General features: G+C 62.2%; 205 protein-coding genes, 1 tRNA gene and 1 pseudogene (1 of these 207 cut by a window edge). 108 read left to right on the top strand and 99 right to left on the bottom strand.

The window, feature by feature from the left end; all coding sequences use genetic code 11:
* Positions 1-527: the 5' portion of a dCTP deaminase gene (gene dcd, locus APH35_RS01020; RefSeq protein WP_003258001.1), read on the bottom strand. 40 nt of this gene lie to the left of the window's left edge; the window shows 527 of its 567 coding nt (coding positions 1-527); its start codon is at positions 525-527; its stop codon lies beyond the left edge, outside the window.
* Between the two features lie 327 nt (positions 528-854).
* Between dcd and APH35_RS01015 the strand changes: the two genes are divergently transcribed.
* Entirely contained in the window at positions 855-1,064 is a 210-nt protein-coding gene (locus APH35_RS01015; RefSeq protein ID WP_012273869.1) for a cold-shock protein, read from the top strand.
* Positions 1,065-1,194: 130 nt separating this feature from the next.
* Here the strand turns inward: APH35_RS01015 and apbC are convergent, their stop codons facing one another.
* Positions 1,195-2,289: an iron-sulfur cluster carrier protein ApbC gene (gene apbC, locus APH35_RS01010; RefSeq protein ID WP_012273870.1), complete on the bottom strand. Its 1,095-nt coding sequence runs from the start codon at positions 2,287-2,289 to the stop codon at positions 1,195-1,197.
* Positions 2,290-2,447: 158 nt separating this feature from the next.
* Between apbC and metG the strand changes: the two genes are divergently transcribed.
* The 7 genes from metG (at position 2,448) to APH35_RS28945 (ending at position 8,135) form a co-directional block, all read left to right on the top strand.
* A complete protein-coding gene (gene metG / locus APH35_RS01005; protein WP_060514052.1) occupies positions 2,448-4,487 on the top strand; it encodes a methionine--tRNA ligase in 2,040 nt (679 codons plus the stop codon).
* Positions 4,488-4,575: 88 nt separating this feature from the next.
* Positions 4,576-5,124 carry an Rnf-Nqr domain containing protein gene (locus APH35_RS01000; protein WP_012273872.1) on the top strand — a complete coding sequence of 183 codons (549 nt, stop codon included), beginning with the start codon at positions 4,576-4,578 and terminating at the stop codon, positions 5,122-5,124.
* Entirely contained in the window at positions 5,121-6,095 is a 975-nt protein-coding gene (locus tag APH35_RS00995) for an RnfABCDGE type electron transport complex subunit D (RefSeq protein ID WP_012273873.1), read from the top strand. Before APH35_RS01000 ends, APH35_RS00995 begins: the two co-directional genes overlap by 4 nt.
* The gene (locus APH35_RS00990) at positions 6,092-6,694 is read left to right on the top strand and encodes an RnfABCDGE type electron transport complex subunit G (protein WP_060493328.1); all 603 of its coding nucleotides are present in this window, start codon (positions 6,092-6,094) and stop codon (positions 6,692-6,694) included. The genes APH35_RS00995 and APH35_RS00990 overlap by 4 nt, the downstream gene beginning before the upstream one ends.
* Positions 6,687-7,211: a hypothetical protein gene (locus APH35_RS00985; RefSeq protein WP_012273875.1), complete on the top strand. Its 525-nt coding sequence runs from the start codon at positions 6,687-6,689 to the stop codon at positions 7,209-7,211. The genes APH35_RS00990 and APH35_RS00985 overlap by 8 nt, the downstream gene beginning before the upstream one ends.
* A gap of 4 nt (positions 7,212-7,215) precedes the next feature.
* Positions 7,216-7,854 carry an endonuclease III gene (nth, locus tag APH35_RS00980; protein WP_012273876.1) on the top strand — a complete coding sequence of 213 codons (639 nt, stop codon included), beginning with the start codon at positions 7,216-7,218 and terminating at the stop codon, positions 7,852-7,854.
* Positions 7,855-7,958: 104 nt separating this feature from the next.
* Entirely contained in the window at positions 7,959-8,135 is a 177-nt protein-coding gene (locus APH35_RS28945; protein WP_012273877.1) for a PA3496 family putative envelope integrity protein, read from the top strand.
* A gap of 51 nt (positions 8,136-8,186) precedes the next feature.
* Here APH35_RS28945 and APH35_RS00975 read toward each other — a convergent pair whose 3' ends face one another.
* Positions 8,187-8,810 carry a response regulator transcription factor gene (locus APH35_RS00975; protein WP_012273878.1) on the bottom strand — a complete coding sequence of 208 codons (624 nt, stop codon included), beginning with the start codon at positions 8,808-8,810 and terminating at the stop codon, positions 8,187-8,189.
* A 366-nt stretch (positions 8,811-9,176) separates the two neighbouring features.
* Here APH35_RS00975 and APH35_RS00970 point away from each other — a divergent pair, with 366 nt between their 5' ends.
* Positions 9,177-9,668: a hypothetical protein gene (locus APH35_RS00970; RefSeq protein ID WP_060514051.1), complete on the top strand. Its 492-nt coding sequence runs from the start codon at positions 9,177-9,179 to the stop codon at positions 9,666-9,668.
* A 62-nt stretch (positions 9,669-9,730) separates the two neighbouring features.
* Here the strand turns inward: APH35_RS00970 and APH35_RS00965 are convergent, their stop codons facing one another.
* Positions 9,731-10,948 (bottom strand): argininosuccinate synthase, encoded by a 1,218-nt coding sequence (locus APH35_RS00965; protein ID WP_060493331.1) that lies wholly within the window; start codon positions 10,946-10,948, stop codon positions 9,731-9,733.
* A 156-nt stretch (positions 10,949-11,104) separates the two neighbouring features.
* Positions 11,105-12,031, bottom strand: a complete 927-nt coding sequence (locus APH35_RS00960) for a flagellar protein MotY (protein ID WP_060493332.1) — start codon at positions 12,029-12,031, stop codon at positions 11,105-11,107.
* A gap of 130 nt (positions 12,032-12,161) precedes the next feature.
* On the opposite strand from APH35_RS00960, the gene pyrC reads away from it, so the two are divergent.
* Both pyrC and rnt read left to right on the top strand, forming a co-directional pair.
* Entirely contained in the window at positions 12,162-13,208 is a 1,047-nt protein-coding gene (gene pyrC, locus APH35_RS00955; protein WP_012273882.1) for a dihydroorotase, read from the top strand.
* 59 nt (positions 13,209-13,267) lie between these two features.
* Entirely contained in the window at positions 13,268-13,879 is a 612-nt protein-coding gene (gene rnt / locus APH35_RS00950; protein ID WP_225917480.1) for a ribonuclease T, read from the top strand.
* A gap of 169 nt (positions 13,880-14,048) precedes the next feature.
* On the opposite strand, the gene APH35_RS00945 is transcribed toward rnt, so the two are convergent.
* Complete coding sequence (locus APH35_RS00945; protein WP_012273884.1) at positions 14,049-14,651, bottom strand: peroxiredoxin; 603 nt, start codon at positions 14,649-14,651, stop codon at positions 14,049-14,051.
* Positions 14,652-14,874: 223 nt separating this feature from the next.
* Between APH35_RS00945 and APH35_RS00940 the strand changes: the two genes are divergently transcribed.
* Both APH35_RS00940 and bfr read left to right on the top strand, forming a co-directional pair.
* Positions 14,875-15,093 (top strand): bacterioferritin-associated ferredoxin, encoded by a 219-nt coding sequence (locus APH35_RS00940; RefSeq protein WP_012273885.1) that lies wholly within the window; start codon positions 14,875-14,877, stop codon positions 15,091-15,093.
* A 201-nt stretch (positions 15,094-15,294) separates the two neighbouring features.
* Positions 15,295-15,768, top strand: coding sequence for a bacterioferritin (bfr, locus tag APH35_RS00935; RefSeq protein ID WP_012273886.1), 474 nt, complete (start codon positions 15,295-15,297; stop codon positions 15,766-15,768).
* Between the two features lie 57 nt (positions 15,769-15,825).
* On the opposite strand, the gene grxD is transcribed toward bfr, so the two are convergent.
* Positions 15,826-16,161, bottom strand: coding sequence for a Grx4 family monothiol glutaredoxin (gene grxD, locus APH35_RS00930; RefSeq protein WP_012273887.1), 336 nt, complete (start codon positions 16,159-16,161; stop codon positions 15,826-15,828).
* Positions 16,162-16,252: 91 nt separating this feature from the next.
* Entirely contained in the window at positions 16,253-18,361 is a 2,109-nt protein-coding gene (locus APH35_RS00925; protein WP_060514050.1) for a molybdopterin-dependent oxidoreductase, read from the bottom strand.
* Between the two features lie 376 nt (positions 18,362-18,737).
* On the opposite strand from APH35_RS00925, the gene argF reads away from it, so the two are divergent.
* Together argF and APH35_RS00915 are read left to right on the top strand one after the other, a co-directional pair.
* A complete protein-coding gene (gene argF / locus APH35_RS00920) occupies positions 18,738-19,658 on the top strand; it encodes an ornithine carbamoyltransferase (RefSeq protein WP_012273889.1) in 921 nt (306 codons plus the stop codon).
* Positions 19,655-20,764 carry an ABC transporter ATP-binding protein gene (locus APH35_RS00915; protein ID WP_060493334.1) on the top strand — a complete coding sequence of 370 codons (1,110 nt, stop codon included), beginning with the start codon at positions 19,655-19,657 and terminating at the stop codon, positions 20,762-20,764. Before argF ends, APH35_RS00915 begins: the two co-directional genes overlap by 4 nt.
* Before the next feature lie 36 nt (positions 20,765-20,800).
* Here the strand turns inward: APH35_RS00915 and ybaK are convergent, their stop codons facing one another.
* Positions 20,801-21,271, bottom strand: a complete 471-nt coding sequence (gene ybaK, locus APH35_RS00910) for a Cys-tRNA(Pro) deacylase (protein WP_012273891.1) — start codon at positions 21,269-21,271, stop codon at positions 20,801-20,803.
* Between the two features lie 302 nt (positions 21,272-21,573).
* Here ybaK and APH35_RS00905 point away from each other — a divergent pair, with 302 nt between their 5' ends.
* From APH35_RS00905 to glpD, 4 genes are all read left to right on the top strand, one after another.
* Complete coding sequence (locus APH35_RS00905) at positions 21,574-22,425, top strand: MIP/aquaporin family protein (protein ID WP_012273892.1); 852 nt, start codon at positions 21,574-21,576, stop codon at positions 22,423-22,425.
* Between the two features lie 50 nt (positions 22,426-22,475).
* Positions 22,476-23,975, top strand: coding sequence for a glycerol kinase GlpK (gene glpK, locus APH35_RS00900; RefSeq protein WP_012273893.1), 1,500 nt, complete (start codon positions 22,476-22,478; stop codon positions 23,973-23,975).
* A gap of 101 nt (positions 23,976-24,076) precedes the next feature.
* Entirely contained in the window at positions 24,077-24,832 is a 756-nt protein-coding gene (gene glpR / locus APH35_RS00895; protein ID WP_012273894.1) for a DNA-binding transcriptional repressor GlpR, read from the top strand.
* A 173-nt stretch (positions 24,833-25,005) separates the two neighbouring features.
* Complete coding sequence (glpD, locus tag APH35_RS00890; RefSeq protein ID WP_012273895.1) at positions 25,006-26,532, top strand: glycerol-3-phosphate dehydrogenase; 1,527 nt, start codon at positions 25,006-25,008, stop codon at positions 26,530-26,532.
* 57 nt (positions 26,533-26,589) lie between these two features.
* Here glpD and APH35_RS00885 read toward each other — a convergent pair whose 3' ends face one another.
* Complete coding sequence (locus APH35_RS00885) at positions 26,590-30,969, bottom strand: NEL-type E3 ubiquitin ligase domain-containing protein (RefSeq protein WP_060514049.1); 4,380 nt, start codon at positions 30,967-30,969, stop codon at positions 26,590-26,592.
* Between the two features lie 338 nt (positions 30,970-31,307).
* On the opposite strand from APH35_RS00885, the gene APH35_RS00880 reads away from it, so the two are divergent.
* From APH35_RS00880 to APH35_RS00850, 7 genes are all read left to right on the top strand, one after another.
* Positions 31,308-32,225: a glutamate/aspartate ABC transporter substrate-binding protein gene (locus APH35_RS00880; protein WP_012273897.1), complete on the top strand. Its 918-nt coding sequence runs from the start codon at positions 31,308-31,310 to the stop codon at positions 32,223-32,225.
* Between the two features lie 145 nt (positions 32,226-32,370).
* On the top strand, positions 32,371-33,117 hold the full coding sequence (locus tag APH35_RS00875; protein WP_012051388.1) for an amino acid ABC transporter permease: 747 nt from the start codon (positions 32,371-32,373) through the stop codon (positions 33,115-33,117).
* Positions 33,118-33,789 carry an amino acid ABC transporter permease gene (locus tag APH35_RS00870; protein WP_012273898.1) on the top strand — a complete coding sequence of 224 codons (672 nt, stop codon included), beginning with the start codon at positions 33,118-33,120 and terminating at the stop codon, positions 33,787-33,789.
* Positions 33,786-34,520, top strand: coding sequence for an amino acid ABC transporter ATP-binding protein (locus tag APH35_RS00865; protein WP_012273899.1), 735 nt, complete (start codon positions 33,786-33,788; stop codon positions 34,518-34,520). The genes APH35_RS00870 and APH35_RS00865 overlap by 4 nt, the downstream gene beginning before the upstream one ends.
* A 69-nt stretch (positions 34,521-34,589) precedes the next feature.
* Positions 34,590-36,494 carry a sensor histidine kinase gene (locus tag APH35_RS00860; protein WP_012273900.1) on the top strand — a complete coding sequence of 635 codons (1,905 nt, stop codon included), beginning with the start codon at positions 34,590-34,592 and terminating at the stop codon, positions 36,492-36,494.
* Positions 36,491-37,819, top strand: a complete 1,329-nt coding sequence (locus tag APH35_RS00855) for a sigma-54-dependent transcriptional regulator (RefSeq protein WP_012273901.1) — start codon at positions 36,491-36,493, stop codon at positions 37,817-37,819. The genes APH35_RS00860 and APH35_RS00855 overlap by 4 nt, the downstream gene beginning before the upstream one ends.
* A gap of 25 nt (positions 37,820-37,844) precedes the next feature.
* Complete coding sequence (locus APH35_RS00850) at positions 37,845-38,180, top strand: GlpM family protein (protein ID WP_012273902.1); 336 nt, start codon at positions 37,845-37,847, stop codon at positions 38,178-38,180.
* A gap of 20 nt (positions 38,181-38,200) precedes the next feature.
* On the opposite strand, the gene APH35_RS00845 is transcribed toward APH35_RS00850, so the two are convergent.
* Positions 38,201-39,196: an alpha/beta fold hydrolase gene (locus tag APH35_RS00845; RefSeq protein WP_060514048.1), complete on the bottom strand. Its 996-nt coding sequence runs from the start codon at positions 39,194-39,196 to the stop codon at positions 38,201-38,203.
* 196 nt (positions 39,197-39,392) lie between these two features.
* Between APH35_RS00845 and metR the strand changes: the two genes are divergently transcribed.
* Positions 39,393-40,310, top strand: a complete 918-nt coding sequence (metR, locus tag APH35_RS00840; protein WP_012273904.1) for a transcriptional regulator MetR — start codon at positions 39,393-39,395, stop codon at positions 40,308-40,310.
* Here the strand turns inward: metR and APH35_RS00835 are convergent.
* Positions 40,294-40,707, bottom strand: a complete 414-nt coding sequence (locus APH35_RS00835; protein WP_012273905.1) for an NUDIX hydrolase — start codon at positions 40,705-40,707, stop codon at positions 40,294-40,296. The two genes, metR and APH35_RS00835, sit on opposite strands and share 17 nt — an antisense overlap.
* A 163-nt stretch (positions 40,708-40,870) precedes the next feature.
* On the opposite strand from APH35_RS00835, the gene APH35_RS00830 reads away from it, so the two are divergent.
* Both APH35_RS00830 and APH35_RS00825 read left to right on the top strand, forming a co-directional pair.
* Complete coding sequence (locus APH35_RS00830) at positions 40,871-45,160, top strand: DEAD/DEAH box helicase (protein WP_060514047.1); 4,290 nt, start codon at positions 40,871-40,873, stop codon at positions 45,158-45,160.
* Positions 45,161-45,291: 131 nt separating this feature from the next.
* Entirely contained in the window at positions 45,292-46,911 is a 1,620-nt protein-coding gene (locus APH35_RS00825) for an FMN-binding glutamate synthase family protein (RefSeq protein WP_060493338.1), read from the top strand.
* Positions 46,912-46,951: 40 nt separating this feature from the next.
* Here the strand turns inward: APH35_RS00825 and APH35_RS00820 are convergent, their stop codons facing one another.
* Positions 46,952-48,370, bottom strand: a complete 1,419-nt coding sequence (locus APH35_RS00820; RefSeq protein WP_012273908.1) for an amino acid permease — start codon at positions 48,368-48,370, stop codon at positions 46,952-46,954.
* Between the two features lie 420 nt (positions 48,371-48,790).
* On the opposite strand from APH35_RS00820, the gene APH35_RS00815 reads away from it, so the two are divergent.
* From APH35_RS00815 to APH35_RS00805, 3 genes are all read left to right on the top strand, one after another.
* Complete coding sequence (locus APH35_RS00815) at positions 48,791-51,940, top strand: transglycosylase domain-containing protein (protein ID WP_012273909.1); 3,150 nt, start codon at positions 48,791-48,793, stop codon at positions 51,938-51,940.
* Positions 51,941-52,029: 89 nt separating this feature from the next.
* Positions 52,030-52,575, top strand: a complete 546-nt coding sequence (locus tag APH35_RS00810; RefSeq protein ID WP_012273910.1) for a PadR family transcriptional regulator — start codon at positions 52,030-52,032, stop codon at positions 52,573-52,575.
* Positions 52,568-53,329: a siderophore-interacting protein gene (locus tag APH35_RS00805; protein WP_060514046.1), complete on the top strand. Its 762-nt coding sequence runs from the start codon at positions 52,568-52,570 to the stop codon at positions 53,327-53,329. The genes APH35_RS00810 and APH35_RS00805 overlap by 8 nt, the downstream gene beginning before the upstream one ends.
* Positions 53,330-53,386: 57 nt before the next feature.
* Here the strand turns inward: APH35_RS00805 and APH35_RS00800 are convergent, their stop codons facing one another.
* Positions 53,387-54,022, bottom strand: a complete 636-nt coding sequence (locus APH35_RS00800; RefSeq protein WP_060493340.1) for a Pr6Pr family membrane protein — start codon at positions 54,020-54,022, stop codon at positions 53,387-53,389.
* A gap of 1 nt (position 54,023) precedes the next feature.
* Positions 54,024-54,245, bottom strand: coding sequence for a VF530 family DNA-binding protein (locus APH35_RS00795; protein ID WP_003252112.1), 222 nt, complete (start codon positions 54,243-54,245; stop codon positions 54,024-54,026).
* Positions 54,246-54,409: 164 nt separating this feature from the next.
* Here APH35_RS00795 and APH35_RS00790 point away from each other — a divergent pair, with 164 nt between their 5' ends.
* The 5 genes from APH35_RS00790 to APH35_RS00770 all read left to right on the top strand — a co-directional run bounded on the left by APH35_RS00790 (position 54,410) and on the right by APH35_RS00770 (position 63,581).
* Complete coding sequence (locus APH35_RS00790; RefSeq protein WP_060514045.1) at positions 54,410-56,458, top strand: TonB-dependent receptor; 2,049 nt, start codon at positions 54,410-54,412, stop codon at positions 56,456-56,458.
* A 218-nt stretch (positions 56,459-56,676) separates the two neighbouring features.
* A complete protein-coding gene (locus tag APH35_RS00785; RefSeq protein ID WP_012273914.1) occupies positions 56,677-58,011 on the top strand; it encodes a carbohydrate porin in 1,335 nt (444 codons plus the stop codon).
* Positions 58,012-58,040: 29 nt separating this feature from the next.
* Positions 58,041-60,452: a glucose/quinate/shikimate family membrane-bound PQQ-dependent dehydrogenase gene (locus APH35_RS00780; RefSeq protein WP_060514044.1), complete on the top strand. Its 2,412-nt coding sequence runs from the start codon at positions 58,041-58,043 to the stop codon at positions 60,450-60,452.
* A gap of 210 nt (positions 60,453-60,662) precedes the next feature.
* Positions 60,663-63,080 (top strand): endopeptidase La, encoded by a 2,418-nt coding sequence (gene lon, locus APH35_RS00775; RefSeq protein WP_060514043.1) that lies wholly within the window; start codon positions 60,663-60,665, stop codon positions 63,078-63,080.
* Positions 63,081-63,188: 108 nt separating this feature from the next.
* Positions 63,189-63,581 carry a protease inhibitor I42 family protein gene (locus APH35_RS00770; protein ID WP_012273917.1) on the top strand — a complete coding sequence of 131 codons (393 nt, stop codon included), beginning with the start codon at positions 63,189-63,191 and terminating at the stop codon, positions 63,579-63,581.
* Between the two features lie 6 nt (positions 63,582-63,587).
* On the opposite strand, the gene APH35_RS00765 is transcribed toward APH35_RS00770, so the two are convergent.
* Positions 63,588-64,523, bottom strand: coding sequence for an alpha-xenorhabdolysin family binary toxin subunit B (locus tag APH35_RS00765; RefSeq protein ID WP_012273918.1), 936 nt, complete (start codon positions 64,521-64,523; stop codon positions 63,588-63,590).
* A 1-nt stretch (position 64,524) separates the two neighbouring features.
* Positions 64,525-65,715 (bottom strand): alpha-xenorhabdolysin family binary toxin subunit A, encoded by a 1,191-nt coding sequence (locus APH35_RS00760; RefSeq protein WP_060494203.1) that lies wholly within the window; start codon positions 65,713-65,715, stop codon positions 64,525-64,527.
* Positions 65,716-65,917: 202 nt separating this feature from the next.
* On the opposite strand from APH35_RS00760, the gene cmoA reads away from it, so the two are divergent.
* Together cmoA and cmoB are read left to right on the top strand one after the other, a co-directional pair.
* Entirely contained in the window at positions 65,918-66,661 is a 744-nt protein-coding gene (cmoA, locus tag APH35_RS00755; RefSeq protein ID WP_041166579.1) for a carboxy-S-adenosyl-L-methionine synthase CmoA, read from the top strand.
* Positions 66,658-67,614, top strand: a complete 957-nt coding sequence (gene cmoB, locus APH35_RS00750) for a tRNA 5-methoxyuridine(34)/uridine 5-oxyacetic acid(34) synthase CmoB (protein ID WP_060514042.1) — start codon at positions 66,658-66,660, stop codon at positions 67,612-67,614. Before cmoA ends, cmoB begins: the two co-directional genes overlap by 4 nt.
* 69 nt (positions 67,615-67,683) lie before the next feature.
* Here cmoB and APH35_RS00745 read toward each other — a convergent pair whose 3' ends face one another.
* On the bottom strand, positions 67,684-67,887 hold the full coding sequence (locus APH35_RS00745) for a hypothetical protein (RefSeq protein WP_060514041.1): 204 nt from the start codon (positions 67,885-67,887) through the stop codon (positions 67,684-67,686).
* A 239-nt stretch (positions 67,888-68,126) separates the two neighbouring features.
* Here APH35_RS00745 and APH35_RS00740 point away from each other — a divergent pair, with 239 nt between their 5' ends.
* Both APH35_RS00740 and APH35_RS00735 read left to right on the top strand, forming a co-directional pair.
* Complete coding sequence (locus APH35_RS00740; protein ID WP_060514040.1) at positions 68,127-68,801, top strand: heavy metal response regulator transcription factor; 675 nt, start codon at positions 68,127-68,129, stop codon at positions 68,799-68,801.
* Positions 68,798-70,180: a heavy metal sensor histidine kinase gene (locus tag APH35_RS00735; protein ID WP_060514039.1), complete on the top strand. Its 1,383-nt coding sequence runs from the start codon at positions 68,798-68,800 to the stop codon at positions 70,178-70,180. The genes APH35_RS00740 and APH35_RS00735 overlap by 4 nt, the downstream gene beginning before the upstream one ends.
* A gap of 46 nt (positions 70,181-70,226) precedes the next feature.
* Here APH35_RS00735 and pdxJ read toward each other — a convergent pair whose 3' ends face one another.
* From pdxJ to rpoE, 10 genes are all read right to left on the bottom strand, one after another.
* Positions 70,227-70,949 (bottom strand): pyridoxine 5'-phosphate synthase, encoded by a 723-nt coding sequence (gene pdxJ / locus APH35_RS00730; RefSeq protein ID WP_218580762.1) that lies wholly within the window; start codon positions 70,947-70,949, stop codon positions 70,227-70,229.
* Positions 70,950-71,010: 61 nt separating this feature from the next.
* The gene (recO, locus tag APH35_RS00725) at positions 71,011-71,694 is read right to left on the bottom strand and encodes a DNA repair protein RecO (RefSeq protein WP_060514038.1); all 684 of its coding nucleotides are present in this window, start codon (positions 71,692-71,694) and stop codon (positions 71,011-71,013) included.
* 124 nt (positions 71,695-71,818) lie between these two features.
* Complete coding sequence (era, locus tag APH35_RS00720) at positions 71,819-72,721, bottom strand: GTPase Era (RefSeq protein ID WP_012273926.1); 903 nt, start codon at positions 72,719-72,721, stop codon at positions 71,819-71,821.
* Entirely contained in the window at positions 72,714-73,403 is a 690-nt protein-coding gene (rnc, locus tag APH35_RS00715) for a ribonuclease III (protein ID WP_060514037.1), read from the bottom strand. Before rnc ends, era begins: the two co-directional genes overlap by 8 nt.
* A gap of 163 nt (positions 73,404-73,566) precedes the next feature.
* Entirely contained in the window at positions 73,567-74,421 is an 855-nt protein-coding gene (gene lepB, locus APH35_RS00710) for a signal peptidase I (RefSeq protein WP_012273928.1), read from the bottom strand.
* Positions 74,422-74,426: 5 nt separating this feature from the next.
* Positions 74,427-76,226 (bottom strand): translation elongation factor 4, encoded by a 1,800-nt coding sequence (gene lepA, locus APH35_RS00705; RefSeq protein ID WP_041166580.1) that lies wholly within the window; start codon positions 76,224-76,226, stop codon positions 74,427-74,429.
* Positions 76,227-76,407: 181 nt separating this feature from the next.
* Positions 76,408-77,808 carry a DegQ family serine endoprotease gene (locus APH35_RS00700; RefSeq protein ID WP_370739325.1) on the bottom strand — a complete coding sequence of 467 codons (1,401 nt, stop codon included), beginning with the start codon at positions 77,806-77,808 and terminating at the stop codon, positions 76,408-76,410.
* A gap of 209 nt (positions 77,809-78,017) precedes the next feature.
* Complete coding sequence (locus tag APH35_RS00695; protein WP_012273931.1) at positions 78,018-78,983, bottom strand: MucB/RseB C-terminal domain-containing protein; 966 nt, start codon at positions 78,981-78,983, stop codon at positions 78,018-78,020.
* A 12-nt stretch (positions 78,984-78,995) separates the two neighbouring features.
* On the bottom strand, positions 78,996-79,586 hold the full coding sequence (locus APH35_RS00690) for a sigma-E factor negative regulatory protein (protein WP_003252050.1): 591 nt from the start codon (positions 79,584-79,586) through the stop codon (positions 78,996-78,998).
* Positions 79,587-79,617: 31 nt separating this feature from the next.
* Positions 79,618-80,199: an RNA polymerase sigma factor RpoE gene (gene rpoE / locus APH35_RS00685; protein WP_003252049.1), complete on the bottom strand. Its 582-nt coding sequence runs from the start codon at positions 80,197-80,199 to the stop codon at positions 79,618-79,620.
* Between the two features lie 435 nt (positions 80,200-80,634).
* Here rpoE and nadB point away from each other — a divergent pair, with 435 nt between their 5' ends.
* A complete protein-coding gene (nadB, locus tag APH35_RS00680) occupies positions 80,635-82,239 on the top strand; it encodes an L-aspartate oxidase (protein WP_060514036.1) in 1,605 nt (534 codons plus the stop codon).
* An 82-nt stretch (positions 82,240-82,321) separates the two neighbouring features.
* On the opposite strand, the gene APH35_RS00675 is transcribed toward nadB, so the two are convergent.
* Both APH35_RS00675 and APH35_RS00670 read right to left on the bottom strand, forming a co-directional pair.
* Positions 82,322-82,786: a protein YgfX gene (locus tag APH35_RS00675; protein ID WP_060514035.1), complete on the bottom strand. Its 465-nt coding sequence runs from the start codon at positions 82,784-82,786 to the stop codon at positions 82,322-82,324.
* On the bottom strand, positions 82,770-83,024 hold the full coding sequence (locus APH35_RS00670) for an FAD assembly factor SdhE (RefSeq protein WP_003252043.1): 255 nt from the start codon (positions 83,022-83,024) through the stop codon (positions 82,770-82,772). The genes APH35_RS00675 and APH35_RS00670 overlap by 17 nt, the downstream gene beginning before the upstream one ends.
* 133 nt (positions 83,025-83,157) lie before the next feature.
* Here APH35_RS00670 and ygfZ point away from each other — a divergent pair, with 133 nt between their 5' ends.
* Positions 83,158-84,099, top strand: a complete 942-nt coding sequence (ygfZ, locus tag APH35_RS00665) for a CAF17-like 4Fe-4S cluster assembly/insertion protein YgfZ (protein ID WP_060494209.1) — start codon at positions 83,158-83,160, stop codon at positions 84,097-84,099.
* Positions 84,100-84,154: 55 nt separating this feature from the next.
* Positions 84,155-84,961 (top strand): HDOD domain-containing protein, encoded by an 807-nt coding sequence (locus APH35_RS00660; RefSeq protein WP_041166581.1) that lies wholly within the window; start codon positions 84,155-84,157, stop codon positions 84,959-84,961.
* Positions 84,962-84,986: 25 nt separating this feature from the next.
* On the opposite strand, the gene APH35_RS00655 is transcribed toward APH35_RS00660, so the two are convergent.
* On the bottom strand, positions 84,987-86,366 hold the full coding sequence (locus APH35_RS00655; protein WP_060514034.1) for a sensor histidine kinase: 1,380 nt from the start codon (positions 86,364-86,366) through the stop codon (positions 84,987-84,989).
* Entirely contained in the window at positions 86,359-87,030 is a 672-nt protein-coding gene (locus APH35_RS00650) for a response regulator (protein ID WP_012273941.1), read from the bottom strand. The genes APH35_RS00655 and APH35_RS00650 overlap by 8 nt, the downstream gene beginning before the upstream one ends.
* 199 nt (positions 87,031-87,229) lie before the next feature.
* Here APH35_RS00650 and APH35_RS00645 point away from each other — a divergent pair, with 199 nt between their 5' ends.
* From APH35_RS00645 to APH35_RS00625, 5 genes are all read left to right on the top strand, one after another.
* The gene (locus tag APH35_RS00645; RefSeq protein ID WP_012273942.1) at positions 87,230-88,519 is read left to right on the top strand and encodes an OprD family porin; all 1,290 of its coding nucleotides are present in this window, start codon (positions 87,230-87,232) and stop codon (positions 88,517-88,519) included.
* Between the two features lie 46 nt (positions 88,520-88,565).
* On the top strand, positions 88,566-89,546 hold the full coding sequence (locus APH35_RS00640) for a Bug family tripartite tricarboxylate transporter substrate binding protein (protein ID WP_012273943.1): 981 nt from the start codon (positions 88,566-88,568) through the stop codon (positions 89,544-89,546).
* A gap of 184 nt (positions 89,547-89,730) precedes the next feature.
* On the top strand, positions 89,731-90,189 hold the full coding sequence (locus APH35_RS00635; RefSeq protein ID WP_012273944.1) for a tripartite tricarboxylate transporter TctB family protein: 459 nt from the start codon (positions 89,731-89,733) through the stop codon (positions 90,187-90,189).
* A 3-nt stretch (positions 90,190-90,192) separates the two neighbouring features.
* The gene (locus APH35_RS00630; RefSeq protein ID WP_012273945.1) at positions 90,193-91,707 is read left to right on the top strand and encodes a tripartite tricarboxylate transporter permease; all 1,515 of its coding nucleotides are present in this window, start codon (positions 90,193-90,195) and stop codon (positions 91,705-91,707) included.
* Positions 91,700-92,731, top strand: a complete 1,032-nt coding sequence (locus tag APH35_RS00625; protein ID WP_012273946.1) for an AbrB family transcriptional regulator — start codon at positions 91,700-91,702, stop codon at positions 92,729-92,731. Before APH35_RS00630 ends, APH35_RS00625 begins: the two co-directional genes overlap by 8 nt.
* 58 nt (positions 92,732-92,789) lie before the next feature.
* Here APH35_RS00625 and ung read toward each other — a convergent pair whose 3' ends face one another.
* Positions 92,790-93,482, bottom strand: a complete 693-nt coding sequence (gene ung / locus APH35_RS00620; RefSeq protein ID WP_012273947.1) for a uracil-DNA glycosylase — start codon at positions 93,480-93,482, stop codon at positions 92,790-92,792.
* A 126-nt stretch (positions 93,483-93,608) separates the two neighbouring features.
* Between ung and APH35_RS00615 the strand changes: the two genes are divergently transcribed.
* Positions 93,609-94,715, top strand: a complete 1,107-nt coding sequence (locus tag APH35_RS00615; protein ID WP_012273948.1) for an enoyl-CoA hydratase/isomerase family protein — start codon at positions 93,609-93,611, stop codon at positions 94,713-94,715.
* A 45-nt stretch (positions 94,716-94,760) separates the two neighbouring features.
* Here the strand turns inward: APH35_RS00615 and APH35_RS00610 are convergent, their stop codons facing one another.
* A complete protein-coding gene (locus APH35_RS00610; RefSeq protein ID WP_012273949.1) occupies positions 94,761-95,210 on the bottom strand; it encodes a hypothetical protein in 450 nt (149 codons plus the stop codon).
* A gap of 212 nt (positions 95,211-95,422) precedes the next feature.
* Here APH35_RS00610 and APH35_RS00605 point away from each other — a divergent pair, with 212 nt between their 5' ends.
* The 7 genes from APH35_RS00605 (at position 95,423) to APH35_RS00575 (ending at position 102,344) form a co-directional block, all read left to right on the top strand.
* Positions 95,423-96,904, top strand: a complete 1,482-nt coding sequence (locus APH35_RS00605; protein WP_060514033.1) for a sensor domain-containing diguanylate cyclase — start codon at positions 95,423-95,425, stop codon at positions 96,902-96,904.
* Positions 96,897-97,109: a cysteine-rich CWC family protein gene (locus APH35_RS00600; RefSeq protein ID WP_060514032.1), complete on the top strand. Its 213-nt coding sequence runs from the start codon at positions 96,897-96,899 to the stop codon at positions 97,107-97,109. The genes APH35_RS00605 and APH35_RS00600 overlap by 8 nt, the downstream gene beginning before the upstream one ends.
* Positions 97,110-97,117: 8 nt before the next feature.
* On the top strand, positions 97,118-97,810 hold the full coding sequence (locus tag APH35_RS00595; RefSeq protein ID WP_060514031.1) for a pseudouridine synthase: 693 nt from the start codon (positions 97,118-97,120) through the stop codon (positions 97,808-97,810).
* Positions 97,811-98,258: 448 nt separating this feature from the next.
* On the top strand, positions 98,259-99,146 hold the full coding sequence (gene phaG / locus APH35_RS00590; RefSeq protein WP_012273953.1) for a (R)-3-hydroxydecanoyl-ACP:CoA transacylase: 888 nt from the start codon (positions 98,259-98,261) through the stop codon (positions 99,144-99,146).
* A gap of 111 nt (positions 99,147-99,257) precedes the next feature.
* Positions 99,258-99,331: transfer RNA gene (locus tag APH35_RS00585), tRNA-Gly, on the top strand.
* Positions 99,332-99,543: 212 nt separating this feature from the next.
* On the top strand, positions 99,544-101,250 hold the full coding sequence (locus APH35_RS00580) for a SulP family inorganic anion transporter (protein ID WP_060494229.1): 1,707 nt from the start codon (positions 99,544-99,546) through the stop codon (positions 101,248-101,250).
* An 83-nt stretch (positions 101,251-101,333) separates the two neighbouring features.
* Positions 101,334-102,344: a DUF4917 family protein gene (locus APH35_RS00575; protein ID WP_060514030.1), complete on the top strand. Its 1,011-nt coding sequence runs from the start codon at positions 101,334-101,336 to the stop codon at positions 102,342-102,344.
* Positions 102,345-102,377: 33 nt separating this feature from the next.
* Here APH35_RS00575 and APH35_RS00570 read toward each other — a convergent pair whose 3' ends face one another.
* Both APH35_RS00570 and APH35_RS00565 read right to left on the bottom strand, forming a co-directional pair.
* Positions 102,378-103,592, bottom strand: a complete 1,215-nt coding sequence (locus tag APH35_RS00570; protein WP_060494231.1) for a class I SAM-dependent methyltransferase — start codon at positions 103,590-103,592, stop codon at positions 102,378-102,380.
* A gap of 62 nt (positions 103,593-103,654) precedes the next feature.
* The gene (locus tag APH35_RS00565) at positions 103,655-104,272 is read right to left on the bottom strand and encodes a TPM domain-containing protein (RefSeq protein WP_012273957.1); all 618 of its coding nucleotides are present in this window, start codon (positions 104,270-104,272) and stop codon (positions 103,655-103,657) included.
* A 186-nt stretch (positions 104,273-104,458) separates the two neighbouring features.
* On the opposite strand from APH35_RS00565, the gene bglX reads away from it, so the two are divergent.
* The 4 genes from bglX (at position 104,459) to APH35_RS00545 (ending at position 111,483) form a co-directional block, all read left to right on the top strand.
* Positions 104,459-106,750 carry a beta-glucosidase BglX gene (bglX, locus tag APH35_RS00560; RefSeq protein ID WP_060514029.1) on the top strand — a complete coding sequence of 764 codons (2,292 nt, stop codon included), beginning with the start codon at positions 104,459-104,461 and terminating at the stop codon, positions 106,748-106,750.
* Positions 106,751-106,835: 85 nt separating this feature from the next.
* Complete coding sequence (locus APH35_RS00555) at positions 106,836-108,593, top strand: sensor histidine kinase (RefSeq protein WP_012273959.1); 1,758 nt, start codon at positions 106,836-106,838, stop codon at positions 108,591-108,593.
* A complete protein-coding gene (locus APH35_RS00550) occupies positions 108,587-109,921 on the top strand; it encodes a sigma-54-dependent transcriptional regulator (protein ID WP_012273960.1) in 1,335 nt (444 codons plus the stop codon). The genes APH35_RS00555 and APH35_RS00550 overlap by 7 nt, the downstream gene beginning before the upstream one ends.
* A gap of 242 nt (positions 109,922-110,163) precedes the next feature.
* A complete protein-coding gene (locus tag APH35_RS00545; RefSeq protein WP_012273961.1) occupies positions 110,164-111,483 on the top strand; it encodes an MFS transporter in 1,320 nt (439 codons plus the stop codon).
* Between the two features lie 200 nt (positions 111,484-111,683).
* Here APH35_RS00545 and APH35_RS00540 read toward each other — a convergent pair whose 3' ends face one another.
* Positions 111,684-112,436, bottom strand: coding sequence for a COG4705 family protein (locus tag APH35_RS00540; RefSeq protein WP_012273962.1), 753 nt, complete (start codon positions 112,434-112,436; stop codon positions 111,684-111,686).
* A 341-nt stretch (positions 112,437-112,777) separates the two neighbouring features.
* Here APH35_RS00540 and APH35_RS00535 point away from each other — a divergent pair, with 341 nt between their 5' ends.
* Together APH35_RS00535 and APH35_RS00530 are read left to right on the top strand one after the other, a co-directional pair.
* Positions 112,778-113,104, top strand: coding sequence for a hypothetical protein (locus tag APH35_RS00535; RefSeq protein ID WP_060494234.1), 327 nt, complete (start codon positions 112,778-112,780; stop codon positions 113,102-113,104).
* Between the two features lie 118 nt (positions 113,105-113,222).
* Positions 113,223-113,828, top strand: coding sequence for a flavin reductase family protein (locus tag APH35_RS00530; protein WP_012273964.1), 606 nt, complete (start codon positions 113,223-113,225; stop codon positions 113,826-113,828).
* Here the strand turns inward: APH35_RS00530 and APH35_RS00525 are convergent, their stop codons facing one another.
* Together APH35_RS00525 and APH35_RS00520 are read right to left on the bottom strand one after the other, a co-directional pair.
* Positions 113,829-114,095: a hypothetical protein gene (locus tag APH35_RS00525; RefSeq protein WP_012273965.1), complete on the bottom strand. Its 267-nt coding sequence runs from the start codon at positions 114,093-114,095 to the stop codon at positions 113,829-113,831. It abuts the gene before it with no gap.
* A 16-nt stretch (positions 114,096-114,111) separates the two neighbouring features.
* On the bottom strand, positions 114,112-114,405 hold the full coding sequence (locus tag APH35_RS00520; RefSeq protein ID WP_012273966.1) for a putative quinol monooxygenase: 294 nt from the start codon (positions 114,403-114,405) through the stop codon (positions 114,112-114,114).
* Positions 114,406-114,607: 202 nt separating this feature from the next.
* Between APH35_RS00520 and APH35_RS00515 the strand changes: the two genes are divergently transcribed.
* Complete coding sequence (locus APH35_RS00515) at positions 114,608-115,528, top strand: AraC family transcriptional regulator (protein ID WP_060514028.1); 921 nt, start codon at positions 114,608-114,610, stop codon at positions 115,526-115,528.
* Positions 115,529-115,600: 72 nt separating this feature from the next.
* On the opposite strand, the gene APH35_RS00510 is transcribed toward APH35_RS00515, so the two are convergent.
* A complete protein-coding gene (locus APH35_RS00510; RefSeq protein WP_060514027.1) occupies positions 115,601-117,238 on the bottom strand; it encodes a 5-guanidino-2-oxopentanoate decarboxylase in 1,638 nt (545 codons plus the stop codon).
* Between the two features lie 114 nt (positions 117,239-117,352).
* Here APH35_RS00510 and APH35_RS00505 point away from each other — a divergent pair, with 114 nt between their 5' ends.
* Complete coding sequence (locus tag APH35_RS00505) at positions 117,353-118,228, top strand: LysR substrate-binding domain-containing protein (protein WP_060514026.1); 876 nt, start codon at positions 117,353-117,355, stop codon at positions 118,226-118,228.
* 98 nt (positions 118,229-118,326) lie between these two features.
* Here APH35_RS00505 and APH35_RS00500 read toward each other — a convergent pair whose 3' ends face one another.
* Together APH35_RS00500 and APH35_RS00495 are read right to left on the bottom strand one after the other, a co-directional pair.
* On the bottom strand, positions 118,327-118,941 hold the full coding sequence (locus APH35_RS00500; RefSeq protein WP_012273970.1) for an NAD(P)-dependent oxidoreductase: 615 nt from the start codon (positions 118,939-118,941) through the stop codon (positions 118,327-118,329).
* 27 nt (positions 118,942-118,968) lie between these two features.
* On the bottom strand, positions 118,969-119,844 hold the full coding sequence (locus tag APH35_RS00495; RefSeq protein WP_060514025.1) for an MBL fold metallo-hydrolase: 876 nt from the start codon (positions 119,842-119,844) through the stop codon (positions 118,969-118,971).
* A 102-nt stretch (positions 119,845-119,946) separates the two neighbouring features.
* Between APH35_RS00495 and APH35_RS00490 the strand changes: the two genes are divergently transcribed.
* Both APH35_RS00490 and APH35_RS28940 read left to right on the top strand, forming a co-directional pair.
* Positions 119,947-120,855 (top strand): LysR family transcriptional regulator, encoded by a 909-nt coding sequence (locus APH35_RS00490; RefSeq protein ID WP_060494237.1) that lies wholly within the window; start codon positions 119,947-119,949, stop codon positions 120,853-120,855.
* Positions 120,856-120,927: 72 nt separating this feature from the next.
* Positions 120,928-121,068 carry a hypothetical protein gene (locus APH35_RS28940; protein ID WP_012273973.1) on the top strand — a complete coding sequence of 47 codons (141 nt, stop codon included), beginning with the start codon at positions 120,928-120,930 and terminating at the stop codon, positions 121,066-121,068.
* 19 nt (positions 121,069-121,087) lie between these two features.
* On the opposite strand, the gene APH35_RS00480 is transcribed toward APH35_RS28940, so the two are convergent.
* Positions 121,088-121,957 carry an isocitrate lyase/PEP mutase family protein gene (locus APH35_RS00480; RefSeq protein ID WP_012273974.1) on the bottom strand — a complete coding sequence of 290 codons (870 nt, stop codon included), beginning with the start codon at positions 121,955-121,957 and terminating at the stop codon, positions 121,088-121,090.
* 382 nt (positions 121,958-122,339) lie between these two features.
* On the opposite strand from APH35_RS00480, the gene APH35_RS00475 reads away from it, so the two are divergent.
* Positions 122,340-123,791, top strand: coding sequence for an MDR family MFS transporter (locus tag APH35_RS00475; RefSeq protein WP_060514024.1), 1,452 nt, complete (start codon positions 122,340-122,342; stop codon positions 123,789-123,791).
* Between the two features lie 85 nt (positions 123,792-123,876).
* On the opposite strand, the gene ttgR is transcribed toward APH35_RS00475, so the two are convergent.
* The gene (gene ttgR / locus APH35_RS00470) at positions 123,877-124,509 is read right to left on the bottom strand and encodes an efflux transport transcriptional regulator TtgR (RefSeq protein WP_060514023.1); all 633 of its coding nucleotides are present in this window, start codon (positions 124,507-124,509) and stop codon (positions 123,877-123,879) included.
* 257 nt (positions 124,510-124,766) lie between these two features.
* Here ttgR and ttgA point away from each other — a divergent pair, with 257 nt between their 5' ends.
* The 6 genes from ttgA to APH35_RS00440 all read left to right on the top strand — a co-directional run bounded on the left by ttgA (position 124,767) and on the right by APH35_RS00440 (position 133,734).
* Complete coding sequence (gene ttgA, locus APH35_RS00465; RefSeq protein ID WP_012273977.1) at positions 124,767-125,921, top strand: toluene efflux RND transporter periplasmic adaptor subunit TtgA; 1,155 nt, start codon at positions 124,767-124,769, stop codon at positions 125,919-125,921.
* A gap of 3 nt (positions 125,922-125,924) precedes the next feature.
* The gene (gene ttgB / locus APH35_RS00460) at positions 125,925-129,077 is read left to right on the top strand and encodes a multidrug efflux RND transporter permease subunit TtgB (protein WP_012273978.1); all 3,153 of its coding nucleotides are present in this window, start codon (positions 125,925-125,927) and stop codon (positions 129,075-129,077) included.
* Positions 129,074-130,528: an AdeC/AdeK/OprM family multidrug efflux complex outer membrane factor gene (locus APH35_RS00455; protein WP_012273979.1), complete on the top strand. Its 1,455-nt coding sequence runs from the start codon at positions 129,074-129,076 to the stop codon at positions 130,526-130,528. Before ttgB ends, APH35_RS00455 begins: the two co-directional genes overlap by 4 nt.
* 252 nt (positions 130,529-130,780) lie before the next feature.
* Positions 130,781-132,037: an OprD family porin gene (locus tag APH35_RS00450; RefSeq protein WP_012273980.1), complete on the top strand. Its 1,257-nt coding sequence runs from the start codon at positions 130,781-130,783 to the stop codon at positions 132,035-132,037.
* Between the two features lie 148 nt (positions 132,038-132,185).
* Complete coding sequence (locus APH35_RS00445) at positions 132,186-133,109, top strand: LysR family transcriptional regulator (protein ID WP_060514022.1); 924 nt, start codon at positions 132,186-132,188, stop codon at positions 133,107-133,109.
* A 112-nt stretch (positions 133,110-133,221) separates the two neighbouring features.
* Positions 133,222-133,734, top strand: a complete 513-nt coding sequence (locus tag APH35_RS00440; protein ID WP_012273982.1) for an Mpo1 family 2-hydroxy fatty acid dioxygenase — start codon at positions 133,222-133,224, stop codon at positions 133,732-133,734.
* A 17-nt stretch (positions 133,735-133,751) separates the two neighbouring features.
* On the opposite strand, the gene pcaC is transcribed toward APH35_RS00440, so the two are convergent.
* From pcaC to pcaR, 7 genes are all read right to left on the bottom strand, one after another.
* Positions 133,752-134,144 carry a 4-carboxymuconolactone decarboxylase gene (pcaC, locus tag APH35_RS00435; RefSeq protein WP_012273983.1) on the bottom strand — a complete coding sequence of 131 codons (393 nt, stop codon included), beginning with the start codon at positions 134,142-134,144 and terminating at the stop codon, positions 133,752-133,754.
* A gap of 10 nt (positions 134,145-134,154) precedes the next feature.
* A complete protein-coding gene (gene pcaD, locus APH35_RS00430; RefSeq protein WP_060514021.1) occupies positions 134,155-134,946 on the bottom strand; it encodes a 3-oxoadipate enol-lactonase in 792 nt (263 codons plus the stop codon).
* An 11-nt stretch (positions 134,947-134,957) separates the two neighbouring features.
* A complete protein-coding gene (locus APH35_RS00425; RefSeq protein ID WP_060494381.1) occupies positions 134,958-136,310 on the bottom strand; it encodes a 3-carboxy-cis,cis-muconate cycloisomerase in 1,353 nt (450 codons plus the stop codon).
* A gap of 9 nt (positions 136,311-136,319) precedes the next feature.
* Complete coding sequence (locus APH35_RS00420; protein WP_012273986.1) at positions 136,320-137,609, bottom strand: MFS family transporter; 1,290 nt, start codon at positions 137,607-137,609, stop codon at positions 136,320-136,322.
* Between the two features lie 189 nt (positions 137,610-137,798).
* The gene (gene pcaF / locus APH35_RS00415) at positions 137,799-139,004 is read right to left on the bottom strand and encodes a 3-oxoadipyl-CoA thiolase (RefSeq protein ID WP_171577222.1); all 1,206 of its coding nucleotides are present in this window, start codon (positions 139,002-139,004) and stop codon (positions 137,799-137,801) included.
* A gap of 269 nt (positions 139,005-139,273) precedes the next feature.
* On the bottom strand, positions 139,274-140,620 hold the full coding sequence (locus tag APH35_RS00410) for an MFS transporter (RefSeq protein ID WP_012273988.1): 1,347 nt from the start codon (positions 140,618-140,620) through the stop codon (positions 139,274-139,276).
* Between the two features lie 321 nt (positions 140,621-140,941).
* The gene (gene pcaR / locus APH35_RS00405) at positions 140,942-141,817 is read right to left on the bottom strand and encodes a pca regulon transcriptional regulator PcaR (protein ID WP_012273989.1); all 876 of its coding nucleotides are present in this window, start codon (positions 141,815-141,817) and stop codon (positions 140,942-140,944) included.
* Positions 141,818-142,292: 475 nt separating this feature from the next.
* Here pcaR and APH35_RS00400 point away from each other — a divergent pair, with 475 nt between their 5' ends.
* Both APH35_RS00400 and APH35_RS00395 read left to right on the top strand, forming a co-directional pair.
* Positions 142,293-142,493: a hypothetical protein gene (locus tag APH35_RS00400; RefSeq protein WP_012273990.1), complete on the top strand. Its 201-nt coding sequence runs from the start codon at positions 142,293-142,295 to the stop codon at positions 142,491-142,493.
* 314 nt (positions 142,494-142,807) lie between these two features.
* Positions 142,808-144,280 (top strand): inorganic phosphate transporter, encoded by a 1,473-nt coding sequence (locus APH35_RS00395; RefSeq protein ID WP_041166780.1) that lies wholly within the window; start codon positions 142,808-142,810, stop codon positions 144,278-144,280.
* A 95-nt stretch (positions 144,281-144,375) separates the two neighbouring features.
* Here APH35_RS00395 and APH35_RS00390 read toward each other — a convergent pair whose 3' ends face one another.
* Positions 144,376-145,851, bottom strand: a complete 1,476-nt coding sequence (locus APH35_RS00390) for a helicase HerA-like domain-containing protein (RefSeq protein ID WP_060494382.1) — start codon at positions 145,849-145,851, stop codon at positions 144,376-144,378.
* A gap of 168 nt (positions 145,852-146,019) precedes the next feature.
* On the opposite strand from APH35_RS00390, the pseudogene APH35_RS29620 reads away from it, so the two are divergent.
* The 5 genes and pseudogenes from APH35_RS29620 to APH35_RS00370 all read left to right on the top strand — a co-directional run.
* Positions 146,020-147,036: pseudogene (locus APH35_RS29620) on the top strand (cache domain-containing protein); the annotation flags it as partial.
* Positions 147,037-147,129: 93 nt separating this feature from the next.
* A complete protein-coding gene (locus tag APH35_RS29615; protein WP_370739324.1) occupies positions 147,130-147,894 on the top strand; it encodes a methyl-accepting chemotaxis protein in 765 nt (254 codons plus the stop codon).
* A 221-nt stretch (positions 147,895-148,115) separates the two neighbouring features.
* Positions 148,116-149,237 carry a glycosyltransferase family 4 protein gene (locus APH35_RS00380; protein WP_012273994.1) on the top strand — a complete coding sequence of 374 codons (1,122 nt, stop codon included), beginning with the start codon at positions 148,116-148,118 and terminating at the stop codon, positions 149,235-149,237.
* A complete protein-coding gene (locus APH35_RS00375; RefSeq protein WP_060494705.1) occupies positions 149,230-149,994 on the top strand; it encodes a DUF2334 domain-containing protein in 765 nt (254 codons plus the stop codon). Before APH35_RS00380 ends, APH35_RS00375 begins: the two co-directional genes overlap by 8 nt.
* A complete protein-coding gene (locus tag APH35_RS00370; protein ID WP_060514019.1) occupies positions 149,991-150,983 on the top strand; it encodes a lysylphosphatidylglycerol synthase transmembrane domain-containing protein in 993 nt (330 codons plus the stop codon). Before APH35_RS00375 ends, APH35_RS00370 begins: the two co-directional genes overlap by 4 nt.
* Before the next feature lie 205 nt (positions 150,984-151,188).
* Here APH35_RS00370 and purU read toward each other — a convergent pair whose 3' ends face one another.
* Positions 151,189-152,040, bottom strand: coding sequence for a formyltetrahydrofolate deformylase (gene purU, locus APH35_RS00365; RefSeq protein WP_012273997.1), 852 nt, complete (start codon positions 152,038-152,040; stop codon positions 151,189-151,191).
* 271 nt (positions 152,041-152,311) lie between these two features.
* On the opposite strand from purU, the gene mvaT reads away from it, so the two are divergent.
* The gene (mvaT, locus tag APH35_RS00360; RefSeq protein WP_012273998.1) at positions 152,312-152,689 is read left to right on the top strand and encodes a histone-like nucleoid-structuring protein MvaT; all 378 of its coding nucleotides are present in this window, start codon (positions 152,312-152,314) and stop codon (positions 152,687-152,689) included.
* 72 nt (positions 152,690-152,761) lie between these two features.
* Here mvaT and sbcB read toward each other — a convergent pair whose 3' ends face one another.
* The 3 genes from sbcB to APH35_RS00345 form a co-directional block, all read right to left on the bottom strand.
* Positions 152,762-154,195 carry an exodeoxyribonuclease I gene (gene sbcB, locus APH35_RS00355; RefSeq protein WP_060494707.1) on the bottom strand — a complete coding sequence of 478 codons (1,434 nt, stop codon included), beginning with the start codon at positions 154,193-154,195 and terminating at the stop codon, positions 152,762-152,764.
* A gap of 57 nt (positions 154,196-154,252) precedes the next feature.
* Positions 154,253-154,612 (bottom strand): PilZ domain-containing protein, encoded by a 360-nt coding sequence (locus APH35_RS00350; RefSeq protein WP_012274000.1) that lies wholly within the window; start codon positions 154,610-154,612, stop codon positions 154,253-154,255.
* Between the two features lie 123 nt (positions 154,613-154,735).
* On the bottom strand, positions 154,736-155,122 hold the full coding sequence (locus tag APH35_RS00345) for a hypothetical protein (protein ID WP_012274001.1): 387 nt from the start codon (positions 155,120-155,122) through the stop codon (positions 154,736-154,738).
* Between the two features lie 179 nt (positions 155,123-155,301).
* Here APH35_RS00345 and pyk point away from each other — a divergent pair, with 179 nt between their 5' ends.
* A complete protein-coding gene (pyk, locus tag APH35_RS00340; protein WP_012274002.1) occupies positions 155,302-156,756 on the top strand; it encodes a pyruvate kinase in 1,455 nt (484 codons plus the stop codon).
* Between the two features lie 41 nt (positions 156,757-156,797).
* On the opposite strand, the gene APH35_RS00335 is transcribed toward pyk, so the two are convergent.
* Positions 156,798-157,718 (bottom strand): iron-sulfur-binding ferredoxin reductase, encoded by a 921-nt coding sequence (locus tag APH35_RS00335; RefSeq protein WP_060514018.1) that lies wholly within the window; start codon positions 157,716-157,718, stop codon positions 156,798-156,800.
* Positions 157,719-157,967: 249 nt separating this feature from the next.
* Here APH35_RS00335 and APH35_RS00330 point away from each other — a divergent pair, with 249 nt between their 5' ends.
* Positions 157,968-159,491, top strand: coding sequence for a fumarate hydratase (locus APH35_RS00330; protein WP_012274004.1), 1,524 nt, complete (start codon positions 157,968-157,970; stop codon positions 159,489-159,491).
* Between the two features lie 103 nt (positions 159,492-159,594).
* Here the strand turns inward: APH35_RS00330 and APH35_RS00325 are convergent, their stop codons facing one another.
* Positions 159,595-160,467: a carbon-nitrogen hydrolase family protein gene (locus APH35_RS00325; protein WP_012274005.1), complete on the bottom strand. Its 873-nt coding sequence runs from the start codon at positions 160,465-160,467 to the stop codon at positions 159,595-159,597.
* Positions 160,464-161,054 carry a GNAT family N-acetyltransferase gene (locus APH35_RS00320; protein ID WP_012274006.1) on the bottom strand — a complete coding sequence of 197 codons (591 nt, stop codon included), beginning with the start codon at positions 161,052-161,054 and terminating at the stop codon, positions 160,464-160,466. Before APH35_RS00320 ends, APH35_RS00325 begins: the two co-directional genes overlap by 4 nt.
* Before the next feature lie 115 nt (positions 161,055-161,169).
* Here APH35_RS00320 and APH35_RS00315 point away from each other — a divergent pair, with 115 nt between their 5' ends.
* Positions 161,170-161,568, top strand: a complete 399-nt coding sequence (locus tag APH35_RS00315) for a nuclear transport factor 2 family protein (protein ID WP_012274007.1) — start codon at positions 161,170-161,172, stop codon at positions 161,566-161,568.
* A 69-nt stretch (positions 161,569-161,637) separates the two neighbouring features.
* On the opposite strand, the gene APH35_RS00310 is transcribed toward APH35_RS00315, so the two are convergent.
* The 6 genes from APH35_RS00310 to APH35_RS00285 form a co-directional block, all read right to left on the bottom strand.
* Positions 161,638-162,219: a DJ-1/PfpI family protein gene (locus APH35_RS00310; RefSeq protein ID WP_171577218.1), complete on the bottom strand. Its 582-nt coding sequence runs from the start codon at positions 162,217-162,219 to the stop codon at positions 161,638-161,640.
* 48 nt (positions 162,220-162,267) lie between these two features.
* Positions 162,268-163,425 carry a phospholipase D-like domain-containing protein gene (locus APH35_RS00305; protein WP_060514017.1) on the bottom strand — a complete coding sequence of 386 codons (1,158 nt, stop codon included), beginning with the start codon at positions 163,423-163,425 and terminating at the stop codon, positions 162,268-162,270.
* 1 nt (position 163,426) lies between these two features.
* Positions 163,427-164,008: a YceI family protein gene (locus APH35_RS00300; RefSeq protein ID WP_012274010.1), complete on the bottom strand. Its 582-nt coding sequence runs from the start codon at positions 164,006-164,008 to the stop codon at positions 163,427-163,429.
* A 44-nt stretch (positions 164,009-164,052) separates the two neighbouring features.
* Positions 164,053-164,349, bottom strand: a complete 297-nt coding sequence (locus APH35_RS00295) for a hypothetical protein (protein WP_012274011.1) — start codon at positions 164,347-164,349, stop codon at positions 164,053-164,055.
* A complete protein-coding gene (locus APH35_RS00290; protein ID WP_060514063.1) occupies positions 164,346-165,428 on the bottom strand; it encodes a serine hydrolase domain-containing protein in 1,083 nt (360 codons plus the stop codon). Before APH35_RS00290 ends, APH35_RS00295 begins: the two co-directional genes overlap by 4 nt.
* Positions 165,429-165,504: 76 nt before the next feature.
* Complete coding sequence (locus APH35_RS00285) at positions 165,505-166,392, bottom strand: hypothetical protein (RefSeq protein ID WP_012274013.1); 888 nt, start codon at positions 166,390-166,392, stop codon at positions 165,505-165,507.
* A gap of 159 nt (positions 166,393-166,551) precedes the next feature.
* Here APH35_RS00285 and olsB point away from each other — a divergent pair, with 159 nt between their 5' ends.
* Positions 166,552-167,307 carry an L-ornithine N(alpha)-acyltransferase gene (olsB, locus tag APH35_RS00280; RefSeq protein ID WP_060514016.1) on the top strand — a complete coding sequence of 252 codons (756 nt, stop codon included), beginning with the start codon at positions 166,552-166,554 and terminating at the stop codon, positions 167,305-167,307.
* Positions 167,307-168,095, top strand: a complete 789-nt coding sequence (locus APH35_RS00275; protein ID WP_012274015.1) for a lysophospholipid acyltransferase family protein — start codon at positions 167,307-167,309, stop codon at positions 168,093-168,095. The genes olsB and APH35_RS00275 overlap by 1 nt, the downstream gene beginning before the upstream one ends.
* Before the next feature lie 61 nt (positions 168,096-168,156).
* On the opposite strand, the gene APH35_RS00270 is transcribed toward APH35_RS00275, so the two are convergent.
* On the bottom strand, positions 168,157-168,741 hold the full coding sequence (locus tag APH35_RS00270) for an acyl carrier protein phosphodiesterase (RefSeq protein WP_012274016.1): 585 nt from the start codon (positions 168,739-168,741) through the stop codon (positions 168,157-168,159).
* Positions 168,742-168,890: 149 nt separating this feature from the next.
* On the opposite strand from APH35_RS00270, the gene APH35_RS00265 reads away from it, so the two are divergent.
* Positions 168,891-169,193, top strand: a complete 303-nt coding sequence (locus APH35_RS00265; protein ID WP_012274017.1) for an ArsR/SmtB family transcription factor — start codon at positions 168,891-168,893, stop codon at positions 169,191-169,193.
* 17 nt (positions 169,194-169,210) lie between these two features.
* A complete protein-coding gene (locus tag APH35_RS00260; protein ID WP_060514015.1) occupies positions 169,211-170,260 on the top strand; it encodes an alkene reductase in 1,050 nt (349 codons plus the stop codon).
* Positions 170,261-170,327: 67 nt separating this feature from the next.
* Here APH35_RS00260 and APH35_RS00255 read toward each other — a convergent pair whose 3' ends face one another.
* From APH35_RS00255 to APH35_RS00245, 3 genes are all read right to left on the bottom strand, one after another.
* Positions 170,328-171,197, bottom strand: a complete 870-nt coding sequence (locus APH35_RS00255) for a hypothetical protein (RefSeq protein WP_012274019.1) — start codon at positions 171,195-171,197, stop codon at positions 170,328-170,330.
* Positions 171,198-171,284: 87 nt separating this feature from the next.
* Complete coding sequence (locus tag APH35_RS00250) at positions 171,285-172,280, bottom strand: NAD-dependent epimerase/dehydratase family protein (RefSeq protein ID WP_060514014.1); 996 nt, start codon at positions 172,278-172,280, stop codon at positions 171,285-171,287.
* Between the two features lie 49 nt (positions 172,281-172,329).
* Positions 172,330-173,220 carry a LysR family transcriptional regulator ArgP gene (locus APH35_RS00245; protein ID WP_060514013.1) on the bottom strand — a complete coding sequence of 297 codons (891 nt, stop codon included), beginning with the start codon at positions 173,218-173,220 and terminating at the stop codon, positions 172,330-172,332.
* A gap of 100 nt (positions 173,221-173,320) precedes the next feature.
* Between APH35_RS00245 and APH35_RS00240 the strand changes: the two genes are divergently transcribed.
* The 12 genes from APH35_RS00240 to APH35_RS00190 all read left to right on the top strand — a co-directional run bounded on the left by APH35_RS00240 (position 173,321) and on the right by APH35_RS00190 (position 190,534).
* Complete coding sequence (locus APH35_RS00240) at positions 173,321-173,920, top strand: LysE/ArgO family amino acid transporter (RefSeq protein ID WP_012274022.1); 600 nt, start codon at positions 173,321-173,323, stop codon at positions 173,918-173,920.
* A 238-nt stretch (positions 173,921-174,158) separates the two neighbouring features.
* Positions 174,159-174,755, top strand: a complete 597-nt coding sequence (locus APH35_RS00235; RefSeq protein ID WP_012274023.1) for a superoxide dismutase — start codon at positions 174,159-174,161, stop codon at positions 174,753-174,755.
* 271 nt (positions 174,756-175,026) lie between these two features.
* Positions 175,027-177,078, top strand: coding sequence for a putative bifunctional diguanylate cyclase/phosphodiesterase (locus tag APH35_RS00230; RefSeq protein WP_060494282.1), 2,052 nt, complete (start codon positions 175,027-175,029; stop codon positions 177,076-177,078).
* Positions 177,079-177,236: 158 nt separating this feature from the next.
* On the top strand, positions 177,237-178,574 hold the full coding sequence (locus APH35_RS00225; RefSeq protein WP_012274025.1) for an imelysin family protein: 1,338 nt from the start codon (positions 177,237-177,239) through the stop codon (positions 178,572-178,574).
* A 208-nt stretch (positions 178,575-178,782) separates the two neighbouring features.
* On the top strand, positions 178,783-180,210 hold the full coding sequence (locus APH35_RS00220) for a di-heme oxidoreductase family protein (protein ID WP_060514012.1): 1,428 nt from the start codon (positions 178,783-178,785) through the stop codon (positions 180,208-180,210).
* Positions 180,211-180,230: 20 nt separating this feature from the next.
* Positions 180,231-181,295 carry an imelysin family protein gene (locus APH35_RS00215; RefSeq protein WP_012274027.1) on the top strand — a complete coding sequence of 355 codons (1,065 nt, stop codon included), beginning with the start codon at positions 180,231-180,233 and terminating at the stop codon, positions 181,293-181,295.
* A 2-nt stretch (positions 181,296-181,297) separates the two neighbouring features.
* Complete coding sequence (locus tag APH35_RS00210; protein ID WP_060514011.1) at positions 181,298-182,395, top strand: DUF1513 domain-containing protein; 1,098 nt, start codon at positions 181,298-181,300, stop codon at positions 182,393-182,395.
* A gap of 231 nt (positions 182,396-182,626) precedes the next feature.
* Positions 182,627-183,775 carry an efflux RND transporter periplasmic adaptor subunit gene (locus APH35_RS00205; protein ID WP_060493222.1) on the top strand — a complete coding sequence of 383 codons (1,149 nt, stop codon included), beginning with the start codon at positions 182,627-182,629 and terminating at the stop codon, positions 183,773-183,775.
* Positions 183,776-183,787: 12 nt separating this feature from the next.
* Positions 183,788-186,832 carry a multidrug efflux RND transporter permease subunit gene (locus tag APH35_RS00200; protein ID WP_060493223.1) on the top strand — a complete coding sequence of 1,015 codons (3,045 nt, stop codon included), beginning with the start codon at positions 183,788-183,790 and terminating at the stop codon, positions 186,830-186,832.
* A 519-nt stretch (positions 186,833-187,351) separates the two neighbouring features.
* Complete coding sequence (locus APH35_RS27990; protein WP_060493224.1) at positions 187,352-188,401, top strand: SagB family peptide dehydrogenase; 1,050 nt, start codon at positions 187,352-187,354, stop codon at positions 188,399-188,401.
* A gap of 22 nt (positions 188,402-188,423) precedes the next feature.
* The gene (locus APH35_RS00195) at positions 188,424-189,350 is read left to right on the top strand and encodes a diiron oxygenase (protein ID WP_060493225.1); all 927 of its coding nucleotides are present in this window, start codon (positions 188,424-188,426) and stop codon (positions 189,348-189,350) included.
* A complete protein-coding gene (locus APH35_RS00190) occupies positions 189,347-190,534 on the top strand; it encodes a Bcr/CflA family efflux MFS transporter (protein WP_060514010.1) in 1,188 nt (395 codons plus the stop codon). The genes APH35_RS00195 and APH35_RS00190 overlap by 4 nt, the downstream gene beginning before the upstream one ends.
* A gap of 80 nt (positions 190,535-190,614) precedes the next feature.
* Here the strand turns inward: APH35_RS00190 and APH35_RS00185 are convergent, their stop codons facing one another.
* The 5 genes from APH35_RS00185 to colR form a co-directional block, all read right to left on the bottom strand.
* The gene (locus APH35_RS00185; protein ID WP_012274030.1) at positions 190,615-190,848 is read right to left on the bottom strand and encodes a hypothetical protein; all 234 of its coding nucleotides are present in this window, start codon (positions 190,846-190,848) and stop codon (positions 190,615-190,617) included.
* Positions 190,848-191,546: a lipopolysaccharide kinase InaA family protein gene (locus APH35_RS00180; protein WP_012274031.1), complete on the bottom strand. Its 699-nt coding sequence runs from the start codon at positions 191,544-191,546 to the stop codon at positions 190,848-190,850. Before APH35_RS00180 ends, APH35_RS00185 begins: the two co-directional genes overlap by 1 nt.
* A gap of 6 nt (positions 191,547-191,552) precedes the next feature.
* On the bottom strand, positions 191,553-192,233 hold the full coding sequence (locus APH35_RS00175) for a class I SAM-dependent methyltransferase (RefSeq protein WP_012274032.1): 681 nt from the start codon (positions 192,231-192,233) through the stop codon (positions 191,553-191,555).
* Positions 192,234-192,340: 107 nt separating this feature from the next.
* Entirely contained in the window at positions 192,341-193,651 is a 1,311-nt protein-coding gene (locus APH35_RS00170; RefSeq protein ID WP_012274033.1) for a sensor histidine kinase, read from the bottom strand.
* Positions 193,641-194,324 (bottom strand): two-component system response regulator ColR, encoded by a 684-nt coding sequence (gene colR, locus APH35_RS00165; protein WP_003255215.1) that lies wholly within the window; start codon positions 194,322-194,324, stop codon positions 193,641-193,643. Before colR ends, APH35_RS00170 begins: the two co-directional genes overlap by 11 nt.
* Before the next feature lie 183 nt (positions 194,325-194,507).
* Between colR and APH35_RS00160 the strand changes: the two genes are divergently transcribed.
* On the top strand, positions 194,508-195,236 hold the full coding sequence (locus APH35_RS00160; RefSeq protein WP_012274034.1) for a phosphatase PAP2 family protein: 729 nt from the start codon (positions 194,508-194,510) through the stop codon (positions 195,234-195,236).
* A gap of 152 nt (positions 195,237-195,388) precedes the next feature.
* Here the strand turns inward: APH35_RS00160 and groL are convergent, their stop codons facing one another.
* From groL to APH35_RS00135, 5 genes are all read right to left on the bottom strand, one after another.
* Positions 195,389-197,032, bottom strand: a complete 1,644-nt coding sequence (groL, locus tag APH35_RS00155; protein ID WP_012274035.1) for a chaperonin GroEL — start codon at positions 197,030-197,032, stop codon at positions 195,389-195,391.
* 48 nt (positions 197,033-197,080) lie between these two features.
* Positions 197,081-197,374 carry a co-chaperone GroES gene (locus APH35_RS00150; protein ID WP_012274036.1) on the bottom strand — a complete coding sequence of 98 codons (294 nt, stop codon included), beginning with the start codon at positions 197,372-197,374 and terminating at the stop codon, positions 197,081-197,083.
* A gap of 242 nt (positions 197,375-197,616) precedes the next feature.
* A complete protein-coding gene (locus APH35_RS00145; protein WP_012274037.1) occupies positions 197,617-198,078 on the bottom strand; it encodes an FxsA family protein in 462 nt (153 codons plus the stop codon).
* Between the two features lie 65 nt (positions 198,079-198,143).
* Positions 198,144-198,875, bottom strand: coding sequence for a HugZ family pyridoxamine 5'-phosphate oxidase (locus APH35_RS00140; RefSeq protein WP_060493229.1), 732 nt, complete (start codon positions 198,873-198,875; stop codon positions 198,144-198,146).
* 152 nt (positions 198,876-199,027) lie between these two features.
* Entirely contained in the window at positions 199,028-200,038 is a 1,011-nt protein-coding gene (locus APH35_RS00135; RefSeq protein WP_012274039.1) for a DUF481 domain-containing protein, read from the bottom strand.
* Between the two features lie 152 nt (positions 200,039-200,190).
* On the opposite strand from APH35_RS00135, the gene APH35_RS00130 reads away from it, so the two are divergent.
* Positions 200,191-200,544 (top strand): MGMT family protein, encoded by a 354-nt coding sequence (locus tag APH35_RS00130; RefSeq protein ID WP_012274040.1) that lies wholly within the window; start codon positions 200,191-200,193, stop codon positions 200,542-200,544.
* 43 nt (positions 200,545-200,587) lie between these two features.
* Positions 200,588-202,135: an AmpG family muropeptide MFS transporter gene (locus tag APH35_RS00125; RefSeq protein ID WP_012274041.1), complete on the top strand. Its 1,548-nt coding sequence runs from the start codon at positions 200,588-200,590 to the stop codon at positions 202,133-202,135.
* 67 nt (positions 202,136-202,202) lie between these two features.
* Here APH35_RS00125 and APH35_RS00120 read toward each other — a convergent pair whose 3' ends face one another.
* The 3 genes from APH35_RS00120 to APH35_RS00110 form a co-directional block, all read right to left on the bottom strand.
* The gene (locus tag APH35_RS00120; protein ID WP_060493230.1) at positions 202,203-203,447 is read right to left on the bottom strand and encodes an MFS transporter; all 1,245 of its coding nucleotides are present in this window, start codon (positions 203,445-203,447) and stop codon (positions 202,203-202,205) included.
* A 113-nt stretch (positions 203,448-203,560) separates the two neighbouring features.
* A complete protein-coding gene (locus APH35_RS00115; protein ID WP_012274043.1) occupies positions 203,561-204,403 on the bottom strand; it encodes a mechanosensitive ion channel family protein in 843 nt (280 codons plus the stop codon).
* Between the two features lie 114 nt (positions 204,404-204,517).
* Positions 204,518-205,003, bottom strand: a complete 486-nt coding sequence (locus APH35_RS00110; RefSeq protein WP_012274044.1) for a YajQ family cyclic di-GMP-binding protein — start codon at positions 205,001-205,003, stop codon at positions 204,518-204,520.
* Between the two features lie 100 nt (positions 205,004-205,103).
* On the opposite strand from APH35_RS00110, the gene APH35_RS00105 reads away from it, so the two are divergent.
* The 3 genes from APH35_RS00105 to APH35_RS00095 are packed head-to-tail and all read left to right on the top strand — an operon-like array spanning position 205,104 to position 208,651.
* The gene (locus APH35_RS00105) at positions 205,104-206,021 is read left to right on the top strand and encodes a putative 2-dehydropantoate 2-reductase (protein ID WP_012274045.1); all 918 of its coding nucleotides are present in this window, start codon (positions 205,104-205,106) and stop codon (positions 206,019-206,021) included.
* A 37-nt stretch (positions 206,022-206,058) separates the two neighbouring features.
* Complete coding sequence (locus tag APH35_RS00100; protein WP_012274046.1) at positions 206,059-208,083, top strand: sensor histidine kinase; 2,025 nt, start codon at positions 206,059-206,061, stop codon at positions 208,081-208,083.
* A 1-nt stretch (position 208,084) separates the two neighbouring features.
* Positions 208,085-208,651, top strand: coding sequence for a cob(I)yrinic acid a,c-diamide adenosyltransferase (locus APH35_RS00095; protein WP_012274047.1), 567 nt, complete (start codon positions 208,085-208,087; stop codon positions 208,649-208,651).
* Positions 208,652-208,781: 130 nt separating this feature from the next.
* Here APH35_RS00095 and APH35_RS00090 read toward each other — a convergent pair whose 3' ends face one another.
* The 4 genes from APH35_RS00090 to secA all read right to left on the bottom strand — a co-directional run bounded on the left by APH35_RS00090 (position 208,782) and on the right by secA (position 214,633).
* Positions 208,782-209,726, bottom strand: a complete 945-nt coding sequence (locus tag APH35_RS00090; RefSeq protein WP_060514009.1) for a Nudix family hydrolase — start codon at positions 209,724-209,726, stop codon at positions 208,782-208,784.
* Positions 209,723-210,355, bottom strand: a complete 633-nt coding sequence (locus APH35_RS00085) for a glutathione S-transferase family protein (RefSeq protein WP_012274049.1) — start codon at positions 210,353-210,355, stop codon at positions 209,723-209,725. Before APH35_RS00085 ends, APH35_RS00090 begins: the two co-directional genes overlap by 4 nt.
* A 130-nt stretch (positions 210,356-210,485) precedes the next feature.
* On the bottom strand, positions 210,486-211,703 hold the full coding sequence (gene argJ, locus APH35_RS00080) for a bifunctional glutamate N-acetyltransferase/amino-acid acetyltransferase ArgJ (protein WP_012274050.1): 1,218 nt from the start codon (positions 211,701-211,703) through the stop codon (positions 210,486-210,488).
* Positions 211,704-211,897: 194 nt separating this feature from the next.
* Positions 211,898-214,633 carry a preprotein translocase subunit SecA gene (secA, locus tag APH35_RS00075; RefSeq protein ID WP_012274051.1) on the bottom strand — a complete coding sequence of 912 codons (2,736 nt, stop codon included), beginning with the start codon at positions 214,631-214,633 and terminating at the stop codon, positions 211,898-211,900.
* 301 nt (positions 214,634-214,934) lie between these two features.
* On the opposite strand from secA, the gene APH35_RS00070 reads away from it, so the two are divergent.
* Complete coding sequence (locus tag APH35_RS00070; RefSeq protein ID WP_012274052.1) at positions 214,935-215,390, top strand: DUF721 domain-containing protein; 456 nt, start codon at positions 214,935-214,937, stop codon at positions 215,388-215,390.
* A gap of 53 nt (positions 215,391-215,443) precedes the next feature.
* On the opposite strand, the gene lpxC is transcribed toward APH35_RS00070, so the two are convergent.
* From lpxC to APH35_RS00005, 13 genes are all read right to left on the bottom strand, one after another.
* Entirely contained in the window at positions 215,444-216,355 is a 912-nt protein-coding gene (gene lpxC, locus APH35_RS00065; protein ID WP_012274053.1) for a UDP-3-O-acyl-N-acetylglucosamine deacetylase, read from the bottom strand.
* Between the two features lie 112 nt (positions 216,356-216,467).
* Positions 216,468-217,664: a cell division protein FtsZ gene (gene ftsZ, locus APH35_RS00060; RefSeq protein ID WP_012274054.1), complete on the bottom strand. Its 1,197-nt coding sequence runs from the start codon at positions 217,662-217,664 to the stop codon at positions 216,468-216,470.
* A 55-nt stretch (positions 217,665-217,719) separates the two neighbouring features.
* Entirely contained in the window at positions 217,720-218,982 is a 1,263-nt protein-coding gene (gene ftsA / locus APH35_RS00055) for a cell division protein FtsA (protein ID WP_012274055.1), read from the bottom strand.
* 14 nt (positions 218,983-218,996) lie between these two features.
* Positions 218,997-219,866 carry a cell division protein FtsQ/DivIB gene (locus APH35_RS00050; RefSeq protein WP_012274056.1) on the bottom strand — a complete coding sequence of 290 codons (870 nt, stop codon included), beginning with the start codon at positions 219,864-219,866 and terminating at the stop codon, positions 218,997-218,999.
* Positions 219,867-219,871: 5 nt separating this feature from the next.
* Entirely contained in the window at positions 219,872-220,828 is a 957-nt protein-coding gene (locus APH35_RS00045; RefSeq protein WP_060493232.1) for a D-alanine--D-alanine ligase, read from the bottom strand.
* Positions 220,825-222,273, bottom strand: a complete 1,449-nt coding sequence (gene murC, locus APH35_RS00040; RefSeq protein ID WP_016713564.1) for a UDP-N-acetylmuramate--L-alanine ligase — start codon at positions 222,271-222,273, stop codon at positions 220,825-220,827. Before murC ends, APH35_RS00045 begins: the two co-directional genes overlap by 4 nt.
* On the bottom strand, positions 222,266-223,345 hold the full coding sequence (gene murG, locus APH35_RS00035; protein WP_012274059.1) for an undecaprenyldiphospho-muramoylpentapeptide beta-N-acetylglucosaminyltransferase: 1,080 nt from the start codon (positions 223,343-223,345) through the stop codon (positions 222,266-222,268). The genes murC and murG overlap by 8 nt, the downstream gene beginning before the upstream one ends.
* Positions 223,335-224,549, bottom strand: a complete 1,215-nt coding sequence (ftsW, locus tag APH35_RS00030) for a putative lipid II flippase FtsW (protein ID WP_012274060.1) — start codon at positions 224,547-224,549, stop codon at positions 223,335-223,337. Before ftsW ends, murG begins: the two co-directional genes overlap by 11 nt.
* A complete protein-coding gene (murD, locus tag APH35_RS00025) occupies positions 224,546-225,892 on the bottom strand; it encodes a UDP-N-acetylmuramoyl-L-alanine--D-glutamate ligase (RefSeq protein ID WP_060514062.1) in 1,347 nt (448 codons plus the stop codon). The genes ftsW and murD overlap by 4 nt, the downstream gene beginning before the upstream one ends.
* Before the next feature lie 6 nt (positions 225,893-225,898).
* Entirely contained in the window at positions 225,899-226,981 is a 1,083-nt protein-coding gene (mraY, locus tag APH35_RS00020; RefSeq protein WP_003251852.1) for a phospho-N-acetylmuramoyl-pentapeptide-transferase, read from the bottom strand.
* Complete coding sequence (locus tag APH35_RS00015; protein WP_060514008.1) at positions 226,981-228,348, bottom strand: UDP-N-acetylmuramoyl-tripeptide--D-alanyl-D-alanine ligase; 1,368 nt, start codon at positions 228,346-228,348, stop codon at positions 226,981-226,983. The genes mraY and APH35_RS00015 overlap by 1 nt, the downstream gene beginning before the upstream one ends.
* Positions 228,341-229,831 carry a UDP-N-acetylmuramoyl-L-alanyl-D-glutamate--2,6-diaminopimelate ligase gene (locus APH35_RS00010; RefSeq protein WP_370739316.1) on the bottom strand — a complete coding sequence of 497 codons (1,491 nt, stop codon included), beginning with the start codon at positions 229,829-229,831 and terminating at the stop codon, positions 228,341-228,343. Before APH35_RS00010 ends, APH35_RS00015 begins: the two co-directional genes overlap by 8 nt.
* Positions 229,828-230,686: peptidoglycan D,D-transpeptidase FtsI family protein (locus APH35_RS00005; protein ID WP_177335342.1), on the bottom strand; the 859-nt coding region annotated here is incomplete at its 5' end. The genes APH35_RS00010 and APH35_RS00005, both read right to left, overlap by 4 nt.

Here is a 230,686-nt window from a genome sequence, read left to right as displayed (position 1 = left end):
TTGCCGCCACGGTCCTTGTACGACACCTCGCATTCTTCGTCGGACTGCAGGAACAGCATCTGCGCTACGCCTTCGTTGGCGTAGATCTTCGCCGGCAACGTGGTGGTGTTGGAGAACTCCAGCGTCACGTGGCCTTCCCACTCAGGCTCGAGCGGGGTGACGTTGACGATGATGCCGCAACGGGCGTACGTGCTCTTGCCCAGGCAGATGGTCAGCACGTCACGCGGAATGCGGAAATACTCGACAGTGCGCGCCAGGGCGAACGAGTTCGGCGGAATGATGCACACGTCGCTCTTGATGTCGACGAAGCTGCCGGCGTCGAAGTTTTTCGGGTCGACGGTGGCCGAGTTGATGTTGGTGAACACCTTGAATTCGTCGGCGCAGCGTACGTCGTAACCGTAGCTGGAGACCCCGAACGAAATCACTCGACTGTCCTGTTCGCCGCGCACCTGGCGCTCGACGAACGGTTCGATCATGCCGTGTTCCTGCGCCATGCGGCGAATCCACTTGTCCGATTTGATGCTCATGGCGGGGTGTCCTGAAGAGTTGCGTGTTGAAAATCGTGATGCGCATCTTACCGGTCCCGGCGCCCAGGTTAAAGTTCCATGCCTCATCCCGCGCCGGGCGGGGGCTACAGCCGCCGTCGATCCGAATTTGCGTAAAGCGCCCTCTGACCATTGGCAGGTTGCGGAAAGTGGGGTAAGGTGGCGCCACTGTGCTGCACGTGACACCGAGAATCTCTAGTTTGATGCACGATCCTGATCGGCCCATCGCTGAATTTTCTGCTCTCTTTGCGCTCAGTCCCGGGCAGGGTTTTTCCTGACCGTTATCAAATTGTCCAAGGAGACAGAAAAATGTCCAACCGTCAAAACGGTACCGTTAAGTGGTTCAACGATGAGAAAGGCTACGGCTTCATCACCCCTCAGTCGGGCGACGACCTGTTCGTGCACTTCAAAGCCATCCAAGCTGACGGCTTCAAAACCCTGAAAGAAGGCCAGGCTGTTACTTTCGTCGCTACCCGCGGCCAGAAAGGCATGCAGGCTGAAGAAGTTCAGATCGCCTAAGTCGATCTCGCTTCCTAGCTTTCAAAAAAACCCGCCTCTGGCGGGTTTTTTTATGCCTGACATAAAGGCTATGCCTGCACGTGCGGGAGCGGCCTTGTGTCGCTAAACGGCCGCTCCAACAGGAAGTGCGTCAGTCTTCGCTGATGGTAATGCTCGGCATCGCCGGTGCCGCTGCTTCCTGCAGCACGATCCGCGCGCCCACCTGGCGAGCCAGCTCCTGATAGACCATGGCAATCTGGCTTTCCGGCTCGGCGATCGCCGTCGGTTTGCCGCTGTCGGCCTGCTCGCGGATCAGCATCGACAACGGCAGCGATGCCAACAGGTCGACGCCATACTGGCTGGCCAGCTTCTCGCCACCGCCTTCACCGAACAGGTGCTCGGCATGGCCGCAGTTCGAACAGATATGCACAGCCATATTCTCGACCACACCCAGCACCGGGATGTTGACCTTGCGGAACATCTCCACGCCCTTCTTGGCATCCAGCAACGCCAGGTCCTGCGGGGTGGTAACGATCACGGAACCGGCCACCGGTACCTTTTGCGCCAGGGTCAGCTGGATATCACCGGTGCCCGGCGGCATGTCGATCACCAGGTAATCCAGGTCATCCCAGGCGGTCTGGGTCACCAGTTGCAGCAGCGCGCCGGAGACCATTGGGCCACGCCATACCATCGGTGTATTGTCGTCGGTGAGGAAGGCCATGGACATGACTTCCACGCCATGAGCCTTGATCGGCACGAACCACTTCTGCTCGCGAATCTGCGGGCGGGTGCCCTCGGCGATACCGAACATCACACCCTGGCTGGGGCCGTAGATATCGGCATCGAGAATACCTACCCGCGCACCTTCGCGGGCCAGGGCCAAGGCCAGGTTGGCCGCCGTGGTCGACTTGCCCACACCGCCCTTGCCCGACGCCACAGCGATGATGTTCTTGACGTTGGCCATGGCCGGCACCTGGGCCTGGGCCTTGTGCGCAGCCACTACGCAGTCGATCGACACCTGGGCGCCGCTGACGCCCTCAAGGTTGCCGATGGCGGTTTGCAGCACCTGGGCCCAACCGTTCTTGAACAGCCCGGCGGCATAGCCCAATTGCAACTGCACGCTGACCTGCCCGCCCTGGATATCGATGGCACGCACGCAGCCGGCGCTGACCGGGTCCTGGTTCAGGTAGGGGTCGGTGTACTGGCGAAGCACGCCTTCGACGGCGGCACGGGTGACGGCACTCATGGAGACTCCCATTGGCAAACTGAATGTAAAACAGGCGCCTATCCTAACCCGTCAATCGTCAGCAGATGCGCTTGCGGGGTGAAATATCTTCGCCAGCCCTTTATAGTGGCCGATCACCCTCATTTTTACCCCGTAGCCAGATAAGTAGCCGAGCCACCATGTCCGAGCCACGTCAGATTCTCGTCACCAGCGCCCTGCCCTATGCCAATGGATCGATCCATCTAGGCCATATGCTCGAGTACATCCAGACAGACATGTGGGTCCGCTTCCAGAAAATGCGCGGCAACCAGTGTATCTACGTCTGCGCCGATGACGCCCACGGCTCCGCCATCATGCTGCGTGCCGAGAAAGAAGGCATCACACCGGAGCAGCTGATCGCCAATGTCCAGGCCGAGCACAGCAGCGACTTCGCCGACTTCCTGGTGGACTTCGACAACTTCCACTCGACCCACAGCGAAGAAAACCGCGAGCTGTCGAGCCTGATCTACACGCGCCTGCGTGAAGCCGGGCACATCGCCACCCGTTCGGTGACCCAGTACTTCGACCCGGAAAAGGGTATGTTCCTCGCCGACCGCTTCATCAAGGGCACCTGCCCCAAGTGCGCGGCCGAAGACCAGTATGGCGACAACTGCGAAAAATGCGGCGCCACCTACGCACCCACCGAACTGAAAAACCCCAAGTCGGCGATCTCCGGCGCCACACCGGTACTGCGTGACTCCCAGCACTTCTTCTTCAAGCTGCCCGACTTCCAGGCCATGCTGCAGCAGTGGACCCGCAGCGGCACCCTGCAGGACGCGGTAGCCAACAAGCTGGCCGAATGGCTGGACTCCGGCCTGCAGGAGTGGGATATCTCCCGCGATGCGCCGTACTTCGGCTTCGAAATACCGGGCGAGCCGGGCAAGTACTTCTACGTTTGGCTGGATGCGCCAATCGGCTACATGGCCAGCTTCAAGAACCTCTGTGCACGCCGCCCGGAGCTGGACTTCGACGCCTTCTGGAACGAAGGCTCCAAGGCCGAGCTGTACCACTTCATCGGCAAGGACATCGTCAACTTCCACGCCCTGTTCTGGCCTGCCATGCTCGAAGGCGCGGGCTTTCGCAAGCCGACCGCGGTCAACGTGCACGGCTACCTGACCGTCAACGGCGCCAAGATGTCCAAGTCGCGCGGCACCTTCATCAAGGCCCGTACCTACCTTGACCACCTGCAGCCGGAATACCTGCGTTACTACTACGCAGCCAAGCTGGGCCGTGGCGTCGACGACCTGGACTTGAACCTGGAAGACTTCGTGCAGAAGGTCAACTCCGACCTGGTCGGCAAGGTGGTCAACATTGCCAGCCGCTGCGCAGGTTTCATCCACAAGGGCAACGAAGGTGTGATGGTAAGCGGTGATGCCGCGCCTGAGCTGACCGAAGCCTTCGTGACGGCCGCACCCTCCATCGCCGAAGCCTATGAAGCCCGTGATTTTGGCCGCGCCATGCGCGAAATCATGGCGCTGGCCGACCGCGCCAACGCCTGGATCGCCGACAAGGCCCCGTGGTCGCTGGCCAAACAGGAAGGCAAGCAGGATGAAGTACAGGCCATCTGCGCCCAAGGCATCAACCTGTTCCGTCAGCTGGTGATCTTCCTCAAGCCGGTGCTGCCAGTGCTGGCCGCTGACGCCGAGGCTTTCCTCAACGTTGCCCCACTGACCTGGAGCGATCACCTGTCGCGCCTGGAAAACCACAAACTGAACCCGTTCAAGGCCCTGATGAGCCGTATCGAGCCGGCCAAGGTCGAAGCCATGGTCGCAGCCAGCAAGGAAGACCTGCTGGCTACGCAAGCCAAGGCACCAGCGGGCAATGGCGAGCTGACCAAGGACCCGTTGTCAGCGGAGATCGAGTTCGATACCTTCGCGGCAGTCGACCTGCGCGTGGCGCTGATCGTCAAGGCCGAAGCCGTGGCAGGTGCCGACAAGTTGCTGCAACTGACCCTGGACATCGGTGACGAGCGCCGCAACGTGTTCTCCGGCATCAAGTCGGCCTACCCAGACCCGTCCAAGCTGGAAGGCCGCCTGACCATGATGGTGGCCAACCTCAAGCCACGGAAGATGCGCTTTGGCGTGTCCGAGGGCATGGTCATGGCTGCCGGCCCTGGCGGTGAAGAAATCTACCTGCTGAGCCCGGACAGCGGCGCCAAGCCAGGCCAGCGCATCAAGTAACCCCTCTGCCCCGGCCCTCGTGCCGGGGCAGTTCTTTCTGTACCTCGATTGCCGGCCGTCCCTCCCGATTCCCGGCTATCTTCATCTCATGAATGACTACATCCTGGTCCTGATAAGCGCCGCGCTGGTCAATCACCTGTGCCTCCTGCAACAGCCTTTCTCCAGGCCGCATCTGCATGTACACGGGCTGGCTGGTGCGCTGTGCATCGCCTTGGGCGTGATCGGCGCACAGCTGCTGCTGCGCGGGGTACTTGCCCCGCTGCACATCCATGATCTTGCTCTGTTCCTGTTGTTGCCCTGGCTGGCACTGCTTGCCTGGGGCCTGCCCTGGCTAATGGCCAAGTGGCGCCCGGCCTGGCCCGTAGTGGGGTTACCAGCGCTGCTGTCGAGCAATGCCCTGGCGCTGGGGCTGGGCCTGCAGCAGGCAAGCGACGACAGCCCCTGGTCAGCCACGCTGCTGCAAGCCTTGCTGGCAGGAGGAGGCTTTTGGCTGGCGCTGATGGTGTTCAGTGATCTGCGCCAACGCAGTGCCCATGCCGACATCCCTGGCGTACTGCGCGGCCTGCCCATCGAATTGATCGGCGCCGGGGTAATGGCCATGGCGTTTTCCGGTTTCAACGGAATGTTCGGCCAATGATCAACAGTCCCGACCCGCGGCTACGTACCAGCATGGGCCTGGTCTTGCTGGCCTGCTTGCCCGGCCTTCTGACGCTGTTATGGCTGCATGGCTGGGGCATGCTGCTGAACCTGTTGCTGTGTGCCAGTGCGGCACTCCTGTGCGAAGCGGCGCTGCTGGCGTTGCGCGGCCAATCACCCAGCACGGCGCTAAACGATGGCAGTGCACTGGTGACCGCCGTGCTACTGGCGGCCGCCCTGCCCACGCTCGCCCCGTGGTGGTTGCCGGTGATCGCGGCAAGTGCTGCCATCGGCATCGGCAAGCAGGCCTTTGGTGGGGTTGGGCGAAATCTGTTCAACCCGGCCATGGTCGGATATGCCTTTGTGCTCCTGAGTTTTCCGTTGCAGATGAACCATTGGCCAGGGCCGGCCCCGGGCTTGCTCGACAGCCTGCAGCAAGTGTTCGCCGGGGGCGATCAGGTCGATGCCTGGGCCCGGCCAACCCTGCTCGACGGCTTGCGCCACAACCGCAGCCTGACCATCGACGAGCTGTTTGCCAGCCATCCGGGCTTCGGCAGCATTGGCGGTGCAGGAAGCGAATGGGTCAACCTGGCATTCCTGCTCGGTGGCCTGTTCTTGTTGCAGCGCAAGGTAATCAGCTGGCATGCGCCGGCGGGCTTGCTGGCAGGGCTGTTCGTATTCAGTTTATTGGGCTGGAACGGTTCGGGATCGGACTCCAATGGTTCGCCCTTGCTGCACCTGTTCTCCGGTTCGACCATGCTGGCAGCCTTCTTCATTGCCACCGAGCCAGTTTCCGGCCCCAGGAACGAATGGGCCAGGCTGTGCTTCGGCCTGGGAACAGGGCTGCTCATCTACCTGATTCGTACCTGGGGCAGCTACCCGGATGGCACTGCATTCGCCATCTTGCTGATGAACCTTGTGGCGCCGACGCTCGAGCGCCTGGCCACGCAGCGCCAGCAGGCTACCCGATGAAGCGCCTGGCACATGATGTGGGCCTGCTGTTGCTGACTGGCGTATTGGCAGTGTCTGCCACTTTCGCGTGGCGGCATTGGACCGGCCCAGCCATCACCAGCGCCGAGAAGCAACTGCAAAGCCGCCAACGCCTGGCAGTGCTGCCCGAGGGCAGTTTTGACAACCAGCCACTGGACAACCCGCTACCGAGGCCCGCCGCACAGCGGCCCAACAGCCACATCCTGGCGGCTTACCGTGCCACGCTGGCGGGCAAGCCAAGCGCTATTATCCTGGTCACGCAAACCCAAGGCTATGCCGGGCCGATTGTGCTGAGTGTTGCCATCGCCACAGACGGCCGGCTGATCGGCAGCCAGGTGGTCGAACAACAGGAAAGCCCTGGGCTGGGGGCACGCGTAGGCGACCCGCAACTGCACTGGCTGGGGCAGTTCGAAAACCGCCAATTGAACGACCACTGGGCGCTGAAGCGGGACCACGGCGACTTTGACCAATTGGCCGGCGCGACCGTGACCTCGCGGGCAGTGATCGCCGCATTGCAGGAGGCGCTGAGCTATTTTGACGAGCAGCGCAGCGTACTGCTGGAGAACGCCACGCATGAATAGATTCTGCCTGCTGGCCGTAAGCCTGGTGCCCATGCTGGGCGCCACCCGCACCCTGACCGAGGGCGCCACCATCGGATTGTGTGCGGTAGTGATGGGGGGCATGCACCAACTGTTGCTGGCACCGTTGCGTCCGCGTCTGGCCAGCTGGGCCTACGCGCTGGCCAGCCTTCTGTTGCTGGCCGCCTTGGCCTGCTGCCTGCAAATGGCACTGCTTGCCTGGTCGCTGCCTTTGGCACTGGCGCTCGGCTTCTATCCCGCCTTGTTGTGCCTGCAGTGTTTGGCCTGCGACCTCCTGCTGCCGGACCAACAGCGCTGGCGCGTACTCGCCGTGCACCTCGGCGCGGTGTTTGCCAGCTGCCTGCTGCTTGGCGCCAGCCGCCAATGGCTGGCCAATTTTGCCGACCTGCACCTGGCCAGCCTGGCCCCCGGCGCCCTGCTACTGCTCGGACTGCTGCTGGCCTTGTACAATCGCTTGCGTCCGGGCTCAGCCCACCCACGTCGTCAAGGAAAGCTCTGATTTCATGAATGCCGCCAAACGCCTGGAGATTTTTCGCAGGCTGCACGAAGACAACCCCGACCCGAAGACCGAACTGGCCTACACCACCCCGTTCGAACTGCTGGTCGCCGTGACGCTGTCCGCGCAATCCACCGACGTCGGCGTCAACAAGGCCACAGCGCGCCTGTTCCCCGTCGCCAACACCCCCGAGGCCATCTATGCCCTGGGCGTTGAAGGGCTTAGCGAGTACATCAAGACCATCGGGCTTTACAACAGCAAGGCCAAGAATGTCATAGAAGCCTGCCGGCTTCTGATCGAGCGCCACGGCAGCGAGGTACCGCAAACCCGTGAAGCGCTGGAGGCGCTGCCTGGCGTGGGCCGCAAGACCGCCAACGTGGTCCTCAACACCGCATTCCGTCAACCGACCATGGCAGTGGATACCCATATCTATCGGGTGAGTAACCGCACGGGAATTGCGCCAGGCAAAACGGTGCTGGAAGTGGAAAAGAAACTGGTCAAGTTCGTACCAAAAGATTACCTGCTAGACGCCCACCACTGGCTGATTCTGCACGGACGTTATGTGTGCCAGGCGCGCAAGCCAAGGTGCGGCAGTTGCAGGATCGAAGATTTGTGCGAGTACAAGCACAAAACCTCCGACGATTGAGCCGATAGCTAGAAACCACGCTTGACGATTGAAAAAATCTTTTTTACCAGCGTCTGCTTTCTGGTTATAAGGACGGCCAATGGCCCCTTGGCTTGGAGCGACTCATGAGTACCGACAAAGACGACCTGTCGATCGAAGATGATTTTGTTGCCGCAGACGATGACGCGGAGCCCCAGGTAGAAACCGCAAAGACCAACCTGAGCAAACGCCGCACCATCGACAACATGCTGGAAGAACGGCGCCTGCAAAAGCAGCTGGCCGATTTCGACTACGACCTGTAGGACATGCAGCCCTGGCAAAGCCTCCTGGCGGGAGGCTTCCAGGCCTGGCGATCAGCTAAGACCTTGCCGTTGCGCCAGCTCGATCAGGTCTACCAGCGAGCGCGCATTGAGCTTGAGCAATAGCCGCGACTTGTAGGTACTGACCGTCTTGTTGCTGAGGTACATGCTGTCGGCAATTTCCTTGTTCGAACGCCCCCGCGCCAGTTGCTGCAGCACCGTCATTTCACGCGCCGAAAGGCGATTGACCATATCCGCCTCGCTAGCTGCGCCCCTGCCACGTGACGCATGCAACGCCTGGTTGGGGAAATAGCTGTAACCCGACAACACGGCCTTGATGGCGCTAAGCAGCTCGGTAAGCTCCTGCTGCTTGCACACGTAACCTGCCGCCCCCGCCTGCATGCAACGCATCGAAAAATTGCCGGGGGCCTGCGACGTCAGCACGAGTACCTTACTGCCCGGGCTGAAGGTGGCCATGCGGGCGATCACCTCCAGGCCATCCAGTTTCGGTATACCGATATCCAGCACCACGATATCCGGCAGGTGTTGCCGAGTCAGCTGCAGCGCAGCCACCCCATTGTCGGTCTCCGCCACAACGTCATACCCATGCCGCTCCATCAGCATGCGTACGGCCAGGCGTATGACCGGGTGATCATCCACGATAAGCACTTTATTCATGCGATATCCATTCATTGTTATTGCTTTGGCACGCCAAGATAACCGACAGGGCGCTTGCTGGCGCGGTGATTTCCCGGCGAAACTCATGGACAGACAAAACTTACAACGCTTACAGAAATTTCCTACACATCACGACTATGACTGTAACAAGCAAATACCTTGTCACCTGGATTGAAGGTATCACCCACCTGCAAAACCGCACCAGTTGAAAACTGAGCTTAAGCCGAAGAAACGCCAGCGCAAACATGTTGAAAAAGCAAAGCAACGATGCGTAATGGCGATTATTCCGCCCTCGGAAAACACTCCTGTCTTTAGTTGAGTACCCGTGTGAGGTAAAGATGGGCGAAACCGCAGGAGACGGCCCACATGCCCCAAGCTCAACCTGTCGCCCCGCTGACGATCATTGCCATCTTCGCGGGGATTATCGAAGCCTCCGCACTTGCCACATTGCCTTTTCTTAGCGAATCCAGCCAGAAGCTCTACACCTGGTTCCTGGTAGGCTTTCCATTCTTTCTGACGGCACTGTTTTTTCTGACGCTCAACTTCAATTACAAGTCGTTCTACAGCCCTTCACCCAACAGATCCACACACGACAATACGCCAGCGCCGAACAGTGTGGCCACACCCGCCATGGCCGATGATAACCATGAAGTGGTTCAGGGCGAACCGGTCACATTCATGTTCTCCGGCCCGGACGCCTATCGTTTGATGGAGCAACAACTCTTGCATGCACTTGCCCAACCGCCCGTGCCAACGCGAACCTGGCGCTTTTACAACCTGGAAAAACGCCAGTGTGCGCAACTGTCGATCAGTGCACTTGAGGACGATGTTGCGAACCACTCCAGCTCAATGCCTTGAATATTCTTCGCGCATAAAAAAACCCCAGCCTGAGCCGGGGTTTTTATTGCACCAGCCAGCAATCAGAGCAGCGAACGGCCCTTGTTGGCAGCAATGCGCATACGCAGCGCGTTGAGCTTGATGAAGCCGGCAGCGTCCGCCTGGTTGTAGGCGCCGCCATCTTCTTCGAAGGTTGCGATGTTGGCATCGAACAGCGAATCGTCCGACTTGCGGCCAACCACGGTAACATTGCCCTTGTACAGTTTCAGGCGCACAACGCCGTTCACGTTGACCTGCGAAGCGTCGATCATCTGCTGCAGCATCAGACGCTCCGGGCTCCACCAGTAGCCGGTGTAGATCAGGCTGGCGTATTTCGGCATCAGCTCATCTTTCAGGTGAGCAACTTCGCGGTCCAGCGTGATCGACTCGATGGCACGGTGGGCCTTGAGCATGATGGTGCCGCCAGGGGTTTCGTAGCAGCCACGCGACTTCATGCCGACGTAACGGTTTTCGACGATGTCCAGGCGGCCGATGCCGTTGGCACCACCAATACGGTTCAGGTCGGCCAGCACGGTGGCCGGGGATTTCTCGACGCCGTCGATGGCAACGATGTCACCGTTGCGGTAGGTCAGCTCGATGTAGGTAGCCTGGTCTGGGGCGTTTTCGGGCGAGACGCTCCAGCGCCACATCTCTTCTTCGTGCTCGGTCCAGGTATCTTCCAGGACACCGCCTTCGTAGGAGATGTGCAACAGGTTGGCGTCCATCGAGTACGGCGACTTCTTCTTGCCGTGACGCTCGATCGGGATGCCGTGCTTTTCGGCGTAGTCCATCAGTTTCTCGCGGGACAGCAGGTCCCACTCGCGCCATGGAGCGATGACCTTGACGCCTGGCTTCAGCGCATAGGCACCCAGCTCGAAACGTACCTGGTCGTTGCCTTTGCCGGTGGCGCCATGGGAAATGGCGTCAGCACCGGTTGCATTGGCGATTTCGATCAAGCGCTTGGCGATCAGCGGACGGGCGATGGAAGTACCCAGCAGGTACTCGCCTTCGTAGACGGTGTTGGCGCGGAACATCGGGAATACGAAATCACGCACGAACTCTTCGCGCAGATCGTCGATGTAGATCTCTTTAACGCCCATTGCCTGGGCCTTGGCACGGGCCGGCTCGACCTCTTCGCCCTGACCCAGGTCAGCGGTGAAGGTCACCACTTCGCAGTTATAGGTATCCTGCAGCCACTTGAGAATCACCGAAGTATCAAGGCCGCCGGAATACGCCAGTACGACCTTTTTTACGTCCGCCATGCCATCACTCCACGGGGTTGTACGGAAAGGCATCGATTCTAACGGCCTTGCGCACAAATTTACAGTGGGGCGACAGCTTCTGACGACAAAGCGACAGGAACTTTCGCAAGGGCGACGGCGCCTGTAGCAGCGATCAATTCCCGACAGGCGCGCAGATTACTTGGCAGCTGGCGCTAATGCAGTTGGTTCAGGGGCTTTTTCGGCAGGTTTCTCCACCGGTTTCACAACTACCGTAACCCGATCCAGCTCGATATTCACCCGTCGATTACGCGCCCGGTTGGCAGCACTGTTGTTCTTCACCAATGGGTATTGCTCACCATGGAAGCGCACGATGATCTGTTCTTCCGCCACGCCATGGGCTTTGAAGTAATCGGCCACCGCGAGCGCGCGCCGGCGTGACAGGTCACGGTTTGTCAGCCGGTTGCCACTGTTGTCAGAGTGGCCGTCAAGCTCGATGTGGTTCACCGTCGGGTCGGCTTTCATGTAATCCAGGATCACATCCAGCCGTGCACGCGCCGACGCATCCAGCTCGGTGCCGCCCCCCGGGAAGCCTACTTGGGTCTGGCGAACCTGGTCGAAGTTCATCGGCAGCAACTTGCCGGCACAGGCTTGGTAGTCGCTGTAGGCCTTGGCGAAGCTGACCGGCAGCACGCGCACCTCCATTGGCCTGCCGGCCTCACCGGCGTAATTGCGCACCACTGTGCTGCGCCCGTCGAGAAGACCGTTTATCAGGCGGCTGGCCTGGCCCTGGGACGAACTGAACAGCACACCGGTACGGGCCATGCGCACGCTGCCCAGGTTGATATCACCACGTCCAGGCTGCCATGGCGCCGCCGCCGCCAGCAGGCTGGCGGTACCTGCCCCCAGTACGTTGCTGTCCGAACGCAGCTGGAACACTGGCTGCTCACCTGCCCGGCGCACGAACTCTCCGCTGCCGAAACCTTCGATCGGCTGGATCAGGCGGCATTCGAACTGATCACCCTCGACCTTCCAGGCGATGTTCTCCATGCGCGTCTGGAAAGTCAGTGCGCCGGCCGGCAGGCTGGCGAACAGGGTCAACAGGGCTAGGTAACGCTGGCGCACGGGCGGCTCCACAAATTCTGACGGCTTACCTGCAGGCTATCGGACGCCGCCCGGAAAACTTGATAGCCGTGCTCGCCCCAGGGTTTTCCGGTACGATTGGGGCTTGAGTTCGACCCGCCTGGAATCCCCAATGTCCGATCGCCTGACCCTCCTGCGCCCCGACGACTGGCACATCCATCTGCGCGATGGTGCCGTCCTGCCCCACACCGTTGGCGATGTGGCGCGTACCTTCGCCCGTGCCATCATCATGCCCAACCTGGTTCCGCCGGTGCGCAATGCCGCCGAGGCTGGCGCCTACCGTGAGCGCATCCTGGCCGCCCGCCCGGCTGGCAGCCGCTTCGAGCCACTGATGGTGCTGTACCTCACCGACCGCACCAGCCCCGAGGACGTGCGTGCGGCCAAGGCCAGCGGCATCGTGTACGCGGCCAAACTGTACCCGGCCGGCGCCACCACCAATTCCGATTCAGGCGTGACCAGCATCGACAACATCTTCCCCGCCATCGAGGCGCTGGCGGAAGTCGGCATGCCACTGCTGGTGCACGGCGAAGTGACCCGCAGCGAGATCGACGTGTTCGACCGCGAAAAGCGCTTCATCGATGAGCATATGCGCCGTGTGGTCGAGCGTTTCCCAACGCTGAAAGTGGTTTTCGAACACATTACCACCAGCGATGCCGCGCAGTTCGTCACCGAGGCCCCGGCCAACGTTGGTGCGACCATCACCGCCCAGCACCTGCTTTACAACCGCAACCACATGCTGGTCGGCGGCATTCGCCCGCACTTCTACTGCCTGCCGATTCTCAAGCGCAACACCCACCAGGTGGCGTTGCTGGACGCGGCTACCAGCGGTAACCCGAAGTTCTTCCTCGGCACCGACTCGGCACCTCACGCCCGTCATGCCAAGGAAGCCGCCTGCGGGTGTGCCGGTTGCTACACCGCCTATGCGGCCATCGAGATGTACGCCGAAGCGTTCGAGCAACGTAACGCACTGGACAAGCTGGAAGGCTTCGCCAGCCTGCACGGTCCGGCCTTCTACGGCCTGCCGGCAAACACCGACACCATTACGCTGGTCCGCGAAGAATGGACAGCCCCAGACAGCCTGCCTTTTGGCGAGCAAACCGTAGTCCCGCTGCGCGCCGGTGAAAAACTGCGCTGGCGCCTGCTGGAGGAAAACGCGTGAGCGAAGACCTCTACGAAGACGACCTGGACGCCCAAGGCAGCAGTGGCTCGCGTCACCCGATGGCCGAGCGCTTCCGTGGCTACTTGCCAGTAGTGGTGGACGTTGAAACGGGTGGTTTCAACAGCGCTACCGACGCTCTGCTGGAAATTGCCGCCGTCACCATCGGCATGGACGAGAAGGGTTTCCTGTTCCCCGAGCACACCTATTTCCATCGGGTGGAACCGTTCGAGGGCGCCAATATCGAGGCGGCCGCGCTGGAATTCACCGGCATCAAGCTGGACCACCCACTGCGCATGGCGGTCAGCGAAGAAAGCGCGCTGACCGACATCTTCCGTGGCGTGCGCAAGGCGCTCAAGGCCAATGGCTGCAAACGGGCGATTCTGGTTGGCCACAACAGCAGTTTCGACCTCGGCTTCCTCAATGCGGCAGTGGCGCGCAATGACCTGAAGCGTAACCCATTCCACCCGTTCTCCAGCTTTGACACCGCCACACTGGCAGGCTTGGCGTATGGCCAGACGGTACTGGCGCGGGCTTGCCAGAGCGCCGACATCGACTTCGACGGGCGTGAAGCGCACTCGGCGCGTTACGACACCGAGAAGACGGCCGAGCTGTTCTGCGGCATCGTCAACCGCTGGAAGGAAATGGGCGGCTGGCGTGATTTCAACGATTGATCTGAAATCCAGGGGCCGCTTTGCGGCCCTTTCGCGACACAAGGCCGCTCCTACAGGGGAATGCACACTCCTGTAGGAGCGGCAAAGGGCCAGGACAGGCACTGGAAGCCTTGAAGTCCAGGCATAAAAAAACCGGCCACGAAGGCCGGTTTTTTTATGCGAGTGGCAATTACAGCTTGCCAGCGTTCTCGCTCAGGTAGGCAGCAACGCCTTCTGGCGAAGCGTTCATGCCTTTGTCGCCTTTTTTCCAGTTGGCAGGGCAAACTTCGCCGTGCTCTTCGTGGAATTGCAGAGCGTCGACCAGACGCAGCAGCTCGTCCATGTTACGGCCCAGTGGCAGGTCGTTGATGATCTGCGAGCGGACAACACCGTTGGTGTCGATCAGGAAGGCGCCACGGAAGGCCACACCGCCTTCGGACTCAACGTCGTAGGCTTTGCAGATTTCGTGGGTCATGTCGGCAGCCAGGGTGTATTTGACCTGACCGATGCCGCCGTTGTTGACCGGGGTGTTACGCCAGGCGTTGTGAGTGAAGTGCGAGTCGATCGAAACGCCGATCACTTCCACATTGCGCGCCTGGAAGTCTGGGATACGGTTGTCCAGAGCGATCAGCTCGGACGGGCAGACGAAGGTGAAGTCCAGCGGGTAGAAGAACACCAGGCCGTACTTGCCCTTGATGGCCGAGGCCAGGTTGAAGCTGTCGACGATCTCGCCATTGCCCAGCACGGCCGGAACGGTGAAATCGGGGGCTTTCTTACCAACGAGTACGCTCATTGTAATCTCCTGATGAGGGTGAAAAACCGTTTGCCGGGCCAGACGGGCCTGCCCGACATCCAACAAAGGCCGACCATCATACACGGCTTCTGATGACAGGCCGACTCCATCGACAAAGCAACCGCCGGTCGCTCAAGCACGGCCCTTCCAGAAAGTCCTTTGACAAGCATTCTCATTAACATTAAGCTCCACCCATCGACTCAACCCGCGATGGTCAGCCCTTATGTATGTGTGTCTTTGTGTCGGCGTTACCGACGGACAGATCCGCGATGCGATCTATGAAGGATGCTGCAGTTACAAGGAAGTGCGAGCCGCGACCAATGTCGCCAGCCAGTGTGGCAAATGCGCCTGCCTGGCCAAACAGGTGGTCCGCGAGACCCTGACCGAGCTTCAGGTCAGCCAGGCATCCCTGCCCTACCCTGTAGAATTTACCGCAGCCTGAACGCCCAGAATTTGAAGAACCGGACCCTGTGTCCGGTTTTTTTATGCCCAAAATTCAATAAGTTAGCGTTCCAACGCGGTTCACAAACATTCTTATTCCTATTAATTTTCACTTATTATTCAACAACTTAGGTTTGACACTCCTAAGTATCGGGCTCAAACTTCAGTGTATTGGCACACTTCTACAGGGCAGGAACCCGAAATGAAAGGCGACGTAAGCGTCATCCAGCATCTCAACAAGATCCTCGGAAACGAGCTGGTCGCGATCAACCAGTACTTCCTGCACGCACGCATGTACGAAGATTGGGGCCTGAACAAACTCGGCAAGCACGAGTACAAGGAATCCATCGACGAGATGAAGCACGCTGACAAACTGATCAAGCGTATTCTGTTCCTCGAAGGCATCCCGAACGTTCAGGACCTGGGCAAGCTGATGATTGGCGAGCACACCAAGGAAATGCTCGAGTGCGACCTGAAGCTGGAGAAGAAAGGCCTGGCCGACCTGAAAGCAGCCATCGCTCATTGCGAAACCGCCGGTGACTTCGGCTCGCGTGACATGCTCGAAGACATCCTCGAGTCCGAGGAAGAACACATCGACTGGCTGGAAACCCAGCTGGGGTTGATCGACAAGATCAGTATCGAAAACTACCTGCAGTCGCAGATGGGCGAAGAGTAATTATTCGCCGCATAAAAAAACCCGCGATCAGCGGGTTTTTTTATGCTTGCCGGAAGATCAGGCTTCAGCAGCCTTGGCCTTGGCAGCCGCTTCCTTGATCAGGGTTTGCAGCTCACCCTTTTCGAACATTTCCAGCATGATGTCGCTACCGCCAACCAGCTCGCCGGCTACCCACAGCTGCGGGAACGTCGGCCAGTTAGCGTATTTTGGCAGGTTGGCGCGGATTTCCGGGTTCTGCAGGATGTCGACGTAGGCGAACTTTTCGCCACAACCCATCACAGCCTGCGATGCCTTGGCCGAGAACCCGCACTGCGGGGCATTCGGCGAGCCTTTCATGTAAAGCAGAATGGTGTTGTTGGCAATCTGCTCTTTGATCGTATCGATGATATCCATCTAGCACCTCAGCTGAACTTTCCGACGCGGTCGTCGGCACGGTGACGCATTGTATCGGAAAGCCGAGCAGCGTGCTCGGCCTTGCCGTTGCTTACGCGGCCTCTACTTGCACGGGCACGCCATTGAGGGCAGCGTTGCCGGAAACCTGATCGCGAAAGCGCTCATCGGTCAGGTCATTGGCACTCACGCCCGGTTGCGCCTGGGCGATCTGCATGTGCACGCCCTGACGGCCATGGCCATAGCCATGGGGCAAGCTGACGACCCCGGGCATCATGTCCTCGCAGGCCTGCACCTCCACTTCAAGTTCACCCGTTCGCGAGCGGATACGCACCCGCTGGCCGTCCTGCAGCTGGCGCTGCTGCAGGTCTTGCGGGTGCATCAACAACTGATGGCGTGGCTTGCCCTTCACCAGGCGATGGAAGTTGTGCATCCACGAGTTGTTGCTGCGCACATGGCGACGCCCGATCAGCAGCAGTTCGCCCGGCACAGGTGGCGTCATTTGCGCCAGGCGGTGCAAGTCATCCAGCAACACCTGGGGCGCCGCTTCGACAGTTTTGCTGGCAGTCGCCAGGCGTACAGCAAGGTTGCTGCGCAACGGCCCAAGGTCAAGCCCATGCGGATGGTTGCCCAGTGTTTCCAGAGAGAGCTGCCAAGGCGTTGCTTCACCATAGCGCCCTTTGCGCAGGGCCAGATCGATCATCTGCGCAGGCGCCCAGGTGGGTTTCAACTCCAGTTCGGCACGCCTGGCAAACGCCTGCGCCAGGCCGACGAAGATCTCCCAATCATGCAGCGCCCCCTCCGGCTTGGGCAGGATCGCCCGGTTGAAGCGGGTGACGTTGCGCACGGCCAGCAGGTTGAAGGTACTGTCGTAATGGTCGTTTTCCAGCGCCGAGGTGGAGGGCAGGATCAGATCGGCATGGCGGGTGGTCTCATTGATGTAGAGATCGATGCTGAGCATGAACTCCAGGCCATCCAGTGCCGCATCCAGCTGGCGGCCGTTAGGCGTCGACAACACGGGGTTACCGGCAACTGTCACTAATGCGCGCACCTGCCCTTCGCCAGGCGTGCGTATTTCCTCGGCCAAGGCCGCCACGGGCAATTCACCGCCGTACTCGGGCAAGCCCGACACACGGCTCTGCCAGGCATTGAAATGACCACCCGAGGTGGTCGCCACCAGGTCGACGGCAGGCTCCGTACACAACGCGCCGCCTGTGCGGTCGAGGTTGCCGGTCACCAGGTTGATCAGTTGCACCAGCCAGTGGCAGAGCGTGCCGAAGGCTTGGGTCGAGACGCCCATGCGGCCGTAGCACACTGCCCGCCCGGCAGCGGCGAGGTCGCCTGCCAGCTGGCGTATGTCGGCTGCGGCAATACCACAGTGGGGGCTCACGGCCTCGGCACTGAACGGCGCAATGGCCTCGCGCACCTGCTGCAGGCCGCTGACCGGTAAGTGCGAGCCCCGCGCCAGGCCTTCTTCGAACAGGGTGTTCAGCAAGCCGCACAACAGGGCTGCATCGCCACCGGGGCGAATGAACAGATGAGTGTCAGCCATTGCCGCCGTTTCGCTACGCCGTGGGTCAATCACCACCAGCCGCCCACCACGCGCCCGCAGGGCCTTCAGACGCTTTTCCACGTCCGGCACGGTCATGATGCTGCCATTGGAGGCCAGCGGGTTGCCGCCAAGAATCAGCATGAAGTCGGTATGGTCGATGTCCGGGATCGGCAGCAGCAGACCATGGCCATACATCAGGTGGCTGACCAGGTGTTGCGGCAACTGGTCCACTGACGTGGCTGAGAAACGGTTACGGGTCTTGAGCAGGCCCAAGAAGTAGTTGCTGTGGGTCATCAAGCCGTAGTTGTGCACGCTCGGGTTGCCCTGGTAGACCGCCACGGCATTGCGCCCATGGGCTTGCTGAACCGCCCACAATTTCTCGGCAGCCAGTGCGAACGCTTCGTCCCAGCCAATCGGCTGCCAATGCTCGCCTACTCGCTTGTGTGGCTGGCGCAGGCGATCCGGATCATTCTGAATGTCCTGCAACGCCACAGCCTTGGGGCAGACATGGCCACGGCTGAACGGGTCCAGCGGGTCGCCCTTGATGGAGCTGATAAACGCCCGCCCATCGTCTTCGTGATTGACTTCGATGTTCAATCCGCAGATCGCTTCGCACAGGTGACAGGCACGGTGATGCAGGGTCTTGGTCATGGCCGCCTCTGCCTTGTTGTTGTCCAGCAGTGACTATGCGCTCACCCCCAGCCCACAGCCAGTGCGCTTCGCCGCGTGAATCCACCGACATCAGGCGCACGATTTGCGACAGCCATTTGCCAAATTGCCAGCAAGCCGTGTACAACCTTGGTGTAGCAAATAAAAAACAGCACGGGCCAACGGGTAAAGACACCCTTTGCAACACCCTTTGCAATCAGGCCACTGTTTCCCCCCTTGGCTTCAGGCGACATTTACTTATAGTATTGCGCCTTTCCCTATTTCGTCCGCCCCGTGCGGCTTACGCCGCAGGTCACTCCCGTTGTCAAAAAAAACCATACGGTCGACCTGCATACCGTTGCAGATAAGGTAGTCAATCATGAGCGCTAGGCACTTTCTCTCCCTGCTGGACTTCACCACCGACGAATTGCTCGGGGTGATCCGCCGCGGCATCGAGCTGAAGGACTTGCGCAAACGAGGCGTGTTGTTCGAGCCGCTGAAGAACCGCGTACTGGGCATGATCTTCGAGAAGTCCTCCACCCGCACCCGCGTGTCGTTCGAAGCCGGAATGATCCAGCTTGGCGGTCAGGCCATCTTCCTGTCCCCGCGCGACACCCAGCTGGGCCGTGGCGAGCCGATCGGCGACAGTGCCATCGTGCTGTCGAGCATGCTTGACGTGGTGATGATCCGTACCCACGCCCACAGCACGCTGACCGAGTTCGCTGCCAAATCGCGCGTGCCGGTGATCAATGGCCTGTCCGACGAGTCGCACCCGTGCCAGTTGCTGGCCGACATGCAGACCTTCCTCGAGCACCGCGGCTCGATCCAGGGCAAGACCGTGACCTGGATCGGCGATGGCTTCAACATGTGCAACTCCTATATCGAAGCCGCCAGGCAGTTCGATTTCCAGCTGCGCATCGCCTGCCCCGAAGGCTACGAGCCGGATCAACGCTTCATGGCGCTGGGCGGTGACCGCGTGCAGATCATCCGTGATGTCAAGCAAGCCGTGCGCGATGCACACCTTGTGGTCACCGATGTCTGGACTTCCATGGGTCAGGAGGAGGAAACTGCACGGCGCCTGGCGCATTTCGCGCCTTACCAGGTCACTCGCGAACTGCTCGACCTGGCGGCACCCGATGTCCTCTTCATGCACTGCCTACCCGCCCACCGTGGCGAGGAAATCAGCCAGGACCTGCTCGACGACCCACGGTCGGTCGCCTGGGACGAGGCTGAAAACCGCCTGCATGCACAGAAGGCGCTTCTCGAATTCCTTGTAGAACCGGCTTACCACCACGCATGAGTCAACCCCTACTGCTCAACCTGCGCAACCTCGCCTGCGGTTATGGCGATCAGCGCATCGTCCAGAATCTCAACCTGCACCTGAACGCAGGCGACATTGGTTGCCTGCTCGGTTCGTCCGGTTGCGGGAAAACCACCACGCTGCGCGCGATTGCCGGTTTCGAACCGGTGCACGACGGCGAGATCCAGCTGGCCGGCGAAGTCATTTCCCGTGCAGGCTTCACCCTGGCCCCGGAAAAGCGTCGCATCGGCATGGTGTTTCAGGACTATGCGCTGTTCCCGCACCTGACCGTGGCGCAGAACATTGCCTTCGGCATCGCCAAGCACCCACGCCAAGCCGCCGTCATCGACGAGATGCTGGAACTGGTCAAGCTGGGCGGCCTGGGCGGGCGTTACCCGCATGAGCTGTCTGGTGGCCAGCAGCAGCGGGTCGCCCTGGCCCGTGCGCTGGCGCCTGAACCCCAGTTGTTGTTGCTGGACGAGCCGTTCTCCAACCTCGACGTGGAATTGCGCCGGCGCCTGAGCCATGAGGTTCGCGACATTCTCAAAAGCCGCGGTACCAGCGCCATCCTGGTTACCCATGACCAGGAAGAAGCCTTTGCCGTCAGCGATCAGGTTGGCGTGTTCAAGGAGGGCCGCCTGGAACAGTGGGACACGCCCTACAACCTTTACCACGAACCGCAAACGCCGTTCGTGGCCAGCTTCATTGGGCAGGGGTATTTCATCCGTGGGCAGATGAGCAGCCATGAGGCCGTCAATACCGAGCTGGGTGAACTGCGCGGCAACCGTGCCTACATCATGGCACCAGGCAGCTCGGTGGATGTGCTGCTGCGGCCCGACGATATCGTGCATGCACCCGGCAGTTCACTGCAGGCGAACATCGTCGGCAAGAGCTTCCTGGGGGCATCGACCCTGTACCGCCTGCAACTGCCTACCGGCAGCCAGCTGGAGGCTATCTTCCCTAGCCATAACGACCATCAGGTCGGCGAAGATGTGGGGATTGCGGTGAAGGCCGATCACCTGGTGCTGTTCCCGGTGCCGGGCAGTGTGGCGGCGCAATTGCCGCGGCAAGAGAATGGCGTTCGTCGGTACAGTTCGGCGACCTGATTCGAAATCTCGGGGCCGCCTTGCGGCCCAGAAATCTCAGCCCCGACCGATGCCGGCAAATTTGCCCTGGGTATGCTCGGCCAGCACCGCCGCCGCCAACTCCACTTCCAACCCACGCCGTCCAGCACTGACATGGATGGTTGCGAAGTTCTGCGCTGATTCGTCAATGAACGTACGCAGCCGTTTCTTCTGCCCCAGCGGGCTGATACCGCCTACCAGGTAACCCGTGGCCCGTTGCGCCGCCGCAGGGTCCGCCATCTCGCACTTCTTCACCCCGGCAGCATGGGCCAAGGCCTTGAGGTCCAAGGTACCTACCACAGGCACAACCGCTACCAGCAACTCCCCTTTCTCGCTGCTAGCCAGCAAGGTCTTGAACACCTGTTGCGGGTCGAGCCCGAGCTTTTCCGCCGCCTCCAGGCCATACGACGCCGACTTGGGGTCATGTTCATAACTGTGCACACGGTGCTCGGCGCGGTGCTTCTTCAACAGGTCTAGGGCGGGGGTCATGCAAGGGCTCCGGTCTGGGACGGCTCGGCGGCTACTTTAGGACAAATCCCACATCCCAGCCAGCGCACCACAATCGCGCGCCTCTACTACGGGGATTCGAAGCGGATTTTAGCGACCATATCGTGACTGGTCGTTCACTTTCGACCTTTGACATCAGCGTTTCTTGTCTATATTTTTTCGTTTCTGAATAAACACTGCACTTTTAAGGTGCATTCCTACATCTGCCCGGGGTCAATGGGGATAGACACCGGGCTTTGCTGTCGAGCGCCACGCGCCTCACAACAAAAAAAACGAGGTCATACATGACGACTGCTCTACGCCAACCCACGTTGTCCAGCCAATGCCTGGCCGAGTTCCTGGGCACTGCCCTGCTCATCTTCTTTGGCACCGGCTGCGTCGCCGCGCTCAAGGTCGCGGGCGCCAGCTTCGGGCTGTGGGAAATCAGCATCATCTGGGGCGTAGGCGTGAGCATGGCCATCTACTTCAGTGCCGGTATTTCAGGTGCGCACCTGAACCCGGCGGTGAGCATCGCCCTCACCCTGTTCGCCGGGTTCGACAAGCGCAAGCTGCCCTTCTACATGCTGGCTCAGGTGTGCGGCGCCTTCTGTGGCGCGGCGCTGGTGTACACGCTGTACAGCAACCTGTTCTTCGATTTCGAACAAGCCCACGCCATGCTGCGCGGCAGTGAAGCCAGCCTGGAGCTGGCCTCGGTGTTCTCCACCTACCCACACCCGTCCCTGTCCACCGGCCAGGCATTTGCGGTCGAAGTGGTGATCACGGCCATTTTGATGGCCGTGATCATGGCCCTGACCGACGACAACAACGGCCTGCCGCGCGGAGCCATGGCGCCGCTGCTGATCGGCCTGTTGATTGCGGTGATCGGGAGCGCCATGGGCCCATTGACCGGCTTCGCGATGAACCCGGCCCGCGATTTCGGGCCAAAACTCATGACCTTCCTGGCCGGTTGGGGCGAAATCGCCTTCACTGGCGGACGGGACATTCCGTATTTCCTGGTTCCGGTGTTCGCACCGATCCTTGGCGCCTGCCTGGGTGCCGCGACGTATCGCGGCCTGATTGCCCGCAACTTGCCAATGTCGCCTGCCGCGAACCCTGAGACAAATGACAATCGCCAGGGCGATACTCAAGTCAATTGATGCCGGCATCACGCCCAGCCCTGAACCCTTTTTTTGCAAGGCCTACGACCATGACAGACACCCAGGACAAGCACTACATCATCGCCCTGGACCAGGGCACCACCAGTTCGCGGGCGATTATCTTCGACCGTGATGCCAACGTGGTGGGCACCTCCCAGCGCGAGTTCGCCCAGCACTACCCGCAGGCGGGCTGGGTCGAGCACGACCCGATGGAGATCTTCGCCACACAGAGCGCGACCATGGTCGAGGCCTTGGCCCAGGCTGGTATCAGCCACGCCCAGGTCGCCGCGCTGGGCATTACCAACCAGCGCGAAACCACCGTGGTATGGGACAAGGAAACCGGGCGCCCGGTGTACAACGCCATTGTCTGGCAGTGCCGCCGCAGCACCGAGATCTGTGCCCAGCTCAAGCGTGACGGCCATGAAGCGTACATCCGTGAAACCACCGGCCTGGTCACCGACCCGTACTTCTCCGGTACCAAGCTGAAGTGGATCCTCGACAATGTCGAAGGCGCCCGTGAACGCGCCGAGCGTGGCGAACTGTTGTTCGGCACCATCGACACCTGGCTGATCTGGAAGTTTTCGGGTGGCAAGGTGCACGTCACCGACTACACCAACGCCTCGCGCACGCTGATGTTCAACATCCACAGCCTGCAGTGGGACGACAAACTGCTGGAAATCCTGGGCATCCCGCGGCAGATGCTGCCCGAGGTGCGCCCGTCCTCGGAAGTGTACGGCCACACCAAGAGCGGCATCGCCATCGCCGGTATCGCCGGTGACCAGCAGTCGGCACTGTTCGGCCAGATGTGCGTGGAGCCAGGCCAGGCCAAGAATACCTACGGCACCGGCTGCTTCCTGCTGATGAACACCGGCGACCAGGCGGTGAAGTCGTCCCATGGCCTGCTCACCACCATTGCCTGCGGCCCACGCGGTGAAGTGGCCTATGCGCTGGAAGGCGCGGTATTCAACGGTGGTTCCACCGTGCAATGGCTGCGTGACGAACTGAAGATCGTCAACGACGCCTTGGATACCGAGTACTTCGCCAGCAAGGTCAAGGACAGCAACGGCGTCTACCTGGTGCCAGCCTTCACCGGCCTGGGTGCCCCGTACTGGGACCCGTATGCCCGTGGTGCACTGTTCGGCCTGACTCGCGGCGTGAAGGTGGACCACATCATCCGCGCCGCGCTGGAATCGATCGCCTACCAGACCCGCGACGTGCTCGACGCCATGCAGCAGGACTGCGGCCAGCACCTGTCCGAGCTGCGTGTGGACGGCGGTGCGGTGGCCAACAACTTCCTCATGCAGTTCCAGGCAGACATCCTCGGCACCTGCGTGGAACGGCCACAGATGCGCGAAACCACGGCGCTGGGCGCCGCCTACCTGGCGGGCCTGGCCTGTGGCTTCTGGAGCGGCCTGGACGAGCTGCGCGACAAGGCGATCATCGAGCGCGAGTTCAGCCCGCAGCTGGACGAAACGCAGAAAGAGAAGCTGTATGCCGGCTGGAAGAAGGCGGTCGAGCGAACCCGTGACTGGGAAGACCACGAGGCATAACGCTTGTTGGGGCCGCCACGCGGCCCCAATCGTCTACTGGCCGTCATCCCCTTCCTACGGCATTATTGCAGAATTTGTCCGGCTGCCCCAAAGGACCGCCCATGAATCTGCCCCCTCGCCAACAACAAATCCTCGAACTGGTGCGCGATCGCGGTTACGTCAGTATCGAAGAAATGGCGCAGCTGTTCGTCGTGACACCGCAAACCATTCGCCGCGATATCAACCAGCTGGCCGAGCTCAATCTGCTACGTCGCTACCACGGTGGCGCGGCCTACGACTCGAGCATCGAGAACACTGCCTACGCCATGCGTGCCGACCAGATGCGCGACGAAAAGCAGCGCATAGCCGATGCCGTGGCTCGGCAGATTCCCGACCACGCCTCGCTGTTCATCAACATCGGTACCACCACCGAATCGATTGCCCGGGCACTGCTCAACCACAACCACCTGAAAGTCATCACCAACAACCTGCATGTGGCTGCAATTCTGGCCGCCAAGGACGATTTCGAAGTGCTGGTGGCGGGTGGCACGGTGCGCCGTGATGGTGGCGTGGTTGGCCAGGCCAGCGTCGACTTCATCAACCAGTTCAAGGTCGACTTCGCCCTGGTGGGCATCAGTGGCATCGACGAAGATGGCAGCCTACTCGATTTCGACTATCAGGAAGTGCGGGTATCCCAGGCGATCATCGCCAATGCCAGGCAAGTGATCCTTGCCGCCGACTCCAGCAAGTTCGGGCGCAACGCCATGGTGCGCCTGGGTTCGATCAGCCTGGTCGATTGCCTGGTGACCGACCAGGCGCCAACCCCCGCCCTCACTCAGTTGCTCAACCAGTACAAGATCCGCCTCGAAGTGGTTTGAGCCGAAGCGGGCTGCCAAGCGGCCCGCAATTTTCGTAAATGTTCATTTTATTGTCATCTGATCAGTTTTTTCTATAGAGACTGACTGGCGACGGGCTTTATGTTGCGTTAGTATTTTCGGAAACGAACATAAATGTTCATATTCGATGTGAACAGCCTCAGGAGGCCTTGCCCGTGTCCCAGCCCGTTTCGTCCCAGCCCCCACTCGCCGACTGCTATGACCTCGCTGTGATCGGTGGTGGTATCAATGGCGTGGGCATCGCTGCCGACGCCGCTGGGCGCGGCCTCAAGGTGTTCCTCTGCGAAAAGGACGACCTGGCCCAGCACACCTCGTCGGCCAGCAGCAAGTTGATCCACGGTGGCCTGCGCTACCTGGAACACTACGAGTTTCGCCTGGTGCGCGAAGCACTGGCCGAGCGTGAAGTACTGCTGGCCAAGGCACCGCACATCGTCAAGCCGATGCGCTTCGTGTTGCCACATCGCCCGCACCTGCGCCCTGCGTGGATGATTCGTGCTGGCCTGTTCCTGTATGACCACCTGGGCAAGCGCAAGCGCCTGGGCGCTTCGCGCAGCCTGCGCTTTGGCCCGGGATACCCGCTCAAGCCAGCGATCAGCCGCGGTTTCGAATACGCCGACTGTGCCGTGGATGACGCCCGCCTGGTGGTGCTCAATGCCATGGCCGCCCGTGAGCACGGTGCGCACATCCACACGCGCACCCGCTGCCTGCGCGCCGAGCGCGTCGATGGCCTGTGGCAGGTTGAACTGCAGCACGCCGACGGCAGCCTGCAGACCCTTCGCGCCCGCGCCCTGGTCAACGCCGCCGGCCCATGGGTCGCCAGCTTCATCAAGGACGACCTCAAGCTCGATGCGCCTTATGGCATTCGCCTGATCCAGGGCAGCCACATCATCGTTCCGCGCCTGTACGAGGGCGAACATGCCTACATCCTGCAGAACGAAGACCAGCGCATTGTTTTTTGCATCCCCTATCTGGAACGTTTCACCCTGATCGGCACCACCGACCGCGAATACAGTGGCGACCCTGCTCAAGTGAAAATCACCGAGGGAGAAACGGATTACCTGCTCAAGGTGGTGAACCAGCATTTCAACCATCAGATCAGCCGTGCCGATATCCTGCACACTTACTCCGGCGTTCGCCCGCTGTGCAACGACGAATCGGACAACCCTTCGGCCGTGACCCGCGACTACACCCTTGCGCTGTCCGCAGGCGATGGCCAGGCACCGTTACTGTCGGTATTCGGTGGCAAGCTCACCACCTATCGCAAGCTGGCAGAATCGGCAATGGGCGAGCTCAAGCCATTCTTCACCGAGATGCGCGGCAGCTGGACGGCTGAAAGCCCGCTACCGGGCGGCGAGAACATGACCGACGCACAGGCGCTGGTCGATGCGTTGCTGGCACGCCATCACTGGTTACCCATGGACATTGCCAAACGTTGGGCTACCACATACGGCAGCCGCGCATGGCAACTGCTGGACGGTGTTCAAGGGCCGGTGGACCTCGGCCAGGCAATCGGCGGTGGCTTGTTCACACGCGAGGTGGATTACCTGCGCAACGAAGAATGGGCGCTGACGGCCGACGATATTCTGTGGCGGCGTACCAAGCTGGGCCTGTTCACCACAGCAGCAGAGCAGCAAACCTTGAAGCAATACCTGAACGATCGCCAGGGCGTCCAGGCTGCCTGATACCACGTAGTCGCAGGGCTTCGCCAAAGGCGCTGCCCTGCGTCAGGCCTCTTTGCGCTACAGAGGCCAACGTGCATAGGCTTCTACAGTCAAACGCTTGATAAGGGCGCTTTCTTGCGTTTCCAGGAGCCGCTTCAACTCATTGCACCGGTCCAGGTACGTCTGCTCATCGAGCGCGCCGGTCTCAACTTGTGATTCGTACGTTTCCAACGTTTGGCGATGAGCATCTACCAAGGCTCTGAATCGCTCAACGTATCTCTCCCGCAGGTAATGCTGCCAGAACTCCTGTTCAGCCAACGATTGCGCCAGTTGCTCGGTGGACTCCAAAGACAGCACTTCAGCCCTGGCGATATTGATGTCTTCCACGGTCACGAAAGCATCCAGCTCATAGTGCATACGCAGCGGTTGCGCTGGCAACTGCAGAAGCCCGGCCAGCCTGACCCGGTACGCCAGGTAGGTTTCGATGTCATCGATTCGCTCCAGGTTTCTCGGATGATTCGCGTTCACCTCCCTGAGCCACACCAGTTTGCGTGCGGCGATCCTGTCCACCTGTTGCAAGCGATACAGCGAACGCCCAAGCCTCATCAAAGCTGCTTCACTCTGCCCCTGGGCGAGGCCCGCCGTCTGTCGATGAACCAGCACACGCGTTTCCATCTGGCTGAACAGCCACAGCAGCCTGTCCTCACAGGTGGCCCGCCCGCCTGCCTGCTCGAACAACAACTCGCGCAACGCGCTGTTCTGCTCGCATGCCTCGATGATGCCCCAGGCCCTCGCCCGGTAGTACGCGGGGTATTTCCGATAATCCGGACCGCGTGCGAAATCACGCAAAAAGTTGAAGAAGTCATTCGAGCCTACCTCGCTGCGCAGGTTGCTCCACAACGCCTCGCGCTCTGTGCGCAACGGGCCAGTCGCGCCGACGAGCCACTCTGCCTGCTCGGCCTGCAGATCCCCATGATGACGGTAGGCAGGGTTGTGTTGAACCGTGTGCCGCGCAGCACTCGAAGGCCCCGGTTGTTCCTCCAGCAATGCCTCACTGGCTTCATCCAGTGGATTATCGTGCAGCGCCATTTGCTGCAAGCGGGCGCGCAGGCCCACAAGGTCGCGATTGACTTGCCGAATACGGTTGTCACGCAAGTCGGCGATACCGCGCCAAGGCAACTGCTCAATGCCTGCGGGCAACTGTTCAATATTTGCCGCTCGCAACCCCAACTGGCGCACGTTCAATAACCGCCTTACCTGCGGAGCATTGCCCAACGGGTTGTAATTGAGCTCTATCCTTTCCAGATTGAGCAACGCATTAAGGCGTCGGCTGTCCGCCGGGGTCATCACGATCTGGTTGTTATCCAGACGCAACAGGCGAAGTTCGGTCAAATGCTCTATACCCGGTGGTACCGATACCAGTCGGTTATTGCGCAGATCAAGCTGCCTCAACTGCGGGAAGCGCCGTAAAAAGTCAGCGTCGATGCTCTTTAGATCCATGTTACGCAACGCCAAGCGAGTAACATGCCCGAAGCTGATACCCGCAGGCAGCTCAGGCAGGCTACCCACGCGTTCGCCGTTGATTTCCAGCGCATAACTGCCATCCCCCCGGCGTCTAAGCTTGCGGCGCCAGCAACGCCGGATCGCGTTGCTCACCCGGCTGCGCCTTAGAAGGTCCAGCATGTTTGCATACCCGGCTCGCCAACCCGCCAGGGCCTCACGCAAGGCACGCCATTGCTGAAACAGCGCTTGGTAGTGTGACCACGGGTCAACCCGCTCGGTAACCAGGCTGAGCATGTACTGCTGCAGTTGCGCGTCGTCGAGCGTTGGAAAGATCTGCGAAATGCCGCGCCTGGCAGCTTGGCCACGGCTTTCTGCCCGGCCACTGAGTGGGTAGCCGAGCCGGCCATCGGCAAACCGCACAGGAGGACGCACACCACCGGAAATAGGCACCTGGCCTATTAGCCTTGATGCGAGGTCGCGGTGCATACGGGCGTGCCCCGCCAGCCGTTCGACCAGTTGCTGTTCGTTCAACAGTGGATCGCCGAGGGCGACTTTCTGCTCGTCACTCATGCACAACAGAAGCGCGTGCATCAGGCTGTCGGTAGGTGCGGCTACGGGGCGAGGATCCACCGTCAGGTCATGGATGCGATAGGCCTGCTCTTCTCGCACGATGCACATCACCTCTGTTGCCGACTCTGCACCTGCTTGTCCCAGCAAAGTGCCCTGTGCCGAGCCCACGCGAAGCTCGACGCGCAACGCTTCTGGCCAGGGCGCGAGCTCATGGACCAAACCGATGGCCAGCTTTTCAGTATCACCATTGACCGCCTGTCGTTGACGAAAACCGGCGCAGGCGCGATCCAACCGGCTGTCATGCAGGAACCAGCGGATACGCTCAGCCATGGCCAATGGAACTCGCCCGGTAGAACGCAATCGTTCGAGCACTTGATTGTCGACCTGCTTGCGTATCTCTTTCGCGCCGCGAACGGTAAGCCCCGGAAATGAACGCCGCATCAATGCGTCTTCCACTTCCTCGGCCTCTTGGGCGGCAGCCACCAGCAACTCCAATGCATCTGCCTGAATGGCTGGATGCAGGGTGTGCAGCCGATGGCGATCGAATGCATCCCGCAACCGTGCAGGCGCTGGCGCGTGCTCAACATGCAGTTGACGAAGCTGTGCCTCGTCAAAGCCCGTGCAATCCAGCACGGCGGTCGCCTGTTCCGCTGTCATGTCAAAAAAGTCCGCGGCCAGCCGACGTAGAAGTTGCAGCTCTCCCGTCCATTCCTGAGGCCGCTCCAGCGCATGGCGCCAGCCGCCGCTGCCGTTGCGTTCGAGTAACGGTCGATATGCCTGCTCGCGCTTCGGGTGACGGATTACCAAGTCCTTGCCATCCTGCGAGCGCGCCATCTGATAAGTGCCTTCGTGAAACTGCACTTGAGAACGCCCCAGGTGCCCCTCACTTTGCGCCATGGACAAGCCGGGAGGTTGCTCCACCCGGTATGCCGCCATGTCAGAGGAGCAGAGTTTCAATTGCCCGCCATCGAGCATCACTGGGACCAACGCTCGCACCTGCGCCGCCGCGACGCCCACCGCCGCACCCACCGCCAGGTTTTCCGCGACCGCAAACACATGCCCCAAGGCAGCCTCACGGTCTCCGAGCTGCCAATCCTGATAGCCTTCGTAGACCTCGTCGGCAATCTGAAGCGCAGCAATCCCCAACATCACCTCGCCCAGTACGGGTACGAACAACCCGGCCAGGCCTAGCAGAGTCAAGCCGGCATTTTCATAGCCGGCGAGCCGCCGGCGGCGAGCGGCGGCATCTTCGTCTCCGGTAGGCACCGCCAACACCCTGGCATCGTCGAAGATCTTGTCAATGCGCTGGGCCCGCAGATGAGCGAACAGCGGTTTGTCCAAAGGAAAATGACGACCGTCGAGTGCCAGTGCGGCTCCTTTCGCGGTCTGGGCCTGAAGGCGTTCAAGCACGGCGCTGAAAGCCATACGCTCGCGCTCGCCAATGAACCGCATGAAAAACTTGGCAAACCGTGTTTCGCGCAAGCGCAGCCCTAAATCCTGGTAGAGCGCGGCCCAGGAAGCATGCTGACGAACGGGTCGAGCAGCGTCGCCCGGTATCCAGACGATCAGCCCCGAAGGGGCGCCACCGCCATGTTCACGGCACTCGACCACCACCACACCCTGGATGCATTTGCCAAGCAAGAACAGTTGCCTGCAGGTAAGCACTGTGGTGTCGGCTGGTACGATCGGCGTGGGCGCGACAACCCTCAGCATCTGCAGGTAGCTGCGCTCATCGATGTCTGCTTTCAAAAAAGCGATGCGCACCGCTGCATCCAATGCCGTGCGCTGCGCCTCTTCAAACACAACCTCGACAGCACGCCGAGCATGGCCCGGCGTGCCGCCCGCCTCGTCAGCGGGTAACAGATGCTCTCGCAACAACCCTTGGTAGTGGCCGCCCAGGTCCAACTTACGGCAGAGCTTGGCGAACGACACGAACGAAATGGGTATCACGGCGCCTGACGCCGACTCCACCTGCCGGCGGACAACCGGCCTGGCCACGATTTCATCCTCAGCGAAATTGTGCATCGCTGCAGCCAGCAACGGCACCGCGTTCGTGCGCACCGTCCGTACCGAAGGTGGCATAGGGAAACTGCTCGGATAGAACCTGCGCTCCACAGTGCACAGCTGCGTCGAGCGCACATCGATATGGCGGTTGTGCTCCTTGTGCAAGGCCACTTCGAGGCGCGGAGCGGCAAATTTGGCCAAGCAAGGAATAGCGCTCAACAACCGATCCAACTGGTCGACACTTTGCTGCTGGCGGCTCAAAGCAAGGTTGAGCTCCTTCAGCGCATCGGCTGGCGCCTGCTTGAACCAATCGGGCAACTGCCTGGCGATCAGTGCCTCTACCGAGTCGGGTGGCAGGTCGTGCCTGGGGAAATCGCTCATGGACTGCCTCTCTATTTTGAGAAGCAGACAAGAAAGCTGAAAGAAGCCGTCATACGGTGTTAATTAAATAGTACGCAGCTTGCGCCCCGTCGATTCGTTCGGATTACCGAACGACTGCATACCCATTCATTCGGGGATTCGGACGCAAATTCTGTTACATGACCACCGCTAAACTATTGATTGCCAGGTTCTGCGGGACGTTATGATCGAAATCAGGGCTTGGCACGACTCATGCTCTACACTTGGTAGCCGAGTGCAAACGCTTCTTTCTGTATTCGTTGAACGAAAGAGTCCGCCAACGGCTCCATAAAAAAAACAAACACGTCGAGGAAAATTTGATGCGTATCGTTCGTCAATTGCTGGGCGCCGCCATTGCGGCCGCTGTGATCGCTTCGCCGGCCATGGCCGAGGAGCTGACCGGCACCCTGAAGAAGATCAAGGATTCGGGCACCATCACCCTGGGCCACCGCGACTCCTCCATCCCGTTTTCCTACCTGGCCGGCAAGCCCGAGCCCGTGGGTTATTCGCATGACATCCAACTGGCTGTCGTCGATGCCCTGAAGAAGCAACTGGGGACCGACATCAAGGTCAAGTACAACCTGGTCACCTCCCAGACCCGCATCCCACTGGTGCAGAATGGCACCGTCGACCTCGAGTGCGGCTCCACCACCAACAACGTCGAGCGCCAGCAGCAAGTCGGCTTCTCGGTCGGTATCTTCGAAGTCGGTACCCGCCTGTTGACCAAGGTCAAGGACGGTCAGCCTGCATACAAAGACTTCCCGGACTTGGCTGGCAAAAACGTGGTGACCACCGCCGGCACCACCTCCGAACGCATCCTCAAGGCGATGAACGCCGACAAGCAGATGAAGATGAACGTGATTTCCGCCAAGGACCACGGTGAAGCCTTCAACATGCTCGAAAGCGGCCGCGCCGTGGCCTTCATGATGGACGACGCCCTGCTCGCCGGCGAAATGGCCAAGGCGCGCAAACCGTCGGACTGGGTCATTACCGGCACCCCACAGTCGTATGAAATCTACGGCTGCATGGTGCGCAAGGAAGACGCAGCCTTCAAGAAAGCGGTGGATGACGCCATTGTCGGTTACTTCAAGTCGGGCGAAGTCAACAAGAGCTACGAGAAGTGGTTCATGCAGCCGATCCCGCCAAAAGGCCTGAACCTGCAGTTCCAGATGAGCGACGAGCTGAAAAAACTGATCGCCGAGCCAACCGACAAGGCCGCGGACGAGAAGAAGTCCTGATCCTCAGCAATTAGTGGCCTGGTGCTCAAGCGCACGAATCAATCCTGCAGGCCACTCATTAGTGTCTAACCTTTCATCCGAGGGCGCGTGCCGCCCTTGGATGCTCGAAGGTGCCCGTGAAACAACCGTCTGAGGGGAAATCCCGATGAATTACAACTGGGACTGGGGCGTGTTCTTCAAGTCCACCGGCGTGGGCAGCGAAACCTATCTGGACTGGTACATCACCGGCCTGGGCTGGACCATCGCCATCGCCATCACCGCCTGGATCATCGCGCTGCTGCTGGGGTCGGTCCTCGGTGTCATGCGTACCGTGCCGAACCGCCTGGTATCGGGCATCGCCACCGCCTATGTGGAACTGTTCCGCAACGTGCCACTGCTGGTGCAGCTGTTCATCTGGTACTTCCTGGTACCGGACTTGCTGCCCGAAGGCTTGCAGGAGTGGTTCAAGCAGGACCTCAACCCGACCACCTCGGCACTGATCAGCGTGGTCATCTGCCTGGGCCTGTTCACCGCAGCCCGTGTCTGCGAGCAAGTACGTACCGGTATTCAGGCGCTACCCAAAGGCCAGGAAGCCGCTGCCCGCGCCATGGGTTTCAGCCTCCCGCAGATCTACAACAACGTGCTGCTGCCGCAGGCTTACCGCATCATCATTCCGCCGCTCACCTCCGAGTTTCTCAACGTCTTCAAGAACTCCTCGGTGGCGTCGCTGATCGGCCTGATGGAACTGCTGGCGCAGACCAAGCAAACCGCCGAATTCTCCGCCAACCTGTTCGAGGCGTTCACCTTGGCCACGCTGATCTACTTCACCCTGAACATGGGCCTGATGCTGCTCATGCGCATGGTCGAGAAAAAAGTCGCCGTGCCCGGCCTGATCTCCGTGGGGGGCAAGTAAATGGATATGGATTTCAGCGAAATCATCCCTGCCCTGCCTGCCCTGTGGGACGGCATGGTCATGACCCTGCAGCTGATGGTCATGGGTGTTGTCGGCGGTATCGCACTGGGCACCATCCTGGCACTGATGCGCCTGTCCTCGAGCAAACTGCTGTCACGTCTGGCAGGTGCGTACGTCAACTACTTCCGCTCGATCCCGCTGCTGCTGGTGATCACCTGGTTCTACCTGGCCGTGCCGTTCGTGCTGCGCTGGATTACCGGCGAAGACACGCCGGTCGGTGCGTTCACCTCCTGCGTGGTCGCTTTCATGATGTTCGAGGCCGCGTACTTCTGCGAAATCGTCCGTGCCGGCGTGCAGTCGATCTCCAAGGGCCAGATGGGCGCCGCGCAAGCGCTGGGCATGAACTACGCGCAGACCATGCGCCTGATCATCCTGCCCCAGGCGTTCCGCAAGATGACCCCACTGCTGCTGCAGCAGAGCATCATCCTGTTCCAGGACACCTCGCTGGTCTACACCGTGGGCCTGGTGGACTTCCTCAACTCGGCACGTTCCAACGGCGACATCATCGGGCGCTCACATGAGTTCCTGATCTTCGCCGGCGTCGTCTACTTCATCATCAGCTTCTCCGCTTCGTGGCTGGTCAAGCGCCTGCAAAAAAGGATCACCGTATGATTTCCATCAAGAACGTCAACAAGTGGTACGGCGACTTCCAGGTACTGACCGACTGCAGCACCGAGGTCAAGAAAGGTGAAGTGGTGGTGGTCTGCGGCCCGTCGGGCTCGGGCAAGTCCACCTTGATCAAGTGCGTCAACGCGCTGGAGCCGTTCCAGAAGGGCGATATCGTGGTCGATGGCACCTCGATCGCCGACCCGAAGACCAACCTGCCCAAGCTGCGCTCGCGCGTTGGCATGGTGTTCCAGCACTTCGAGCTGTTCCCGCACCTGACCATCACCGAAAACCTGACCATCGCCCAGCGCAAGGTCCTGGGCCGCAGCGAGGCTGAAGCCACCAAGAAGGGCCTGGCCCTGCTCGACCGTGTAGGCCTCAGCGCCCATGCCAAGAAGCACCCAGGCCAGCTCTCCGGCGGCCAGCAGCAGCGCGTTGCAATCGCCCGCGCCCTGGCCATGGACCCGATCGTCATGCTGTTCGACGAACCCACCTCGGCACTGGACCCGGAGATGGTCAGCGAGGTATTGGACGTGATGGTGCAACTGGCCCACGAAGGCATGACCATGATGTGCGTGACCCACGAGATGGGCTTTGCCCGCAAGGTCGCCAACCGGGTCATCTTCATGGACAAGGGCAGCATCATCGAAGACTGCACCAAGGAAGAGTTCTTCGGTGACCAAAGCGCCCGCGACCAGCGCACCCAGCACTTCCTCAGCAAGATCCTGCAGCACTGATTCGGCCACAGCGTCCGCTGCCACGGGACCCACCGGGCAGCGGATGCTGGTCGTGACAAGGCCACTGTGATGAAATGCGACCCCTCGCTACTGCTCCCTGCCAAGCCTGCCGTGAATTCCCGCCTGATTCGTCAATTGCTGTTGCCGCCCCTGATCATCCTGCTGATGGTCGGCCTGGGCCTGGCCGGCTACCTGATAAGCGAAAACAACGGCATCCGCACGCTCAGCGAAAACGGCGAACGCCAATTGGAGCTGCACGCGCGCACGGTCGAAAGCGAGATCAGCAAGTACACCTACCTGCCGAGCCTGCTGGAGCTGGAAGACAGTGTCTCGCACCTGCTCACCGACCCGGATGGCGGCTCGCGCCAGACGGTCAACGAATACCTTGAGGGCCTGAACCGGCGCAGCCGCAGCCGGGCCATCTTCGTCCTCGACACCAACGGCCGGGTACAGGCGACCAGCAACTGGCGTGATGCCGACTCGTTCCTGGGTGAAGACCTGTCATTCCGCGCCTACTTCCAGACCGCTGTGCGCGGCGAGCCAGGGCGCTTCTACGGCATCGGCAGTACCACTGGCGAAGCCGGCTACTATCTGGCCCATGGCCTGGAAGAACACGGCAAGATCATTGGCGTGGCAGTGATCAAGGTGCGCCTGGACACCCTCGAAGAACGCTGGCAACGTGCCCGCCTGGAGGCGTTCGTCAGCGACGAGAACGGCATCATCATCCTCTCCAGCGACCCAGCCCGGCGCTTGAAATCGGTGCGCCCGCTGACCCCGCAAATCAAGGAACGGCTGGCGCGCAGCCTGCAGTACTACTGGTGGCCGCTGAACGAGTTGCAGCCACTGGCCCGGGAAACCCTGGCCGATGGCGTGGAAAAACTGACCTTCCCGGCCAATAGCGAAACCGCCCAGGGCAAGCCGCACGAAGTCGCCTACCTGGCACAGACCCGGCGGCTGGCCGACACGCCCTGGCATTTCACCCTGCTGACCCCGCTGCAAGACCTGCGTCGCGAGTCCATGGTGCAGGGCATACTGGTGGGCGTGGCCTTCGCCTTGCTGGCGATCCTCGGCATCGCCTGGAACGAGCGGCGCAAAGTGATCGCCACCCGCCTGGCAGCCCGCGAGGCGCTGGAAGAAGCCAACAGCCAACTGGAGCGGCGAATTGCCGAGCGCACCGCCGACCTGCGCGCCAGCAACGAACGCCTAAAAGGGCAGATTCGCGAGCGCCGGCATGCCGAGCAGACCTTGCGCCACGCCCAGGATGAGCTGGTGCAGGCAGGCAAACTGGCCGCCATCGGGCAAATGTCCACCAGCATTGCCCACGAGCTGAATCAGCCACTGGCGGCGCTGCGCACCTTGTCTGGCAATACCGTGCGCTTCCTCGAACGCGGGGCGCTGGAAACCGCCAGTGCCAACCTGCGCACCATGAACGACCTGATCGACCGCATGGGCCGCATCACCGCCAGCCTGCGCTCGTTCGCCCGGCGCGGCGACGACAGCGGCCAGGCTTCACTGGCCAAGGCGGTGGAGGCTACCTTGCAGGTGCTGGCCAACCGCATCAGCGCCTGCCACCTGCAACTGCACCACCAGTTCGAGGACCAGCAACTGGCCATCGACCAAACTCGCCTGGAGCAGATTCTGGTCAACCTGATCGGCAACGCCCTCGATGCCATGGCCGCGCAACCGCTCCCCGAGCTGTGGCTCGAAGGCGAGCTGCAAGGCGACAAGTACCGTTTGCAGGTGCGCGACAACGGCCACGGTATCGACGCCGAGGCGCGCAAGCACCTGTTCGAACCTTTCTTCACCACCAAACCGGGCGAACATGGCCTGGGCCTGGGCCTGACCCTGTCGGCGAGCCTTGCCGCCGCCGCCAAGGGCAGCCTGAACGTCGAGCACCCCGCCACCGGCGGCACGGCCTTCGTCCTGGCCCTGCCCCTGGTTTCTCCCCCTAGCGAATCGGCAGAGCATCCATGAACCAAGCGCCACTTACCGTCCTGATCGTCGAAGACGACCCGCATGTGCTGCTCGGCTGCCAACAGGCACTGGCCCTCGAGGACATCGCCTGCGAAGGCGTGGGCAGCGCCGAACAGGCACTGGAGCGCATCGGCGACGATTTCGCCGGCATTGTCGTCAGCGATATCCGCCTGCCGGGCATCGATGGCCTGGAGTTGCTCAATCGCCTCAAGGCCCGTGACCGCAGCCTGCCGGTGGTGCTGATTACCGGCCATGGCGATATCGACATGGCCGTCGGCGCCATGCGCAACGGTGCCTACGACTTCATGGAAAAACCGTTCTCCCCCGAGCGGCTGGTCGACGTGGTGCGCCGCGCATTGGAGCAACGTGGGCTGTCGCGCGAAGTAGTGGCCCTGCGCCGCCAACTGGCCGAACAGAGCAGCCTGGAGGGGCGCATCATTGGCCGCTCGCCGGCCATGGAGCACTTGCGCGAATTGATCGCCAACGTTGCCGATACTTCAGCCAACGTACTGATCGAAGGTGAAACCGGCACCGGCAAAGAGCTGGTCGCGCGTTGCCTGCACGACTTCAGCCGCCGCCAGGGTCAGCCGTTCGTGGCGCTGAACTGTGGCGGCCTGCCGGAAAACCTGTTCGAAAGCGAGATTTTCGGCCACGAGGCCAACGCCTTCACCGGTGCCGGCAAACGCCGCATCGGCAAGATCGAACATGCCAATGGCGGTACGCTGTTCCTCGATGAAGTGGAAAGCATGCCGATCAACCTGCAGATCAAGCTGCTGCGCGTGCTGCAGGAGCGCACCCTGGAGCGACTGGGCTCGAACCAGAGCATCCCGGTGGACTGCCGGGTGATCGCGGCGACCAAAGCCGACCTCGATACCCTGGGCCAGAGTGGCCAGTTCCGCAGCGACCTGTACTACCGGCTGAACGTGGTAACCCTCGAACTGCCTCCGCTGCGTGAACGCCGTGAGGACATCCTGCAATTGTTCGAACACTTCCTGCAGCAGTCGGCCCTGCGCTTCGACCGGGAAACACCGACACTGGACAGCCAGACACTATCGCGTCTGATGGCCCATGACTGGCCGGGCAACGTGCGCGAGTTGCGCAACGTGGCCGAACGCTACGCCCTCGGCCTGCCAGCGTTCAAGAAAGGCCCCAGTGGTGGTGCCAGCCAAGGCCTGGGCTTTGCCGAGGCGGTGGAAGCATTCGAACGCAACCTGCTCAGCGATGCGCTGCAACGCACCGGCGGCAACCTGAGCCAGGCCAGCCAAGAGCTGGGCATGGCCAAGACCACGCTATTCGACAAAGTGAAAAAATACGGCCTCGGCTGAGTTCAACCCAAACTGGAAAGACAACGTGGACCTGGTATTCAAAGCTGCCCTGGGCGCTGGTGTGGTGCTACTGCTGGCGGTGCTGTCGAAAACGCGCAACTACTACATCGCCGGGCTGGTGCCGCTGTTCCCCACCTTCGCCCTGATCGCCCATTACATCGTCGGCAAGGGGCGCAGCATTGCCGACCTGAAGACCACCATTGCCTTTGGCATGTGGTCGATCATTCCGTACTTCGTGTACCTGGCGACCCTGTATGTGCTGGTCGATCGCCTACGCCTGGAAGCATCGCTGGCGTTGGCCACGGTGGCCTGGCTGATGGCCGCTACCGTGCTGGTGACCGTGTGGGTGCGGCTGCACTGAGCCTGCAACCTGCCTTTGGTTCACAACCCGGCGATGTGCGTGACATCCTGCCGGTGCGCCTGCAGGTAGGGCAACACCGCCCCCAGCAGCGGCGCCTTGAAGGGTTCCTGGAAGCGGTGCGCCAAGCCCGGTATCAGGCGCAACTGGCTGCCCTGGATATGCGCCGCCAGGTGTACGCCGTGCATCACCGGCAATAACGGGTCGGCTGTGCCGTGTACCACCAGGGTCGGCACCCGCAGCTGGTTGAGCAACTCGACGCGACTCGGCTCGGCCAGAATCGCCATGATCTGGCGCTTGGCCCCGTCAGGATTGAACGCCCGGTCGTAAGCCACGGCAGCCTGGTGCAGCAACACCGCGCGGTCATCCCGTACCTCGGGGCTGCCCAGGGCCGCCAGCAGGTCGGCCTGCTGCTCGATGGCCACCTCGCGGTTCGGCGCGCTGCGCCGGGCCAGCAGTTGCACCAGCGCCGGATCCGGTGCCGGCAGCCCCGCCGCCCCTGAACTGGACATGACCAACGTCAGGCTGCGCACACGCTCGGGCGCCATCGCCGCCAGGTGCTGGGCAATCATGCCGCCCATGCTCACGCCCAGTACATGAAACTGGTGCACACCCAAGGCGTCCATCAGGCGCAGGCCGTCATCTGCCATATCCGTCAGCGTGTAGGGCGCCGCCACCGGCAAGCCCAGCTTGTAGCGCAACAACTCGACCGTCAGGTTGGCCGAAGGTGGCAACTGGTTCCAGCGTGACAGGCCGACATCGCGGTTGTCATAGCGAATGACCCGAAAGCCCTGCCGGCACAAAGCCTCGACCACATCGTCCGGCCAATGAATCAATTGCCCGCCCAGGCCCATGACCAGCAGCAAGGCCGGATCACGCGGTGAACCGACGCTCTGGTACACCAGGCTGACCGCGCCCAGTTCGGCACGCTGCACCGCTACATGTGCATCACAACGCTGTTCGGCGAAACTCGCAGGTACGCTGAACAGGAAGAAAAGAAAAAGCCAAAAAGCCCGCATGAAAGAAACACCAGAATGCAGATCCCCAGTAAAGCGCGAGTCTGATGAATTCTGTTCGGGCGCGCTGCCACAGTTCGGTGACAGTTTCATGACGCCCGCCAGACGGTGCGGCCGATCGCCCAGTCGACAGGCGCAGCAACATGAGAGAAACTCAACTCATTCCCTGTTTCCTCAAATCCACACCCCGGAGTCAGCTGTGCTGGAGATCCGTCACCTGAAAACCCTTCATGCCCTGCGCGAAGCCGACAGCCTGGTGGAGGCCGCCGAGCGCCTGCACCTGACCCAGTCGGCACTGTCGCACCAGTTCAAGGAGCTGGAAGAGCGCCTGGGCCTGCCCATTTTCGTACGCAAGACCAAGCCGATTCGCTTCACCAGCGCCGGGCTGCGCCTGCTGCAACTGGCCGATGCCACCCTGCCGCTGCTGCGCGGCGCCGAGCGTGACATCGCGCGGCTGGCCGGTGGCACTGCCGGGCGCCTGCACATGGCCATCGAATGCCACAGCTGCTTCCAGTGGCTGATGCCGACCATCGACCAGTTCCGCGATGCTTGGCCGGAAGTGGAGCTGGACCTGGCCTCCGGTTTCGCCTTTGCCCCGTTGCCGGCCCTGGCGCGCGGCGATCTTGACCTGGTGGTGACCTCCGACCCGGTGGACCTGGCAGGCATCACTTATGTGCCGCTGTTCACCTACGAGGCGATGCTGGCGGTGGCCAACCAGCACCCGCTGGCGAGCAAGCCATACATGGTGCCGCAAGATCTGCTCGACCAGACGTTGATCACCTACCCGGTGGAACGCGACCGCCTGGACATCTTCACCCGCTTCCTGGAACCGGCCGATATCGAGCCAGCCGCCGTGCGTACCTCGGAGCTGACGGTAATGATGATGCAGCTGGTGGCCAGCGGCCGTGGGGTGTGCGGCATGCCGCATTGGGCGCTGCACGAGTACAGTTCGCGCGGCTATGTGAAGGGCAAGCGCCTGGGCGAAAAAGGCCTGTTTGCCACGCTTTATGCCGCCGTGCGCACCGACATGCTCGATGCGCCGTACATGCGCGACTTCTTGCTGACGGCCAAGGACACCTCGTTCGCCACCCTCGATGGCGTCAGCGCGGTGCGTTGAGTACCTGACGGTACAGCGGCAGGATCAGGTCGCGGGTCAGGGGCGCCAGTGGCATGACGGGCGCCTGATCGGCGGCCAGCCACACCACCTCCTCGATTTCAGCAGCCGGAACCACGGCTGCGGCGCTGTCGACACGGAACAGTTCGGCCTGCACTTCAAAACCTGGCTCGTTGGCGGCTGGCGCGCTGAACTGGCCCAGGTGCACGACCTGGGCCGGGTCGATGTGCAGGCCCAGTTCCTCGTGCAACTCGCGCACCAGAGCCTGCACCGGCGTTTCACCGGCATCGATCTTGCCACCGGGCTGCATGAAGGCCTCGGTGCCACGCTTGCGTACCAGCAGGGTACGGCCCAGAGGGTCGATCAGCAGGGCGGCGGCGATGCGGATGGTGTTGGGCATGGGGTGGGCTCGCTGGAAACTATGGCCGGGGAGGATCCCATGGGGCCCTTGGCCTGACAAGGCCAGTCATTCCTGTACCGGCCGCTTCGCAACACAGGTTCTTGCTGGCCTGGCAGACGAACGGCCCCTTACCAACCCGCCACACACCCGCCATAACCAACAGATGAACCTGCCCGCCAAATACCACCCGGTGCTCGAGCTGTTCCACCCTGCCGTATGCACCTGGTTTCGTCGCCATTTCGCCACGGTCACCGATGCCCAGGCACAGGCTTGGCCGCTGATTCATGCGGGCCAATCGACGCTGCTGGCTGCACCGACCGGCTCGGGCAAGACGCTAAGTGCCTTCCTGGTCGTGCTGGACGAACTGTTCCGCCAAGGCCTGGAGCACCAGGGCGAACTGCCAGCACAGACCCAAGTCGTCTACGTATCACCGCTCAAAGCCCTGTCCAATGACATTCGCCTGAACCTGCAGGCCCCGCTCGAAGGCATCAGCCAGGCCCTCGCGGAGCAAGGCCTGAACGCGCCACGCATCACCACGGCGGTGCGCACCGGCGACACGCCGCAGAAGGAACGCGCCGCCATGCGCAAGCTGGCCCCGCACATCCTGGTGACCACTCCCGAATCGCTTTACGTGTTGATGGGCTCGGCGTCTGGCCGCGAAGGCCTGGCCAACGTGCACACGGTAATCGTCGACGAAATCCACGCCCTGGCTGGCAACAAACGCGGCGCCCACCTGGCACTTACCCTGGAGCGCCTGCAGGCCTTGTGCCGCCAGCCACTGCGGCGTATCGGCCTGTCCGCCACGCAACGCCCGGTAGAACGGGTGGCGCAGTTTCTGGTCGGTAGCGGGCGCCCCTGCGCCATTGTCGATGTCGGCCATGCGCGCAAGCGCGACCTGGCCATCGAAGTGCCGCCGGTACCGCTGGGTGCGGTGATGGCCACCGATGTCTGGGGCCTGGTCTACGACCGCCTGGCCACCCTTGCCCGTGAACATCGCACCACACTGGTATTCGTCAATACCCGGCGCCTGGCAGAGCGCATCACCCGCCACCTCAGCGACCGGTTGGGCAAAGAAGCGGTTGCCGCGCACCATGGCAGCTTGTCCAAAGAACTGCGCCTGGATGCGGAGCAGCGGCTCAAGCGCGGCCAGCTTCAGGTGCTGGTCGCGACCGCATCGCTGGAGCTGGGCATTGATATCGGCGATGTCGACCTGGTCTGCCAGATCGCCTCGCCGGGCTCGATTGCCGCCTTCCTGCAACGGGTTGGCCGCGCCGGCCACCAGGTCGATGGTGTGCCCAAGGGGCGCTTGTTCCCCACCTCTCGCGATGACTTGATCGAATGCGTTGCCCTGCTCGACAGCGTGCGCCAGGGCGAGCTGGACGAACTGCACATCCCCCGTGCACCGCTGGATGTGCTGGCCCAGCAGATCGTCGCCGAAGCCAGCAACCAGGCCTGGCACGAACAGGCACTGCTGGATTGCCTGCGTCAGGCCACGCCTTATGCCGAGCTTGACCAGGACCACTATCAAGCCCTGCTACGCATGCTCGCCGAAGGCTACAACGGCCGCCTGGGAGTACGCAGCGCCTACCTGCACCGCGATGCGGTCAGCGGTACCTTGCGTGGCCGGCGTGGCAGCCAGCTGACGGCGCTGACCAGCGGCGGCACTATCCCCGACAACGCCGACTACACCGTGTTGCTGGAACCGCAGGCGCTGAACATCGGCAGCGTCAATGAAGACTTTGCCGTGGAGAGCATTGCCGGCGATATCTTTCAGCTGGGCAATGCCTCCTACCGCATTCTGCGCGTCGAACCGGGTCGGGTAAGAGTGGAGGATGCCCATGGCCTGCCACCTACCATTCCGTTCTGGCTGGGCGAAGCGCCGGGGCGCAGTGACGAACTGTCTGCCGCCGTGGCCCGCCTGCAGGCGCGGATCGACCAGCGACTGGCACAGGCCGGCAGCGACATGGCCGAGGTACTGACATGGTTGCAGGCTACCTTCGGACTGGGCGAGGACAGCGCCGGGCAGTTGCTCGACTACCTGGCCCGCACCCGCGAAGTGCTTGGCGCCCTGCCCTCGCAGGACACCCTGGTAATGGAGCGTTTTTTCGATGAGTCCGGCGGGACCCAACTGATCATCCATTCACCATACGGCAGCCGCATCAACCGCGCCTGGGGCCTGGCCCTGCGCAAGCGCTTTTGCCGCACCTTCAACTTCGAGCTGCAGGCAGCCGCCAGCGAAGACGCCATCGTGCTGTCGCTGTCCACCAGCCACAGCTTCGAACTGGACGAAGTGTGGCGCTACCTCAATAGCCGCAGCGCCGAGCCTATCCTCATCCAGGCCCTGCTGGACGCGCCGCTGTTTGGTGTGCGCTGGCGCTGGAACGCGGGTGTCGCCATGGCCCTGCCACGCTTCGTGGGCGGGCGCAAAGTGGCACCACAGATCCAGCGAATGAAGAGTGAAGACCTGATTGCCGCGGTGTTCCCCGACCAGATCGCCTGCCTGGAAAACATCCCCGGCGAGCGGCAGATTCCCGACCACCCGCTGGTCGAGCAAACCCTCGACGACTGCCTGCACGAGGCGATGGACAGCGAAGGCTGGCTAGCCCTGTTACGGCGCATGGAAAGCGGCGAAGTGCGCTTGCTATGCCGCGACCTGCCCACCCCTTCGCCCCTCGCTTCAGCCATTCTCAACGCGCGGCCGTATGCTTTTCTGGACGATGCCCCCCTGGAAGAACGCCGCACCCAGGCGGTGCTCAACCGGCGCTGGAACGATGTACACAGTGGCGATGACCTGGGCGCGCTGGACGCGGATGCCATTGCTGCCGTAGCGGCCGAGGCCTGGCCACAGCCGGGCAATAGCGATGAAATGCACGAAGCGTTGATGAGCCTGGGCGCCATCAGCCAAGCCGAGGTCGCGGCCAACCCCAGCTGGGACCTGCTGCTAAGGCAACTGGCCAAGGCCGGGCGCGCCTTGCGCCTAGCTGATGACAACCTCTGGCTGGCCCGCGAGCGGCTGAACCTGCTGCTGGCACTGTACCCGGCAGCACACCTGGAGCCAGCGCTCGAACTGCTCGCTGGCTTTGATCAGCCCATCGACCCGGACAGTGCACTGAGCGAGCTGCTGCGCGCCCGCCTGAGCGGCCATGGCCCGCAGACCCAGGCACAGATCGCTGCGCCATTGGGCAAATCGGCAATCGATATCGAGCACGCGTTGGCCCGCCTGGAAGCTGAAGGCTACGTGCTGCGCGGGTATTTCACCCCCGGCGCAACTGACCTGCAATGGTGCGAGCGCCATTTGCTGGCGCGCATCCACCGCTACACGGTCAAACGCCTGCGTCGCGAGATCGAACCGGTCAGCCTGCAGGACTTCATGCGTTTTCTGTTCGACTGGCAGCACCTGGCGCCTGACGAGCGCCTGCGTGGCCCGCAGGCGGTGGCCCAAGTGCTGGGCCAGTTGCAGGGGTTCCCCTGCGCCGCCGGCGCCTGGGAGGCGGAGCTGCTGCCAGCGCGCATCGACGGCTACAGCCCGCATTGGCTCGACGATGCCTGCCGCAGCGGGCAGTTTGCCTGGAGCAGGTTGGCGGCAACGGTAGCAAGCAGCACGCTGGCCAGTACGCCATTGGTACTGCTGCCGCGCGACCAACTGAATACCTGGCGCAGTCTGGCGCCCGTGCCTGCAGTCGATACCCTCGGCCTGCGCGCGCAACGTGTACACGAAACACTGAAAAGCCAGGGTGCGCTGTTCTTCGATGAACTGGCGCAGGAGGCACGCCTGCTGCCCAGCGAGCTGGAAACTGCGCTGCAAGAGTTGGTGGGGTCAGGCCTGGTCGGTGCGGACAGTTTCACCGGCCTGCGCAGCCTGATCACGCCTGCGGCCAAGCGCAGGTCACGCAACGGCCGCCGTGGACATCCGCCGCTTTCCAGCAGCATGGCGCATGCCGGGCGTTGGGCACTGCTGCGCCGCAGCGATACACCACCGGATCACGAACAGCGCCTGGAGCACATTGCCCGCACCCTGCTGCACCGCTATGGCGTTATCTGCTGGCGGCTGCTGGAGCGCGAGAGTGATGTATTGCCGCCGTGGCGTGAGCTGCTGCGCTGCTATCACCGGCTGGAGGCGCGGGGCGAGGTCCGTGGCGGGCGCTTCATTGCCGGGCTGGCTGGTGAACAGTTCGCCCTGCCGGAGGCGGTGGGGTTGCTGCGGCAGGTCAGGCGACGTGAACCAGACGCAGCGCTGCAGGTAATCAGTGCCGGCGACCCGCTGAACCTTGTCGGCTCGCTGCTGCCCGGAGCGAAAGTGCCAGCGGTGAGTGGTAACCGCCTGCTGTATCGCGACGGGGTACCGGTGGCGGTTCAGGTAACCGGGCGTTGTTCATTTCTGGTCGACGCACCCGCACAAGAGCAGGACAACTGGCGGCAGATACTGCTGCGCGAAACACGCCCAAAGAGGTAAGTGCCAGACCAGGGACCTTGCGCGAATGATTTTCGCTACCCCGATTTTAATTTGCAGCGCCTGACAACTTGGCTATGGTCGGGGTTTGCCCCCAGGCCCTGAGCCTGACCGCGCCATCGCAAGGACCCTGTATGAGCCTGTCACTTCTCAGTCGCTATGCCTTCTTCGCCGCCTGTGTGTTGTTCACCCTGGCGAGCCTGCCTTTCACCCACCATGAATGGTTGTGGCCGTTCACCCTGACCACCGGCATCCTCAGCTTGATCGGCGTGTTCGACCTGCTGCAGCAGCGCCATGCGGTACGTCGCAACTATCCGATCCTGGGCAACATCCGCTATCTGGTCGAGGCCATTCGCCCGGAAATCCGTCAGTACCTGTTGGAGTCCGACAGCGACGCCCTGCCGTTCTCGCGCGCCCAGCGTTCGCTGGTGTATGCCCGGGCTAAAAACGAAGCCTCGGACAAACCGTTCGGCACGCTGATCGACGTCTATGAGTCCGGTTTCGAGTTCATCGGCCACTCCATGCGCCCGGCGCCGTTGGCCGACCCGGCCAGCTTCCGCGTCATCGTCGGCGGGCCACAGTGCAGCCAGCCGTATTCAGCGTCGATCTTCAATATTTCGGCCATGAGCTTCGGCTCGCTCAGCGCCAATGCCATCCGCGCGCTCAACCAAGGCGCCAAGCTGGGCAATTTCCACCATGACACCGGCGAGGGCAGCATCAGCCCGTACCACCGCGAGCACGGTGGCGACCTGGTGTGGGAGCTGGGCAGCGGCTACTTCGGCTGCCGCACCCCGGACGGGCGCTTCGACCCCGAGCGCTTCGCAGCCCAGGCACGCACCCCACAGGTGCGCATGATCGAAATCAAGATGAGCCAGGGCGCCAAACCCGGCCACGGCGGCATCCTGCCCAAACACAAGGTCACCCAGGAAATTGCCGAAACCCGTGGCGTGCTGATGGGTGAGGACTGCATTTCGCCGTCACGCCACAGCGCGTTCTCCACCCCGATCGAGATGATGCAGTTCATCGCCCAACTGCGTGAACTGTCCGGCGGCAAGCCAGTGGGCTTCAAGTTCTGCCTGGGCCACCCGTGGGAGTTCATGGGCATTGCCAAGGCCATGCTGGAAACCGGCATTCTGCCCGACTTCATCGTCGTCGATGGCAAGGAAGGTGGCACCGGCGCGGCGCCCGTGGAGTTCACCGACCATATCGGCGTGCCGCTGCGTGAAGGCCTGCTGTTCGTGCACAACACCCTGGTCGGCCTGAACCTGCGTGACAAGATCAAACTGGGTGCCAGCGGCAAGATCGTCAGCGCCTTCGACATCGCCAGCGTGCTGGCCATTGGCGCCGACTGGGCCAACTCGGCACGTGGCTTCATGTTCGCCATTGGCTGCATTCAGTCGCAAAGCTGCCACACCAACAAATGCCCGACCGGCGTGGCCACGCAAGACCCGCTGCGCCAGCGCGCCCTGGTGGTGCCGGACAAGGCGCAGCGGGTGCTGAACTTCCACCACAATACCTTGCGTGCCTTGGCTGAAATGCTCGCGGCGGCAGGCCTGGAGCATCCGGCGCAATTGGAAGCCAAGCACCTGGTTCGGCGCATCTCGGCTACCGAAATCAAGCTGTTCTCGCAGATGCATGTGTTCTTGAAACCAGGTGAGTTGCTGACCGGCGAGGTGAATGGGCAGTTCTATTCGCGGATGTGGCAACTGGCGCGGGCGGACAGCTTTGAGCCACACAGCGAAGTGGCGGCCTGATAGGGCCATGGGGCCGCTTTGCGGCCCCAGCTACTTCAAATCAGGAAGCGGTACTCGCTACACCTTGTACTTCTTTGGGTGCCAGACGGAACGCGTAATACAACACCGTCAGCAGCACCAGGAACGCCGGGCCGATGTACAGGGCCACACGGGTATCCTCGAAGTAGGCCATCAAGCCGACCACCAGCACCAGGAAGGCCAGTGCCAGGTACGAGCTCAGCGGCCACAGCCACATGCGGTACTTCAGCGCCTTGCGTTCGGCGGTAGTCAGGCCAGCACGGAACTTCAGCTGTGCCAGCAGGATCATCACCCAGGTCCAGATCGCACCGAAGGTGGCGATCGAAGTCACCCAGACGAAGACCTTTTCCGGCACCAGGTAGTTGGCCAGCACGCCCAGCAGCAACGCGCCGATCGACAGCAGCAGGGCATTACGTGGCACGCCATTCTTCGACGTACGGGCGAAGGCCGCCGGGGCCTGGCCATTCTGCGCCAGGCTGTAGAGCATGCGCCCGGTACTGAAGATACCGCCGTTGCACGACGACAGCGCCGCAGTGATGACCACGAAGTTGATGATGCCGGCAGCGGTCTTGATCCCGAGGCGCTCGAAGGTCATGACGAACGGGCTGCCTTGGCTGCCGATTTCGTTCCATGGGTAGATCGACAGGATCACGAACAACGCACCGACATAGAACAGCAGGATGCGCCAGAACACCGAGCCGATGGCCTGCGGAATGGTCTTTTGCGGGTTGCGTGCTTCACCAGCGGTCAAGCCGATCATTTCCACGCCCAGGTAGGCGAACATCACCATCTGCAACGACATCAGCACGCCAGTCACGCCATTGGGCATGAAGCCGCCATTGCTCCACAGATTGGAGATACCGACGGCCACACCGTCGTTGCCGAAACCGAAGGCGATGACGCCAATGCCGCCGATGACCATGGCAATGATGGTGACGATCTTGATCAGGGCGAACCAGAACTCGAATTCACCGAAGGCCTTCACCGCCACCAGGTTGACCGCGCCCATGCTGCCTAGCGCCGCCAGGGCCCAGATCCAGCGTGGTACGTCGGGGAACCAGATGCCCATGTAGATGGCCACCGCGGTGATTTCGGCAACGCAGGTCACCAACCACAGGAACCAGTAGTTCCAACCGGTGAGGAAGCCCGCCAACGGGCCGAGGTAGTCCTGTGCATAACGGCTGAAGGAGCCGGCGACAGGGTTGTGCACGGCCATTTCACCCAAGGCGCGCATGATCACCAGGATGGCCAGGCCGCCGATGATGTAGGAGAACATGATGGCTGGGCCGGCCATTTCGATAGCCTTGGCCGAACCGAGGAAAAGACCGACACCGATACAGGCGCCCAGCGCCATCAGGCGGATGTGCCGTTCGCCCAGTTCGCGCTTGAGCGGGCCGCCTTCAGTGGCCTGGCCGTGGGCAGAGTGGTTGCCGACTGGCATAGCAATACAACCTCATTTTGTTATTGGATTTGACCTTCGTGCAGCACCGACCATGCCGATAGGCGTGATGTTGGCTTGCCAGGCTGGCCTCGTGGGCCGGCCCGTGTGCCGGAGTAGAGCGCCCGGCAAGGCGAAGGGGGCGAGCAGTATAGGAAGACCCTTGTAGGGATTTTCGCTGTATATACAGGAATAATCAGCAAGTTCTCTCGAGCCTGGGGGCGCTGGCTTGCCTGCGATCAGGCGTCCAGCGGCCGCAAAACCTCCGCGGCACCATAGCAATATCGCCGTATGAAGAAACCCACACCAAAGCCGCATAGCCCTACGCCGCTTTTCTCCACCTCCTACAAATTTTTCACCTCACCCGCTCAACGTCTAAGCTTCAGACAAGCAAGACGAAAACACCTGGCCGGATAGAAGACTATGGGCGCACTGTGGCAATCGGAACCAAGCAGAACGGAAGCACCCGAGATACCTCCGGCCGAGACGCCACAACCCAAGTCCCCCCGTCAGCGTCGGCTATGGTGGCGGCTGATCATCCTTATCCTGCTGGTGGCACTGGTAGCCATCGGTGTGGCCGCGTATGACGAATTCCGTACCTCCGAGCTGCAATCGCGCGAGTTCAGCAAACTGGCCGGTACGCTGACCTACTCGCTGCAGCCCGGCCCCAGCGATGCCATCATCTACCCAGGTGATGGGCCGTTCGACAAACGCCTTGGCTATAGCGCCCTGGGCGAATTCCTGCCGCGCCTGCTCAAGCGCGACTACCTGATCAGCGAACAGGTGAAGTTCTCACCGGCATTGATGAACTACGTCGATCATGGGCTGTTCGCCCCCTATATCGAGAAGATCCAGGCCGGCCTGTCGATCACCGACTGCCGCGGCGACACGCTGTACCAGTACAACTACCCACAGCACCTGTACCCGGATTTTGCAGCGATCCCGCCGGTGATGGTGAACAGCCTGCTGTTCATCGAAAACCGCGACCTGCTGGACACCCAAGACCCACGTAACAACCCGGCCGTGGACTGGCCACGCTTCGCCAAGGCCGCCTACAGCCAGGTGGCCAAGTACCTGGCCCTGCCCGGCCAGTCTGCCGGTGGCAGCACCCTGGCCACACAGCTGGAGAAGTATCGCCACTCACCCGATGGCCTGACGGTGTCGGGCGCGGAAAAGATCCGCCAGATGGTTTCTGCCAGCGTGCGTGCCTACCAGGGCGGCCCTGACACCACCGAGGCACGTCAACGCATCGTGCGCGACTACCTCAACAGCGTGCCGCTGTCGGCGGTGCCTGGGCATGGTGAAGTACATGGCATGGCCGAAGGCCTGCGGGTGTGGTACGGCGCCGACTTCGACCAGGTCAACCAGGCCCTGAACGCCACCTCCACCGACCCCGAAAGCATGGCCGCGCGCGGGTTGGCCCTGCGCCAGGTGCTGTCGCTGATGATTGCCCAGCGCCGTCCCTCGCATTACTTGTCCAAAGGCCGGGTCGAGCTGGCAGAGCTGACCGACGCGCACATTCGCGTGCTCGCCGCCAACAAAATCATCGAGCAACCACTGGCCGATGCCGCACTGGCCAGCAAGGCGGTGTACCGCGACTGGGTAGCGCAACCGACCATCGTGCCGATCGTTACCAACAAGGGCATCAGCCTGGCGCGCAACCGCCTGGCAGCCATGCTCAACCGCCCGCTGTACGACCTCGACCGCCTCGACGTGTCGGCCACCAGTACCTTGCAGGCTGACCTGCAGTTGCAGGTCAGCCAGTACCTGAAAAACCTTGCCGACCCAGCGTTTGCCGCGCAGATGGGCCTGATCGGCGAGCGCCTGCTCACCGCCAAGACCACCGACCAGGTGAGCTACAGCTTCACCTTGTTCGAGCGCACCGCCGATGGCTCCCGGGTGCGGGTGCAGACCGACAGCACCAACCAGCCCTTCGACATCAACGAAGGCAGCAAGTTGGAACTGGGCTCCACCGCCAAGTTGCGGGTACTGACCACCTACCTGGAAATCATCGCCGAGCTGCACGACAAATACGCCGGCAAACCTGCCGCCGAGTTGAAGAAGGTCGACGTGGCCGAACTCGACCGCATCACTCAATGGTCGCTGGAATGGCTGGCGCAGAACAGCAAGAACCAAAGCCTGGATGCCATGCTCGACGCTGCGCTTGAGCGCAAATACTCCGCCAACACCGGTGAAGCCTTCTTCACAGGCGGCGGCATGCACGTGTTCAACAACTTCCGCAAGGAAGACAACAACCGCAACCCGACACTCAAGGATGCGCTGCGCGAATCGATCAACCTGCCGTTCATCCGCCTGATGCGCGACCTGGTGCGTTACGTGACCTACCAGCAGCCGTACAACCGTGTGCCGCTGCTCAAGGACGACGCAGACCCACGCCGCCAAGAATACCTGGCTCGCTTCGCCGACAAGGAAGGCACCAACTACCTGATGCGTTTCTGGAAGAAGTACCAGCGCAAAACCTCGCAGCAGCGCCTGGACACCTTCCTCGACAGCATGCGCGTGACCCCGCAGCGGTTGGCGGCGGTGCACCGCTACCTGTTCCCCGAGGCCGGCCAGGAAACGTTCAACGCCTTCGTGCGCGCCCACCTGAAGGGTGACAAGATCGTGCTGGGCAAGCTGACCGACGGCCGCCTGTCAGAGATGTACGAGGCTTACGGCCCAGGCAAGTATGACTTGCCCGACCAGGGTTACATCGCCAAGGTCCACCCGCTGGACTTGTGGCTGCTCGGCTACCTGCTGAAGAGCCCAAGCTCGACCTTGACCGAAATGATCAACGCCAGCCGTTTCGAACGCCAGGAGGTGTATGGCTGGCTGTTCAAGAGCCGCTACCAGGGCGCCCGTGACAGCCGTATCCGCACCATGGTCGAGATTGAAGCCTTCCTCGATATCCACCAGCGCTGGAAGCGCGTGGGCTATCCATTCGACCACCTGGTGCCCTCGCTGGCCACCGCCATCGGCAGTTCGGGCGACCGCCCCGCCGCGCTCTCCGAACTGGTCGGGATCATCCAGAACGACGGCATTCGCCTGCCAACCCTGCGCATAGACACCCTGCACTTCGCCGCCAACACACCTTACGAGACCAAACTGGTCACCGACCCGGACCGGGGCGTGCGGATTCTGCCGGTTGAAGTGGCGCGTGCGCTCAAAGGCGCCATGTCGCAGGTGGTCGATGCAGGTACCGCGCGGCGTATTTCTGGCAGTTTCAAGCTGCAGGACGGCACGCCACTGGTGATGGGCGGCAAGACCGGTACTGGCGACAACCGCATCGAGAGCTTTGGTGCCGGCGGTCGGCTGATCGGCTCGCGCTCGTTGAACCGTACTGCCACTTTCGTGTTCTTCCTGGGCGACAACCACTTCGGCACATTGACCGCCTTCGTACCTGGGCGCTCGGCGGAGGCCTTCAAATTTACCTCGGCACTGCCGGTGCAGGTGCTCAAGGGCATGGCACCGATACTGATGCCGTACCTGCAGCCGGGCAATCCGAACGAATGCAAGCCACCGCAGGTTGCCATGCACACGCAACCGCCGACAGGGAACATATCGACGAACTAGATGATAATCATCTGCATTCAGGGGCTTGTCTTTAGATATATCTTGAGTAATATCTTACGATATATCGCAAACGACGGAGCCCCATCCTTATGCGCGAACACACCCCCCATGACCCCTTCGAGCGGCGCCCTGGCCGTGGTGAGCGCGGCCCACGCGTTTTCGCCCCCGGTGACCTCAAGCTGCTGATGCTGGACCTGCTGGCCGAACAGCCCGGCCACGGTTACGACCTGATCCGCCAGATCGAAAACCTGTTCGACGGCAGCTACAGCCCAAGCCCCGGGGTGATCTACCCAACGCTGAACTTTCTTGAAGAAGCCGAGCTGATCAGCGGCCAAGTGCAAGGTAGCAAGCGCCTCTACGCCATCACCGATGCCGGCCGCAGCGCCCTGGTCGAACAGGCTGTCGCCTTGGATGGCGTGCGCATGCGCATCGAAGTCAGCAAACGCGCCCTGCGCGGTCACGACCGCCCGCCAGAGATCCATGAAGCGGTCGGCAACCTGCGCCACGCACTGCATATGCACAGCGGTCGCTGGACACCGGAAGAAATCGAACGGGTCCGCGACTTGCTCAACCATACCGCCAAGGCCATCGCCTCCGGGCCGGCCGAACCTGTCAGGGAGACTGCCCATGAGTGACACCATTCACCGCGTCAACCACGAGATCCGCCAGCGTCGCCTGCAAGTATTGCGGGTCACCGAGCTGACCCCACGCATGCGCCGCATCACCCTGGGTGGTGCCGAACTGCAAGGCTTCACCAGCGTGGGCAGCGACGACCATATCAAGTTGTTGTTTGCCGAAACGCCGGAGCAACAACAGGCCATCGACGCCCGTAATCTGGGTCGGGACGGTGGCGCGCGACCAACCATGCGCGAATACACGCCACGGCGCATCGACCTGGTGACCAACGAGCTGGACATCGACTTCGTGCTGCACGGCGACGGCCCTGCCTCTACCTGGGCGGCACAGGCGGCGCCTGGGCATACCCTGAGCATCGCCGGGCCACGGGCGTCACTGGTGGTGCCGGATATTTTCGACAGCTACCTGTTGATCGGTGATGAAACCGCCATCCCGGCGATTGGTCGCCGCCTGGAGGAATTGCCGGCGGGCCGCCAGGTGCTGGCGGTGATCCAGATCGAAGACGAGCAGGAGCGCCAGCCGTTGCCGAGCAAGGCACAGGTCGAAGTCATCTGGGTGCGCCGCCAGCAGGAAGACTTGCTGGCCCTGGTGCGGAACCTGACCTTGCCGCAAGGCCGGTTGTATGGCTGGGTGGCGTTGGAAAAGGCCCTGACCCGCCAGGCCAAGGTGCTGCTGCTGGAGAAAGGGGTGCCGGAAGATGCGCTGAAAGCTGCGGCCTACTGGCGTGCCGACGGGACTGCGGACGACGAGTAATGGTTATCGCCTGCTACGGCCTCTTCGCGGGTTCACCCGCGAAAAGGCCAGCACAGGCTAAGCAAATTTGCGCAACCCACGCCACCGATCCACCCCCAGCAATACCAGCCCGATTCCCCAGAACCCCACCAGCACCCCCAGGGCATTGAGCATCACCTGCCCATACCCAAGGCTCGCCACATCGATGAACGGGTAGGCATACACGCCAATCTCGCTTCCACGCCACAACGCATAGCCGAAATAAACCGTCGGGTACACCGCCCACAGTGCCAGGTGCCCTAGCCGCAGCCTGCCCTTGGGCACCTCGCGCCACCAGTACAAGGCATACAGCACCGGCATCACGTCGTGCAGCAACTCGTCCGCCAGCCATTGCCAGCCCTGCGGTTGCCACAAGTGGCGCAGCAACACACTGTAGGCCAGCGCCACCAGCACGATGCTGGCGGCCACTGCGGAGCTCACCGAGGGTGACAGGAAAAACCGCTTGCCACGGCCTTCGTGGCCGAACGCCGCATAGCTGAGCACCGTTGCCACCAACGTGTTGGTCAGCACGGTGAAGTAGCCGAACACATTGATCAGGCCGCCAATCAGGCTGGCCTGTTCTTGCCAGCGCGCCAACAGTACCAGGTACACCTGCACGGCCAGACCGAACCAGCCCAGCACCGCCATGCCGGCCAGCCAAGGACGACGCAGCATGTCAGGCCTGACGCTGCAGCTTCACATACAGCTGCTCGACCTTTTCCCGCGCCCACGGTGTCTTGCGCAGAAAGGTCAGGCTCGACTTGATGGTCGGGTTGCTCTTGAAGCAGCGCACATCAATGCGCTCGGCCAGGCCCTGCCATTGGTAGTGCGCCACCAGCTCGGTGAGGATCTGTTCGAGGGTCTTGCCGTGCAGCGCGTTATGTTGGGCCGTGCTCATGCTGTGCTCCGTAGGAAAGATGCGCACCTTACACGAGTGTAGTGGTGGGTGGGATCCGTCGAGTCGACAGAAAAAATGCTGGCCAGGGGCAAAACCACTGTGCTGAAATAGTTATGTTATGTTGTAACACTAATAAAGCATCTGCCAAGGAACGCCCCATCCCCATGCTGTACTCACCGCTTCGCCTCTCCCCCCTTGCCGTCGCGCTCTGGCTGGCTGCGCCGCCCAGCCAGGCCGTGGAACTCGAACCCCAGGTCATCACCGCCAACCCGTTGGGCAACCGCCAGCTGGCCGCCCCCAGCACCGTGCTCGAAGGCGAAAACCTGCTGCGACAACAGCACGGTAGCCTCGGTGAAACCCTGAACAAGCAGCCCGGTGTCGCCTCTACCTGGTTCGGCCCTGGCGCCAGCCGCCCGGTGATCCGCGGCCTGGACGGCGACCGCATTCGCATCCTGCGCAATGGCGTCGGTGCCCTGGATGCCTCATCGCTGTCCTATGACCACGCTGTACCGCTGGACCCGGTCACCGTTGACCGCGTCGAGATCGTCCGCGGCCCCGCCGCCTTGCTCTACGGCGGCAACGCCATTGGCGGGGTAGTCAACACGTTCGACAACCGCATCCCGGATTCGCCGATCGAAGGCATCCACGGTGCCGGTGAGCTGCGCTATGGCGGCGCCGATACTACCCGCAGCAGCGCCGGCAAGCTGGAGGCCGGCAACGGTGCCTTCGCCCTGCACCTGGACGCCAACAGCCGCCAGTTCAACGACCTGCGTATTCCCGGCTACGCCCGCAGTGCCAAGGTGCGCGATGCCGATGAGCCGGGTAGCAAGCACCGCCTGGAAAACAGCGACGGCCGCCAGGACGGTGGCGCGGTAGGCGGTGCCTATCACTGGGACCACGGTTACGCCGGCCTGTCGTACAGCCGTTACGACAGCAACTACGGCTCGGTGGCCGAACCCGGTGTGCGCCTGGACATGCAGCAGGACCACTACGCCTTCGCCTCCGAGCTGCGCGACCTTGACGGCCCGTTCAGCTCGGTCAAGGTCGATGCCGGCTACACCGACTACGAACACAGCGAAATCGAAGAAGGCGAAGTCCACACCACCTTCAAGAACAAAGGCTACGAAGCGCGCATCGAAGCCCGCCACCAACCACTCGGGCCGGTGGAGGGTGTGGTGGGTGCTCAGGTCAGCCGCAACGAGTTCTCCGCCCTGGGTGAGGAGGCCTTCGTCCCGCACACCAATACCGACAGCCTGGCGCTGTTCATGCTCGAGCAGTGGCAGGCCACGGAACGCCTGAACCTGAGCCTGGGCGCACGCATGGAGCACACCCGGGTCGACCCGGACGCCAAAGGTAACGAAAACTTCGTCGACGCCGACAGTGCCAGCAGCTTCAACGCGTTCAGCCTGTCTTCGGGGGCGGTGTACCAGCTCGACCCGATCTGGTCGCTGGCCGCCAACCTCGGCTACACCGAGCGCGCGCCGACCTTCTACGAGCTGTACGCCAATGGTGCGCACGTGGCCACCGGCGCCTTTGAAGTCGGCGATGCCAGCTTGAACAAGGAAAAGGCCATTTCCGCTGACCTGGCGCTGCGCTTCGACAATGGCACCCATAAAGGCAGTGTCGGGGTGTTCTATAGCCACTTTCGCAACTACATCGGCCTGATCGGCACCGGCAACACCCGCGAGGGCGGGCATGACCACGACCACGACGAGGATGACCACGACCACGATCATGGCCATGAGGGCTTCCCGGAATACCAGTACCAAGGCGTGCGGGCACGCTTCTACGGCATCGAGGCCCAGGACCGCTGGCAACTGGTCGAGAACCGTTACGGCAGCTTCGCCCTGGAGTTGTCCGGTGACTACACCCGGGCCAAGAACCTCGACAGTGGCGAGCCGCTGCCCCGTATCGCCCCACTGCGCCTGAACAGCGGCCTGGTCTGGGAGCTCGACCGCTGGCAAGCGCGGGTAGATGTGCAACATGCAGCATCGCAACATCGCAAGCCGGCCAACGAAACCAGCACCGAGGGCTATACCACACTGGGGGCCAGCGTTGGCTACCGCTTCGAAGTTGGCCAGAGCCAGTGGCTGGCATTTGTACGCGGTGAAAACCTGACCGACCAGACCGTGCGCTACGCCAGCTCGATCCTGCGCGATATCGCGCCGGCGCCGGGGCGGAGTGTGGAGGTCGGGTTGCGTACCACCTTCTGAAATCATGGGGCTGCGCTGCAGCCCTTTTTTTAAGACTGTTACCCAATGGGCAACAATCAACTGCGACAAATTGTCTTTTTTTCTTACAACTTCCGCTATATCCTCCCCGCCTGAAGCTGAATCGCTTCACCGAAACCATCTTGTCGCCATATCCATTGAAGGCCTGGCCCTTCGATGCGCTTGCCGTTTTTTCAATAATCAAAAGATAGCGCTATCTCATGTTTCAACTGCCCAAAACCTGTTACATCGGCCTTGCCCTTGGCGCCTTGGCGACACCCGCCAGCGCCAGCGAAATGTTCGCCAGCGACTCCCCGTGGATGCTCGGAGACTGGGGCGGCACCCGTAGCCAATTACTGGAACAAGGCTACGACTTTACCCTCGGCTATACCGGCGAGATGGGCAGCAACCTGCACGGCGGTTACGACCACGACCGTACCGCGCGCTACAGCGACCAGTTCACCTTTGGCAGCCACCTGGACCTGGAAAAGATCCTCGGCTGGCACGCCACCGAATTCCAGCTGACCGTCACCGAACGCCACGGCGACAACATCAGCAACGACCGCATCAACGACCCGCGCGTTGGCGGTTTCACCTCGGCCCAGGAAGTCTGGGGCCGCGGTGAAACCTGGCGGCTGACGCAGATGTGGATCAAGCAGAAGTACTTCGATGGCGCGCTGGATGTGAAATTCGGCCGCTTCGGTGAAGGCGAGGACTTCAACAGCTTCCCTTGCGACTTCCAGAACCTGGCCTTCTGCGGCTCGCAGGTGGGCAACTGGGTGGGTGGCATCTGGTACAACTGGCCAGTCAGCCAGTGGGCCCTGCGCGTGCGCTACAACCTCACCCCTGAGCTGTACGCCCAGGTCGGCGTATTCGAGCAAAACCCCTCCAACCTCGAATCGGGCAATGGCTTCAAGCTCAGCGGCAGCGGCACCCAGGGCGCGGTAATGCCGGTCGAACTGGTATGGAGCCCGCGTATCCAAGGCCTGAAAGGGGAATATCGCGCCGGCTACTACTACAGTAATGCCAAGGCACAAGATGTTCTCAAGGACAGCAACGGTCAGCCGGCAGCCCTCAGCGGCGCCGCCTACCGCAGCAGCTCGAGCAAGCACGGCTTGTGGCTCGGCGCCCAGCAGCAGGTGACCTCGCTGGCGTCCGACCAGTCGCGTGGGCTGAGCCTGTTCGCCAACGCCACGGTGCACGACAAGAAGACCAATGCCATCGACAACTATGTACAGACAGGGCTGGTATACAAAGGGCCCTTCGACGCCCGCGCCAAGGACGACATCGGTTTCGCCCTGGCCCGTGTGCACGTCAACCCTGCCTACCGCAAGAACGCCCGCCTGGCCAACCAGGCTGCCGGCCTCGACGACTACGACAACCCCGGCTTCCTGCCCGTGCAGGACACCGAATACAGCGCCGAGCTGTATTACGGCATCCATTTGGCCGACTGGCTCACGGTACGCCCCAACCTGCAGTACATCCGCCACCCGGGCGGGGTGTCGCAGGTCGATGGCGCCCTGATCGGCGGCCTGAAGATCCAAAGCAGTTTCTAACCCTTTCTTGACCTGACGGAGAACCTACGATGAGCACTGAAGGTGCCAACCAAGGAAGCCGCTGGCTACCGCGCCTGATGGGCGCGCTGCTGTTGCTGATGGGCCTGGCCCTGCTGGCTGGCGGTATCAAGCTGAGCCAGCTGGGCGGATCGCTGTACTACCTGATCGCCGGTATCGGTTTTGCCCTCTCGGGCATCCTGCTGCTGGCCCAGCGCCGCATCGCCCTGGGCCTGTATGGCCTGGTGCTGTTGGGCAGCACCGTGTGGGCCCTGCTCGAGGTAGGCCTGGACTGGTGGCAACTGGTACCGCGCCTGGCTATCTGGTTCGCCATCGGCGTGGTGCTGCTGCTGCCGTGGGCACGTCGCCCGCTGATCGGCCCAGCCAGCAAAGCCAATACAGCACTGCTCAGCGTGGCAGTGGTCGCTTCGGGCGCTTGCGCGCTGGGCAGCCAGTTCACCCACCCCGGTGAAGTGTTCGGCGAACTGGGCCGCGAAAGCAGCGAAATGGCCAGCGCCGCCCCGGCGATGCCCGACGGCGAATGGCAGGCCTATGGCCGCACCGAACATGGCGACCGCTACTCGCCACTGCGCCAGATCACCCCGCAGAACGCCTACCGCCTGGAAGAAGCCTGGCGTATTCGCACCGGCGACCTGCCGACCGAAAACGACCCGGTGGAGCTGACCAACCAGAACACCCCGCTGAAGGTCAACGGCATGCTCTACGCCTGCACCGCGCACAGCCGCCTGCTGGCCCTGGACCCGGACACCGGCGCGGAAATCTGGCGCTACGACCCACAGGTCAAGAGCCCGACCGGCACGTTCAAGGGCTTTGCCCACATGACCTGCCGTGGTGTTTCGTACTATGACGAAAACCGCTACGTCAGTCGCGACGGCAGCCCTGTGCCGAAAATTACCGAGGCCGGCCAAGCCGTGGCCCAGGCCTGCCCGCGCCGCCTGTACCTGCCTACCGCAGATGCCCGCCTGATCGCCATCAACGCCGACAACGGCAAGGTCTGCGAAGGCTTCGCCAACCAGGGTGTGATCGATCTCACCACCGGCATCGGGCCGTTCACTGCCGGCGGCTATTACTCCACCTCGCCTGCCGCGGTCACCCGTGACCTGGTGATCATCGGTGGCCACGTCACCGACAACGAGTCGACCAACGAGCCGTCCGGGGTGATCCGCGCCTACGACGTGCACGATGGCCACCTGGTGTGGAACTGGGACAGCAACAACCCGGACGACACCAAGCCATTGGCTGCCGGCAAAATGTACAGCCGCAACTCGGCCAACATGTGGTCAATCGCCAGCGTCGACGAAGACCTTGGCATGATCTACCTGCCGCTGGGCAACCAGACCCCGGACCAGTGGGGCGCCAACCGCACTCCAGGTGCCGAGAAGTACAGCGCCGGCGTAGTCGCCCTTGACCTGACCACCGGCAAGGCGCGCTGGAACTACCAGTTCACCCATCACGACCTGTGGGACATGGACGTCGGCAGCCAGCCGACCCTGGTGCACCTGAAGACCGACGATGGCGTGAAACCGGCGATCATCGTACCGACCAAGCAAGGCAGCCTGTACGTGCTCGACCGCCGCGACGGTACGCCGATCGTGCCGATCCGCGAAATCCCTACCCCACAGGGTGCGGTGAAAGGCGACCACACCTCGCCGACTCAAGCCCGCTCCGACCTCAACCTGCTCGGCCCAGAGCTGACCGAACAGGCCATGTGGGGCGCTACGCCGTTCGACCAGATGCTGTGCCGCATCCAGTTCCGCGAACTGCGCTACGAAGGCCAGTACACCCCGCCATCCGAACAGGGTTCGCTGATTTATCCGGGCAACGTGGGTGTATTCAACTGGGGCAGCGTGTCGGTCGACCCGGTGCGCCAGCTGCTGTTCACCTCGCCCAACTACATGGCATTCGTGTCGAAGATGGTCCCCCGCGAGCAGGTAGCCGAAGGCAGCAAGCGCGAAAGCGAGACCAGCGGCGTGCAGCCCAATACCGGCGCGCCGTACGCGGTGACCATGCACCCGTTCATGTCGCCGCTGGGCGTACCGTGCCAGGCCCCGGCCTGGGGCTATGTCGCCGCCATCGACCTGTTCACCAACAAGGTGGTGTGGAAGCACAAGAACGGCACCACCCGCGACAGCACCCCGATACCGATCGGCCTGCCGGTTGGCGTGCCGAGCATGGGCGGTTCGATCGTCACTGCCGGTGGCGTCGGCTTCCTCAGCGGCACCCTCGACCAGTACCTGCGTGCCTATGACGTGAACAACGGCAAGGAACTGTGGAGTGCCCGCCTGCCAGCGGGTGGCCAGGCCACTCCGATGAGCTACACCGGCAAGGATGGCAAGCAGTATGTGCTGGTGACCGCCGGCGGCCATGGCTCGCTGGGTACCAAAATGGGCGATTACATCATCGCTTACAAACTCGCTGAGTAAACCTTTGTTGCGGCAGTGAACGCACTGCCGCATTCGCGGGCAAGCCCGCTCCTACAGATACCGTGCTCTACCTGTGGGAGCGGGTTTGCCCGCGAAGAGGCCGGCACAGGCCAGCCAAGATGAAACCCCTCCCCCGCTGCCTTCGTCTACCATTGAAACCCATCCCCCCCCGCCCCATCTAAGCACCATAGTCATTTACGCAGGTGCCCCATGAGCGACCAGCAGGATTTCCCGGAACACCCCGACGAACACAGCGAAGTCGAACACACCACCCAGGCCGATACCAGCCACGCCCTCGCCCTGCCCGGCCAGCAACTGCCGGACAAGGTCTATGTGATCCCGATCCACAACCGCCCGTTCTTCCCGGCCCAGGTACTGCCGGTCATCGTCAACGAAGAACCCTGGGCCGAAACCCTCGACCTGGTCGCCAAGTCACCGGACCACTGCCTGGCGCTGTTCTTCATGGACACCCCGCCAGAAGACCACCGTCACTTCGACACCTCGGCGCTGCCGCAGTACGGCACGCTGGTCAAGGTGCACCATGCCAGCCGCGAAAACGGCAAGCTGCAGTTCGTCGCCCAGGGCCTGACGCGGGTACGCATCCGCACCTGGCTCAAGCACCATCGCCCGCCCTACCTGGTCGAAGTCGAATACCCACGCCAGCCCACCGAGCCGACCGACGAGGTCAAGGCCTACGGTATGGCACTGATCAATGCGATCAAAGAATTGCTACCGCTCAATCCGCTCTACAGCGAAGAGCTCAAGAACTACCTCAACCGCTTCAGCCCCAATGACCCCTCCCCCCTCACCGACTTCGCCGCGGCACTGACCTCTGCCACTGGCAGCCAGCTGCAAGAAGTGCTCGACTGCGTACCCATGCTCAAACGCATGGAAAAGGTCCTGCCGATGTTGCGCAAGGAAGTGGAAGTCGCACGCCTGCAGAACGAGATCTCGGCCGAGGTCAATCGGCAGATCGGCGAGCACCAGCGCGAATTCTTCCTCAAGGAACAGCTCAAGGTCATCCAGCAGGAGCTGGGCCTGACCAAGGACGACCGCAGCGCCGACCTCGAACAGTTCGAGCAACGCCTGGAGGGCAAGACACTGCCGGCCCAGGCGCGCAAGCGCATCGACGAAGAGATGGGCAAACTGGCCATCCTCGAAACCGGCTCGCCCGAATACGCCGTCACCCGCAACTACCTCGAGTGGGCCACCGCCCTGCCGTGGGGCGTGTACGGCAAGGACAAGCTCGACCTCAAGCATGCGCATAAAGTGCTCGACCAGTACCACGCCGGCCTGGACGACATCAAGGAGCGCATCCTCGAGTTCCTCGCCGTGGGCGCCTGGAAAGGCGAAATCAGCGGCTCGATCGTGCTGCTGGTGGGCCCGCCCGGTGTGGGCAAGACCAGTATCGGCAAATCCATCGCCGAGTCGCTCGGGCGGCCGTTCTACCGTTTCAGCGTTGGCGGCATGCGTGACGAAGCCGAAATCAAGGGCCATCGCCGCACCTACATCGGCGCCCAGCCCGGCAAGCTGGTGCAGGCCCTGAAAGACGTCGAAGTGATGAACCCGGTGATCATGCTCGACGAGATCGACAAGATGGGCCAGAGCTACCAGGGCGACCCGGCTTCGGCATTGTTGGAAACCCTAGACCCGGAGCAGAACGTCGACTTCCTCGACCACTATCTCGACCTGCGCCTGGACCTGTCCAAGGTGCTGTTCGTGTGCACCGCCAACACCCTCGACTCGATCCCCGGGCCGTTGCTCGACCGCATGGAAGTGATCCGCCTGTCCGGCTACATCACCGAAGAAAAGCTGGCCATCGCCAAACGCCACCTGTGGCCCAAACAGCTGGAAAAGGCTGGCGTTTCCAAGACCAGCCTCAGCATCAATGACAGCGCCCTGCGCCTGGTGATCGACGGCTATGCCCGCGAGGCCGGCGTTCGCCAGTTGGAGAAGCAATTGGGCAAGCTGGTGCGCAAGGCCGTGGTCAAGCTGCTGGAAGCCCCCGAAACCAAGCTGAAGATTGGCACCAAGGACCTGGAGGCAGCACTGGGCAAACCGGTGTTCCGCAGCGAACAGGTACTGGCTGGCAAAGGCGTGATCACCGGCCTGGCCTGGACCAGCATGGGCGGCGCCACACTGCCGATCGAAGCGACCCGCATCCACACCCTCAACCGGGGCTTCAAGCTGACCGGCAAGCTGGGAGACGTGATGAAGGAATCTGCCGAAATTGCCTACAGCTACGTCAGTTCCAACCTCAAGCAGTTTGGGGGTGACCCAAGCTTCTTCAACGAAGCGTTCATCCATTTGCACGTCCCCGAAGGTGCTACGCCCAAGGACGGCCCGAGTGCAGGCATCACCATGGCCAGTGCTTTGCTTTCACTAGCCCGCGACCAGTCTCCGAAAAAAGGTGTGGCCATGACCGGCGAGCTGACACTTACCGGCCAGGTGCTGCCAATTGGCGGTGTGCGCGAGAAGGTGATTGCGGCGCGGCGGCAGAAGATTTTCGAACTGATTCTTCCGGAGCCTAACCGCGGCGACTTCGAAGAACTGCCGGACTACCTGCGTGAAGGCCTGACAGTGCATTTCGCCAAGCGTTTCGCCGACGTAGCCAAAGTCCTGTTCTGACCTGCGCCGGCCTCATCGCGGCCAAGCCCGCGATGAGGCCGGCACTGACAACACAAAACCTATCGGTCATCGGTTATCCTCAGGGCATCGTCAGTCCCCGGAGCCAACATGACCGCCCCTCGTCTGCTCGTTCCCCTGAGCTTCGCCCTGCTTTCTGCCTGCGCACATCAACCTTCGCAGCCCGTCGATCTGGACGCGGAAAGCGAGTGCCCCAAGCGCCTGCAAGTCGGCCAGATCCTGACCCTGACCCTGCCCAGCAACCCCTCCACCGGCTACCGCTGGCGTGTTCAGGATGCAGCCTCAAGCGTGCTGCACAGCGTCGGCTCAGAGGTGTACAGTGCCCCGGAAGAAGAGGGTGTGGTCGGCAGCGCCGGTGTCTCCACCTGGCGCTTCCAAGCCAGCAACAGCGGGGATGCCCAACTGGTTCTGACCTACCAGCAGCCTTGGGCTGCTGATGTCGCCCCCGTGCAAACCTTCGACTGCAAGATTATCGTCCGCTAAGGGCGATCAACTGCGGTCATACATCAATTGCACCGCTTTCAGGTATTCGCAGAGCTCTTTCAGCGCGACCGTGGCGGTGTCCAAGTCCATCGTCGCGCTGAGTTTTACGGCCCGAGCCTGCCACTCCAGCTCCACCTTGCGAAGCTCGTGCAGCCAGTCATTCTTCAGTGGTTCGACACCTGACAAAGCCTTGACCGCTTCCAACTCATCCCGCGCCGTTTGCAGGGGGCGCTGCACCTGCCGTTGGTCACCCAGTGCTTCCTCGATTTTTTTATCAAGGCGAGCACGGGCCTCGCCCAAATCGCTGAATGTCCTGGCCCCTTCCAGCGCATCAGCGTGGCTGGCAAGCTTTTGCGCCACCGCCTTGAACAAATTGGCGTCGAACTTAGGGTCTGTGATCAACCCCATTATCTGGTCAATTTCTTCATCACTTGGGATGAGCCCCTTCAGTGCACTGGCAACCGAAGGTTTTTCGAACAACTCGATAGCCTGGACGATATCCGCCCGTTGTTGTCGCAGTTGTACCAACCGTTGTTCGAACAAAGCAGACTGGGCTTCAAGGGTGGCCGTTTTTTCTGCCAACGCCTCCAAAGAGTCGACCATCGCCGATAATGAAAAAAGTTCCAATCGCAGATTTTTCCCGACCAGCCGCGCCTGATACTGGCTCAGGCGGTCCAGAACACTGGCCAGCCGTTGGTGATTATCGGTTCCTCCCTTACCCGGAATGAAATCACGGTCCTCCAGTAACGTGATACCCCCTATCAAACTCTCCTTGAATCCACGCTCTACAGCCAGCAACAGCACACGCAATTCATCCAATTGCTCGCGTGCCCCTGGAAGCACGTTCATCTCCCACCTTTCCAGGCGCTGAAATATTTGGCCCTGTGCTTTATGCATTCGCACAAAATCAGGCATGACGTTTTCAATATTGGCAACATCCATGTCAAGCTTCCTCATATTCGTCAACCAGCTCATTGAACAGTTGGGACAGCGTGTGGCAGATATTTCCTATCTTGGCCCACGGTTTTATGACTTCGGAAAAATCATGCACGAAGGACTCGAGCTGGGTGATCGTACCCAGTTCCTTGGCTTCACTGACCGAGGTACTGGCATACGAGGCAAGGAACAACCAGACATCGGCCAAGCGCTTGGTCGCCGCCGACAGATCTTTGCATCTGAACTGCAAGTCCCTGACCAGCGTCGAAACGCGCTCGAAGTCTTTCAAGGCAGGCGCCACCATGGCCAACGCACGCGCCAGCTCATCGCGCTGTTCAATCAACGCATTCTTCGTGGCCCTGATGCGTTCCGCCTGGCTGCCGAAAACGCCCCCGGTGATAACCAGACCAATCGGCCCTAACACCATACCGGTGAACGCATAACCCACATTGGCATCGTACTCGGACTTCAATTGATCGATCTGCTCATCCCATTGATCGAGCTGCCTGCGTTTCTCCAGGGTTCCCTCAGGGGACACCTTCTCATCGAAGTGCTTCAGCAAGCGCCCCATGCGCGGTTTGAGCTCACGTTTTATTTCATTGTTGAACCAGTTGGCACGCGCATCGACATCATCGATTCGCCGCTGAGTGCTTTCGATTTCTCTGACCAGCTCAGTGATGCCAGGTGTGAGCAGGTTTGTGATCTGAGCTTGCTCTTCCTCACTGAACTCCTGCGTGTAGACATTACCCCCTTGCTCAGCCTTGCGCTTTTTGAGTGCTGCGAAAACCTCGCTATTTTCAAGGTTATCCAGCAAGTTACCGCCGCGCTGCACCAGGCTTTCAGCAAACAATTCAATTTCAGGACCTAACTGCTTGATACTGCGCTCCAGTATGTCCCATTCATAGACATGCCGGTGCAACGCAACATAAAGGTCATTGACCATCGTCACATCAACCCCTAGAGCACCGTAGTCGACCTCCCGTTCAATCTCTGCCTGCGTACGGGGTAGCTGATTGACGACATTGACGTATTTCTTGATAGCTTTAAGGTTCTCGGCCGTCAGTAAACTTCCGATTTGCTGACTGTTGCCCATCCGATTTCCAAGAAATGAAAAGTAGCGCTCCGGCAGCATTTTCACCTTGGCCATGGGGTCAAGTTCATCTACGGGCAGCGCTTCCCACCCAGTCGTTACATTCATAGTTCAATCCATAAAGCCAATAAATTAATTGCACTCAAAGCTTCCACTTGAACCGTACTCAATTCATTAAGCGCTGTAACTTAACGCTGTGGGAAAGTTCTTTAACCTCGGCATGAACCTTCCGTCCCTGAGCATTACCATGGCAAGATGCGTGGCCATTGGGATAAAATGCGCCCCCGTTTCACCCTGTATCGAGCCCGCCGTGAGCAAACAACCCGACCGCCTTTTCGCCCAACCCCTGGAGCAGGTGCCCGACTTCGTGTTCAACGAAGACGTGGTGCGCGTGTTCCCGGACATGATCAAGCGCTCGGTGCCCGGTTACCCCACCATCGTCGAGAACCTCGGCGTGCTGGCCGCACGATTCGCCCAGCCAAACACCGCGTTGTACGACTTGGGTGCCTCACTGGGTGCCGTCACCCAGTCGCTGCGTCGCCATGTACGCAGCGATGGCTGCAGGGTGATCGCGGTGGACAACTCCGCCGCCATGGTCGAGCGCTGCCGCCAGTACCTCACCGCCCAGGACTCGATGTTCCAGGAGTTGCTGCCGGTGCAAGTGCTGGAAGCCGATATCCTTGCCCTGCCCTTCGAGCCCGCCTCGGTGGTGGCGATGAACTTCACCCTGCAGTTCATCGCCCCCGACCAACGCCTGGAACTGCTCGGGCGTATCCGCCAGGCGCTGCTGCCGGGTGGCGCACTGATCCTTTCGGAGAAACTGCGCTTCGCTGATGAGCAAGAGCAGGATCTGCTCAATGAACTGCACCTGGACTTCAAGCGGGCCAATGGCTACAGCGAACTGGAAATTGCCCAGAAGCGCAGCGCCATTGAAAACGTGATGAGGCCCGATACGCTCGAAGCCCATCAGGAGCGCCTGCGCGCTGCCGGCTTCTCGAAAGTGGTGCCCTGGTTCCAATGCCTTAACTTCGCCTCGTTGATAGCCCTGCCATGATCGATCTGTCCCCTCTCGTCCGCCGCCTGGCGGGTACGCCCCTGGCTTCCTGGTCGCAAGGCCTGCAAGCGCAACTGGAAGCCAAGCTGGAAAAGGGCCACGGTGACCTCGACCGCTGGCGCGGTGCACTCCAAGCCCTGCCCACCCTGCAACCCAGCGAAATAGACCTGGTCAACGGGCTACGCCTGGACTGCGACTGCGACGACGCCACCCGCGCGCAGATGCGCCAGGCACTGATGGGCCTGTCGCCTTGGCGCAAAGGGCCGTTCGACCTGTTTGGCGTGCATGTGGACACCGAGTGGCATTCGGACTGGAAATGGTCGCGGGTAAGCCCGCACCTGGACCTCAAGGGCAAGCGCGTGCTCGACGTTGGCTGTGGCAATGGCTACTACCAGTGGCGCATGCTCGGTGCCGGTGCCGACATGGTGATTGGCGTCGACCCCAACTGGCTGTTCTTCTGCCAGTTCCAGGCCGTGCAACAGTACCTGCCGGAGCTGCCAGCCTGGCACCTGCCGTTCGCCCTGGAGGACCTGCCCGCCAACCTGGAAGGTTTCGACACGGTATTTTCCATGGGTGTGTTCTACCACCGCCGCTCGCCCATCGAGCACCTGCTGGCGCTCAAGGACTGCCTGGTCAAAGGTGGCGAGCTGGTGCTGGAAACCCTGGTGATCGAAGGCGACGAAAACCAGGTGCTGGTGCCAGAGGACCGTTACGCACAGATGCGCAACGTCTGGTACCTGCCGTCGGTACCGGCCCTGGCCCGCTGGTTGCGCCGTGCCGGCTTCAGCGATGTACGCTGCGTCGACGTGAGTGTCACCAGCGTCGAGGAGCAGCGCAGCACCGAGTGGATGCGCTACCAGTCGCTGGGCGACTTCCTCGACCCGAACGACCATAGCAAAACCCTCGAAGGCCTACCGGCCCCACGCCGCGCCACCCTGCTGGCGCGCAAATAAAAAAGGCGCCCGTCTGGGCGCCTGAATACACCTGCGGCGAGGAGCTGTCGCAGCGCAGGTTTTGTTACCTCAGTCCTTGGCCACCTCACGGGCCCTCTCTTGCGCCTTGCGTTCGCGCTCCGCAACAGCCTGTTGCTTGTCACCGTGCAAGCGCTGCTGGTCTTCGCGGAAGGCTTGCCAGAACTGCTTCGAGCGCTCCGCACCGCCCTCGGCATAGACACTGGCGCTGCCCAGGGCAAGGGTGGCCAACAGCAGGTATTTGGTCAGGTTCATCGTGGTTGCCTCGTGATAACCGATCAGACACGGCCATCCTAGCGAGGGCTAGCTAACGACAAGGTGAGGCGGGGATTACAGTCCTGCAATGTGGCCCTGGCAGGCAGCCAGATTACGCCAGGATTACAAATCGGTTATCTGCGCCGCAGCGCCATTTGCATGCCGTAACATCCTGCAGCTTGACCCTGATGTCACTACAGGGTCGAGAATCGCCCCCCTTTCATCACACCGAGCAACCCATGCGCCTACTGATCATCGAGGACGAGCTGCGAACCGCCGACTATTTGCAACAAGGCCTGCGCGAGAACGGCTATGTGGTCGACTGCGCCCACACTGGCACCGATGGCCTGCACCTGGCCCGTCAACAGCCCTATGAGCTGGTCATTCTCGACGTCAACCTGCCTGAACTCGATGGCTGGACCGTGCTGCAACGCCTGCGCGCCGAGTCGGCAACGCGCATCATGATGCTTACCGCCCACGGCCGCCTGGCCGACCGGGTCAAAGGCCTGGACCTGGGCGCCGACGACTACCTGCTCAAACCCTTCGAGTTTCCTGAGCTGTTGGCGCGCATCCGCAGCCTGCTGCGCCGCAACGACCAGCAACTGCAGCCCAGCACCCTGCGGGTCGCCGACCTGGAACTGGACCCCGGCCGCCACCGCGCTTACCGCGCCGGACAGCGCATCGACCTGACCGCCAAGGAGTTCGCCCTGCTGCACCTGCTGATGCGCCAGACAGGCGAAGTGCTGTCGCGCACGCAGATCATTTCGCTGGTGTGGGACATGAACTTCGACTGCGACACCAACGTGGTCGAGGTCTCGATCCGGCGCCTGCGGGCCAAGATCGACGACCCGTTCGATAGCAAGCTGATTCACACCCTGCGTGGCGTGGGCTATGTACTTGAGGCGCGCTTTTGAGAAACCCCAGCCTGTCACTGCGCCTGGGCCTGAGCGTGACACTGATGGGCGCCGCCCTGGTAATGCTGCTGGCCTGCCTGGCCGTGTTCGCCTTGGATCACGAACTGGACAGCCGCGCGCGCAAGGATCTGGCGCGCAAGATGTTGCAGGTCGAGCACAACCTGCGCGTCGACCTGCGCAGCGAAGACCTGGGCACCCGCGCCCATCCACTGCTCGACCTGGTGATGGGGCATGACAACCTGAGCCTCAGCGTGCTGGCGCTGGACGGCCGCCACCCGCACCTGCTCAGCCTCGGCCCAGCCCTGGAAGCGCGAGTCGGCGAACTGCACACCGATGCCCGCCTGGCCTTTCACGAATGGCGCGACAGCAGCGGCAACCAGATGCTCACCGTTACCCGGCAGATGCGCTTGCGCGACAACACGCCGGTCAAGGTGATGATGTCGCTCAACCGCGCCGACGACAACGCCCTGCTGCAGGCCTACCTGCACTCCACCTTGCTGGCGTTGCCGCTGCTGTTGGTCCTGATTGGTGCGGGTGCCTGGTGGCTGATGCAACGTGGCTTGAAGCCGTTGCGGCACTTCCGGCGCATTGCCGGGCAGGTGTCCGCCCAAGACTTGCAACACCGCCTGCCCTCTACCGGCTTGCCGCAAGAGCTGGCGGAACTGGCCAGCAGCATTAACGTGATGCTCGACCGCCTGGATCAGGGTGTCAGCCAGCTGTCGCAGTTCTCTGACGATTTGGCCCATGAACTGCGTACGCCGTTGAGCAACCTGATGGGCAAGACGCAGGTGACACTGGCCCGTGAGCGGGACAATGCGAACTATCGGGAAGTGCTGGAAGACAGCATCGAAGAGCTGACCCGGCTCAACCGCATCATCAACGACATGCTGTTTCTCGCCCAGGTCAACCAGCCGCAAGCACAAGTCGCGTTAAAACCCTTGGCGCTGGCTGACGAGACAGCGCGGGTTGTCGAGCTGTTTACTTTCAGTGCCGAGCTGAAGGCAGTTGAGCTACGCGTTCAGGGCTGGGGGACTGCACAGGGTGACCGGCTGATGTTCCAGCGAGCACTGTCAAACCTGTTGAGCAATGCCATTCGGCACAGCCCGGAAGGTGAGCCCGTCGAACTGCGTATCGAGCGTGCGGGCAACGAAGTACGGCTAGCGGTGGAGAACCGAGGGCCTGGTATTGCTGCAGAGCACCAGTCACGCTTGTTCGAGCGGTTCTACCGGGTGGGCGCGGGGCGTTCGCGGCTGGAGGGCGGGACCGGTTTAGGGTTGGCAATCGTCAAATCGATCATGCAGTTGCATGGCGGTCGGGTCGAAGTGGGCAGCAGCCCCTTGGGGCCTACCCGCTTTACCCTGGTGTTTCCTGGCGAATGATCAGCTGCCTGTACCTGCGACAAAGCCGGTACAGGCAACCAACAAATCAGCGCGAAGCCGCTACGATCAGGGCTTTCATCTCCGCCACAGCAGCTTTGAAGCCAACGAACAAGGCATGTGCCACGAGCGCATGGCCGATGTTCAGTTCATTGATGCCTTTGATTGCCGCCACTGCCTCGACGTTGTGGTAATGCAGCCCATGGCCAGCATTGACGATCAGCCCCTGCCCCACACCAAACGCCACACCATCGACGATACGCTTGAGCTCTTCAGCCACTTCGGTTGGGGTTTGGGCATCGGCATAACGCCCGGTGTGCAGCTCGATCGCCGGCGCGCCAACCCGACGCGAGGCCTCGATCTGCCGCTCATCGGCATCGATGAACAGCGACACCTCGGCACCGGTACGCGCCAGGCGCTCAACGGCAGCCTTGATCCGAGCTTCCTGTCCTGCCACGTCCAGGCCACCTTCGGTGGTCAGCTCCTGACGGGTTTCGGGTACCAGGCAGATGTGTGCCGGGCGAATCTTCTCGGCAAACGCCATCATCTCTTCGGTAACGCCCATCTCGAAGTTCATGCGCGTCTGCAGCACATCCTTGAGCACCACCACATCCCGCTCCTGGATGTGCCGGCGGTCTTCGCGCAGGTGCACAGTGATGCCATCGGCGCCCGCTTCCTCGGCGTCCAGGGCAGCCTTGACCGGGTCAGGGTAACGCGTGCCACGGGCCTGGCGCAGGGTCGCCACGTGGTCGATGTTTACGCCAAGAAGCATGCGGTTGCTGTGAGTCACGAAAGGCTCTCCTGAAGATTGAGCCCCACAGCATACGTCGTGATCAGCGCTTGCGAAACAATTCCCGGCTGACCAGCGGTTTTGCCCCCAGGTGAACCGCCAGTGCCTGGCGCATCAGGCGCTTGGCAGCCAGCAAGGCACCTGGGGCCTCCCAGTTGGCTTCGGCCAAAGCCAGCAGTTCGGTACCACGGAACAAGCCGGGTTGTGCCAACTCGACCCGCTCCAAGCCGGCATCCACGCGCAAACGGTACAGGCCGTCGGCAGCGACAGGTTGGTCATTAACGTCCTGTTGCAAGGAAAACGCATAACCGAGCTCGTCCAGCAGCCGCCATTCGAAAGAGCGCAGCAGCGGCTCCAGCGGGCGCCCGGCGCCCAAGGCCTGCAAGGTCAAGGTGTAGTGCTCGAAAAGGGTCGGGAACGGCGCCTCGGCGGGCAGCAGGCGCATCAGCAATTCGTTGAGGTACAACCCGCTGAACAGGGCATCGCCGTGCAGCCAGGCGGCGATACCAGCGCTGTCCATACGCCCGACATTCTTCAGCTCACCACGTCCACGCAGCTCCACCTCCAGCGGCACGAACGGCCGCACCAGGCTGCCCCCTTTGCTGCGCGCGCGGCGCAACACGGCGCGCATGCGGCCCTGGGGGGTGAAGAAGTCCACCAGCGCGCTGGTTTCCTTGTAGGCTCGGCTGTGCAGCACATAGGCTGGCTGGGGGGTGGGTTGGTCCATGCACTATCTCTGGGGGGCCAGATGTAATTGTGGGAGCGGGCTTGCCCGCGAAAGCGCCAGTGAGTCCACTATCGCATTCGCGGGCAGGCCCGCTCCCACAGGACGACCCGTGCGCTGAGGTAACTTACAGGTCGCCGTAGCCCAGAGAACGCAGGGCGCGCTCGTCGTCGGACCAGCCGCCTTTCACCTTGACCCACAGGTTGAGCATGACCTTGGAGTCGAACAGCACCTCCATGTCCTTGCGCGCCTCAGAGCCGATACGCTTGATACGCTCGCCCTTGTCGCCAATGATAATTTTCTTCTGGCCGTCGCGTTCAACCAGGATCAGCGCGTGAATGTGCAGCACATGGCCCTGCTGCTTGAACTCCTCGATCTCCACGGTGATCTGGTAAGGCAGCTCCGCACCCAACTGGCGCATGATTTTCTCGCGCACCAGCTCGGCAGCCAGGAAGCGGCTGCTGCGGTCGGTGATCTGGTCTTCCGGGAAGAAGTGATCGTTCTCGGGGAGGTGCTTGGCGATCTGTGCTTCCAGCGCGTCGAGGTTGTGCCCCTGCTGCGCGGAAATCGGCATGACTTCGGCGTTCGGCAGTTGCTCCTGCAGCCATTGCAGGTGCGGGATCAACTCGGCCTTCTCTTCCATGCGGTCGGTCTTGTTGACCGCAATGATCAACGGGCCGGTCACGTACTGCACACGCTCCAGCACCAGTTGATCCTCGTCGGTCCACTTGGTGCGGTCGACCACGAAGATCACCACGTCGACGTCCTTCAGGGCCGCCGAGGCGTTGCGGTTCATGTAGCGGTTCAAGGCCTTGTCGTTGGCCTTGTGCATACCAGGGGTATCAACGTAGATCGCCTGTACATCACCCTCGGTCTTGATGCCGAGCATGTTGTGGCGGGTGGTCTGCGGCTTGCGCGAAGTGATCGCGAGCTTCTGGCCCAGGATGTGGTTGAGCAGGGTCGACTTGCCCACGTTGGGGCGGCCGACAATGGCCACGTAGCCGCAGCGAGTCGGGTTGTTATCAGTCATTGCCATTCTCCACGCCCAGGGCGATCAGTGCAGACGCGGCGGCGACTTGCTCGGCGATACGCCGGCTAACGCCCTGACCACGGCTCTTGTTGTTCAGCAGTACCACTTCGCATTCGACGAAGAAGGTGCGGCAGTGCGGTTCACCCTGGATATCCACTACTTCGTAACGCGGCAGCTCACAACTGCGCGACTGCAGGAACTCTTGCAGGCGGGTTTTCGGGTCCTTGTTGGTGTCGACCAGGGTCAGGCCCTCGAACTCGTCGGCCAGCCAGGCCAGGACGCGTTCCCGGGCAGTGTCCATGTCAGCGTCCAGGTAGATGGCACCAATCAGTGCCTCCAGGGCGTCGGCCAGGATCGACTCGCGACGGAAACCGCCACTTTTGAGCTCACCCGAACCCAGGCGCAGGTATTCGCCCAGGTCGAAACCACGGGCCAGGCGGGCCAGGGTCTCGCCCTTGACCAAGCGCGCGCGCAGGCGCGAAAGCTGGCCTTCGCGGGCCTGCGGGAAGCGCTCGAACAGCGCTTCGCCGGCGACGAAGTTGAGAATGGCATCGCCGAGAAACTCCAGGCGCTCATTGTTGCGCCCGGCGTAACTGCGATGGGTCAGCGCCAGGAGCATCTGGTCCTGGTTCTTGAAGGTGTAACCGAGCTTTCGCTCCAGACGGGCAAGGGAAGCACTCATGCGGCCACCCGTTGGTTGTTCAACGCGTTGTTCAAATCAACATCCTGAAAGACTGTTTGGCTGTGGTGCGCCGCGCGATGTGCGGCGAATCTCCCGATCCCTGAGAACACAGCCTATGTCAGAAATGCATTCGGCGCTGTCTGCTGGACAGCGCCGATGGGTATCAATGGATCAGACCGACCCGCGACAGGTTGGGCAGATGGCTGAGTTTGGGCTCTGGCCAGCTCATCCACACCGCGAAGGCCTTGCCGACAATGTTCCTGTCCGGAACCATGCCGTGCAGTTCCTTGGGAATGTTCGGGTCATCCCAGAAACGGCTGTCGTTGGAGTTGTCGCGGTTGTCGCCCATCATGAAGTAATGGCCTGCCGGCACGGTCCACTGCTGGTCCGGCGGCATGCGATAACGGCTCATCTCCTTGCGGATCAGGTGTTCGGCCTCGCCGAGCTTTTCCTTGTACAGCTGCGCGCTACCCAAGGTGCCCGGTTCGCTGCCCACCAGTTGTTCGGCAATCGGCTGGCCGTTGACGAACAACCGCTTGTCGTTGGTGTAGCGGACCACGTCGCCCGGCAGGCCTACTACACGCTTGATGTAGTTGACGTTCGGGTCGCTCGGGTAACGGAACACCATTACATCCCCGCGTTGCGGATCACCGACCTCGATGACCTTCTTGTCGATCACCGGCAGACGAATGCCGTACGAGAACTTGTTCACCAGGATGAAGTCGCCCACTTCCAGCGTCGGTTTCATCGAACCCGAAGGGATCTGGAACGGCTCGACCAGGAACGAACGCAGCACCAGCACGATGAACAGCACCGGGAAGAACGACTTGCCGTACTCGACCAGCAACGGCTCCTTGTTCAGGCGTTCGACCACCGCCATCTCGGGCTGGCTGACGCTGCCCTGATAGTTGGCGATTGCCGCACGCCGGCGCGGGGCCAGGAACAGCAGGTCGATCAAGCCCAGCAGACCGCAGACGAAGACGGCGATGACTAGCAACAGCGGGAAATTTAGCGACATAGGACCTAGCTATCCAACCTGAGCACGGCGAGGAAGGCTTCTTGTGGAATCTCCACGTTGCCCACCTGTTTCATGCGTTTCTTACCGGCCTTCTGCTTCTCCAGCAGTTTCTTCTTACGGCTGACGTCACCACCGTAGCACTTGGCCAGTACGTTCTTTCTGAGCGCCTTGACGGTTGTCCGCGCAATGATCTGGCCGCCAATGGCTGCCTGGATCGCCACGTCGAACATCTGCCGAGGGATCAGTTCCTTCATCTTCTCGGTCAACGCTCGGCCTTTGTAGGCCGCGTTGTCACGGTGCACGATCAATGCCAAGGCATCGACCTTGTCACCGTTGATCAGTACGTCCAGCTTGACCAGGTTGGCCGACTGGTAGCGATCGAAATGATAGTCCAGCGAAGCATAGCCGCGGCTGGTGGACTTGAGACGGTCGAAGAAGTCGAGCACCACTTCGTTCATCGGCATGTCGTAACGCACCTGCACCTGGCTGCCGAGGAACTGCATGTCGCGCTGAACGCCACGCTTCTCGATGCACAGGGTGATGACGTTGCCCAGGTGCTCCTGCGGCACCAGGATGGTCGCGGTGACGATCGGCTCGCGGAAGTCGGTGACGGACGAGACATCCGGCAGCTTCGACGGGTTGTCGACGACGATGGTTTCGCCGGTCTTGAGCTCGAGCTCGTAGATCACGCTCGGCGCCGTGGTGATCAGGTCCAGGTCGTATTCGCGCTCCAGGCGCTCCTGGATGATCTCCATGTGCAGCATGCCCAGGAAGCCGCAACGGAAGCCGAAGCCCAGTGCGTCGGAGCTTTCCGGCATGTACTGCAAGGACGAGTCGTTCAGGGTCAGCTTCTGCAGTGCATCGCGGAAGTCCTCGAAGTCGTCGGAGCTGACCGGGAACAGGCCGGCATAAACCTGTGGCTGGATTTTCTTGAAACCAGCCAGCACTTCGACCTCAGGGGTCGACGACAGGGTCAGGGTGTCACCCACCGGCGCACCATGAATGTCCTTGATGCTGGCGATGATGAAGCCCACTTCACCGGCTTTCAGATCTGCGGTCTGGGTGTGTTTCGGGGTGAATACACCGACGCTGTCGACCAGGTGCACCTTGCCGGTGGACTTGACCAGAATCTTGTCGCCTTTCTTTACACGGCCATGGCGCACGCGCACCAGCGAGACCACGCCCAGGTAGTTGTCGAACCAGGAGTCGATGATCAGCGCTTGCAGCGGTGCATCGATTTCGCCTTCCGGCGCTGGGATGGTGTGCACCAGGCGCTCGAGCACCTCGTCCACGCCCATGCCGCTCTTGGCGCTGCAGGCCACGGCGTCGGTAGCGTCGATACCGATGATCTTCTCGATCTCGTCCTTGACGCGGTCCGGGTCGGCCTGGGGCAGGTCCATCTTGTTCAGGACCGGCATGACTTCCAGGCCCTGCTCGATGGCGGTGTAGCAGTTGGCCACGGACTGGGCTTCAACGCCCTGGCCAGCATCGACCACCAGCAGTGCACCTTCACAGGCCGCCAGCGAGCGCGAGACTTCGTAGGTGAAGTCGACGTGACCGGGGGTGTCGATGAAGTTCAGCTGGTAGGTTTTGCCGTCTTGCGCCTTGTAGTGAAGCGTGACGCTGTGGGCCTTGATGGTGATACCGCGCTCACGCTCCAGGTCCATGGAATCGAGCACCTGGGCTTCCATTTCGCGTGCCGACAGGCCACCGCACATCTGGATGAAACGGTCGGCCAGCGTCGACTTGCCATGGTCGATGTGGGCGATGATGGAGAAATTGCGGATATGACTCAAATCACTCACAGGTCAACACTCGAAAAGGCTGCGAGCCGGACGCCCGCCGAAAAATAGCCGGGAATTGTACCTTAAGCTGCTGGGATATGGGAGATTCCTCTGTCCGACTGTACACAGCAATCACCCCCGCAATTGTGAAGATTCATGAAAAAGGGCAGCCGAAGCTGCCCTTTTCGCCTTGCGAAACCGCTTATTCAGCAAGCTTGAAGGTGATGAAGCTGGCGCGCCCCTGACGCAGGACGCGCATCGATACCGAACGGTTCTTCGGCAGCTCCTTGGCGATTTCGGTGAATTCCTTGGCCGAACCGATGGCCTGGTTGTTCAGGTGGCTGATGACATCACCCGGGCGCAGGCCAATCATGGCTGCGGGGCCATCCTGCACTTCCTTGATGACCACGCCTCCTTTGAGTTCCAGAGATTTCTTCTGCTCGGCGGTCAGGTCGGCCACCGATACGCCCAGGCGGTTGCTGCTGCGCTCGGCGCTGCCTTCGGCGCCAGTGCCAATGTCGGCATCGTCGTCCGGCAGTGCGCCCACGCTGATGTCCAGGTTCTGACGCTTGCCGTTGCGGATGATTTCCAGCTTGGCCTTCTCGCCATCCTTGAGGCCGCCAACCAGGTGCGGCAGGTCGGCCGACATGACGATAGGCTGGCCGTTCATGCTGAGGATCACGTCACCCACCTGCAGGCCGCCCTTGGCAGCCGGGCCGTTTTCCAATACCTGGGCCACCAGGGCACCCGCAGGCTTGTCCAGGCCGAAGGATTCAGCCAGGTCCTTGTTGACCTCCTGAATCACTACACCCAGCCAGCCACGGCTGACCTTGCCGTCTTTTTTCAACTGGTTGGAGACATCGATCGCCACATCGATCGGGATGGCGAACGACAAGCCCATGAAACCGCCAGAACGGGTGAAGATCTGCGAGTTGATACCCACCACTTCGCCCTTCATGTTGAACAGCGGACCACCGGAGTTACCCGGGTTGATGGCCACGTCGGTCTGGATGAACGGTACGTAGGTGTCATTGGGCAGGGTCCGGCCCTTGGCGCTGACGATACCTTTGGTCACCGAATGGTCGAAGCCGAACGGCGAACCGATGGCCAGTACCCACTCACCCACCTTGAGCTTCTCGGAATCACCCAGCTTCACGATCGGCAGGTTCTTGCCCTCGACCTTCAGCAGGGCCACGTCGGTACGCGGGTCGGTGCCGACCAATTTGGCCTGCAGCTCGCTGCGGTCCGACAGGCGGACGATGATCTCGTCGGCGTCGGCGACCACGTGGTTGTTGGTGAGCACGTAGCCATCACTGGAAATGATGAAGCCCGAGCCCAGCGACTGCGCCTCGCGCTGGCGGTCACCGCGTGGCGAGCGCGGCTGCTGCGGCATGTTGCGTTCGAAGAACTCGCGGAACATCGGCGGCAGGCCTTCCAGGTCCGGCATCTGCCCTGCAGCGATGCGGCGATCCGGCAGCTTCTGCTTGGTACTGATGTTGACCACCGCCGGCGAGGCCTGCTCGACCAGGGTGGTGAAGTCCGGCAGGGCTTCCTCGGCCTGGGCGGTGAGCACCTGGCCGAGCATGAGCACGGCGGCGAACATCGTTAGGTAGGATTTCAAGCGTGGTATTGACATACGGCTCCCGTCACAACGAGCGGTAGTTTAGAAAGACCCCTGCACAAAGCAGGAAAGGCCAGGCTCCAAGAAGCCTGACCTATAGAAAATTTGCCGAAGGATTGCAAATGACAATGCTTTAATTTCATTTCAGCCGTATGTCCACCTGCCTTGGCATGGCCCGCAAAAGCACGCCATTACTGACGTGCCTGGGCATCCTGTGGGCGCATCGACAAGGCGACACGTTCTGCCGTACCCAGTGGTATTTCGCCAACCACGGTCACCATCACTTTGCCTTTGGGCGTGTTCAGACGGCGCGAGACAGCGGAAGTAGGGCCCAGCTGGGTGCGCATGTCCGTACCGCCATCATCGTTCACTTGTTCGAGGAACACTGAGAAACGCGCCAGGCCATCGTCATACATAAGGCTGCTGACCGAGCTGTTGCGTTTGGAGTCCTGGCGCACCGAACTGTTGACCAGTTCGAAACCAGGTGGCAACCAGTCCGAACGCCAGCCGGCGACCGTGTCATTGCTGCCGGACGCCACATGCTGCACCGGTTTGCACGCGGCACTGGGGCGCAGGTCAGCATCACTGGGTAATTCGTCGGTATCGAGGCGAGTCATCTGGAAGCGCTCCAGCAACTGCCCCTTGTCGTTGAGCATCAACGAGCGCAGCGGCAGGCCAGTGTTACGGTCCAGATGCAATTCGAACGCATAGCGGTGCTGGTCGCGTGGCGTGAGCGTGACGATCACGGCGTCGCGCCCGGCGACCCGTGACTTGCCTGCCACACTCAAATCGTACCAGCCCATCAGTTTCAGCGGATCAAGTACACGTGGCGCGGTATCCGGCGGCGTCGTAACACCGCTGACCAAGGCCCCGCTGACACACGCCACCTTGCCATCCACGCGCACGATTTCCTGGGCGGCGCCATCGAGCTGCAACAGCCGCTCGCTGACCTTGCCGTCCTCGACCCTGTGCCAGATATCGTGGGAAGAGAAGCTGCCGTTGCGTTCGTAGACGAAAGAGCCTTGATAGCTCTGTTTTTGCTCGGCCTGTGCCAGCTTGTTCAGCCATTCACTCGCCTCGGGCGAGGAGTTGGCCGCCAATGCTGGCACCGTCATGCAGCTGCCAATCAGCAGCGACAGGAGAGGTAGCGCGCGCATGATCCTCCTTACTTAACGGTTTTCCAGGCTGGCGGCGCGGGCATACGGCAATGCCGTTTCAGTGCCTTTGAGCGCGGATTCCTGGGCATGCTGGCGCAGGTAACCTGGCAGACGCTGATCCCAGCCGGCCTGGTTCTGCAGCACGCCATTGGCCATTGGCCCGGTCGGTTGCTCACTGCTCTCACTATAGCCTGCCAAAACAGCCGGGCCCTGTGCTTGTGGCACGCTCAGACCTTGCTGGACAGGTTGCTGGGCAGCCAGCTCGGCACCCGTGATTTCGTCCTGGTTGTACATGCGTACACCGGCCAGCACCGCTACGGTCACCGAGGCGGCTACCGCAAGGCGCCCAATGCTGCGCCACGGGCCTTTCTTGACCTTGGCGGGCACGGCTTCGTCGGCCAGCGCAGCAGACACCGCCGAGGCGATATCCAGGTTGGGCAGCAGCAACTCCTTGTGCATGGCTGCACGGGCGACCTGGTAACGCGACCAGGTGGCACGGGTTTCGGCATCGTCGACGGCGTTCAACACCCGACGCAGTTCCAGTTCGTCCGCTTCGTTATCCATCACCGCGGACAGCGATTCCTGCAAAGCTTCACGACTCATGGCGGTTCCTCTCTTGGCTGTCGCCGCTGTCTCAGGTTTCCTGCAACAACGGCTGCAGGGCTTTGTCTATGGCCTCCCGAGCGCGGAAGATTCGAGAGCGCACGGTACCCACCGGACATTGCATGACACTGGCAATGTCTTCGTAACTCAGTCCGTCGAACTCGCGCAGGGTCAATGCCGTACGCAGGTCTTCGGGCAGCTGCTGGATGGTGCGATGGACAGTGCCTTCGATTTCATCCCGCAACAACGAGCGCTCTGGGGACTCGAGATCCTTGAGACCATGATCGCCGTCGTAAAACTCCGCATCCTCGGAGCTCACATCGCTGTCTGGCGGCCGTCTTCCACGGGACACCAGGTAGTTCTTCGCCGTGTTGATGGCGATGCGGTACAGCCACGTATAAAACGCACTGTCGCCGCGAAAGTTGCCAAGCGCACGGTAGGCCTTGATAAAGGCTTCCTGTGCTACATCCTGGGCCTCGTGGGTGTCGTGAACGAACCGCACGATCAACCCGAGAATCTTGTGCTGATACTTCAGCACCAACAGATCGAACGCTCGCCTGTCGCCGCGCTGAACGCGCTCGACAAGCTGCTGATCCTCTTCCTGGGTTAGCATGAACACTCCTCAGTGAACTCGAAGGAGCGCTGCAACAGCCATCGTTCAGGCTTGCAACCATAGACTCGGGCTTTGCGCAAAAGTTCTCCCCTCCAAGCAAGTTTCCTGCAGCCCTTGGTCGGCTTGCACGGAAGACGCTGCGCGGTCACGGCCGGCTAACGTCGATAATCAGGTTTCGAATACGCAGGAGCAGCCCGGACAGGCCTGCCGCCCTGCGTCGCCGCGGCAAATTGTGGCGTACGGGCAGCCTTCATAGGATTTCCGGCCATGCCGGAAAGTTCCCACAAAGGTTGCCGCAACCTGGCAAGTGGCATGGAAATTGGCCACCCGGGGCTGCTATAAAGGCATCCCGGCCAAGTTTAACGATAGTTTCACAATGCCATCTGCGCGTGACTATTGTGCCGCGCCCCTTCCAAAGATTACTAGTGTCCCGACATGAGCCAACAATTCCAACATGATGTCCTGGTGATCGGCAGCGGTGCCGCCGGTCTCAGCCTGGCACTTAACCTCCCCAGCCACCTGCGCGTTGCCGTGCTCAGCAAGGGCGACCTGGCCAACGGCTCGACCTTCTGGGCCCAAGGCGGTGTCGCGGCGGTGCTGGACAACACTGACACCGTCCAGTCGCATGTCGAAGACACCCTCAATGCTGGCGGCGGCCTTTGCCATGAAGAAGCGGTGCGTTTTACCGTCGAGCACAGCCGTGAAGCCATCCAGTGGTTGATCGAGCAAGGCGTGCCCTTCACCCGCGACGAGCACTACAGCGTCGATGATGGCGGCTTCGAGTTCCACCTCACCCGTGAAGGCGGCCATAGCCACCGGCGCATCATCCATGCCGCCGACGCCACTGGCGCGGCCATTTTCACCACGCTGCTGGAGCAGGCTCGCCAGCGCCCGAATATCCAGCTGCTGGAGCAGCGCGTGGCGGTCGACCTGATTACCGAACGTCGCCTGGGCCTGCCCGGCGAACGCTGCCTTGGCGCCTACGTGCTCGACCGTAACACCGGTGAGGTAGACACCTTTGGTGCGCGCTTCACCGTGCTGGCCACTGGCGGTGCGGCCAAGGTCTATCTCTATACCAGCAACCCCGACGGCGCCTGCGGCGACGGTATCGCCATGGCCTGGCGGGCCGGTTGTCGGGTGGCGAACCTGGAATTCAACCAGTTCCACCCGACCTGCCTGTACCACCCACAGGCCAAGAGCTTCCTGGTCACCGAAGCCCTGCGCGGCGAGGGCGCCCTGTTGCGCCTGCCCAACGGCGAACGCTTCATGCCACGCTTCGACCCACGCGAAGAGCTGGCCCCCCGCGACATCGTGGCCCGCGCCATCGACCACGAAATGAAGCGCCTGGGCGTGGACTGCGTCTACCTGGACATCACTCACAAGCCAGCCGATTTCATCAAGAGCCACTTCCCTACCGTATACGAGCGCTGCCTGGCCTTTGGCATCGACATCACTCGTCAGCCCATCCCGGTGGTACCTGCTGCGCACTACACCTGCGGCGGGGTGATGGTCGACGACCGCGGCCATACCGACGTGCCAGGTTTGTATGCCATCGGTGAAACCAGCTTCACCGGCCTTCACGGCGCCAACCGCATGGCGAGCAACTCGCTGCTGGAATGCTTCGTCTATGGCCGCGCTGCCGCCGCTGACATCCAGGCAAATCTGGAGCAAGTGCCCATGCCCAAAGCCCTGCCCAGTTGGGATGCCAGCCAGGTCACCGACTCGGACGAAGACGTGATCATTGCGCACAACTGGGACGAATTGCGGCGGTTCATGTGGGACTACGTGGGCATTGTGCGCACCAGCAAGCGCCTGCAGCGGGCCCAGCACCGCATTCGGCTGCTGCTGGATGAAATCGACGAGTTCTACAGCAACTACAAGGTCAGCCGCGATCTGATCGAATTGCGCAACCTGGCTCAGGTCGCCGAGCTGATGATCTTGTCGGCGATGCAGCGCAAGGAGAGCCGTGGGTTGCATTACACCCTGGATTACCCGGGGATGTTGGACGAGGCCAAGGATACCGTTCTTAGTCCAGTCTGACATTTGCAGCGCCTGTGAGATCGAGCGCCGCGCGGGCGGCCCTCGATCTCACAGGCGCTGCCCCCGCTACGTCGAACACTTCTCAGCCCTGCCCCATTCCCACCTCAGCCCAGCGCCGCCGACTGAACTTCAACCGCACCCGCAAGTGCCGATGCTCATCAGCCCCCAGCGCATCCCGCGGTATGCACTGGCTCTCCCCCCACCATCGCCCCGCCCGCTCGAAGCGCACCACCACCAACCCCGGCAACGCCACGCTATCCCGACACAGCCGCACCGGCTGCCACCCGCAGGCACGGCTGAACACCTGCCAGCCGCGCGCATCACGCCGCAGGCCGACAACGGCATGCTCATGGGTCAACAAGATACGACGAGGAATGGCCCAGCTAGCGTGGGCAAGACAGGCAGCGACAACAAAAAAAGCCAACCACCCAGGCAGCGCGCTCGCCCACACGGCAAGCCACGCCACTGCCTGGCAGGCCAAGTAGGCCGTCAGCAGCAGGCGCGAGCCTTGCCAACGGCACTCGAAGCACTCACTTGGGCTGGACACGGTCCAGAATGATGCGGACCATGCGCTGCAGCTCCGGGTCTTCCGACTCGGTGCGCTCCATGAACCAGCCGAACATGTCCTGATCCTCACAGCTCAACAGACGCACATAAAGCTCACGATCAGTCTCGTTGAGGGTGGGGTAGACTTCCTGGGTGAAAGGCACCAGCAGCACGTCCAGTTCCAGCATGCCGCGGCGGCTGTGCCAGAAAAGCCGGTTGAGTTCAGTTTGTTCGACCATGGGGCCCTCCTCGAATGGCCCGCCAGTATACAGCCAGGCGCGTCAGGCGACACCGGGCGTTGGTCTAGTCACCTACCTATTTTGTTACCGGCGTTCTATGATGGCCGCCAGTCTTTAGCCACCGCGATGACCCATGGCCGATTCCGCTTTCTTCTGCCCCCTGTCCCACGAGGGCATCCTCGCTGTCCGCGGCTCCGATGCAGGCAAGTTCCTGCAAGGCCAGCTGACCTGCAATATCAACTACCTCAGCCAGGAGCACGCCAGCCTCGGTGCCCGCTGCATGGTCAAGGGGCGCATGCAGTCGAGCTTCCGCATCGTGCCTGAAGGCAACGGCTACCTGCTGGCCATGGCCAGCGAACTGCTCGACGCACAACTGGCGGACCTTAAGAAGTACGCTGTGTTCTCCAAGGCCACGCTGACCGACGAAAGCAGCGCCTGGGCACGCTTCGGCCTGCAGGGTGGAGACGCTGCGCTGCAGGCGCTGGGGCTCGATGTGCCCGCGGCCGCCGGCAGTACTGTGCGCCATGCCGGGCTGATCGCTGTTGCGGTATCCGCTGGCCGCGTGGAGCTGTGGGTACCTGCGGCCGACGCCGAGCCTGTACGCCAGGCCCTCGCCGCAGCCCTGCCCGAGGGCAGTGTCAACGATTGGCTGCTGGGGCAGATTCGCGCCGGTATCGGCCAGGTCATGGGGCAGACCCGTGAACTGTTCATCCCACAGATGATCAACCTGCAGGCTGTCGATGGCGTCAGCTTCAAGAAAGGCTGCTACACCGGCCAGGAAATCGTCGCCCGCATGCAGTACCTGGGCAAGCTCAAACGCCGTCAGTACCGCCTGGCACTGGACCAGCAGGCCATTCCGGCCCCGGGTGCCGAGATTTTCTCGCCCACCCATGGTTCGTCGGTCGGTGAAGTGGTCATTGCGGCCAGCAACGGTCCGGGCTGCGAACTGCTCGCGGTGCTCAGCGCCGATGCGGTGGCAGACGACAACCTGCACCTGGGCAGCCTCGAAGGCCCGCGCCTGCAAGTGCTGACCCTGCCTTACGAACTGGACCGCGACCGGGAAATCCAACGCTGACCAGCCTGCCCCGTCCCTGTGGCGGGGCCGCACCACCACTGCGGTAGACATGCCCATGAACAAGCTGGCCGAGATGGTTCAAGCACAATTGCTCGACGCCATCGAAAAGGATGACCTGGTCCTGCCCACCCTGCCCGAGGTTGCCTTGAGCATCCGCGAGGCAGCGGAAGACAGCGAGATCAGCGTAGCGGCCCTGAGCAAGGTGATCGGTCGTGACGCGGCCCTTTCAGCGCGCCTGATCAAGGTCGTCAACAGCCCGCTGCTGCGCGCGGCGGTCGAGGTTACCGACCTGCACACCGCCATCACACGGCTGGGCATCAACTACAGCTGCAACCTGGCCATCGGCCTGGTGATCGAGCAGATTTTCCATGCCCGCTCGCCGGCGGTTGAGCAAAAGCTGCGAGACATATGGGCTAACAGCCTGGAGGTGGCGGGCATCAGCTACGAAGTGTGCCGCCGATACACGCAACTCAAGCCCGACCAGGCGACCTTGGGCGGCCTGGTCAACCAGATTGGCGCACTGCCGGTACTGATCTATGCCGAAGAACACAACGAGCTGTTGTCCGACCCGGTTTGCCTGCATTACGTGATCGAGCAGATTCAGCCGGTGCTGGGGGACAAGATCCTCAAGGCTTGGGAGTTTCCGGAACAACTTGTCAACCTGCCGAGCCAGGTTCAGGACCTGGACCGGCAGACCGACAAGATCGACTACATCGACATCGTGCAGATCGCCCGCTGCATCAGCCAGCGCGGCCGCCACCGGCCGTTGGCGGCACTGCCGGCGTACCGCCATCTGGGGCTGCCGTTTGGCACCGAGCTGGAGGTGGACGAACTGCTTGAGGCGCGGAGCATGTTGCGCTGACCGGTGCGAAGCCCTGGCAGGGCCATCAATCTGCGATAAAACTTACCCGCACCCGCAACCCGCCCTTCTCGCCATCATGCAGGCTCACCTGCGCCAGATGCGCCCGGCAGATTTCGCCAACAATCGCCAACCCAAGCCCACTGCCCTGGGCACTGCGGCGGTAGAACCGCTCGAACACCCGCTCGCGCTCAGCCTCGGGAATACCGGGCCCGTCGTCCTCCACTTCCAGCACCGCCGGCGCAACGACCCGCAAAATCACGTTGCCACCCGCTGGCGTATGCGCCAAGGCGTTGTCCACCAGGTTGCTCAACAGCTCGTTCAACAGTGTCGGCTCACCCTTGAGCCACACGGGTGCCTCGGCTTCCAGCGCCAGCGCCACTCCACGTTTGTGCGCCAGGGGCGCCATGGCCATGCCCAGCTCGCGCGCCAACTGGCTTAGGTCCAGGCGTTGCGCGCCACCTTCGGCAATTGCCCGTGCGCCATTCTCGACCCGCGCCAACGACAGCAGCTGGTTGGCCAGATGGGTCAACCTGTCGGTGCCCTGGGCCGCTGACTCCAAGGTCTGTCGCCACTCCTGCGGCTCGGACGAGCGCAAACCCAACTCGACCCGCGCCTTCAGCGCTGCCAGCGGCGTACGCAGTTCGTGGGCGGCGTCGGCAATGAACTGCGCCTGGCGCTCGAACTGGCCACGCAAGCGCTCGGTAAAGTGGTTCAAGGCCCGCACCAGCGGGCTCAGCTCGCGCTGCACCTGCACCACCGGCAAGGCGCGCAAGTCGTCAGGCTGGCGCTCTTCTACCGCTGTGCGCAGGCGCTCCAACGGCCGCAAGGCGGCACTCACGGCAAACCACACCATCACCAGCGCAGCCAACGCCAGCATGCCCAGGCGCAGCAGGGTATCGGCCATCAATCCACGGGCCATGCGCACCCGCGCTTCCTCGGTTTCGGCCACGCGGATTTCCGCCATGCCGTTCATGTTCGGCTCGCTTACCGGCTTCAGCAGGCTCACCACGCGCACGTCCTGGCCCAGGTAAGTGGCGTTGTAGAACCGCGCCAAGGCCGGGTAGTCGTCGGTGCGCGGCGTGCCGGGCGGTGGCGGCGGAAGGTTCTCGTAGCCGGAAATCAGCCGCTGCTTGATGTCCAGTACCTGGTAGTAAATGCGTCCGGCACTGTCGTAGGCGAATGTGTCCAAGGCTACGTAGGGCACATCCGCGCTCAACGAGCCATCGCGTTGCGACAGGCCTGCGGCGATGGTTCGTGCCGAGGCCAGCAAGGTGCGGTCGTAGGCGGTGTCGGCGGCTTCGCGGCCGTTCCAGTAGGCACTCAGGCCGCTGGCCAGCATCAGTACCACCAGCAGCAACGCCAGGTTGCCCAGCAAGCGCCCGCGCAGGCTACCGTTGTCACGCATCGCGGTGCTCGAGCAGGTAGCCAAGGCCACGGAAAGTAACGATAGCCACCGGGTGGCCGTCGAGCTTCTTGCGCAGCCGGTGGATGTAGATTTCGATGGCGTCGGGGCTGGCCTCTTCGTCCAGGCCGAACACCTGGGCAGCCAGTTGCTCCTTGCTCATCACCCGGCCCGGCCGGGCGATCAGCGCTTCCAGCACGCTTTGCTCGCGCGAGGTGAGGGTCAGGTTATCTGCGCCGAGGGTAAAGCGCCGGGTGTCCAGGTCATAGACCAGCGGCCCGCAACGCTGCTGGCGCTCGCCACCGAGCACGCTGCGGCGCAGCAAGGCCTTGACCCTTGCTTCCAGCTCAGTGAGCTCGAACGGCTTGGCCAGGTAATCGTCGGCGCCAAGGTTCAGGCCATGAACACGGTCCTTGACGTCGCTGCGCGCGGTCAGCATCAGCACTGGCAAGGTCTTGCCACGGCCGCGCAGACGCGCCAGCACCTCGAAGCCGTCCATGCGCGGCAAGCCGACATCCAGCACGGCCACAGCGTATTCCTCGCTGGCCAGGGCCAGGTCGGCAGCCACGCCGTCATGCAGCACATCCACGGTCAGGCCGTGGCTTTTCAAGGCCAGGGCCACGCTTTCGGCCAGTTGCAGGTGGTCTTCGACCAGCAGTACACGCATCGGATTCTCCCTGCTCGGGTGGGGCAGTGGCGCGGAGTGTACCGCTGTCACCCCGCCTGTGAAGCCCCTTGTAACAAACCTTCTCGCTGAAAGGTTAGCGAAAGGTTCGTTGCCTAGCATCGCACCACGGTCGCCCTTCGCGCCGAAAAAAGCACCAGCAAGGTGCAACGAATAAGAACAATAAACGGAGTCATCGACGATGCTGTCATCGCAGCCGCAGGCGTTCGCGCCTACCCGTTCCTTTGCCGCACGCCCCTCTGCCATCGCCAGCGCCCTCGCGCTTGCCGGTGTCGCCCCGATGAGCCAGGCCGCCTTCTTCGAAGACAGCACGGCCACCTTCGAAACCCGCAACATGTACTTCAACCGCGACTTCCGCGACGGCACCAGCGCGCAGCAGTCCAAGCGCGACGAATGGGCCCAGGGCTTCATCCTCAACTTCGAGTCCGGCTACACCGATGGCACCGTGGGCTTTGGCCTGGACGCATTGGGCATGCTCGGCATCAAGCTCGACTCCAGCCCCGACCGTACCGACACTGGCCTGCTGCCGACCCACGATGACGGCAAGGCTGCCGATGAGTATTCCAAGCTGGGCCTGACCGGCAAGGTGAAGATCTCCCAAACCGAGCTCAAGATCGGCACCCTGATCCCCGAGCTGCCAACGCTGCAGCCCAACGACGGGCGTATCCTGCCGCAAACCTTCGAGGGCGGCCTGCTTACTTCCAAGGAGATCAAGGGCCTGACCTTCACCGGTGGCCGCCTGGACAAGGCCAAGGACCGCAACGACACCAACTGGGAAGACTTGGCGCTGAACAACAAGAACGGCCGCTTCGGTGGCACCTTCAGCGCCGACAACCTGGCCCTGGGCGGGCTCGACTACCAGTTCACCGACCGTATCACCGGCAGCTACCACTTCGCCCAGCTCGACGATATCTACCGCCAGCACTTCATCGGCATGGTCGCCACCCAGCCATGGGGCCCAGGCACCTTGGGCGCCGACCTGCGCCTGGCGGTGAGCGACGACGCCGGCGCCGCCAAGGCCGGCAACATCGACAACACCACCTTCAACGGCATGCTCAGCTACGCCCTGGGCGGGCACAAGGTCAGCGCCGCCTGGCAGCAGCTGTCTGGCGACAGCGCCTTCCCCTATGTCGATGGCGCCGACCCGTACCTGGTCAACTTCGTCCAGATCAACGACTTCGCCGGTGCCGACGAACGCTCCTGGCAGGCGCGCTACGACTACAACTTCGCCGCGCTCGGCGTGCCCGGCCTGACCTTCATGACCCGCTACATCAGCGGTGACAACGTCAGCCGTGCGGCCGGCGGTGAAGGCAAAGAGTGGGAACGCAACACGGAACTTAAGTACGTGGTACAAAGCGGCCCGTTGAAGAACGTCGCCGTGCGCCTGCGCAACGCCACCTTCCGCTCCAACTTCGCCCGCGACGCCGACGAAGTGAGGCTGTTGGTCAGCTACAGCGTGGCGCTGTGGTAACCCCATAGCGGTAATCCAATAACAACAACGCTCACGGAGATAGACGATGACCTTTTCACTGCGCCGCCTCGTCCTCGCAACCGGTTGCCTGCTGTTGGCCGGCAACGCCCTCGCTGCAGAACCCAAACGCCCCGAATGCATCGCCCCCGCCTCACCCGGCGGAGGCTTCGACCTGACCTGCAAACTGGTGCAAAGCGCCCTGGTGCAGGAAAAGATCCTCAGCAAGCCCATGCGCGTCACCTACATGCCCGGCGGTGTCGGCGCGGTGGCCTACAACGCCGTGGTCGCCCAGCGCCCAGCCGACGCCGGCACTTTGGTGGCCTGGTCCAGCGGCTCGCTGCTGAACCTGGCCCAAGGCAAGTTCGGCCGCTTCGACGAAAACGCGGTGAAATGGTTGGCTGCTGTCGGCACCAGCTACGGTGCCATTGCGGTGAAAAGCGATTCGCCTTACAAAACCCTCGATGACCTGGTCGCGGCACTGAAGAAAGACCCAAGCAAGGTGGTGATCGGCTCGGGCGGTACGGTCGGCAGCCAGGACTGGATGCAGACTGCGCTCATCGCCAAGGCCGCCGGCATCAACCCGCGTGACCTGCGCTACGTGGCCCTGGAAGGCGGTGGCGAAATTGCCACGGCGCTGCTGGGCGGCCATATCCAGGTCGGCTCTACCGACATCTCCGACTCCATGCCGCACATCCAAAGCGGCAACATGCGCATCCTCGCGGTGTTCTCGGAAAACCGCCTGGACGAGCCGGAAATGAAAAACATCCCTACCGCCAAGGAGCAAGGCTACGACATCGTCTGGCCGGTGGTGCGCGGCTTCTACCTGGGGCCGAAAGTGAGCGACGAAGACTACGCCTGGTGGAAGGCTTCGTTCGACAAGATGCTGGCCTCGGAAGACTTCGCCCAGCTGCGTGATCAACGTGAGCTGTTCCCGTTCGCCATGACCGGTGAAGAGCTGGACGGCTATGTGAAAAAGCAAGTGGCCGACTACAAGGCACTGGCCAAGGAATTTGGCCTGATTCAGTAAGCCTGTCGGACTCACCACCACCCCTGTGGGAGCGGCCTAGTGTCGCGATGGGCCGCACAGCCGATGCAATGCTTCGGACACATCGCAGTGGCAGGTTTTGCGGCCGCTTCGCGCCCGATCGCGACGCAAGGCCGCTCCCACAGGATTTGCATCTCACTTGAGCAATCCCAACGAGGATTCCCCAATGATCCTGCAACGCATCTTCGCCCTGGCCCTGCTGGCGGTGTGCGCCGCCCTGGCCGTGATGGCCTGGCCCTACCAGGCAGCGTTTTCCTATGAACCGGTAGGCCCGCGCGCCTACCCGCTGCTGATGCTCGGCCTGATGAGCCTGGGCCTGCTGTATCTGGTGTTCCGCCCCACCCCCATCGTGCGCAAGGACGACGAGCCGGAGCTGGACCGCGAGACCCTGACCAAGATCGCCGCCTGCGTAGGCCTGCTGATCGTCTTCGCCGCCACCTTCGAGACCCTGGGCTTCATCCTCAGCGCCATCCTCGTTGGCCTGCCCATGGCCCGCCTGTATGGCGGCCGCTGGCTGTACAGCGCCATCGTGGTGGTCGGCATGAGCGTCTTCCTCTACTGGCTGTTCGACCGCGTGATGGATGTGCCCCTGCCCCTTGGCCTGCTGAGCGTACTGGAGAACTGACACATGGATACCTTGAGCTACCTGGGCCAGGGCTTCGGCGTTGCCCTGACCCCCTACAACCTGGTCACCGCCCTCTCCGGCACCCTGATCGGTACCGTGGTCGGCCTGTTGCCGGGCCTGGGGCCGATCAACGGCGTGGCCCTGCTGATCCCCATCGCCTTTGCCCTCGGCCTGCCGCCAGAGTCGGCACTGATCCTGCTGGCCGCGGTGTACCTGGGCTGTGAATACGGCGGGCGCATCAGCTCGATCCTGCTGAATATCCCGGGCGAAGCCTCGACCGTGATGACCACCCTCGACGGTTACCCGATGGCCCGCCAGGGCCTGGCCGGCGTGGCCCTGTCGCTGTCGGCCTGGAGTTCGTTCATCGGCGCCTTCATCGCCACCTGCGGCATGGTGCTATTCGCCCCGCTGCTGGCGAAATGGGCCATCGCCTTCGGCCCGGCGGAGTACTTCGTGCTGATGGTCTTCGCCATTGTCGCGCTTGGCGGCATGGCCGGTGACAAACCCCTGAAAACTTTCATTGCCGCACTGATCGGCCTGTTCCTGTCGGCGGTCGGTATCGACGCCAACAGCGGCGTGTACCGCTTCACCGGTGACAGCGTGCACCTGGCCGACGGTATTCAGTTCGTGGTCCTAGTGCTGGGTCTGTTCTCCATCAGCGAAATCCTCCTGCTGCTGGAAAAGACCCACCATGGCCACCAGGCGGTCAAGGCTACCGGCCGCATGCTGTTCAACTTCAAGGAAGCGGCCTCGGTGTTCGTGGTCAACATCCGTTGCGGCCTGCTCGGTTTCATCATGGGCGTGCTGCCGGGCGCCGGCGCGACGTTGGCCAGCGCCGTGGCCTACATGACCGAGAAGCGCCTGGCGGGTGAAAGCGGCAAGTTTGGCAAGGGCGATGCCCGTGGCCTGGCCGCGCCGGAAACCGCCATTGGTGCGTCCTGCTGTGGCGCCCTGGTACCGATGCTGACCCTGGGTGTACCAGGTTCCGGCACCACCGCCGTGATGATCGGCGCCCTGACCCTGTACAACATCACCCCCGGCCCACTGCTGTTCGAACAGCAGCCGGACATCGTCTGGGGCCTGATCGCCTCGCTGTTCATCGCCAACATCATGCTGGTGATCCTCAACATCCCGATGATCCGCATCTTTACCCGCATCCTCGCCGTGCCGAACTGGGCGCTGGTGCCGGTAATCGCCATCATCACCGCGATCGGCGTGTATGCCGTGCATGCCACCACCTTCGACCTGTTCCTGATGGTCGGTATCGGCATCATGGGTTACATCCTGCGCAAGCTGGACTTCCCGCTGTCGCCAATCCTGCTCGGCTTCATCCTCGGCGGGTTGATGGAGCAGAACCTGCGCCGGGCGCTGTCGATCTCCAACGGTGAACTGGGCATCCTCTGGTCGAGCCCGATCAGCATGGGCGTCTGGGCACTGGTCATGGTCATGTTCGCCCTGCCGCTGCTGCGCATCTGGCGCAAACGTAGCCAGCAGCGCCGGGCCCTGGCTGATGCCTGATCGTTCGTTGCCGTTGTTTGTCGCGACCGGGCTGGTCGGCCTTGCTGGCGGTTTTGCCGCCAGCAAGGTCGGCTGGCCTTTGCCGTGGATGGTCGGCTCATTGCTGGCGATCATCCTGGTGCGCTGCCTGACCCCCTGGCAGCTGTCGGAAATACCCAATGGCCGCAAGTGCGGACAGTGGATCATCGGTATCGGCATTGGCCTGCATTTCACGCCGGCGGTGATCGAGCAGGTGGCCAGTCATTTCGCGCTGATCTTTTTCGGCGCGTTGTTCACCACCCTGTCCAGTGTGATCAGCGTATGGTTGCTGCGGCGAACCGGCGAAGACCGCGCCACGGCGTTCTTCGCCAGCATGCCCGGCGGTTCGGGGGAGATGGTCAACCTTGGCGCGCGCAATGGTGCGGTGCTCAGCCAGGTCGCGGCAGCGCAGAGCTTGCGCGTGCTGGCTGTGGTGCTGTGCGTGCCTGCGCTGTTCAAGTTTTTGCTGGGTGACGGGGTGCCGCTGAACCACACCGGTAGCGTGAGCTGGGGTTGGTTGGCCTTGATTGCCCCGCTGGGCGTTGCCGTTGCGTTGCTCTGGCAGCGTTTGCGCCAGCCTAACCCGTGGCTGTTCGGGCCATTGCTGGTGGCGGCCACGGTCAGCCTGGCCGGTAACCTGCAGATCGCCCTGCCCAATGGCGCCAGCCAAATCGGCCAGTGGCTGATAGGCAGTGGCCTGGCCTGTCACTTCAACCGCGCGTTCTTCCGCCGCGCACCGTCGTTCCTCGGGCGCACCCTGGTGGCCACGGCATTGTGCATGGCGATTGCCGCCAGCGCCGCATGGGTGCTGAGCGTGATGACTGCGCTGGACTTGCGTTCGCTGACACTGGGGATGATGCCGGGTGGGATTGCCGAGATGAGCCTGACGGCGGAGACACTGCAGTTGTCGGTGCCTTTGGTGACGGCACTGCAGGTGATGCGCTTGCTGTTCGTGCTGTTTCTGGCGGAGCCTTTGTTCCGCTTGTGGAATGCGAACCCGCAATAATCACGTTGCCTTCTGTGCGGGCTTGCCCGCTCAGAAAGCAACGCGGTAGTTCAGGTGATCACAGCGGTGGCAATGCCCAGTTGATCGGCGCCATGCCCCGTTGTTCGAGGAAGCTGTTGGTCCGGCTGAAATGCCCACAGCCGAGGAACCCACGGTAAGCCGACAACGGCGAAGGATGCACCGACTTCAGCACCAGGTGCTTGGTCCCGTCGATCAGCTTCTGCTTGCTCTGCGCATGCGCGCCCCACAGCAGGAACACGACATTCGGGCACTGCTCGCTGACCACCTGAATGACGCGATCGGTGAAGAACTCCCACCCCTTCTTGGCATGCGATGCCGCATTGGCACGCTCCACGGTCATGGTGGTGTTGAGCAGCAGCACGCCCTGCTCAGCCCAGCTCTGCAGGTAGCCGTGGCTGGCAATCGGGATGTTCAGGTCGCGCTGCAGCTCTTTGTAGATATTGACCAGCGACGGTGGCGTGGCCACGCCCGGTTGCACCGAGAAGCACAAGCCATGTGCCTGGCCCGGCCCGTGGTAAGGGTCCTGACCGAGGATCACCACCTTCACCTGGTCCAGCGGCGTCGAGTTGAGCGCGTTGAAGATCAGCGGCCCTGGTGGGTAGATCTCCTTGCCGGCAGCATACTCACCCCGCAAGAACTCGCGCAGCTGATGCATGTAGGGTTGGTCGAATTCGCCGCGCAATGCGGCCTTCCAGCTGGGTTCGAGTTTGATGCGATCGTCGTCAGTCATGGGGCCTTCCGTAAACAATGGCGCGACACTAGGTAAGCCCTTCCCGCTTGTCAAACGATCCGACCGACGACCGGCATGATCGGCCAAGCCAGCCATACTTGAGCGATGACTTGCGAGAGGTAGTCCATGGCCATTCATTGCGAGGTACTTACCGGCGTCGATGGCGCCCGCATCGGCATTGCCACCCTGGATGCGCCCAAGGCGCTCAATGCCCTGAACCTGCCGATGATCGAAGTACTGGGCGAACAACTGCATGCCTGGGCCCGCGACCCGGGCGTCGTCTGCGTGCTGCTGCGCGGCAACGGTGCCAAAGCCTTTTGCGCGGGTGGCGATGTACGGGCGCTGGTGCAAGCCTGCCGCGACCACCCCGGCAGCGTGCCACCGCTGGCGGCCTCTTTCTTCGCCGCCGAATACCGCTTGGACTTTGCCCTGCACACCTACCCCAAACCATTGCTGTGCTGGGGCCATGGGCATGTGCTGGGCGGTGGCATGGGGCTGCTGCAGGGCGCCAATGTGCGTATCGTCACACCCAGTAGCCGCTTGGCCATGCCGGAAATCAGCATCGGCCTGTACCCGGACGTCGGTGCCAGCTGGTTCCTGGCCCGGCTGCCAGGCAAGCTGGGCTTGTTCCTCGGCCTGACCGGTGCGCCGATCAATGCGCGCGACGCCCTGGATCTGGGCCTGGCCGACCGTTTTTTGGGTGAGCACCAGCAGGAAGCCCTGATCGAGGAATTACTGCAACTTAACTGGCAAGAACAGACTGCCGTGCAACTGTACAGCCTGCTCAAGGCCGAGCAGCATCGAGCTTGCGCCGAGCTGCCAGAGGCCCAGTGGCTGCCGCGACGGCAGGAGATCGATCAGTTGCTCGACGTGCCCGATGCGGCCTCGGCCTGGTGTGCGCTGGAAAGGCTCAAGCAGCATGACGACCCCTTGCTGGCAACTGCCGGCCAACGCCTGCACGAAGGCTGCCCGCTGACGGCACACCTGGTGTGGGAGCAGATCCGCCGGGCGCGGTACCTGTCGTTGGCGCAAGTGTTCCAGATGGAATACCGCATGAGCCTGAATTGTTGCCGCCACCCTGAATTCAGCGAAGGCGTGCGCGCCCGCCTGCTGGACAAGGACAACCAGCCGCGCTGGCACTGGCCGGATGTGGCGCAGGTGCCGGCAGCGGTGGTCGAGGCGCATTTTGCCAAGGCGTGGGAGGGGCGGCACCCGTTGGCAGACCTGGCATAGCCTTGTGTCGCGACAGGGGCGCTAGGCGCCCCCGCTTCGATTTACCTACCGCTGCCAGTTTCCTCCCCGGCCCTGCCCCCGCTGACCCTCCCAGCGCCCGCCGTCATTTCTCTGCCCATTGGAGTGCCAGTCGCCATGCTGGTAACGCTGGCTGTTATTGCGATAGTCATGGCGATCGCGGTCCTGACCGTAGTCTTGCCGCTGGCGGTTGCCATAGTCATAACGCGGGTTACCGTGCCACTGGTTCATCCCTGGCTGCGGATGCGGTCGATAATAAGGCGCCGGTGCCGTCCGATAGTAATAACGTGGTGCCGGCTGGTAGTAGTAGCGCGGCTGTGGCGTCACGTAGTAGCGGTCGTAGCGGTAATACCCCGGCGCTACATAGCGATCGGTGGAGTAGTAGTCCGAACGGTAATAGCCCCCGCTCTCGTAATAAGGGGCGCAGGCAGAAGTCATCAGCCCCAGCAGGGCGATCAACAGAATTCGATAGGACATGGCGGCCTCCTGGACCGCTGGAGTGCCCGAACAGCGGCGCTGGCGAGCGTCGATGCGAAATGCGTTCATCGACACTGAATAAGACAGTGGCGCCAAGGTGCAGTGCCATTTCTGCAACAATTTGATACAGGTGCAATACCCCTGAAAAACTTGCAGTCATTTGCCGGTCATCTCACTAGAATGGGCGGCTGGGCACACATCACGGGAAGATCATGCCATTACGTTCCGCTCTGTTCTCGCAGCGCTCGCTGATCTTTACCCTGTTGCTGCTGCTTGCCTGCGGCTTCCTCGCCACTTCACTGCTCAGCTACTTCGCCTCGCGCAGCGCCATCCGCGACGGCATCGTCAATACCGAATTGCCACTGACCTCCGACACGGTCTACTCGGAAATCCAGAAAGACCTGATTCGCCCGGTGCTGATTGCCTCGATGATGGCCCAGGACACCTTCCTGCGCGACTGGGTGCTGTCCGGCGAGCAGGATACCGGGCGCATGACCCGCTACCTGGGCGAAGTCATGGGCAAGCAGGACACCTTCACCTCATTTTTCGTGTCCGACCGCACGCTGACCTATTACCAGGCCAAGGGCGTACTCAAACATGTCGAGCCGGGCACCTGGCGCGATGCCTGGTATTTCCGCCTGCGTGACCTCAAGGCCCCCTATGAGATCAATGTCGACCTGGACATGGCCAACCACGACAGCTTGACCGTGTTCATCAACTACCAGGTGCATGACTACCAACAGCGCTTCATCGGCGCCGCAGGCGTAGGGCTGAGCGTATCGTCGGTGGTCAAGCTGATCGACCAGTATCAACGCCGCTACCAGCGGGCGGTGCTGTTCACCGATGCCAAAGGCAAGGTGCTGCTGACCGGCTCCGAAGGTGGCCCGCATGGCTTGCGGGTCGGCCAGTCACTGCGCGACAACCCCGAACTGAATGACGTGCTGGCCGAGCAGCGAGTGCCAGGCGAAGGCAGCCACGAGTACCGTGACAGCGAAACCCAAAGCCACTTTCTCAACGTGCGCCACCTGCCCGAACTGGACTGGTACCTGCTGGTGGACAAACGCGAAACCGGCGCCCTCGACCGCATTCGTCACTCCCTGTACCTGAACCTGGCGATCTGCGCCATGATCACCTTGGTGGTGCTGGCGCTGGTGCATGCCATGGTCCGCCGCCACCAGGCCAGCACCGAAGCCTTGGCTACCCTCGACAGCCTCACCGGCCTGCCCAACCGGCGCAGCTTCGACCTGCTCGCCGCCCAGGCACTGCACGAAGCCCAGCGCGACAGTGGCCCGCTGGTGGCCTTGCTGATCGACCTGGACCACTTCAAGGCACTGAACGACACCCACGGCCACCTGGCAGGCGACGAAGTGCTGCGCCAATTCGCCAATGTGCTGCAAGGCAGCCTGCGCCAGTCGGATATACTGTGCCGCTGGGGCGGTGAGGAATTCATCGTACTGCTGCGTGAAGCCGAAGGCCGGCAGGCGGTCGAGGTGGCGGAAAAGATCCGCCGGCGCACCGAACAACTGACCTTCAGCTACGACGACCAGCCGTTGCGCCTGACTACCAGCATCGGGCTGAGCAGCCTGCAACCGGAGGATACCCTGCACGCCCTGCTGACCCGCGCCGACCGTGCGCTTTATCGTGCCAAGCAGGCAGGCCGCAACCGTGTCTGCAGTGATGCCAACCATGAATGACAGTCAACACTGCCCCGCTTGCGGCGCTCTCAACCAATGTGCCCTGGCCGACCCGCGCCGCGCCACACAGGCCTGCTGGTGTTACAGCGTGAGCATCGACCCGGCCGTGATCCAGGCCCTGCCTGACGCATTGCGCAACAAGGCTTGCCTGTGCCCGCGCTGCGCCGCTGTCGAAGACCAGCTCCGCTCACCCGCTGACCACTGACTGTTTCCATGCGCCTTGACCGTTTTCTCGCCAACCTGCCCAGCCACAACCGCCAGCAAGCCCGACTGATGCTGGCGCAACGCCGCGTGCGGGTGGACGGCCAGATTGTCAGCGACCCACTGGCCGAAGTGCGTGAATTCAGCCGCGTGGAGCTGGACGAGCAACTGCTGCAGGCCGGCCGCCCGGCCCGCTACCTGATGCTGCACAAGCCCACTGGCTGCGTCAGCGCCACCCAAGACCCACAGCACCCGACCGTGCTCGACCTGCTGCCCGCAGCGTTGCGGGATGACCTGCACATAGCCGGGCGCCTGGACTTCAACACCACCGGCCTGATGATCCTGACCAACGATGGCCAGTGGTCAAGGCGCCTGACCCAGCCTGCCACCAAGCTGCCCAAGCATTACCTGGTGGACACCGAGGACGAAATTGGCGAGCACTATGTGGCCAGGTTTCGCGAGGGGTTCTATTTCGCCTTCGAAAACCTCACCACCCAACCTGCCCAGCTGGACATCCTCGGCCCGCGCCAGGCCCGGCTGGCGATCGTCGAAGGGCGTTATCACCAGGTCAAGCGCATGTTCGGGCACTTCAACAACAAGGTGGTGGGGTTGCACCGGGAAAGCATGGGGGCAATCTGTCTGGACCCTGGTTTGGCGCCCGGGGAGTTTCGTGAACTGACGGCTGATGAAATAGCCACTGTCTAGACTGCCTGTTCTGGCCTCTTCGCGGGTAAACCCGCTCCCACAGGAGGTCCACTGTCATTGGGTACAGTGCAATACCTGTGGGAGCGGGTTTACCCGCGAAGAGGCCGGAACAGACGGCGCGGAGTCGTCATACGACCGCTCAGCGACAAAAGTCACATTTCTCCCCGAACGGCACTTGCGCGATCCACGACCCACTGCTTGAATCCAAATCGTCAGTCTGCATGTGACTACCAAGTCACGCCCGCAGTCGAAGACACCTTTTTGCCGGCCACCCAAGGCCTCGATGCCTTGGGGCACGGCGAATTGCCCGCCAAAAACAATACCGTCGACGCACGTGCCAAGGATCGACACAGGGCCCCCGGTTTCTCTTCAGGCAAATGCCTACCTGTCATAAAGAACGTGCACCCTAGGTGACGCGAATACCCTTTTTGCGCCAGGAGTCGATGACATGAGGCCAGAAATCGCTGTACTTGATATCCAAGGTCAGTATCGGGTTTACACGGAGTTCTATCGCGCGGATGCGGCCGAGAATACGATCATCCTGATCAACGGCTCGCTGGCCACCACGGCCTCGTTCGCCCAAACGGTACGTAACCTGCACCCGCAGTTCAACGTAGTACTGTTCGACCAGCCGTATGCCGGCAAGTCCAAACCACACAACCGTCAGGAACGGCTGATCAGCAAGGAGACCGAGGCGCATATCCTCCTGGAGCTGATCGAGCACTTCCAGGCCGACCACGTGATGTCCTTCTCGTGGGGAGGTGCAAGTACGCTGCTGGCGCTGGCGCACCAGCCGCGGTACGTGAAGAAGGCCGTGGTGAGTTCGTTCTCGCCCGTGATCAACGAGCCGATGCGCGACTACCTGGACCGTGGCTGCCAGTACCTGGCCGCTTGCGACCGCTATCAGGTCGGCAACCTGGTCAACGACACCATCGGCAAGCACCTGCCGTCACTGTTCAAGCGCTTCAACTACCGCCACGTCAGTAGCCTGGACAGCCACGAGTACGCGCAGATGCACTTCCACATCAACCAGGTGCTGCATCACGACCTGGAACGTGCACTGGATGGCGCGCGCAATATCAACATCCCGGTACTGTTCATCAACGGCGAACGCGACGAATACACCACGGTGGAAGATGCACGGCAGTTCAGCAAACACGTGGGCAGAAGCCAGTTCAGCGTGATCCGCGATGCGGGCCACTTCCTGGATATGGAGAACAAGGTCGCCTGCGAGGATACCCGCAGTGTGATGCTGGGGTTCCTCAAGCCAGCCGTGCGTGAACCCCGTCAACGTTACCAGCCTGTTCAACAGGGGCAGCATGCATTGGCCATCTGAGCAGCTCGGCGTCCTGTAGCTGACACCCGCAAGCCATGGGGCGCCGACAAGCTTTTTTATAACTTGGGCTTCTAATTCGTTGAGGGTTCTGGTAAAAAGTCGAGCTCAGATGCGGGTATAGTTTAGTGGCAAAACGAAAGCTTCCCAAGCTTTAGTTGAGGGTTCGATTCCCTCTACCCGCTCCACATCGCATTCCCGCATGGCGTTCCAGCAACGTCATCGCAGTCAAAAGGAGCCTTGGCTCCTTTTTTCGTTTCTCCCCCTCTGCTTTGATCTGGCCCATGGCCATTTACCCGCCGATCCGCTTCAATGCGCAGCGGGCGTATGCGCGTGCAAGCGAAACGGCTTTTGGCGGATATGCTCAATGGATTCGTGAAACATTTCGAAAGGACAACGCATGTTTCTCTCCCGCTGGTTACCAGGCCTTGCCAACCTGCTGCACTACCGTCGCGAATGGTTCCACGCCGACATGCAAGCTGGCCTGTCGGTAGCCGCGATCCAGATCCCCATTGCCATCGCCTACGCACAGATCGTCGGCCTGCCACCGCAATATGGCCTTTACGCCTGTGTGCTGCCGATGATGGTCTACGCGCTGATCGGCAGCTCACGCCAATTGATGGTCGGCCCCGACGCCGCTACCTGCGCGATGATTGCCGGCGCCGTGGCGCCGCTGGCCATGGGCGACCCGCAGCGGATTGCCGAGCTGTCAGTTATCGTCACGGTGCTGGTCGGGGTGATGTTGATCGCCGCAGGCTTGGCGCGGGCCGGTTTCATCGCCAGCTTCTTCTCGCGGCCAATCCTGATCGGCTACCTCAACGGTATCGGCCTCAGCCTGATCGCCGGCCAGTTGTCCAAGGTAGTGGGGTTCAAGATCGAGGGCGACGGCTTCATCCTCAGCCTGATCAACTTCTTCCAGCGCCTGGGCGAAATCCACTGGGTAACATTGATCATCGGCCTGGCCGCCCTGGGCTTGCTGATCTGGCTACCACGTCGCTACCCGCGCCTGCCTGCAGCCCTCACGGTGGTGGCGCTGTTCATGCTGCTGGTCGGCCTGTTCGGCCTTGACCGCCTTGGCGTTGCCATCCTCGGTCCGGTGCCTGCCGGCATCCCGAAACTGGCCTGGCCGCACAGCAACCTGGCGGAAATGAAGAGCCTGCTGCGCGATGCCTTGGGTATCGCAACCGTCAGTTTCTGCAGCGCCATGCTCACTGCACGCAGCTTTGCCGCCCGGCATGGCTATGCGATCAATGCCAACCACGAATTCGTCGCCCTGGGTGTGAGTAACCTGGCGGCCGGTATTTCCCAGGGCTTTGCCATCAGCGGCGCCGACTCGCGCACGGCGGTCAACGACATGGTCGGTGGCAAAAGCCAGCTGGTGGGCATCATCGCTGCACTGGTGATTGCCCTGATCCTGCTGTTCTTCACCGCGCCCATGGCGTGGATCCCGCAAGCGGCGCTGGGCGCCGTGCTGCTGATGGCCGGCTGGGGGCTGATCGACATCAAGTCGCTGGGGCGTATCCGACGCCTAAGCCGCTTCGAGTTCTGGCTGTGCCTGCTGACCACGGCGGGAGTGCTGGGCCTGGGCGTGCTGCCCGGCATCGTGTTTGCCGTGACCCTGGCGATCCTGCGCCTGCTCTACAGCATCTATCAGCCCACCGATGCCGTGCTGGGTTGGCTGCCGGGCACCGAAGGCCAGGTCGACATCCGCAAATTCAAGGACGCGCGCACCGTGCCTGGCCTGGTGGTGTACCGCTTCGACGACGCCATCCTGTTCTTCAACGCCGACTACTTCAAGATGCGCCTGCTAGAAGCCGTGCAAAGCCAAAACCAGCCAAAGGCCGTGCTGTTCGATGCCGAAGCCGTCACCAGCATCGATGTCAGCGGCATCGCCGCCCTGCGCGAAGTGCGCGACACCTTGGCCGCCCAGGGCATTTTCTTCGCCATCGCGCGCGCGCGGGGTACCTTCCTGCGCATGCTGGTGCGCTCGGGGATGGCGCGGGAGATGGAAGACAAACTGCTGTTCGGCTCGGTGCGGGCAGGCATTCGGGCGTATCGGGTTTGGCGCAACAGAAATCGAAGTGTGCAAACAGCTGAACAGCGCTGACGGGAACTGGACAGCGGCTCTCGAGAACCTCGCTCGACATGCTAAAGTCGCCCCGTTCCCCGCTCCACCCAACGGACCCCAGCATGCCTGCACTCGACGCCACCCTCACCTCCTGGCCAGCACTCGCCGCCCGCCACCCCTGCGACGCCCTGCTGCTGGGCAACGGCGCCAGCCGCGCAGTGTGGAAACCGTTCGGCTACTTCTCGCTGTTCGAGGAAGCGCAACGCGCCGGCCGCAAGAAAGGCCTGGCGGTCAGCGACCAGGCATTGTTCAAATCCTTGGGCACGGAGCTGTTCGAGCCCGTACTCAGCACCCTCAACATCACAGTACGCGCCAACGCCGCACTGGCCATCAACTCCACCGCGCCGCTGAACCGCTACTACTCGATCAAGGAAGCGCTGATCCACGCCGTGCGTACCGTGCACCTGCCCTGGCCACTGATGCCTGCCACCACCCTGGCCGCGCTCAACCAGGCCCTGCGCGGCTACCGCTGCGTCTACACCAGCAACTACGACCTGCTGCTGCCGTGGGCCGTGCAACACGCCCCGCAGGGCTTCGCCGAACTGTTCGACGAGCAAGGCTACTTCGACGTGCGCCGCACCCGCAGCGAAGGCACCCGCGTGCTGCACCTGCATGGCGGCCTGCACCTGCTCAAGCTGCCCGACGGCACCACCCGCCAACGCAGCGCCGAAAGCGCCGAGCTGCTCGATGGGTTTGCCGTGAACATCCCAGGTGAAGTACCGCTGTTCGTCAACGAAGACCGCAGCGACGAGAAACTGCGTGCCATCCGCCACTCGGACTACCTGAGCTGGTGCCTGGGGCAGCTGGCACGGGAAAGCCAGGGGCTATGCCTGTTCGGGCAGCATCTGGACAGCAGTGACCAGCACCTGCTCGACGCCATTCGCCTGGCTCGGCCGAAGCAGCTTTCGATTGCTATCCGGCCGTTGAGCGAGGCTTCGGTGATCAACCAGAAGCAGCATTTCGTGGATCGGTTCGCCGACTTGGTGGGTACCACGCTGCACTTCTTTGATGCCAGTACGCATCCGCTGGGGCAGGCGACATTGGCGATCGAGCCACCCTCTGCTCGACGCTGACACGTCCTCCACAGACCTGCAGGTGGGTGGCCGTCAGAGCAACCCATCCGCCCGCAACAACGTCTCCAGGCAATGCTCCTGCACCCCGTAGAACGCCTTGAGCTGGGCGATCTTCTCCAGCAGCGCGCCGTTGTCCACCGCCTGCCGCCGCTTCACCGCAAGAATCATCTTGTTCTTGTTGGTGTGCTCCAGCGAGATGAACTCGAACACCTTGGTTTCATAGCCGCAGGCTTCCAGGTACAGCGCGCGCAGGCTGTCGGTGAGCATTTCGGCCTGCTGGCCCAAGTGCAGGCCGTACTGCAGCATCGGTTGCAGCAACCCTGGGCTGTGCAGTTGCGGACGGATCTGTTTGTGGCAGCACGGCGAACACATGATGATCGCAGCGTTGCAGCGGATGCCGGTGTGAATGGCGTAGTCGGTGGCGATGTCGCAGGCATGCAGGGCGATCATCACCTCAATGGCCGCAGGCACTACGCTGCGCACGTCACCGCACTGGAACTCCAGCCCTGGGTGCTCAAGGCGCGAGGCGGCGGCGTTGCACAGGTCGACCATGTCCTGGCGCAACTCCACGCCAGTCACCTGTGCATCGCGGCCCAGGCTGTTGCGCAGGTAGTCATGCATGGCGAAGGTCAGGTAACCCTTGCCCGAACCGAAGTCGGCGACCCGCAGCGCCTGCTGCGCCGGCACCGGCGCGCTGGCCAGGGCGTGGTCGAAGACCTCGATGAACTTGTTGATCTGCTTCCACTTGCGCGACATGGACGGGATCAATGCGCCTTGTGCGTCGGTCACGCCAAGGTCGCGCAGGAACGGCCGCGACAGCTCCAGGTAGCGCTTTTTCTCGCGGTCGTGGCCGCTACCTGCGACGGCCTCGCGCGGTGCTTGTGCACCGTGACGCTGAAGCATCGGTTTGCCCTTCTTGCTGAATGTCAGCTGCACTTCGCCGTCAGCGTCGAACAGGTGGGCATTGCGAAAGCTGTCCGGCAGCAGCTCGGCGATCAGCACCTGGGCCTGCTCCAGCGGCAGGTTGCGGGTGATGTCGCGTGTCTGGTGGCGGTAGACCAGCGACAGGCATGGCTGGCCCTTGACCTGCAGCGGCTTGGCAATGATCCGTTGCAAGGTCTGGTCGGCACCGACATGGCGCGCCAGCACCAGCTTGACCAGGGTGTTGCCGTGCAAGGCGGCGTTCAGCAGGTCGAGAAACTGGGTGCGCGCATCTGGCGCACAGGGGGCGGAAGTACTGGCGGACATGGAGAAACGGTGCCTCGAATAGCGGGAAGCGCATTCTACACCCTATGCTGCCGGCTTCCGACTCAATCGAGAATCACCAGGCGGTTGGGCAACTCGTTACGGGCATGGGTTGGCGGCACGTGCTCGCTCAATAACTCGCCGCAGGCCTCGATGCACTCGACAAAGCCCTGCAAGGTCCGGCCCTGGCGCACCTGCTCGGCAAAGCGGGCCACGATGGCCGCGCGGGCGGTGGTATCCAGGTAATGCTCGATACCACGGTCGACCAAAATCTCCACATGCCGCTCCGCTTCGCTGACAAAGATCAGCACGCCCGTGGCGCCTGCAGTGCGCTGCAGGTTCTGCTCGCGAAACTGCTGCCGGGCCAGGCGCGAGGCACGCCAGCGGCGCAGGCCCCGAGGGATCAGCCAGCCGGCCAGGCGTGGGTTGCGCAGCAGCAGGCACAGGCCAACGAACAGCAACACATTGGCCACCAGCAAGCCTCGCACGCCAGGCCAGCCCAGCAGCCAGTGCAACAGCCCAGGCACGGCCAGCGCCAGTACGGCGGCCCAGAACAAAGGCCAATAGGCGTAGTCGTCGGCACGGCGGGCCAGCACCGTCACCAGTTCGGCATCGGTACGCCGTTCGGCACGGGCAATGGCTTCGGCAATCTGCCGCTGATGGTATTCATCGAAAGGGGTCATGCCGTCGGTCTCTTGAGCGTTCTTATAGTTGTTGTCCCGGCATTCGGGGCTTCATCCGCTAGCGACATATTCAGGCATAATCCGCCGCTGGAAGAAATGCCTGCAAATCGTACAACAATAGCCGCCTGAAAACTTCGGTCGCGCACGTATCACCGTGGATACGGCAAAGGCCCCACAACGGAATTGATGATGAAACTGTCTTTGCTGGGCCTGGCCATGGGCCTCGCCAGTCAGGCGGCCCTCGCCGCCCCCACCGCCCCGCCCCTGCAGGACAAGCAGGCATTCATCGACCATCTGATCAGCCAGATGACCGAAGCCGAGAAAATCGGCCAGTTGCGCCTGATCAGCATCGGTCCAGAAATGCCCCACGACAAGATTCGCGAGGAAATCGCCGCCGGCCGCATCGGTGGCACTTTCAACTCACGCACCGCCCCGGAAAACAGGCCGATGCAAGACGCCGCCATGCGCAGTCGCCTGAAGATCCCGATGTTCTTCGCCTACGACACCATCCACGGCGAACGCACCATCTTCCCGATCGGCCTGGGCATGGCTGCCACCTGGGACATGGACGCGGTTGCCAAGGTCGGTCGCACCGCCGCTATCGAAGCCTCGGCCGACGCCTTGGACATGACCTTCGCACCGATGGTCGATATCGCCCGTGACCCGCGCTGGGGCCGCACCAGTGAAGGCTTCGGCGAAGACACCTACCTGACCTCGAAAATCGGCCAGGTGATGGTGCGCTCGTTCCAGGGCAGCAGCCCGGCCAACCCCGACAGCATCATGGCCATCGTCAAGCACTTCGCCCTGTATGGCGCGGTGGAAGGCGGGCGCGACTACAACACAGTCGATATGAGCCTGCCGAAAATGTACAACGACTACCTGCCGCCCTACCGCGCCGCACTCGATGCAGGTGCTGGCGGGGTGATGGTGGCGCTGAACTCGATCAATGGCGTGCCGGCCACCTCCAACACCTGGCTGATGAACGACCTGCTGCGCAAGGAGTGGGGCTTCAAGGGCGTGACCATCAGCGACCACGGTGCAATCCAGGAGTTGATCCGCCACGGCGTCGCCCGCGACGGCCGTGAAGCCGCCAAGCTGGCGATCAAGGCCGGCATCGACATGAGCATGAACGACACCCTGTACGGCGAAGAACTGCCGGGCTTGCTGAAGTCCGGCGAAGTGACCCAGCGCGAGCTGGACCAGGCGGTGCGTGAAGTGCTGGGTGCCAAGTACGACATGGGCCTGTTCAAAGACCCGTACGTGCGTATCGGCAAGGCCGAAACCGACCTGAAAGACTACTACGGCAACGACCGCCTGCACCGCGAAGCCGCGCGTGACGTGGCCCGCCGCAGCCTGGTGCTGCTGGAAAACCGCAACCAGACCCTGCCACTGAAAAAAGCCGGCACCATTGCCTTGGTCGGCCCGCTGGCCGATGCCCCGATCGACATGATGGGCAGCTGGGCCGCCGACGGAAAACCCGTACACTCGGTGACCGTTCGCGAAGGCTTGAGCCGTGCCATGGAGGGCAAGGCCAAGCTGGTCTATGCCAAAGGCTCCAACGTCACGGGCGACAAGGCGATTCTCGATTACCTGAACTTCCTCAACTTCGATGCCCCGGAAATCGTCGATGACCCACGTCCGCCTGCGGTGCTGATCGATGAGGCTGTCAAAGCGGCCAAGCAGTCCGATGTGATCGTGGCAGTGGTCGGCGAGTCGCGCGGCATGTCCCACGAGTCGTCGAGCCGTACCACCCTGGAAATCCCGGCCAGCCAGCGCGAGCTGATCAAGGCCCTCAAGGCAACCGGTAAACCACTGGTGCTGGTGCTGATGAACGGCCGGCCGCTGTCGATCAGCTGGGAACGCGAGCAGGCCGACGCGATCCTCGAAACCTGGTTCGCCGGCACCGAAGGCGGCAATGCCATCGCCGACGTACTGTTTGGCGATTACAACCCCTCTGGCAAGCTGGCCATCACCTTCCCGCGCTCGGTCGGGCAAATCCCGATGTACTACAACCACACCCGTATCGGCAGGCCATTCACGCCGGGCAAGCCGGGCAACTACACCTCGCAGTACTTCGAAGAGCCCAACGGGCCGCTGTACCCGTTCGGCTATGGCCTGAGCTACAGCAGCTTCGAGTTGTCGGGCCTGGCGCTGTCGAGCAAAGACCTCAAGCGCGGCGATACGCTGGAAGCCAAGGTAACGGTCAAGAACACCGGCAAGGTGGCAGGCGAGACGGTGGTGCAGCTGTACCTGCAGGATGTGTCCGCCTCGATGAGCCGCCCGGTGAAGGAGCTGAAAAACTTCCAGAAGCTTATGCTCAAGCCTGGCGAGACGCGCACATTGACCTTCAGCATCAGCGAGGACGACCTGAAGTTCTACAATGGCCAGCTACAGCGGGTTGCCGAGCCCGGGGAATTCAATGTCCAGGTCGGGCTGGATTCCCAGGCGGTGCAGCAACAGAGTTTCGAGCTGCTGTAACTGAAAGGTCGCCTGTACCGGCCCTTTCGCGGGCTTCCCCGCGAAAGGGCCGGCCCCGACATCCCAATCATCCGGATCCGCCCCCATGCCCTTTTCCTTTCGCGCCCTGCGTCTGGGGCTGATCACCCTGCTGATCGTGCTGGGTACCGCCCTCAGTGCCGGCTGGGCCATGCACCAGGCCAAGCGCCAGGCCATGGAAGACGACGCCCAGCGTGCCAGCCAGCAGTTGGGCCTGTACGCCAACGCCCTGCACACCCTGATCGACCGCTACCGCGCCCTGCCCGCCGTGCTGGCGCTGGACCCGGAGCTGATCGCCGCGTTGCGCGGTCCGGTCACAGAACACGTACAGGACGCCCTGAACCACAAGCTCGAACGCATCAACGGCGCCGCCAATTCCTCCACCCTCGAACTGCTCGACCGCACCGGCCTGGCCATTGCTGCCAGCAACTGGCGGCTGCCCAGCAGCTACGTGGGTTCCAACTACGGCTTCCGGCCCTACTTCAAGCAAACCCGCAGCCAGGGCAGCGGCCGCTTCTACGCCGTGGGGGTGACCAGTGGCGTGCCGGGTTACTTCCTCGCCAGCGCGGTCAACGATGAGCATGGCCGCTTCCTCGGCGCCATGGTGGTGAAGCTGGAGTTCCCCGAGCTGGAACGCGAATGGCGCCAGGGCAGCGATACCCTGCTGGTCAGCGACGCCCGCGGCATTACCTTCATTGCCAACCAGGACGGCTGGCGCTACCGCGAGCTGCAGCCGCTCAGTGGCGCCGACCGGGCCGAACTGGCCGAAACCCGCCAGTACGACAAGCAACCGTTGGTGCCGCTGCAACATCAGGTGCTGACGCGCTTTGCCGCCAACAGCACCCTTAGCCGCGTGCAAGGCCCGGAGGGCAGCGCCGAGTACTTGTGGGAGAGCCTGCCGCTGGAAGGCGAAAACTGGACGTTGCACCTGCTGCGCAAACCGCAGGTCGCCGCCGATGGCCGCAATGCCGCCCTCGGCGCCGCCGCCGTCTGGCTGAGCCTGGTGTTCGCTGCGCTGTTCGTCAGCCAGCGCCTGCGCCTGGCCCGCCTGCGCCAGCGCAGCCGACAAGAGCTCAAGCGCCAGGTCGAGGAGCGCACGCGCGAGCTGCGTACCGCCCAGGAAGGCCTGGTGCAATCCGCCAAACTGGCCGCGCTCGGGCAGATGTCGGCGGCCATGGCCCACGAAATAAACCAACCGCTGACCACCCAACGCATGCAGCTGGAAACCCTGCGCCTGCTGCTTGACCATGGCCGCCATGACGAAGCGCGGCAGGCGCTGGAGCCGCTGGAACAAATGCTCACACGCATGGCAGCGCTTACCAGCCACCTGAAAACCTTCGCCCGCAACAGCCCGGTGGGCCTGCGCGAGCGCCTCGACCTGGCCACCGTGGTCGACCAGGCCTTGCACCTGCTCGAAGCGCGCATTCGCAGCGAAGAAGTAGAGGTGGCCCTGTACCTGGCACGCCCGGCCTGGGTACGTGGCGATGCCATCCGCCTGGAGCAGGTACTGATCAACCTGCTGCGCAATGCCCTCGACGCCATGGCCGACAAGCGCTACAAACGCCTGGAAATCCGCATCGAGCCCGACGGCGAGCTGTGGCGCCTTAGCGTGCTCGACTCCGGTGGCGGCATTGCCGAAGCCGACCTGGCCAAGGTCTTCGACCCATTCTTCACCACCAAGCCAGTGGGTGAAGGGCTGGGGCTGGGCCTGGCCATTTCCTATGGCATCGTGCACGAGGCCGGTGGCCAGCTACAGGCCGAAAACCTGCCCGGCGGCGCGCGCCTGAGCCTTACCCTGCCCCGTGACCTGGAGCCTGTATGTTGAATTCGGTGATCGTCGTCGATGATGAAGCCAGTATCCGCACGGCTGTCGAGCAATGGCTGAGCCTATCCGGCTTCAGCGTGCAGTTGTTCGCCCGCGCCGAAGAGTGCCTGGCACACCTGCCGCGGCACTTTCCCGGGGTGATCATCAGCGATGTCCGCATGCCGGGCATGGATGGCCTGCAATTGCTCGAACGCCTGCAGGCGGATGACCCCGACCTGCCCGTGATTTTGCTCACCGGCCACGGTGATGTGCCCATGGCGGTAGAAGCCATGCGCAACGGGGCCTATGACTTCCTTGAAAAACCCTTTACCCCGCAACACTTGCTGGGCAGCCTGCGCCGAGCCCTGGAGAAGCGCCAGCTGGTGCTGGAGAACCGCCGGTTGCACGAGCAGGCCGACCTCAAGTCACGCCTGGAGGGGACGCTGCTTGGCATGTCCCAAGGCCTGCAGCAGCTGCGCCGGCAAGTGCTGGAGCTGGCCAGCCTGCCGGTCAATGTGCTGATTCGTGGTGAAACCGGCAGTGGCAAGGAGCGTGTCGCCCGCTGCCTGCACGATTTTGGCCCGCGCGCCGACAAGCCGTTCGTTGCCCTCAACTGTGCAGCAATCCCAGAGTCGCTGTTCGAGGCCGAGCTGTTCGGTCACGAGAGCGGCGCCTTTACCGGCGCCCAGGGCAAGCGCATCGGCAAGCTGGAGTACGCCAACGGTGGCACGGTGTTCCTTGACGAAATCGAGAGCATGCCACTGGCGCAGCAGGCCAAGCTGCTACGGGTGATTCAGGAACAGAAGGTGGAGCGCCTGGGGGCCAACCAGAGCATCAGCGTTGACTTGCGAATCATTGCCGCGACCAAGCCCGACCTGCTCGACGAAGCCCGTGCCGGGCGCTTTCGCGAAGACCTGGCCTACCGCTTGAACGTGGCCGAGCTGCGCCTGGCACCATTGCGTGAACGGCGTGAGGACATCGCGCTGCTGTTCGACCACTTTGCCCGTGCAGCAAGCGAAAAGCTTGGGCGTGCCGCGCCGCCGCCGTCGGGAGCACAGCTGGCGCAACTGCTGTCGCATGACTGGCCGGGCAATGTGCGTGAACTGGCCAATGCGGCGGAGCGGCATGCATTGGGTTTGGGTTCGCCGAACATCGAGGTGGCGCCTGCCGGGCAATCGCTGGGCGAGCAAATGGAAGCGTTCGAGGCGCAATGCCTACGCGCGGCGTTGCGCCAGCATGGTGGGGCGATCAATGCAGTGATGGAGGCGTTGCAGCTGCCGCGGCGCACACTGAACGAGAAGATGCAGCGGCATGGGTTGGTACGTGAGGATTTTGTCGGGCGCGAATGAGCGGAAATCCGCTTATTGGTAATGACTAATAAGCAAACATCCGCTTACTTCTCGGCGATCTTGGGGCTGCTTTGCAGCCCATCGCGACGCAAGGCCGCTCCTACAAGGCCACTAACATGCGGGGTCTGGGCAGACTACGCCCTCAAATGAATCAGCCTGCACCCATTTGGCACACCTTCTGCAATCACCTGTGCAAGCTGCGCCACGGCGCGCTCCACAAAAACAACGAGAAGGTATCCCTGATGGATAACGCCACCTCCCTGCCCGCCGGGGCGGCCACCGCGCCTGCCGCAGAAAAAACCACCGCCAGCCGCCTGAAGTCGATTTTCAGCGGGTCCATCGGCAACATGGTCGAATGGTACGACTGGTACGTCTACGCCGCGTTCTCGCTGTACTTCGCCAAGGCCTTCTTCCCGGCCGGCGACTCCACCGCACAACTGCTCAACACCGCCGCGATCTTCGCCGTGGGCTTTCTGATGCGCCCGATCGGCGGCTGGCTGATGGGCCTGTACGCCGACCGCAAGGGCCGCAAGGCCGCGCTCATGGCTTCGGTACTGCTGATGTGCGCAGGCTCGTTGGTCATCGCCCTGACCCCGGGTTACGAAACCATCGGCGTCGCCGCGCCTATCCTGCTGGTCATCGCACGCCTGCTGCAGGGCCTGTCGGTAGGTGGTGAATACGGCACCTCGGCCACCTACCTCAGCGAAATGGCCAGCAAGGAACGCCGTGGCTTCTTCTCCAGCTTCCAGTACGTGACCCTGATCTCCGGCCAGCTCATCGCCCTGGCGGTATTGATCGTCCTGCAGCAGACCCTGACCACCGAGCAGCTGTATGCCTGGGGCTGGCGCGTGCCGTTCGTGATCGGTGCGCTGTGCGCCGTAGTGGCCCTGTACCTGCGTCGCGGCATGGAAGAAACCGCATCGTTCACCAAGAAGGAAAAGGCCAAGGAAAGCCTGATGCGCACCCTGCTGCGTCACCCCAAGGAGCTGATGACAGTGGTCGGCCTGACCATGGGCGGCACCCTGGCCTTCTACACCTACACCACCTACATGCAGAAGTACCTGGTCAACACCGTGGGCATGAGCATCAGCGACTCGACCACCATCTCGGCCGCCACGCTGTTCCTGTTCATGTGCCTGCAGCCGGTGATCGGCGGGCTGTCCGACAAGATCGGCCGACGTCCGATCCTGATCGCCTTCGGTGTGCTCGGCACCCTGTTCACCGTACCGATCCTCAGCACCCTGCACACCATCCAAACCTGGTGGGGCGCGTTCTTCCTGATCATGGCTGCTTTGATCATCGTCAGCGGCTACACCTCGATCAACGCCGTGGTCAAGGCCGAGCTGTTCCCAACTGAAATTCGCGCACTGGGCGTAGGCCTGCCATATGCGCTGACCGTGTCGATCTTCGGCGGTACCGCTGAGTACGTGGCCCTGTGGTTCAAGAGCGTCGGCATGGAAAGCGGCTTCTACTGGTACGTTACCGCCTGCATCGCTTGCTCGCTGCTGGTTTACGCAACCATGAAGGACACCAAGCAACACTCGCGAATTACTACTGATTGACGCAGGCCTGGTAATACTGAAAGGGGCGCACCATTGTATGGGGCGCCCCTTTTTTATGCCCGCTCTGATAAAGCATCTCGGCTGCCAAGTGCTTGTCAAAACAGGTTTATCGCCTTCGAGATCGAGCGCCGCGCGCGGCGCTCGATTTCAGCAACACCGCAAACATCAAGCCATACCTCCAAAGCCCCTGATGAGCCGATTCAAGACACCTCCAACGCCTGACGCGGTTCACGGCGCTGGTACCAGTTGGCCATCAGCACCAGCACCAGCAGCACCCCGCCCAGCACTGCCGAAGAGCCGACCGTGCCAAAGTCCAGGCCGCCCTTCTCATGCGGCTTGGTCAGGAAGTCACCCAAGGTGGCGCCAAACGGCCGGGTGAGCACGAACGCGACCCAGAACAACACAACGCCTGGGATGCGGGTCCAATATCGAGCCACCACCACCAATGCAATGGCACTGCCAATCAAGAGTGCGCCACCGGCAAAGCCCAGCCCCGAGTCATCGGCCAGGTAATCGCCCAGCGCGGTGCCGAGGGTGTTGGAAAACAGGATTGCCACCCAGTAGAACAGCTCGCCCGTGCGGTTCTTGATACGGGTGACATCCAGCGGGTTGCCACTCAGACGCCAGACCAGGAAGGTCAGTAACAGGATGCCGATGAGCAGCGCCGAACCCGTGGCATAACCCAGCCCCAGGGTACGGTCCATGAAATCGGACATGGTGGTGCCAGCGGTACTGGTGGAGAGAATAACCAACCAGTACAGCATCGGGTGATAGCGGCGCGAGTACAACTGGCCCAGCAACGTCAGCAGAAACACGCTGATCAGCAGCAGCGAGCTAAGTGCATAGCCGATGTTCAGGGTCATCGACAGCAAGTCGCCTGCTGTTTCACCCAGGGTGGTAGCGCAGATCTTCATGACCCAGAAGGCCAAGGTGATTTGCGGGAGTTTGTTCATTGTTGTGCCGCTCCAGTTTTAGGTGCGGCGATGGTGCTGAGCAGCGTCTGAAAAATCGGTTGGTGATAGATGAAAAATACGTTCATCGGCCATCTGCTTCAGATTTTTCCTTCTTAACGCCCTATTAATTCCACCTCATCAAGCTGCAATGGCTGGCAGAACGTTGGTGCAAGCACCGACGTACCTTGGGCCAGGCTGCTGCCTGATTGACGGTATGCGCACCCATATATATCTATTTATTAGATTTTTAACCGCTATTTTTTGCGCTTTTTAATCGAATTAATAGGCGTAGCATTTAACCCATAGAAACAAACAACTCACGAACCCCTGGAGCAACGACCATGAAAAACAAACTGATCCTCACCCTGGCCCTCTCGGTTCTCGCAACGGGCGCCTTTGCCGAAGATGGCTTCGATCGCACCAACGCCCACACCTTCGCCGCAGCCCAGACTCAATCCGCTAGTTACGTTGAAGACGGCTTTGACCGCACCGGCGGCCAACGCTTCGCCGAAGACGGCTTCGACCGCACCGGCGGCCAACGCTTCGCCGAAGATGGCTTCGACCGCACCGGCGGCCAACGCTTCGCCGAAGACGGCTTCGACCGCACCGGCGGCCAACGCTTCGCCGAAGATGGCTTCGACCGCACCAACGCCCACCGCATCAGCTGATCCCTGATGCGAGCACCCAGCCCGGCTTTAGCCGGGCTTGATCATTTGCAGGCGAGCTCAGGCTTGGCACACTAGGCACCTTGTCCACCAGGAGGTAGGGCCAGCAAGCCCAGCACAGATGTATTACTACGAACCCGCCAAAGGCCACGGCCTGCCCCACGACCCGTTCAATGCCATCGTCGGTCCCCGCCCTATCGGCTGGATCTCCTCTCAAGACCGCGACGGTCGCCTGAACCTGGCGCCATACAGCTTCTTCAACGCCTTCAACTACATCCCGCCGATCATCGGTTTCTGCAGCGTCGGGCGCAAAGACAGCCTGAACAACATCGAGCAGACCGGTGAATTCGTCTGGAACCTGGCCACCCGCCCACTGGCCGAGCAAATGAACCTGAGCTGCGCGCCAGTTGCTGCCGATGTGAGCGAATTTGAACTGAGCGGCCTCACTGCCGCACCGTCGAGCATCGTCAAGGTGCCGCGCGTGGGCGAAACCCCGGTAGCCTTCGAGTGCAAGGTCAGCCAGATCGTCCAGCTCAAGCGGGCCGACCAGGCATTGGTGCCTAGCTGGCTGATCCTCGGGGAAGTCGTGGCGGTGCACATTGCCGAGCACCTGTTGAACAACGGCATCTACGATACCGCTGCCGCCGAGCCGATCCTGCGTGGCGGTGGCCCGGCGGACTATTTCGAACTGGGCAATCTGTTCAAGATGGCCCGGCCGCCAGCCTGATCACCAGACCAGCTCGCCCTCTTCGCTGACGCCCTGCAGGCGTTGCAGCTCGGCGGTGGCCGCTTCGTCGGCGGCCACGGCGCCCTTGAACACCTGCCCGTCGAGCACCTTGTGAAAGCGTGGTGCACCGCCCATGCCCAGGGCCTTGACCGCGATGGCCGCGTTGTAGCCACCCCCCTCCACCGGCACCATCGCCGAAACCGCTTCGAAATGAGTAAATTCCCTACGTGCCATGTCGCTATCCGCTTGGTTGAACAAGTGCGTCACTTTACCTCATCCACCCTCAATCGAAGGTATGCAAGTCCAGGCTACTGACCACACGCGCCTGCACCAGCTCACCAAACACCTCCAGCGTCGGCGAAGCAAAGTAGCCACTCATCGCCTGCTGGTCCTGCCAGCTACCACTGAGCAGCCACAGGTCAGCATCAGCCTGCGAACGCTGCACGGTGAAACTCAGGCAACCCGGCGCACGCAGCGAGGGCTCGAGCAGGTCACGCAGGCGCGCGCCCAGCTCTGCAGAACGCCCGCTGCTGGCACGAATGAAAGCAAGATGGGTGACCGGTTGTTTTAGGGTCATTGCACAATCTCCTTGAAGCGGGCGGACGGAAAAGCCAGGCTGCCAAGGTTAGGGGCTCACCCGCGCGGCGCGTTAGGCCAATACTGCACGTCGATTGCCTGATCCTGCAGCGCTGCAGGATCAGGCAATCGACGTGCAGCTTTCGACTAGCGCCCGTCTGTGCCCAAACCTATGCTGCGTCGGTCAGTAGAGGAAAGCCATCATGACCACCGCCACGTCCACCGACCCCACCCTGGAACTGCAGCGCCTGGAACTGGCCGAATTGATTACCCGCCACGCCGGCGAGCCCCACGGCCCGGCCTCGGCCATCGATGACCTGTACCTGGTGCGCTACACCGAGAACGTGCGCTCGGTGCCGACCCTTGCGCAACCCGCCCTGTGCATCCTTGCCCAAGGCAGCAAAAGCCTGTTTCTCGGCGACGAGCAGTACGCCTACGACCCACTGCATTACATGGTGGTCTCGGTGACCTTGCCGCTAAGCGGCGTGAAGCTCGATGCCAGCCCGCAGAACCCCAGCCTGGGCCTGCGCATGGACCTGGACCCGGCCGAAATCAGCCAGCTGATCGCCGAGAGCGGACCGATGCTGGTACCCAATAGACCTTCGGGCCGTGGCTTGTACGTGGAAAGGACTGATGCGGCGTTGCTTGACGCCCTGCTACGGCTGATCCGCCTGCTGGACACACCGCGTGATATCGCGATGTTGGCACCGCTGTTCCGCCGCGAGATTCTCTACCGTTTGCTGCGTGGGCCGCAGGGTTGCCGGCTGTATGAAATCGCGTTGGCCAACAGCCAGACCCACCGGGTTTGCCAAGCCATAACCTGGCTTAACAACAACTACCAGCAGCCGCTGCGTATCGAGGACCTGGCCCGTGAGGTCAACCTCAGCACCTCGACCTTGCACCACCGCTTCAAGGCCGTGACGTCGATGAGCCCGTTGCAGTATCAGAAGCAGTTGCGCCTGCAGGAGGCCCGGCGGCTCATGCTGAACGACGGGCTCGAGGCGGCGGTGGCGGCCTATAGGGTGGGGTATGAAAGCCCGTCGCAGTTCAGCCGTGAATACAGCCGGCTTTACGGCGCGCCACCGATTCGGGATGTGGCCAGGTTGCGGGCTACTGCTGGCTAAAGTCGGGCTGATCCTGTACTGGCCACTTCGCGGGTAACCCCGCGAAGTGGCCGTAACAGGTTAAGCGCTACATCATCGCAGCACTGTTTCTTGCCACTGGTTCTGGTCAACCTGGATCAAGGTCGGCCCCTTGCGCTCCAACGCCAGCCCCAGTGCTGCCTGCAGCTGCACCACATCCGTCACATGCTCCGCCGCCGCGCCCAACGCCCGCGCCACACCGATAAAGTCCGGGGTATGGATATCCACGCCTACCGGCTCAATCGCCCGGTTGACCATGTACTTCTTGATCTCCTCGTACCCCTGGTTATTCCACAACAGCACGACCAGCGGCACCTGCGCCTCCACCGCACTGGCCAGCTCCGGCAGGGTGAACTGCAAGCCGCCATCACCAATCAAGCACACCGCTGGCGCACGTTGGTCGGCCTGTTCGGCACTGCCCAACCAGGCGCCCATGGCCGCAGGCAGTGCATAACCCAGGGTGCCGTAACCGGTCGAGGCATTGAACCAGCGACGCGGCTGGTGCATGTCCAGGGTCAGGTTGCCGGTGTACACCGGTTGGGTGGAATCGCCCACCAGAATGGCATTGGGTAGGCGTTCGAGAATGGCGTTCAGCAAACGCGTCTGGCTCAAGGTCGGCTGGTCCCAATCTGCTGCCAGAGCCTGGCGTAGCTTGGCCACGCGGGCCTGACCCCAAGTGCTTTCGTGCACCGGTTGCGGCTGGGCCTGCAAGGCACCGAACAGCGCTTCGGCGGCCAGCTCGGCATCGGCGACCAGCGCCAGCTCCGGCAGGTAGTTGCGCACCGTCTGGTCCGGGTCGATATCGATGCGCAGCAGGCTGCCCGGGATCTCGAAACCGCCCTTGAAGGTCACGTCGTAATCGGTTTCGGCAAGTTCGGTGCCAATCGCCAGCACCACGTCGGCCTCGGCCACCAACTCACGTGTGGCCGGCAGCGACTGGGTCGAACCGATCTGCAACGGGTGGCTGGCCGGCAGCAAGCCTTTGGCATTGATGGTCAGCGCCACCGGGGCCTGAAGGTGTTCAGCCAGGCGTGCCAGCGCAGCCCCCGCAGCCAATGCCCCGCCACCGGCAAGGATCAGCGGCCGACGTGCACTGGCCAGGCGTTCAGCCATCTGCGCCACCGCCTGCGGAGCCGCCCCTGCCCGGCTGCCACGTACCGGGCGGCCCGGCAACAGGAAGTCAGCCGGTTCGACCAGTACATCGAGCGGTATCTCGATGTGCACCGGGCGCGGCCGGGCACTGTCGAACACGGCAAATGCTCGGGCCAGCACCTGCGGCAAGTCTGCGGCACTCATCAAGGTGTGGGAAAACGCAGCCACACCCGCTACCAGCGCGGCCTGGTTGGGCAGCTCATGCAGCTTGCCACGGCCACCGCCCAAGTGGTCGCGGGTCTGCACGCTGGAAATTACCAGCATCGGAATCGAATCGGCATAGGCCTGGCCCATGGCCGTGGTGATGTTGGTCATGCCAGGGCCGGTGATGATGAAGCACACCCCGGGTTTGCCACGGGTGCGCGCATAGCCGTCAGCCATGAACCCGGCCCCCTGCTCGTGACGCGGGGTGATGTGGCGAATGGACGAACCCGCCAGGCCACGGTAGAGCTCCACGGTATGTACACCGGGAATACCGAAGACATGGTCCACGCCATAGCCTTCAAGGAGTTTGACCAGTACTTCACCGCAGGTTGCCATTGGGGTTCACCATGAATCTTGTTGGGTTATGCCCTTATTGGACCCAAGCCACGGCTATCCCCACAATGTAAAAAAACACATACTAGCCATGTCCTGTGATCATGGCTTACTGCAATGAAACGCCTCCCGCCTCTGCCTGCCCTGTACACCTTTCTGGTCACTGCCCAGCACTGCAATTTCACCCGTGCAGGGCAACAGTTGCACATCACCCAGGGCGCCGTCAGCCGGCAGATCGCAGCCCTCGAAGAGCACCTGGGTTATGCGCTGTTCAAGCGCGAGGCCCGCGGTTTGAGCCTGACCCGTGAAGGCCAGGACTGGCTGCCTCGGGTGCAGCAGGTGTTCGCGCTGATCGATCAAGGCGTGCGCGAGGTGGGCGAGCACAGCACGACCTTGCAGCTCAAGGCGCCGACCTGCGTGATGCGCTGGCTACTGCCACGCCTGATGGAATGGCAAGCCCTGCGCCCGGACATACCGGTCGAACTCACCACCACCGTGCAGCATGGGGTGGATTTTCGCCGCGAGGGCTTTGACGCCGCGGTGGTCTATGGCGATGCACCGAACCACGGGCTGCACGTGCGCAAGTTGTTCGATGAGCAACTGACACCGGTATGCGCACCGTCACTGCTTCAAGGGCCGCTGCCCTTGCAGCAGGTGGAAGACCTGGCGCGGCATATGCTGCTGCACCCGTCACGAGATGAGCATGATTGGCGGTTGTGGTTGCAGGCAGCAGGTGTGACGCTGGCCAGTCATGGGCCCAAGCAGCATTTCGAGACGCTGGACATGGCAATGGCCATGGCCTCGCAGGGGACTGGCGTGGCTATCGGTGATTGGTCGCTGATTGGCGATGACTTGCGCGGGGGGCGGCTGTGCATGCCGTTTGCGCTGAAGGTGCTGACGGGTAAAGGTTATTACCTGGTAAGCCAGGCCAGAAGCTTGCCACCGGGTTTAACGGAGTTGCTGGATTGGCTGCAGCGCCAGGCTAGCCAGTGAGGGCCCATACACGGGCACGCACGCTCCTACAGGTACAGCACAGGGCTTGGAATTTGTGCAATACCTGTGGGAGCGTGCGTGCCCACGAAGCAGGCGACTCAGTAACCGACTGTGAAGCGCTGCCGTGAATGCGCAGGCTTTTCGAGCTCGTCGAGCATGGCAATCGCATAATCGGCAAAGGTGATCCAGCTCTTGCCGTCCGCACCGATCAGCAGGTGATCCTTACCCAACGTGTAGCGCCCGCTACGCTCACCTTCAACGAACTCCGCCGACGGCGAGAGAAAGGTCCAATCCAGGTTTGGCTCGCGCTGCAACGCCTCCAGAAAACGCACCCCGGCAGTGGCCTCGGCCTTGTAGGCTTCCGGGAAGTCCGGGCTGTCGATCACCCGGTGCCCCGACGGCAACAACAGGCTGCCGGCCCCCCCCACCACCAGCAACCGCTTGACCCCGGCGCGCTTGACTGGCTCGATGATCGCGTGCGGCTCGATGGTCGAAAAATGCGCCGCGCTCAACACCGCGTCCACACCCTCGACAGCCGCTTGCAGGGCCGCGCTATCCTTGGCATCCAGCGCTTTGACGGTCACCCCGTCACGCCCCTGCAAACGGGAAGGGTCGCGGGCAATGGCCAGCACACTATGGCCACGGCGCAGGGCCTCTTCCAGCAACTGGCTGCCAGCGCGGCCAGTGGCACCGATGATTGCAATCTTGCTCATGGGAAACTCTCCATCAGTTGAACGGAATTACCACTTCATCTCGCCCTTGGCGACCTTGGCCCCAAGCTCCAGGGAGCTTTCATCGGCCAGGCCTGGGTAACGATGCTTCATGGCCTCGATCAAGACGCCAGCATCTTTTGCTTTGACGGTTTCGGCATCGAAATCACGAATGTAGTTCGCAGTGAAACGCACAGCTTGCAATGAACGGCTGCTGTCCCCCAGATAATGGCCCGGGACGACTGTGCGCGGCGCCAGCGCTTCGATCCGCGCCAGGGTGGCGAGCCATTCGGCATGCGACTTGGCTGTTTGGGTATCGGCCATCCACACATGAATATGCTCGGACACCACTACCCCACCGACCACCGCCTTGATCGACGGGATCCAGACAAAGCTGCGGTCTGGCTGTGGGCCGTCAAGGCCAACCACGTCCAAGGCCTGCCCTTCCAGCATCAGGCGGTTGCCTTCGAGCACTTGCGGCAGCACCAGCCGCGCGGGCTTGTCCGCCCCCATCTGCGGCCCCCAGTACGCCAGCTTGGCGTCCATGGTCTGGCGAATATGCGCAACGGTCGCGGCTGAAGCCAGCACCTTGGCGTCGGGGAAAGCCTGGGTCAGGGTATCCAGGCCGAAATAGTAATCCGGGTCGCCATGGCTGATGTAGATGCTGGTCAGGTGCTTGCCACCGGCTCGCAAGCGCTGCACCAACTGCTCGGCCTGGGCTTTGCCGAACTGGGCATCTACCAGCACGGCGTCATGTTGACCACTGACGATCACCGAGCTGACCGGGAATATCGCTTCGTGCCCGGGGTTGTAGACCTCCAACTGCAAGGGCTCGGCAGCCAGCACCGGGCCGGCCAGGGTAACGCAGGCCAGCAGCAGGCCACGCAAAGGAGAGAACAGGGACATGAGCAACGCCTTCAGCTGAACAATGCCCAACAGCTTAGTTGCCCAATCCGTCACAAAAAATGCGATGCTCGAACATAGTTTGTTTCTGAAATCGGGCAAATCATGGACCGTCTGAACGCCATGCGCGTATTCGTAACCGTCGTCGACCTGGGCAGCCAGTCGGCGGCAGCGGATCATCTGCAATTGTCGCGACCGGTAGTATCGCGCTATCTGGCCGAGCTGGAGGACTGGGTTGGCGCGCGGCTGATGCAGCGCACCACGCGCAAGCTCAGCCTCACGGCCGCCGGCCAGGAAACCCTGCCCCGCTGCCGGCAACTGCTGGAACTGGCCGGCGACCTGCAGGCCGCCGTGCAGCAGCCGGAAGACGCACCAAAGGGTGCACTGCGTATCAGCGTCAGTACCTCATTCGGCCAAGCACAGTTGGTAGACGCCGTAGCAGCCTACGTGCAGCGTTACCCTGGAGTGAAGGTGGAACTGCAAATGCTCGACCGCACCGTCAACCTGGTGGACGAGCGCATCGACCTGGCCATTCGTACCAGCAACGACCTGGACCCCAACCTGATCGCCCGGCGCCTGAGCGTGTGCCGCTCGGTGGTGTGCGCGGCACCGGCCTACCTGCACGAGCACGGCACGCCACAACGGGTCGAGGAACTGAGCCGACACAACTGCCTGACCCACGCCTACTTCGGCCACAGCCTGTGGCATTTCGAGGTGGCCGGGCAGCACGTCGCCGTGCCGGTGGCGGGGAACATCAGCGCCAACGAGGCGATGACCCTGCAGAAGGCAGCACTGGCTGGCGCGGGTATCGCCATGCTGCCGACCTATCAGGCAGCCGAGGCCCTGCGCCGAGGCGAACTGATGCGCCTGCTGCCCGAGGCGAGGCCGCGTGAATTGAACCTGAATGCGGTGTACACGTCGCGCAAACACATGCCGGCAACCTTGCGGAGCATGCTGGATTTTCTAGTGCTGCGGTTCAAGGACGAGCCGGAGTGGGACCAGGATCTATACTAATGCTGTACACCCCTATCGCTGTAATGGGAGGTGAGCACCATGGGTATCAAATCAAGAAGAGTCGCCGTTGTCATGGCCCTGACCGCAGTCGCAGGGCTGTATGGCTCGGCCTGCTGGCGCGTCGAGCTGCTGCGCAGCCAGCCTAGCGCCGCCAACAGCTGCGAGCGGGCACATTGCGTGCCCCACACCGCAACCTTGAGCGCCGTCCGTTGAGTCGACGGCGCCCTGCCGGTCACTCTTCGACGCTCATGTATTCCTTGGCCCAGCGGATGTAATCCTCAGGCTGGGTGTAGGTGTGCGAGAGTTCGGTGGCACTGAGGTTTTCCGACTTGTTCTGCTGGCCACGCTGCAGCCGCAAGCAATCGTAGGTGGCCTTGATCGCGGCAAAGTAGGCCGCGTGACCATCGACCACAATGCGCACGCCCAAGCGCGCCAGGCGCTCGTCGTCGCGCAGGTTCGGGTTGCCATAGGTGACCAGCATCAGCGGCACAGTCAAGTGCTCGGCAATCTGCTCGAGCTGTTCGAAGTCCTTAACCCCCACCATGCAGATAGCATCGGCACCGGCCTTCTGGTAGCTCTGGGTACGCACAATGATTTCTTCGGTGCTGAGTACCCCAGCGTTGGTACGGGCAATGATCGACAGCGACGAATCGACCCGCGCCTCCAGGGCCGCACGGATCTTGCCAACGCCCTCTTCGACCGGGATCAGGTCGGTGGACTTGCGCCCGAACTGGGCTGGCAGCAGCGTGTCTTCGATGGTCAGTGCGGCCACACCGGCGCGCTCCAGTTCGATCACCGTGCGCATCACGTTCAGCGCATTGCCATAGCCGTGGTCAGCGTCGGCCAGCACCGGCAGTTGCGCGACCCGACCGATACGGGTGGCCTGCTCGACGAACTCGCTGAGGGTGATCAGGGCGAAGTCCGGTGCGGCCAGCACCTGCAAGGATGCAACGGAACCACCGAGGATACCGACCTCGAAGCCCAGGTCTGCGGCAATGCGTGCCGACATCGGGTCGAACACCGATGCCGTGTGGAAACAGGAACCTGAAGCGAGCAGCTCGCGGAAGGCAAAACGCAGATCTTGATGGGAAGCCTTGGGCATGATCACTCCGCAATTAAGTTGAAATTTGAACGGTAACTACCGACCCCTGTAATCGGGTCTACCTGACCTGTTCCAACCGTCGCCATCTGGGCGGTCATGCTCGACATGCAGGCAGAGGAATAAAAGGTGTGGGAGACAGCGGCCTGAAAAACCTGCGGCAGAATGTTGCACCAACCTGGTGCAAGCCCCGGATTTCAGCCCCTGTGGCATACCAACGATATCACGCGGCCATGCAGCACTGGATGAATGCGCCAATGCCGATTCGGCATAGGGGATGCAGATAGTACATAGGAAGCTACCTAACTCAGGTTACAATTCGTGGGCCTCTATGGGAGTGGGCTTGCCCACAAAGAGGCTTGCATAGACAAGACAAGGTATTCCCGTGACTGCTGCCCTGCCCCCCACCACCCTGCGCAACGTGCTCACTGCCCTGATGCTGGCCATCTTCCTCGGCGCACTGGACCAGACCATCGTCGCCGTCTCGCTGCCGGCCATCTCGGCCCAGTTCAACGACGTCGGCCTGCTGGCCTGGGTGATCTCCGGGTACATGGTGGCAATGACCGTGGCCGTACCAATCTACGGCAAGCTGGGCGACCTTTACGGCCGGCGCCGGATGATCCTCACCGGGATCAGCTTGTTCACCCTGGCCTCGATTGCCTGTGCCATGGCCCAGGACATGCAGCAGTTGGTGCTGGCCCGGGTACTCCAGGGCATTGGCGCGGGCGGTATGGTCTCGGTGAGCCAGGCGATCATCGGCGACTTCGTACCGCCGCGTGAACGCGGCCGCTACCAGGGCTATTTCAGCAGCATGTACGCCGTGGCCAGCGTCGCCGGGCCAGTGCTGGGCGGCTGGCTGACCGAGTACTTGTCGTGGCGCTGGGTATTCTGGATCAACCTGCCGCTGGGGCTGGTCGCCTTGTGGGCCATACGCCGCGCCCTCGCCGGCATGCCGGTGCAGCGTCGCGAGGCCCAGGTCGACTACCTTGGCGCCGTGCTGTTGATCCTCGGCCTTGGCAGCCTGCTGCTGGGGATCACCTTGGTCGGCCAGGGCCACGCCTGGGCCGACCCGGCCGGGCTGGCGCTGTTCGCCTGCGCCCTACTCGGCCTGGCGTTGTTCATCGCCCACGAGCGCCGCTGCCCAGAGCCGCTGCTGCCGCTCGGGCTGTTCGGCAACCGGGTGGCGGTACTTTGCTGGGGGGTGATCTTCTTCGCCAGCTTCCAGTCGATTTCCCTGACCATGCTCATGCCCTTGCGCTACCAGGGCATCACTGGCGCCGGCGCCGACAGCGCTGCCCTGCACCTGCTGCCACTGGCCATGGGGTTGCCCATGGGGGCCTTTACAGGCGGGCGCATGACCAGCCGGACCGGGCGCTACAAGCCGCAGATCCTGGTCGGTGCGCTGCTGATGCCAGTGGCCATTTTCGCCATGGCACTGACGCCGCCGCAGTCAACGTTGCTCAGTGCACTGTTCATGCTGCTGACCGGCATTGCTTGCGGGCTGCAGTTTCCGACCTCGCTGGTGGGCACGCAAAGCGCGGTGGCCAGCAAGGACATTGGCGTGGCCACCAGCACCACCAACCTGTTCCGCTCGCTGGGCGGGGCCATGGGCGTGGCGTGCATGTCCAGCCTGTTGCTGGCACTGCTGCACCAAGGTGGTTTCGAATTGCTGGGTAACCCGTTGCTGGGGAGCCTGAAGGCCGGTGAAGTGGACCTGGTGACACAGGGACGCTTGCTGGAGACATTCCGGCAGTTGCTGATGGGCAGCGCGCTGATTGCGGTACTGGGGCTTTTTGCCGCATTGGCGTTGCCTGACAGACAACTGCGCGGGTACTAATATCCCAGGGGCTGCAAGGCGGCCACGCTGTTAATCCCCTCTTAACACAAAGGGGAAACACTCCCTCACAATCCTTAACAAAGTGTCATTTGCGCAACGCCGGGCTCAAGCGCAGCATATCCAGCCCGGTGTCGACCCATTTTTCGACATCACCCAACAGATCGACACTGTCAGGCAGCAGCAGCCAGCGCCCGATCAGGCCATCGACATAGGCGAACATGGCCACCGCCGCGCGCTCGACATCCAGCTCGCCAGGCAACTGGCCCCGGCGTACGGCATTGGCCAACGCCAGGGTGATGCCCTTGTGGCAATCCAGCACCGCACCCTGGCGCTGCTGGCGAATTTCACACATGTCATCGGTGAACTCGCACTTGTGATGCAGGATTTCATTGATACGCCGGGTTCGGGCATCGAGCACCAGCTCGTTGAACACTTGCAACAGCAGCTTGCGCATGCAGCCAAGCGGGTCGAGTTCGTCCTTGCTTTCGCTCGCCCGCGCCAAATGGTCATGGGTCTCGTGCAGGCTGTCGAGCAACGCCTGCACCAACTCGGCCTTGTTGTTGAAGTGCCAGTAGATAGCCCCGCGCGTCACACCCGCGAGTTCGGCGATGTCAGCCAGTGTGGTTCGCGCAACCCCGCGCTTGTAGAAGGCCTTTTCCGCCGCCTCGATGATCTGGGCGCGGGTTTCCTGGGCTTCTTCTTTGGTTCGACGGACCATGGCAGTACAACCTCATCTGGCCCGAACGCGCAGCGCGTGCGGGGAACGCTCCGGTGGCACCTCTGCAGGGGGCCTCACGGATGAGCTAATCAAGGGCTGTGGCAGTACCCAAGTACAACCCAGCGGTATTTACAAACAACCATGAATGTAAGTATATTCCTTAGCAAGCTATTTATCCACCGGATAGCAATTTTTCCAGATCAAGTCTCTTCCATTACTCTTGAGCGTCTCCCTGCTCCTGCGACCCGAGGATCCTCATGCAATTCAAGCCAGCCGTTACCGCTCTGGTTTCCGCCGTCGCCCTGGCAACCCTGCTCAGTGGCTGCAAGAAAGAAGAAGCAGCGCCAGCGGCGCAGGCTCCTCAGGTCGGCGTCGTGACCATCCAGCCCCAAGCCTTCACCCTGACCTCGGAATTGCCGGGGCGTACCACTGCCTACCGCGTTGCCGAGGTGCGCCCGCAGGTCAACGGCATCATCCTCAAGCGCCTGTTCAAGGAAGGCAGCGACGTCAAGGAAGGCCAGCAGCTGTACCAGATCGACCCTGCCGTGTACGAAGCCACCCTGGCCAATGCCCAGGCCAACCTGCAGGCTACCCGCTCGCTGGCCGAGCGCTACAAGCAGCTGATTGACGAGCAAGCCGTCTCCAAACAGGAATACGACGACGCCAATGCCAAACGATTGCAGGCCGAGGCTTCGCTCAAGAGCGCCCAGATCGACCTGCGCTACACCAAGGTTCTGGCACCGATCAGCGGCCGTATCGGTCGTTCTTCGTTCACCGAAGGTGCACTGGTGAGCAACGGCCAGACCAACGCCATGGCCACCATCCAGCAACTCGACCCGATCTACGTCGACGTTACCCAGTCCACCGCCGAGCTGCTCAAGCTGCGCCGTGACCTGGAGAGCGGCCAGTTGCAGAAGGCCGGCGACAACGCCGCCTCGGTTCAGCTGGTGCTGGAAGACGGCAGCCTGTTCAAGCAGGAAGGTCGCCTGGAGTTCTCCGAAGTCGCGGTCGACGAAACCACCGGCTCGGTCACCCTGCGCGCCCTGTTCCCCAACCCTGACCACACCCTGCTGCCAGGCATGTTCGTGCATGCGCGGCTGAAGGCCGGGGTCAACGCCAACGCCATCCTGGCGCCGCAACAAGGCGTGACCCGCGACCTGAAAGGCGCGCCGACCGCACTGGTGGTCAACCAGGAAAACAAGGTCGAACTGCGTCAGTTGAAGGCCAACCGTACCCTGGGCAGCGACTGGCTGATCGAAGAAGGCCTCAACCCAGGTGACCGCCTGATTACCGAAGGGCTGCAGTACGTGCGCCCAGGTGTCGAGGTGAAGGTCAGCGAAGCCACCAACGTCCAGAAGCCGGCCAGCCCTGATCAGGCCAACGCGGCAAAAGCAGACGCCAAAGCGGAGTAAACCATGTCGAAGTTCTTTATCGATCGCCCGATCTTCGCCTGGGTGATCGCCTTGGTGATCATGCTGGTCGGGGCCTTGTCGATCCTGAAGTTGCCGATCAACCAGTACCCCAGCATCGCACCGCCGGCCATCGCCATCGCCGTGACCTACCCGGGCGCCTCGGCGCAAACCGTGCAGGACACCGTGGTGCAGGTGATCGAGCAGCAGCTCAACGGTATCGACAACCTGCGTTATGTGTCGTCGGAAAGTAACTCCGACGGCAGCATGACCATTACCGCCACCTTCGAACAGGGCACCAACCCCGACACCGCCCAGGTTCAGGTACAGAACAAGCTGAACCTGGCCACCCCACTGCTGCCACAAGAAGTGCAGCAGCAAGGTATCCGCGTCACCAAGGCTGTGAAGAACTTCCTGCTGGTGATCGGCCTGGTGTCCGAAGACGGCAGCATGACCAAGGATGACTTGGCCAACTACATCGTCTCCAACATGCAGGACCCGATCTCGCGTACAGCGGGTGTGGGTGACTTCCAGGTGTTCGGTGCACAGTACGCCATGCGTATCTGGCTCGATCCGGCCAAGCTGAACAAATTCCAGCTGACCCCGGTCGACGTCAAGACCGCCGTGGCCGCGCAGAACGTGCAGGTGTCCTCCGGCCAGCTCGGCGGCCTGCCGGCCATGCCGGGCACCCAGCTGAACGCCACCATCATCGGCAAGACCCGCCTGCAAACCGCCGAGCAGTTCGAGAAGATCCTGCTCAAGGTCAACAACGACGGTTCGCAGGTGCGTCTGGGTGATGTCGCCCAGGTAGGTCTGGGGGGTGAAAACTACGCGGTCAGCGCTCAGTTCAACGGCAAGCCGGCTTCCGGCCTGGCAGTAAAACTGGCTACCGGCGCCAACGCCCTGGACACTGCCAAGGCACTGCGCGAGACCATCAAAGGCCTGGAACCGTTCTTCCCGCCTGGGGTGAAAGCGGTATTCCCGTATGACACCACTCCGGTGGTCACCGAATCGATCAGCGGCGTGATCCACACCCTGATCGAAGCCGTGGTCCTGGTGTTCCTGGTGATGTACCTGTTCCTGCAGAACTTCCGCGCCACCATCATCACCACCATGACCGTACCGGTGGTGTTACTGGGTACCTTCGGCATCCTTGCCGCCGCGGGCTTCAGTATCAACACCCTGACCATGTTCGCCATGGTCCTGGCCATCGGTTTGCTGGTGGACGACGCCATCGTCGTGGTGGAAAACGTCGAGCGGGTGATGTCCGAGGAAGGCTTGCCGCCCAAGGAAGCCACCAAGCGTTCGATGGAACAGATCCAGGGTGCCCTGGTGGGTATCGCCCTGGTACTGTCGGCCGTACTGCTGCCGATGGCGTTCTTCGGCGGTTCCACGGGTGTGATCTACCGGCAGTTCTCCATCACCATCGTCTCGGCCATGGGCCTGTCGGTGCTGGTTGCGCTTATCTTCACCCCGGCGCTTTGCGCCACCATGCTCAAGCCGCTGAAGAAGGGCGAGCACCACACTGCCAAAGGCGGCTTCTTCGGTTGGTTCAACCGCAACTTCGACCGCAGCGTGAACGGCTACGAGCGCAGCGTGGGCACTATCCTGCGCAACAAGGTGCCGTTCCTGCTGGCCTATGCGCTGATCGTGGTCGGCATGATCTGGCTGTTCGCTCGCATCCCAACCGCGTTCCTGCCCGAGGAAGACCAGGGCGTGCTGTTCGCCCAGGTGCAAACCCCGGCAGGCTCCAGTGCCGAGCGCACCCAGGTGGTGGTCGACCAGATGCGTGAGTATCTGTTGAAGGATGAAGCCGACACCGTAGCGTCCGTGTTCACCGTCAACGGCTTCAACTTTGCCGGTCGCGGGCAGAGTTCGGGCATGGCATTCATCATGCTCAAACCCTGGGATGAACGTTCCAAGGAGAACAGCGTGTTCGCCCTGGCCCAGCGTGCCCAGCAGCACTTCTTCACCTTCCGTGATGCAATGGTGTTCGCCTTCGCCCCACCTGCGGTACTCGAACTGGGTAACGCCACCGGTTTCGACGTGTTCCTGCAGGACCGCGGTGGTGTCGGCCACGAGAAGTTGATGGAAGCGCGCAACCAGTTCCTGGCCAAGGCCGCGCAGAGCAAGATCCTCAGCGCTGTGCGCCCTAACGGCCTGAACGATGAACCGCAGTACCAGTTGACCATCGATGACGAGCGTGCCAGCGCCCTGGGCGTGACCATTGCCGACATCAACAACACCCTGTCGATTGCCCTGGGTGCCAGCTACGTCAACGACTTCATCGACCGTGGCCGAGTCAAGAAGGTGTACATCCAGGGCGAACCCAACGCCCGAATGAGCCCTGAAGACCTGCAGAAGTGGTACGTGCGCAACGGCAAAGGCGAGATGGTGCCGTTCTCCTCCTTCGCCAAAGGCGAATGGACCTACGGCTCGCCGAAACTGTCGCGTTACAACGGCGTCGAGGCGATGGAAATCCTCGGTGCGCCGGCGCCGGGCTACAGTACCGGTGAAGCCATGGCCGAGGTCGAGCGTATCGCTGGCGAACTGCCAAGCGGTGTAGGCTTCTCCTGGACCGGCATGTCCTACGAGGAAAAGCTCTCCGGTTCGCAGATGCCGGCGCTGTTCGCCCTCTCGGTACTGTTCGTGTTCCTGTGCCTGGCAGCCCTGTACGAAAGCTGGTCGATCCCGATCGCCGTGGTACTGGTAGTACCGCTGGGTATCATCGGTGCACTGATCGCCACCAGTCTGCGCGGCTTGTCCAACGACGTGTACTTCCTGGTCGGCCTGTTGACCACCATCGGCCTGGCGGCGAAAAACGCCATTCTGATCGTCGAGTTCGCCAAGGAACTGCACGAGCAAGGCCGCAGCCTGTACGACGCGGCGATCGAGGCGTGCCGCATGCGTCTGCGCCCGATCATCATGACCTCGCTGGCATTCATCCTTGGCGTGGTACCGTTGACCATCGCCAGCGGCGCCGGCGCCGGCAGCCAGCACGCCATCGGTACGGGTGTGATCGGCGGCATGATCAGTGCGACCGTACTGGCTATCTTCTGGGTACCGCTGTTCTTCGTCGCAGTGTCGTCGCTGTTCGGCAGCAAAGAGCCGGAAAAAGACGTCACCCCTGAAACTCCACGTTATGAGGCTGGGCAATGACCAAGTCTTTGTTGTCCCTGGCGGTAACCGCTTTCATTCTTGGCGGCTGCTCGCTGATCCCTGACTACCAGACCCCGGAAGCGCCGGTGGCTGCGCAGTGGCCGCAAGGCCCTGCGTACTCGCCAACGCAATCGGCGGATGTTGCCGCCGCCGAACAGGGCTGGCGCCAGTTCTTCCACGATCCGGCACTGCAACAGCTGATCCAGACCTCGCTGGTGAACAACCGCGACCTGCGCGTCGCGGCGCTGAACCTGGACGCCTACCGCGCGCAGTACCGCATTCAGCGTGCCGACCTGTTCCCGGCGGTTTCGGCCACCGGCAGCGGCAGCCGCCAGCGCGTCCCGGCGAACATGTCGCAAACCGGTGAATCTGGCATCACCAGCCAGTATTCGGCAACCCTGGGTGTCAGCGCCTACGAGCTGGACCTGTTCGGCCGCGTGCGCAGCCTGACCGAGCAAGCCTTGGAAACCTATCTGTCCAGCGAGCAGGCGCGTCGTTCCACGCAAATCGCCCTGGTGGCCAGCGTGGCCAATGCCTACTACACCTGGCAGGCCGACCAGGCCCTGTTCAAGCTGACCGAAGAAACGCTGAAGACCTACGAGGAAAGCTACAACCTCACCCGTCGCAGCAATGAAGTCGGCGTCGCTTCTGCACTCGACGTCAGCCAGGCACGCACCGCCGTGGAAGGCGCCCGGGTCAAGTACTCGCAGTATCAGCGCCTGGTCGCCCAGGACGTCAACAGCCTGACCGTGCTGCTGGGCACCGGCATTCCAGCCGACCTGGCCAAGCCGCTGGAGCTCAATGCCGACCAGTTGGCCGAAGTGCCGGCCGGCCTGCCGTCGGATATCCTCCAGCGCCGCCCGGACATCCAGGAAGCCGAGCACCTGCTCAAGGCCGCCAATGCCAACATTGGCGCGGCCCGCGCAGCGTTCTTCCCGAGCATCAGCCTGACCGCCAACGCGGGCAGCCTGAGCCCCGACATGGGCCACCTGTTCGCAGGCGGCCAGGGCACCTGGCTGTTCCAGCCGCAGATCAACCTGCCGATCTTCAACGCCGGCAGCCTGAAGGCCAGCCTGGATTATTCGAAGATCCAGAAAGACATCAACGTCGCCAAGTACGAAAAAACCATCCAGACCGCCTTCCAGGAAGTCTCCGATGGCCTGGCGGCGCGCAAGACCTTCGAAGAGCAGCTGCAGGCCCAGCGCGACCTGGTGCAGGCGAACCAGGATTACTACCGCCTGGCCGAACGCCGTTATCGCATCGGGATCGACAGCAACCTGACCTTCCTCGACGCCCAGCGCAACCTGTTCAGCGCCCAACAGGCACTGATCGGCGACCGTCTTTCGCAGCTGACCAGCGAGGTCAACCTGTACAAGGCGCTCGGCGGTGGCTGGTACGAGCAGACCGGGCAGGCCAACCAGCAGGCGTCGGTGGATGCACCGAAAGGCTGATTGAGTTCGCAGCAACGTCAAGCCCACCTTCACGGTGGGCTTTTTATTCGTCGGTACAGAAAGAATTAACCAACCGGAACATTCCGTTCGATTATCGCCCCGTTCCGTTTGCGGCGAATTGCCTCACCCCCGCCCAACCCCGCACCATCCCCCCACGCAACGTTGCCCAAGTTCATCACTAAAGACCCGCACCTGCCGGCTCGATCCAGCAGTGCACCGGCTCGCCCCATAAAAACAAGAGATCCACGACAGATGAGCACTTTGCAACCCGCACGCCAGCTGCTGCCCGGCCTGTTGGCCATGTCCTGCGCCCTCCCCGTGTTCGCCGCCAACGAAGGTGGATTCATGGAGGATGCCAAGGCCACCCTCAACCTGCGCAACTTCTACATCAACCGCAACTTCGTCGACCCGGCCCATCCGCAGGGCAAGGCCGAGGAATGGACGCAAAGCTTTATCCTCGACGCCCGTTCCGGGTTTACCCAGGGCACCGTCGGTTTCGGCGTGGACGTCCTGGGCCTGTATTCGGTCAAGCTCGACGGTGGCAAAGGCACCACCAACACTCACCTGCTGCCCGTGCATGACGACGGTCGCCCTGCCGATGACTTTGGCCGGTTGGGTGTAGCACTGAAAGCCAAGCTGTCCGAAACCGAACTGAAAGTCGGCGAATGGATGCCGGTACTACCGATCCTGCGCTCGGACGATGGCCGTTCGCTGCCGCAAACCTTCCGCGGTGGCCAGCTGACCTCCAAGGAAATCGCCGGCCTGACCCTGTACGCCGGCCAGTTCCGCGGCAACAGCCCGCGCAATGACGCCAGCATGGAAGACATGTCGCTGAACGGCAAAGCCGCGTTCACCTCCGACCGATTCAACTTCGGCGGCGGTGAGTACACCTTCAACGACAAGCGCACCATGATTGGCCTGTGGGACGCCCAGCTCAAGGACATCTACCGCCAGCAGTACCTCAACCTGACGCACAGCCAGCCGCTGGGCGACTGGACCCTGGGCGCCAACCTGGGCTACTTCATCGGCAAGGAAGACGGCGGCGAACGTGCCGGCAAGCTGGACAACCGCACCGCTTCCGCCCTGCTTTCGGCGCGCTACCAAGGCCACACCTTCTATGTCGGGCTGCAGAAGGTGAGCGGCGACGATGCCTGGATGCGGGTCAATGGCACCAGTGGCGGCACCCTGGCCAACGACAGCTACAACTCGAGCTTCGACAATGCCAAGGAGCGCTCCTGGCAGGTTCGCCATGACTTCAACTTCGCCACCGTCGGCGTACCCGGCCTGACCCTGATGAACCGCTACATCAAGGGTGACAACGTGACCGTTGGCAACGTGGACGATGGCAAGGAATGGGCACGGGAAACCGAGCTGGCCTATGTGGTGCAGTCGGGCAGCTTCAAGGACCTGTCGGTGAAATGGCGCAACTCCACCATGCGCCGGGACTTCAGCACCAATGCGTTCGATGAGAACCGCCTGATCGTGAGTTACCCGCTGAATCTGCTTTGAATCTGCTGGCCTCTTCGCGAGGAACTCGCGAAGAGGCCGGAGATACAACAAAATAACCAAAAGAAATAAACAAATCCTTAAAGCTTCTTTGACGATATAAGCTGTAACCGCTTGAATAGAGCCCTGATCCCCGCCCCAGAGCCGTGACATGGACCTCCGCCAGCTGCGCTACTTCATTGCCCTCACCGAATACCGCAGTTTCGTTCGGGCCGCCGAGGCCATGGGCATCACCCAACCCGCCTTCAGCCGCGCCATCCAGGGCCTGGAACACACGTTCGGCTGCCCACTGGTCGACCGCGCCAGCAAAGCCCTGCCGCCCACCCCAGAAGGCCTTGTGGTGCTGCAACATGCCCGGCGCCTGGTACAGGGGGCTGCGCAGTTGAGCAACGAAGTGCTGCAAATGACCAAGCTCGACGCCGGCGAACTGCACTTCGGCAGTGGCCCGGCGCTGGCCGTGCGCCTGGTGCCCGATGCCTTGCGCCACTTCATCGAACGCCACCCAGGCATCCGCACCTCGCTGCTGGTGGACAATACCGAACGTCTGGGTCAGGCCCTGCGCCGTGAACAGATCGAGTTTTTCGTCGACGATATCCGCCCGTTCGAAGCCGACCCCAACTTCCACACCGAAGCCTTGTCACCCCGCCCCGGCCTTTTCTTCTGCCGCCCTGGCCACCCGTTGCTGGCCAAGGACAGCCTGTCGACCAACGACCTGTTCAGCTACCCGCTGGCCAGCGCTTTGCTTGACCCCGGTGTACGCAAACGCCTGGCCAACCTCAGTGGGCGAAGCGACTTCACGCCGCACCTGCAAACCGAGCACCTGGCCATACTGCGCAGCGTGGTGCAGGCCAGCGATGCTATCGGCACTGCCAGTGAAGAGGCCGTGGCCGATGACCTGGCCAACGGAAGCCTGGTGCGCCTGCACTGGCGCAACCTGCCGCCGGCGCTGGAAGTGTTGAGCGTTCGCTGTGGCGTGGTCAGCCGCAGTGGCTACCGTCTGTCGCCAGCGGCGCGGGCGATGATCGAGACACTGGTGGGGCTGGATACGCCTGTACGGGCTGCTGCCATTCGCTGAGCTGATGATGGTGGTAGCCGCAGGCTATCCTGAGCTATATCGGTTGCCTGTACCGGCCTCTTCGCGGGTACAGGCAATACACCCCGATCAGGCAAACCAGGGAGGCATAACAATGAAAACCCTCGTCGACCACCTGAGCCAGTACGCCAGCTACCACCGCGACCCACGCAACATCATCACTCACTTCATCGGTATCCCTATGATCGTGCTGGCGGTCACCATCCTGCTTTCACGCCCAGGCTGGGAATTTGCCGGCATGTGGCTTTCCCCTGCCCTGCTGGCAGCGGCGGCATCGGTATGGTTCTACCTGCGCCTGGACCTGCGCTTCGGCCTGGTGATGGGTGCATTGCTGGGGCTATGTCTGTGGGTCGGCCAGGTGCTGGCAGTGCAAACGACTGCACTGTGGCTCAGCGCCGGGCTAGGGGCATTCGTGGTGGGTTGGATCATCCAGTTCGTCGGCCACTACTATGAAGGCCGCAAACCGGCCTTCGTCGACGATGTCAGCGGCTTGATCATCGGGCCGCTGTTCGTGGTGGCAGAAGCCGCGTTCATGCTGGGCCTGTGCCCGGCCCTGAAACAGGCCGTAGAAAACAACGCAGGCCCTGTTGTGATGCGGTCTGTGTAGGAGCGACCGCGTAGCACTCAGCTACGCGACTCTACACCCAGCTCGTCCCACACCGACTCAGCCATGTGGAAGGTGGCATTGGCTGCCGGAATGCCGCAGTAAATCGCGCTCTGCATCAGCACTTCCTTGATCTCGTCGCGGGTCACGCCGTTGTTGGCCGCCGCCCGCAGGTGCAGCTTCAGCTCGTCGTTGCGGTTCATGCCGATCAGCATGGCGATGGTGATCAGGCTACGGGTATGGCGCGGCAGGCCTGGGCGGGTCCAGATATCACCCCAGGCGTGGCGGGTGATCATTTCCTGGAATTCGCCGTTGAAGTCGTTGAGCTTCTCCAGGCTGCGGTCCACATGGGCATCGCCAAGCACCGCACGGCGCACTTGCATGCCGGCGTCGTAACGCTGTTTTTCATCCATGGCGTTGCCCTCAGTGAGCCAGCAGGAAGTCGAGCACGCGGCGGCTGAACGCCTCGCCAATTTCGACGTTGGACAGGTGCGCTGCCGGGAAGTCGACGTACTCGGCACCTTGGATACCGGCCTGCATGAAGCGGCCATGTTCAGGGGTGGTGACCACGTCTTCGGTGCCGGCAACGATCAGTGCAGGCACCTGGATGCGGCCCAGTTGCTCACGGTAATCGGCGTCACGCACTGCTGCGCAGTTACCGGCATAGCCCTGCGGGCTGGTTTGCGCCAGCATCTGGCAAATGCGCTGGGCTTGCTCTGGCTGGGCCTGGGCAAAGCCTGGGGTGAACCAACGGGCGATGGAACCATCGCGCAGATCGACCATGGCCTGCTGGCCACCTTTGAGCACGGTGTCGATACGGGTGTTCCACACCTCGTCATTGGCGATCTTGGCGGCGGTGTTGCACAGGATCAGGCTGTGCAGGCGCTCGCCGGCGTTGATGCCCAGCCACTGGCCGATCAGCCCCCCCATCGACAGGCCGACGAAGTGCGCTTTCTGGATGTCCAGGCCATCGAGCAGGGCCAGCACGTCAAGGCCCAGCTGTTCGATGCTGTAAGGGCCTTCGGTGACCAGCGATGCGCCATGGCCACGGGTGTCGTAGCGCAGCACACGGAAGTGCTGGCTCCACAGCGGAATCTGGGTGTCCCACATGCCCAGGTCGGTACCCAGCGAGTTGGACAATACCAGCACCGGGGCGTTGTCCGGGCCATCGATGTGGTAGTTCAAAACGCCATCGGCCAGTTGCAAATGCGCCACAGCAGTCTCCTTCAGGCAGTGAAATGTTGATGTTCGGATACGGCGCGCGCCACCCAGACGCGGGCCTGGCCCAGGTAATGGGCAGGGTCGAGCAGGCGATCGAGTTCTTCGCCAGACAGCTCGGCGCTGACCTGCGGCTCGTCACCCAGCACAGCACGCAGGTGGCGCTGTTCAGCCACCGCGCGCTGGCAGCATTGTTCCAACAGGTGGTGAGCACGGTCACGGCCCAGGCGTTGGGCGAGGACGATGCTCACCGCTTCGGCCAGCACCAGGCCTTGGGTCAGATCGAGGTTGTGGCGCATGCGCACGGCATCCACCTCCATGCCCTCGGCAATCACCTGGGCCTGGCGCAGGGCGCCAGAGACCAGGCAGCAGATATCCGGCAGGGTTTCCCATTCGGCGTGCCACAGGCCGAGGCTGCGCTCGTGCTCCTGGGGCATGGCGGCGAACAGCGTCGACAGCAGGCCCGGCACGCGAGTGGCAGCACCGATCAACACCGCGGCACCGACCGGGTTGCGCTTGTGCGGCATGGTCGAAGAACCGCCCTTGCCTGGTGCGGAAGGTTCGAACACCTCCCCCGCCTCGGTTTGCATCAGCAGGCTGATATCGCGGCCGAACTTGCCCAGGCTGCCGGCAACCAGGCCCAGTACCGAGGCAAATTCCACCAGGCGGTCGCGCTGGGTGTGCCAGGGTTGCTCGGGCAGGGTCAGCTTGAGTTGCTCGGCCAGCGCTTCAGCCACCGGCATCGCCTTGCTGCCCAGTGCCGCCAGGCTGCCCGAGGCACCGCCGAACTGCAGCACCAGCAGGCGCGGACGAAGTTCCCGCAGGCGCTGACGGTGGCGGGTCAAGGCGCCCAACACACCGGCCAGTTTCATGCCCAGGGTCACAGGGGTGGCGTGCTGCAGCCAGGTGCGGCCCACCAATGGCGTATCGGCATGCTTCAAGGCCTGCTGCGACAGGGTGTCGGCCAGTTTGCCAAGGTCGGCTTCGATCAAATCGAGGGCATCGCGCAACTGCAACACAAGACCGGTGTCCATCGCGTCCTGGCTGGTAGCCCCCAGGTGCACATAGCGCTCGGCTTCAGGCACGCCCGTGGCAATCACCTTGCCCAACGCCTTCACCAGCGGGATCGCCGAGTTACCAGCGGTGGCGATGGCATTGGCCAGCGCGCCAACGTCATAGCGCTCGGCCTGGCACGCCGCCTCGATGGCCGCCACAGCGCTGTGCGGGACCAGCCCGGCAGCGGCCTCGGCATGGGCCAGCGCGGCTTCGAAATCGAGCATGCCCTGCAGCCGGCCACGGTCGGAAAAAACCTCGCGCATGGCCGGCGCGGTGAAGTAGGCGTCGAACAGTTGGTTGCTCATGCAGCGTCCTTAATCATCATGGTGCAGGTACGCCGCCTGCTTCGGCAGGCGCAGGCTGAACAGGAAGGCAATCGCCATCATCGCCGTCACGTACCAGTAGAAGGTGTTTTCCATGCCCAGGGTTTTCAGGCCCAAGGCCACGTACTCGGCCGAACCGCCGAATGCCGCGTTGGCCACCGCATAGGCCAGGCCCACACCCAGCGCGCGTACTTGCGGCGGGAACATCTCGGCCTTCACCAGGCCGCTGATGGAGGTGTAGAAACTGACGATACACAAGGCCAGGCTGATCAGAACGAAGGCCATGAACGGGCTGGTCACGGTTTTCAGCGCCATCAGCAATGGCACGGTGAACAGGGTACCCAAAGCGCCGAACAGCAGCATCGAGTTGCGCCGACCGATGCGGTCCGACAACATGCCGAAGAACGGCTGCAGCACCATGAACAGGAACAGCGCACCGGTCATCACGTAGCTGGCGTTTTTCGCCGTCATGCCTGCAGTGTTGACCAGGTACTTCTGCATGTAGGTGGTGAAGGTGTAGAAGATCAACGAGCCGCCAGCGGTGTAACCCAGCACCGTGATGAACGCCGCTGCGTGGTTGCGGAACAGGCCACCAATCGAACCTGCATCCTTGTCATTACGGGTTTCGGCGCTGCTGGTCTCGTGCAGCGAGCGGCGCAGCATCAGCGAGATCAGCGCAGCGATGGCGCCCACCACGAATGGGATGCGCCAGCCCCAGGCCCGCAGTTCATCTTCAGTCAGCAGTTGTTGCAGGATCACCACCACCAGCACCGCCAGCAACTGGCCGCCAATCAGGGTGACGTACTGGAACGAAGCAAAGAAACCGCGCTGGCCGCGCAGGGCCACTTCACTCATGTAGGTGGCGGTGGTGCCGTATTCGCCACCCACCGACAGGCCCTGGATCAGGCGGGCCAGCAACAGCAGCGCCGGGGCCCAGGTGCCGATGCTGGCATAGGTAGGCAGGCAAGCGATCATCAAGGAGCCGAAACACATCATCAGCACCGAGATCATCAAGGAATTCTTGCGACCGTGGCGGTCAGCGAGACGGCCGAAGATCCAGCCACCGATGGGGCGCATCAAAAAGCCTGCAGCGAACACGCCTGCCGTGTTCAACAGCTGCACGGTAGGGTCATCGGAGGGGAAGAAGGCCGGGGCGAAGTAGATCGCGCAAAAGGCGTAGACGTAGAAGTCGAACCATTCCACCAGGTTGCCTGATGAGGCACCGACAATGGCGAAGATGCGCTTGCTGCGTTCTTCGCCGGTGTAATAGGTTGAGGTCATGACGGTTTTACTCCTGGAGGGTCCTAGGTAAGTCTAGACATACCTGGTAACACACTCGTTCCGCTATCAGGCTGGCAATTGGCCTTGTGTCTAACAGGTCCGGCCTCTTCGCGGGCAAGCCCGCTCCCACAGTAGGAGGCGTGGTTCCACCTGTGGGAGCGGGCTTGCCCGCGAAGAGGCCGGTACAGGTCAAACCCGCTCGATGGCCAGTGCCAGGCCCTGACCGACACCCACACACATGGTTGCCAGGCCCTTGCGCCCACCACTCCTCTCCAACTGATGCAGTGCAGTCAGCACCAGGCGCGCACCGCTCATGCCCAGCGGGTGACCCAGGGCGATCGCGCCGCCGTTAGGGTTCACCTGCGGCGCGTCGTCGGCCACACCCAGCTCACGCAACACCGCCAGGCCTTGGCTGGCAAACGCTTCGTTAAGCTCGATCACATCGAAATCACTGACCGCCACACCCAGGCGCTCGGTCAACTTGCGCACCGCCGGCACCGGGCCAATGCCCATGACACGTGGCGCAACGCCGCCACTGGCCATGCCCAACACGCGGGCACGTGGGGTCAGGCCGTGTTTCTTCACCGCTGCGGCCGACGCCAGGATCAGCGCCGCCGCACCGTCGTTCACACCCGAGGCGTTGCCAGCGGTGACCGTCTTGTCAGGGCCATTGACCGGCTTGAGCTTGGTCAGCGCTTCCAGCGTGGTTTCCGGGCGCAGGTGCTCGTCACGCTCAACGATGGTTTCACCCTTCTTGTGCGCAATGCGCACCGGCACGATCTCTTCGGCGAAGTAGCCCGCCGCTTGGGCGGCTGCAGCTTTCTGCTGGCTGCGCAGGGCGAAAGCGTCCTGGTCAGCACGCGAAACCTGATAGTCGTCGGCCACGTTGTCGGCGGTCTCCGGCATGGAATCCACGCCGTACTGGTGCTTCATCAGTGGGTTGATGAAGCGCCAGCCGATGGTGGTGTCTTCCAGCTTCATGTTGCGCGAATAACCGCTTTCGGCTTTGCCCATGACGAACGGGGCGCGCGACATCGACTCGACACCACCGGCAATCACCAGCTCCATTTCGCCACTGGCAATGGCGCGGAAGGCGGTGCCGATGGCATCCATGCCCGATGCGCACAGGCGGTTCAGGGTGACGCCGGGGATGCTGTCCGGCAGGCCGGCCAGCAGCAGCGCCATGCGTGCCACGTTGCGGTTGTCTTCACCGGCCTGGTTGGCGCAGCCGAAGAACACCTCGTCCACCTGGTCCCACTGCACGCCGGGGTTGCGCTCGATCAGCGCCTTCAGCGGCACGGCGGCCAGGTCATCGGCCCGCACGCTGGCCAGGGCGCCGCCGAAGCGGCCGATCGGGGTGCGGATGGCGTCACAGATGAATACGTCGTGCATCAGGCTTTCTCCTGCCACTTGGCCATGGGCTGCGGCGGTACGGGCTTCGAGGTCACACAGGGTGGACAGCTCGACTTGGGTGGGTTCGGTAATGGTCTGCACGTGGCATTTGGAGGCTCCTGGTCAGGGTGCTTCGGTGGCCCCAGATTAAGGAGACTGGCAGGTAGCTTTCAATTCGATAATCGACTATTTGTGCGATTATCGAACCATTTGTTGCTTGCCTAAGCATCGAGCCGTTGCTGCGAATGGGCCGCATAGCGGCCCACCGCTGATCACGTCGCGTCCGCGTGACTCACCAGGCCCTTCACGATCACACCCACGGCCGCCAGCGCCGCCGGCACCAACAGTGCGGTCAGCACTTGCTCGAAGTTCCAGCCCAGGCCCAGCAGCGTCGCGCCGCTCCAGGCCCCCAGAATCGCGCCAAAGCGGCCGATACCCAGCATCCACGATACACCGGTGGCCCGGCCCTGGGTGGGGTAGAAGCGTGCCGCCAAAGATGGCATCGCCGACTGTGCACCGTTCACGCACATGCCGGCGATCAGCACCAGCGTGGCCAGCAAGGTGATGTTGCCCAGGCTCTGCCCCACGGCGTAGGCGAACACCCCGGCCAGCAGGTAGAAAATGCCGATCACCTTGTGTGGGTTGAAACGGTCCATGGCCCAACCCACGCCAACTGCACTGAGCACGCCACCGAACTGGAACAGCGCGCCGATGAACGCGGCCTGTTCCATGCTCGCGCCGCTGTCACGCATCAGGGTGGGTAGCCAACTGGTCAGCAGGTAGACGATCACCAGGCCCATGAAATAGGTCAGCCACAGCAGCACGGTGCCCAGCCCATAGGTGCCAGAGAAGATCACCGCAAACACGTTGCGTGCAGCCACCGCCTTTTGTTCCGGCACGCTGAAGCTGCCGGCCTCGGCCACTACGTGCGGCGCAATCGGCGACAAAGTCTTGCGCACCTTGTCGGTGCCTCGGTTGCGTACTACCAGGAACCGCGCCGACTCCGGCAGCCAGAGCATCAACACCAGTGCCAGCAGCAACGGCAACACGCCACCGATCACCAGCAGGCTGTGCCAGCCGTAGGCCGGGATCAGCTTGGCGGAGATGAAGCCACCACCCGCCATGCCCAGGTTGAAACCGCAGAACATGCTGGTCACCAGCAACGACTTGAGGCGTTCAGGGGTGTATTCGGACAGCAACGTGGTGGCATTGGGCATACCTGCCCCCAGGCCCAGCCCTGTCAGGAAGCGCAACACCAGCAGTTGGTCGACGTTGGTGGCATAGGCCGAGGCCAGGCTGAAGCCACCGAACACCAGCACAGCACCCACCAGCACGCCTTTGCGGCCGAAACGGTCAGCCAGCGGCCCGGAGCCCAAGGCGCCGAACACCATCCCGATCAATGCGGCACTCATCACCGGGCCGAGGCTGGCGCGATCGATCCCCCACTCCTGCGACAGGGCCGGGGCAATGAAACCCATGGCGGCGGTGTCCAGGCCATCGAGAAAAACGATCAGGAAGCACAACAGCACGACCCGCCACTGATAGCGGGACAGCGGCTGCTGATTGATGAACGACTGAACGTCGAGGCTTTTGCCGACGTTGGTTTGTGCTTGGTTCATTGTTGTTATCCAGAATGTGGGGCACAGCAAGGCCACTGCACGCGAATAACCGGTGCAAGAGGGCGATGATTGGAAATAGGGTCTGCGTCAGCCTGGATACAACGGTACTGCGTGCGGGTGCGGCCGCAGCAGCGAGGTGACAGTATTCATGGGTAAGTGCCTCTTATGTTTTTCTTGTTCGGTCGGCAAGCCGACCGCTGCGAGAAACATTAATCAGCGGGCGTAGGTGAAGCAATTCACCCTGAACGACACTGTGCGTTTATCGCACAAGAAACGGTTTTGCCTGTTCTATTTTGGGGCCGCTTTGCGGCCCCTGCGGCCTCACCCGAACAACTGATGGCAAAGGTCGCGGCTGGCCGCCAGCAGAATCGGCAAGAACCGCTGCTCCAGCTCGCTGCGCGTCACCCGGCCAACATGGGTGCTCACGTTCAATGCCGCCAACACTTGCCCCGAAGCGTCGTAAACCGGCACTGCAATCGAGCGCAACCCCTGCTCCAGCTCCTGGTCCACCACGCACCACCCTTGGGCGCGTACCTGCTGGATGCAGGCAAACAATGACTCTGGGTCATTCAGCGTCCGACTGGTGCGCGCCTTCAGGTCGGCACGGTCCAGGTACTCACGCAGGCTGGTGTCGTCCATGGCCGCCAGCAGAATGCGCCCCATCGACGTGCAATACGCCGGCAAGCGACCGCCCACCGACAGGTCGACCGAAATCAGCCGCTCCACCGTGGCCGAACGCGCTATATAAAGGATGTCGTCACCTTCGAGGGTGGCCATGTTGGCCGCCTCATGCAACTGATCGCTGATGCGGTCCAGGTAGGGTTGGGCAGAAATCGCCAGCGGCGTCGACGACAGGTACGCATGCCCCAGGGTCAGCACTTTGGGCAGCAGCGAATAGGTACGCCCGTCTGTGGTGGCGTAACCGAGCTTGATCAACGTGTGCAGGCAACGGCGCACCGCTGCGCGGGGGATTTCGGTGCGGTGGCTGATCTGGGCGATGGTCAGGTGGCGTTTGCGCTCCTGGAACGCCTGGATCACGGCCAGGCCACGCGCCAGGGAGGTCATGAAGTCCGGATCGCCGGTAAAGGCCTGGATGCGCTTGGCCGGGGAGGCCACGATCGGCGGCGCCATGGCAGCCGAAGCAGGTCGTGCTGCCTCCGGATTGCCGGAATCGTTGCCCAGGGTTTCGTCACTCATCGCACACCTCAAAAAAAACGCCGGTTCGTGCGATTATCGAACAAACGGCCGATAATCGCAATTGACCGCCGACACTTTTGCTTATACCTTTCTCATGCCACTTGTGGCTTCTTTGGAGAGACTGGTCAGGTACCCACCGTAGAAGTCCCCAGGCAACGGCCTCGCCTTCCGGCGAGGCCGTTTTTCATTACAGCCGCGCTCCGGCAATGCAGCGAACTTTTATCGGTGATGCCTTTCAAACTTGTACGAAAGGTCCAAACTGATTCCGAACACATCCCAGTACTTGCATCAGCTGATGTCAGGTTTGGTAAATAACGATGTTCGGCAAATTATCGATTGCTATAATCGATTACGCAGGCCCCCACGCTACCGTGGTAATGGAACCTTCCGCTGTATCAAGCCGTTGCGGCCAGCAAGGCATGTGCATGTGCACCATGCATAAAAACAGTCATTACTCTTCATTCAGGTACTGCATGTGACGAAAGATGAACTGCGCGCAGAACTCGAGCGCCAGGCTGAACGTTACAAGGATGTTTACGGTGGCGAAGTCACCACTTACGCCGCACAACCGGATCCAGAACGCAAACCTTGGCGCAAACGTGCCAGCGTGCGTGACCAGTCCTTTAGCCAGGAACTGGAACGCATGGAAAAGGAACTGCGCAGCGACAATCCCTGAGGCTCGGAGCCACGCCCGCGCGTCGTCGCCCGGCCAGCCCGGGCGCGGTCGATTTTTACTGTCCGGCTGATGATGAAATGGAATTACACAAATTTCATACGGCCGTTTGAATAATGGCGAAGCGGATTTTTCTTCGCTTTTATGTCTTTTTTCGCCAGCGTTTGTGCTTTTTAGCCGATTTTCACCTACCCATAGTCCCCGTCAAGCACGGCTCGCGTGCGCCATGAAGATTGCCATCGGTCTGCAGCAGGTGCATCGATTGCCAAGGTTTTCTGGCATAATCCCGCCCCCCTATGACCCGCCAGACAACCTTCATGATCGATTTATTCAGCGGACTGGATGCCTGGGTGTTGGTGAGCCTGCTGCTCGCCTTGACCTTCGTACTCGCCTTCGAGTTCATCAATGGCTTTCATGACACCGCCAACGCGGTAGCTACTGTCATCTATACCAAAGCCATGCCGCCGCACCTCGCCGTGTTCTTCTCCGGCGTGTTCAACTTCCTTGGCGTTCTGCTCGGTGGTGTTGGGGTGGCCTATGCCATCGTGCACCTGCTGCCGGTAGAGCTGCTGATCAATGTGAACACCGGACACGGCCTGGCCATGGTCTTCTCGCTGCTGGCTGCGGCCATCACCTGGAACCTGGGCACTTGGTACTTCGGCATCCCGGCCTCCAGCTCGCACACGCTGATCGGCTCCATTCTCGGTGTCGGCTTGGCCAACGCCCTGATCAACGACATCCCGCTGGGCGACGGCGTCAACTGGCAAAAGGCGATCGACATCGCCATGTCGCTGGTGGTCTCGCCCATGGCCGGCTTCGCCGTTGCCGCCCTGGTGCTGATCGGCCTGAAATGGTGGCGCCCGCTGTCGAAGATGCACAAAACCCCCGAGCAGCGCCGCAAGCTCGACGACAAGAAGCACCCGCCGTTCTGGAACCGCCTGGTCCTGGTGGTTTCCGCCATGGGTGTAAGCTTCGTGCACGGCTCCAACGACGGCCAGAAAGGCATCGGCCTGATCATGCTGGTACTGATCGGTATCGTCCCGGCCAAGTTCGTCCTCGACCTGAACAGCACCACGTACCAGATCGAGCGTACCCGCGACGCTACCCTGCACATGAGCCAGTTCTACCAGCGCAATGCCGCGACCCTGGGCGAATTCCTGGCACTGGGCAAGGCCAAGGCCAGCGACCTGCCGGAGCAGTTCAGCTGCAACCCACAGCAGACCGAACCGACCATCGCCGCACTGCAGTCCTCGTTGCAAGGCGTGACCGACTACCACAGCCTGGACGCCGAGAAGCGCGTCGAAGTGCGTCGCTACCTGCTGTGCCTGGATGACACGGCGAAGAAGGTTGGCAAACTGCCAGGCCTGGAAGCCCGTGAAAAGGCCGACCTTGAGAAACTGCGCAAAGACCTCACCGCCACCACCGAATACGCCCCATTCTGGGTAATCGTGGCCGTCGCCCTGGCCCTGGGCCTTGGCACCATGGTTGGCTGGAAGCGTGTGGTGTTGACCGTTGGCGAGAAGATCGGCAAACAGGGCATGACATACGCCCAAGGTATGTCGGCACAGATCACCGCAGCCTGCGCCATCGGCATGGCCAACGTGTTCGCCCTGCCGGTATCGACCACCCATGTGCTGTCGTCCGGTGTGGCCGGCACCATGGTCGCCAACAAAAGTGGCCTGCAAGGCGGCACCGTGAAGACCATCCTGCTGGCCTGGATCCTGACCCTGCCTGCCTCGATGGGCTTGGCGGCCGGCCTGTTCTGGCTGGCGTCCAAAGCCATTGGCTGACGGACACCGCAATAGAAAAAGGCGCCCAAGGGCGCCTTTTCTATGGCTATTTTCCTGCACTTAGTAGGAGCAGGTCGCCTGCCAGGTGCAGGTCATCACTTTTTCTTGCCGCCGAGCAACGACCCCATCAACCCGCGTACCAACTGCCGCCCCAACTGGTTGGCCGCCTGGCGTACCGCCGACTTGATCGCCTGCCCCGCCGCACTCTGCAAGAACTCACCGGCCTTGTCGGAAAAGCTCTCCTCATCCGCCTTCGGTTGCGGCGCCGGTTCCACCGCCTCGCCCTTGCGCTGGGTCAGCATCTCATAGGCCGACTCACGGTCCACAGGCTTGTCATAGCGCCCCGCCAACGGCGAGGCCGCAACCAACGCACTGCGCTCAACTGCACTCAGCGGCCCTATACGTGACTGCGGCGGTGCAACCAGTACCCGCTGCACCATGGCCGGCGTGCCCTTTTCTTCCAGCGTGCCCACCAGCGCCTCGCCAATCCCCAACTCAGTCAACACCGCCAGGGTGTCGAACGCAGGATTGGGGCGGAAGCCATCGGCCACAGCCCGCAGCGCCTTCTGCTCCTTGGCAGTAAACGCCCGCAGACCATGTTGTATGCGCAAACCTAGCTGGGCCAGCACCGCGTCGGGCAAGTCTCCTGGCGACTGGGTGACGAAATACACCCCCACGCCCTTGGAGCGGATGAGCCGCACCACTTGCTCAAGACGGTCCTGCAATGCCTTGGGCGTGCCGTTGAACAGCAAGTGCGCCTCATCGAAGAACAGTGCCAGCACCGGCTTGTCGGCATCGCCGCGCTCGGGCAACTGCTCGAACAACTCGGCCAGCAGCCACAACAGGAACGTCGCATACACTTTGGGTGCTTCGTGCACCAGCCGGCTGGCATCGAGCAAGTGGATGCGGCCACGGCCATCCGGGTCCGGGCGCAGCAAGTCCTCCAACTGCAATGCCGGCTCACCAAACAGCGCCTCCGCTCCCTGCTGCTCAAGGGTTGCGAGCCGGCGCAGCAAGGCCTGAGTGGAGGCCGTGGTCATCAGCGCACTGTCTTCGCCGAGCAGTTGCGGGTTGTCTTTCAGGTGCGCAAGCAGAGCCTTGAGGTCCTTGAGGTCCAGCAGCAGCAGGCCTTCGCGGTCAGCCACCTTGAAGGCTGCATACAGCGCCGCCTGCTGGCTGTCGGTCAGCTCCAGCAAGTTGCCCAGCAGCAGCGGCCCCATTTCACTGAGGGTGGTGCGCAGCGGGTGGCCGGACTGCCCGGCAATGTCCCACAAGCTCACCGGGTAAGCCCGAGGCGTATGCCCCAGCCACGGCATGCCGGCGATGCGCTCGGCCACCTTGCCCTGGGGTGCACCGGCTGCGCCGAGGCCGCAGAGGTCACCTTTGACATCAGCGGCGAACACCGCCACCCCGGCGTCGCTGAACACTTCCGCCAGGTGCTGCAGGGTCACGGTCTTGCCTGTACCGGTTGCGCCCGCCACCAGACCGTGGCGGTTGGCCAGGCGCATTGCTTGCCCGACAGGCTGGCCATCCGGGCCAGCACCTACAACGATGGTCGAAAATTCCGACATCTCTTTAATCCTCTGCTCAAGCTTTAGCTTAATTCGGCCGATACCTGTGGGTGATATTCGCCTTAATAGAGAGGAACAACCGAAAAGGGACTTTTCTGGATGTTGCACTGCCTACCGCTCCACTCGTGCGAACGCCTGATATAAAACCTTAGCGGAACCGATTACGCCATGAACAAAAGCCTTCGTTTCAGCCACAAGATTCTTTTGGCAGCATCACTGATCGTGATACTTGCCTTCAGCCTTTTCACTCTCTACAACGATTACCTCCAGCGTAATGCGATCCGCGAGGACCTGGAAAACTATCTGGCTGAAATGGGCACCTCCACTTCGACCAACATCCGCAACCTGTTCGAAGGCCGCATCAAACTGGTGGAGAACCTGGCACAGAACATTGCCCAGGACCCGACCAACGCCGAAACCCTGATGGGCCAGAATGCGCTGATATCCAGCTTCCTTACCGTGTACCTGGGCAAGGTCGACGGCGGTTTCAGCGTGCGCCCCGACGCAAAGATGCCCGACGGCTATGACCCACGTACCCGTCCCTGGTACAAGGACGGCATGAGCGCCAGCGGCGCAACCCTGACCGAACCGTACATCGACATGACCACCAACAAGATGGTCATCGGTATCCTCAGCAAGGTCTCCAGCAGCGTTGGCGTGGTTGGTGGCGATCTGGCCCTGGACGGCCTGGTGCAGATCATCAACTCGCTGAACTTCGGCGGCATGGGCTATGCCTTCCTGGTCAACGACCAGGGCAAGATCCTGGTGCACCCGGACAAAGACCTGGTGATGAAGTCACTGTCAGACCTGTTCCCGCAGCACACGCCAAAACTGACAGGCGAGCTGACCGAAGTGCAGAGCGATGGCCAGGCCCGCCTGCTGACCTTCACCCCGATCACCGGCTTGCCGTCGGCCAACTGGTACATCGGTTTGTCGGTGGACAAGGACAAGGCCTTCTCGATGCTCAGCACCTTCCGCACCTCGGCGGTGATCGCCACGGTAGTGGCGGTGGTGATCATCATCGGCCTGCTCGGTTTGCTGATTCGCGTGTTGATGCAGCCGCTGCACACCATGACGCGCGCCATGGAAGACATTGCCGAAGGTGAAGGCGACCTGACCAAGCGCCTGCGCATCCACAACCACGACGAATTCGGCATCCTCGGCAACGCCTTCAACCGGTTCGTCGAGCGTATTCACAGCAGCATCCGCGAAGTGTCTTCGGCCACCGAGCAGGTCAACGAAGTGGCCCTGCGGGTCATCAGTGCTTCGAATTCATCGATGACCAACTCCGACGAGCAGTCCAACCGCACCAACAGTGTCGCCGCCGCCATCAACGAGTTGGGCGCCGCCGCTCAGGAAATTGCCGGCAATGCTGCTCAAGCCTCGCAGCACGCCAGTTCCGCGCGCCTGCTGGCCGAAGAGGGCCAGCAAGTGGTCGAGCGCAACATTGCTGCGATGAACCGCCTGTCCGACCTGATCGTCACGTCCAGCGAGCACATCGAAACGCTGAACAGCAAGACCGTGAATATCGGCCAGATCCTCGAAGTGATCACCAGCATCTCCCAGCAGACCAACCTGCTGGCGCTGAATGCCGCCATCGAAGCAGCCCGCGCCGGTGAAGCCGGGCGTGGTTTTGCCGTGGTTGCCGACGAAGTGCGCAACCTGGCGCACCGCACCCAGGAATCGGCGCAGCAGGTGCAGACCATGATCGAAGAGCTGCAGGTCGGTGCCCGCGAGTCGGTCGACACCATGGACCAGAGCCAGCGCCACAGCCAGGACAGCATGCAGATCGCCAACCAGGCCGGTGAGCGGCTGGACAGCGTGACCGTGCGCATTGGCGAGATCGATGGCATGAACCAATCGGTGGCCACTGCCACCGAAGAACAGACCGCCGTGGTCGAGGCGATCAACATGGACATCAACGAGATCAACATGCTCAACCAGGAAGGCGTGGAAAACCTGCAGGCGACCCTGCGCGCGTGCTCCGACCTTGAGCAGCAGGCTGGCCGCCTGAAGCACCTGGTGGGCAGCTTCCGCATCTAAATACAGACCGCACCGCCCGCCCCCACAAGGACAGCACAACCCCGAAGGGTTGCGCCCTACCTGTGGGGGCGGGCGAGCCCGCGAAACAACCAACACCACTCGACGAGCCTGCCCCACCCAACCCCGATCGAACAAACTATCCTTCACACAGGTCAACCTTTAGGCGCGTCATCGCCGGCAAGCCACCGCCGGATGACAGACCCGAAGACGATCCCGGAGGGATGCTGATCGTGCATATCGCCGACATCACCATGTTCTACGCCCCGGCCAGCGGTGGCGTACGTACCTATCTTGATGCCAAACATCACCGTCTCGACGCCATCCACGGCGTACGCCACAGCCTGTTGATCCCCGGCGCCAGCGCCCACCAAGCCGATGGCATCTACCAGGTTCCCGCTCCACCCTTGCCGTTTGGCAAGGGCTATCGTTTTCCTGTACGCCTGGCCCCATGGTGCAATACGCTGCGCACACTCAAACCCGACCTGATAGAAGTCGGCGACCCCTACCTCACCGCATGGGCCGCGCTGGAGGCCCGGCGCCAACTCGACGTGCCGGTAATCGGTTTCTACCATTCCGACTTGCCGTTGCTGGTGAGCAACCGCATGGGCAACTGGTTCACGCCCAATGTCGAAGCCTATGTCAGCAAGCTGTACGGCAATTTCGACCGGGTACTGGCGCCCAGCCAGGTCATGGCCGACAAATTGCGCCGCCTGGGCGTGCGCGATGTACACGTGCAGCCGCTGGGCGTTGACCTTGCCACGTTCCATCCCGCCCAGCGCGACCCGCACCTGCGCGCCGAACTGGGCATAGCCGACACCAGCCGCCTGTTGATCTACGCCGGCCGCGGCTCGCGGGAAAAGAACCTGCCGGTGCTGCTCGACTGCATGCAGCAACTCGGCCACCCCTACCACCTGCTGCTGGTGGGCTCGAACATGCCGGCCAGCGTGCCTCACAACGTCAGCGTCATCGACCACTTCTGCCCCGCTGCAGAGGTGGCCCGGCTGATGGCCAGTGCCGACCTGCTGGTGCATGCTGGCGACCAGGAAACCTTCGGCCTGGTCATCCTCGAAGCCATGGCCAGCGCCACACCCGTGGTGGCCGTACGCGCAGGTGCGTTCACTGAAATCATCAACGAGCAGTGTGGCCGCCTGTGCACGCCCAACGAGGGTCGGGCGATGGCGATGGCAGTGCGCGAGGCGTTCGAGGCGGGGGTCCGCAAGCTCGGCATGCAGGCCCGTCGTCATGTAGAGCAACATTATTCATGGGATAAGGTGGTGGCGGGCCTGCTACAGCACTACCAAGCCGTGCTCGGCCATCAGCCGCAGGTGCGTGCCCATGCTTGAGCCCTCCTCCAGGCAACGCAGCCTCCTGCTGGTATTGCATGATGTGGCCCCAGAAACCTGGCCGGACTATGCGCCGTTCGTACACGCCGTGGATGCGCTGGGCAACGTGCCCATGACATGGCTGGTGGTCCCTGACTTCCATCGGCGTAATCCGCTGCACCAGGCACCCTCGTTCTGCCGCGTGCTGGACGAACGCCTGGCCAACGGCGACGAGCTGGCGCTGCACGGTTACGCCCATGCCGACGAAGGGCCGGCACCGCGCAGCCCCATCGACTACTTCATGCGGCGCATCTACACGCATGAAGGTGAGTTCTATAGCCTCGATGAGCACGCCGCGCTTACCCGGCTGCAGGATGGCCTGGCGCTGTTCGAGGACCAAGGCTGGCCCGTAGCAGGCTTTGTCGCACCCGCCTGGCTCATGAGCCAGGGCACTCGGCAAGCCTTGCGCCGCCTGCCGCTGAAGTACACCAGCACACCGCAACACCTTTACCGTTTGCCGGACTTCACAGCCATCGATGCGCCAGGCCTGGTCTGGAGTGCCCGGAGCGCATGGCGTCGTACTTTGTCCCGCGCAGTGTGCAACTGGCAATGTCAACGCTGGCAGGACGCGAGCACATTGCGCCTCGGGCTGCACCCTGTGGACATGCGCCACCGCTCATCCCGTGACTATTGGCTGCGAACACTCGAAAGCCTGTTGAAGGACGGCCGCGAGCCGCTGACCAAATCTGCCTGGCTGGAGCGCCAGGTGCCAGCATGAACCGCTGGGCCTGGCTGGCGCTGGCATTGCTGGGTGCAGCGCTGGTGCCCGTGCTGCTGGGTGGTAGCGAGCTGCTGCCAAGGCTAAGCCGGTTCGACCCACAACTGATGCTGATATTGCTTGGCATGATTTTGTCGTGCTGGCTCATCAACGCCTTGCGCCTGCGCTTGTTGCTCGGCGAGCAGGCAAAGCAGTTGAGCCCTGCACGCAGCCTGGGCGTGGTGATGGCCACCGAGTTCGCCATCTGCACCACCCCCGGCGGCAGTGGCGGCCCGTTGACCCTGATGGCCCTACTGGCGCGCAATCGCATCGGCCCGGCGCGCAGCGCTGCGGTATTCGCCATGGACCAGCTGAACGACCTGGTGTTCTTCTTCTGCGCGATGCTGACGATCGCCGGCTACGCACTGTTCCACAGCCTGGGCCGCAGCCAGGAAAGCATGCTGCTTGGCAGTGCATTACTGCTGTGCACAACGCTGGCCGGTGTGGTCGCGCTGTTGCGCTACCGACGCACGGTAATGCGCATGAACGGCAGGCTGTTGCAGCGCCTGGGCATGGGGCCGCCGCGCAAACGCCGCTGGGCGCGCAAACTGCTGCACTTCATCGCTGCCCTGGCACAGACCTGGCGCCTGCCCAAGCGCACCTTGAGCCTGGTGTTCACCCTCACCTGCGTCCACTGGGGGCTGCGCTACAGCGTGCTGTTCCTGGTGTTGCGGGGGCTGGGGGTAGAGCTGGCGTGGATCCCCAGCTTCCTGGTGCAGATGCTGTCGCTCAGTGCCGGCCAGTTCAGCCTGCTGCCTGGCGGGGCCGGGGCCGCCGAGCTGACTTCGGCCACCTTGCTTACACCCTTGGTGGGCAGCTCGACCGCAGCGGCGGCGATCCTGATATGGCGAGGGGTTACTTACTACTTTTATCTGCTGGCAGGCGGGCCTGTGTTCGTGTGCCTGCTGGCGCGTCCTTTGCTGGAGCGCTGGCGGCGGCAGGCGGGTTGAGCTGTTGCCAGAGTTCGGCGGCGCCTGGGAAGTCGGTGCCGTCGGTTTCGTCCAGGGCTTCGGGGTCGTAACGGGCCAGGCACCCTTCGCCAAGGGTGGGTGGGGGTGAAGCGGTTGGGGCATTGCGCTGCTTGGCCATTAGCGATCCTTTCAAGATTTTTGGGGCCGCTTTGCGGCCCAAAAATCCCACAGGCAACCTGCTGTTTCAGTCAAACACGACAGTCTTGTTGCCATGCACCAGCACGCGGTCTTCCAGGTGATAGCGCAGGCCACGGGCCAGCACCATCTTCTCCACATCACGGCCAAAGCGGACCATGTCCTCGATGCTGTCGGCATGGCTGACACGCACCACGTCCTGCTCGATGATCGGGCCGGCGTCCAGCTCTTCGGTGACGTAGTGGCAGGTCGCACCGATCAGCTTCACGCCACGCAGGGCGGCCTGGTGGTACGGCTTGGCGCCGACGAACGAAGGCAGGAAGCTGTGGTGAATGTTGATGACCTTCTCTGCATAGTCCCGGCACAGTTGCGGCGGCAGGATTTGCATATAGCGGGCCAGTACCACCACGTCGGCGGCGTGCTCCTGCACCAGGCGCGACACCTCGGCGAAGGCCGGGGCCTTGTCCTTGGGATCGACCGGCACATGGAAGAACGGAATACCGTGCCACTCGACCATGCTGCGCAAATCATTATGGTTGGAGATCACGCAAGGGATCTCGCAGTCCAGCTCATCGGTGTGCCAGCGGTGCAGCAAGTCTGCCAGGCAGTGAGACTCACGGCTGGCCATCAGTACCACGCGTTTTTTCTGCGCCGAGTCGGTAATGCGCCAGGCCATGGAGAACTCTTCGGCGATTGGCGCAAACGCCTCACGGAAAGCTTCGATACCGAACGGCAGAGATTCAGCGCGGATTTCATGGCGCATGAAGAACCAACCGCTCTGCTCATCGGAGTGGTGGCTGGCTTCGTTGATCCAGCCATTGTACAAGGCCAGGAAATTACTGACTTTCGCCACGATGCCTACACGGTCGGGGCAGGCGATCACCAGACGATAGGTGCGCATGAATGAGACTCCAGAACTTCGCAAAGGCGCCCATTCTAGCGGCACGCCAGCAAAAGCGCAGTATTGATCGCAGCCACGATGGCATATGCAGGCCCAAATCGATGCACGGGCAGCGTCTGGCAGACATGGGCTTTATGTAAAATTTTGTTCACGTTGAGAAATGTTGTCACAGCTTAATTAACAGTTAATGGTCCAATCTTATGTTTACTTGCGAGTATCGCCTGTCTATTATTGCCCCACACATTTCTGAACACGCATTAAGGAACACTCCATGTCCCTGATCAACGAGTACCGCGCTACCGAAGAAGCCATCAAGGAACTTCAGGCCCGCCTGGCCAACCTGTCGCAGGATGACAAGCTGAAGAAAGAACTGGAGTTCGAAGGCAAACTGCGCACACTGATGGGCGAGTACTCCAAGTCGCTGCGCGACGTGATTGCCCTGCTCGACCCAGAGTCGAAACTGAGCAAAGCACCGCGTGGCGCGGTCAAGACTACCGCCACCAAGCGTGCACGTAAGGTCAAGCAATACAAAAACCCGCACAACGGTGAAGTGATCGAAACCAAAGGCGGCAACCACAAAACCCTGAAAGAGTGGAAAGCCACTTGGGGCGGCGATGTGGTCGAAAGCTGGGCAACCCTGCTGGACTGATAGTCCGCATACACCGTTTGCTTCACACAACAAAAACGCCGGCACATTGCCGGCGTTTTTGTTTACCTACCATCAGCCAATTGCAAATTGTGCCTGCAATTGACGGGCATGCACTTGCCAGGCCTCGAGCACTCGCCGGCCCGCCTCGTCGGCCCCCTGCCAGGCTTGCTGGCGCGCCTGTTCAAAGTCGCCCAGGGTATTGGGTGCGCCCCACTGCGGGTCGCTCAGGCGTTGCTGGCAGAAGCCGTACCACCGATGCCGCTCTTCGCTGGTCAAGGTTTCAGGGAAGTTACGAGCCCGATAACGGAACAACAGCTCCGGCAAACGCGGGTCATCGAACATCCAGTGGCCACGGCTCAACTGCGCCGGTTCCAGCGCACGAACTTGCTCGCATAAACGCCGGTCGCGGTCACCGATAAATCCCTCATACAACTGCTGTTCCGGGTCTTCACTCGGGGCGAACTCATCCTTGCCATAGATGTGTTCCAGCTTGTCTTGCCATTGCGCCTGTTGATTGGCCAACTGTTCACCGCGCGATTGTAACAACGTCAAGTCCAGACCCAACCGTTGTTGATCGGCCGGGCGCAATACCGACAGCGGCGCCAGTACCGGGCAGCGATTGATCTGCACCAATTTGAGCGGTACCGGTAATTCACCTTCGGCCAATTCATCATGACGGGTGTACAAGCGCTGACGCAGAACTTCAGCACTTTCCCGTAGTAACGGTAGGGTTTCATGGTGCAGGTCGCAGACAATCAGCGCATTGCGATTACGCGGGTGCCAGGCCAGTGGCAATACGACACCCAGGTAATTACGCGCCGCAGAAAAACGCCCGGATATATGCACCAGGGGCTGCAACAAACGAATTTGCTCCATCACTTTATGCTTGCTGCGCAACTGGAACAGCCAGTCATACAACTTGGGCTGTTTCTGCCGAATCAGGCGGGCCAGGGCAATGGTTGCCCGCACGTCGGAAAGCGCTTCGTGGGCATGCCCGTGGTCAATGCCATTGGCCTTGCTCAGCAGTTCCAGGCGCAGGCTGGTGCGCCCGTCCTGCTGCGGCCATTGGATGCCATCCGGGCGCAGGGCATAGGCGGTGCGCACGATGTCGATCAGGTCCCAGCGGCTGTTACCGCCCTGCCACTCACGGGCATAGGGGTCGAAAAAATTGCGGTACAAACTGTAGCGGGTCACTTCATCGTCGAAGCGCAGCGTGTTGTAGCCCGCGCCACAGGTACCCGGCTGCGCCAGTTGTGCGTGCACCTGGGTCATGAACTCGGCTTCGCACAGGCCCTGCTCAGCCAGCAACTGCGGGGTGATGCCGGTTACCAGGCAGGCCGCCGGGTGCGGCAGGATATCGTCCGAGGGCCGGCAATAAAGGCTGATCGGCTCGTCGATTTCGTTGAGGTCGAAGTCAGTGCGCACACCAGCCACCTGCAGCGGCCGATCGCAGCGCGGGTTGATGCCAGTGGTTTCGTAGTCGTGCCAGAAAATGCTGGAGCTCACGGGGTCGTCCTGTATCGAGGTCGACCCGATTCTAGCGCGATTCTAGAAAGCCAAGGTTCAGACGCGAGCGTTGGCGGGGCGGAAACTGAAATACTCGCGCAGCGAGCGCACGAAATCATCGTACTCGCGTGGAGACTGCAGCAGCATGAAGCCCGAATCGTAGTGCCCCGGCGTCTGGTCCTCGCGGCACCACAGGCAACTGGCGGTGAGGTTGACGAACTGGTGCCCGCCGCCAGCCAGTGGCATGCGCAGTTGCAGCTCGTAATCAGGCCCGACCAGCACGGGTAGCTGGCTGATGACCATCAAGCCATCTTCGGAGGCATTGCCCAGCTGACCGAGTTCCTGACCGGTAAAACGGTTGAACACCTTGAGGACGCAAGGCAGTTGATGACGTTCGATGTGGCGCTTGTTGAACATGATCGCGAGTGTATTCCGTACCTGATGCCAGGAATACAAGGTACTGGCGGTTGTTGTAACAGCTGAGTTACAGATTAGCGCAGCGCGCGCAGCAAATCTCGTGAAATAAACCACACCTTGGTGTTAGCGCCAAGGTGCGGTCGTCACCGGGCTGGCCACGGCCGCTTCAACGCCGCGCACATGGCCGAGTTTTTCCAGCGTCTGCAGGCGCGCCTGGGCACGATAGGCGTACTCGTTGCCCGGGTACTGCTGGATCAAGTACTGGTAAGTCTGCGCAGCATCCACGTACAACGCCTGGCGCTCCAGGCACTGGCCGCGCAGCAACGATACCTCGGGGTGGATGAACGGCCGTGCACGGCTGGTGCGGTCAACCTGCGACAACTCGAGCATGACGCGTGCACAATCGCCCCGGTCGTAAGCGCGGTAGGCATTGTTCAGGTGGTGGTCCATCGACCAGCGGGTGCAGCCGACGGCGCTGACGGCCAGGGCTAAAACGATCAGGGCTCGCATGGGGATCTCCTTTGATGCCAGTGTATCGGCGTTTGCCTGCAAATCTTCACACCCTTTTGCAAGGATACCCTGCCCGTTCAAATGCCACCCTGCCTTGGTCGCAGGTAGTGCAACGGAACAATGACTACAGCGAGATTCAGGAGTAGCCTTTCGCTGCGCTTCACTATAGGAGTTTGTGCATGAGCATCCGCCGTACCAAAATCGTCGCCACCCTTGGCCCCGCCAGCAACTCGCCGGAAGTGATCGAACAGCTGATCCTTGCCGGCCTGGACGTGGCACGCCTGAACTTCTCCCACGGCACGCCGGACGAGCACAAGGCCCGCGCGCGCCTGATCCGTGACATCGCCGCCAAGAACGGCCGCCATGTTGCATTGCTGGGCGACCTGCAGGGTCCGAAGATCCGCATCGCCAAGTTCGCCAACAAGCGCATCGAATTGAAGATCGGTGACAAGTTCACCTTCTCCACCGCCCACCCGCTGACCGAAGGCAACCAGGACATCGTCGGTATCGACTACCCCGACCTGGTCAAGGACTGCGGCGTTGGTGACGAGCTGCTGCTCGACGATGGTCGCGTGGTCATGCGCGTCGAAACCGCCACTGCAGACGCCCTGCACTGCGTGGTGATCATCGGTGGCCCGCTGTCGGACCACAAAGGCATCAACCGTAAAGGTGGCGGCCTGACCGCACCGGCCCTGACCGAAAAAGACAAGGCCGACATCAAGCTGGCCGCGGAAATGGACCTGGACTACCTGGCCGTATCCTTCCCACGTGACGCCAGCGACATGGAATACGCGCGCAAGCTGCGTGACGAGTCCGGCGGCAGCGCCTGGCTGGTGGCCAAGATCGAACGCGCCGAAGCGGTTGCCGACGACGAGACCCTCGACAAGCTGATCGCCGCCTCCGACGCAGTGATGGTTGCCCGTGGCGACCTGGGCGTGGAAATCGGCGACGCCGAGCTGATCGCCATCCAGAAGAAGATCATCCAGCACGCCCGCCGCAACAACAAGGCGGTGATCGTGGCGACCCAGATGATGGAGTCGATGATCCAGAACCCGATGCCGACCCGTGCCGAAGTGTCCGACGTGGCCAACGCCGTGCTGGACAACACCGACGCGGTGATGCTGTCGGCCGAAAGCGCCGCAGGTTCCTACCCGATCGAAGCCGTCCAGGCCATGGCCCGCATCTGCCTGGGTGCCGAAAAGCACCCGACCAGCCAGAAGTCCAGCCACCGCCTGCACACCACCTTCGAGCGCTGCGACGAAAGCATCGCCTTGGCGGCCATGTACACCGCCAACCACTTCCCGGGCGTGAAGGCGATCATCGCCCTGACCGAAAGCGGCTACACCCCGCTGATCATGTCGCGCCTGCGTTCGCACGTGCCGATCTTCGCCCTGTCGCCGCACCGCGCTACCCAGGCGCGCGCCAACATGTTCCGTGGCGTGTACCCGATTGCCTTCGACCCGGCTTCGCTGCCGGCCGACAAGGTGAGCCAGGCAGCCGTGGACGAGCTGCTCAAGCGTGGCCTGGTGCAGCAAGGTGACTGGGTGATCCTGACCAAGGGTGACAGCTACCACACCATCGGTGGCACCAACGGCATGAAGATCCTGCATGTCGGTGACCCGCTGGTCGGTTGATCTGCTGCTACAAAGGGGGCCGCTTTGCGGCCCCCTGCTATTCAGGCATGCTCGACAAACACATCAGCAAACACCTGCCCCCGTGGCACCCCGGCAATGAACAGCCGCCGGGCAAAACGCTCCACACTCCCCGCCGCCCCGCACACCAGCGCCACCGTCTGCCGTGACGCCAGCCGCAACCCGGCCAGCGCATCATCCATCTGTTCCGCCAGCACCAACTCGACTTTCACCCCTGGCAACTGCTGCAATGGTTCCGCCAAATAGTGCCCCGCCCGATCCCGTGCCACATGCAACAGCCGAATTTCCCCCCGATGCCCCTGGCGTAGCGCCTCGCGCAAGATGCCCCACAATGGCGCCAACCCGGTGCCCGCTGCCAACAACCACAGCGGCCGCTCCTGCCAGTCCGGGTCGTAATGCAAAGCCCCCCCTCTCAATTCACCCAGACGCATTTCATCGCCAACCCGTAGACCGCGCGCCTTGTCACAAAAGGCACCAGGGCGCTGGCAGTCGATATGAAACTCAAGTTGATCATCTTCACCTGGCAGGCTGGCCAGGGAATAAGGCCGTGCAACCTCGTCCAGCCACAGCACCACATGCTGACCCGCCTGATAGCGCAACGCACGCTCTGGCTGCAGGCGCAAACGCAGCACATCGCCGAACCAGTCCAGCGCACTGACCTTGGCCGGCACACCGTCGTGCCGAGGGTCGAACAGCACCAGGCGCAGGTCCTCGACCACACGGCACTGACAGGCCAGGCGCCAGCCCTGGGCATGCTTGTCAAGCGCCAGCGCCTCGGGCAAGGCATCCAACGGTTGCCCCGCCAGGCAGTGCACCAGGCAGGCATGGCAACTGCCGGCGCGGCAGCTGTAGGGCACATTCAACCCGGCCTCGTTCAGGGCATCGAGCAGGTTGCTGCCAGTCGGCACCGCCCAACGGTGCTCGCCCACGCAAATTTCGGGCATGTTCGGTACTTCTCCTGCTATCCCAGGCTCACTGTAAGCCAAGCAGAGCACGCCAGCAAAAAGGATGCCTGACCGCTGCCGACCATGGTCCAGACCGGCCGCAGGTGTGTCCGCCACGGATGCGCGCTATACTGCCGCGCCTTTTTCCGTCGGCCTGACCTGCCGGCGCCTTGCAAGGCGCTTCGACATGCTGGTCGGCAATGTCGAGCGTCTTTTTGAATGTTCCCGTCTTTAAGAGGAGCGCGCTGCATGACCGTGATCAAGCAAGACGACCTGATTCAGAGCGTCGCCGACGCCCTGCAATTCATCTCGTACTACCACCCCGTCGATTTCATCCAGGCCATGCACGAGGCCTATCTGCGTGAAGAGTCGCCTGCTGCACGCGATTCCATCGCCCAGATCCTGATCAACTCGCGCATGTGCGCCACCGGCCACCGCCCGATCTGCCAGGACACCGGTATCGTCACCGTGTTCGTGCGCGTGGGCATGGACGTACGCTGGGACGGCGCCACCCTGAGCGTCGACGACATGATCAACGAAGGTGTGCGTCGCGCCTACAACCTGCCTGAAAACGTCCTGCGCGCCTCGATCCTGGCCGACCCGGCCGGTGCCCGCAAGAACACCAAGGACAACACCCCGGCAGTGATCCACTACTCCATCGTCCCCGGCGACAAGGTCGAGGTCGATGTCGCAGCCAAGGGCGGCGGCTCGGAGAACAAGTCGAAGATGGCCATGCTCAACCCGTCCGACTCGATCGTCGACTGGGTGCTGAAGACCGTGCCGACCATGGGCGCTGGCTGGTGCCCGCCTGGCATGCTCGGCATCGGCATCGGCGGTACCGCCGAGAAAGCCGCAGTAATGGCCAAGGAAGTGTTGATGGAGTCCATCGACATCCATGAGCTGAAAGCCCGCGGCCCGCAAAACCGCCTGGAAGAAATCCGTCTGGAGCTGTTCGAGAAGGTCAACCAGCTGGGCATCGGCGCCCAGGGCCTGGGTGGCCTGACCACCGTGCTCGACGTCAAGATCATGGACTACCCGACCCACGCCGCCTCCCTGCCGGTGTGCATGATCCCCAACTGCGCCGCCACCCGCCACGCCCACTTCGTGCTCGATGGCTCCGGCCCGGCCGAACTGGAAGCGCCGTCGCTGGATGCCTACCCGGAAATCGTCTGGGAAGCTGGCCCGAGCGCCCGTCGCGTCAACCTCGACGACATCACCCCGGAAGAAGTCGCCAGCTGGAAGCCGGGCGAAACCATCCTGCTCAACGGCAAGATGCTGACCGGCCGCGATGCCGCGCACAAGCGCATGGTTGAAATGCTCAACCGTGGCGAAGAACTGCCGGTCGACCTGAAAGGCCGCTTCATCTACTACGTAGGCCCGGTCGACCCGGTCGGTGACGAAGTGGTAGGCCCAGCCGGCCCGACCACCGCCACTCGCATGGACAAGTTCACCCGCCAGATCCTCGAGCAAACCGGCCTGCTGGGCATGATCGGCAAGTCCGAGCGTGGCCCGACCGCCATCGAGGCGATCAAGGACAACAAGGCCGTGTACCTGATGGCCGTTGGCGGTGCTGCCTACCTGGTAGCCCAGGCCATCCGCAAGTCGAAGGTACTGGCCTTCGCCGAGCTGGGCATGGAAGCGATCTACGAGTTCGAGGTCAAGGACATGCCGGTTACCGTCGCCGTCGATAGCAACGGTGAGTCGGTACACATCACTGGCCCTGCCCTGTGGCAGAGCAAGATTGCCCAAAGCCTGGCAGTCGAAGTGAAGTAACCAGATGTAACTGCGGCGCCCGCTCCCACAGGTAACGCGTAGCCTTCTGGCTTGCGCTGTACGTGTGGGAACGGGCTTGCCCGCGAAGAGGCCACTGCTGTCATCACAGGGCTCTTTCAAACTGCTCCGGCCAGTCCCGCCAGGTAAACACCTGCCCTTCCCGCCTCACCCGCCGCACTTCCTCCAGGTCCACCTCACACACCAGCCACTGGCTGCAATCTGGGCTCAGCGCCTCACTCAACGCCACCACCCCATCCCCCGGCATCCCATGATCCGGCGGCACGAACAACCCTGCCCGGCCAATATTCTCGTCCAACGCCGGTGACCAGGGTGCCAACCCAACCGTAGGGCTCTGCAACACGGCGATCTGGTTCTCCAGCGCCCGCGCCTGGGCGCCAATGCGTACCCGGTGGTAACCGGCCTCGGTATCGGTACAGCTCGGCGCCAGGATCAGGTCGGCACCAGCCTCGGCCAAACGCCGGGCCAGCATGGGGAACTCATTGTCATAACAGATCAGAATCCCCAGCCGACCCAATTCGGTGTCGAACACCTGCAGCCCCTGGCCTGCAGCGATGTCCCACTGTTCGCGCTCGAACCGGGTCATCATCAGTTTTTCCTGGTAGCCCAGCACACCCTGGGGGCCGAACAGCCAGGCACGGTTGCGGTAGCGCCCATCGCTGTCCAGCACCGGCACGCTACCCGGTTGCAGGTAGATCCCCCAGCGCCGGGCAAGACCCTCGCACAGTGCTTTCCAGGGTTCGATCAGCGGCTGAATACCGGCAATCGAAGCCTTCAGGTCCCCTCGCTGCTCGGCACTCAGCTGGCCACTCAGCACCAGCCCGGCGTACTCCGGTAACAACAGCAAGCGAGCGCCCGCCTCTACCGCCTCGGCACACAGGCGTTGCAGGTGATCGGCGTAGGCGTCCCAGGTTTCATGCAGTTCGATGGCGTATTGGCAGGCCGCCATACGAATCATATCGGCAGCGCCTTGAGCCAGAACGACATCAACTTGTCGGAGCTTTCCGGTTCGTCCAAGTCGCGCCAGGCATAGCGGGTGCGTAGCGACGGGTCATGCAGAAAGCCGCGATTGCGCCAGAAGCCGTGCAAGGGTTTGTAGTCCGCTGGCCGTCGCGGGTGCACGCCTGGCCGCTCCACCGCGCAGAACGCGCAGTAATCGAACTCGGCCAGTTTGTGCGCGTAGGACTCGCGTTCGATGAAGAAGCGCACCCCCAGGCCCTGGCCACGGTATTCGGGCAGCACCAGCGATTCGCCAAAGTAATACACACTGGCGGGGTCGCGGCCTTGGGCCAGGAACGGCTGCTGGAATTCGGCCGCGACATCCACCAGCGGCAGGCCGGTAGAGGCACCGACCACCTTGCCGTCGTCCAGCGCCAGCACTACCAGGCTGCGCCCGGAGCGGGCGTAGTTGGACAGGTAGTCAGCCTCATACTCCGGGGTGCCGTCGTAAAGGTAGGGAAACTCGCGGAACACGGTAAGGCGCAGGCGAGCGAGGTCATCGATGTAAGGCGCGATAGCGGCGCCGTGCAACAGGCGTATTTCCATGCTTGGCGGTCGTTTTGTCGATGTGGATGACGCGCTCGGCTAAGCCGGGCTTGAGGGGAAACCCTATCATCCGAGGCAACGACCCGCCTTTTCCCTACACGACAGGTATTGTTCCATGACCGCTACCGAACTGGTAAATGCTTACTACGCCGCCTTCAACGCCGGCGACATGCCGGGCTTTCTGGCGCTGCTCAGCGAGGACGTGATCCACGACATCAACCAGGGCGAGCGGCAGATGGGCAAGGCCAGGTTTGCTGCGTTCATGGACAAGATGAACCGCTGCTACCGCGAACGTCTGGCCGACATCGTGGTGATGCAAAACGCCGATGGCAGCCGCGCGGCAGCGGAGTTCACCGTGCATGGCGAATACTTGGCCGATGACCAAGGGCTGCCAACTGCCAACGGGCAGACCTATGTACTGCCGGCGGGGGCTTTCTTCTACATCCACTGCGGCAAGATTGCCCGGGTGACCAACTACTACAACCTCAATGACTGGGTTGAGCAGGTTGCCTAAGCCTGACACGCCTGCTCCCGGGGGCGGTGGTAAACCTGCGGGAGCGGGCGTGCCTGCGAAGGGGCCCGGTCAGGCGATACGGGTACCCAGCACTTTGAGGAAGGCCGCCAGCCACGCCGGATGCGCTGGCCATGCGGGGGCAGTGACCAGGTTGCCGTCCACATGCGCCTGGTCCACTGCGATATCGATGAACGTACCGCCCGCCAATCGCACTTCCGGCGCACATGCCGGGTACGCACTGCACTCACGCCCCTCGAGCACCCCGGCCGCCGCCAGCAGCTGAGCGCCATGGCACACCGCCGCAATCGGCTTGCCGGCCTGGTCGAACGCCCGCACCAGCTCCAGCACCTTTTCATCCAGGCGCAGGTACTCTGGCGCACGGCCACCCGGGATCAGCAATGCGTCGTAACTTTCGGGCCGCACCCGCACGAAGTCATAATTCAGGGCAAAGTTGTGCCCAGGCTTTTCGCTGTAGGTCTGCTCACCCTCGAAGTCATGAATCGCGGTGCGCACAGTCTGCCCGGCCAGCTTTTCCGGGCACACCGCATGCACTGTGTGGCCGACCATGCTCAGGGCCTGAAACGGCACCATCGCCTCATAATCTTCAACGTAGTCGCCCACCAGCATGAGAATTTTCTTCGCCGTCATCACGCCCACTCCTTCGGTTAACTGTGAATAGTCACTGCACGATAGCCGCTGTCAGTCCCGACGGTCGAGGAAGTTGACCACCAACCGATCGAGCCAGCCCCAGATCCGTTGTTTCAACCTGCGCCACAAAGGGCGCGCATGCCAATGGGCAAGGTCGACTTCCTCGCATTGGGCAAAATCGCGCTCGAAGCTGGCCACCACCGCCGCCGTCAACGATGGGTCCAGCGCCTCGATGTTGGCTTCAAGGTTGAAGCGCAGGTTCCAGTGGTCGAAGTTGCACGAACCGACGCTGACCCAGTCGTCCACCACCGCCATTTTCAGGTGCAGGAAGCACGGCTGGTACTCGAAAATCCGCACCCCGGCGCGCAGCAGGCGTGGGTAGTAGCGATGCCCGGCGTAGCGCACCGAGGGATGGTCGGTGCGGGGGCCGGTCAGCAGCAGGCGCACGTCCAGCCCCTTGCTGGCGGCCCGGCGCAACGAGCGGCGCACGCTCCAGGTCGGCAGGAAGTACGGTGTGGCCAGCCACACCCGTTGCTTGCCGCTGTTCAGCGCCCTCACCAGCGCATGCAGGATGTCCTGGTGCTGGCGGGCGTCGGCATAAGCGACCCGGCCCATGCCTTGCCCTTGTGCGGGCACCTTGGGCAGGCGCGGCAGGCCAAAGCCCTCGGCAGGGCGCCAGGCGGTGCGGCGGTTGTTGGCGTGCCACTGGCGATCGAACAGCAACTGCCAGTCGTTCACCACTGGCCCCTGCATCTGCACCATCACTTCGTGCCATTCGCTGGTCGCTTCGCCCGGCGTCCAGAATTCGTCGGTAACGCCCGTGCCCCCCACCACTGCCCAACGCTCGTCCACCAGCAGCAGTTTGCGGTGGTCGCGATACAGGTTGCGCAGGCCACGCTTCCAGCGCAGGCGGTTGTACCAGCGCAGGTACACGCCGGCGTCCGACAGGCGTTGGCGCAGCGCGCTGTTGAAAGCCAATGAGCCGTAGTCGTCAAACAGGCAACGCACCCGCACGCCGCGCCGGGCGGCCTGCTCCAGCGCTTCGACCACCGCCTCGGCACAGGCGCCGGCCTCGACCAGGTACAGTTCCAGGTCCACCTGAAACTCCGCGTGCTCGATCGCATTGAGCATGCGTGGAAAGAACGCGGGGCCGTCGATCAGCAATTCGAACTGGTTGCCATCCCGCCAGGGGAAGACTGGCCCCGCCATGTCAGCGAGCGGTGAAAATCAGCACCGCACTCACCGGCACCGATGGGTTGATGGACTTCAACTTGGCAAACTTGCGCAGGCTTTCCAGCCCAGGCAGCAAGCCGAAATCCTCGGCACGCAGCAGCAGCGGCTCGAGGGTTACAACCTGGAAGCGCCGCGCATCCAGGCGGGTGGCCAGTAGCAGGGCGTTGTAGCTGTGCGACTGGCCATGCAGGGTAACCGTTAGCGGCAGGCGCAACTCGATCTGCGCACCGTCGGCCAGGTCATTGATCGGCCGCAGGTCGATCTGCGCCTTCACTGTGGCCTCGGCGAATCGCTCGACCTCGAACAGGTTGTCGCGCATCTGCTCGTCACGCAGCGGGATGCCGCTGCTCACCGAGTCCATCTCGATGCTCAACCCCGCCACACCCTTGCGGTCGACCGTACCGTGCAACACCAGAAAGCGATGCACTTCGGCGGTGTCGCCGTTCTTGCCGGTAATGAACGACAGGCGTGAAGACTCGCCATCAAGGTGCCAATTGGCATGGGCGGGCAGGCACAAAGCCAGCAGCAAGGCGGGTAACAGACGGGGCAGCTTGAACATGACAGATCTCGTGAAACCAAGCCGCCAACCTTACCCGCCTGCCTTCATGGCAGCAAGCGGCAGCCCTCGCGCGCGCCTTGCCAAGCGGCCTGGTTGCGCCGCCCCAGACCCTCTGCGGTGACTTGGCGCTGCCGGCTGTTTTCTTCCAGCAGGGTCAGCGGCAGCCATTGCTTCACGTAACCGTGGCAATACGCCTGATCGAAGCCCATGACAAAGCGGCACGAACAATATTCCTTGGCCGAGTAGGCCGAGAGAATGTCGGGGAAATCCGCCAGCGCCTGGCGCTCTTGCCAAGCCCAGTACAACAGCCCCGCCAGCACCAGCAGCGCTAACCGCTTCATGCTCCCGCCCCGGCCAATGCCGCCAGCACCCGCTTCAGCAGTTCGTCGTGCTGATAGCTGCCGTCGCGGTCATCGGCGTAACGCACGATCACCAATTTTTGCTCCGGTAGCACGTACAGCGCCTGGCCCCAGTGGCCAAGGGCGGCGAAGGTAGCTGCGGGGGCACTCGGCCAAGGCCGTTGGGCGTCGGTCAGCGGCTGGTTGAGCCACCAGTGCCCACCAGGGTTGGCCTCGCCGCTCAGCACTTCGGCTTGGGCAAACGGTGTGCGGTTGAAGGCTATCCAGGCCTTGGGCAGCAGTTGCCGGCCCTGCCAGCGGCCGTCGCGCTGCATCAGCAGGCCGATACGCGCCAGGTCGCGGGTACTGAGGTACAGATAGGAAGAGCCCACGTAAGTGCCTGCCCGGTCACGCTCCCACACCGCACTGTCGATACCCAGCGGGGTGAACAGTGCCTGCCAGGGGTAATCCGGGTACTGGCCCGCATCGAGCATGCCGCGCAGCGCGGCGGCCAGCAGGTTGCTGTCGCCACTGGAATAGAGAAATCGCTGCCCAGGGCTGGCCGACGTACCCCGCGCGGCCGTGTAGGCCGCCATGTCCGCACGACCACGGGTATACAACATGGCCACCACTGAGGATTTCAGCGGGGCGTACTCGTAGTCTTCCTGCCAGGCAAGGCCACTGGCCCAGTGCAGCAGGTCGGCCATACGCACGCCCGGATGCGCGCGCATGGGTGGATAGAAGCGGCTGACCGCGTCTTGCAGCTGAAAGCGGCCTTCGCCCTGGGCCACCCCCAGTAGCGTGGCCAGTACGCTTTTGCTCACCGACCAGGTCAGGTGCGCGGTGGCGGCAGTGGTGGGCGCGGTGTAGCGCTCGTGGACGATACGGCCGTCGCGGATGATCAGCAAGGCGTCGGTGCGGATGCCACTACGCTCGGAGGGGGCGCGTTCGGGGAAGGCGTAGGCGTCGACGGCTTGCCAATCGAATGCGGCAGGGTCGCTGTGCCACTCCGGGTCAGGCCACTCTTCAGCCCAGGCGGGCGCCATGGCCATGCACAAAAGCAGCAGCAGACCTTTCAGCATCCCCATACAGGCTCACTTTTGTTGGGGCAGCAACGCGGCCCCAGGATTCAGAAGTTCACCCAAAGCTATCAGCCATTCATGACAATCCGGCAGCCGCCCAAGCTTTGTTCAACCGTTTCTCCCGCGCCGCCGCAGCCAACGCCATCACCCCTTGGTCACGCTGCCAGATTTGCGCCCAATGCACCGGCCCTGCTGCCAAGGCCGCGTCGATCGCCCCTCGCAACGCCTGAAACTGCGCGAACAACCCACCCAGCAGCAAATGGCAACCCGTGCTGTCAGCACACTGCCGGCTGCCCTCGGCACACCCTGCCAGCAACCCCAGCAGTTGCAGGCGCAAGTCCTGTGGCCAGGCGCTCTCCTGCCCCACGCCATACAACCAGGCCGTCAGTGCCGTGAGCACATACAAGTCTTCCAGCGAGCGAAACGGCTTCACGTAGGCATCCCAGCCGTCACCGGCCAGCAACTCGCACGCGGCCTGCTCCAGCAGCAATCGGCCATGGCCCACTTCCGGCATCAGCGGCAGGGTCGGCAGTGGCTCCAGCTTCACCCCCGGCTCACCGGGATAAACCACCGCCAGGTTCAGTTGCGGCGCCGCACCAGCCGCTTCGCTACGCGCCGCCACCAGCAACCACTCCGCCTCCAGGCCTGCGGTAACGAAGTCCTTGCTGCCCGTCAGCCGCAAGCCGTCCAGCCGCGTGTGCATGTCCGCTGGCCGCACACTGCGCCGCTCGGTGGCACACAAGGCGCCAAGGCTGGGCGGCGCACTGGGCCAAAGCACCCGCAGAGCGGCCTGGTAACCCACCAGAAAGGCCAGGCCAGGGGTGGCCATCGCGCGCCCGCCCAGTGCCGCGAGTTCGAACGGGGCAACCGGTCCGAGGCGCTCGAGCAGCCCGGCGTAGGTTTCGCCCAGGGTGCCTGCCAGCGCGTGGCGAAGCGGGTCGTTGAGTCGTTGCAACCAGGCCATGGCACAGCTCCTTGCTGGGGGCTTTCGGGGAAGGCTCAGGGGGTGTCACGCAAGCATCACCAAAGATTCACAGGGGTGACACCACGTCTACCTAGGCTGACTTTGCACAACAAAGCCGACCGGCCGCAACCCTTCATGGCTGGCTTATGGAGACTCGCAATGACTCGGATCGCTCACGCTAGCGACAACAGCACTGAACGCCGTCTGCAAGCCGAACGCCTGGTTGGCGCCGCGGCGCTGCAAGAAGCCCAGGCCCTGCGCTACAAAGTGTTCAGCGCAGAATTCAAGGCCAAGCTCAAAGGTGCCGAGCAGGGCCTGGACATGGACGACTACGACGTGCACTGCCGCCACATTGGTGTGCGCGACCTGAGCACCGGCGAACTGGTTGCCACCACCCGCCTGCTCGACCACCAGGCCGCCAGCAGCCTGGGCCGTTTCTACAGCGAAGAAGAATTCAGCCTGCACGGCCTGTTGCAACTGCAAGGCCCGATCCTTGAACTGGGCCGTACCTGCGTGGCCCCCGACTACCGCAACGGCGGCACCATCGCCGTGCTCTGGGGCGAACTGGCCGAGGTGCTCAACGAGGGTCGCTACAGCTACCTGATGGGCTGCGCCAGCATCCCCATGCAGGACGGCGGCGTGCAGGCCCATGCGGTGATGCAGCGCCTGCGTGACCGTTACCTGTGCACCGAGCACCTGCGTGCCGAGCCGAAAAACCCGCTGCCGAAGCTGGCCCTGCCCACTAACGTCATTGCCGAAATGCCACCGCTGCTCAAAGCCTACATGCGCCTGGGCGCGAAGATTTGCGGCGAGCCATGCTGGGACGAGGACTTCCAGGTGGCTGACGTGTTCATCCTGCTCAAGAGCGACGAACTGTGCCCACGCTACGCTCGCCACTTCAAGGCGGCGGTCTGATGCCGAAGTTGCGGGTGTTGGCCCGCCTGACTCGACTGCTGCTGGTACTGGCGCTGGGCATGCTGATGGCCAGCATGATTGCCTTGAGCGAGCGACTGGGCTTCAAGACGCCGATCGAGCGCCGTCAACGCTGGACCTGCCTGTTCATGAAGCGCTTGGTCGCTGCCCTGCCCTTCGACGTGAAAGTCATCGGCGAGCTGCCGCAGCGGCCGATGCTGTGGGTCAGCAACCATGTGTCCTGGGCCGACATCCCTCTGCTGGGCATGCTGATGCCGCTGTCGTTTCTGTCCAAGGCCGAAGTGCGCCACTGGCCGGTGGCCGGCTGGCTGGCGGAAAAAGCCGGCACGCTTTTCATTCGTCGGGGCGGTGGCGACAGCCAGCGCCTGCGCGAACAGATCGCCGGGCAGTTGGGCCTGGCTCGACCGCTGCTGATCTTCCCCGAAGGCACCACGACCAACGGTCGCACCTTGCGCACCTTCCATGGCCGCCTGCTGGCCGGAGCCATCGACCGAGGTGTGGCGGTGCAGCCGGTGGCTATCCAGTATTTGCGCGATGGCCAGCTCGATCCGATTGCGCCGTTCATCGGTGATGACGACCTGGTATCGCACCTGATGCGCTTGTTTGCACAACCGCGGGCCGAGGTGTGCATTCACCTGCTGCAGCCGATTGGTAGTGTGGGCAAGGAACGTGCGGTGCTGGCGTTGCAGGCACAGCAGGCGATCCATTTGGCGTTGTTCGGGGTTGAAGAAGTTGAGTTGGCGCCACGGCGGCAGGCACGGGCTGCCTGATTTTTCGCACTATCGCTACCGGCCTCTTCGCGGGCGTGCCCGCGAAGAGGCCGAAACAGAACTAACTGTCAGACAACCGCCCCGCCGCCGCAAAGGCCTGCAACTGCGGATAAAACGCCCTGAAGTCCGCCAGCAATGGCTCATACAGCCGCTCCAGCTCGCCCATCACCCCGGACATCCCTTCAGGGCGTGACAGGCGCCGAGCAATGCCATTGAACACCTGCTCCAATGTGGCGAAATCACCATAGGCCCCCAGCCAGTCATCCGCCGCCATGAACGGTGCAATCCGCGCCAGCCGCCCCGGCAGTTGTGGCTCTGCCAGCAGCACCCGGTAAAACGCCCCAGTGAACTGTGCCAGTGGCTGCTCGGCATAATCACGCCAATGTCGCGCCAGGCAATGGTCGAAGAACACATCCAGGACAATGCCGGCAAAGCGCCGCCGCTCACGCGGAAAACGCGCCAGCGCCGCCAATACCAACGGGTGCCGATCGGTGTAGCTGTCGATATGCCGATGCAGCCGAATGGCCGCCTCCAGCGCAGGCGGAAAGCGCCCTTCCAGCGAGCCTTTGACAAAGTCGCCATACAGGCTGCCAAGCAGTTGTTGCGGCGCCGGGCCGCCCAGGTGCAAGTGTGCGAGGTAATTCATGCACGCAGTCTAGCACCGCCAGCGCGTATATCGTTATAACGCGATATACCGATTCGTGCTCAGCTCAGAACACCTTCGTATTTGTATATCGGAATTCAGCGATTTACATTTCGCCCTATCGCGATATGCCGCTACAACGAGCCTCAACCATGCCACTCGATCTCGACGAAATCATAAAAGCGCTGGCCCATCCGGTCAGGCGAGAAATCCTCAGCTGGCTGAAAGACCCGGCAACCCAGTTTCCCGACCAGTACCACAGCACCGAAAACGGTGTGTGCGCCGGGCAGATCGACCAACGCTGCGGCCTGTCGCAGTCGACCGTCTCTGCCCACCTGGCCACCTTGCAGCGCGCCGGGCTCATCAGCAGCCAGAAGATTGGCCAATGGCACTTCTTCAAACGCGACGAAGACACCATCCAGGCGTTCCTCGAACAACTGCGCCAAGCACTTTGACAAGGCAGGTAACCGCTATGACCACGCTTTTCGATCCGATCACCCTGGGCGACCTGCAACTGCCCAACCGCATCATCATGGCCCCGCTCACCCGCTGCCGCGCCGATGAAGGGCGCGTGCCCAATGCGCTGATGGCCGAGTACTACGTACAGCGTGCCAGTGCCGGGCTGATTCTCAGCGAGGCGACCTCGGTCAGCGCCATGGGGGTCGGCTACCCGGATACCCCCGGTATCTGGAACGATGAACAAGTTCGTGGCTGGAACAATGTGACCAAGGCCGTACACGGCGCAGGCGGGCGTATCTTCCTGCAGCTGTGGCACGTGGGCCGCATCTCCCACCCCAGCTACCTGAATGGCGAACTGCCGGTGGCTCCCAGCGCGATCCAGGCCAAGGGCCATGTCAGCCTGGTACGCCCACTGAGTGACTACCCCACCCCGCGTGCGCTGGAAACCGAAGAAATCACTGACATCGTCGAGGCCTACCGCAGCGGCGCGGAAAATGCCAAGGCGGCCGGCTTCGATGGTGTGGAGATCCACGGTGCCAACGGTTACCTGCTCGACCAGTTCCTGCAAAGCAGCACCAACCAGCGCACCGACCGTTACGGCTGCTCACTGGAAAACCGCGCGCGCCTGCTGCTGGAAGTGACCGATGCGGCCATTGAAGTGTGGGGCGCGAACCGCGTGGGCGTGCACCTGGCGCCGCGTGCCGACGCCCACGACATGGGCGACGCCGACCGCGCCGAAACCTTCACTTATGTGGCGCGCGAGCTGGGCAAGCGCGGCATCGCCTTCATCTGCTCGCGGGAACGGGAAGCCGACGACAGCATTGGCCAACTGATCAAGGAAGCGTTCGGCGGCCCGTACATCGTCAACGAGCGGTTTGACAAAGCCAGTGCCAATGCGGCCCTGGCCAGTGGCAAGGCCGATGCGGTGGCGTTCGGCGTGCCGTTCATCGCCAACCCCGACCTGCCGGCGCGGCTGGCGGCGGATGCGCCGTTGAATGACGCCCGGCCGGACACTTTCTATAGCAAGGGGCCGGTGGGGTATATCGATTATCCGCGGTTGTAACTGATTTCGCCGGGGCCGCTTTGCGGCCTTGTGCCGCGAAAGGAGGGCAAGGCCCTCCCCTGCCATGTTACGGACGGGAGTTGATCTGCTGCTGCAGGTTCTGGATCTGGCTCTGCAAGGTATTCAGGTTGCGGGTCATCTGCGCCCGGAACGCATCGAACTCCTGCACCGAAGCACCGCCTGCCGACGAAGCAGCCGGACGATTATCGATCTGGCTCTTGAGCACCAACATGTCCTGCTCCAGGCTCTGGATAGCAGCACTCGGGTTGCCTTGTTTCTTCAAGGCAGCCACATCGCTACCCAGGCTCTTGAGTTGCACGTCCAGCTTGCCGCCATCCACCTGCGCAGCCTTCAGCGCGGCAACCTGCTCGTTCAAACCCTTGAACTGGGTATCCAGCTTGCCACCATCAACCTGCCCCGAACGCAGCGCCGCCAGCTCACCATTCACCAACTTCAACTGCGCCTGCAACTGGCCTTGCAGCTCAGTCACCGCTTTCTGCTGTGCACGGGTATCGGCCAGCACCTGCTCCAGGCGCTTGCCCAGATCACCGGTCTGCCCGGCCACGCCCTGCTGCAGCTGACGCAACTGCAGCTTCAGCGCCTCGCTGCTGGTAGTCACACCGGATTCGCTGGCCTCCACCTTGCCACTGATCGCCTGCAGGCGCCCGGCCGCTTCTTCACTGATGCGGGCAAAGCTCTCCTGGGTCGCCACCAGTTGCTGCTCCATCAGCGAGATCTGCTGAAAGCTCCACCAGCCCAAGCCCGCCAACGCGATAAACGAGGCGCACAACAACGCCCACAACGGCGCCGTGCTGGCCCCACGGGCGGCCTTCTGGCGGCTGCGCACCACGTGCGCCGGCATCAGTTCGTCATCATCAACCGTGCCCGCCCGCAAGGTAGGCACGTCATCGTAGTCATCGTGAGCATGGTTACGCATGGATACATTCAACCGCGGTAGTCGCAAAGAGGCACGAGTATAAACCGCCAGCGCGGCGCGTTGATGACCATTGTCCGCCGGGCGGCTTCAATGCCCCGGCGGCAAGTGCTTCCACCAGCCACAGAATTCATCCAGCGCCGTCCACAGGCTGACCTTGGGCTGGTAGTCCAGGTACTGCCGGGCGCGGCTGATATCCAGGGTGAAATCACGGCTCATCACCTGCATGCCCAGGCGCGACAAGGTCGGTTGCGGGCGCCCTGGCCACAGCATGCAAGCCGCCTCGTTCAGCGCGGCGAAGCTGTAGGCCAGGCCGTAGGAACGGTAGCGGGTAACCTGTGGCAACTGCATCTGGCGCATCACGTAGTTGACCACGTCCCACAGCGGCAGCGGCTGCCCGTTGCTGATGTTGTAAGCCTGGCCCAGCGCCCGTTCATCAGCGAACAGCGCACTGAGCAGCGCCTCGTTGAGGTTGTGCACACTGGTGAAATCGACCTTGTTCAGGCCATTGCCGATGATCGCCACACGGCCTTTGCGCTGCATCTGCATCAGCCGCGGGAAAATGCTGGCATCACCGGCGCCGGTGACGAAGCGCGGGCGCAGCGCCAATACTTCGAGGCCGAACTCCTGGGCACCGAACACTTTTTGCTCGGCCAGGTGTTTGGTTTGCCCATAGTGGTCGTGGAAGCGGCGCGGCACCTGGTCTTCACGGATGTCCAGGCGTGAACGGCCATTGAAATAGATCGACGGCGAAGACAGATGAACCAGGCGCCGTACATGCTCTTTCAGGCAGCCCTCGACCACGTTCTCGGTAACCACCACGTTGCCCTGGTAGAAGTCCTGATAACGCCCCCAGTTGCCCACCGCGCCTGCACAGTGCACCACCGCCTCGACGCCCTGGCACAAAAGCCGGGCCAACTCGGCATCGCCCAGGTCGCCGGGGATGAACTGGGCGCCGCGCTTGACCAGGTGCTCCACCCCTTCGGCACGGCGGCCGCTGACGCGCACGTCCAGGCCCTGCTCCAGGGCGAAGCGCGCAAAGCGCCCACCAATGAAGCCACTCGCGCCGGTGACCAGAATTCGCATGTAACACTCCGTCTTGCCAGATTTCAGATGCAACTGACGCCAGCCGTGGCTACAAGGGCACCAGCCAATGCCGTGCGGTGTGCCGCAGGTGGTCGGTCAGTTGCGCGAGCAATTGCCCGCCATTGCGCCAATGATGCCAGTACAGCGGCACATCGATAGGGGTATCGCGGCAGATTTCCACCAATTGCCCGTTGGCCAGCTGCTCCTGGGCCTGCAGTTCTGGCACCAGGCCCCACCCCAACCCGGCTTCGGTCATGCGCAGGAAGCCTTCGGATGACGGGCACAGGTGGTGCAGGAAGCCGTCCTCGATGCCCAGCGATGCCAGGTAGCGATGCTGCAGGAAATCATCCGGGCCGTACACGATCGCCGGGGTGCGGGCCAGGCGGCTGGCGACGAAGCCGTGGGGGAAATGCCGCGCCATGAACCCGGGGCTGGCCAACGCCCGGTAACGCATGGCCCCCAGTAGCAGGCTGCGTGCGCCGGCTACCGGGCGTTCACTGCCACACAGGCAGGCCGCCACTTCGCCAGCACGCATGCGTTTCAGGCCCACCTCCTGGTCTTCTACCACCAGGTCGGTCAGCACGTTCTGTTGCGCACAGAAATTGCCCACCGCACCGGCCCACCAGGTGGCCAGGCTATCGGCGTTGAGGGCGATGCGCAGGCGCTCCGGCATGCCCTCTTCATCCAGCGCCGGCACCTGGCGCTGCAAGTCACGTTCAAGCAGGCGCACCTGCTGCACGTGGTTGAGCAACTGGCGGCCGACTTCGGTCGGGCTGGGTGGCGTGGCACGCACCAGCACCGGCTGCCCAACCCGCGCTTCGAGCAGCTTGATGCGCTGGGAGATGGCCGATTGCGACAAGCCCAGTATTTGCGCCGCACGCTCGAAACCACCTTGTTCGATCACCGCCGCGAGGGCGGCCAGGAGCTTGTAGTCGAACATCGATTTTCCTAATGACGGATCAGCTTTATTTGTTTTTCTTATACAGTGCCGAACCTCACAATAGCCAGCATCTTTTACGACCTTTTTGGAGAGCCCAGCCATGTGGCAAAGCTACCTCAACGGCATGCTGGTGGCCTTCGGCCTGATCATGGCCATCGGCGCGCAGAACGCCTTCGTACTTGCCCAAAGCCTGCGCCGTGAGCATCACCTGCCGGTGGCGGCACTGTGCATCGTCTGTGATGCCCTCCTGGTGGCAGCCGGGGTGTTCGGCCTGGCCACCGTGCTGGCGCACAACCCGACCTTGCTGGCGGTCGCACGCTGGGGCGGCGCGGTGTTTCTGATCTGGTACGGCGCCAAGGCCCTGCGCAGCGCCTGCTCCAAGCAGAGCCTGCAGCACCAGCAAGGCCAGGGCGCCCGCTCACGCCGTGCCGTGCTGCTCAGCGCCCTGGCGGTGACCCTGCTAAACCCGCACGTGTACCTCGACACGGTGTTGCTGATCGGCTCGCTGGGCGCCCAGCAGACCGCCCCCGGCGCCTACGTGGCCGGCGCCGCCAGCGCCTCGCTGCTGTGGTTTTCGACCCTGGCGATCGGCGCGGCCTGGCTGGCCCCATGGCTGGCAAGGCCGGCGACCTGGCGCATGCTCGACCTGATGGTGGCGGTGATGATGTTCGCGGTGGCAGCGCAGTTGATCTTCAACTGATCGCAGGCCTGCAAGGCCCGGCACACACCTGCTGGCCTGAAAACGACCACCACTGGTCGGCGACCGCCAACCGCTCTGGAACCTCTATTCCCTATGTTTGTTGCGTGGTTATGCGCCGGGGCTGGTGCTATGATCGACCCCTTGCGTCGCAAAGAGTACAAACTCGCCGACGCTCATAGGGCCGCCCGTGATCGGCCCTGCGCAAACCGCGAACTAGACCTGAATCAGGAGATCCACCATGGCTTTTGAATTGCCGCCGCTGCCGTACGCCCACGATGCCCTGCAGCCGCACATCTCCAAGGAAACCCTGGAGTTTCACCACGACAAGCACCACAACACCTATGTCGTGAACCTGAACAACCTGGTCCCAGGCACCGAATTCGAAGGCAAGACCCTGGAAGAGATCGTCAAGACCTCTTCGGGCGGCATCTTCAACAACGCCGCTCAGGTCTGGAACCACACCTTCTACTGGAACTGCCTGGCCCCTAACGCCGGTGGCCAGCCGACCGGTGCCCTGGCAGACGCCATCAACGCCGCTTTCGGTTCCTTCGACAAGTTCAAGGAAGAATTCACCAAGACTTCGGTTGGCACCTTCGGTTCCGGCTGGGGTTGGCTGGTGAAGAAAGCTGACGGTTCCCTGGCCCTGGCCAGCACCATCGGCGCCGGCTGCCCGCTGACCAGCGGCGATACCCCGCTGCTGACCTGCGACGTCTGGGAACACGCCTACTACATCGACTACCGCAACCTGCGTCCGAAGTACGTCGAGGCGTTCTGGAACCTGGTCAACTGGGCCTTCGTTGCCGAGCAGTTCGAAGGCAAGACCTTCAAGGCCTGAGTCTTCAGCCCTGAATGAAAAGACCCGGCCATGTGCCGGGTTTTTTTATGCCTGTGCCGGCCCCCTTCACGGGTAACCCGCAGCCACAGAGGCACGCACGGTTTTGCTTGCTCAGCCCGCATAGCGCGCTAACATCAAACCTCTGGAAGATTGATACAGCGCACTCAAGTTGCGGGGTCAGGCAACCGATACACTGCTCATGATCGGCCGATAGTGTATCGTCATCGTTGATGGCAAAATGATGCCATGCGCATGGATTAAGGAAACCCCATTGAAGCTGGAATTGCGGAACAGCTTGTCGGTCAAGTTGCTCAGGGTCGTGCTGCTGTCGGCGCTGGCGGTCGGCGTCGTGCTCAGCTGTGCGCAAATCGTCTACGACACCTACAAGACCCGCCAGGCCGTGAACAATGATGCCCAGCGCATCCTCGACATGTTCCGCGACCCTTCGACCCAGGCGGTGTACAGCCTCGACCGCGAAATGGGCATGCAGGTGATGGAAGGCCTGTTCCAGGACGAATCGGTGCGCATGGCCTCCATTGGCCACCCCAACGAAACCATGCTGGCAGAAAAGTCACGTCCATTGCAGGACATGTCCATGCGCTGGCTCACCGACCTGATCCTCGGCCAGGAACGCACCTATACCACGCAACTGGTTGGCCGCGGCCCATACAGCGAATACTACGGCGACCTCAGCATTACCCTGGACACCTCGTCCTACGGTGAAGACTTCCTGATCAACGCGGTGATCATCTTCATTTCCGGCGTGCTGCGGGCCCTGGCCATGGGCCTGGTGCTGTATCTGGTGTACCACTGGCTGCTGACCAAACCGCTGTCGAAGATCATCGAGCACCTCACCCAGATCAACCCCGACCGCCCCAGCCAGCACCAGCTACCGCTGCTCAAAGGCCACGAGAAGAACGAGCTGGGCCTGTGGGTGAACACCGCCAACCAGTTGCTGGCCTCGATCGAGCGCAACACCCACCTGCGCCACGAGGCGGAAAACAGCCTGCAGCGCATGGCCCAGTACGACTTCCTCACCGGCCTGCCCAACCGCCAGCAATTGCAGCAGCAACTGGACAAGATTCTTGTCGACGGCGGCCGCCTGCAGCATCGCGTGGCGGTACTGTGCGTGGGTCTGGACGACTTCAAGGGCATCAACGAGCAGTTCAGCTACCAGGTCGGTGACCAATTGCTGCTGGCCCTGGCCGACCGTCTGCGGGCCCACAGCGGCCGCCTGGGCGCGCTGGCGCGGTTGGGCGGCGACCAGTTCGCCCTGGTGCAGGCCAATATCGAGCAGCCCTACGAAGCGGCCGAACTGGCGCAAAGCATCCTCGACGACCTGGAAGTGCCGTTCGACCTCGACCACGAGCAGATCCGCCTGCGCGCCACCATCGGCATCACCCTGTTCCCCGAAGACGGCGACAGCACCGAGAAACTGCTGCAGAAAGCCGAACAGACCATGACCCTGGCCAAGGCCCGTTCGCGCAACCGCTACCAGTTCTACATCGCCAGCGTCGACAGCGAGATGCGCCGCCGCCGCGAGCTGGAAAAGGACCTGCGTGAAGCCTTGCCGCGCAACCAGCTGTACCTGGTGTATCAGCCACAGATCAGCTACCGCGACCACCGCGTGGTCGGCGTAGAGGCGCTGTTGCGTTGGCAGCACCCGGAGCTGGGCATGGTGCCACCCGACCAGTTCATCCCCCTGGCCGAGCAGAACGGCAGCATCATCAGCATCGGCGAGTGGGTGCTGGACCAGGCTTGCCGGCAATTGCGCGAATGGCACGACCAGGGCTTCAGCGACCTGCGCATGGCAGTCAACCTGTCCACCGTGCAGTTGCACCACAGCGAGCTGCCACGGGTGGTCAACAACCTGCTGCAGGCCTATCGCCTGCCGCCGCGCAGCCTGGAGCTGGAGGTCACCGAAACCGGCCTGATGGAAGACATCAGCACCGCCGCCCAGCACCTGCTGAGCCTGCGCCGCTCCGGGGCGCTGATTGCCATCGATGACTTCGGCACCGGCTACTCATCGCTCAGTTACCTGAAATCGCTGCCGCTGGACAAGATCAAGATCGACAAGAGCTTCGTCCAGGACCTGCTCGACGACGATGACGACGCCACCATCGTTCGCGCCATCATCCAGCTGGGCAAGAGCCTGGGCATGCAGGTAATCGCCGAAGGCGTGGAAACCGCCGAGCAAGAAACCTACATCGTTGCCCAGGGTTGCCACGAGGGCCAGGGTTACCACTACAGCAAGCCGCTGTCGGCCCGCGAGCTGACCCACTTCCTCAAGCAGGCGCAACGCAACCAGGTTTCGATGTTCTGAGCCCACCTGCCCGGTTACAGGCTGTGACCGGGAATTACATGAATTGCGTGCCCGCCCCTTTACAGCAAATGCAAATCTTTCGCATGATGTTGCGGTTTCGCGTGCCACGGCGCACGGTCCACCCCTTGGTCCAACCACACGACGCAGGAAAACCAATAATGATTCGAATGCCTCTGGCCTCCGCCAGTCTGCTGGCCATTGCCATCGCCCTCGCCGGTTGCGGCGAAGGCAAGGACGAAAAAGCCGCCGCGCCGCAAGCCCAGGCACCTGCTGCCGCCAGCACCACCGCTGCTGCGCCAGGGGCTGTCGACGAAGCCGCCGGCAAAGCCGTGGTCAAGCATTACACCGAAATGGTCTACGCCGTGTACAGCGACTCGCTGAGCACCGCCAAGACACTGCAGACCGCCATCGACGCGTTCCTGGCCAAGCCCAACGACGAAACCCTGAAGGCCGCCAAGGAAGCCTGGTTCGCCGCGCGCGTACCGTACCTGCAAAGCGAAGCCTTCCGCTTCGGCAACACCATCATCGACGACTGGGAAGGCCAGGTGAACGCCTGGCCCCTGGACGAAGGCCTGATCGACTACGTCGACAAGAGCTACGAGCACGCCTTGGGCAACCCGGCCGCCGGCGCCAACATCATCGCCAACACCGAGATTCAGGTGGGTGAAGAGAAGGTCGACGTCAAGGACATTACCCCCGAGAAACTGGCCAGCCTGAACGAGCTGGCGGGCTCCGAGGCCAACGTCGCCACCGGCTACCACGCCATCGAGTTCCTGCTCTGGGGCCAGGACCTGAACGGCACCGGCCCAGGCGCTGGCAACCGCCCGGCATCCGACTACCTGGAAGGCCAGGGCGCTACCGGTGGCCACAACGACCGCCGTCGTGCCTACCTGAAAGCGGTTACCGACCTGCTGGTCAGCGACCTCGAAGAGATGGTCGGCAACTGGGCACCGAACGTCGCCGACAACTACCGCGCCAAGCTGGAAGCCGAGCCTGTCAACGACGGCCTGCGCAAGATGCTGTTCGGCATGGGCAGCCTGTCGCTGGGCGAACTGGCTGGCGAGCGCATGAAGGTTTCGCTGGAAGCCAACTCGCCGGAAGACGAGCAGGACTGCTTCAGCGACAACACCCACTACTCGCACTTCTACGACGCCAAGGGCATCCGCAACGTCTACCTGGGCGAGTACACCCGCCCGGACGGCACCAAGGTAAGCGGCCCAAGCCTGTCGTCGTTGGTCGCCAAGGTCGACCCGGCTACCGATGCAGCCCTCAAGGCCGACCTGGAGGCCACCGAAGCCAAGATTCAGGTAATCGTCGACCACGCCCTCAAAGGCGAGCACTACGACCAGCTGATCGCTGCCGACAACGCGGCCGGCAACCAGATCGTGCGTGACGCCATCGCCGCCCTGGTCAAGCAGACCGGTTCGATCGAGCAGGCTGCAGGCAAGCTGGGCATCGCCAACCTGAACCCGGACACTGCGGATCACGAATTCTGATCCTGCTGTAGCGGTACTGAAAGAGGCGGCCTTCGGGTCGCCTTTTTTGCTGATGGCCTGTTCGCGGCCAACCGGACCGCGAACAGGCACATGAAAATGCTGGCATTTCACATCCCTTTCACCCAGGTAATTGCAAATTGCTCTTATTCAAGAGCCGCTGGCCTGCTAAGCTTGCACGCCGGTTTTTCGTCCACGCCCAGGATTTTGCATGTCCTTGTCGCTGTCCCGACTCTCCCCCTTGCTGCTGGCCTTTGCCCTCGCCGCCTGTGACGACGCCCCGCGTTTCACCCAAGCCGAGCCTGGCGAAGCGTTGTCGGCCGGCAAGGCGACTGTGCAGCGCACTGACCGCAACGCCTATTCCCTGCCTTCGGCCAACCTCTCGCCCGAGCGGCGCGTGGACTTCGCCGTAGGCAACAGTTTCTTCCGCAACCCCTGGGTGATCGCCCCGTCCACCACCACTGCCCGCGACGGGTTGGGCCCGCTGTTCAACACCAACGCCTGCCAGAACTGCCATGTGCGCGATGGCCGCGGTCACCCGCCTGAGCCTGGCAACAGCAACGCGGTGGGCATGCTGGTGCGCTTGTCGATCCCCGACCAGCCTTACCTGGCCAAAGTGATCGAACGCCTCGGCGTAGTGCCGGAGCCGGTGTACGGCACCCAGTTGCAGGACATGGCCATCCCGGGCGTGGCGCCAGAAGGCAAGGTACGGGTGAGCTACACCCAGGAAACGGTAGCGTTCAAGGACGGTCATCAGGTCGAGCTGCGCAAGCCTGCCCTGCAGATCACCCAGCTCGGCTACGGCGTCATGCACCCCGACACACGCTTTTCGGCGCGGGTGGCCCCGCCGATGATCGGCCTGGGCCTGCTCGAGGCCATCCCCGAAGCCGACCTGCTGGCCAACGAAGACCCGGACGACCGCAACCGCGACGGCATCCGCGGGCGTGCCAACCGTGTGTGGGACGACGCCCAGGGCAAGACCGTGATCGGCCGCTTCGGCTGGAAAGCCGGGCAGCCCAACGTCAACCAGCAGAACGTGCACGCTTTTGCCGGCGACATGGGCCTTACCAGCACCCTGCAGCCCAATGACGATTGCACCCCGGCACAAACCGACTGCCTGGCTGCGCCCAACGGCGACGGCGCCGACGGCGAGAAAGAAGTCAGCGACAACATCCTGCGCCTGGTCACCTTCTACACCCGCAACCTGGCGGTGCCGGCCCGCCGCGACGTTGGCTCGCCGCAGGTGCTGGCGGGCAAGAACCTGTTCTACCAGGCCGGCTGCCAGGGGTGCCACACACCGCAGTTCACCACTGCCGCCGATGCGATCGAGCCAGAATTGGCCAACCAGGTCATCCGCCCTTACAGCGACCTGCTGCTGCATGACATGGGCCCTGGCCTGGCCGACGAGCGTACCGAATTCGCCGCCAACGGCCAGGACTGGCGTACCCCGCCCCTGTGGGGCATCGGCCTGAGTGAAACGGTCAGTGGCCACAGCCAGTTCCTGCACGACGGGCGCGCCCGCAACCTGCTAGAAGCCGTGCTCTGGCACGGTGGCGAAGCCGAGGCGGCACGCAACTTCGTGCTCACATTCAACGCAGAGCAGCGCGCCGCGTTGCTGGCGTTCCTGAATTCACTTTAAAACGCGCAAAGGAGCCGGGCATGTTCCGACCCAAACTGTTGTTCACCAGCCTCGCCGCACTCGCCCTTGGTGCCTGCTCGCCGCAGGACCCGCAAGCCGTGACCTCCGCCGCCATCGCCAAGCAGGTCATCCTGCCAACCTACAGCCGCTGGGTCGAAGCCGACCGCACGCTGGCTGCCAGCGCCCTGGCCTACTGCGAAGGCAAGGAGTCCCTGGATAAAGCCCGCGCCGACTTCCTCAACGCGCAAAAAGCCTGGGCCGAGCTGCAACCGCTGCTGGTCGGCCCGCTGGCCGAAGGCAACCGCGCCTGGCAGGTCCAGTTCTGGCCCGACAAGAAGAACCTGGTCGGCCGCCAGGTCGAGCAACTGGTCAACGGCGACAAGCCCGTCGATGCCGCCGCTCTGGGCAAAGCCAGCGTGGTAGTACGTGGCCTGTCGGCCTACGAGTACATCCTGTTCGACAGCAAGCCAGACATCGCCACTGCCGAGCAGAAAGCCCGTTACTGCCCACTGTTGGTGGCCATCGGTGAACACCAGAAGGTCCTGGCCGAGGAGATCCTCAAGAGCTGGAACAGCACCGACGGCATGCTCTCGCAGATGACCAAGTTCCCCAACCAGCGCTACGCTGACTCCCACGAGGCCATCGCCGACCTGTTGCGCTCCCAGGTCACCGCCCTGGATACCCTGAAGAAGAAGCTGGGCGCGCCGATGGGCCGCCAAAGCAAGGGCATCCCGCAGCCGCTGCAGGCCGAAGCCTGGCGCAGCCATTCCTCGCTGAAGAGCCTGGAAGCCACCCTCAAGGCTGCCGAAACCGTCTGGGTCGGTGTCGACAACCAGGGCCTGCGCGGCTTGCTGCCCAGCGATCAGAAAGCGCTGGCGGACAAGATCGACGCCGCCTACGCTACCTCGCTCAAACTGCTGGCCGACAACCAGAAAACCCTCGGTGAGTTGCTGGCCGACGACGCTGGCCAGCAAACCCTCAACCAGATCTACGACAGCCTCAACGCCGTCCACCGCCTGCACGAAGGCGACCTGGCCAAGGCGCTGAACATCCAGCTGGGCTTCAATGCCAACGACGGTGACTGATCATGCTGCGACGCCAGGCACTCAAACTCGGTAGCGTATTGCTCAGCGCCCTCACCCTGGGCGGCTGGAGCCTGTTCCGCAACAAAGGCAGCGAACCCTTGCTGCTCTCGGCGCGTGACGACGGCGACGGCAAGCACTATGCCGTCGGTTTCCGCCTGGACGGCACCCAGGTGTTCAGCACTCAGGTCGCCCAGCGTTGCCATGCCATCATCCACCACCCCGAGCAGCCGATCGCCCTGTTCGTCGCCCGCCGCCCCGGTACCGAAAGTTACCTGATCGATTTGCGCGACGGGCGCTTGCTACAAACGCTCGCCTCACAGCCAAACCGGCACTTTTATGGCCACGCCGTGGTGCACAAAGGCGGCGAATGGCTGTATGCCACCGAGAACGACACCACCGACCCTGGGCGCGGCGTGCTTGGGGTATACCGTTTCGAGGGCGAGCGCCTGGTGCACACCGGCGAGCTCCCAACCCACGGCATCGGCCCACACGAGGTGGCCTGGCTGCCCGACGGCGAAACGCTGATCGTGGCCAATGGCGGCATTCGCACCGAAGCCGAAAGCCGAGTGGAGATGAACCTCAATGCCATGGAGCCAAGCCTGGTACTGATGCAGCGCGACGGCACCCTGTTGAGCAAGGAAACCCTGGCCCAGCAGATGAACAGCGTGCGCCACCTGGCGGTGGGCAGCGACGGCACCATCGCCGCTTGCCAGCAGTTCATGGGCGATGCCGATGAAACGGCCGAGCTGCTGGCGATCAAGCGCCCAGGCGAGCCGTTCAAGGCCTTCCCGGTGCCAGAGCGGCAGTTGCAGGCCATGGCCCAGTACACCGCCAGCGTTGCCATCCACAGCGAACTGCGGCTGGTGGCGCTGACTGCACCACGGGCCAACCGCCTGTTCGTCTGGGACCTGGACAGCGGCGCGGTGCGGCTGGATGCGCCGATGCCCGATTGCGCAGGGGTGGGTACGGTGAAAGATGGTTTTGTCGTCACGTCCGGGCAGGGCCGTTGCCGGTTCTACGACTGCACCAAGGCCGAGCTGGTCGGGCAGCCGATGAACCTGCCGTCCGGTTTCTGGGACAACCACCTGCATCTCGTCTGATTTTTCTGCTGCCCTCACCGGCCTCTTCGCGGGCACGCCCGCTCCCACAGGGACCGCGCAACCCACTGACTGCGCGGTTCCTGTGGGAGCGGGCGTGCCCGCGAAGAGGCCGGCACAGGCATTTCACTCCCCTTCCTCCCAAAAACAGTCAATAATTCTCCCAGCCACGTGGGCAGGATCGCCCGTTTTCGTGTCCAAACGAATAACAACTGCATCCAAGGAACCGGACCTATGCTGCGCCGCCGCATGCTCATCATGTTGGCCGTGGTTCTGCTGATCGTGCTGGCCCTGGGGGGCTACAAAGCCTTTTCGATCTACCAGCAGATCCAGATGTTCACTGCCCCCAAGCCGCCCATCACCGTAGCGGCCGCTGTGGCCGAACAGCGCCAGTGGCAAGAGCGCCTGCCCGCCGTCGGCAGCCTCAAGGCCCTGCAAGGCGTTGACCTGAGCCTGGAGGTGGAAGGCATCGTCAAAGCCTTGCATTTCGACTCGGGCCAGCAGGTCAAGGCCGGGCAACTGTTGCTGCAACTCAATGACGACCAGGAAACCGCCCTGCTCGGCACCGCCCAGGCCGACCTGGGCCTGGCCAAGGTCGATTTCGGCCGTGGTAGCCAGCTGGTCGGCGACGCGGCCATCTCCCGTGGCGAGTTCGATCGCCTTACCTCCCAATACCGGCGTAACCAGGCGGTGGTCGAGCAGCTCAAGGCGCAGAAGATCAAGAAAAGCATCAACGCCCCGTTCAGCGGCACCATCGGCATCCGCCAGGTGGACATCGGCCAATACCTGGCCGCCGGCACAGTGATCGCCACCCTGCAGGACACCTCCAGCCTGTACGTCGACTTCAACGTACCGGAACAGGCCCTGCCACGCCTGAGCCTGGGCCAGCAGGTGCTGGTGCAAGTGGCCGCTTACCCGGGCCAGACTTTCCCCGCCAGCCTGAGCGCCATCAACCCCAAGGTCGAGGAAGCCACGCGCAACCTGCTGGTACGCGCCACCATGGCCAACCCCGACGGCAAACTGCTGCCGGGCATGTTCGCCAGCCTGTTGATCCTGCTGCCCAACCCACAGCCGCAAGTGGTGGTGCCGGAAAGCGCCATTACTTACACCCTGTATGGCAACTCGGTGTATGTCGCCTCGCCGAAAAAAGACAAGGACGGCAAGCCGGAAAACGACGACAAAGGCCAACCCCAACGGGTGGCCGAACAGCGCACCGTTCAGACCGGCGAGCGCCGAGACGGCGTGGTGGTGGTCAGCAAAGGCCTGCAGGCAGGGGAGCAAGTGGTCACTGCCGGGCAGCTGAAACTCACCCCCGGTGCTGCGATACGCATCGGCCAGGATAACGCTCTAAAGCCCGCACCGGGCACAGCGGCCAAGGACTGACAGGAGGCTGGCATGGCGTTCACCGACCCGTTCATCCGCCGCCCGGTGCTGGCCAGTGTGGTCAGCCTGCTGATCCTGCTGCTGGGCTTCCAGGCCTGGAACAAGCTGCAGATCCGCCAGTACCCGCAGATGGAAAACGCCCTGATCACGGTAACTACCGCCTACCCTGGGGCCAACGCCGAAACCATCCAGGGCTACATCACCCAGCCGCTGCAACAAAGCCTGGCCAGCGCCGAAGGCATCGACTACATGACCTCGGTGAGCCGGCAGAACTTCTCGATCATTTCCATCTACGCGCGGATCGGCGCCGACAGCGACAGGCTGTTCACCGAGTTGCTGGCCAAGGCCAACGAAGTGCGCAACAAGCTGCCCCAGGACTCCGAAGACCCGGTACTGAGCAAGGAAGCCGCCGATGCCTCGGCGCTGATGTACGTCAGCTTCTACAGCAAGGAAATGAGCAACCCGCAGATCACCGACTACCTGTCGCGGGTGATCCAACCCAAGCTGGCCACTTTGCCGGGCATGGCCGAGGCGGAAATCCTCGGCAACCAGGTGTTCGCCATGCGGCTGTGGCTGGACCCGGTCAAACTGGCCGGTTTCGGCCTGTCGGCCACCGACGTGACCAACGCCGTACGCCGCTACAACTTCCTCTCCGCCGCCGGCGAGGTAAAGGGCGAATACGTGGTCACCAGTATCAACGCCAGTACCGAGTTGAAGTCGGCCGAGGCGTTCGCCGCCCTGCCGGTCAAGACCAGCGGTGACAGCCGCGTGCTGCTGGGCGATGTGGCGCGGGTCGAAATGGGCGCGGAAAACTACGACACGGTCAGCTCGTTCGATGGCACCCCGTCGGTGTACATCGGCATCAAGGCCACCCCCGCCGCCAACCCGCTGGAGGTGATCAAGGAAGTGCGGCGCATCATGCCCGAACTGCAAAGCCAGCTGCCCTCGGCCCTGAAAGTGTCGATCGCCTACGACGCCACACTGTTCATCCAGGCCTCCATCGACGAAGTGATCAAGACCCTCGGCGAAGCGGTGCTGATCGTCATCGTGGTGGTGTTCCTGTTCCTTGGCGCCCTGCGTTCGGTACTGATCCCGGTGGTGACCATACCGTTGTCGATGATCGGCGTGCTGTTCTTCATGCAGATGATGGGCTATTCGCTCAACCTGCTGACCCTGCTGGCGATGGTCCTGGCCATCGGTCTGGTGGTGGACGATGCCATTGTCGTGGTGGAAAACATCCACCGGCACATGGAGGAAGGGAAGTCACCGTTCGACGCAGCCCTGGAAGGTGCCCGCGAGATCGCCATGCCCGTGGTGTCGATGACCATCACCTTGGCCGCCGTATACGCACCGATCGGCTTCCTCACCGGGCTCACAGGGGCCCTGTTCAAGGAGTTCGCCCTGACCCTGGCTGGGGCGGTGATCATTTCCGGTATCGTTGCCCTCACCCTGTCACCGATGATGTGCGCCCTGCTGCTGCGCCAGGAGCAGAACCCCAGCGGCCTGGCCCACCGCCTCGACCAACTGTTCGAACGCCTGAAGGTGCGCTACCAGAAGCTGCTGCACGCCACCCTCGACAGCCGGCCGGTAGTGCTGGTGTTTGCCGTGATCATCCTGTGCCTGATCCCGGTGCTGCTCAAGTTCACCCAGAACGAACTGGCGCCCAACGAGGACCAGGGGGTGATCTTCATGATGAGCAGCTCGCCGCAACCGGCCAACCTCGATTACCTCAACGCCTACACCGACCAGTTCACGCCGCTGTTCAAGGCTTTCCCCGAATACTACTCATCGTTCCAGATCAACGGTTTCAACGGCGTGCAGACCGGCATTGGTGGCTTTTTGCTCAAGCCCTGGAACGAGCGCGAGCGCACGCAGATGGAGTTGCTGCCGCTGGTGCAGGCCAAACTCGAAGAAATCGGCGGCCTGCAGATCTTCGGCTTCAACCTGCCGTCGTTGCCGGGCACTGGCGAGGGCCTGCCGTTCCAGTTCGTGATCAATACCGCTGGCGACTACCCAGCACTGCTGGAAGTGGCCCAGCGCATCAAGGCGCGCGCGCAGGAATCGGGCAAGTTCGCCTTCCTCGACGTCGACCTAGCCTTCGACAAGCCCGAGGTGGTGGTGGATATCGACCGGGCCAAGGCGGCGCAGATGGGGGTGTCGATGGACACCCTCGGCGGCACCCTTGCGACCTTGCTGGGCGAAGCGGAAATCAACCGCTTCACGCTTGAGGGCCGCAGCTACAAGGTGATCGCCCAGGTAGAACGGCCGTACCGCGACAACCCGGGCTGGCTGAACAACTACTACGTGAAGAACGACCAGAACCAATTGCTGCCGCTGTCGACCCTGATCACCCTCACCGACCGCGCCCGCCCACGCCAGCTCAATCAGTTCCAGCAACTGAACTCGGCCATCATCCAGGGCGTGCCTATGGTCAGCCTGGGCGAAGCGCTGAAGACCGTGCAGGACATCGCCCGCGAAGAGGCACCGGAAGGCTTCGCCTTCGACTATGCCGGCGTGGCCCGCCAGTATGTTCAGGAAGGCAGCGCGCTGTGGGTTACCTTCGGCCTGGCACTGGCGATCATCTTCCTGGTGCTGGCGGCGCAGTTCGAAAGCTTCCGCGACCCGTTGGTGATTCTGGTAACCGTGCCCTTGTCGATCTGTGGCGCGCTGTTGCCGCTGTTCCTGGGCATATCGAGCATGAACATCTACACCCAGGTCGGCCTGGTGACCTTGATCGGCCTGATCAGCAAGCACGGCATTCTCATTGTCGAGTTCGCCAATCAGTTGCGTGAGGAGCGCGGTTTGAGCGTGCGCGAGGCCATCGAGGAAGCGGCGGCGATTCGCCTGCGGCCGGTGCTGATGACCACAGCGGCGATGGTGTTCGGCATGGTGCCGCTGATTCTGGCGACTGGCGCCGGGGCGGTCAGCCGTTTTGACATCGGTACGGTGATTGCCACCGGGATGTCGATTGGCACGCTGTTTACCCTGTTCGTGCTGCCTTGCATCTACACCCTGCTGGCGCACAAGACCAAAGCCCAGGAACCTGCCATCGCCTGATCCGGCCTCTTCGCGGGCTCGCTCGCGAGGAGGCCGAAAGGCCAGATACAAAATCCCCAATAGAAAAGCGTTGCTCCGCAACACAATCTCAAAATCACCGCTCCCAATCTCTCACATTATCCAGACTCGAGCCTGATGTTGTTGCTTGTCGGTGGAAAAGCAGAGCAATTTCTGCATCTAATTCGCATGGTAAAAGTCAGAGTAGAGATGCTATGGCACCCGCACTCTAGACGTCTTGCAGAGAAATAAAACCGCCCTTGAAAATGGCTCTGGTAAAAATTCCTACAACTTTATCAGAAATTTCACCACCCCCTTTGACTTGTACCTCTTGAACTTACCGCTATTATCAAGAACGTCGCAATGACGCGACACCAAAATGGAGAAAACAATATGAAAACCATTAAAATGGAATGCACCAAACTGGCGAACATGGCGCACCTTGTCAAAAAAACCAAATAAACCTTAATCCATAAACACTGAAGAGCAGTGCCGGCCTGCCCTTCAGTTAAAGGAGTGACCATGATAAGTAAAAATTGCTTCTTTATCGTCATGAATAACTCCCTGATTTGTTGGGATTTCAAAAATCACAAACAGTACGAGTTATCAAGAGCCCATGCAGACCGGTTAATCCATCTCATTTACGAGAAAAACCACAAAGACTTAAATGATAACCTAACCGACGACCTGAAACGCTGCAGAGTTTTCATGGACGATGCTGACGACCATGCTGACTGGGGCTGGGATGTACTCTCAAGAATATTCCATTACGGCACTAAAGACATCCCTATAGAAAAACTTCCTTCAAGCGAGGAGGAGTGGGCACTGCAGTACCTTGAACACTGCAACTCCGTACGAAACAAGCCTATACACCCTAACAATAAACGCATCAGCGAAATCGGCATTTCACTGCCTACACCGAGAAGTACCTTTGCAGTTGACAAGACATTCAAAAACCGAGCAACCGTTAGAGATTTTCAGCGAATATCGATCTCCCTAGTTGATCTTGCCGAAATTTTGCACCATACCCTAGGCTTTATTGAAAACAGATCCGTTAATAACGTCGAAGGAGAAGAAGAAGGAAATGAATATTCAAGACGCCGGGCCACCCCCTCAGTAGGCGGGCTAAACGCTACAGAAGGCTATGTATATGTAAATAACGTAGATAGCCTAGAAGCGGGGATTTATTACTACGATCCACGGCGACATCAACTGCACTGGCGAAGCGCGCTGCCTTGTGCTCTAGGTGACTTATTATCAGGCCAGCACTTCGCCAATGACATACCCGCTGGATTATTCTTGAGTTCCAGATTCGACAAACTGTGGTGGAAATACGAGCACTCCCGCGCTTATAGAATGGCTTTGATAGAGGTTGGGCATGCTGCACAAACATTCCAACTTGCAGCAACCGATCGCGGAATGAGCACCTGGCTCACTGGCGCATTGAATGAAACGGACATCGAACCCCTACTCATGTTTGAAAACCCAAGTGAACAAGTCCTTTTTTTCGTTGCATGTGGCTATGGCAACGGGAATGCGACACCCAGTTGCTTAAGGGCTCTGATGTCGTAAGACGCTGGCGCGGGATACAGACATGAAAAAAACCACCAACCGTAGCTGTACAGTATTCAAAAGCTGGCACACCACGAGCGCTGTACGCTCGCGCCCTTATGCCTATCATTTTTCTGTAGAAGATTTTACGCAGTCCGAACCCGACCTTTGGTTTCCTAGCGCCCTGAGCCCAGCGCTGGCCCATGACTTGACAACGCTGCTTTCGAAAAAAGATAAACTAATACTACACGCTTACCACCTCGTCCATTTCATGGACTATACAACGCAGCTTGAGATGTGTCACATCAATAAGGCTGTTCAAAGCATAGTTACTGGTAAATTAAAAGAATATTTCGATGAAACAATTTATCTAAACGCTTTAAAACTTTATGCTGACGAGGCCTATCACGCGCTCTTCTCCAGAGAAATTGCAGATCAGGTGGCAAACCACTTTTGCCTAGAGCGAATAAATTCTGCGCGCCTCAAGCGACTTGATCAAGTATTAAAAAATAGCCCTCCAGCGCTCAGCAGCATTACCCGATTCTGCATCGCCTTCGTTTCTGAAACACTGATAACTTACGAACTATACAGCTTGACTCGCGCCTCTCTCGTCGCCCCTGTAGCGCATATGCTGATAGACCACCTTCATGATGAAGGGCGTCATGCCATTTTCTTCTCAGACTGTTTTGCACGACTCTGGCAGCAGTTATGTATCCCACAGAGGGATTACTTGGTAGCAACTCTACTGAAAACGCTCAAAGCTTTCTGCCAACCCGACGAGAATTTTTTAGGATCGATTTTCAAAAAGCATCCATCCTTCGGAAAAGTGATTATTGACAATATAAATGAAAATTGGACGATCCGGATGCCTATTACATCCAAAATGACGCTTCGAGCAATAATGCGTACCGACTTATTGAAGGAGGAACGCTATGCATTACAGTTCAGGTCCGCTGGACTGATAGCATGAGCCAGACCAAAACTTCAACACACACCATTCTTCGCCCAGTGCTTTTGATTCTTTTATGCCTTCTAGGTGTTTTTCCTCTGGATGTCATCCTTCCTTCGTTCCCTGCACTTGCAGAAGCCTTTCGAGTAGAGGCTACGCAAATCGCCTACTCCGTTAGTTTCTTCGCGTTTGGCGTTGCAGTGGCGCAATTGGTGATTGGCCCCCTGTCAGATCGAGTCGGACGCAAACGGTTGTTGCTTGGTGGCTTAGGGGTTTCCATTGCCGGGGCTGTTGGCTGCCTACTTTCAAGTAACTATGAAATTTTTATGGCTTTTCGGTTGTTACAAGCCGTCGGCTGTGGAAGCTTGGTTCTGGGTCAAGCTCTCGTGCAAGACCTATATACTGGCAAGCAGCGTAACACCATGCGCATCTTGTTGACGAGTGCTAGTGGTTTGTTCATATCAATCTCACCCGTCGCGGGTGATGCTCTTCAACAGCTACTCGGCTGGGCAGGTAGTTTTACGGTATTTATTGCAATAGCCAGCATTGTCATCTTACTTGCATGGGAACTACTTCAAGAAACACCTGGTTTACGCCAGAATAACTCAGGCATTCAAAGCTATGTCCCCATGTTGCGTGACACCTTATATGTTACCTATTCCCTACAGGCGACTTTAGCGTTCGCCTGCCATTTTTCCTTTATCGTTGTTGCACCCTTGGTGCTCATGGAACAACTGGGCCTCACGCCGTATCAGTTCTCCGTTGTATTCATCGCCTACGGGCTGGCATATGTCGTCGGTGGTGCAGTCGCGACATTCTTGAACAATCGCATCACCGCGCAGGCTCAAATTCTCACGGGATTCCTGCTTATAGCTACCGCAGGGGCCACTCTGCTGATCTGGCAGTGGGCAGCAGGCCTAACGGTAATAGGCCTCATGTTACCGATGATCTTATGTACGGCAGGCACAACGATGGTACGACCCGTCACGACTACGCAGGCCTTGGCACGTTATCCGCAGCAGGCAGGGGCAGCAGCGTCGCTCAACACTACTTTGCTATTTGCTGGAGGTGGATTCGCTGGCACTTTAGTTGCTTCAGCCGAACATCTGCTTCCAATGACCTTAGGCATTCTATTCTTGAGCAGTGCCATTAGCGGTTTCTTGCTGCTTGCTTGCCTCAGGGACAACAGCTTTCAGCACTGCTGACACCTGCCGGAAAGGCACATACAAAAATGCCAGAGGCCCCGCATTGGCGGGGCCTCTGGCATTTCTAGCTAACGCAGGGCTCAACCAAATGGCCGCAACCCCTGACGCAGGCCGAACAGGAACAGCAACAGGTCCTGATCTGGCGCGACCTGTGCCTGTTGCTGCGGTTTCGCTTCCCGCGGCAATGCGCACTGGTCGGCCATTTCGGCCTTGCTGAACACGTTCGGCCTCGGCTCTTCCCAGGCTGCCACCGCCACGGTGGTCACCGCCAGGCCAGCTACCAGGAACAAAGCTCGAGCTATTTCTAGTTTCATTACTCTAACCCTTTGACAGCGCTGCCAAACGCCATCTTGTAAAAGTAGAGCAGCGTCTGCCATTCCGCGTCATTGATCGACGAATGGCGGCGCAGCTGGCGCAGGTCGTTACCTGCTGCACGCTGGCAGCTGATGCGCCGTCGGCACTTTTCCAGGTCCAACAGCGCCACCTCGACGCGGGCCTGCTCACCCTCGCCAATTACCTTGATGAACACGTGCTTGCCATACAGGCAGCCGTGCTGCCAGTGCCCCAGGTGCATGCGTGCCAGGTTGTCCGCCAGGTCCTTGAGCATGCGCTCATGCACCACCTGCGGGTACCGCTCGCGGGCACCTTCGGCATGCCAGGTGTCGAGCTCGACAAAGCCGTCCAGCGCTTCACTGACCAGCAGCGCACGCCACTGGTGGTCGGCATCGCGCTCGGCGCCACAGAAGACAATGCGCGGTACACGCACGCCCAGTTGCTCGAAACTGTTCAACGCATCGAGTTCACGCAATACCGTAGGCCGGCCGAAAGGGTGCAGCAGGCTGCGGTAGATATGCCCGACCTGGCGTTTGGCATACAGCAGCTTGCCATTGGCATCGTTGAGGCGTTGCACGCCACTCTCACCGCCGCGCCGCTGGTTAGGCTCCTCGACCCACTCGCCTTGCTGGCGCCAATAAAAATCGAAGCGCGACTCCCCTCTCTGGGCTACAGCCATCAAACACTACCCCTTACGCAATACGTAGACCCGCCACATGGCATAGAACGGCAGGAAGTCGAGGCGTTCCTGGATTCTGAAGCCGGCGGCCGTGAATTCTTCTTCGACCGTTTCGGCCGGTAACACGAAACGGTTCTGGTAATTGTCCTGTTCGGCCTTGGCGCTGCGGCGCTGCTCGAGTTTTTTCCGGCGCCAGGCCTTGAAGTTGCCATCCACCCACAGGGACAGGATCACACTATCACGGCTAACCCGCTGAAATTCCGAAAGTATGGTCTTTCTGTGCGCCGATTCGCCAATGTGGTGGAACAGGCGCATACAAAAAATGCTGTCCACCGAGTTGTCCGGCAGGTCGATAGCAAATGCCGAAGTCTGCAAAGGCCGTACCCGTGCCACCACCTCTGGCGGTTGCGCCGCACAGGCCGTCTCGATCATCGCCTCGGAGTTGTCGGCCCCGATGATCACCCGGTTGGGCTTTTCAGCCAGCAGTGGCCAGAAGCGGCCGGCACCGCACGGCAGGTCCAGTACCAGGCCAGGCTCGCCAGCCAATGCCAGGGCGCGACGCGCCAGCTGCTCATCTCGCTTGTGGGAAAGGCGTCGCGCCAGGCCGTCCTGGTGCTTGAGAAAGTACTCACGCGCATGGTCTTTGTCGTACTTCTCGGAAAATTCAAGCTTGATGGGGCTACGCATTGGGTATCTCCTGACTCCATTGCGAGCACATTAGGTAGGCAAGCGTTGGAATCAGGTCATGCCAATGTGAAAAAAACGTTGAGCCCCATTTGACCTGTTACAACAGATTACTCAGCCAAGGCATCCGGGTCGCCTTGGCCGGCTGTGTTGCTCAGGTCTACCCGAAAGCGGCAACCATGCGGCAAAGTGGATGTCAGGGTGACATGCCAGCCCTGGTCGTCACAAATTCGCTGCACCAACGACAGGCCCAGGCCCAGGCCCTCGCCACGCCGTTCATCACCACGCACGAACGGTTTGAACATGGCCTCGCGCTGCTCTTCAGGAATACCCACGCCGCTGTCCTCTACACTGAAGCCGTTGGCTTCCAGGCTCAGGCGTATGTAGCCGCCATCGGTGTAGTGCGCCGCATTACGCAGCAGGTTGCCCATCACCGACTGCAGGAAGGTGGCGTTGTACAGCACCGGGCTGGCGCTGACACGGCCATCGAAGTACAGGGTGAGGCCCTTCTGTTCGATGGTGTCGCGCCATACGCCGATCAGCTCATCGGCCACTTCGCGCAGGGTCGCCTGCGATGCCACCGCACCCTCGTCGCGCTGCGCCCGGGCCAGCATAAGGAAAGTCTTGACCAATTCGCGCATTTCCTCGGTGGCCCGCGCCACACGTTCCACCTGGCTGCGCGCGCGAGCATCGAGGTTAGGGTTTTCCATCAGCAACTCGCAGGAGGTCGCCAGCACCATCAACGGTGTGCGCAGCTCGTGGCTGACGTCACTGGTGAACAGCCGTTCGCGGGTCAACGCGTCGCGCAGGCGGCCCAGGGTGTCATCGAACGCGACTGCCAGCTGGCCCACTTCGTCCGCCGCGTAATCCGGTGCCAGTGGCGGGGCCAGGCCCAGCAACTGGTCGCGGTGACGCACCTGGCGCGCCAGACGGATGACCGGTGCCATTACCCGACGTGCCACCAGCCAGCCGAGGATCACGGCCAGCACCAGGCTGAGCACGAAGCCCACCACCACCACCGCGAACAGCACACGCTCGCGCTCTTCGAAATCGCTCTGATCCTGCAGCAGTACATAGCGGCGGCCATCGACGATCTCGACCATGGCGTGATACGACAGTTGGTCGCGGAACACCTCGTGGAAGCCGCGATCGAGGTGGCGCAAGTCCTTGGGCAGCTCGAAATCGTCGCGCCCGCCGCTGAAGTAGAACAGCTGGTCGGGACGCGGCCGGTGGCTCCAGTCACTGACGCTGTCCATACGCAACAGGCGCTGCAGGTCACCGCCCAGTACCGAGGAAATCAGCCGCTCTTCAACCAGGTGCACGGTGGCGACGATGCCAAAGGCGAAGGCCCCGGCCACCAGCGCACTCATCAAGGCAAAAGCAATGATGATGCGCTGGGCAAGGCTTTGCTTAAACTCCATCGCGGCCCTCGGCGAGGCGATAGCCGACGCCATGGACGGTATGCAACAACGGTTTTTCAAACGGTTTGTCGATCACCTGGCGCAGCTGGTGCACATGGCTGCGCAGGCTGTCGCTGTCGGGGCAGTCGTCGCCCCACAGGGCTTCTTCCAGCACCTCGCGGCGCAGGACGTGCGGGCTTTTTTGCATCAGCACCGCCAGCAGCTTGAGGCCGACCGGGTTGAGCTTGAGCAGGCGGCCCTGGCGGGTAACTTCGAGGGTGTCGAGGTCGTAGCTGAGGTCCGCCACCTGCAGGGTACGGCGCCCGCCGCCCTGGGCACGGCGCAGCACCGCTTCGATGCGCGCCGCCAACTCCGACAGGGCAAACGGCTTGAGCAGGTAGTCATCGGCACCTGAGCGGAAGCCTTGCAAGCGGTCGTCGAGCTGGTCACGGGCGGTGAGCATGATCACCGGCGTGTCGCGGCGGGCGTCTTCGCGCAGGCGCTTGCACAGGGTGTAGCCATCGATGCCGGGCAGCATGATGTCGAGCACGATCAAATCGTAGTGTTCGGTGGCGGCCAGGTGCAGGCCGGACAGGCCATCCTGGGCACAGTCGACGGTGTAACCCTTCATGCCCAGGTAATCGGCCAGGTTGGCCAGGATATCGCGGTTGTCTTCAACCAAAAGAATGCGCATCGGTTTCTCCTGTGCGGCGCTTCTCGCTGTGGTGCGCGGCAGGCGCAGCTTAAGGCCTATGCCTGCACGGTGCCAGCCCCTGGGAAAATTCACCGCACTTGACGGTTTTTTCACTGATCCTTCACGGACACAGGATAGCGGCCAGCCGACAATGCCCGATCTTTTTCGCGCCCTGGAGCCGTCATGCAGCAACGCACCCGCCCTCGCCCGATCAACTACTGGCTGTACCTGGGGATACCCCTGGCGACCGCGCTGGCCTTGATTCTGCTGGAGCTGACTTCGGTCGACATGGATGTGGCCAACCTGTTCTTCGATCCCGTTGCCGGGCAGTTCATTGGCCGCCACAGCTACCTTCTGGAAAACATCCTGCATGACCGGGTCAAGCAAGTGGTGATTTTGCTGGGGGTGCTATCGCTGTTCACCTTTGCTGCGAGCTTTTTCTGGAAGCGCTTGTTCGGCTGGCGCCGCGAATTGGGCTGCCTGGTGCTGGCACTGGGCTTGTCCACGGCGTTTGTCACACCGCTGAAGAAGGTCACCCAGGTGCAGTGCCCGTGGAGCCTCACACAGTTTGGCGGCACGGAAACCTACAGCAAGCTGCTGGAGCCACGGCCGGCTACCGACAAAGCCGGGCTGTGCTGGCCGGGTGGGCATGCAGCCACCGGGTTCTGCCTGTTCGGCCTGTTCTTCATGTTGCGTGATCGCAAGCCGCGTCTGGCACAGGTGGCATTCGTGGTGGCCTTGATAGCAGGGTCGGTGCTGTCGGTGGGCAGAATGATGCAAGGGGCGCACTTCTTGTCGCACAACGTGTGGACGGCAGTGTTCTGCTGGTTGATAGGGTTGGGGTCTTATTACCTTGTGCTGTATCGGCATGGGGTGGCTGAGGAGCCTGTCGTCGAGCGTAGCGTCGCCTGACAGAGGAGCATGTCTTGAGTTTGATGCGGTGCGTAAACCGAGCGCCGCCCGCGCGGCGCTCGATCTCGCAGGCGCCACATAACCCACACCAAGCAAAAAGCCCCGGTTCTCACGAACCGGGGCTTTTTGATGGTGCAGGGGGTAAGGCTGGCTTACATCATGCCGCCCATGCCACCCATGCCGCCCATGTCTGGCATGCCGCCGCCAGCTGGGGCTTCGCTCGGAGCGTCAGCAATCATGGCTTCGGTGGTGATCATCAGACCGCCAATCGAAGCAGCAGCTTGCAGGGCCGAACGGGTGACCTTGGCTGGGTCCAGGATACCCATCTCGATCATGTCGCCGTATTCACCGGTAGCAGCGTTGTAACCGAAGTTACCCGAACCTTGCTTGACCTTGTCAGCGACAACGCTTGGCTCGTCGCCGGCGTTGGCAGTGATCTGGCGCAGCGGGGCTTCAACAGCACGGCGCAGCAGGGCGATACCGACGTTCTGGTCTTCGTTTTCGCCTTTCAGGTCAACGATCGCGGCCAGGGCACGAACCAGAGCAACACCACCGCCAGGCACCACGCCTTCTTCAACGGCTGCACGGGTAGCGTGCAGGGCGTCTTCAACGCGGGCTTTCTTCTCTTTCATTTCAACTTCGGTGCCGGCACCGACCTTGATCACGGCAACACCGCCAGCCAGCTTGGCCAGACGCTCTTGCAGCTTCTCACGGTCGTAGTCCGAGGAAGTTTCTTCGATCTGGGCGCGAATCTGCTTGACGCGTGCTTCGATCTCGGTGTCGGCGCCAGCGCCGTCGATGATGGTGGTGTTTTCCTTGGACAGGATGACGCGCTTGGCGTTACCCAGGTGCTCCAGGGTAGCGGTTTCCAGGGACAGACCGATTTCTTCGGAGATGACCTGGCCGCCAGTCAGGACGGCGATGTCCTGCAGCATGGCCTTGCGGCGGTCGCCGAAGCCTGGCGCCTTGACCGCTGCAACCTTGACGATGCCGCGCATGTTGTTGACTACCAGGGTAGCCAGCGCTTCGCCTTCGACGTCTTCGGCAACGATCAGCAGTGGGCGGCCGGCCTTGGCAACGGCTTCCAGAACTGGCAGCAGCTCACGGATGTTGGAGATTTTCTTGTCGACCAGCAGCAGCAGCGGGCCTTCCAGCTCGGCAACCATGGTGTCTGGCTTGTTGACGAAGTATGGCGACAGGTAGCCACGGTCGAACTGCATGCCTTCTACGACGGACAGTTCGTTTTCCAGGCCCGAGCCTTCTTCAACGGTGATCACGCCTTCTTTACCGACTTTTTCCATGGCTTCGGCAATGATGTTGCCGATGGAGTCGTCAGAGTTGGCGGAGATGGTGCCTACCTGGGCGATGGCCTTGGAGTCGGCGCATGGCTTGGACAGGTTCTTCAGCTCGGCAACGACTGCAGCGGTGGCCTTGTCGATACCGCGCTTGAGGTCCATCGGGTTCATGCCGGCAGCGACGGCTTTCAGGCCTTCGTTGACGATGGCCTGAGCCAGAACGGTAGCGGTGGTGGTGCCGTCACCGGCAGCGTCGTTGGCCTTGGAAGCCACTTCCTTGACCAGCTGGGCGCCCATGTTTTCGAACGCGTCTTTCAGCTCGATTTCTTTGGCGACGGAAACGCCGTCCTTGGTGATGGTTGGCGCGCCGAAGCTCTTGGCCAGTACCACGTTACGGCCTTTCGGGCCCAGGGTCGCTTTTACCGCGTCAGCCAGAACGTTGACACCAACCAGCATTTTCTTACGAGCGGAATCGCCGAATTTTACGTCTTTAGCAGCCATGATCGTTTAATCCTTGGAATTCTTTGGAGTAACGGGAAGTCGGGGAAATCAGCCTTCGATGACGGCGAGGATTTCGTTCTCGGCCATGACCAACAGGTCTTCGCCATCGACTTTCACGGTGTTGCTGCCCGAGTAAGGGCCGAAAACCACTTTGTCACCCACTTTCACGGCCAGCGCGCGAACTTCGCCGTTTTCCAGGATGCGACCGGTGCCGACGGCAACAACTTCGCCGCGGTTTGGTTTTTCAGCGGCCGAACCCGGCAGGACGATACCGCCAGCGGTTTTCGATTCTTCTTCGCTGCGACGGATAACGACGCGGTCATGCAGAGGACGAAGCTTCATTGTCGATCTCTCCCAAATTGTGGTTTTCATCGGCCGGTATCGACACCGGCGGGTTGATGCTGTCCGGCGTTGCCGGGAGGTGGCCCGCAATGGGCGAACCACCTGTGTAATGTCTGGCGTTGCCGCCAGAAACCTTGCGGTGACCACATACATGAGGCCGCCATAATCAATTACAAGGCTTGAGATACAAAATTTTTCGTCAGACCAAAAAAACCGGGGCCGCTTGCGCGGCCCCGGGCGTTTTACTTGTCGCGGCGCTCGTACTCGCCTTCGATCACGTTCGGGCGATGGCCACCCTCTCGTGGCTGCGCCTGGAACGGGTCATCCTGGAACGCACGCTGACGCATGGCCTGGGCCTCGGCACGCTCACGCATCTTGCGCGCCGCCAGGCGGCGGGTGAACGGCAGCAGGCACAGCACGCCCAGCACATCGCTGATGAAGCCCGGCAGCAGCAGCAGGCCACCACCCACGGCCAGCATCATGCCCTGGAACATGTCCTCGGCGGGCAATTCGCCACGTTGCAGGCTTTCACGGGCGCGCAGTGCGGTGGCCAGGCCGGCCACCCGCATCACCAGCACACCCAGGGCGGAGCCGGCGATGATCAGCAGCAACGCCGGGAAGAAACCGATTGCCGCGCTGACCTTCACGAAGACGAACAGCTCCAGCACAGGAAAAATCAGAAACAGCAGTAGAAAAGCACGCATCAAGGGTTCCTCGACGGAAGATAACCTTCCAATAAGACCTCACATGGATGCCTGCGCTCCAGATTTCAACCCTCGACTTGCGCCTGAACCGGCCACTGGTCGGCGCGCGCCAGTAAAACCAAGGCTTCGCGGACTTGTGTCGGCGTGTTGCAAGTATTCGGGAATGGCAGCCAATACACGGCCTGACCGATGCGCAGGTGCATGCCTTCGCTGTCTACGCCAACCATCTGCGCCGGCGCATGCTGCGGCAGGTCGGTCAGTTCGACGTAATGGGCGATGGCGTTGGCATGATCGCTGTTCATGTGCTCGACCATGCTTGCCTCGGCCTTGCCGGCGAACGGATTGCCCAGGGTTACCTGGTCAAGCCAGTGGATGGCGCCGAAGCCGCCGATGTAGCGGTGGCGCACTGGCTGCAACACCCAGAAATCGAAGTCGTGGGCCTTGTGGTAGTTGGCCGCTTCGGGGAAATAGCGGTAGTAGCGCTCGGCAGCCGCCTCGATAGCGGCTTCGTCGACCAGCTTGTGTGCCTCAGCCATCACGGTCAGGCGCCCCACGGCCTGCACATCCTCCGCCTCGCGCTCCCCCACCAGCAGCGAGCATTTCGGGTCTTTCTGCAGGTTGTGGGTGTGCTGGGCAATGCGGCTGATGAGGATCAGCGGGTTGCCCTGGGCGTCCAGGCAGTACGGCACGACGGAACCGAAGGGGTAGCCGGGCATCGACTTGGAATGAGTCGAGAGCACGCCACGGTATTCCTTGAGCAGCAGTTCCCGGGCGGGGCGGATGGCGTTGGTACTCACTTGAGGGCGGCTCCTGGCGGACTGGATGGAGGACAAGATAAGCATTATCAGGTCCAGTGCCAATGGGGTCCTTCCGACCGCCTGCAGGCCGTACACCATCCCCTGTAGGAGCGGCCCTGTGTCGCGATGGGCCGCAAAGCGGCCCCAAAAAATTACCAGGTAACGCCGAAGCCCGCGGTATAGCGCGTCTTGTCCAGGTCACTCTCACGCGTGCCGGTGATGATGTCCTTCTCCGCCTTGAGGTTCAGCGAGGCCCACTCGGTGACCTTGTAGCGCAGGCCAATCTCGGCATCCAGCGAGTAGTCGGCCACGCCACCCAACGGTTTGGCGAACTCGCCGTTGGTGAACAATTGCACGTTCTTGCCGATCAGGTAGCGGGTGTAGTCCCACTTCACCGCCGCGGAATAGAAGTTGTCCTTGGAGCCGTCCTGGTACTCGAAGTCGGTGCGGTTGATCAGCGAGCCCAGCGAGAACGCGCCCAGTTCGTCATCCCAGAACTGGTAACCCGGGCCGGTGCCGACGGTACGCTGACGGGCCAGGTCTTCGATACGGTCGCGCTTGTATTCCGCACGCCCCTGCCAGAACCACTTCTCGGTCATGAAGCGGTCCAGGGCGTACTCGGCGCTCCAGTTGTCGGTGGTGGTGACGTCGTCCTTGGTCTCGCGGTTGTATTCGCCTTCGGCATTGTGCCGCCAGCGGCCATGGCGGGCGGTGGTCTTGAAGCCTACGTCGTAATCGTCGGTGTCGTTCTCGGCGCGCTTGTAGTCCAGCGCTACGTCGACGTTGCCTTTCCATACGAAGTCCTCGACCAGGGGCTTGGGCTTCATGATCTGCTCGATGCTGGCCAGTTCCACCGTTTTCGGCGCCTCGCCATTGGCCAGAGTCACCTTGCCTGGCTCGGCGGCCTTCAGCGACTTGGCCTTCTCACCGCTGTAGGCGTCCTGCTTGACCAGCATCTCCTGGTCGCTTTCCAGGGTTTGGACTTCTTTCCAGTCCAGGGCGATCGAGCCGCCATAGGGGGTTTCCAGCAGCAGCTTGCCGCCGTCGAAAACTTTGATCTTGCCACTGAGCCGGTCACCGTTTTTCATCCACACGGTGTCGGCGAACACCGGGGAGGCGCACAAGGAGGCAGCTAGCAGGCACAACAACGATCTAGTATTCATAAGCGGACTACGGGTTCGATTCGACGAAAAAAGCCGGGCATTATCCAGATACCGCCGGCCAGAGCAAGGACAGACCGAGCACATGCCGTTGAGTTCAACTCTCATTTGCCGGACCACCGGTCCGGTTTCATCTACAGCCCAAGGGGGGCGTGATGTCTGATGGATATGCGCACGCGCTTGATTCCGCCGAGGGCCGACGAACGGCGCTATATTCAGTACTTGGGCAGGTGCCGGCCGGCAAAGTGGTGAGCTATGGCCAACTGGCCGAACTGGCGGGGCTTGGCCGAGCAGCGCGCTGGGTCGGGCGTACCCTTGGGCAGTTGCCCGAGGACACACGCCTGCCCTGGCACCGGGTGCTCGGTGCAGGGGGCCGGTTGAGCCTGGCACTGGGCACCCCATCGGGGGATGAACAACGGGCGCGACTACGCGCGGAAGGTGTGAATGTAACCAACAATCGTGTGGATATGACGCGCCATGGCTGGCGCCCAATGGAGCACAGCGGTTAGAGTGCGCGCTTTGTTTTCGCAAACTTGAGGCAGATGTTGGCCCATGCCCCGTAAAACCTGGCGCGCTGCGCTTGCTGCCTATGCCAGCCCGTCAACCTTGGTACTTTTGCTACTCGGTTTCGCCGCCGGCCTGCCCTACATGCTGGTGTTCTCGACCCTGTCGGTGTGGTTGCGCGAAGCCGGCGTGGCCCGTGAAACCATTGGTTATGCCAGCCTGATCGGCCTGGCCTACGCCTTCAAGTGGGTGTGGTCGCCGCTGCTCGACCAATGGCGCCTGCCGCTGCTCGGTGGCCTGGGTCGCCGCCGCTCGTGGCTGCTGTTATCGCAGGCGCTGGTGGTGATCGGCTTGGTCGGCATGAGCCTGTGCGACCCGCAACAACATCTGTCATGGCTGATTGCCATGGCCGTGCTGGTGGCCTTTGCCTCGGCGACCCAGGACATCGCTGTGGACGCCTACCGCTTGGAGATCGCTGACGACCAGCGTCAGGCTGCGCTCGCTGCCAGCTACATGGCCGGGTACCGGGTAGCTGCCCTGCTGGCCACGGCCGGCGCGCTGTTCTTTGCCGAATGGTTCGGCTCCACCGGTTTCAGCTATCTGCACAAGGCATGGGCCGGCACCTACGTGATGTTCGGGGTCATGATGCTGCCCGCCCTGTTCACCACCCTGGTCATGCGCGAACCGCCAGTGCCCATGCGCACTCAGCTGTCGGCAGCACGCTATGGGCTGGTGCACCAGATGGCCTCGGTGTTCGTGTTGATCATCCTCCTGGTGTCGGTACCGGCCAGCTTCACCCAGATGTTCAACACCGGCTGGTCCAGCGTGATTTCCGGTGACGCCACGCCGCTCGATCTGTTACTGGAAGACCGCGCTTTCCTGCGCCTGATCCTTTACGTGCTGCTGACCTGGGCGTGCCTGTCGAGCCTCGGCCGTCGCGGCCTGGCCCCAGTGCTGACCCCGGTCAACGACTTCATCGCCCGCTACCGCTGGCAAGCCCTGCTGCTGCTTGGCCTGATTGCCACCTATCGCATGTCGGACACGGTGATGGGCGTAATGGCCAACGTGTTCTACATCGACATGGGCTTCACCAAGGACCAGATCGCCAGCGTCAGCAAGATCTTCGGCCTGATCATGACCCTGGTCGGCGCCGGGGTCGGCGGCCTGTTGATCGTGCGCTTCGGGATCATGCCGATCCTGTTCATCGGCGGCGTAGCCTCGGCCGGCACCAACATCCTGTTCCTGATGCTGGCAGACATGGGCCCGAACCTGGAAATGCTGGTGGTGACCATCTCGCTGGACAACTTCAGCTCTGGCATGGCCACTTCGGCCTTTGTCGCCTACCTGTCGAGCCTGACCAACCTCAAGTTCTCGGCGACCCAATATGCGCTGCTCAGCTCGATCATGCTGCTGTTGCCACGCCTGATCGGCGGCTATTCGGGGGTGATGGTGGAGAAGTTCGGTTACCACGACTTCTTCCTGATTACTGCCTTGCTGGGCGTGCCTACATTGATTCTGATCGCCCTGCAGTGGCGCCAGGAGGCTGGGCGAGGCACCCCGGTGGCAGAGGAAAACTCGGCGGCCGAGCGGCCCTGATAGATCGATGGCCCCTGTACTGGCCTATTCGCGGGTGAACTCGCGCAGGCCAGTACAGGCAATGAAGTTACTGAGCTACAGCCCCTTCCCCAGGGCGCCCGCCTACGACAAACCACAACGGCCACAACGCCAACGCCCCCGCCACACCCGCCGCCAAGGCAAAGTGCAGCAAGCTGGCACCGGCGCCAATCATCGCCAGCAACGCCCCGCCCAGCCCCAACAAGGCAATGGTGATCATCCCCAGCATGGCCGAAACCAGGCCCTTGCTTTGCTCGCTGGAGAACAACGTCATGCGGTACAGCACCGCGTTGGCCACGCCCAAACCCAGTGCGTACAGCGACATGCCCGCCACCACACTGGTCACGCTCGGCCAGTACCAGGTCACCAGCACCATCAGGCTCAGGCCGGCCAGGTACGGCCACAGCGCGCCACGCACCAAAGCCGGCAACGGGTAGCGGTCGGCGATACGGTTGATGATCAGGTTGCCGAGAATCAGCCCGCCAAATACCGGCAACTGCCACAAAGCGTATTCCAGGGTGCTTAAACCCTCATCGTGAATCAGCAGCACCGGCGACAGGCCGATCCAGCCAATCAGCGGCAAGCCGACCAGCCCAAGGGCAGCGCTGCCGGCAACGAAGCGGCGGTTGGCCAGCAACTGGCCGTAGCCCGCCAGCAGTGGCAGCAGGTGGATTGGTGTGAATGCCAGGCGCGAGCCATCTCGGCGTTCCACACCCAGGGTTTCCGGCATCAGGCGATACAGCAGCAGCCAGACCAACACCGCGCCAATGGCGAACGCCACGAACAGCCAGCGCCAGTCCAGCCACTGCAGCAACAAGGTGCCCACCAGCGGCCCGAGCAGCGGCGACAGCAGGGCAATGTTGGCCAGCAAGGCCATCATGCGCACGGCATCAGCCTCGCTGAAGGCCTCGTTCAGCGCCGGGTAGCTGACCGTGACCACAAAGCCCAGGCCTATGCCCTGCAACAGGCGCAGCAGGTTGAACAGGCCAATATCATGGACCCAGAAGGTGGCCAGGCAGGACAGACCGAAGAACGCGCAACCGACCAGCAGCAACGGGCGCCGGCCATATCGGTCGGCCAGCGGGCCGATCAGCCATTGCAGTACCACGCCCCCCAGCAGGTACAGGTTGAGAGCATGGGGAATGTATTCGGGGCTGGCGTTCAGGTCGCCGACCACCACCGGCATGGCCGGCATGACCGCGTCGCTGGCCAGGTAGGTCAGCAGCTCGAACAGAGCCAGGGTCAGGCCGAACAGCAAGGCACGCAAGGGGGTGATGTACAGCAGTGGTTTCATGATGGCGTATCGGGTGTGACAGGAAGGGTCAGGCTATATGCCAGAAATGGGGTGATATTGCTGTGAACAAGTGTAAAAAAAGGGCCGCATTGCGGCCCCGGTCTCATGCGTAATTACTGCGCTGCAGTCTCCTGCACCACACGAATCACCCGCTGCGGGAACGGAATGTCGATCCCTTCGGCCTTTAACCGGTCACGCGCATGCTCGTTGAGCATGAACATCACGTCCCAGTAATCAGACGTCTTGGTCCACAACCGCAGCGACACGGTAATCGAGCTGTCGCCCAGCGTCGCCACTACCGCCTGCGGTGCAGGGTCAGGCAGCACACGCGGGTCCTCTGCCAGCGCCAGCAGCACATTGCGAGCCTTCTGCAGGTCGGCCTCGTAGTCCACACCTACATCGAACACCACCTTGCGCGTCGGCTGGCGGTTGGTGTTGGTGATGATGCCGTTGGACAGGCTACCGTTGGGCATGATGACGGTCTTGTTGTCACCGGTGCGCAGCACGGTGTGGAAGATCTGGATGCTGTCGACGGTGCCGGAAACACCCTGCGCCTCGATCCAATCACCGATACGGAACGGGCGGAACATCAAAATCAACACACCGCCGGCGAAGTTCGCCAGGCTACCTTGCAAGGCCAAGCCGATGGCCAGGCCTGCGGCACCGATGGCGGCAACGAACGAGGTGGTCTCGATGCCGATCATCGAGGCCACGCTGACCATCAGCAGCACCTTCAGCACGATGTTCGCCAGGGTACTGATAAAACCCTGCAGCGCCAGGTCGGCGTTGCGCAGGCCAACCAGCTTGCCGAGGCGGGCGCTGACCTTGTTGATGATCCACCAGCCGACCGCGAGGGTGAGCAGTGCCAGCAGCACACGGCTGCCGTATTCCATGATCAAAGGGATCCAGGTTTGCGATTGGCGGACCAGCTGATCGACTTCAGCGTTCAAATCCATACTCATCTCCTGATGCCGAGCGGCAAGTACACGGTAAAACAGGCCGCGCGTGTTTACGCAGCCCCGGCCCCCATGGACATCATTACGCCATCGGGGTTCCGGGCGGCGCCTGCATCAGTCGCGGAAGTTGTTGAACTGCAGCGGCATGTCGAATTCCTTGGTGCGCAGCAGGGCAATGGCTTCCTGCAGGTCGTCGCGCTTCTTGCCAGTTACGCGCACCTGCTCGCCCTGAATGGCGGCCTGTACTTTCAGCTTGCCGTCCTTGATGGTGGCAACGATCTTTTTCGCCAGGTCCTTGTCGATGCCCTCGCGGAACTTGGCTTCCTGTTTCTTTTCCTTGCCGGAAGGGTACGGGTCCTTGGTTTCCAGGCATTTCACGTCGATCTTGCGTTTGACCAGTGCCAGGCGCAGGATTTCCAGCATCGCTTCGAGCTGGAACTCTTCCTCGGCGGTCAGCATCACGGTCTGATCTTTGTCCTTGAACTCGAAGGAGCCCTTGCCCTTCAGGTCGTAACGGCGATCAAGCTCCTTGATGGCGTTATCAACGGCGTTCTGCACTTCGTGCTTGTCCAGTTCCGATACCACGTCGAACGAAGGCATGGTTGTTCTCCCAAAATAAAAGCGCGCTCAGGCTGAAGATGGAGCGCGCTGGGTTTGACGGTTAAAATGCGGGCTCATTATAACGGGTTGCGAAACGCATATGAGCAGCACCTGGCATATTCTCGGCGCCGGCAGCCTGGGCAGCCTGTGGGCCTGCCGCCTGGCACGGGCCGGCAAGGCAGTGCGCCTGATCCTGCGCGACGGGCAACGGCTGCAGGCTTATCAGCAGGCCGGCGGCCTGACCTTGGTCGAACAGGAACAACCCCAGCACTACGCCATCCCTGCCGAAACCGCGCAGGCGCAAGGCCCGATCCACCGCCTGCTGGTAGCCTGCAAGGCCTATGATGCGGCGCTGGCGATCGCCGGTGTAGCACCGCGGCTTGCCGAGGGCGCCGAGGTACTGCTGTTGCAAAATGGCCTTGGCAGCCAGGATGAGGTCGCCGACCTGGTGCCACGCGCGCGCTGCATCTTCGTCTCCAGCACCGAGGGGGCCTTTCGCGAAGGGGACTGGCAGGTGCGTTTTGCCGGCCATGGCTTCAACTGGCTGGGCGACCCACGCAACCCCACGATCCCTGCCTGGTTCGATGACCTGCACGAAGCAGGCATTCCCGCTGAGTGGACGGTGGACATTCTCACCCGCTTGTGGCGCAAGCTGGCGCTCAATTGCGCCATCAACCCGCTGACTGTGCTGCACGACTGCCAGAACGGCGGGCTGCTGGGGCACTTGGCTGAAGTGCAGGCTCTGTGCGTCGAGCTGGCCCAGTTGCTACGCCGCTGTGGTCAGCCGAAAGCAGCCGATGAGCTGGACGAAGAAGTGCAGCGGGTTATCCTCGCCACCGCAGCCAACTACTCTTCGATGTACCAGGACGTGCGCGCGGGCCGGCGCACCGAGCTGCACTACCTGCTCGGCCATGCCTGCCGGGCCGCAGGCCGGCATGGCCTGCAGCTGCCGCAGCTGGAACACCTGCTGCAGCGCCTGGTCGAAAACCTGCGCACGCGTGGCTTGCCCTGCGACTGACGCGGCCCTCCAACCGGATACGGACATTGCCTAGCCCATGACCTTGCGCCAACGCCTGGAAAACCTGCCGGTCGGGCAGAAGCTGCTGGCGGCCCTGCTGGTATTGCTGGTAACCATCCTGCTGGTGGCCAACCTTACCTTCATCAGCGCCGCCTACTGGATCACCCAGGAAAGCATGGCACCGCAGGCTCTGCAGACCATAGGCCGGCTGGTAGCCAACCCGCAGCTTGCGGCCCGCGCCGGCGATACCCCCGACACCGCCAGCGCCCTGCTCAAGGAGCTGGACAGCTACACACCGCTGCGCGCTGCCGCTGTCTACGGGGGTGATGGTCGCCTGCTTGCACAACTGCAGCATGGCGAGCCGCTGGCCCTGCCCAAGCGTTTTCGCAACATCGACGGCTGGCGCCTGATGGAATTTCGAAGCACTCAGCTGATCCGCATTCCGCGCGATGCCAACCCACCGGCGCACCTGCTGCTGGTGGCCAGCAGCGAACTGCCCACGGCCTTCTACACCGGCACCCTCAGCGCCAGCCTGGGCATTCTGGTGTTCAGTATCCTGCTGTGGATCGTCATCGCCCGGCAGATCAAACGCCTGATCACCCAGCCGATCAACCAGCTGGAAGAACTCAGCCGCCAGGTCACCCGCGAAGAGAGCTACGCCTTGCGCGCCCGGCGCGGCAACGACGATGAAATCGGCAGCCTGGCCGAGGCTTTCAATACCATGCTGTCGCGCATCGAGGCCCGCGAGCATCAGCTCAAGCGCGCCCGCGACGAATTCCAGGATGCCTACGACCAGGCTCAGGGCCTGGCCGAGGAGACCCGCCACACCAACCGCAAGCTGGAACTGGAAGTGCAGGTGCGCAGCAAGATCGAGAAAAAGCTCACCGGCTTCCAGAACTATCTCAACAGCATCATCGACTCGATGCCCTCGGCACTGATCGCCCTCGACGAACAGCTTTACGTGACCCAGTGGAACCACGAAGCCACGGTGCTTTCCGGCACGCCGCTGGACGAAGCACTGAACCAGCCAGTGTTCATTGCCTTTGAACCGCTCAAGCCGTTCCTGCCACAGCTGAAGGAAACCGTGGAAAAACACCGGGTGGCGAAGATCGAGCGGGTTACCTGGCCCAAAGACGACGACCTGCGCCATTACGCCCTGACCTTCTACCCGCTGACCGGCGGCGGCGGGCGCGGTGTGGTCATCCGTATCGACGACATCACCCAGCGCCTGTCACTGGAAGAAATGATGGTGCAATCGGAGAAAATGCTTTCGGTCGGTGGCCTGGCTGCCGGCATGGCCCACGAAATCAACAACCCGCTGGGCGCCATCCTGCACAACGTGCAAAACATACGCCGACGCCTGTCGACCGACCTGCCGCGCAACCAGGAACAGGCCCAAGAGCTGGGCATCGACCTGGCCACGGTCAACCGCTACCTGGACAGCCGCGAGGTGCCGCAACTGCTCGACGGCATCGCGCAAGCCGGCGCCCGGGCGGCGAAAATCGTAACCCACATGCTCAGCTTCAGCCGACGCAGCAACCGCCAGCTGGTGCCGTGCGAGCTGCCGGCACTGATCGACCAGGCACTGGAAATTGCTGGCAATGACTTCGACCTGGCCATCGGTTTCGACTTCAAGGGCCAGGCAATCGTGCGCCAGTTCGACCCCAACCTGGGGCCAGTACCCTGCACGGCCAACGAGCTGGAACAAGTGCTGCTCAACTTGCTGAAGAACGCCGCCCAGGCCATCCACCAGCGCCCGCAGCCGAGTGAGCCCGGGCGCATCACCCTGCGTACCCGGCTGAACCCGCCATGGGCGGAGATCCAGGTCGAGGACAACGGCGTCGGCATGCCCGAAGCGGTGCGCAAGCGCACCTTCGAGCCGTTCTTCACCACCAAGGAAATCGGCCAGGGCACCGGGCTTGGCCTGTCGGTCTCGTACTTCATCATCACCAATAACCATAAGGGGCAGATGGAAGTGCAGTCCACGCCCGGCCAGGGCACTTGCTTTACCCTGCGCTTGCCCCTCGGCCAGCCGGCGACGCCGGCCAACACGGAGAAGTGACATGGGCTACCGCCTGTCGAAGATCTACACTCGCACCGGCGACAAGGGCGAAACCGGCCTGGGCGACGGACGCCGGGTACCCAAGGACCACCCGCGGATCGAGGCAATTGGCGAGGTGGACAGCCTGAACAGCCAGTTGGGCCTGCTGCTGGCGGGGCTGGACGAGCAAGGGCTGGACGAGCTGAGTGCTGTGCTGGTGCCATGTCAGCACCGCTTGTTCGACCTGGGTGGTGAGCTGGCGATGCCCAGTTACCAGGCGTTGACCCTGGCAGAGGTGGAGCGCCTGGAGGCGGCCATCGATGTGTGGAACGAAGAGCTGGGGCCGTTGAAGAACTTCATCTTGCCCAGTGGTTCGGCGCTGGTGGCACAAGCCCATGTGTGCCGCAGCCTGGCGCGCAGTGCAGAGCGGCGGTGTCAGCAGTTGAATGCCATAGAGCCGCTGCAAGGCGTTGGGTTGGCGTACATCAATCGGCTTTCCGATCTGCTGTTCGTGGCAGCGCGGATCATTGGCAGACGCCAGGGCGTGGCTGAGGTGTTGTGGCAGCCTGCTGAGAAACCGAAAGGCTGAAATTTACGCGATTCCCTGTGGGAGCGGATTTACCCGCGAAGCATCCAACGCGGTGTATGGCACCGGCTGCGCCGGTGTTCGCGGCGGTTCGACGCCTCGATGAACCCGCTCCCACTGGGGCCCAATTGACTCAGATTTCAGGCCAGAACGCGCGGATCCCTGCCACACCCTGTGCCCCGGCATTCCAGGCCTGCTCGCGCTCGCCCGGCCCTACCCCGCCCAACAGGTAAACCGGCTTGCTGAACCCGGCAATCAATCGCTGCGCCTCATCCCACCCCAGCGGCACCGCCTCTGGGTGAGTCTGGGTCGCCTGCACCGGCGACAAGGTGACAAAGTCCACGCCCATCTGCTCAGCCAGCGCCAGTTCCTCGACGCTGTGGCAGGACGCCGCCAGCCAGCGTTCCTTGGGGAACGGCCTGCCTTTGGTGGCGTACTTGCGCAACTGCGCAGCCGTCAGGTGCCAACCCGCCGACGGGAAATCGCCCAGCCATTCCAGCGGCCCCTTGAGCATCAACTGAGCCTTGCCTGCGCACAGCCCGACGGCATCCACCGCTACATCGCGGTACTTGGGGTCGTACATGTCCGGCGCCCGCAACTGAATCAAGCGCGTACCGTTGGCCACCGCCCTCTGGATGCCTTTGAGCATCTGCGGCACTTCCAGGCCATCCGGGGTAATCAGGTACTGGTCCGGCAGGCGTGCGGCTGCAACGATCGGCTTGTTGGCCTCAGGGAATTCGTACTGCGGCAAATCGCGCGGCGCAACCCATTCCAGCGGCTGCCCTTCCGCGCCATGAGGTTCGCCCGTGAACGCTTCGACCTCGCGCACGTCCAGCAGCACCTGTTTGTCCGGGTAGTCATGGCTGACCTTGATCAGCGCACGCGAGCGGGTCACCTCGATGCCCAGCTCCTCGCGCAGCTCACGGGCCAATGCCGCTTCCACGCCTTCCCCCTCCTCCACTTTGCCGCCGGGAAACTCCCACAGGCCGCCCTGGTGCTGGGTATCGGCCCTGCGTGCAATCAGAATGCGGCCGTCAGTACCACGAATGACCGCAGCTACAACATGTATCCGTTTCACCCTTCACGCTCCGCCAGGCCGGCCTGCTGCCATGCCTGGAAGGCTGGCCACTGATAAATGGTTTCGATGTAGGCTGCCGCCTCTGCCGGCACCTCTACGCGGTAGGTGCGCAGGCGCACGGCCACCGGGGCGAAGAAGGCGTCGGCCAGGCTCGGCTTGCCGAACAGGAACGGGCCGCTGTCCTTGGCCACCACACGGCATTCGGACCACAGCGCGACGATGCGATCGATGTCGACCTGCACCTCAAGCGGTATATCGTCCAGGGCCTGGTCACGCGACAGGTCGAACGGCATGGCGCTGCGCAAGGCGAAGAAACCGCTGTGCATCTGTGCGCAAGCCGAACGGGCCTGGGCACGGGCGGCTACGTCGGCAGGCCACAGTTGGGCTTCGGGGTGCTGTTCGTTGAGGTATTCGGCAATGGCCAGGGAATCGGCGATCACACCCTGCTCACTCTTGAGCAGCGGCACCTTGCCGGTGGAGGAAAAAGCGAGGATGCGCTGACGGGTATCAGGCTGGTTGAGCTTGATCAGGGTTTCTTCGTAGGGCACGCCAGCCAGCTCGAGGGCCAGGGCGCCACGCAGCGACCAGGAGGAATACAGCTTGTCGCCGATGATCAGGTGATAGCTCATGGTTCGGCTCCATTGGTTTGGATGTCTTGGGGCTGCTTTGCAGCCCAATCGCGACACAAGACCGCTCTCACAGGACCTTGTGGGAGCGGCCTTGTGTCGCGATTGGGCCGCAACGCGGCCCCATTTTCGATCAGGTACGGTACTCGGCGTTGATCTTCACGTACTCGTGGGACAGGTCGGTCGTCCAGATGGTTTCGCTGCACTGGCCACGGCCCAGCTCGATACGGATGGTGATCTCCTCCTGGGCCATCACTGCCGAACCCTGCGCTTCGGTGTAGCTTGGGCTGCGGCCGCCTTTGCTGGCGATGCACACACTGTCCAGGTACACGTCGATCAAGCTCACGTCCAGCTCCGGTACGCCGGCACGGCCAACGGCGGCAAGGATACGGCCCCAGTTCGGGTCGGAGGCGAACAGCGCAGTCTTGATCAGCGGCGAATGGGCCACGGCGTAGCCGACGTCCAGGCACTCCTGGTGGTTGCCACCACCGTTGACTTGCACGGTCACGAACTTGGTGGCGCCTTCGCCGTCACGGACAATGGCCTGGGCCACTTCCATGCACACTTCGAACACCGCTTTTTTCAGCGCTTCGAACAGCGCGCCGCTGGCTTCGGTCACTTCCGGCAGGTTGGCCTTGCCGGTGGCGATCAGCATGCAGCAGTCGTTGGTCGAGGTGTCGCCATCGATAGTGATGCGGTTGAACGACTTGTTGGCGCCGTCCAGCATCAGGTCCTTGAGCACCGCAGGGGCAACCTTGGCGTCGGTGGCGATGTAGCCGAGCATGGTGGCCATGTTCGGGCGGATCATGCCTGCACCCTTGCTGATGCCAGTCACGGTAACGGTCACGCCTTCGTGCTGGAACTGGCGGCTGGCGCCCTTGGGCAGGGTGTCGGTGGTCATGATGCCGGTGGCGGCTTCAGCCCAGTGGTTTTCCGACAGGTTGTCGAGGGCGGCCTGCAGTGCTCCCTCGATCTTCTCTACCGGCAGTGGTTCGCCGATCACGCCGGTGGAAAACGGCAATACCGATTCAGCTGGCACACCCGCCAGCTCGGCCAGCTTGGCGCAGGTACGTTCGGCTGCGGCCAGGCCTGGCGCGCCGGTACCGGCATTGGCGTTACCGGTGTTGGTCAGCAGGTAGCGCACGGTGCCCTGAACGCGCTGCTTGGACAGGATCACCGGCGCCGCGCAGAAGGCGTTGAGGGTGAACACGCCAGCCACGCTGGAGCCTTCGGCACAGCGCATGACCACCACATCCTTGCGCCCTGGGCGCTTGATGCCGGCAGAAGCGATGCCGAGTTCAAAACCCGGAACCGGGTGCAGGGTGGGCAAAGGACCAAGACCAACAGCCATTAGAGCGCTCCTAGAAAAACGGTGAAATGATGATGGAAGAACGGGGCCGCTTCGCGCCCCATTCGCGGCACAAGGCCGCTCCCACAAGGGCATCGCAGCCTAGAATGCGGCGCGGTCCTTGTGGGAGCGGCCTTGTGCCGCGAATGGGCCGCACGGCGGCCCCGGATTTGTCACGTTACTGCGAGTGGATCAGATCACTCGATCTGCCCGTGGCAATGCTTGAACTTCTTGCCCGAACCACACCAGCACGGTTCGTTGCGGCCCAACTTCTGGTCGTTACGTACTGGCGCCGCGGCTACCGCCACTTCGGCACCCTCCTCGCTCAGTTGCTCGCTTTCCAAGCCCGGTGCGGCGGCGTGCTGGAACTGCATGCGGCTGGCCAGTTCTTCGGCCTCGCGACGCAGGCGGGCTTCTTCTTCGATAGGGTCTTCGCGGCGAACCTGTACGTGCGACAGCACGCGGATGGTGTCGCGCTTGATCGACTCCAGCAGCTCCTGGAACAGGCTGAACGACTCGCGCTTGTACTCCTGCTTCGGGTTCTTCTGCGCATAGCCGCGCAGGTGAATACCGTGACGCAGGTGGTCCATGGTCGACAGGTGGTCTTTCCACAGGTCGTCCAGCACGCGCAGCAGGATCTGTTTCTCGAAGGTACGCAGGGCTTCGATACCGGCCTGGTCTTCCTTCTCGGTGTAGGCGGTAGTGATTTCGTTAAGCAGCTTCTCGCGCAGGGTCTCTTCGTAGAGGTGATCATCCTCGTCGAGCCACTGCTGAATCGGCAGCTTCATGGCGAAATCGCTGGCCAGCGAAGCTTCCAGGCCGGCCACGTCCCACTGCTCGGGCAGCGACTGCGGCGGAATGTGCTGGCTGATGGTAGCGTCCAGAACTTCCTGGCGGAATTCGACGATGGTGTCGCCGATGTTCTCGGCGGCCAACAGGCTGTTGCGCATGTGGTAGATCACCTTGCGCTGCTCGTTGGCCACGTCGTCGTATTCGAGCAGTTGCTTACGGATGTCGAAGTTGCGGCCTTCGACCTTGCGCTGGGCCTTCTCGATGGCGTTGGTGACCATGCGGTGCTCGATGGCCTCGCCCGACTGCATGCCCAGTGCCTTCATGAAGTTCTTCACCCGGTCAGAGGCGAAGATGCGCATCAGGCTGTCTTCCAGCGACAGGTAGAAGCGGCTGGAGCCTGGGTCGCCCTGACGGCCGGAACGGCCACGCAGCTGGTTGTCGATTCGACGCGATTCGTGACGTTCGGAGGCGATTACGTGCAGGCCACCGGCCTCGATCACCTGCTGGTGACGCTTCTGCCAGTCGGCCTTGATCTGGGCGATCTGTTCGGCGCTCGGGTTTTCCAGGGCGGCCACTTCGGCTTCCCAGTTACCGCCCAACAGGATGTCGGTACCACGGCCAGCCATGTTGGTGGCGATGGTCAGGGCACCCGGAGCACCCGCTTGCGCGATGATCTCGGCTTCCTTTTCGTGGTACTTGGCGTTCAGTACCTTGTGGTCGATGCCTTCCTTCTTGAGCAGGTTCGACATGTGCTCGGAAGTTTCGATGGTCGCGGTACCCACCAGGATCGGCCGCCCCTTGGTCATGCTTTCCTTGATGTCGGCAATGATCGCGGCGTATTTCTCGTCGGCGGTCAGGTACACCAGGTCGTTGAAGTCCTTGCGCGCCAGCGGCTTGTTCGGCGGAATGACCATCACGTTGAGGGCGTAGATCGACTGGAACTCGAACGCTTCGGTGTCGGCGGTACCGGTCATGCCGGACAGCTTGGTGTACAGGCGGAAGTAGTTCTGGAAGGTGGTCGAAGCCAGGGTCTGGCTCTCGGCCTGGATGTTCAGGTTTTCTTTCGCCTCGATGGCCTGGTGCAGGCCCTCGGACAGACGACGGCCCGGCATGGTACGGCCGGTGTGCTCGTCGATCAGCAGGACCTGGCCGTCCTGGACGATGTACTCGACGTTGCGGTGGAACAGTTTGTGCGCGCGCAGGCCAGCGTAAACGTGGGTCAACAGGCCCAAGTTATGGGCGGAGTACAGGCTCTCGCCTTCGGCCAGCAGGCCCGCTTGGGTCAGCATCTCTTCGATGAACTGGTGACCGGCCTCGTTCAGCTCGACCTGACGGCTCTTCTCGTCGATGGTGAAGTGGCCTTCCTGGGTGACCTGGCCTTCGACCTCTTCGATGTGCTGGGTCAGGCGCGGGATCAGGCGGTTGATTTCGATGTACAGCTTGGAGCTGTCTTCAGCCTGGCCGGAAATGATCAGCGGGGTACGCGCTTCGTCGATGAGGATCGAGTCGACTTCGTCGATCACGGCGAAGTTCAGTTCACGCTGGAACTTCTCCTCCTGGCTGAACGCCATGTTGTCGCGCAGGTAGTCGAAACCGAATTCGTTGTTGGTGCCGTAGGTGATGTCGGACGCATAAGCGGCGCGCTTTTCTTCCGGCGGCTGGAAGGCCGAGACGATACCGACCGACAGGCCGAGGAACTCGTACAGCGGGCGCATCCAGTTGGCGTCACGGCGGGCCAGGTAGTCGTTGACGGTGACCACGTGCACGCCCTTGCCGGACAATGCGTTGAGGTACACGGCCAGGGTACCGACCAAGGTCTTGCCTTCACCGGTGCGCATTTCTGCGATCATACCCTCGTGCAGGGTCATACCACCGATCAGCTGCACGTCGAAGTGGCGCATGCCCATTACGCGCTTGCCGGCCTCACGGGCCACGGCGAAGGCTTCGGGCAGCAATTGGTCCAGTGTCTCGCCTTTGGCCAGGCGCTCCTTGAACTCTGCGGTCTTGCCCCGCAGCTGCTCGTCGGAGAGGGCCACCATCTTCTCTTCGAAGGCATTGACGATACTCACCGTCTTGAGCATGCGTTTGACTTCACGCTCGTTCTTGCTTCCAAAAAGTTTTTTTAACAAAGGCGCAAACATATCGGCAGGATCTTCCACACGTAGGGATGGAGGGCGGCCCCATGAGTCGCCCGTGCAGCCCTAAGGCCGCATGCGAACGAGCATTCTACCCGGAAACGATGGTGAGGAAAGTGGTGGATTTCCACGATGCTATTACAGCGTTTTGGCGGGGGCTTGTTTTAGATAGGGGCATTTTCCCTGAGTTCAAGGCCCGTGTTCATGAAACGTATCGAGAATGACTCGTATCTTGCATTGCCCGCGAACGGCCGCCACAGGCTATAGAGGTGTTAAACTGCCGCTCTTGCCATCTCATGCGTACCCCATGGCCTACAAACCCTCCCCCGCCCAGCCGCCCTCCGCCCTGCTGCGCCAGGTGCGCCCACTGCGCCTGCTGCTGAACCAGGCCGAGCGCCTGGAGCACCTGCAGCGCCTGCTGGAAAGCCAACTGCAACCGGCGGCCCGCGAGCACTGTCACGTGGCGTCGTGGCGTGATGGCACCTTGTTGCTGGTGGTGACCGACGGCCATTGGGCAACCCGCCTGCGCTACCAGCAGAAGCGTTTGCTGGCGGCATTGCAGGCCATGGAAGCTTTCGGCAACCTCAGGCGCATCCTGTACAAGGTGCAGCCGCCGCTGGTGCCGGCCAAGCGTGGTGGGCACGCCGCAGAGCTGTCGAACAGCGCAGCCGAAAGCCTGCGCGATACCGCCGAGGGCATCACCGACCCCAAGCTGCGCGCAGCGCTGGAACGGCTGGCAGCCCACGCTCAGCACAAGCCATAAAAAAGGCCACCCGAAGGTGGCCTTGATTACAACACTAGAGAGAGTGTTCGAACTTACACGGCCGCAACAGGGCGCATGTACGAGATCGGTGCCGTACTGGCATCTTCGAAAGTGACCACTTCCCAGGCATCGGTTTCAGCAATCAGCTTGCGCAGCAACTGGTTGTTCAGCGCGTGGCCGGACTTGTAGCCCTTGAACTCGCCAATCAAGCTGTTGCCCAGCAGGTACAGGTCGCCAATGGCGTCGAGGATCTTGTGCTTGACGAATTCGTCTTCGTAACGAAGGCCGTCTTCGTTGAGCACGCCGTCCTCATCGACCACGATGGCGTTCTCGACACTGCCACCCAACGCAAGGTTGTGCTTGCGCAGGTACTCGATATCACGCATGAAGCCGAAGGTACGCGCGCGGCTGACTTCCTTCACGAACGAGGTGCTGGAAAAGTCGACGCTGGCGCTTTGGGTCCGGTTGCGAAGCACCGGGTGATCGAAGTCGATCTCGAAGCTCACCTTGAACCCTTCGAAAGGCAGGAATGTGGCGCGCTTGTCGCCCTCTTCCACAGTTACCTCACGCAGGATGCGGATGAACTTCTTGGCTGCGTCCTGTTCTTCCAGGCCGGCAGACTGAATCAGAAATACAAAGGGTCCGGCGCTGCCATCCATGATCGGCACTTCCGAGGCGGAGAGCTCGACGTAGGCGTTATCGATGCCCAGGCCCGCCATGGCGGAGAGCAGGTGCTCGACCGTATCGACCTTGACGTCACCGTTGACCAGCGTCGTCGACATGGTTGTCTCGCCGACGTTGGCCGCACGCGCAGGGATCTCGACCACAGGGTCGAGGTCGGCGCGGCGGAAGACGATGCCGGTGTCAACAGGTGCAGGCTTGAGGGTCAGGTAAACCTTCTCCCCGGAGTGCAGACCGACACCTGTGGCACGGATGGTATTCTTCAGGGTGCGTTGTTTAATCATGGCATTGGCCGCTTCAGCGCAAATTGCGAACAGGTATCAACAAAGGCTGGGGATGATAACAGACCCAACCTTTGATGAATACCAATCACCTTTATACCCCTGATAAATTCCATTAATCAGCCTGACGACGCAGGAAAGCCGGGATATCGAGGTAGTCCAGGTCATCCTGAGGGTTCAGTTTAGCGGCTGCGGCAGCACCTGCATGGGCCTGGTTGCGCATTACGGTCGGGCGCTCCAGGTCACGGTAGTTGACCGCTGGCTGCTCCTGGCGGGCCGGCGCAGGGTTGGACGCTTCGTACGCCTGCTGGGCGGTCTGCAGGGTGTTGTCGACTACCTTCACAGGCTTCTCGATGCGCGCGCCCAGGCCAGTGGCCACGACCGTCACGTGCAGTTCGTCGCGCATGTCCGGGTCGATCACGGTGCCGACCTTGACCATCGCGTGGTCAGAGGCGAAGGCTTCGATGATGCTACCCACGTCGGAGTACTCACCCAGCGACAGGTCCGGGCCTGCGGTGATGTTCACCAGGATGCCGCGCGCGCCCTGCAGGTTGACGTCTTCCAGCAGCGGGTTGCGGATCGCGGCTTCGGTGGCTTCACGCGCACGGTTCGGGCCGCTGGCGCAGCCAGTACCCATCATGGCCATGCCCATCTCACCCATTACAGTACGCACGTCGGCAAAGTCGACGTTGATCATGCCAGGGCGCTTGATGATGTCGGAAATACCGCGCACGGCACCGGCCAGTACATCGTCAGCCTTGGCGAAGGCGGACAGCAGGCTGGCATCCTTGCCCAGGATGGTCAGCAGCTTCTCGTTGGGGATGGTGATCAACGAGTCGACGCTTTCAGCCAGCATGCGGATGCCTTCATCGGCGATCTGCATACGTTTGCGACCCTCGAACGGGAACGGACGGGTCACCACGGCTACGGTGAGAATGCCCATTTCCTTGGCCACTTCGGCAATGATCGGCGCTGCACCGGTACCGGTACCGCCGCCCATGCCAGTGGTGATGAACACCATGTTGGTGCCTTGCAGCACTTCAGCGATGCGCTCACGGTCTTCCAGCGCGGCCTGACGGCCGACTTCCGGATTGGCACCAGCACCCAGGCCCTTGGTCACGCCAGTGCCCAATTGCAGAATGGTGCGCGCACCAATGTTTTTCAGCGCCTGGGCATCGGTGTTGGCGCAGATGAATTCCACGCCTTCGATGCTGCTCTTGACCATGTGATTGACGGCGTTGCCGCCACCACCACCAACGCCGATCACCTTGATGACCGGGCTTTGCGGGACGTTGTCTACGAGCTCGAACATTTTCCCTCTCCTTACAGTTCTCTAGTTGTTGCGCCTACCACTACTGCTTTGAAACTTAGAAGTTGCCCTGGACCCATTTCTTGAAGCGCTCAAGCACTGGGGCCTTCGGTTCATCGCCATAGCTGTTGTTGCTGCTGTTGCTGTTACCGGTCAGGACCAGGTCCTCGGACTGCTTCAGCAGGCCATAGGTGAGCAAGCCCACGCCGGTGGAATAGATCGGGTTGCGCACCACGTCGCTCAGCCCCCGAACGCTGTGCGGTACGCCCAGGCGTACCGGCATATGGAAGATTTCCTCGGCCAGTTCCACGGCGCCTTCCATCTTCGCGGTGCCGCCGGTGAGCACGATGCCGGCCGGCACCAGGTCCTCGTAGCCGCTGCGGCGCAGTTCGGCCTGGATCAGGGTGAAGAGCTCGTCGTAACGTGGCTCCACCACCTCGGCCAGGGCCTGGCGCGACAGCTCACGCGGTGGGCGGTCGCCCACACTCGGCACCTTGATGGTCTCGCCGGCGCCGGCCAGTTTGGCCAGGGCGCAGGCGTAGCGGATCTTGATTTCTTCGGCGTACTGGGTAGGGGTACGCAGGGCCATGGCGATGTCGTTGGTCACCTGGTCGCCGGCAATCGGGATGACTGCGGTGTGGCGGATGGCACCCTCGGTGAAGATGGCGATGTCGGTGGTGCCGCCACCGATGTCCACCAGGCACACGCCCAGCTCTTTTTCATCATCGGTCAGTACCGAATAGGCCGAAGCCAGCTGCTCGAGGATGATGTCGTCGATTTCCAGACCACAGCGGCGTACGCACTTCTCGATGTTCTGCGCCGCGTTGACCGCGCAGGTGACCACGTGAACCTTGGCTTCCAGGCGTACGCCCGACATGCCCAGCGGCTCGCGCACGCCTTCCTGGTTGTCGATCACGTAATCCTGCGGCAGGGTGTGCAGCACGCGCTGGTCGGCCGGAATCGCCACGGCCTGAGCGGCGTCGAGTACGCGCTCCAGGTCGGCCACGCTGACCTCGCGGTCGCGGATGGCGACGATACCGTGGGAGTTCAGGCTGCGGATGTGATTGCCAGCCACGCCGACGAACGCCGAGTGAATGCGGCAGCCGGCCATCAGCTGTGCCTCTTCCACGGCGCGCTGGATCGACTGCACGGTGGACTCGATGTTCACCACCACGCCCTTCTTCAGGCCACGGGACGGATGAGTGCCGATCCCGACGATTTCCAGGGTGCCGTCTTCGCCCACTTCGCCCACCAGCGCCACCACCTTGGAGGTGCCAATGTCCAGCCCGACGATCATTTTGCCGCTATGCGCGTTTGCCATGGTCCTGCCTCTCTCTAATTCTTCGCAACGGCGGGTTGGGCCGTCGTCGGTGCAATCGGTTCCCGCCAACCAACGGCAAGTCCGTTGGAATAACGCAGATCAATGCGGGCGATAGTGGTGATCTGGTCTTTGAGTGTCTTGTCGTAAATGGCAATGAAACGGCGCATCTTCTCCACCAGATGGTCGCGCCCCAGCAGCAGCTCGATGCCCGGCCCGGCACTGCTCGCACCGGTGGTCAGGAACCAGCTGCCTCGCTCGCGCAGCTCCAGGCGAGCGATGGAAAAGCCCAGGGGGCGCAGCATCTGGCTCAATACCTGATACTGCTGCATGACTTGTTGCTGCGCACGCTGCGGCCCGGCCAACTGCGGCAGGTGTTCGTAGTTGGCCAGCTCGCGCGGGGTAAAGGCCTGGCCCTGGTTGTTGAGCAAAGCTTCATCACCCCAGCGGGCTACCGGCAGTTGCTCTTCCAGGCGGATCACCACCTCGTCGGGCCACACCCGGCGCACTTCGGCATGGGCGATCCAGGGCATCTGCTCAAGCTCGGCACGCATCGCCGGCAGGTCGACACTGAAGAAGCTTGCCGCCACGTAGGGCGCGATACGCTGCTGCACCGACTGCTGGCTGATGTAGCTGAGGTCACCCTGCACGTCGATCTTGGTGATGGGCCGGTCGGCGTACGGCATCAGCCGAATGGCGCCCTCGTAGGCACCAAAACCGGCCGCCACCAGCAGCACCGGCCACAGCAGGCGCTTGAGGCCGCCCAGGCTTGGCCGTGGCAGGCGCGCCGATACGGGCTCGTCGGCCACCAGCCGGCTGGCACCACGCGGCACCGGCTTGCTACGGCCGGTAACGGGTTGCTGCTGACGTATCATCGCGCCTTGCATGGTTGTTAACCTCGCGTCGCCACGCTTTCGGCCAGGATTGCCAGCACCAGTTGCTGGAAGTCCAGGCCGGCCGCGCGGGCCGCCATGGGCACCAGGCTATGATCTGTCATGCCTGGTGCGGTGTTGACTTCGAGCAGCCAGAACCGGCCCTGCTCGTCCTGCATCACGTCCAGCCGCCCCCAGCCTTCGATGCCGATGGCATCGCAGGCACGTGCGGTCAGGTCGATCAGTTCCTGTTCCTTGGCGCTATCCAGGCCGCACGGGATGCGGTACTGGGTATCGTTGGCGATGTACTTGGCGTCGTAGTCGTAGAACACGTGCGGCGTACCCAGGGCGATCGGCGGCAGCACCTGGCCGCGCAGTACCGCGATGGTGAACTCCGGGCCGTGGATCCACTGTTCCACCAGTACCTGGGAATCGTATTTGGCGGCGTCCTGCCAGGCGGCGACCAGTTCCTGGGCGCTGTTCACCTTGGCCATGCCGATGCTAGAGCCTTCATGGGCGGGTTTGACGATAAGCGGGAAGCCCAGTTCCGTACTGGCCTGCAAACAATCGCTTTCGCTCGCCAATACCGCGTGACGCGGGGTCGGAATGCCCAGGCTCTGCCACACCTGCTTGGTGCGCAGCTTGTCCATGGCCAGCGCCGAAGCAAGGATGCCGCTGCCGGTGTAGGGGATGCCAAGGCACTCCAGCAGGCCTTGCATGCTGCCGTCTTCACCGCCACGGCCGTGGAGGATGATGAAGGCGCGGTCGATTTTCTCGCTTTGCAGGCGCGCGAGCAGGTCGTCACCGACGTCGATGGCAACCACGTCGACACCGGCAGTTGTCAGCGCATCGATCACCGCAGCGCCAGACTTCAACGACACCTCACGCTCGGCGCTCTTGCCACCGTACAGCACGGCAACGCGGCCGAATGCCTTGACGTCCAAGGTGGAGTGCAGCTTGTCGTAGGCGCTGGTCATTTCGACTTCTCCTGCTTGGCGCCTGCGAACAGCGGGCTTTTCATCAACTGCGGGGCCAGGCCGCCAACATCACCGGCACCCTGGCAGATCAGGATGTCACCAGCGCGCAGCAGTGGCTTGACCAGCGGCGCCAGCTCGGCGCCACGCTCGATATAGATCGGGTCCAGCTTGCCGCGCTGACGGATGCTGTGGCACAGCTGACGGCTGTCGGCACCGGGGATCGGCTCTTCGCCGGCCGGGTACACTTCCATCAGCAGCAGCACGTTGGCATCGCCCAGTACCTGGACGAAATCGTCATACAGGTCGCGGGTGCGGCTGTAGCGGTGCGGCTGGTAAACGATCACCAGGCGACGGCTTGGCCAGCCACCGCGCACGGCCTTGATCACCGCGGCCACTTCGGTCGGGTGATGACCATAGTCGTCGACCAGCATCACGCTGCCGCCTTCGACCGGCAGCTCGCCGTACACCTGGAAGCGACGGCCGACACCCTGGAAGCCAGAAAGGCCTTGGATGATGGCTTCGTCAGTGATGCCTTCGTCAGTGGCAATGGCGATAGTGGCCAAGGCGTTGAGCACGTTGTGGTTGCCGGGCATGTTCACCGACACCTCCAATGGCTCGCGGTCACGGCGCAGCACGGTGAAGTGGGTCTGCATGCCCTGCTGGCGCACGTTGATGGCGCGGATGTCGGCCTCTTCGCTGAAGCCGTAGGTCACGGTCGGACGCTTCACCTGCGGCAGGATTTCGCGCACCACCGGGTCGTCCAGGCACATCACGGCCAGGCCGTAGAACGGCAGGTTGTGCAGAAACTCGACGAAGGTTTTCTTCAGCTTGTTGAAGTCGCCTTCGTAGGTCGCCATGTGGTCGGCGTCGATGTTGGTGACCACGGCCACCATCGGCTGCAGGTGCAGGAAGCTGGCATCGCTTTCGTCTGCTTCGGCGATCAGGTAGCGGCTGGTGCCCAGCTGGGCATTGGTACCGGCAGCGGTCAGGCGGCCACCGATGACGAAGGTCGGGTCCAGGCCACCGGCAGCAAACACCGACGCCAGCAGGCTGGTGGTGGTGGTCTTGCCATGGGTACCGGCAACGGCAACGCCGTGGCGATAGCGCATCAGCTCAGCCAGCATCTCGGCACGCGGTACCACTGGGATGCGCCGTTCGAGGGCGGTGGCCACTTCCGGGTTGGCCGGGTTGATCGCGCTGGACACCACCAGCACGTCGGCGGTAGCGGCGTTCTCGGCACGGTGGCCAACGAAAATCTCGGCGCCGAACGATTCCAGGCGCTCGGTGACCGGCGAAGCTTTAAGGTCGGAACCGGACACTTCATAGCCCAGGTTCAGCAGCACTTCGGCAATACCGCACATGCCCACGCCGCCGATACCGACGAAGTGAATACGGCGAATACGGCCCATCTTCGGCTGGGGCATGGCTTTCTGGCTCTCAACCATGGGCCACCTCCAGGCAGATATCGACCACGGTGCTGGTTGCGGCAGGTTTGGCCAGGCGCCGTGCGGTGCCTGCCATGACGTTGAGTTTCTCGGGTTGCATCAGCACCTCGTTCAGGCGTTCAGCGAGCTGCGCTGCGCCAGTTGTCGCTTGTGGCATCAGGAAGGCAGCGCCTTCGCGGGCCAGATATTGGGCGTTGTGGGTCTGGTGGTCGTCGATTGCGTGGGGCAAAGGCACCAGCATCGAAGGCAGGCCTGCTGCCGCCAGCTCGCTGACGGTCAGGGCACCGGCCCGGCACACCACCATGTCGGCCCAGCCATAGGCTTGGGCCATGTCTTTGATGAAGGGCTCTACCTGAGCTGCGACGCCCGCCTCGTGATAACGCTCGGCAGTGATCGGCGCGTGTTGCTTGCCGGCCTGGTGGAACACCTCTGGCCGCAGCCCAGCGGGCACCTCGGACAGGGCCTTAGGCAACAATTTGTTCAATGGTTCCGCACCCAGGCTGCCACCGAGCACCAACAGGCGTGCACGGCGCTCGGCCAGGGGCGCGCGTTGCGCGTCCATGAACAGCTCCGGGCGCACCGGGTTGCCGGTGGTGCGACGTTTGTCGCTAGCCTCGAAGGTGTTCGGGAAAGCTTCGCAGACCCGCGCCGAAAGTGGCACCAGCAGGCGATTGGCGGTACCGGCCCGGGCATTCTGCTCGTGAATCACCAGCGGCACGCCGCACAGCCGCGCAGCAACGCCACCAGGGCCGGTCACGTAACCGCCAAAGCCCAGTACGCATACCGGCTTGAGCTGACGAATGATCCGCCGCGCCTGCAGCACGGCCTTGATCAGGGTGAACGGCGCCTTGAGCAACGACAGCTTGCCCTTGCCGCGCAAGCCGCTGACCTGGATCAGGTGCAATGGCAAGCCTGCCTGTGGCACCAGCTCGTTCTCGATGCCGCGCGGGGTGCCCAGCCAGTGCACGCTGTAACCGCGTGCCTGGAACTCTCGGGCGCAGGCCAGGGCCGGGAACACATGGCCCCCGGTGCCGCCTGCCATGATCAATACATTCTTGCCGTCAGCGGCCATGACTGGTCTCCTCGGCAAAATCGCTTTCACTGAATTCGTGTTCCTCGCTGCCCAGGTGCGTGCGGCTTTCCCACTCGATGCGCAGCAACAGGCCCACGCAGGCACAGCAGATCACCAGCGAGCTGCCCCCGTAACTGAGGAATGGCAAGGTCAGGCCCTTGGTCGGCAGCAGGCCGACGTTCACGCCAATGTTGATCAGGAACTGGCCGATCCACAGGAAGGCCAGGCCGAACGCCATATAGGCGGCAAAGAACTGCTTGGCCTTCTCCGCCCACAGGCCGATGTACAGGGCACGCACGGTGACGAACACGAACAAGGCGATGGTCACCAGCGAGCCGACCACGCCCAACTCTTCGGCCAATACCGAGAACACGAAGTCGGTGTGCGCTTCAGGCAGGTAGAACTGCTTCTGCACACTGTTGCCCAGGCCAACACCCAGCCACTCGCCACGGCCGAAGGCAATCAGCGCCTGGGTCAGCTGGTAACCCGAGCCGAACTGGTCGGACCACGGGTCGGTGAACGTGATAAGGCGCGCCATCCGGTACGGCTGCGCCTGTACCAGCACGAACACCGCCAGCACCGCCAGCACCACCATCAGGCTGAAGCGGAACAGCCCCACCCCGCCAAGGAACAGCATCGCCGCCGCCGCGCCCATCATCACCACGGTGGCACCGAAGTCCGGCTCCATCAGCAGCAGTGCAGCCATGGGCAGCAGCACGATGAACGGTTTGAAGAAGCCCATCCAGGTTTCGCGCACCTCGGTCTGACGGCGCACCAGGTAGCCGGCCAGGTAGATGACCACGAACACCTTGGCAATTTCCGAAGGCTGCACGTTGAAGAAGCTGAAACCGATCCAGCGCATGGAGCCGTTCACTTCACGACCGATGCCTGGCACCAGCACCAGCACCAGCAGGCCGAAGGCGCCCAGCAGCATCATGAAGCCCATGCGCTGCCAGGTGGCGATCGGCACCAGCATGGTCGCACCACAGGCAACCAGGCCAAGGGATACGTAAACCAGGTGGCGGAACATGTGGTAAAGCGGGTTGCCCGACTGCACCGCAGCCACTTCCGAGGACGCCGAGGTGATCATCACCAGGCCAAGGCCCAGCAAGGCCAGGCAACCGGCAAGCATCGGGAAGTCCAGGTCGATGCCACGGCCGCTGATCAGCGGCGACGGGTAAGGCTTGAGGATGCCAAAGATCATGCAAGGCCTCCCGCTGCCTGGGCGAACAGGCGCCCGCGTTCTTCGAAGTTCTTGAACATGTCGAGGCTGGCACACGCCGGCGACAGCAGCACGGCATCACCGGCCTGGGCCAGCTGGGCACACTGCTGCACGGCGTCGTCGAGGCTCTTGACCCGTACCAGCGGCACGTCATAGCCCAAGGCGTCGGCCAGACGCTCGGCATCACGCCCCAGCAACACCACGGCGCGGCAGAAACGCTTGACCGGCTCGCGCAGTGCGGTGAATTCAGCGCCCTTGCCATCGCCACCGGCAATCAGCACCAGCTTGCCTTCGATATCGGCCCCCAGGCCTTCGATGGCGGCCAGGGCAGCACCCACGTTGGTGGCCTTGGAATCGTCGTACCAGTTCACCCCGTTACGCTCGCGTACCCACTGGCAACGGTGGGCCAGGCCACCGAACTCACGCAGGGCTTCGAGCATGGGCTCGAACGGCAGGCCGGCGGCATGCCCCAAGGCCAGGGCCGCCAGGGCGTTGCTCTGGTTGTGAGCGCCGCGAACCTTCAGCTCGCGCGCCGGCATCAGCGCCTGGAACTCGAACGCCAGGTATTTTTCGCCATCCACTTCACGCAGGCCAAAGGCCTTGAAGTCCGGCTGGTTGAGGCCGAAGGTCCAGCATGGGCGGCCTTCCACCGGCAGCGGCCGGCTCAGGGCGTCCTGACGGTTGACCACCACCTGCTTGGCGCCCCGGAAGATCCGGTGCTTGGCCAAGTGGTAGGCAGGCAGGCCGCTGTAGCGATCCATGTGGTCTTCGCTGATGTTCAGCACCGTAGCCACTTCAGCGTTGAGCTGGTCAGTGGTTTCCAGCTGGAAGCTGGACAGCTCCAGCACGTACAGCTCGACATCATCGGCCAGCAGGTCCAGCGCCGGGGTACCGAGGTTGCCGCCCACGGCCACGCGCTTGCCGGCCTTGGCGGCCATTTCGCCGACCAGGGTAGTGACGGTGCTCTTGGCGTTGGAACCGCTGATGGCAATGATCGGCGCGGTGGCATGGCGGGCGAACAACTCGATATCGCCGGACAGCTTCACGCCGCGCGCGGCCGCCTGCTGCAGGGCCGGCGTGGCCAAGGCCAGGCCAGGGCTCACGTACAGCTCGTTGGCGCGGCACAGGAAGTCCACGTCCAACTCACCACAGCGCACTTCCACCTGCGGGTAATCACGGCGCAGGGTGTCCAGTTCCGGCGGTTGCTCGCGGGTGTCGGCGACCGCAAAGGCAATGCCCCGGTTCGCCAGGAAGCGAACCAGGGACATGCCGCTCTTGCCGAGGCCGACAACGATGCGGAATTGGTCGGAAGCGATCAAAGACACGCTCATCTACCTCAGTTTCAGGGTTGCAAGGCCGATCAGCACCAGGATCACGGTGATGATCCAGAAGCGGACGATCACCCGTGGCTCTGGCCAGCCCTTGAGTTCAAAGTGGTGGTGGATCGGCGCCATGCGGAACACGCGCTTGCCGGTCAGCTTGAAGGAGGCGACCTGGATCACCACCGACAGGGTTTCGACAACGAAGATGCCCCCCATGATGAACAGCACGATTTCCTGGCGCACGATCACGGCGATGGTGCCCAGCGCAGCGCCCAGCGCAAGCGCGCCGACGTCGCCCATGAACACTTGTGCCGGGTAGGTGTTGAACCACAGGAAGCCCAGGCCGGCACCGATCAGCGCGCCGCAAAACACAATCAGCTCGCCCGAGCCCGGCACATAGGGGATCAGCAGGTATTCGGCGAACTTCACGTTACCTGACAGGTAGCAGAAGATGCCCAGCGCACCGCCGACCATCACTGTCGGCATGATTGCCAGGCCGTCAAGGCCATCGGTGAGGTTGACCGCGTTGCTCGAGCCGACGATGACGAAGTAAGTCAGCACCACGAAGCCGACGCCCAGCGGAATGGTGACATCCTTGATGAACGGCAGGATCAGGGTGGTCTCCACGCTGGTTGGCGCGGTCTTGTACAGGAACACTGCCGCCGCCAGGCCGAACACCGACTGCCAGAAATACTTCCAGCGGCTCGGCAGGCCACGCGAGTTCTTTTCGATCACCTTGCGGTAGTCATCGACCCAGCCGATGGCACCGAACGCCAGGGTGACGATCAGCACAACCCAGACATAACGGTTGCTCAGATCCGCCCACAGCAGGGTGCTGACGGCGATGGCCGACAGGATCAGCGCGCCACCCATGGTCGGGGTGCCGGACTTGGACAGGTGCGATTGCGGGCCGTCGTTACGCACGGCCTGGCCGATCTGGCGAATTTGCAGGGTACGGATCATCCACGGCCCCAGCCACAGCGCCAGGGACAACGCGGTCAGTACACCAAGAATCCCGCGCAGGGACAGGTACTGGAAGACCGCGAAGCCTTTGTGGAACTGTTGCAGATACTCGGCCAACAGCAGCAGCATTAATGTTTCTCCCCGCTGGCACCGCACAATGCCGCCACGACGTTTTCCATCGCAGCGCTGCGCGAGCCCTTGATCAAAATAGTGGTGTCGCTGGCGTGTTCGGCGCTAACTGCGTCGATCAGCTCAGCTTGAGTAGCGAAATGGCGGCCATTGGCGCCGAACGCCTTGACCGCGTGTGTCATGTTGGAACCCACTGCGTACAGGGCATCGACCTTGCCACGCGCGTAGTCACCCACCTGACGATGGCCTTCTTCCGCCCATTGCCCCAATTCGCCGATATCCCCAAGCACCAGGACGGTGCGTCCGGAAAAGCCGGCGAGTATATCAATGGCCGCGCACATGGAGGAGGGATTTGCGTTGTAACTGTCGTCGATCACCCGTACCCCGTTCGGCGCAATCTGTGCCACGGTACGGCCCTTGACCGGCTGCACTGCAGCCAGGCCGGCAGCAATACCGTTCAGGCTCAGACCAACGGCATGCGCAGCGGCGGCAGCGGCCAGGGCATTGCTGACGTTGTGCTCGCCCAGCACATTGAGTTGCACGTCTACCGTTTCACCCGCGCCATGCAGCTTGAACGACGGGCAGCCACGTGCATCGCGACCGATGTCCGTGGCGTGGAAATCGGCCTTCGGGTTGCTGCGCGCGAAACTGACGACCTTGTGCGAGCCGGCACGCGCACTCCAGATGGCGAAGGCCTTGTCGTCCAGGTTGAGGATGGCAATGCCGCCCTCGCCCAGGCCTTCGAGAATCTCGCCCTTGGCTTCGACAATCTTCTCCGGGCCGCCGAACTCGCCAACGTGAGCGGTACCGGCGTTGTTGATGATGACCACCTGCGGCTGGGTCAGGCCCACGGTGTAGCGGATCTCACCCATGCGCGAGGCGCCCAGCTCGATCACTGCGGCGCTGTGCTCCGGGGCGATCTCCAGCAGTGTCAGCGGCGCACCGAGGTCGTTGTTCAAGTTGCCACGGGTAGCGTGCACCAGGCCACGGGTACGCAGGATGCTGGCGAGCATTTCCTTGACCGTGGTCTTGCCGCTGGAGCCGGTAATGGCCACCACCGGTTTGTCGAATGCGGCGCGGTTCAATGCACCGAGTTGGCCAAGGGCCAGGCGGCAATCGGCCACCAACAGCTGTGGCAGGTCTACATCGGCGACTTCACGCTCTACCAAGGCTGCGACCGCGCCTTTGGCTTTTACATCGGCCAGGTAGTCGTGACCATCGAAACGCGGACCGGCCAGGGCGACGAACAGTTGCCCGGCGCCGACACTGCGGCTGTCGATGCTGACACCGGTAAACGTGGCATCGGCACCGATTTGTCGACCACTCAGTGCTGTGGTCAGCTGGCTGAGTGATAGTGGCTTAAGCATGTGGCGCCTCCCAGGCTGCAAGTGCCTTTTCGGCTTCGGTCAAATCGGAGAAGTCATGGCGCTCGCCATTGATCTCCTGGTAATCCTCGTGCCCCTTGCCAGCCAGCACGATCACGTCGTTGGCAGCGGCGGTGGCAATCAACTGCGCGATGGCCTCGCCACGACCGGCAACGAACTCGACCGAGACAGGCCGGGCGAAACCGGGACGGATGTCGTCGAAGATGCGCTGTGGGTCTTCGGTACGTGGGTTGTCATCGGTGACCAGTACGCGATCGGCCAGGCGCTCGGCCACTTCGGCCATCAGCGGGCGCTTGCCGCGATCACGGTCGCCGCCGCAGCCGAACAGGCACAGCAGCTTACCGTGGGCGTGTGGACGCAGGGCTTCGAGCACTTTTTCAAGGGCGTCCGGGGTGTGGGCGTAATCGACCACCACCAGCGGTTTGTCGCCGCCACCCAGGCGCTGCATACGGCCTACCGGACCGTGCAGTTGCGGGGTGACCTTGAGGATTTCGTCCAGTGCATAATCCAGTGCCAGCAGTGTCGCGACAGCGGCGAGCATGTTGCTCAGGTTGAAGCGCCCCAGCAGCTGACTGCGCAGGATACGCTCACCTTGTGCGGTAACGATCGTCGCGCGCACGCCATCGTCACTGAACGCGGCCTCGCGACAGAACAGCGAGGCATCTGGGTTTTCCAGGCTGTAGCTCAGCAGCCGGGTGTCGATATGGTCGACGCTCGGACGGCGGGCAAAGTCAGCGGCCAGGCGACGGCCAAAGGCGTCATCCAGGTTGACCACCTGGCAACGCAGGCTGGGCCAGGCGAACAGCTTGGCCTTGGCGGCCTCATAGGCCTCCATGCTGCCGTGGTAGTCGAGGTGGTCGCGGGACAGGTTGGTCATCACCGCGATGTCGAACTCCAATGCGGCGACTCGGCCTTGCTCCAGGGCGTGAGAGGAAACCTCCATGGCCACAGCCTTGGCGCCCTGCTTTTTCAAATCGTAAAGGGTCGACTGCACGGCAATCGGGTCGGGCGTGGTCAGACGGCCGCTCTGCAGCTCCCCGTAGAAGCCGGTACCCAGGGTGCCGATCAGGCCGCAGCGCTGGCCGAGCAGGTCGAGCGCCTGGGCCACCAACTGGGTAACGCTGGTCTTGCCGTTGGTCCCGGTTACACCGACCAGGTTCAGCTGGCGGCTGGGTTCGCCATAAAAACGCCCGGCGACATCCGACAACTGTGCGATCAGGCCCTTGACCGGAATCAATGGCACTTCGGTCAGCGGCAGCACGGTGGCGCCCTGCTCTTCATAGGCCACGGCGGCGGCACCACGGGTCAAGGCATCGGCGATATGCTCGCGGCCATCGACCTTGGCACCCGGCACGGCCAGGAACAGGTCACCCGGGCGCACGTTGCGGCTGTCCAGGGTCAGTTCACGAATCAGCGGGTCACGGCTGGCGTGGGCGAAAAGTTTGCTTAATGGCATTGTCATCATCCACGCCCTCCCTTGGCGGCTGTTGCATTGACTTGCGATTGCACGGCAGGTGCCGCGGGTGCTGGTGGCGGCAGGTTGTCTGGCGGCACGTTCATCAGGCGCAGGGTGCCGGACATGACCTTGCTGAACACCGGCGCCGAGACCAGACCACCGAAGTAACCACCCTTGCCCGGCTCGTCGATGACCACGACGATGGCGTAGCGCGGGTCGCTCATCGGTCCGAAGCCGGCGAACAGCGAGCGGTAGGCGTTTTCGGTGTAACCCTTGGAGCCCACGGTGGCTTTACGCGCGGTGCCGGACTTGCCGGCCACGTGATAGAACGGCACCTGGGCACGGAACACACCACGCGGCGCTTCAATCACCTGCTGCAGCATGCCTTGAACGGTTTCGGCGGTTTCCTTCGGAATGGCCTGCACCGCTTCCGGGGCCTTGTCGACCTTGATGATCGACAGCGGCACCATCTTGCCGTCGTTTGCCAGCGCTGCGTAGGCATGCACCAGTTGCAAGGCAGTCACCGACAAGCCATAGCCATAGGACAGCGTCGCGGTCTCGGCCTTGCGCCACTCGCGGTGGTTGGGCAGGTTACCGACACGCTCGCCCGGGAAGCCAAGGCCGGTGTACTGACCCAGACCGACCTGGGACATGACCCGGTAGATGGCCTCGCCCCCGATGTCGAAGGCGATCTTGCTCATGCCGACGTTACTGGAGTTGATCAGGATGCCGGTCAGGTCGAGGATCGGGCCCTCGCTGCGCGACACGTCCTTGATGGTGTAGCGGCCGATCTGCAGGCTACCCGGGTACACCTCGACCTTGTCGGTCGGCTTCCAGCGGCCGCTCTGCAGCGCCGCGCTCATG

The organism is Pseudomonas sp. NBRC 111132, from assembly GCF_001320565.1.
Classification (GTDB): domain Bacteria; phylum Pseudomonadota; class Gammaproteobacteria; order Pseudomonadales; family Pseudomonadaceae; genus Aquipseudomonas; species Aquipseudomonas putida_P.
Note: the sequence above shows the minus strand (reverse complement) of the source record. Positions and strands in the feature narration are given on the sequence as shown.

Bases quoted from the DNA above. Each gene is read 5' to 3' on its own strand.
- APH35_RS01015 (WP_012273869.1), top strand. From the start codon at position 855: ATGTCCAACCGTCAAAACGGTACCGTTAAGTGGTTCAACGATGAGAAA.
- apbC (WP_012273870.1), bottom strand. From the start codon at position 2,289: ATGAGTGCCGTCACCCGTGCCGCCGTCGAAGGCGTGCTTCGCCAGTAC.
- metG (WP_060514052.1), top strand. From the start codon at position 2,448: ATGTCCGAGCCACGTCAGATTCTCGTCACCAGCGCCCTGCCCTATGCC.
- APH35_RS01000 (WP_012273872.1), top strand. From the start codon at position 4,576: ATGAATGACTACATCCTGGTCCTGATAAGCGCCGCGCTGGTCAATCAC.
- APH35_RS00995 (WP_012273873.1), top strand. From the start codon at position 5,121: ATGATCAACAGTCCCGACCCGCGGCTACGTACCAGCATGGGCCTGGTC.
- APH35_RS00990 (WP_060493328.1), top strand. From the start codon at position 6,092: ATGAAGCGCCTGGCACATGATGTGGGCCTGCTGTTGCTGACTGGCGTA.
- APH35_RS00985 (WP_012273875.1), top strand. From the start codon at position 6,687: ATGAATAGATTCTGCCTGCTGGCCGTAAGCCTGGTGCCCATGCTGGGC.
- nth (WP_012273876.1), top strand. From the start codon at position 7,216: ATGAATGCCGCCAAACGCCTGGAGATTTTTCGCAGGCTGCACGAAGAC.
- APH35_RS28945 (WP_012273877.1), top strand. From the start codon at position 7,959: ATGAGTACCGACAAAGACGACCTGTCGATCGAAGATGATTTTGTTGCC.
- APH35_RS00975 (WP_012273878.1), bottom strand. From the start codon at position 8,810: ATGAATAAAGTGCTTATCGTGGATGATCACCCGGTCATACGCCTGGCC.
- APH35_RS00970 (WP_060514051.1), top strand. From the start codon at position 9,177: ATGCCCCAAGCTCAACCTGTCGCCCCGCTGACGATCATTGCCATCTTC.
- APH35_RS00965 (WP_060493331.1), bottom strand. From the start codon at position 10,948: ATGGCGGACGTAAAAAAGGTCGTACTGGCGTATTCCGGCGGCCTTGAT.
- pyrC (WP_012273882.1), top strand. From the start codon at position 12,162: ATGTCCGATCGCCTGACCCTCCTGCGCCCCGACGACTGGCACATCCAT.
- rnt (WP_225917480.1), top strand. From the start codon at position 13,268: ATGGCCGAGCGCTTCCGTGGCTACTTGCCAGTAGTGGTGGACGTTGAA.
- APH35_RS00945 (WP_012273884.1), bottom strand. From the start codon at position 14,651: ATGAGCGTACTCGTTGGTAAGAAAGCCCCCGATTTCACCGTTCCGGCC.
- APH35_RS00940 (WP_012273885.1), top strand. From the start codon at position 14,875: ATGTATGTGTGTCTTTGTGTCGGCGTTACCGACGGACAGATCCGCGAT.
- bfr (WP_012273886.1), top strand. From the start codon at position 15,295: ATGAAAGGCGACGTAAGCGTCATCCAGCATCTCAACAAGATCCTCGGA.
- grxD (WP_012273887.1), bottom strand. From the start codon at position 16,161: ATGGATATCATCGATACGATCAAAGAGCAGATTGCCAACAACACCATT.
- APH35_RS00925 (WP_060514050.1), bottom strand. From the start codon at position 18,361: ATGACCAAGACCCTGCATCACCGTGCCTGTCACCTGTGCGAAGCGATC.
- argF (WP_012273889.1), top strand. From the start codon at position 18,738: ATGAGCGCTAGGCACTTTCTCTCCCTGCTGGACTTCACCACCGACGAA.
- APH35_RS00915 (WP_060493334.1), top strand. From the start codon at position 19,655: ATGAGTCAACCCCTACTGCTCAACCTGCGCAACCTCGCCTGCGGTTAT.
- ybaK (WP_012273891.1), bottom strand. From the start codon at position 21,271: ATGACCCCCGCCCTAGACCTGTTGAAGAAGCACCGCGCCGAGCACCGT.
- APH35_RS00905 (WP_012273892.1), top strand. From the start codon at position 21,574: ATGACGACTGCTCTACGCCAACCCACGTTGTCCAGCCAATGCCTGGCC.
- glpK (WP_012273893.1), top strand. From the start codon at position 22,476: ATGACAGACACCCAGGACAAGCACTACATCATCGCCCTGGACCAGGGC.
- glpR (WP_012273894.1), top strand. From the start codon at position 24,077: ATGAATCTGCCCCCTCGCCAACAACAAATCCTCGAACTGGTGCGCGAT.
- APH35_RS00885 (WP_060514049.1), bottom strand. From the start codon at position 30,969: ATGAGCGATTTCCCCAGGCACGACCTGCCACCCGACTCGGTAGAGGCA.
- APH35_RS00880 (WP_012273897.1), top strand. From the start codon at position 31,308: ATGCGTATCGTTCGTCAATTGCTGGGCGCCGCCATTGCGGCCGCTGTG.
- APH35_RS00875 (WP_012051388.1), top strand. From the start codon at position 32,371: ATGAATTACAACTGGGACTGGGGCGTGTTCTTCAAGTCCACCGGCGTG.
- APH35_RS00870 (WP_012273898.1), top strand. From the start codon at position 33,118: ATGGATATGGATTTCAGCGAAATCATCCCTGCCCTGCCTGCCCTGTGG.
- APH35_RS00865 (WP_012273899.1), top strand. From the start codon at position 33,786: ATGATTTCCATCAAGAACGTCAACAAGTGGTACGGCGACTTCCAGGTA.
- APH35_RS00860 (WP_012273900.1), top strand. From the start codon at position 34,590: ATGAAATGCGACCCCTCGCTACTGCTCCCTGCCAAGCCTGCCGTGAAT.
- APH35_RS00855 (WP_012273901.1), top strand. From the start codon at position 36,491: ATGAACCAAGCGCCACTTACCGTCCTGATCGTCGAAGACGACCCGCAT.
- APH35_RS00845 (WP_060514048.1), bottom strand. From the start codon at position 39,196: ATGCGGGCTTTTTGGCTTTTTCTTTTCTTCCTGTTCAGCGTACCTGCG.
- APH35_RS00835 (WP_012273905.1), bottom strand. From the start codon at position 40,707: ATGCCCAACACCATCCGCATCGCCGCCGCCCTGCTGATCGACCCTCTG.
- APH35_RS00830 (WP_060514047.1), top strand. From the start codon at position 40,871: ATGAACCTGCCCGCCAAATACCACCCGGTGCTCGAGCTGTTCCACCCT.
- APH35_RS00825 (WP_060493338.1), top strand. From the start codon at position 45,292: ATGAGCCTGTCACTTCTCAGTCGCTATGCCTTCTTCGCCGCCTGTGTG.
- APH35_RS00820 (WP_012273908.1), bottom strand. From the start codon at position 48,370: ATGCCAGTCGGCAACCACTCTGCCCACGGCCAGGCCACTGAAGGCGGC.
- APH35_RS00815 (WP_012273909.1), top strand. From the start codon at position 48,791: ATGGGCGCACTGTGGCAATCGGAACCAAGCAGAACGGAAGCACCCGAG.
- APH35_RS00810 (WP_012273910.1), top strand. From the start codon at position 52,030: ATGCGCGAACACACCCCCCATGACCCCTTCGAGCGGCGCCCTGGCCGT.
- APH35_RS00805 (WP_060514046.1), top strand. From the start codon at position 52,568: ATGAGTGACACCATTCACCGCGTCAACCACGAGATCCGCCAGCGTCGC.
- APH35_RS00800 (WP_060493340.1), bottom strand. From the start codon at position 54,022: ATGCTGCGTCGTCCTTGGCTGGCCGGCATGGCGGTGCTGGGCTGGTTC.
- APH35_RS00795 (WP_003252112.1), bottom strand. From the start codon at position 54,245: ATGAGCACGGCCCAACATAACGCGCTGCACGGCAAGACCCTCGAACAG.
- APH35_RS00790 (WP_060514045.1), top strand. From the start codon at position 54,410: ATGCTGTACTCACCGCTTCGCCTCTCCCCCCTTGCCGTCGCGCTCTGG.
- APH35_RS00785 (WP_012273914.1), top strand. From the start codon at position 56,677: ATGTTTCAACTGCCCAAAACCTGTTACATCGGCCTTGCCCTTGGCGCC.
- APH35_RS00780 (WP_060514044.1), top strand. From the start codon at position 58,041: ATGAGCACTGAAGGTGCCAACCAAGGAAGCCGCTGGCTACCGCGCCTG.
- lon (WP_060514043.1), top strand. From the start codon at position 60,663: ATGAGCGACCAGCAGGATTTCCCGGAACACCCCGACGAACACAGCGAA.
- APH35_RS00770 (WP_012273917.1), top strand. From the start codon at position 63,189: ATGACCGCCCCTCGTCTGCTCGTTCCCCTGAGCTTCGCCCTGCTTTCT.
- APH35_RS00765 (WP_012273918.1), bottom strand. From the start codon at position 64,523: ATGGATGTTGCCAATATTGAAAACGTCATGCCTGATTTTGTGCGAATG.
- APH35_RS00760 (WP_060494203.1), bottom strand. From the start codon at position 65,715: ATGAATGTAACGACTGGGTGGGAAGCGCTGCCCGTAGATGAACTTGAC.
- cmoB (WP_060514042.1), top strand. From the start codon at position 66,658: ATGATCGATCTGTCCCCTCTCGTCCGCCGCCTGGCGGGTACGCCCCTG.
- APH35_RS00745 (WP_060514041.1), bottom strand. From the start codon at position 67,887: ATGAACCTGACCAAATACCTGCTGTTGGCCACCCTTGCCCTGGGCAGC.
- APH35_RS00740 (WP_060514040.1), top strand. From the start codon at position 68,127: ATGCGCCTACTGATCATCGAGGACGAGCTGCGAACCGCCGACTATTTG.
- pdxJ (WP_218580762.1), bottom strand. From the start codon at position 70,949: ATGCTTCTTGGCGTAAACATCGACCACGTGGCGACCCTGCGCCAGGCC.
- recO (WP_060514038.1), bottom strand. From the start codon at position 71,694: ATGGACCAACCCACCCCCCAGCCAGCCTATGTGCTGCACAGCCGAGCC.
- era (WP_012273926.1), bottom strand. From the start codon at position 72,721: ATGACTGATAACAACCCGACTCGCTGCGGCTACGTGGCCATTGTCGGC.
- rnc (WP_060514037.1), bottom strand. From the start codon at position 73,403: ATGAGTGCTTCCCTTGCCCGTCTGGAGCGAAAGCTCGGTTACACCTTC.
- lepB (WP_012273928.1), bottom strand. From the start codon at position 74,421: ATGTCGCTAAATTTCCCGCTGTTGCTAGTCATCGCCGTCTTCGTCTGC.
- APH35_RS00700 (WP_370739325.1), bottom strand. From the start codon at position 77,808: ATGTTCGCCGCCGTGCTCATGCTCGGCCAGGTGCTCACCGCCCAGGCC.
- APH35_RS00695 (WP_012273931.1), bottom strand. From the start codon at position 78,983: ATGCGCGCGCTACCTCTCCTGTCGCTGCTGATTGGCAGCTGCATGACG.
- APH35_RS00690 (WP_003252050.1), bottom strand. From the start codon at position 79,586: ATGAGTCGTGAAGCTTTGCAGGAATCGCTGTCCGCGGTGATGGATAAC.
- rpoE (WP_003252049.1), bottom strand. From the start codon at position 80,199: ATGCTAACCCAGGAAGAGGATCAGCAGCTTGTCGAGCGCGTTCAGCGC.
- nadB (WP_060514036.1), top strand. From the start codon at position 80,635: ATGAGCCAACAATTCCAACATGATGTCCTGGTGATCGGCAGCGGTGCC.
- APH35_RS00670 (WP_003252043.1), bottom strand. From the start codon at position 83,024: ATGGTCGAACAAACTGAACTCAACCGGCTTTTCTGGCACAGCCGCCGC.
- ygfZ (WP_060494209.1), top strand. From the start codon at position 83,158: ATGGCCGATTCCGCTTTCTTCTGCCCCCTGTCCCACGAGGGCATCCTC.
- APH35_RS00660 (WP_041166581.1), top strand. From the start codon at position 84,155: ATGAACAAGCTGGCCGAGATGGTTCAAGCACAATTGCTCGACGCCATC.
- APH35_RS00655 (WP_060514034.1), bottom strand. From the start codon at position 86,366: ATGCGTGACAACGGTAGCCTGCGCGGGCGCTTGCTGGGCAACCTGGCG.
- APH35_RS00650 (WP_012273941.1), bottom strand. From the start codon at position 87,030: ATGCGTGTACTGCTGGTCGAAGACCACCTGCAACTGGCCGAAAGCGTG.
- APH35_RS00645 (WP_012273942.1), top strand. From the start codon at position 87,230: ATGCTGTCATCGCAGCCGCAGGCGTTCGCGCCTACCCGTTCCTTTGCC.
- APH35_RS00640 (WP_012273943.1), top strand. From the start codon at position 88,566: ATGACCTTTTCACTGCGCCGCCTCGTCCTCGCAACCGGTTGCCTGCTG.
- APH35_RS00635 (WP_012273944.1), top strand. From the start codon at position 89,731: ATGATCCTGCAACGCATCTTCGCCCTGGCCCTGCTGGCGGTGTGCGCC.
- APH35_RS00630 (WP_012273945.1), top strand. From the start codon at position 90,193: ATGGATACCTTGAGCTACCTGGGCCAGGGCTTCGGCGTTGCCCTGACC.
- APH35_RS00625 (WP_012273946.1), top strand. From the start codon at position 91,700: ATGCCTGATCGTTCGTTGCCGTTGTTTGTCGCGACCGGGCTGGTCGGC.
- ung (WP_012273947.1), bottom strand. From the start codon at position 93,482: ATGACTGACGACGATCGCATCAAACTCGAACCCAGCTGGAAGGCCGCA.
- APH35_RS00615 (WP_012273948.1), top strand. From the start codon at position 93,609: ATGGCCATTCATTGCGAGGTACTTACCGGCGTCGATGGCGCCCGCATC.
- APH35_RS00610 (WP_012273949.1), bottom strand. From the start codon at position 95,210: ATGTCCTATCGAATTCTGTTGATCGCCCTGCTGGGGCTGATGACTTCT.
- APH35_RS00605 (WP_060514033.1), top strand. From the start codon at position 95,423: ATGCCATTACGTTCCGCTCTGTTCTCGCAGCGCTCGCTGATCTTTACC.
- APH35_RS00600 (WP_060514032.1), top strand. From the start codon at position 96,897: ATGAATGACAGTCAACACTGCCCCGCTTGCGGCGCTCTCAACCAATGT.
- APH35_RS00595 (WP_060514031.1), top strand. From the start codon at position 97,118: ATGCGCCTTGACCGTTTTCTCGCCAACCTGCCCAGCCACAACCGCCAG.
- phaG (WP_012273953.1), top strand. From the start codon at position 98,259: ATGAGGCCAGAAATCGCTGTACTTGATATCCAAGGTCAGTATCGGGTT.
- APH35_RS00580 (WP_060494229.1), top strand. From the start codon at position 99,544: ATGTTTCTCTCCCGCTGGTTACCAGGCCTTGCCAACCTGCTGCACTAC.
- APH35_RS00575 (WP_060514030.1), top strand. From the start codon at position 101,334: ATGCCTGCACTCGACGCCACCCTCACCTCCTGGCCAGCACTCGCCGCC.
- APH35_RS00570 (WP_060494231.1), bottom strand. From the start codon at position 103,592: ATGTCCGCCAGTACTTCCGCCCCCTGTGCGCCAGATGCGCGCACCCAG.
- APH35_RS00565 (WP_012273957.1), bottom strand. From the start codon at position 104,272: ATGACCCCTTTCGATGAATACCATCAGCGGCAGATTGCCGAAGCCATT.
- bglX (WP_060514029.1), top strand. From the start codon at position 104,459: ATGATGAAACTGTCTTTGCTGGGCCTGGCCATGGGCCTCGCCAGTCAG.
- APH35_RS00555 (WP_012273959.1), top strand. From the start codon at position 106,836: ATGCCCTTTTCCTTTCGCGCCCTGCGTCTGGGGCTGATCACCCTGCTG.
- APH35_RS00550 (WP_012273960.1), top strand. From the start codon at position 108,587: ATGTTGAATTCGGTGATCGTCGTCGATGATGAAGCCAGTATCCGCACG.
- APH35_RS00545 (WP_012273961.1), top strand. From the start codon at position 110,164: ATGGATAACGCCACCTCCCTGCCCGCCGGGGCGGCCACCGCGCCTGCC.
- APH35_RS00540 (WP_012273962.1), bottom strand. From the start codon at position 112,436: ATGAACAAACTCCCGCAAATCACCTTGGCCTTCTGGGTCATGAAGATC.
- APH35_RS00535 (WP_060494234.1), top strand. From the start codon at position 112,778: ATGAAAAACAAACTGATCCTCACCCTGGCCCTCTCGGTTCTCGCAACG.
- APH35_RS00530 (WP_012273964.1), top strand. From the start codon at position 113,223: ATGTATTACTACGAACCCGCCAAAGGCCACGGCCTGCCCCACGACCCG.
- APH35_RS00520 (WP_012273966.1), bottom strand. From the start codon at position 114,405: ATGACCCTAAAACAACCGGTCACCCATCTTGCTTTCATTCGTGCCAGC.
- APH35_RS00515 (WP_060514028.1), top strand. From the start codon at position 114,608: ATGACCACCGCCACGTCCACCGACCCCACCCTGGAACTGCAGCGCCTG.
- APH35_RS00510 (WP_060514027.1), bottom strand. From the start codon at position 117,238: ATGGCAACCTGCGGTGAAGTACTGGTCAAACTCCTTGAAGGCTATGGC.
- APH35_RS00505 (WP_060514026.1), top strand. From the start codon at position 117,353: ATGAAACGCCTCCCGCCTCTGCCTGCCCTGTACACCTTTCTGGTCACT.
- APH35_RS00500 (WP_012273970.1), bottom strand. From the start codon at position 118,941: ATGAGCAAGATTGCAATCATCGGTGCCACTGGCCGCGCTGGCAGCCAG.
- APH35_RS00495 (WP_060514025.1), bottom strand. From the start codon at position 119,844: ATGTCCCTGTTCTCTCCTTTGCGTGGCCTGCTGCTGGCCTGCGTTACC.
- APH35_RS00490 (WP_060494237.1), top strand. From the start codon at position 119,947: ATGGACCGTCTGAACGCCATGCGCGTATTCGTAACCGTCGTCGACCTG.
- APH35_RS28940 (WP_012273973.1), top strand. From the start codon at position 120,928: ATGGCCCTGACCGCAGTCGCAGGGCTGTATGGCTCGGCCTGCTGGCGC.
- APH35_RS00480 (WP_012273974.1), bottom strand. From the start codon at position 121,957: ATGCCCAAGGCTTCCCATCAAGATCTGCGTTTTGCCTTCCGCGAGCTG.
- ttgR (WP_060514023.1), bottom strand. From the start codon at position 124,509: ATGGTCCGTCGAACCAAAGAAGAAGCCCAGGAAACCCGCGCCCAGATC.
- ttgA (WP_012273977.1), top strand. From the start codon at position 124,767: ATGCAATTCAAGCCAGCCGTTACCGCTCTGGTTTCCGCCGTCGCCCTG.
- ttgB (WP_012273978.1), top strand. From the start codon at position 125,925: ATGTCGAAGTTCTTTATCGATCGCCCGATCTTCGCCTGGGTGATCGCC.
- APH35_RS00455 (WP_012273979.1), top strand. From the start codon at position 129,074: ATGACCAAGTCTTTGTTGTCCCTGGCGGTAACCGCTTTCATTCTTGGC.
- APH35_RS00450 (WP_012273980.1), top strand. From the start codon at position 130,781: ATGAGCACTTTGCAACCCGCACGCCAGCTGCTGCCCGGCCTGTTGGCC.
- APH35_RS00445 (WP_060514022.1), top strand. From the start codon at position 132,186: ATGGACCTCCGCCAGCTGCGCTACTTCATTGCCCTCACCGAATACCGC.
- APH35_RS00440 (WP_012273982.1), top strand. From the start codon at position 133,222: ATGAAAACCCTCGTCGACCACCTGAGCCAGTACGCCAGCTACCACCGC.
- pcaC (WP_012273983.1), bottom strand. From the start codon at position 134,144: ATGGATGAAAAACAGCGTTACGACGCCGGCATGCAAGTGCGCCGTGCG.
- APH35_RS00425 (WP_060494381.1), bottom strand. From the start codon at position 136,310: ATGAGCAACCAACTGTTCGACGCCTACTTCACCGCGCCGGCCATGCGC.
- APH35_RS00420 (WP_012273986.1), bottom strand. From the start codon at position 137,609: ATGACCTCAACCTATTACACCGGCGAAGAACGCAGCAAGCGCATCTTC.
- APH35_RS00410 (WP_012273988.1), bottom strand. From the start codon at position 140,620: ATGAACCAAGCACAAACCAACGTCGGCAAAAGCCTCGACGTTCAGTCG.
- pcaR (WP_012273989.1), bottom strand. From the start codon at position 141,817: ATGAGTGACGAAACCCTGGGCAACGATTCCGGCAATCCGGAGGCAGCA.
- APH35_RS00395 (WP_041166780.1), top strand. From the start codon at position 142,808: ATGATCGATTTATTCAGCGGACTGGATGCCTGGGTGTTGGTGAGCCTG.
- APH35_RS00390 (WP_060494382.1), bottom strand. From the start codon at position 145,851: ATGTCGGAATTTTCGACCATCGTTGTAGGTGCTGGCCCGGATGGCCAG.
- APH35_RS29615 (WP_370739324.1), top strand. From the start codon at position 147,130: ATGACCAACTCCGACGAGCAGTCCAACCGCACCAACAGTGTCGCCGCC.
- APH35_RS00380 (WP_012273994.1), top strand. From the start codon at position 148,116: ATGCTGATCGTGCATATCGCCGACATCACCATGTTCTACGCCCCGGCC.
- APH35_RS00375 (WP_060494705.1), top strand. From the start codon at position 149,230: ATGCTTGAGCCCTCCTCCAGGCAACGCAGCCTCCTGCTGGTATTGCAT.
- APH35_RS00370 (WP_060514019.1), top strand. From the start codon at position 149,991: ATGAACCGCTGGGCCTGGCTGGCGCTGGCATTGCTGGGTGCAGCGCTG.
- purU (WP_012273997.1), bottom strand. From the start codon at position 152,040: ATGCGCACCTATCGTCTGGTGATCGCCTGCCCCGACCGTGTAGGCATC.
- mvaT (WP_012273998.1), top strand. From the start codon at position 152,312: ATGTCCCTGATCAACGAGTACCGCGCTACCGAAGAAGCCATCAAGGAA.
- APH35_RS00350 (WP_012274000.1), bottom strand. From the start codon at position 154,612: ATGTTCAACAAGCGCCACATCGAACGTCATCAACTGCCTTGCGTCCTC.
- APH35_RS00345 (WP_012274001.1), bottom strand. From the start codon at position 155,122: ATGCGAGCCCTGATCGTTTTAGCCCTGGCCGTCAGCGCCGTCGGCTGC.
- pyk (WP_012274002.1), top strand. From the start codon at position 155,302: ATGAGCATCCGCCGTACCAAAATCGTCGCCACCCTTGGCCCCGCCAGC.
- APH35_RS00335 (WP_060514018.1), bottom strand. From the start codon at position 157,718: ATGCCCGAAATTTGCGTGGGCGAGCACCGTTGGGCGGTGCCGACTGGC.
- APH35_RS00330 (WP_012274004.1), top strand. From the start codon at position 157,968: ATGACCGTGATCAAGCAAGACGACCTGATTCAGAGCGTCGCCGACGCC.
- APH35_RS00325 (WP_012274005.1), bottom strand. From the start codon at position 160,467: ATGATTCGTATGGCGGCCTGCCAATACGCCATCGAACTGCATGAAACC.
- APH35_RS00320 (WP_012274006.1), bottom strand. From the start codon at position 161,054: ATGGAAATACGCCTGTTGCACGGCGCCGCTATCGCGCCTTACATCGAT.
- APH35_RS00315 (WP_012274007.1), top strand. From the start codon at position 161,170: ATGACCGCTACCGAACTGGTAAATGCTTACTACGCCGCCTTCAACGCC.
- APH35_RS00305 (WP_060514017.1), bottom strand. From the start codon at position 163,425: ATGGCGGGGCCAGTCTTCCCCTGGCGGGATGGCAACCAGTTCGAATTG.
- APH35_RS00300 (WP_012274010.1), bottom strand. From the start codon at position 164,008: ATGTTCAAGCTGCCCCGTCTGTTACCCGCCTTGCTGCTGGCTTTGTGC.
- APH35_RS00295 (WP_012274011.1), bottom strand. From the start codon at position 164,349: ATGAAGCGGTTAGCGCTGCTGGTGCTGGCGGGGCTGTTGTACTGGGCT.
- APH35_RS00290 (WP_060514063.1), bottom strand. From the start codon at position 165,428: ATGCTGAAAGGTCTGCTGCTGCTTTTGTGCATGGCCATGGCGCCCGCC.
- APH35_RS00285 (WP_012274013.1), bottom strand. From the start codon at position 166,392: ATGGCCTGGTTGCAACGACTCAACGACCCGCTTCGCCACGCGCTGGCA.
- olsB (WP_060514016.1), top strand. From the start codon at position 166,552: ATGACTCGGATCGCTCACGCTAGCGACAACAGCACTGAACGCCGTCTG.
- APH35_RS00275 (WP_012274015.1), top strand. From the start codon at position 167,307: ATGCCGAAGTTGCGGGTGTTGGCCCGCCTGACTCGACTGCTGCTGGTA.
- APH35_RS00270 (WP_012274016.1), bottom strand. From the start codon at position 168,741: ATGAATTACCTCGCACACTTGCACCTGGGCGGCCCGGCGCCGCAACAA.
- APH35_RS00265 (WP_012274017.1), top strand. From the start codon at position 168,891: ATGCCACTCGATCTCGACGAAATCATAAAAGCGCTGGCCCATCCGGTC.
- APH35_RS00260 (WP_060514015.1), top strand. From the start codon at position 169,211: ATGACCACGCTTTTCGATCCGATCACCCTGGGCGACCTGCAACTGCCC.
- APH35_RS00255 (WP_012274019.1), bottom strand. From the start codon at position 171,197: ATGCGTAACCATGCTCACGATGACTACGATGACGTGCCTACCTTGCGG.
- APH35_RS00250 (WP_060514014.1), bottom strand. From the start codon at position 172,280: ATGCGAATTCTGGTCACCGGCGCGAGTGGCTTCATTGGTGGGCGCTTT.
- APH35_RS00245 (WP_060514013.1), bottom strand. From the start codon at position 173,220: ATGTTCGACTACAAGCTCCTGGCCGCCCTCGCGGCGGTGATCGAACAA.
- APH35_RS00240 (WP_012274022.1), top strand. From the start codon at position 173,321: ATGTGGCAAAGCTACCTCAACGGCATGCTGGTGGCCTTCGGCCTGATC.
- APH35_RS00235 (WP_012274023.1), top strand. From the start codon at position 174,159: ATGGCTTTTGAATTGCCGCCGCTGCCGTACGCCCACGATGCCCTGCAG.
- APH35_RS00225 (WP_012274025.1), top strand. From the start codon at position 177,237: ATGATTCGAATGCCTCTGGCCTCCGCCAGTCTGCTGGCCATTGCCATC.
- APH35_RS00220 (WP_060514012.1), top strand. From the start codon at position 178,783: ATGTCCTTGTCGCTGTCCCGACTCTCCCCCTTGCTGCTGGCCTTTGCC.
- APH35_RS00215 (WP_012274027.1), top strand. From the start codon at position 180,231: ATGTTCCGACCCAAACTGTTGTTCACCAGCCTCGCCGCACTCGCCCTT.
- APH35_RS00210 (WP_060514011.1), top strand. From the start codon at position 181,298: ATGCTGCGACGCCAGGCACTCAAACTCGGTAGCGTATTGCTCAGCGCC.
- APH35_RS00205 (WP_060493222.1), top strand. From the start codon at position 182,627: ATGCTGCGCCGCCGCATGCTCATCATGTTGGCCGTGGTTCTGCTGATC.
- APH35_RS00200 (WP_060493223.1), top strand. From the start codon at position 183,788: ATGGCGTTCACCGACCCGTTCATCCGCCGCCCGGTGCTGGCCAGTGTG.
- APH35_RS27990 (WP_060493224.1), top strand. From the start codon at position 187,352: ATGATAAGTAAAAATTGCTTCTTTATCGTCATGAATAACTCCCTGATT.
- APH35_RS00195 (WP_060493225.1), top strand. From the start codon at position 188,424: ATGAAAAAAACCACCAACCGTAGCTGTACAGTATTCAAAAGCTGGCAC.
- APH35_RS00190 (WP_060514010.1), top strand. From the start codon at position 189,347: ATGAGCCAGACCAAAACTTCAACACACACCATTCTTCGCCCAGTGCTT.
- APH35_RS00185 (WP_012274030.1), bottom strand. From the start codon at position 190,848: ATGAAACTAGAAATAGCTCGAGCTTTGTTCCTGGTAGCTGGCCTGGCG.
- APH35_RS00180 (WP_012274031.1), bottom strand. From the start codon at position 191,546: ATGGCTGTAGCCCAGAGAGGGGAGTCGCGCTTCGATTTTTATTGGCGC.
- APH35_RS00175 (WP_012274032.1), bottom strand. From the start codon at position 192,233: ATGCGTAGCCCCATCAAGCTTGAATTTTCCGAGAAGTACGACAAAGAC.
- APH35_RS00170 (WP_012274033.1), bottom strand. From the start codon at position 193,651: ATGGAGTTTAAGCAAAGCCTTGCCCAGCGCATCATCATTGCTTTTGCC.
- colR (WP_003255215.1), bottom strand. From the start codon at position 194,324: ATGCGCATTCTTTTGGTTGAAGACAACCGCGATATCCTGGCCAACCTG.
- APH35_RS00160 (WP_012274034.1), top strand. From the start codon at position 194,508: ATGCAGCAACGCACCCGCCCTCGCCCGATCAACTACTGGCTGTACCTG.
- groL (WP_012274035.1), bottom strand. From the start codon at position 197,032: ATGGCTGCTAAAGACGTAAAATTCGGCGATTCCGCTCGTAAGAAAATG.
- APH35_RS00150 (WP_012274036.1), bottom strand. From the start codon at position 197,374: ATGAAGCTTCGTCCTCTGCATGACCGCGTCGTTATCCGTCGCAGCGAA.
- APH35_RS00145 (WP_012274037.1), bottom strand. From the start codon at position 198,078: ATGCGTGCTTTTCTACTGCTGTTTCTGATTTTTCCTGTGCTGGAGCTG.
- APH35_RS00135 (WP_012274039.1), bottom strand. From the start codon at position 200,038: ATGAATACTAGATCGTTGTTGTGCCTGCTAGCTGCCTCCTTGTGCGCC.
- APH35_RS00130 (WP_012274040.1), top strand. From the start codon at position 200,191: ATGTCTGATGGATATGCGCACGCGCTTGATTCCGCCGAGGGCCGACGA.
- APH35_RS00125 (WP_012274041.1), top strand. From the start codon at position 200,588: ATGCCCCGTAAAACCTGGCGCGCTGCGCTTGCTGCCTATGCCAGCCCG.
- APH35_RS00120 (WP_060493230.1), bottom strand. From the start codon at position 203,447: ATGAAACCACTGCTGTACATCACCCCCTTGCGTGCCTTGCTGTTCGGC.
- APH35_RS00115 (WP_012274043.1), bottom strand. From the start codon at position 204,403: ATGGATTTGAACGCTGAAGTCGATCAGCTGGTCCGCCAATCGCAAACC.
- APH35_RS00110 (WP_012274044.1), bottom strand. From the start codon at position 205,003: ATGCCTTCGTTCGACGTGGTATCGGAACTGGACAAGCACGAAGTGCAG.
- APH35_RS00105 (WP_012274045.1), top strand. From the start codon at position 205,104: ATGAGCAGCACCTGGCATATTCTCGGCGCCGGCAGCCTGGGCAGCCTG.
- APH35_RS00100 (WP_012274046.1), top strand. From the start codon at position 206,059: ATGACCTTGCGCCAACGCCTGGAAAACCTGCCGGTCGGGCAGAAGCTG.
- APH35_RS00095 (WP_012274047.1), top strand. From the start codon at position 208,085: ATGGGCTACCGCCTGTCGAAGATCTACACTCGCACCGGCGACAAGGGC.
- APH35_RS00085 (WP_012274049.1), bottom strand. From the start codon at position 210,355: ATGAGCTATCACCTGATCATCGGCGACAAGCTGTATTCCTCCTGGTCG.
- argJ (WP_012274050.1), bottom strand. From the start codon at position 211,703: ATGGCTGTTGGTCTTGGTCCTTTGCCCACCCTGCACCCGGTTCCGGGT.
- secA (WP_012274051.1), bottom strand. From the start codon at position 214,633: ATGTTTGCGCCTTTGTTAAAAAAACTTTTTGGAAGCAAGAACGAGCGT.
- APH35_RS00070 (WP_012274052.1), top strand. From the start codon at position 214,935: ATGGCCTACAAACCCTCCCCCGCCCAGCCGCCCTCCGCCCTGCTGCGC.
- lpxC (WP_012274053.1), bottom strand. From the start codon at position 216,355: ATGATTAAACAACGCACCCTGAAGAATACCATCCGTGCCACAGGTGTC.
- ftsZ (WP_012274054.1), bottom strand. From the start codon at position 217,664: ATGTTCGAGCTCGTAGACAACGTCCCGCAAAGCCCGGTCATCAAGGTG.
- ftsA (WP_012274055.1), bottom strand. From the start codon at position 218,982: ATGGCAAACGCGCATAGCGGCAAAATGATCGTCGGGCTGGACATTGGC.
- APH35_RS00050 (WP_012274056.1), bottom strand. From the start codon at position 219,866: ATGCAAGGCGCGATGATACGTCAGCAGCAACCCGTTACCGGCCGTAGC.
- APH35_RS00045 (WP_060493232.1), bottom strand. From the start codon at position 220,828: ATGACCAGCGCCTACGACAAGCTGCACTCCACCTTGGACGTCAAGGCA.
- murC (WP_016713564.1), bottom strand. From the start codon at position 222,273: ATGGTTGAGAGCCAGAAAGCCATGCCCCAGCCGAAGATGGGCCGTATT.
- murG (WP_012274059.1), bottom strand. From the start codon at position 223,345: ATGGCCGCTGACGGCAAGAATGTATTGATCATGGCAGGCGGCACCGGG.
- ftsW (WP_012274060.1), bottom strand. From the start codon at position 224,549: ATGATCTTTGGCATCCTCAAGCCTTACCCGTCGCCGCTGATCAGCGGC.
- mraY (WP_003251852.1), bottom strand. From the start codon at position 226,981: ATGCTGCTGCTGTTGGCCGAGTATCTGCAACAGTTCCACAAAGGCTTC.
- APH35_RS00015 (WP_060514008.1), bottom strand. From the start codon at position 228,348: ATGCTTAAGCCACTATCACTCAGCCAGCTGACCACAGCACTGAGTGGT.
- APH35_RS00010 (WP_370739316.1), bottom strand. From the start codon at position 229,831: ATGATGACAATGCCATTAAGCAAACTTTTCGCCCACGCCAGCCGTGAC.